Annotated in this window: 225 protein-coding genes and 8 pseudogenes (1 of these 233 cut by a window edge); 132 read left to right on the top strand and 101 right to left on the bottom strand. The window is 45.8% G+C overall.

The genetic code is table 11. The features are described 5' to 3' along the window. Positions 1 to 130, bottom strand: a 130-nt coding sequence (locus tag EDI28_RS15185) for a transposase (protein ID WP_164918572.1), incomplete at its 3' end; no start/stop codon positions are given. Positions 131 to 579: 449 nt separating this feature from the next. Continuing rightward, a pseudogene (locus tag EDI28_RS27885) lies at positions 580 to 681 on the bottom strand (methyl-accepting chemotaxis protein); the annotation flags it as partial. Positions 682 to 1,033: 352 nt separating this feature from the next. Here EDI28_RS27885 and EDI28_RS27890 point away from each other — a divergent pair. Both EDI28_RS27890 and EDI28_RS15195 read left to right on the top strand, forming a co-directional pair. Next, a pseudogene (locus tag EDI28_RS27890) lies at positions 1,034 to 1,300 on the top strand (PAS domain-containing protein); the annotation flags it as partial. Positions 1,301 to 1,558: 258 nt separating this feature from the next. Next, entirely contained in the window at positions 1,559 to 2,578 is a 1,020-nt protein-coding gene (locus EDI28_RS15195; protein ID WP_438942806.1) for a methyl-accepting chemotaxis protein, read from the top strand. A 332-nt stretch (positions 2,579 to 2,910) separates the two neighbouring features. Here the strand turns inward: EDI28_RS15195 and EDI28_RS15200 are convergent, their stop codons facing one another. The 9 genes from EDI28_RS15200 to EDI28_RS15240 form a co-directional block, all read right to left on the bottom strand. Next, on the bottom strand, positions 2,911 to 3,258 hold the full coding sequence (locus EDI28_RS15200) for a DUF6404 family protein (protein ID WP_128784749.1): 348 nt from the start codon (positions 3,256 to 3,258) through the stop codon (positions 2,911 to 2,913). Positions 3,259 to 3,447: 189 nt separating this feature from the next. Then, complete coding sequence (sctU, locus tag EDI28_RS15205; RefSeq protein ID WP_128784750.1) at positions 3,448 to 4,485, bottom strand: type III secretion system export apparatus subunit SctU; 1,038 nt, start codon at positions 4,483 to 4,485, stop codon at positions 3,448 to 3,450. Beyond that, on the bottom strand, positions 4,482 to 5,258 hold the full coding sequence (gene sctT / locus EDI28_RS15210; protein WP_128784751.1) for a type III secretion system export apparatus subunit SctT: 777 nt from the start codon (positions 5,256 to 5,258) through the stop codon (positions 4,482 to 4,484). Before sctT ends, sctU begins: the two co-directional genes overlap by 4 nt. Before the next feature lie 12 nt (positions 5,259 to 5,270). Then, on the bottom strand, positions 5,271 to 5,537 hold the full coding sequence (sctS, locus tag EDI28_RS15215; RefSeq protein WP_128784752.1) for a type III secretion system export apparatus subunit SctS: 267 nt from the start codon (positions 5,535 to 5,537) through the stop codon (positions 5,271 to 5,273). 24 nt (positions 5,538 to 5,561) lie between these two features. Then, positions 5,562 to 6,218 carry a type III secretion system export apparatus subunit SctR gene (gene sctR, locus EDI28_RS15220; RefSeq protein WP_128784753.1) on the bottom strand — a complete coding sequence of 219 codons (657 nt, stop codon included), beginning with the start codon at positions 6,216 to 6,218 and terminating at the stop codon, positions 5,562 to 5,564. Then, positions 6,202 to 7,335 (bottom strand): hypothetical protein, encoded by a 1,134-nt coding sequence (locus EDI28_RS15225; RefSeq protein WP_128784754.1) that lies wholly within the window; start codon positions 7,333 to 7,335, stop codon positions 6,202 to 6,204. The genes sctR and EDI28_RS15225 overlap by 17 nt, the downstream gene beginning before the upstream one ends. After that, entirely contained in the window at positions 7,332 to 7,754 is a 423-nt protein-coding gene (locus EDI28_RS15230; RefSeq protein ID WP_128784755.1) for a hypothetical protein, read from the bottom strand. Before EDI28_RS15230 ends, EDI28_RS15225 begins: the two co-directional genes overlap by 4 nt. Positions 7,755 to 7,899: 145 nt before the next feature. Beyond that, positions 7,900 to 8,370: a flagellar FliJ family protein gene (locus EDI28_RS15235; RefSeq protein ID WP_128784756.1), complete on the bottom strand. Its 471-nt coding sequence runs from the start codon at positions 8,368 to 8,370 to the stop codon at positions 7,900 to 7,902. Positions 8,371 to 8,372: 2 nt separating this feature from the next. Further along, entirely contained in the window at positions 8,373 to 9,671 is a 1,299-nt protein-coding gene (locus EDI28_RS15240) for a FliI/YscN family ATPase (RefSeq protein WP_233353423.1), read from the bottom strand. A 301-nt stretch (positions 9,672 to 9,972) separates the two neighbouring features. Between EDI28_RS15240 and EDI28_RS15245 the strand changes: the two genes are divergently transcribed. The 12 genes from EDI28_RS15245 to sctB all read left to right on the top strand — a co-directional run bounded on the left by EDI28_RS15245 (position 9,973) and on the right by sctB (position 18,871). Beyond that, positions 9,973 to 11,070 (top strand): TyeA family type III secretion system gatekeeper subunit, encoded by a 1,098-nt coding sequence (locus EDI28_RS15245; protein WP_128784757.1) that lies wholly within the window; start codon positions 9,973 to 9,975, stop codon positions 11,068 to 11,070. Continuing rightward, positions 11,060 to 11,482: a hypothetical protein gene (locus EDI28_RS15250; protein WP_128784758.1), complete on the top strand. Its 423-nt coding sequence runs from the start codon at positions 11,060 to 11,062 to the stop codon at positions 11,480 to 11,482. The genes EDI28_RS15245 and EDI28_RS15250 overlap by 11 nt, the downstream gene beginning before the upstream one ends. Positions 11,483 to 11,531: 49 nt before the next feature. Further along, positions 11,532 to 11,888 (top strand): hypothetical protein, encoded by a 357-nt coding sequence (locus EDI28_RS15255; RefSeq protein ID WP_128784759.1) that lies wholly within the window; start codon positions 11,532 to 11,534, stop codon positions 11,886 to 11,888. A gap of 15 nt (positions 11,889 to 11,903) precedes the next feature. Next, complete coding sequence (locus EDI28_RS15260; RefSeq protein ID WP_128784760.1) at positions 11,904 to 12,236, top strand: hypothetical protein; 333 nt, start codon at positions 11,904 to 11,906, stop codon at positions 12,234 to 12,236. Then, on the top strand, positions 12,233 to 14,314 hold the full coding sequence (sctV, locus tag EDI28_RS15265; protein ID WP_128784761.1) for a type III secretion system export apparatus subunit SctV: 2,082 nt from the start codon (positions 12,233 to 12,235) through the stop codon (positions 14,312 to 14,314). The genes EDI28_RS15260 and sctV overlap by 4 nt, the downstream gene beginning before the upstream one ends. Before the next feature lie 125 nt (positions 14,315 to 14,439). After that, the gene (locus tag EDI28_RS15270) at positions 14,440 to 14,766 is read left to right on the top strand and encodes a hypothetical protein (RefSeq protein WP_128784762.1); all 327 of its coding nucleotides are present in this window, start codon (positions 14,440 to 14,442) and stop codon (positions 14,764 to 14,766) included. Between the two features lie 28 nt (positions 14,767 to 14,794). Then, positions 14,795 to 15,796, top strand: coding sequence for a DUF1521 domain-containing protein (locus EDI28_RS15275; protein WP_128784763.1), 1,002 nt, complete (start codon positions 14,795 to 14,797; stop codon positions 15,794 to 15,796). A 9-nt stretch (positions 15,797 to 15,805) separates the two neighbouring features. Beyond that, positions 15,806 to 16,084: a hypothetical protein gene (locus tag EDI28_RS15280; RefSeq protein WP_128784764.1), complete on the top strand. Its 279-nt coding sequence runs from the start codon at positions 15,806 to 15,808 to the stop codon at positions 16,082 to 16,084. Positions 16,085 to 16,097: 13 nt separating this feature from the next. Continuing rightward, positions 16,098 to 16,598 carry an EscF/YscF/HrpA family type III secretion system needle major subunit gene (locus tag EDI28_RS15285; protein ID WP_128784765.1) on the top strand — a complete coding sequence of 167 codons (501 nt, stop codon included), beginning with the start codon at positions 16,098 to 16,100 and terminating at the stop codon, positions 16,596 to 16,598. A 15-nt stretch (positions 16,599 to 16,613) separates the two neighbouring features. After that, positions 16,614 to 17,126, top strand: a complete 513-nt coding sequence (locus tag EDI28_RS15290) for a SycD/LcrH family type III secretion system chaperone (protein ID WP_128784766.1) — start codon at positions 16,614 to 16,616, stop codon at positions 17,124 to 17,126. Then, a complete protein-coding gene (gene sctE, locus EDI28_RS15295) occupies positions 17,101 to 18,084 on the top strand; it encodes a type III secretion system translocon subunit SseC family protein (RefSeq protein WP_164918573.1) in 984 nt (327 codons plus the stop codon). Before EDI28_RS15290 ends, sctE begins: the two co-directional genes overlap by 26 nt. A gap of 10 nt (positions 18,085 to 18,094) precedes the next feature. Beyond that, the gene (gene sctB, locus EDI28_RS15300) at positions 18,095 to 18,871 is read left to right on the top strand and encodes a type III secretion system translocon subunit SctB (RefSeq protein WP_128784768.1); all 777 of its coding nucleotides are present in this window, start codon (positions 18,095 to 18,097) and stop codon (positions 18,869 to 18,871) included. A gap of 122 nt (positions 18,872 to 18,993) precedes the next feature. Here the strand turns inward: sctB and EDI28_RS15305 are convergent, their stop codons facing one another. Further along, entirely contained in the window at positions 18,994 to 19,407 is a 414-nt protein-coding gene (locus tag EDI28_RS15305) for a hypothetical protein (RefSeq protein ID WP_128784769.1), read from the bottom strand. A gap of 55 nt (positions 19,408 to 19,462) precedes the next feature. Then, complete coding sequence (locus EDI28_RS15310; RefSeq protein ID WP_128784770.1) at positions 19,463 to 20,278, bottom strand: winged helix-turn-helix domain-containing protein; 816 nt, start codon at positions 20,276 to 20,278, stop codon at positions 19,463 to 19,465. 1,120 nt (positions 20,279 to 21,398) lie between these two features. Here EDI28_RS15310 and gltS point away from each other — a divergent pair. Then, on the top strand, positions 21,399 to 22,628 hold the full coding sequence (gene gltS / locus EDI28_RS15315; protein WP_128784959.1) for a sodium/glutamate symporter: 1,230 nt from the start codon (positions 21,399 to 21,401) through the stop codon (positions 22,626 to 22,628). An 86-nt stretch (positions 22,629 to 22,714) separates the two neighbouring features. Beyond that, complete coding sequence (locus tag EDI28_RS15320; RefSeq protein ID WP_199287444.1) at positions 22,715 to 23,572, top strand: helix-turn-helix transcriptional regulator; 858 nt, start codon at positions 22,715 to 22,717, stop codon at positions 23,570 to 23,572. A 188-nt stretch (positions 23,573 to 23,760) separates the two neighbouring features. On the opposite strand, the gene EDI28_RS15325 is transcribed toward EDI28_RS15320, so the two are convergent. The 5 genes from EDI28_RS15325 to ptsP (EDI28_RS15345) form a co-directional block, all read right to left on the bottom strand. Further along, the gene (locus EDI28_RS15325) at positions 23,761 to 24,753 is read right to left on the bottom strand and encodes a KpsF/GutQ family sugar-phosphate isomerase (protein ID WP_128784771.1); all 993 of its coding nucleotides are present in this window, start codon (positions 24,751 to 24,753) and stop codon (positions 23,761 to 23,763) included. 120 nt (positions 24,754 to 24,873) lie between these two features. Further along, positions 24,874 to 25,170, bottom strand: coding sequence for a Dabb family protein (locus EDI28_RS15330; protein WP_128784772.1), 297 nt, complete (start codon positions 25,168 to 25,170; stop codon positions 24,874 to 24,876). Continuing rightward, a complete protein-coding gene (locus tag EDI28_RS15335; protein WP_128784773.1) occupies positions 25,167 to 25,652 on the bottom strand; it encodes a heme-degrading domain-containing protein in 486 nt (161 codons plus the stop codon). The genes EDI28_RS15330 and EDI28_RS15335 overlap by 4 nt, the downstream gene beginning before the upstream one ends. Positions 25,653 to 25,659: 7 nt before the next feature. Then, positions 25,660 to 26,757, bottom strand: coding sequence for a glycerol dehydrogenase (locus tag EDI28_RS15340; RefSeq protein WP_128784774.1), 1,098 nt, complete (start codon positions 26,755 to 26,757; stop codon positions 25,660 to 25,662). Positions 26,758 to 26,849: 92 nt separating this feature from the next. Continuing rightward, positions 26,850 to 29,354 carry a phosphoenolpyruvate--protein phosphotransferase gene (gene ptsP, locus EDI28_RS15345; RefSeq protein WP_128784775.1) on the bottom strand — a complete coding sequence of 835 codons (2,505 nt, stop codon included), beginning with the start codon at positions 29,352 to 29,354 and terminating at the stop codon, positions 26,850 to 26,852. A gap of 380 nt (positions 29,355 to 29,734) precedes the next feature. On the opposite strand from ptsP (EDI28_RS15345), the gene EDI28_RS15350 reads away from it, so the two are divergent. From EDI28_RS15350 to EDI28_RS15390, 9 genes are all read left to right on the top strand, one after another. Beyond that, entirely contained in the window at positions 29,735 to 30,802 is a 1,068-nt protein-coding gene (locus EDI28_RS15350) for a PTS fructose transporter subunit EIIC (protein ID WP_128784776.1), read from the top strand. 93 nt (positions 30,803 to 30,895) lie between these two features. Then, positions 30,896 to 31,213 (top strand): PTS fructose-like transporter subunit IIB, encoded by a 318-nt coding sequence (locus EDI28_RS15355; RefSeq protein WP_128784777.1) that lies wholly within the window; start codon positions 30,896 to 30,898, stop codon positions 31,211 to 31,213. A 119-nt stretch (positions 31,214 to 31,332) separates the two neighbouring features. Next, positions 31,333 to 33,642, top strand: coding sequence for a formate C-acetyltransferase (locus tag EDI28_RS15360; RefSeq protein ID WP_128784778.1), 2,310 nt, complete (start codon positions 31,333 to 31,335; stop codon positions 33,640 to 33,642). Next, positions 33,608 to 34,510 (top strand): [formate-C-acetyltransferase]-activating enzyme, encoded by a 903-nt coding sequence (locus EDI28_RS15365; RefSeq protein WP_128784779.1) that lies wholly within the window; start codon positions 33,608 to 33,610, stop codon positions 34,508 to 34,510. Before EDI28_RS15360 ends, EDI28_RS15365 begins: the two co-directional genes overlap by 35 nt. 5 nt (positions 34,511 to 34,515) lie before the next feature. Then, positions 34,516 to 35,376, top strand: coding sequence for an SDR family oxidoreductase (locus EDI28_RS15370; RefSeq protein ID WP_128784780.1), 861 nt, complete (start codon positions 34,516 to 34,518; stop codon positions 35,374 to 35,376). Positions 35,377 to 35,398: 22 nt separating this feature from the next. After that, positions 35,399 to 36,076 (top strand): fructose-6-phosphate aldolase, encoded by a 678-nt coding sequence (locus tag EDI28_RS15375; RefSeq protein WP_128784781.1) that lies wholly within the window; start codon positions 35,399 to 35,401, stop codon positions 36,074 to 36,076. A gap of 77 nt (positions 36,077 to 36,153) precedes the next feature. Continuing rightward, on the top strand, positions 36,154 to 36,501 hold the full coding sequence (locus EDI28_RS15380) for a PTS fructose transporter subunit IIB (RefSeq protein ID WP_128784782.1): 348 nt from the start codon (positions 36,154 to 36,156) through the stop codon (positions 36,499 to 36,501). Between the two features lie 113 nt (positions 36,502 to 36,614). Beyond that, positions 36,615 to 36,917 carry a PTS fructose transporter subunit IIB gene (locus tag EDI28_RS15385; protein WP_128784783.1) on the top strand — a complete coding sequence of 101 codons (303 nt, stop codon included), beginning with the start codon at positions 36,615 to 36,617 and terminating at the stop codon, positions 36,915 to 36,917. A 24-nt stretch (positions 36,918 to 36,941) separates the two neighbouring features. Next, a complete protein-coding gene (locus EDI28_RS15390) occupies positions 36,942 to 37,781 on the top strand; it encodes a PTS sugar transporter subunit IIA (RefSeq protein WP_128784784.1) in 840 nt (279 codons plus the stop codon). Here EDI28_RS15390 and EDI28_RS15395 read toward each other — a convergent pair. Continuing rightward, entirely contained in the window at positions 37,750 to 38,595 is an 846-nt protein-coding gene (locus tag EDI28_RS15395; protein WP_128784785.1) for a helix-turn-helix domain-containing protein, read from the bottom strand. The two genes, EDI28_RS15390 and EDI28_RS15395, sit on opposite strands and share 32 nt — an antisense overlap. Before the next feature lie 479 nt (positions 38,596 to 39,074). On the opposite strand from EDI28_RS15395, the gene EDI28_RS15400 reads away from it, so the two are divergent. Further along, positions 39,075 to 40,976, top strand: coding sequence for a PTS fructose transporter subunit IIABC (locus tag EDI28_RS15400; RefSeq protein ID WP_128784786.1), 1,902 nt, complete (start codon positions 39,075 to 39,077; stop codon positions 40,974 to 40,976). A 298-nt stretch (positions 40,977 to 41,274) separates the two neighbouring features. Further along, on the top strand, positions 41,275 to 42,474 hold the full coding sequence (gene manA, locus EDI28_RS15405) for a mannose-6-phosphate isomerase, class I (RefSeq protein WP_128784787.1): 1,200 nt from the start codon (positions 41,275 to 41,277) through the stop codon (positions 42,472 to 42,474). Positions 42,475 to 42,540: 66 nt separating this feature from the next. Here the strand turns inward: manA and amyS are convergent, their stop codons facing one another. Further along, positions 42,541 to 44,073: an alpha-amylase gene (gene amyS, locus EDI28_RS15410; protein WP_128784788.1), complete on the bottom strand. Its 1,533-nt coding sequence runs from the start codon at positions 44,071 to 44,073 to the stop codon at positions 42,541 to 42,543. Positions 44,074 to 44,975: 902 nt separating this feature from the next. Between amyS and EDI28_RS15415 the strand changes: the two genes are divergently transcribed. After that, positions 44,976 to 45,359, top strand: a complete 384-nt coding sequence (locus EDI28_RS15415; RefSeq protein ID WP_128784789.1) for a DUF2784 domain-containing protein — start codon at positions 44,976 to 44,978, stop codon at positions 45,357 to 45,359. Then, positions 45,356 to 46,111, top strand: a complete 756-nt coding sequence (locus EDI28_RS15420; RefSeq protein ID WP_128784790.1) for an alpha/beta hydrolase — start codon at positions 45,356 to 45,358, stop codon at positions 46,109 to 46,111. Before EDI28_RS15415 ends, EDI28_RS15420 begins: the two co-directional genes overlap by 4 nt. Here EDI28_RS15420 and EDI28_RS15425 read toward each other — a convergent pair. From EDI28_RS15425 to EDI28_RS15450, 6 genes are all read right to left on the bottom strand, one after another. Beyond that, positions 46,108 to 47,325, bottom strand: coding sequence for an iron-containing alcohol dehydrogenase (locus EDI28_RS15425; protein WP_128784791.1), 1,218 nt, complete (start codon positions 47,323 to 47,325; stop codon positions 46,108 to 46,110). The two genes, EDI28_RS15420 and EDI28_RS15425, sit on opposite strands and share 4 nt — an antisense overlap. Before the next feature lie 156 nt (positions 47,326 to 47,481). Beyond that, a complete protein-coding gene (ptsP, locus tag EDI28_RS15430) occupies positions 47,482 to 49,971 on the bottom strand; it encodes a phosphoenolpyruvate--protein phosphotransferase (RefSeq protein ID WP_128784792.1) in 2,490 nt (829 codons plus the stop codon). A 14-nt stretch (positions 49,972 to 49,985) separates the two neighbouring features. Next, a complete protein-coding gene (locus EDI28_RS15435; RefSeq protein WP_128784793.1) occupies positions 49,986 to 50,300 on the bottom strand; it encodes a PTS fructose transporter subunit IIB in 315 nt (104 codons plus the stop codon). Between the two features lie 210 nt (positions 50,301 to 50,510). Beyond that, positions 50,511 to 51,353, bottom strand: a complete 843-nt coding sequence (locus EDI28_RS15440) for a helix-turn-helix transcriptional regulator (protein WP_128784794.1) — start codon at positions 51,351 to 51,353, stop codon at positions 50,511 to 50,513. 116 nt (positions 51,354 to 51,469) lie between these two features. Next, positions 51,470 to 51,778: a PTS fructose-like transporter subunit IIB gene (locus tag EDI28_RS15445; RefSeq protein ID WP_128784795.1), complete on the bottom strand. Its 309-nt coding sequence runs from the start codon at positions 51,776 to 51,778 to the stop codon at positions 51,470 to 51,472. Positions 51,779 to 51,801: 23 nt separating this feature from the next. Next, positions 51,802 to 52,857 carry a PTS fructose transporter subunit EIIC gene (locus EDI28_RS15450; protein WP_128784796.1) on the bottom strand — a complete coding sequence of 352 codons (1,056 nt, stop codon included), beginning with the start codon at positions 52,855 to 52,857 and terminating at the stop codon, positions 51,802 to 51,804. Between the two features lie 470 nt (positions 52,858 to 53,327). Between EDI28_RS15450 and EDI28_RS15455 the strand changes: the two genes are divergently transcribed. The 3 genes from EDI28_RS15455 to cspE all read left to right on the top strand — a co-directional run bounded on the left by EDI28_RS15455 (position 53,328) and on the right by cspE (position 55,261). Further along, positions 53,328 to 53,876: a zf-TFIIB domain-containing protein gene (locus tag EDI28_RS15455; RefSeq protein WP_128784797.1), complete on the top strand. Its 549-nt coding sequence runs from the start codon at positions 53,328 to 53,330 to the stop codon at positions 53,874 to 53,876. A gap of 125 nt (positions 53,877 to 54,001) precedes the next feature. Then, complete coding sequence (locus tag EDI28_RS15460) at positions 54,002 to 54,667, top strand: SDR family NAD(P)-dependent oxidoreductase (RefSeq protein WP_128784798.1); 666 nt, start codon at positions 54,002 to 54,004, stop codon at positions 54,665 to 54,667. Between the two features lie 381 nt (positions 54,668 to 55,048). Next, complete coding sequence (gene cspE / locus EDI28_RS15465; RefSeq protein WP_128784799.1) at positions 55,049 to 55,261, top strand: transcription antiterminator/RNA stability regulator CspE; 213 nt, start codon at positions 55,049 to 55,051, stop codon at positions 55,259 to 55,261. A gap of 58 nt (positions 55,262 to 55,319) precedes the next feature. Here the strand turns inward: cspE and EDI28_RS15470 are convergent, their stop codons facing one another. Further along, positions 55,320 to 56,687, bottom strand: a complete 1,368-nt coding sequence (locus tag EDI28_RS15470) for an aminotransferase-like domain-containing protein (RefSeq protein WP_128784800.1) — start codon at positions 56,685 to 56,687, stop codon at positions 55,320 to 55,322. Between the two features lie 184 nt (positions 56,688 to 56,871). Between EDI28_RS15470 and EDI28_RS15475 the strand changes: the two genes are divergently transcribed. Then, the gene (locus tag EDI28_RS15475) at positions 56,872 to 57,480 is read left to right on the top strand and encodes a LysE family translocator (RefSeq protein WP_128784801.1); all 609 of its coding nucleotides are present in this window, start codon (positions 56,872 to 56,874) and stop codon (positions 57,478 to 57,480) included. Between the two features lie 170 nt (positions 57,481 to 57,650). Here the strand turns inward: EDI28_RS15475 and EDI28_RS15480 are convergent, their stop codons facing one another. After that, positions 57,651 to 58,586 (bottom strand): hypothetical protein, encoded by a 936-nt coding sequence (locus EDI28_RS15480; RefSeq protein ID WP_128784802.1) that lies wholly within the window; start codon positions 58,584 to 58,586, stop codon positions 57,651 to 57,653. Between the two features lie 54 nt (positions 58,587 to 58,640). Between EDI28_RS15480 and EDI28_RS15485 the strand changes: the two are divergent. The 8 genes and pseudogenes from EDI28_RS15485 to EDI28_RS15520 form a co-directional block, all read left to right on the top strand. Beyond that, a pseudogene (locus EDI28_RS15485) lies at positions 58,641 to 58,739 on the top strand (sugar dehydrogenase); the annotation flags it as partial. A 173-nt stretch (positions 58,740 to 58,912) separates the two neighbouring features. After that, positions 58,913 to 60,283 carry a TolC family protein gene (locus EDI28_RS15490; protein ID WP_128784803.1) on the top strand — a complete coding sequence of 457 codons (1,371 nt, stop codon included), beginning with the start codon at positions 58,913 to 58,915 and terminating at the stop codon, positions 60,281 to 60,283. A gap of 5 nt (positions 60,284 to 60,288) precedes the next feature. Beyond that, entirely contained in the window at positions 60,289 to 60,786 is a 498-nt protein-coding gene (locus tag EDI28_RS15495; protein WP_128784804.1) for an efflux RND transporter periplasmic adaptor subunit, read from the top strand. 15 nt (positions 60,787 to 60,801) lie between these two features. Continuing rightward, positions 60,802 to 61,443: pseudogene (locus EDI28_RS15500) on the top strand (efflux RND transporter periplasmic adaptor subunit); the annotation flags it as partial. Then, positions 61,433 to 64,582 (top strand): efflux RND transporter permease subunit, encoded by a 3,150-nt coding sequence (locus EDI28_RS15505; RefSeq protein ID WP_128784806.1) that lies wholly within the window; start codon positions 61,433 to 61,435, stop codon positions 64,580 to 64,582. The pseudogene EDI28_RS15500 and the gene EDI28_RS15505, both read left to right, overlap by 11 nt. A gap of 120 nt (positions 64,583 to 64,702) precedes the next feature. Beyond that, positions 64,703 to 65,134: an IS200/IS605 family transposase gene (gene tnpA, locus EDI28_RS15510; RefSeq protein ID WP_128784807.1), complete on the top strand. Its 432-nt coding sequence runs from the start codon at positions 64,703 to 64,705 to the stop codon at positions 65,132 to 65,134. Positions 65,135 to 65,220: 86 nt separating this feature from the next. Beyond that, positions 65,221 to 65,877 (top strand): response regulator transcription factor, encoded by a 657-nt coding sequence (locus tag EDI28_RS15515; RefSeq protein WP_128784808.1) that lies wholly within the window; start codon positions 65,221 to 65,223, stop codon positions 65,875 to 65,877. Continuing rightward, positions 65,874 to 67,163, top strand: coding sequence for a sensor histidine kinase (locus EDI28_RS15520; protein WP_128784809.1), 1,290 nt, complete (start codon positions 65,874 to 65,876; stop codon positions 67,161 to 67,163). The genes EDI28_RS15515 and EDI28_RS15520 overlap by 4 nt, the downstream gene beginning before the upstream one ends. 54 nt (positions 67,164 to 67,217) lie before the next feature. Here the strand turns inward: EDI28_RS15520 and EDI28_RS15525 are convergent, their stop codons facing one another. The 3 genes and pseudogenes from EDI28_RS15525 to EDI28_RS15535 all read right to left on the bottom strand — a co-directional run bounded on the left by EDI28_RS15525 (position 67,218) and on the right by EDI28_RS15535 (position 69,801). Then, positions 67,218 to 68,189, bottom strand: a complete 972-nt coding sequence (locus tag EDI28_RS15525; RefSeq protein WP_128784810.1) for a DUF2860 domain-containing protein — start codon at positions 68,187 to 68,189, stop codon at positions 67,218 to 67,220. A 122-nt stretch (positions 68,190 to 68,311) separates the two neighbouring features. Further along, a pseudogene (locus tag EDI28_RS15530) lies at positions 68,312 to 69,378 on the bottom strand (DNA alkylation repair protein). A 120-nt stretch (positions 69,379 to 69,498) separates the two neighbouring features. Then, positions 69,499 to 69,801: a DUF1330 domain-containing protein gene (locus EDI28_RS15535; RefSeq protein ID WP_128784811.1), complete on the bottom strand. Its 303-nt coding sequence runs from the start codon at positions 69,799 to 69,801 to the stop codon at positions 69,499 to 69,501. Between the two features lie 166 nt (positions 69,802 to 69,967). Here EDI28_RS15535 and EDI28_RS15540 point away from each other — a divergent pair, with 166 nt between their 5' ends. Further along, on the top strand, positions 69,968 to 70,588 hold the full coding sequence (locus EDI28_RS15540) for a LysE family translocator (protein ID WP_128784812.1): 621 nt from the start codon (positions 69,968 to 69,970) through the stop codon (positions 70,586 to 70,588). Between the two features lie 81 nt (positions 70,589 to 70,669). Here EDI28_RS15540 and EDI28_RS15545 read toward each other — a convergent pair whose 3' ends face one another. The 4 genes from EDI28_RS15545 to EDI28_RS15560 all read right to left on the bottom strand — a co-directional run bounded on the left by EDI28_RS15545 (position 70,670) and on the right by EDI28_RS15560 (position 75,596). Beyond that, positions 70,670 to 72,037, bottom strand: a complete 1,368-nt coding sequence (locus EDI28_RS15545; protein ID WP_128784813.1) for a hypothetical protein — start codon at positions 72,035 to 72,037, stop codon at positions 70,670 to 70,672. Positions 72,038 to 72,199: 162 nt separating this feature from the next. Further along, positions 72,200 to 72,763, bottom strand: a complete 564-nt coding sequence (locus tag EDI28_RS15550) for an ECF-type sigma factor (RefSeq protein WP_128784814.1) — start codon at positions 72,761 to 72,763, stop codon at positions 72,200 to 72,202. Positions 72,764 to 72,765: 2 nt separating this feature from the next. Next, complete coding sequence (locus EDI28_RS15555) at positions 72,766 to 74,232, bottom strand: chromosome partitioning protein ParA (RefSeq protein ID WP_233353396.1); 1,467 nt, start codon at positions 74,230 to 74,232, stop codon at positions 72,766 to 72,768. Then, the gene (locus EDI28_RS15560; RefSeq protein WP_128784815.1) at positions 74,229 to 75,596 is read right to left on the bottom strand and encodes a serine/threonine-protein kinase; all 1,368 of its coding nucleotides are present in this window, start codon (positions 75,594 to 75,596) and stop codon (positions 74,229 to 74,231) included. Before EDI28_RS15560 ends, EDI28_RS15555 begins: the two co-directional genes overlap by 4 nt. 550 nt (positions 75,597 to 76,146) lie before the next feature. On the opposite strand from EDI28_RS15560, the gene EDI28_RS15565 reads away from it, so the two are divergent. Next, the gene (locus EDI28_RS15565; RefSeq protein ID WP_128784816.1) at positions 76,147 to 77,076 is read left to right on the top strand and encodes a carbamate kinase; all 930 of its coding nucleotides are present in this window, start codon (positions 76,147 to 76,149) and stop codon (positions 77,074 to 77,076) included. 111 nt (positions 77,077 to 77,187) lie between these two features. On the opposite strand, the gene EDI28_RS15570 is transcribed toward EDI28_RS15565, so the two are convergent. Further along, positions 77,188 to 78,039, bottom strand: a complete 852-nt coding sequence (locus tag EDI28_RS15570; RefSeq protein ID WP_128784817.1) for a hypothetical protein — start codon at positions 78,037 to 78,039, stop codon at positions 77,188 to 77,190. Between the two features lie 205 nt (positions 78,040 to 78,244). Here EDI28_RS15570 and EDI28_RS15575 point away from each other — a divergent pair, with 205 nt between their 5' ends. From EDI28_RS15575 to EDI28_RS15590, 4 genes are all read left to right on the top strand, one after another. Beyond that, positions 78,245 to 79,090, top strand: a complete 846-nt coding sequence (locus EDI28_RS15575) for a formate/nitrite transporter family protein (protein WP_128784818.1) — start codon at positions 78,245 to 78,247, stop codon at positions 79,088 to 79,090. A 72-nt stretch (positions 79,091 to 79,162) separates the two neighbouring features. Continuing rightward, entirely contained in the window at positions 79,163 to 81,259 is a 2,097-nt protein-coding gene (gene fdhF, locus EDI28_RS15580) for a formate dehydrogenase subunit alpha (RefSeq protein WP_233353397.1), read from the top strand. A gap of 1 nt (position 81,260) precedes the next feature. Next, positions 81,261 to 82,328: a 4Fe-4S dicluster domain-containing protein gene (locus EDI28_RS15585; RefSeq protein ID WP_128784819.1), complete on the top strand. Its 1,068-nt coding sequence runs from the start codon at positions 81,261 to 81,263 to the stop codon at positions 82,326 to 82,328. Beyond that, entirely contained in the window at positions 82,321 to 83,157 is an 837-nt protein-coding gene (locus tag EDI28_RS15590) for an FAD/NAD(P)-binding protein (protein ID WP_128784820.1), read from the top strand. Before EDI28_RS15585 ends, EDI28_RS15590 begins: the two co-directional genes overlap by 8 nt. A 50-nt stretch (positions 83,158 to 83,207) precedes the next feature. On the opposite strand, the gene EDI28_RS15595 is transcribed toward EDI28_RS15590, so the two are convergent. The 3 genes from EDI28_RS15595 to EDI28_RS15605 form a co-directional block, all read right to left on the bottom strand. Next, entirely contained in the window at positions 83,208 to 85,739 is a 2,532-nt protein-coding gene (locus tag EDI28_RS15595; RefSeq protein ID WP_128784821.1) for an Ig-like domain-containing protein, read from the bottom strand. Between the two features lie 424 nt (positions 85,740 to 86,163). After that, a complete protein-coding gene (locus tag EDI28_RS15600) occupies positions 86,164 to 86,523 on the bottom strand; it encodes a hypothetical protein (RefSeq protein ID WP_128784822.1) in 360 nt (119 codons plus the stop codon). Between the two features lie 619 nt (positions 86,524 to 87,142). Beyond that, positions 87,143 to 88,072, bottom strand: coding sequence for a LysR family transcriptional regulator (locus tag EDI28_RS15605; RefSeq protein WP_128784823.1), 930 nt, complete (start codon positions 88,070 to 88,072; stop codon positions 87,143 to 87,145). Positions 88,073 to 88,157: 85 nt separating this feature from the next. Between EDI28_RS15605 and EDI28_RS15610 the strand changes: the two genes are divergently transcribed. After that, a complete protein-coding gene (locus EDI28_RS15610) occupies positions 88,158 to 88,526 on the top strand; it encodes a DoxX family protein (RefSeq protein WP_128784824.1) in 369 nt (122 codons plus the stop codon). 114 nt (positions 88,527 to 88,640) lie between these two features. Further along, positions 88,641 to 89,360: an SDR family NAD(P)-dependent oxidoreductase gene (locus EDI28_RS15615; protein WP_128784825.1), complete on the top strand. Its 720-nt coding sequence runs from the start codon at positions 88,641 to 88,643 to the stop codon at positions 89,358 to 89,360. A gap of 96 nt (positions 89,361 to 89,456) precedes the next feature. On the opposite strand, the gene trxC is transcribed toward EDI28_RS15615, so the two are convergent. The 7 genes from trxC to EDI28_RS15650 form a co-directional block, all read right to left on the bottom strand. Beyond that, a complete protein-coding gene (trxC, locus tag EDI28_RS15620; RefSeq protein ID WP_128784963.1) occupies positions 89,457 to 89,894 on the bottom strand; it encodes a thioredoxin TrxC in 438 nt (145 codons plus the stop codon). Between the two features lie 154 nt (positions 89,895 to 90,048). Then, complete coding sequence (locus tag EDI28_RS15625) at positions 90,049 to 90,246, bottom strand: hypothetical protein (protein ID WP_128784826.1); 198 nt, start codon at positions 90,244 to 90,246, stop codon at positions 90,049 to 90,051. Between the two features lie 378 nt (positions 90,247 to 90,624). Next, complete coding sequence (locus EDI28_RS15630; protein WP_233353398.1) at positions 90,625 to 91,650, bottom strand: hypothetical protein; 1,026 nt, start codon at positions 91,648 to 91,650, stop codon at positions 90,625 to 90,627. Positions 91,651 to 91,681: 31 nt separating this feature from the next. After that, a complete protein-coding gene (locus EDI28_RS15635; protein WP_128784827.1) occupies positions 91,682 to 92,944 on the bottom strand; it encodes a cytochrome-c peroxidase in 1,263 nt (420 codons plus the stop codon). Then, positions 92,928 to 93,341, bottom strand: a complete 414-nt coding sequence (locus EDI28_RS15640) for a FixH family protein (RefSeq protein WP_128784828.1) — start codon at positions 93,339 to 93,341, stop codon at positions 92,928 to 92,930. Before EDI28_RS15640 ends, EDI28_RS15635 begins: the two co-directional genes overlap by 17 nt. Positions 93,342 to 93,596: 255 nt before the next feature. Next, the gene (gene dhaM, locus EDI28_RS15645) at positions 93,597 to 94,325 is read right to left on the bottom strand and encodes a dihydroxyacetone kinase phosphoryl donor subunit DhaM (RefSeq protein ID WP_128784829.1); all 729 of its coding nucleotides are present in this window, start codon (positions 94,323 to 94,325) and stop codon (positions 93,597 to 93,599) included. Positions 94,326 to 94,557: 232 nt separating this feature from the next. Further along, positions 94,558 to 96,003, bottom strand: coding sequence for a catalase (locus tag EDI28_RS15650; protein WP_128784830.1), 1,446 nt, complete (start codon positions 96,001 to 96,003; stop codon positions 94,558 to 94,560). Positions 96,004 to 96,226: 223 nt separating this feature from the next. Between EDI28_RS15650 and EDI28_RS15655 the strand changes: the two genes are divergently transcribed. Then, positions 96,227 to 97,222 carry a SphA family protein gene (locus tag EDI28_RS15655; RefSeq protein WP_164918574.1) on the top strand — a complete coding sequence of 332 codons (996 nt, stop codon included), beginning with the start codon at positions 96,227 to 96,229 and terminating at the stop codon, positions 97,220 to 97,222. A gap of 88 nt (positions 97,223 to 97,310) precedes the next feature. On the opposite strand, the gene hypF is transcribed toward EDI28_RS15655, so the two are convergent. The 8 genes from hypF to EDI28_RS15695 form a co-directional block, all read right to left on the bottom strand. Continuing rightward, entirely contained in the window at positions 97,311 to 99,632 is a 2,322-nt protein-coding gene (hypF, locus tag EDI28_RS15660; RefSeq protein WP_233353399.1) for a carbamoyltransferase HypF, read from the bottom strand. A gap of 107 nt (positions 99,633 to 99,739) precedes the next feature. After that, the gene (locus EDI28_RS15665) at positions 99,740 to 100,411 is read right to left on the bottom strand and encodes a Crp/Fnr family transcriptional regulator (RefSeq protein ID WP_128784832.1); all 672 of its coding nucleotides are present in this window, start codon (positions 100,409 to 100,411) and stop codon (positions 99,740 to 99,742) included. 182 nt (positions 100,412 to 100,593) lie between these two features. Beyond that, positions 100,594 to 101,676 carry a hydrogenase large subunit gene (locus tag EDI28_RS15670; RefSeq protein WP_128784833.1) on the bottom strand — a complete coding sequence of 361 codons (1,083 nt, stop codon included), beginning with the start codon at positions 101,674 to 101,676 and terminating at the stop codon, positions 100,594 to 100,596. After that, complete coding sequence (locus EDI28_RS15675) at positions 101,676 to 102,203, bottom strand: NADH-quinone oxidoreductase subunit C (protein WP_128784834.1); 528 nt, start codon at positions 102,201 to 102,203, stop codon at positions 101,676 to 101,678. Before EDI28_RS15675 ends, EDI28_RS15670 begins: the two co-directional genes overlap by 1 nt. Further along, entirely contained in the window at positions 102,200 to 102,712 is a 513-nt protein-coding gene (locus EDI28_RS15680) for a 4Fe-4S dicluster domain-containing protein (protein WP_128784835.1), read from the bottom strand. Before EDI28_RS15680 ends, EDI28_RS15675 begins: the two co-directional genes overlap by 4 nt. Before the next feature lie 9 nt (positions 102,713 to 102,721). Next, entirely contained in the window at positions 102,722 to 103,150 is a 429-nt protein-coding gene (locus tag EDI28_RS15685) for an NADH-quinone oxidoreductase subunit B family protein (RefSeq protein WP_128784836.1), read from the bottom strand. A 12-nt stretch (positions 103,151 to 103,162) separates the two neighbouring features. Further along, complete coding sequence (locus EDI28_RS15690) at positions 103,163 to 104,140, bottom strand: respiratory chain complex I subunit 1 family protein (RefSeq protein WP_128784837.1); 978 nt, start codon at positions 104,138 to 104,140, stop codon at positions 103,163 to 103,165. Between the two features lie 2 nt (positions 104,141 to 104,142). Next, positions 104,143 to 107,928, bottom strand: a complete 3,786-nt coding sequence (locus EDI28_RS15695; RefSeq protein WP_128784838.1) for a proton-conducting transporter transmembrane domain-containing protein — start codon at positions 107,926 to 107,928, stop codon at positions 104,143 to 104,145. Positions 107,929 to 108,167: 239 nt separating this feature from the next. Here EDI28_RS15695 and EDI28_RS15700 point away from each other — a divergent pair, with 239 nt between their 5' ends. Next, positions 108,168 to 108,746 carry a HupE/UreJ family protein gene (locus EDI28_RS15700; RefSeq protein ID WP_128784839.1) on the top strand — a complete coding sequence of 193 codons (579 nt, stop codon included), beginning with the start codon at positions 108,168 to 108,170 and terminating at the stop codon, positions 108,744 to 108,746. A 171-nt stretch (positions 108,747 to 108,917) separates the two neighbouring features. Here EDI28_RS15700 and EDI28_RS15705 read toward each other — a convergent pair. Further along, positions 108,918 to 109,313: pseudogene (locus tag EDI28_RS15705) on the bottom strand (IS1 family transposase); the annotation flags it as partial. Between the two features lie 121 nt (positions 109,314 to 109,434). On the opposite strand from EDI28_RS15705, the gene EDI28_RS15710 reads away from it, so the two are divergent. The 10 genes from EDI28_RS15710 (at position 109,435) to hypE (ending at position 117,072) form a co-directional block, all read left to right on the top strand. Continuing rightward, on the top strand, positions 109,435 to 109,773 hold the full coding sequence (locus tag EDI28_RS15710; protein WP_128784840.1) for a hydrogenase maturation nickel metallochaperone HypA/HybF: 339 nt from the start codon (positions 109,435 to 109,437) through the stop codon (positions 109,771 to 109,773). Between the two features lie 28 nt (positions 109,774 to 109,801). Next, the gene (locus EDI28_RS15715) at positions 109,802 to 110,380 is read left to right on the top strand and encodes a 4Fe-4S dicluster domain-containing protein (protein ID WP_128784841.1); all 579 of its coding nucleotides are present in this window, start codon (positions 109,802 to 109,804) and stop codon (positions 110,378 to 110,380) included. Beyond that, positions 110,380 to 112,290, top strand: coding sequence for an anaerobic carbon-monoxide dehydrogenase catalytic subunit (cooS, locus tag EDI28_RS15720; RefSeq protein WP_128784842.1), 1,911 nt, complete (start codon positions 110,380 to 110,382; stop codon positions 112,288 to 112,290). Before EDI28_RS15715 ends, cooS begins: the two co-directional genes overlap by 1 nt. 57 nt (positions 112,291 to 112,347) lie before the next feature. After that, positions 112,348 to 113,127: an ATP-binding protein gene (locus EDI28_RS15725; RefSeq protein WP_128784843.1), complete on the top strand. Its 780-nt coding sequence runs from the start codon at positions 112,348 to 112,350 to the stop codon at positions 113,125 to 113,127. A gap of 34 nt (positions 113,128 to 113,161) precedes the next feature. After that, the gene (locus EDI28_RS15730) at positions 113,162 to 113,362 is read left to right on the top strand and encodes a CooT family nickel-binding protein (RefSeq protein WP_128784844.1); all 201 of its coding nucleotides are present in this window, start codon (positions 113,162 to 113,164) and stop codon (positions 113,360 to 113,362) included. A gap of 11 nt (positions 113,363 to 113,373) precedes the next feature. After that, a complete protein-coding gene (locus EDI28_RS15735; RefSeq protein ID WP_128784845.1) occupies positions 113,374 to 113,628 on the top strand; it encodes a hypothetical protein in 255 nt (84 codons plus the stop codon). Positions 113,629 to 113,682: 54 nt separating this feature from the next. After that, positions 113,683 to 114,453 (top strand): hydrogenase nickel incorporation protein HypB, encoded by a 771-nt coding sequence (gene hypB / locus EDI28_RS15740; protein WP_128784846.1) that lies wholly within the window; start codon positions 113,683 to 113,685, stop codon positions 114,451 to 114,453. Between the two features lie 236 nt (positions 114,454 to 114,689). Beyond that, positions 114,690 to 114,941, top strand: coding sequence for a HypC/HybG/HupF family hydrogenase formation chaperone (locus EDI28_RS15745; protein WP_128784847.1), 252 nt, complete (start codon positions 114,690 to 114,692; stop codon positions 114,939 to 114,941). Further along, complete coding sequence (gene hypD / locus EDI28_RS15750; RefSeq protein ID WP_128784848.1) at positions 114,935 to 116,050, top strand: hydrogenase formation protein HypD; 1,116 nt, start codon at positions 114,935 to 114,937, stop codon at positions 116,048 to 116,050. The genes EDI28_RS15745 and hypD overlap by 7 nt, the downstream gene beginning before the upstream one ends. Positions 116,051 to 116,052: 2 nt before the next feature. After that, positions 116,053 to 117,072, top strand: a complete 1,020-nt coding sequence (hypE, locus tag EDI28_RS15755; RefSeq protein WP_128784849.1) for a hydrogenase expression/formation protein HypE — start codon at positions 116,053 to 116,055, stop codon at positions 117,070 to 117,072. A 308-nt stretch (positions 117,073 to 117,380) separates the two neighbouring features. Here the strand turns inward: hypE and yidA are convergent, their stop codons facing one another. Further along, positions 117,381 to 118,193 (bottom strand): sugar-phosphatase, encoded by an 813-nt coding sequence (yidA, locus tag EDI28_RS15760; protein ID WP_128784850.1) that lies wholly within the window; start codon positions 118,191 to 118,193, stop codon positions 117,381 to 117,383. A 397-nt stretch (positions 118,194 to 118,590) separates the two neighbouring features. Between yidA and EDI28_RS15765 the strand changes: the two genes are divergently transcribed. After that, positions 118,591 to 119,346, top strand: coding sequence for a MipA/OmpV family protein (locus EDI28_RS15765; RefSeq protein WP_438942807.1), 756 nt, complete (start codon positions 118,591 to 118,593; stop codon positions 119,344 to 119,346). 62 nt (positions 119,347 to 119,408) lie between these two features. On the opposite strand, the gene EDI28_RS27365 is transcribed toward EDI28_RS15765, so the two are convergent. Continuing rightward, on the bottom strand, positions 119,409 to 119,711 hold the full coding sequence (locus tag EDI28_RS27365; RefSeq protein WP_233353400.1) for an EamA family transporter: 303 nt from the start codon (positions 119,709 to 119,711) through the stop codon (positions 119,409 to 119,411). A 150-nt stretch (positions 119,712 to 119,861) separates the two neighbouring features. After that, positions 119,862 to 120,143 (bottom strand): hypothetical protein, encoded by a 282-nt coding sequence (locus EDI28_RS27370; RefSeq protein ID WP_233353402.1) that lies wholly within the window; start codon positions 120,141 to 120,143, stop codon positions 119,862 to 119,864. 8 nt (positions 120,144 to 120,151) lie between these two features. On the opposite strand from EDI28_RS27370, the pseudogene EDI28_RS15775 reads away from it, so the two are divergent. Then, a pseudogene (locus EDI28_RS15775) lies at positions 120,152 to 120,463 on the top strand (Lrp/AsnC family transcriptional regulator); the annotation flags it as partial. Between the two features lie 363 nt (positions 120,464 to 120,826). Here the strand turns inward: EDI28_RS15775 and EDI28_RS15780 are convergent. Beyond that, entirely contained in the window at positions 120,827 to 121,978 is a 1,152-nt protein-coding gene (locus EDI28_RS15780; RefSeq protein WP_128784966.1) for an iron-containing alcohol dehydrogenase, read from the bottom strand. Between the two features lie 185 nt (positions 121,979 to 122,163). Between EDI28_RS15780 and EDI28_RS15785 the strand changes: the two genes are divergently transcribed. The 6 genes from EDI28_RS15785 to EDI28_RS15810 all read left to right on the top strand — a co-directional run bounded on the left by EDI28_RS15785 (position 122,164) and on the right by EDI28_RS15810 (position 126,807). Continuing rightward, positions 122,164 to 123,063 (top strand): AraC family transcriptional regulator, encoded by a 900-nt coding sequence (locus EDI28_RS15785; protein ID WP_128784852.1) that lies wholly within the window; start codon positions 122,164 to 122,166, stop codon positions 123,061 to 123,063. A 166-nt stretch (positions 123,064 to 123,229) separates the two neighbouring features. Next, positions 123,230 to 123,991 carry a ribonuclease H family protein gene (locus EDI28_RS15790; protein WP_128784853.1) on the top strand — a complete coding sequence of 254 codons (762 nt, stop codon included), beginning with the start codon at positions 123,230 to 123,232 and terminating at the stop codon, positions 123,989 to 123,991. Positions 123,992 to 124,092: 101 nt separating this feature from the next. Next, positions 124,093 to 124,647 carry a hypothetical protein gene (locus EDI28_RS15795; RefSeq protein ID WP_128784854.1) on the top strand — a complete coding sequence of 185 codons (555 nt, stop codon included), beginning with the start codon at positions 124,093 to 124,095 and terminating at the stop codon, positions 124,645 to 124,647. A 98-nt stretch (positions 124,648 to 124,745) separates the two neighbouring features. Next, the gene (locus EDI28_RS15800; RefSeq protein ID WP_164918575.1) at positions 124,746 to 125,009 is read left to right on the top strand and encodes a GNAT family N-acetyltransferase; all 264 of its coding nucleotides are present in this window, start codon (positions 124,746 to 124,748) and stop codon (positions 125,007 to 125,009) included. A 165-nt stretch (positions 125,010 to 125,174) separates the two neighbouring features. Beyond that, positions 125,175 to 126,431: a PGAP1-like alpha/beta domain-containing protein gene (locus tag EDI28_RS15805; RefSeq protein WP_128784855.1), complete on the top strand. Its 1,257-nt coding sequence runs from the start codon at positions 125,175 to 125,177 to the stop codon at positions 126,429 to 126,431. Positions 126,432 to 126,435: 4 nt separating this feature from the next. Beyond that, positions 126,436 to 126,807, top strand: a complete 372-nt coding sequence (locus EDI28_RS15810) for a hypothetical protein (RefSeq protein ID WP_128784856.1) — start codon at positions 126,436 to 126,438, stop codon at positions 126,805 to 126,807. 53 nt (positions 126,808 to 126,860) lie between these two features. Here EDI28_RS15810 and EDI28_RS15815 read toward each other — a convergent pair whose 3' ends face one another. Next, a complete protein-coding gene (locus EDI28_RS15815) occupies positions 126,861 to 128,567 on the bottom strand; it encodes a CHRD domain-containing protein (RefSeq protein ID WP_128784857.1) in 1,707 nt (568 codons plus the stop codon). A 1,062-nt stretch (positions 128,568 to 129,629) separates the two neighbouring features. Between EDI28_RS15815 and EDI28_RS15820 the strand changes: the two genes are divergently transcribed. The 9 genes from EDI28_RS15820 to EDI28_RS15860 all read left to right on the top strand — a co-directional run bounded on the left by EDI28_RS15820 (position 129,630) and on the right by EDI28_RS15860 (position 137,052). After that, positions 129,630 to 131,036 carry an AMP-binding protein gene (locus tag EDI28_RS15820; protein ID WP_128784858.1) on the top strand — a complete coding sequence of 469 codons (1,407 nt, stop codon included), beginning with the start codon at positions 129,630 to 129,632 and terminating at the stop codon, positions 131,034 to 131,036. An 18-nt stretch (positions 131,037 to 131,054) separates the two neighbouring features. Next, positions 131,055 to 131,426, top strand: a complete 372-nt coding sequence (locus EDI28_RS15825) for an ApeI family dehydratase (protein WP_128784859.1) — start codon at positions 131,055 to 131,057, stop codon at positions 131,424 to 131,426. Positions 131,427 to 131,457: 31 nt separating this feature from the next. After that, positions 131,458 to 131,892, top strand: coding sequence for an acyl-CoA thioesterase (locus EDI28_RS15830; protein ID WP_128784860.1), 435 nt, complete (start codon positions 131,458 to 131,460; stop codon positions 131,890 to 131,892). 40 nt (positions 131,893 to 131,932) lie between these two features. Further along, complete coding sequence (locus tag EDI28_RS15835; RefSeq protein WP_128784861.1) at positions 131,933 to 133,165, top strand: beta-ketoacyl-[acyl-carrier-protein] synthase family protein; 1,233 nt, start codon at positions 131,933 to 131,935, stop codon at positions 133,163 to 133,165. Next, positions 133,158 to 133,622 carry a hotdog family protein gene (locus EDI28_RS15840; RefSeq protein WP_128784862.1) on the top strand — a complete coding sequence of 155 codons (465 nt, stop codon included), beginning with the start codon at positions 133,158 to 133,160 and terminating at the stop codon, positions 133,620 to 133,622. The genes EDI28_RS15835 and EDI28_RS15840 overlap by 8 nt, the downstream gene beginning before the upstream one ends. After that, the gene (locus EDI28_RS15845) at positions 133,619 to 134,344 is read left to right on the top strand and encodes a 3-ketoacyl-ACP reductase FabG2 (RefSeq protein ID WP_128784863.1); all 726 of its coding nucleotides are present in this window, start codon (positions 133,619 to 133,621) and stop codon (positions 134,342 to 134,344) included. The genes EDI28_RS15840 and EDI28_RS15845 overlap by 4 nt, the downstream gene beginning before the upstream one ends. A 191-nt stretch (positions 134,345 to 134,535) precedes the next feature. Continuing rightward, positions 134,536 to 135,069 carry a molybdopterin adenylyltransferase gene (gene mog, locus EDI28_RS15850; protein ID WP_075765793.1) on the top strand — a complete coding sequence of 178 codons (534 nt, stop codon included), beginning with the start codon at positions 134,536 to 134,538 and terminating at the stop codon, positions 135,067 to 135,069. A gap of 90 nt (positions 135,070 to 135,159) precedes the next feature. Continuing rightward, positions 135,160 to 135,897, top strand: coding sequence for a beta cell expansion factor BefA (gene befA, locus EDI28_RS15855; RefSeq protein WP_199287451.1), 738 nt, complete (start codon positions 135,160 to 135,162; stop codon positions 135,895 to 135,897). A gap of 135 nt (positions 135,898 to 136,032) precedes the next feature. Further along, the gene (locus EDI28_RS15860) at positions 136,033 to 137,052 is read left to right on the top strand and encodes an adenosine deaminase (RefSeq protein WP_128784865.1); all 1,020 of its coding nucleotides are present in this window, start codon (positions 136,033 to 136,035) and stop codon (positions 137,050 to 137,052) included. 34 nt (positions 137,053 to 137,086) lie between these two features. On the opposite strand, the gene EDI28_RS15865 is transcribed toward EDI28_RS15860, so the two are convergent. Beyond that, the gene (locus tag EDI28_RS15865; RefSeq protein ID WP_128784866.1) at positions 137,087 to 137,656 is read right to left on the bottom strand and encodes a hypothetical protein; all 570 of its coding nucleotides are present in this window, start codon (positions 137,654 to 137,656) and stop codon (positions 137,087 to 137,089) included. 185 nt (positions 137,657 to 137,841) lie between these two features. Between EDI28_RS15865 and EDI28_RS15870 the strand changes: the two genes are divergently transcribed. Both EDI28_RS15870 and EDI28_RS15875 read left to right on the top strand, forming a co-directional pair. Then, entirely contained in the window at positions 137,842 to 138,324 is a 483-nt protein-coding gene (locus tag EDI28_RS15870; RefSeq protein ID WP_128784867.1) for a glutathione peroxidase, read from the top strand. Between the two features lie 45 nt (positions 138,325 to 138,369). Beyond that, complete coding sequence (locus tag EDI28_RS15875) at positions 138,370 to 138,954, top strand: EAL domain-containing protein (protein ID WP_128784868.1); 585 nt, start codon at positions 138,370 to 138,372, stop codon at positions 138,952 to 138,954. Between the two features lie 35 nt (positions 138,955 to 138,989). Here EDI28_RS15875 and EDI28_RS15880 read toward each other — a convergent pair whose 3' ends face one another. Next, positions 138,990 to 139,970 (bottom strand): CHAD domain-containing protein, encoded by a 981-nt coding sequence (locus EDI28_RS15880; protein ID WP_128784869.1) that lies wholly within the window; start codon positions 139,968 to 139,970, stop codon positions 138,990 to 138,992. 307 nt (positions 139,971 to 140,277) lie between these two features. On the opposite strand from EDI28_RS15880, the gene hppD reads away from it, so the two are divergent. Then, on the top strand, positions 140,278 to 141,354 hold the full coding sequence (gene hppD / locus EDI28_RS15885; protein ID WP_128784870.1) for a 4-hydroxyphenylpyruvate dioxygenase: 1,077 nt from the start codon (positions 140,278 to 140,280) through the stop codon (positions 141,352 to 141,354). A gap of 76 nt (positions 141,355 to 141,430) precedes the next feature. Here the strand turns inward: hppD and EDI28_RS15890 are convergent, their stop codons facing one another. Further along, complete coding sequence (locus EDI28_RS15890; protein WP_128784871.1) at positions 141,431 to 142,336, bottom strand: LysR family transcriptional regulator; 906 nt, start codon at positions 142,334 to 142,336, stop codon at positions 141,431 to 141,433. A gap of 103 nt (positions 142,337 to 142,439) precedes the next feature. Between EDI28_RS15890 and EDI28_RS15895 the strand changes: the two genes are divergently transcribed. Next, positions 142,440 to 142,748 (top strand): monooxygenase, encoded by a 309-nt coding sequence (locus tag EDI28_RS15895; RefSeq protein WP_128784872.1) that lies wholly within the window; start codon positions 142,440 to 142,442, stop codon positions 142,746 to 142,748. 17 nt (positions 142,749 to 142,765) lie between these two features. Beyond that, positions 142,766 to 143,146: a hypothetical protein gene (locus tag EDI28_RS15900; RefSeq protein WP_128784873.1), complete on the top strand. Its 381-nt coding sequence runs from the start codon at positions 142,766 to 142,768 to the stop codon at positions 143,144 to 143,146. 54 nt (positions 143,147 to 143,200) lie between these two features. On the opposite strand, the gene EDI28_RS15905 is transcribed toward EDI28_RS15900, so the two are convergent. Beyond that, complete coding sequence (locus EDI28_RS15905) at positions 143,201 to 144,247, bottom strand: Preprotein translocase subunit SecY (RefSeq protein WP_128784967.1); 1,047 nt, start codon at positions 144,245 to 144,247, stop codon at positions 143,201 to 143,203. 353 nt (positions 144,248 to 144,600) lie between these two features. On the opposite strand from EDI28_RS15905, the gene EDI28_RS15910 reads away from it, so the two are divergent. The 9 genes from EDI28_RS15910 (at position 144,601) to EDI28_RS15950 (ending at position 152,286) form a co-directional block, all read left to right on the top strand. Continuing rightward, positions 144,601 to 145,053, top strand: coding sequence for an acyl-CoA thioesterase (locus tag EDI28_RS15910; RefSeq protein WP_128784874.1), 453 nt, complete (start codon positions 144,601 to 144,603; stop codon positions 145,051 to 145,053). A 230-nt stretch (positions 145,054 to 145,283) separates the two neighbouring features. Beyond that, positions 145,284 to 145,937: a hypothetical protein gene (locus EDI28_RS15915; RefSeq protein ID WP_199287445.1), complete on the top strand. Its 654-nt coding sequence runs from the start codon at positions 145,284 to 145,286 to the stop codon at positions 145,935 to 145,937. A gap of 9 nt (positions 145,938 to 145,946) precedes the next feature. Further along, positions 145,947 to 146,645 carry an ABC transporter ATP-binding protein gene (locus EDI28_RS15920; protein WP_128784875.1) on the top strand — a complete coding sequence of 233 codons (699 nt, stop codon included), beginning with the start codon at positions 145,947 to 145,949 and terminating at the stop codon, positions 146,643 to 146,645. Then, positions 146,633 to 147,919 carry an ABC transporter permease gene (locus EDI28_RS15925; RefSeq protein ID WP_128784876.1) on the top strand — a complete coding sequence of 429 codons (1,287 nt, stop codon included), beginning with the start codon at positions 146,633 to 146,635 and terminating at the stop codon, positions 147,917 to 147,919. The genes EDI28_RS15920 and EDI28_RS15925 overlap by 13 nt, the downstream gene beginning before the upstream one ends. Before the next feature lie 7 nt (positions 147,920 to 147,926). Further along, positions 147,927 to 148,718 carry an outer membrane lipoprotein-sorting protein gene (locus tag EDI28_RS15930; RefSeq protein WP_128784969.1) on the top strand — a complete coding sequence of 264 codons (792 nt, stop codon included), beginning with the start codon at positions 147,927 to 147,929 and terminating at the stop codon, positions 148,716 to 148,718. Position 148,719: 1 nt separating this feature from the next. Continuing rightward, the gene (locus EDI28_RS15935; protein ID WP_233353404.1) at positions 148,720 to 150,030 is read left to right on the top strand and encodes a hypothetical protein; all 1,311 of its coding nucleotides are present in this window, start codon (positions 148,720 to 148,722) and stop codon (positions 150,028 to 150,030) included. Beyond that, the gene (locus EDI28_RS15940) at positions 150,030 to 151,100 is read left to right on the top strand and encodes a sensor histidine kinase (RefSeq protein WP_128784877.1); all 1,071 of its coding nucleotides are present in this window, start codon (positions 150,030 to 150,032) and stop codon (positions 151,098 to 151,100) included. Before EDI28_RS15935 ends, EDI28_RS15940 begins: the two co-directional genes overlap by 1 nt. Then, entirely contained in the window at positions 151,093 to 151,908 is an 816-nt protein-coding gene (locus EDI28_RS15945) for a LytR/AlgR family response regulator transcription factor (RefSeq protein WP_128784878.1), read from the top strand. Before EDI28_RS15940 ends, EDI28_RS15945 begins: the two co-directional genes overlap by 8 nt. A gap of 129 nt (positions 151,909 to 152,037) precedes the next feature. Then, complete coding sequence (locus tag EDI28_RS15950; RefSeq protein WP_128784879.1) at positions 152,038 to 152,286, top strand: hypothetical protein; 249 nt, start codon at positions 152,038 to 152,040, stop codon at positions 152,284 to 152,286. Positions 152,287 to 152,406: 120 nt separating this feature from the next. On the opposite strand, the gene EDI28_RS15955 is transcribed toward EDI28_RS15950, so the two are convergent. The 7 genes from EDI28_RS15955 to EDI28_RS15985 form a co-directional block, all read right to left on the bottom strand. Then, positions 152,407 to 153,750, bottom strand: coding sequence for a TldD/PmbA family protein (locus tag EDI28_RS15955; protein ID WP_128784880.1), 1,344 nt, complete (start codon positions 153,748 to 153,750; stop codon positions 152,407 to 152,409). Beyond that, the gene (locus EDI28_RS15960) at positions 153,750 to 155,135 is read right to left on the bottom strand and encodes a TldD/PmbA family protein (protein ID WP_128784881.1); all 1,386 of its coding nucleotides are present in this window, start codon (positions 155,133 to 155,135) and stop codon (positions 153,750 to 153,752) included. Before EDI28_RS15960 ends, EDI28_RS15955 begins: the two co-directional genes overlap by 1 nt. Positions 155,136 to 155,298: 163 nt before the next feature. Beyond that, complete coding sequence (locus EDI28_RS15965) at positions 155,299 to 156,282, bottom strand: CobW family GTP-binding protein (RefSeq protein ID WP_128784882.1); 984 nt, start codon at positions 156,280 to 156,282, stop codon at positions 155,299 to 155,301. 77 nt (positions 156,283 to 156,359) lie between these two features. Continuing rightward, a complete protein-coding gene (locus EDI28_RS15970; protein ID WP_199287446.1) occupies positions 156,360 to 158,417 on the bottom strand; it encodes an acetoacetate--CoA ligase in 2,058 nt (685 codons plus the stop codon). A 13-nt stretch (positions 158,418 to 158,430) separates the two neighbouring features. Then, positions 158,431 to 159,054 carry a maleylacetoacetate isomerase gene (gene maiA, locus EDI28_RS15975; protein WP_128784883.1) on the bottom strand — a complete coding sequence of 208 codons (624 nt, stop codon included), beginning with the start codon at positions 159,052 to 159,054 and terminating at the stop codon, positions 158,431 to 158,433. An 11-nt stretch (positions 159,055 to 159,065) separates the two neighbouring features. Next, the gene (locus EDI28_RS15980) at positions 159,066 to 160,088 is read right to left on the bottom strand and encodes a fumarylacetoacetate hydrolase family protein (RefSeq protein WP_128784884.1); all 1,023 of its coding nucleotides are present in this window, start codon (positions 160,086 to 160,088) and stop codon (positions 159,066 to 159,068) included. Between the two features lie 69 nt (positions 160,089 to 160,157). Continuing rightward, on the bottom strand, positions 160,158 to 161,288 hold the full coding sequence (locus EDI28_RS15985; RefSeq protein ID WP_128784885.1) for a homogentisate 1,2-dioxygenase: 1,131 nt from the start codon (positions 161,286 to 161,288) through the stop codon (positions 160,158 to 160,160). A 368-nt stretch (positions 161,289 to 161,656) separates the two neighbouring features. Here EDI28_RS15985 and phhA point away from each other — a divergent pair, with 368 nt between their 5' ends. From phhA to EDI28_RS16010, 5 genes are all read left to right on the top strand, one after another. After that, on the top strand, positions 161,657 to 162,469 hold the full coding sequence (gene phhA, locus EDI28_RS15990) for a phenylalanine 4-monooxygenase (RefSeq protein WP_128784886.1): 813 nt from the start codon (positions 161,657 to 161,659) through the stop codon (positions 162,467 to 162,469). Beyond that, the gene (locus EDI28_RS15995) at positions 162,462 to 162,812 is read left to right on the top strand and encodes a 4a-hydroxytetrahydrobiopterin dehydratase (RefSeq protein ID WP_128784887.1); all 351 of its coding nucleotides are present in this window, start codon (positions 162,462 to 162,464) and stop codon (positions 162,810 to 162,812) included. The genes phhA and EDI28_RS15995 overlap by 8 nt, the downstream gene beginning before the upstream one ends. 320 nt (positions 162,813 to 163,132) lie before the next feature. Then, positions 163,133 to 164,449: a paraquat-inducible protein A gene (locus EDI28_RS16000; RefSeq protein WP_128784888.1), complete on the top strand. Its 1,317-nt coding sequence runs from the start codon at positions 163,133 to 163,135 to the stop codon at positions 164,447 to 164,449. Between the two features lie 34 nt (positions 164,450 to 164,483). Beyond that, positions 164,484 to 166,130 (top strand): intermembrane transport protein PqiB, encoded by a 1,647-nt coding sequence (gene pqiB, locus EDI28_RS16005; protein WP_128784889.1) that lies wholly within the window; start codon positions 164,484 to 164,486, stop codon positions 166,128 to 166,130. Beyond that, positions 166,130 to 166,714 (top strand): PqiC family protein, encoded by a 585-nt coding sequence (locus EDI28_RS16010; RefSeq protein ID WP_128784890.1) that lies wholly within the window; start codon positions 166,130 to 166,132, stop codon positions 166,712 to 166,714. Before pqiB ends, EDI28_RS16010 begins: the two co-directional genes overlap by 1 nt. A gap of 100 nt (positions 166,715 to 166,814) precedes the next feature. Here the strand turns inward: EDI28_RS16010 and EDI28_RS16015 are convergent, their stop codons facing one another. After that, entirely contained in the window at positions 166,815 to 167,030 is a 216-nt protein-coding gene (locus EDI28_RS16015; protein ID WP_128784891.1) for an acetyltransferase, read from the bottom strand. 224 nt (positions 167,031 to 167,254) lie between these two features. On the opposite strand from EDI28_RS16015, the gene EDI28_RS16020 reads away from it, so the two are divergent. Continuing rightward, positions 167,255 to 168,160 carry an ROK family protein gene (locus EDI28_RS16020; protein ID WP_128784892.1) on the top strand — a complete coding sequence of 302 codons (906 nt, stop codon included), beginning with the start codon at positions 167,255 to 167,257 and terminating at the stop codon, positions 168,158 to 168,160. An 83-nt stretch (positions 168,161 to 168,243) separates the two neighbouring features. On the opposite strand, the gene EDI28_RS16025 is transcribed toward EDI28_RS16020, so the two are convergent. Continuing rightward, a complete protein-coding gene (locus EDI28_RS16025; protein ID WP_128784893.1) occupies positions 168,244 to 169,296 on the bottom strand; it encodes a porin in 1,053 nt (350 codons plus the stop codon). Positions 169,297 to 169,300: 4 nt separating this feature from the next. Next, complete coding sequence (locus EDI28_RS16030) at positions 169,301 to 169,780, bottom strand: hypothetical protein (protein WP_128784894.1); 480 nt, start codon at positions 169,778 to 169,780, stop codon at positions 169,301 to 169,303. A gap of 103 nt (positions 169,781 to 169,883) precedes the next feature. Here EDI28_RS16030 and EDI28_RS16035 point away from each other — a divergent pair, with 103 nt between their 5' ends. After that, a complete protein-coding gene (locus EDI28_RS16035) occupies positions 169,884 to 172,535 on the top strand; it encodes a hybrid sensor histidine kinase/response regulator (RefSeq protein ID WP_128784895.1) in 2,652 nt (883 codons plus the stop codon). A gap of 626 nt (positions 172,536 to 173,161) precedes the next feature. Here EDI28_RS16035 and EDI28_RS16045 read toward each other — a convergent pair. From EDI28_RS16045 to EDI28_RS16055, 3 genes are all read right to left on the bottom strand, one after another. Continuing rightward, on the bottom strand, positions 173,162 to 174,322 hold the full coding sequence (locus EDI28_RS16045; RefSeq protein ID WP_128784896.1) for an MFS transporter: 1,161 nt from the start codon (positions 174,320 to 174,322) through the stop codon (positions 173,162 to 173,164). A gap of 846 nt (positions 174,323 to 175,168) precedes the next feature. Continuing rightward, positions 175,169 to 176,131, bottom strand: a complete 963-nt coding sequence (ylqF, locus tag EDI28_RS16050) for a ribosome biogenesis GTPase YlqF (RefSeq protein ID WP_128784897.1) — start codon at positions 176,129 to 176,131, stop codon at positions 175,169 to 175,171. A gap of 277 nt (positions 176,132 to 176,408) precedes the next feature. After that, on the bottom strand, positions 176,409 to 177,308 hold the full coding sequence (locus EDI28_RS16055; protein WP_128784898.1) for a helix-turn-helix domain-containing protein: 900 nt from the start codon (positions 177,306 to 177,308) through the stop codon (positions 176,409 to 176,411). A gap of 195 nt (positions 177,309 to 177,503) precedes the next feature. On the opposite strand from EDI28_RS16055, the gene EDI28_RS16060 reads away from it, so the two are divergent. The 7 genes from EDI28_RS16060 (at position 177,504) to sufE (ending at position 184,724) form a co-directional block, all read left to right on the top strand. Further along, the gene (locus EDI28_RS16060) at positions 177,504 to 178,655 is read left to right on the top strand and encodes a Kelch repeat-containing protein (protein ID WP_128784899.1); all 1,152 of its coding nucleotides are present in this window, start codon (positions 177,504 to 177,506) and stop codon (positions 178,653 to 178,655) included. Between the two features lie 326 nt (positions 178,656 to 178,981). Next, positions 178,982 to 179,356, top strand: coding sequence for an iron-sulfur cluster assembly accessory protein (locus tag EDI28_RS16065; RefSeq protein ID WP_128784900.1), 375 nt, complete (start codon positions 178,982 to 178,984; stop codon positions 179,354 to 179,356). A gap of 11 nt (positions 179,357 to 179,367) precedes the next feature. After that, positions 179,368 to 180,843: a Fe-S cluster assembly protein SufB gene (gene sufB / locus EDI28_RS16070; protein ID WP_164918576.1), complete on the top strand. Its 1,476-nt coding sequence runs from the start codon at positions 179,368 to 179,370 to the stop codon at positions 180,841 to 180,843. Positions 180,844 to 180,855: 12 nt separating this feature from the next. Then, on the top strand, positions 180,856 to 181,602 hold the full coding sequence (gene sufC, locus EDI28_RS16075) for a Fe-S cluster assembly ATPase SufC (RefSeq protein ID WP_128784901.1): 747 nt from the start codon (positions 180,856 to 180,858) through the stop codon (positions 181,600 to 181,602). Next, positions 181,577 to 182,962 (top strand): SufD family Fe-S cluster assembly protein, encoded by a 1,386-nt coding sequence (locus EDI28_RS16080; protein ID WP_128784902.1) that lies wholly within the window; start codon positions 181,577 to 181,579, stop codon positions 182,960 to 182,962. Before sufC ends, EDI28_RS16080 begins: the two co-directional genes overlap by 26 nt. After that, entirely contained in the window at positions 182,959 to 184,254 is a 1,296-nt protein-coding gene (locus tag EDI28_RS16085) for an aminotransferase class V-fold PLP-dependent enzyme (protein ID WP_128784903.1), read from the top strand. Before EDI28_RS16080 ends, EDI28_RS16085 begins: the two co-directional genes overlap by 4 nt. 11 nt (positions 184,255 to 184,265) lie before the next feature. After that, the gene (sufE, locus tag EDI28_RS16090) at positions 184,266 to 184,724 is read left to right on the top strand and encodes a cysteine desulfuration protein SufE (RefSeq protein WP_199287447.1); all 459 of its coding nucleotides are present in this window, start codon (positions 184,266 to 184,268) and stop codon (positions 184,722 to 184,724) included. 127 nt (positions 184,725 to 184,851) lie between these two features. Here sufE and EDI28_RS16095 read toward each other — a convergent pair whose 3' ends face one another. Continuing rightward, positions 184,852 to 185,865, bottom strand: a complete 1,014-nt coding sequence (locus tag EDI28_RS16095) for a YdcF family protein (RefSeq protein ID WP_128784904.1) — start codon at positions 185,863 to 185,865, stop codon at positions 184,852 to 184,854. A gap of 178 nt (positions 185,866 to 186,043) precedes the next feature. On the opposite strand from EDI28_RS16095, the gene EDI28_RS16100 reads away from it, so the two are divergent. Beyond that, positions 186,044 to 186,439, top strand: coding sequence for a VOC family protein (locus tag EDI28_RS16100; RefSeq protein ID WP_128784905.1), 396 nt, complete (start codon positions 186,044 to 186,046; stop codon positions 186,437 to 186,439). Between the two features lie 65 nt (positions 186,440 to 186,504). Here the strand turns inward: EDI28_RS16100 and EDI28_RS16105 are convergent, their stop codons facing one another. Next, complete coding sequence (locus EDI28_RS16105; RefSeq protein WP_233353406.1) at positions 186,505 to 188,157, bottom strand: AMP-binding protein; 1,653 nt, start codon at positions 188,155 to 188,157, stop codon at positions 186,505 to 186,507. A 577-nt stretch (positions 188,158 to 188,734) separates the two neighbouring features. Between EDI28_RS16105 and EDI28_RS16110 the strand changes: the two genes are divergently transcribed. Together EDI28_RS16110 and EDI28_RS16115 are read left to right on the top strand one after the other, a co-directional pair. After that, the gene (locus EDI28_RS16110; RefSeq protein WP_128784907.1) at positions 188,735 to 189,196 is read left to right on the top strand and encodes a TetR family transcriptional regulator; all 462 of its coding nucleotides are present in this window, start codon (positions 188,735 to 188,737) and stop codon (positions 189,194 to 189,196) included. Between the two features lie 182 nt (positions 189,197 to 189,378). Next, the gene (locus EDI28_RS16115; protein WP_128784908.1) at positions 189,379 to 189,570 is read left to right on the top strand and encodes a YtxH domain-containing protein; all 192 of its coding nucleotides are present in this window, start codon (positions 189,379 to 189,381) and stop codon (positions 189,568 to 189,570) included. A 117-nt stretch (positions 189,571 to 189,687) separates the two neighbouring features. Here EDI28_RS16115 and sstT read toward each other — a convergent pair whose 3' ends face one another. From sstT to EDI28_RS16150, 7 genes are all read right to left on the bottom strand, one after another. Then, positions 189,688 to 190,929 (bottom strand): serine/threonine transporter SstT, encoded by a 1,242-nt coding sequence (sstT, locus tag EDI28_RS16120; RefSeq protein ID WP_128784909.1) that lies wholly within the window; start codon positions 190,927 to 190,929, stop codon positions 189,688 to 189,690. Positions 190,930 to 191,214: 285 nt separating this feature from the next. Continuing rightward, positions 191,215 to 192,936, bottom strand: a complete 1,722-nt coding sequence (locus EDI28_RS16125) for a BatD family protein (RefSeq protein WP_233353408.1) — start codon at positions 192,934 to 192,936, stop codon at positions 191,215 to 191,217. Further along, entirely contained in the window at positions 192,930 to 194,786 is a 1,857-nt protein-coding gene (locus EDI28_RS16130) for a vWA domain-containing protein (protein ID WP_128784910.1), read from the bottom strand. Before EDI28_RS16130 ends, EDI28_RS16125 begins: the two co-directional genes overlap by 7 nt. Next, positions 194,779 to 195,744 (bottom strand): vWA domain-containing protein, encoded by a 966-nt coding sequence (locus EDI28_RS16135; protein WP_128784975.1) that lies wholly within the window; start codon positions 195,742 to 195,744, stop codon positions 194,779 to 194,781. Before EDI28_RS16135 ends, EDI28_RS16130 begins: the two co-directional genes overlap by 8 nt. Beyond that, entirely contained in the window at positions 195,737 to 196,264 is a 528-nt protein-coding gene (locus EDI28_RS16140; protein ID WP_128784911.1) for a DUF4381 domain-containing protein, read from the bottom strand. The genes EDI28_RS16135 and EDI28_RS16140 overlap by 8 nt, the downstream gene beginning before the upstream one ends. Beyond that, a complete protein-coding gene (locus EDI28_RS16145; RefSeq protein ID WP_128784976.1) occupies positions 196,257 to 197,195 on the bottom strand; it encodes a DUF58 domain-containing protein in 939 nt (312 codons plus the stop codon). The genes EDI28_RS16140 and EDI28_RS16145 overlap by 8 nt, the downstream gene beginning before the upstream one ends. A gap of 23 nt (positions 197,196 to 197,218) precedes the next feature. Continuing rightward, positions 197,219 to 198,175 carry an AAA family ATPase gene (locus EDI28_RS16150; RefSeq protein WP_128784912.1) on the bottom strand — a complete coding sequence of 319 codons (957 nt, stop codon included), beginning with the start codon at positions 198,173 to 198,175 and terminating at the stop codon, positions 197,219 to 197,221. A 446-nt stretch (positions 198,176 to 198,621) separates the two neighbouring features. On the opposite strand from EDI28_RS16150, the gene urtA reads away from it, so the two are divergent. The 18 genes from urtA (at position 198,622) to EDI28_RS16240 (ending at position 216,294) form a co-directional block, all read left to right on the top strand. Further along, the gene (urtA, locus tag EDI28_RS16155) at positions 198,622 to 199,896 is read left to right on the top strand and encodes an urea ABC transporter substrate-binding protein (protein ID WP_233353427.1); all 1,275 of its coding nucleotides are present in this window, start codon (positions 198,622 to 198,624) and stop codon (positions 199,894 to 199,896) included. Positions 199,897 to 199,992: 96 nt separating this feature from the next. After that, entirely contained in the window at positions 199,993 to 201,684 is a 1,692-nt protein-coding gene (gene urtB, locus EDI28_RS16160; RefSeq protein ID WP_128784914.1) for an urea ABC transporter permease subunit UrtB, read from the top strand. Positions 201,685 to 201,687: 3 nt separating this feature from the next. Then, on the top strand, positions 201,688 to 202,797 hold the full coding sequence (urtC, locus tag EDI28_RS16165) for an urea ABC transporter permease subunit UrtC (RefSeq protein ID WP_128784915.1): 1,110 nt from the start codon (positions 201,688 to 201,690) through the stop codon (positions 202,795 to 202,797). Next, positions 202,794 to 203,714 carry an urea ABC transporter ATP-binding protein UrtD gene (gene urtD / locus EDI28_RS16170; RefSeq protein WP_128784916.1) on the top strand — a complete coding sequence of 307 codons (921 nt, stop codon included), beginning with the start codon at positions 202,794 to 202,796 and terminating at the stop codon, positions 203,712 to 203,714. The genes urtC and urtD overlap by 4 nt, the downstream gene beginning before the upstream one ends. After that, positions 203,714 to 204,409, top strand: coding sequence for an urea ABC transporter ATP-binding subunit UrtE (gene urtE / locus EDI28_RS16175; protein WP_128784977.1), 696 nt, complete (start codon positions 203,714 to 203,716; stop codon positions 204,407 to 204,409). The genes urtD and urtE overlap by 1 nt, the downstream gene beginning before the upstream one ends. After that, positions 204,406 to 205,356 carry an urease accessory protein UreD gene (locus tag EDI28_RS16180; RefSeq protein ID WP_128784917.1) on the top strand — a complete coding sequence of 317 codons (951 nt, stop codon included), beginning with the start codon at positions 204,406 to 204,408 and terminating at the stop codon, positions 205,354 to 205,356. The genes urtE and EDI28_RS16180 overlap by 4 nt, the downstream gene beginning before the upstream one ends. A gap of 67 nt (positions 205,357 to 205,423) precedes the next feature. Beyond that, positions 205,424 to 205,726, top strand: coding sequence for an urease subunit gamma (gene ureA, locus EDI28_RS16185; RefSeq protein ID WP_128784918.1), 303 nt, complete (start codon positions 205,424 to 205,426; stop codon positions 205,724 to 205,726). An 8-nt stretch (positions 205,727 to 205,734) separates the two neighbouring features. Then, a complete protein-coding gene (locus tag EDI28_RS16190) occupies positions 205,735 to 206,121 on the top strand; it encodes an urease subunit beta (RefSeq protein WP_128784919.1) in 387 nt (128 codons plus the stop codon). Then, the gene (gene ureC / locus EDI28_RS16195) at positions 206,122 to 207,825 is read left to right on the top strand and encodes an urease subunit alpha (RefSeq protein WP_128784920.1); all 1,704 of its coding nucleotides are present in this window, start codon (positions 206,122 to 206,124) and stop codon (positions 207,823 to 207,825) included. 9 nt (positions 207,826 to 207,834) lie between these two features. Beyond that, positions 207,835 to 208,347, top strand: a complete 513-nt coding sequence (gene ureE, locus EDI28_RS16200) for an urease accessory protein UreE (RefSeq protein ID WP_128784921.1) — start codon at positions 207,835 to 207,837, stop codon at positions 208,345 to 208,347. Positions 208,348 to 208,367: 20 nt separating this feature from the next. Beyond that, on the top strand, positions 208,368 to 208,976 hold the full coding sequence (locus tag EDI28_RS16205; RefSeq protein ID WP_128784922.1) for a HupE/UreJ family protein: 609 nt from the start codon (positions 208,368 to 208,370) through the stop codon (positions 208,974 to 208,976). 36 nt (positions 208,977 to 209,012) lie between these two features. Next, a complete protein-coding gene (locus EDI28_RS16210; protein WP_199287455.1) occupies positions 209,013 to 209,678 on the top strand; it encodes an urease accessory protein UreF in 666 nt (221 codons plus the stop codon). 11 nt (positions 209,679 to 209,689) lie between these two features. Further along, positions 209,690 to 210,307, top strand: coding sequence for an urease accessory protein UreG (gene ureG, locus EDI28_RS16215; protein WP_128784924.1), 618 nt, complete (start codon positions 209,690 to 209,692; stop codon positions 210,305 to 210,307). A 611-nt stretch (positions 210,308 to 210,918) separates the two neighbouring features. Further along, the gene (locus tag EDI28_RS16220) at positions 210,919 to 211,659 is read left to right on the top strand and encodes an SDR family oxidoreductase (protein ID WP_128784925.1); all 741 of its coding nucleotides are present in this window, start codon (positions 210,919 to 210,921) and stop codon (positions 211,657 to 211,659) included. A 36-nt stretch (positions 211,660 to 211,695) separates the two neighbouring features. Continuing rightward, complete coding sequence (locus EDI28_RS16225) at positions 211,696 to 212,904, top strand: acetyl-CoA C-acetyltransferase (RefSeq protein ID WP_128784926.1); 1,209 nt, start codon at positions 211,696 to 211,698, stop codon at positions 212,902 to 212,904. Between the two features lie 82 nt (positions 212,905 to 212,986). Beyond that, entirely contained in the window at positions 212,987 to 213,334 is a 348-nt protein-coding gene (locus EDI28_RS16230; protein WP_128784927.1) for a phasin family protein, read from the top strand. A gap of 67 nt (positions 213,335 to 213,401) precedes the next feature. Next, positions 213,402 to 215,222: a class I poly(R)-hydroxyalkanoic acid synthase gene (gene phaC, locus EDI28_RS16235; RefSeq protein ID WP_128784928.1), complete on the top strand. Its 1,821-nt coding sequence runs from the start codon at positions 213,402 to 213,404 to the stop codon at positions 215,220 to 215,222. A 193-nt stretch (positions 215,223 to 215,415) separates the two neighbouring features. Further along, positions 215,416 to 216,294: a DMT family transporter gene (locus EDI28_RS16240; protein WP_128784929.1), complete on the top strand. Its 879-nt coding sequence runs from the start codon at positions 215,416 to 215,418 to the stop codon at positions 216,292 to 216,294. A gap of 17 nt (positions 216,295 to 216,311) precedes the next feature. Here EDI28_RS16240 and EDI28_RS27605 read toward each other — a convergent pair whose 3' ends face one another. The 4 genes and pseudogenes from EDI28_RS27605 to EDI28_RS16255 form a co-directional block, all read right to left on the bottom strand. Continuing rightward, positions 216,312 to 216,800 (bottom strand): type II secretion system protein, encoded by a 489-nt coding sequence (locus EDI28_RS27605; RefSeq protein WP_428430928.1) that lies wholly within the window; start codon positions 216,798 to 216,800, stop codon positions 216,312 to 216,314. A 459-nt stretch (positions 216,801 to 217,259) separates the two neighbouring features. Next, positions 217,260 to 218,207 (bottom strand): trypsin-like peptidase domain-containing protein, encoded by a 948-nt coding sequence (locus EDI28_RS16250; RefSeq protein ID WP_128784931.1) that lies wholly within the window; start codon positions 218,205 to 218,207, stop codon positions 217,260 to 217,262. Between the two features lie 195 nt (positions 218,208 to 218,402). Then, positions 218,403 to 218,654 (bottom strand): annotated as a pseudogene (locus EDI28_RS27665) (hypothetical protein); the annotation flags it as partial. 58 nt (positions 218,655 to 218,712) lie between these two features. After that, positions 218,713 to 219,075 carry a DUF6232 family protein gene (locus EDI28_RS16255; RefSeq protein ID WP_128784932.1) on the bottom strand — a complete coding sequence of 121 codons (363 nt, stop codon included), beginning with the start codon at positions 219,073 to 219,075 and terminating at the stop codon, positions 218,713 to 218,715. A 259-nt stretch (positions 219,076 to 219,334) separates the two neighbouring features. Here EDI28_RS16255 and EDI28_RS16260 point away from each other — a divergent pair, with 259 nt between their 5' ends. From EDI28_RS16260 to EDI28_RS16275, 4 genes are all read left to right on the top strand, one after another. Beyond that, positions 219,335 to 220,000 carry a DUF2589 domain-containing protein gene (locus tag EDI28_RS16260; RefSeq protein WP_128784933.1) on the top strand — a complete coding sequence of 222 codons (666 nt, stop codon included), beginning with the start codon at positions 219,335 to 219,337 and terminating at the stop codon, positions 219,998 to 220,000. Positions 220,001 to 220,064: 64 nt separating this feature from the next. Further along, on the top strand, positions 220,065 to 220,748 hold the full coding sequence (locus tag EDI28_RS16265; RefSeq protein ID WP_199287448.1) for a DUF2589 domain-containing protein: 684 nt from the start codon (positions 220,065 to 220,067) through the stop codon (positions 220,746 to 220,748). Positions 220,749 to 220,832: 84 nt separating this feature from the next. Continuing rightward, positions 220,833 to 221,084 carry a hypothetical protein gene (locus tag EDI28_RS16270; RefSeq protein ID WP_128784934.1) on the top strand — a complete coding sequence of 84 codons (252 nt, stop codon included), beginning with the start codon at positions 220,833 to 220,835 and terminating at the stop codon, positions 221,082 to 221,084. A 12-nt stretch (positions 221,085 to 221,096) separates the two neighbouring features. Further along, positions 221,097 to 221,540, top strand: a complete 444-nt coding sequence (locus EDI28_RS16275; protein WP_128784935.1) for a DUF2589 domain-containing protein — start codon at positions 221,097 to 221,099, stop codon at positions 221,538 to 221,540. A gap of 42 nt (positions 221,541 to 221,582) precedes the next feature. Here EDI28_RS16275 and EDI28_RS16280 read toward each other — a convergent pair whose 3' ends face one another. From EDI28_RS16280 to EDI28_RS16295, 4 genes are all read right to left on the bottom strand, one after another. Next, a complete protein-coding gene (locus EDI28_RS16280; RefSeq protein ID WP_128784936.1) occupies positions 221,583 to 221,801 on the bottom strand; it encodes a DUF6500 family protein in 219 nt (72 codons plus the stop codon). Between the two features lie 175 nt (positions 221,802 to 221,976). Then, positions 221,977 to 222,408, bottom strand: a complete 432-nt coding sequence (locus tag EDI28_RS16285; RefSeq protein ID WP_128784937.1) for a hypothetical protein — start codon at positions 222,406 to 222,408, stop codon at positions 221,977 to 221,979. Positions 222,409 to 222,737: 329 nt separating this feature from the next. Continuing rightward, a complete protein-coding gene (locus EDI28_RS16290) occupies positions 222,738 to 223,265 on the bottom strand; it encodes a cytochrome b (protein WP_128784938.1) in 528 nt (175 codons plus the stop codon). Between the two features lie 34 nt (positions 223,266 to 223,299). After that, the gene (locus EDI28_RS16295; RefSeq protein ID WP_128784939.1) at positions 223,300 to 223,908 is read right to left on the bottom strand and encodes a short chain dehydrogenase; all 609 of its coding nucleotides are present in this window, start codon (positions 223,906 to 223,908) and stop codon (positions 223,300 to 223,302) included. Positions 223,909 to 224,011: 103 nt separating this feature from the next. On the opposite strand from EDI28_RS16295, the gene EDI28_RS16300 reads away from it, so the two are divergent. After that, positions 224,012 to 224,902 carry a LysR family transcriptional regulator gene (locus EDI28_RS16300; RefSeq protein WP_128784940.1) on the top strand — a complete coding sequence of 297 codons (891 nt, stop codon included), beginning with the start codon at positions 224,012 to 224,014 and terminating at the stop codon, positions 224,900 to 224,902. Between the two features lie 8 nt (positions 224,903 to 224,910). On the opposite strand, the gene EDI28_RS16305 is transcribed toward EDI28_RS16300, so the two are convergent. The 7 genes from EDI28_RS16305 to EDI28_RS16335 form a co-directional block, all read right to left on the bottom strand. Continuing rightward, a complete protein-coding gene (locus EDI28_RS16305) occupies positions 224,911 to 225,282 on the bottom strand; it encodes a hypothetical protein (protein ID WP_128784941.1) in 372 nt (123 codons plus the stop codon). A gap of 58 nt (positions 225,283 to 225,340) precedes the next feature. Then, entirely contained in the window at positions 225,341 to 225,904 is a 564-nt protein-coding gene (locus EDI28_RS16310) for a CDP-alcohol phosphatidyltransferase family protein (RefSeq protein WP_128784942.1), read from the bottom strand. A gap of 141 nt (positions 225,905 to 226,045) precedes the next feature. Then, positions 226,046 to 226,444 (bottom strand): hypothetical protein, encoded by a 399-nt coding sequence (locus EDI28_RS16315; protein WP_128784943.1) that lies wholly within the window; start codon positions 226,442 to 226,444, stop codon positions 226,046 to 226,048. 192 nt (positions 226,445 to 226,636) lie between these two features. Next, on the bottom strand, positions 226,637 to 228,238 hold the full coding sequence (locus EDI28_RS16320) for a BCCT family transporter (RefSeq protein WP_128784944.1): 1,602 nt from the start codon (positions 228,236 to 228,238) through the stop codon (positions 226,637 to 226,639). Positions 228,239 to 228,264: 26 nt separating this feature from the next. Then, entirely contained in the window at positions 228,265 to 229,380 is a 1,116-nt protein-coding gene (locus EDI28_RS16325; RefSeq protein ID WP_128784945.1) for a mandelate racemase/muconate lactonizing enzyme family protein, read from the bottom strand. Between the two features lie 14 nt (positions 229,381 to 229,394). Beyond that, complete coding sequence (locus EDI28_RS16330; RefSeq protein ID WP_128784946.1) at positions 229,395 to 230,570, bottom strand: UxaA family hydrolase; 1,176 nt, start codon at positions 230,568 to 230,570, stop codon at positions 229,395 to 229,397. Positions 230,571 to 230,573: 3 nt separating this feature from the next. Beyond that, positions 230,574 to 230,686, bottom strand: the 3' end of a protein-coding gene (locus EDI28_RS16335; RefSeq protein ID WP_128784947.1) for a UxaA family hydrolase. Its footprint extends 232 nt past the window's final position; 113 of the gene's 345 nt are visible here — the last part of the coding sequence; its start codon lies off the right edge, out of view — the gene reads right to left on this strand; the stop codon is at positions 230,574 to 230,576.

Here is a 230,686-nt window from a genome sequence, read left to right on the forward strand (position 1 = left end):
TTTCCATAGTTGATTTGCCAACATTCATGGCAGCAGCTGCCTCAGGAACCGAGTAATTTTGATCAAGGACAAGTTGAGCGGCTTCAAGCTTAAACTCAGGGCTATATGTTCTTCTGGTACGTTTGGTCATTGTGTCACCTGTTCAGTTCTGAGGTGATGATATCACCTCTAATCAGGTGGCCAAATTAACTATGCCACTTCAATTGCCCTATTAGTGATCTGCTCCAGCAATACTGGATACTCACCTAAGCAGATTTTACCATACTTTAGTTAATTCATGCTTTGCTAAATTAGCTACTTCACTAAAACACTTTTTTCCATCGACGTGATTAACGCTGGCTTGTTTGTGCATCCGTTATGCATATGGAATCCACGGATTTACAAACTGTAGTGCTTGGCTGAGATTTACTGTAGTTAGCTGTACTCGCTCATATTAAACCTGCTTTTTTAGGCTCTAAAGGAACGTACTTAATCAACCTTGAAGTAACTGACTTCTTCTTTGAGTTTAGTGGCTAGCTGGTTCAAAGAGTTGACCGCTTTCTCATTACTCTGCGGTTGCTTTGGTGGTTTGCTGTTTACCGTTTCCGATTGAACTTCGGCAATCATAGATTCAATTTGCGAGGTTGCTTCGTTTGTCCTCTGGGCCAGTTGGCGCACTTCATCGGCAACTACGGCAAAGCCTTCGATAAACTGACAGGGAGTGACTCGAATATTGTCAAAGAGCTGGACAAGCGGGCGGGTGATATACCTAACGGTCAAAACCTGAAGGAAACGCTGTTAGAGAAAGCCGGACAATGGAAGGCTGACGCCCAAATACAACGACTAGCTATCGATGCTGACTTCCTCTCAAAAGCGATAAAAGACGCCTTATCTAATTCGTATTAAGCATATTGGATCTATCAACTTAATGATTTTTATCAATATGTTGTCATCTTTGTCTGATATTGTACGTTTTGCCATGCAGATAATGGCTCTTAAACTCAGATAGCTAGACATTAATCATTACAAATAGATAAATAATAAAGAGGGGAATATGGCAGACGAAAGAGTAAGGTTTTCAGATCACGACAGCCTAATATCAACCACGACCCCTGACAGTCATATCACTTATTGTAATGAAGACTTTTGCCAAGTTGCAGGCTACAGAGAAGAAGAGCTACGAGGTGAGCCGCATAATGTCATTCGTCATGGTGACATGCCAAAGGCGGCCTTTGGTCAGCTATGGGAATATATCCAATCTGGTAAAAGCTGGATGGGGCTGGTAAAGAATAAGTGTAAAAATTCTGGCCATTATTGGGTGTCTGCTTTTGTGACACCTATCATGGATAAAGATGGAAAGGTTTTTGAATACCAGTCAGTCAGGACGCAACCAACAGATGAGCAGATCTCCCGCGCTTATTCACTTTATGCTCGACTGAGAAAAGGAGCGGTATCTGTAAGGCGTATAGAATGGATGAACCTATCCTTTGGACTAACGTTTGTACAGTTAGCCGCCCTCATTGCTTTCGCGCTAGGTGCATTTTCGGCATCAGTTATGTTGGGAGTAGTCATTCCATTGATGATTGCTCAGATCACGTGCTCGTCTTTACTCAAAAAACGAATAGCCTCTCTCAATAAAGTGGCCAAGAGCCACTACGACAACCCCTTAATGGAACAGCCCTATACCGGTCATTGTGATGATGTCTCACGTATAGAGCTGGCTATGGTGATGAAGCGTGCCGAGTTAAGGGCGGTTACTGCACGGGCAAATGAAACGTCAACCCATCTGCTCCAAGCCGCAAATGAAGAGGTCATCAATAGCCAGTCGATTGATAACGAGTTGGGCGAACAGGATGTGGCGACTGATGCAATGGCAGTATCAGCTGAAGAAATGCTTGCCTCTATCGATGAGGTTTCAAAACAAGCAAAGCAAAGCTCTGAGTTTGCTAATGATGCGCAGAGCAAAGCACAAGAAGGCACCCAAACAATAGATGAAGCGGTAGAAACTGTTCGTGTGTTGAGCCAGCATCTCGATAGCTCTAAAACAGCGCTTGAGCAACTGTACGCCGATGTGGATGGTATCGAGACAATTCTGGAAATGATTCAGGGAATTGCCGAGCAAACAAACCTATTGGCACTCAACGCCGCTATTGAAGCTGCGAGAGCTGGTGAACATGGCCGCGGCTTTGCTGTGGTGGCAGATGAAGTTCGAGCGTTATCAGGTAAAACGAGTGCTTCGGTTGATGATATCCGCTCAAAAATAGAGCTTCTTCAGGCTACGGTAAATAAGACAGGTCGCTTAATGGAGGATGGTATCAAGTCCTCTGAACAAAGCGTATCCAAATCACAAAAGAGCAAGGAATCATTCGAAGCGATCGTAAATGATTTAGTCTCTATTGGGGAACAAAGCGCCTACACTGCCCAGGCTATTACAGAACAGGTGCAGGTGACCCAAGGGATGAATGATCACGTTATTCGGATGAATGGCGCTATTCAATCAACCAAGGTGTTGTCATCATCCTCTGTTGAACGAACCAATGCTCTTGTAGTCAGTTTGGAGAGCCTACAACGTTTGGTGCGACAGTTTAGCGAGTCATAACAGCATATAAAGTTATGTATTTAAAAATAAACCTCCCAGCTAGGCACTCTTGGCTGGGAGGTTTGTTTTTATGCCAATTTTCTTCCGAAGCTCTCAATCTATTTTCAACGACTTGTTTCATTGTTTCCGTTATTGACGATGACTAACCACATTAACAGCTCAAATGCTTTACTGAACAGAACATGAAATCCAGCCGGCACGACAAAGAAGGTCAGAAAACATAAAACTTCACTTTGTTTTGATAGAGGCTCTGTGATTGGTGTTAGCACTTTGATGGAAAGAAAACCGGTAAGGCCAAATATGAAAACGTTTCGTAAAAAGGATCTGTACATTTAGATATTTTCCCATTTTGTTAACTTACATCGCTTAGATTTCCAGCTGTAATACAAAGCTGTTATCAACCCGTACAGCAGGCCTCCCACCAGAGCTGTAATAGCGGATTCCGTTATTGATTTTCCGCTTGCTTGCCAACCCAAAAAGTACATCAGTATCCCCCATACCGGGGTGAAAAATACAAATGAGGTGAGAAAATTTGATTGGAAGCTTCGATAGTAAGGAGGGGGAGATTTAACTCCTAGCTTTCTTAATAACCGGAACAACGGAGGATTAAAGTTTGATTTCCAGATGCCCGCTTGTTCCAATTCTTCATGTGCTGCTATCAGTTTACTGCGATAAGACATTGAACTACCTGATGTAAATTGAAATTGATAATGACTGGGTTGATACATGTGGCAAAACATATCTCATCTCATCCTCAACAGTTTATGAGCTTAGTCACAAGTTTTCTATGCGGCATATGCCTGTGTGGTGTATATGGTGGATTTAGTTACCTTTATTCAAGGCTCATGTTTAAAGTTCTGGCTCAAGATTTAAGCTTCAAGGCTTTTCATCCAGCGGATCACTTCAGCGACAGGTTCAAATAAGTGGGAGGGGATCGATTCGTAAAGCTCGGCCTCAGCATGAAGGGTGCGGGCGAGGGGAATGTTTTCCAATACAGGGATGCCTTGTTGTTCCGCCAGTTTTCTCAGCTTCTTTGCTTGAACGCCGCGGTACTTTAACGATACGGCTGGAATTTTGCAGTCTTCATCGTCATACCACAGGCCGACGACTAAGTGGGTCGGGTTGGCTACCACGACCGATGTTTTCTTTAATTGCTTGGGCATTGTATTGGCCTGTAGCTCGCGATGAAATTCTTTGCGTTTGCCTTTAATCTCCGGGTTTCCCTCGCTGTCTTTGTATTCCCGTTTAACCTCGTCCTTGCTCATTTTTAGTTCTTTCTCGTGGTTGTAGCGCTGGTAGAGCAGATCCAGCATAGCGATCAAAATTAATGGTGATATCACAAACAGGCACAGCAACAAAAATAGCTGCCCAGCAACAGGAAGCAGTGCCTGAATGGGATTGTAGGGCAGCAGCAAAATATCCCGGAGGTGAAAGCGCAGCACCAATGTTACCATTAGCCCGAGGATCAAGATTTTCAGCAGAGAGATGACAAATTCCACGACATTCTTGACCGAGAAAATCCGCTTTGCCCCAGATGCCGGATTGAGCTTGTTCAGGTCGATCTTCAGGGCTTCCGGCGCAAATAACGGGCCGAACTGGCCAATATTGGCAATGACCCCTACAACAGCAATTGCCATCAGAAAGGGAGCTAGTATTTCGAAGATCAAAGTAAAAGTTTGTTCAAGGGCAACCTCGGCGGCTTTGTTGAATGGCAGATTCAGTAGGCGGGTTGGCAGGGTAAACAAAGCCTCGAGCTTGCCCATGATCCTGCTATGGTCAATGAGCAGCCACATCATTGTTGCCAGCATTGTTGCCAGCGATGGAATTTCCTTGCTCTTGGCAACCTGTCCCTTTTTTCGGGCGTCGCGAACTTTTTTGGGAGTCGGCTTTTCTGTTTTTTCACTCATGGTAGCCAGGCCTCTAGTTGTTCGGTGAGCAGGAAGAAGTCGGCCAGTTCGAGTAGAAAGGCATCAAAAAATAGGCTGATGTATAGCAGCAGAACCAGCAGGGCAATTCCGCTTTTGATAGGCATTGCAAGAAAGAAGACATTCATTTGTGGTGTGAACCGGTTCATTAGCCCAAGGCCGAACTCACTCAGGAACATGGTAATGATTGCCGGTGCAGCCAATCGCCAGGTGATATTCATTAGCTCGGAAAAACACTCGAAAACCAGTGTTACAGAATTAAAAACCAGTTGCGGCGGGAAGTCGGTCATGGGCCACAGCAGAAAGGTTTTGTAAAAGGCGCTGAGCCACAACAAGACACTGCCAGAGATAAAAAACAAGCTGGTACCGGCATGATTGAAAAGGATCCCCAGCGGTGAGGTTTGGTCTCCTGAAAGCGGGTTAAGGGTGCTGGCCATCGAGGCGCCTCGTTGGTTATCGATGACGAAGCCTGCACTTTCAATGGCCCAGAAAGGTATTGCACTGATGAATCCGATAAAGAGGCCAATAACCGCTTCCTTGGCAATAAGTCCGATCAACATCGTGCCAGACTGAACTTCGCCGAGGTGGGGAATAACGCTGGGCAGCAGGGGCAGGGCCAGTGCTGCGGCAATACTGTTACGTATAACAGCCCCTCCGAGTAGTTGTTTGGCAAATCCGGGTATTAGGATCAGGGCAACAAAGAAACGAGGCAGACAGAGACTGAAAGCCAGGATCAGATCGGAGAGTCCATTCATAGCCGAATATCCCTAGAGCACATCGGGAAGGGAATCAAAGATATGGAGGCTGTATTGATAGAGCTGTCCGCCGAGCCAATGTGCCGTGAAGAACAGTACCATGATCACCGCGATCAACTTGATTACAAACGACAGGGTTTGCTCCTGTACCTGAGTCAGAGCCTGAAGGAGGGCGACTAAGGTGCCCACTAGAGCGGCTGCCACTATGGGAGGCAGCGATAGCAGCAATACCAGCTGAATAGCCTGCGCAGTCATTGCAATTAATTCAGCTTGTCCCATGTTTTTCTCCTCGTGTGATTAACATCAACTTAACTGGTAGCTCAGAACAATGCCGTGAGTCAGGCGGGGCCAGCCGTCGAGCAACACAAACAGCAGTAGCTTGAATGGCAGCGAGATGGTCATTGGGGAGACCATCATCATACCCATTGCCAATAGAATGTTTGAGACGATTAAATCAATGGCAATGAAAGGCAAATAAAGCAGAAATCCGGCCTTGAACGCGGCGGTTAGCTCGCCGACGGTATAGGCCGGGATCAGCACCAGAAAGTTTTGTTCGGTGATCACATCTTGTTGGTTGGCGGGCCACAGCTGCTTGGCGGTATCGGCAAAGAAACTGACTTCCGACGGGCTGACTTTATTGAGGAGAAACTGACGGTAGGGTTCGAGTACGGTTCCGATGGCACCTAAGGCCTGTTCGGTATTCTCCCAGTCGACAGTGAGATCCAAAGCTTCGTAATAACACTGGTAGCCGACCGGAGCCATGATGAAGATAGTCAGGATCAGGGCCAGACCGTGCAGGGCCATGTTAGGCGGGACCTGCTGAACCCCCAGTGCATTGCGGATCAACGAAAAGATGACCACCAGTTTGACAAAGGAGGTGGCCATCATGGCAATGAACGGAACCAGCCCTAGCATTGCCAGTCCGGCAATCAGGGTAAAGGGATCAGGTATATTGAGCATCTGTCGGTTCCTTGTTGTTCTGGACAGGGTCTTTTTGAATACAATTTGGAAATGCAGTTGGTGGATGCCATTGGATGAGTTGCAGGGCCAACTGATCGTCATACTCGACAATTTCGGCTTGTCCGCAGCATTGTTTATTCGCGCCTGAAATCAGATATAAATCCACGATGGCATTTGGGCACGAGTTATTGCCAGTGAGGGGAGATATTCCTCCAGTCTCTGACGTTAGGCACTCTGCTTGTTTAGCCGTTAACAACAGCGATGCTGATTCCATGAGTAGCCAGTAGCTATCTAGCTCAGGGGGGCTGGTCGCGAGATGAGAGAGATCGAGTACTTGTACGTTTGAGTTGCTGGGCAGTTCTGAAACTAAGTATGCCTTGCTGTAATCCGTATTCTTGCTCTTATTATTGCCATCGATGCAGATCAGAGGCTGCGGGTAGTAATAACGACCTTGGCGTAATATGGCACCGGCGTGCAGCTGTTCGCACTCATGACATGTTAGCGGTTGATATCCGGCCAGCAAGTTGGCCCGAACCGGAGGTTGAGGATGATTTACGATTGGGCGGGGCGGCCAGCTTGAGAACAGCGTCGATAACAGCGGGTTTGTATTTACCTCGTCAGGTAAAAAGAAAAACTGCGCGGTGCTTGCTTGGTTAGCTTGGTTATTAAGCGAAGTGTCCGTATTCTGCAGGGTTGCAGACAGGCAAAGAAGTGAATCTGTATCCGAATCAGTTTCAGTATGGTCTTCAAAAAGACCTGTTGTGTTGTCGCTTAGTGGCAGGCATGTTTCGACGATAACAGAGCTTGGATCAGTTTGGGCTGAGGTCGTGGCTGTGGCACTAAACCAGATCTCGCAGGCTTGCTGAACCAGTAACATCTGAAATGCTGTCGGCAAGGCTGTGAATACATCAGGAGTAACGGCTGGCTTGATAAAGCTGAGCAAAGCCTGTTGATCGCAATGAATTTCAAAGACTGCGTTATTGGCTGTACCGCTGACCAACCAGCATGGTGACCGTTGTGCTATCGAGAGCTGCAAATGCCACTGGGTGCCATCCGTTGTGATTTCGCTGTGATGTTTTTGGGCATATTGCCGGATCCACTGTTTGAGCCATTTCATACCGGTAACTCCTCAACAGAAGAACCTGACAACAACGATGATTCAAGTGCCGGTTGTTCTTGGTGTTCGGTTTGATATAGAGCTTGGTATTTGATACTGGTCTTGACATGTTGGAGGCCGGGTTTGCGATCCAGATAGCGTTTTTCTGCCCGCATCTTGTCGGTGAATGCCGGATCTGCACAGTAAATTGTAATATTGACGAGGCCTTGTTCTAGCGCTGACTTGACAGTGACCGGTGCCGAGCCAATCGATGTTGTCAGTATCAAATTATCCCGTTGGGCATTTAACCATAGGCGATCAGCCCATTGCCTGATCTGTTGAATTCCCTGATTTTCTCTTTCCGCTTGATTAGCGGTAATCGCTGGTTCTGCTTCACTCGTAGCGTTAACTACGGGTGTGATAGGTTGTGGCTTTGTCATAGCTTCCGATCCATTGAGCAGTTGGGAGAAGAGGCTGATATTGGCATGGTGATCTTCCGTTATCTCCGTCTTTCCATCGCCCTGGCTTTTATCTAACTGTTTTCTATCACACAGCTTTCCCGGTGGCCTGAAGGTTGTTTTCTGGCTAGAGGTCGAAGCCTGCCGAGCGTCGGCGAAAGGGGAGTTCGTCGAGGGCGTTGTCTTCCTGCTGGCGTTGTTGGGCAATATCGGCATTTTCATATAGCTGCTTGATCTCTTTTGATTTCTCTAGCTTAAATTGTGCTTGCTGGTAATCAGTCCGGCGCTGGTCTAATTGTGTTTGTAGTTGGGAAATCTGCTGATGTTGTTCACTTATCTGTTGTGTGACCGCATTAATATGCTGTTGCTCAATCGCTAACTGTTGTCGCCAGTTATCGAGGGCATGTTGCGACATCAAGGCCTGTTCGTTAAACGGGGCAATGGCCAACACCTGATAGCTTTGCTGTATTTGTTTTTTTTGCAGCTCAAGTGCTGAGAGCTTTGCCTGGGCATCCGCAAGTTGCGAGGTTGCTTGGCTAACCAGTAATTTTGCAGCTTGCTTCCGTCGGTCTTTGATATCTACAAGGGTTTGCCACATGGTTAGCGGCTCACGCTGAGCAGTTGTTGTAGGCTATCTGTGAATGGGCTGTGATCTTGGGTGGCTTGGCACAACAAGTCACGAATGGCCGGTTGTTTGCTTATCGCCATATCGGTAGCTGGATCGGTGCCGCGTTGATATTCCCCCAGTCGAATCAGTAGCTCGCTCTTCTCATAAGTCGCCATCCAGTTTCGAATCTTCTCGGTTGCCCGGCGGTGCTCAGGCGTGGTGATTTGGTTGATCACTCGGCTGGCACTTCGTAGTACATCGATTGCCGGATAATGGGCTGCTGCTGCGAGTTCGCGAGACAGGATAATATGCCCGTCGAGAATGGAACGAGTTTCATCGGCAACGGGTTCAGTCATGTCGTCACCTTCGACCAGCACCGTATAAAGTGCGCTGATTGAGCCTTGCTCTGTACTGCCGGGACGCTCCAGGAGCAGTGGTAATTGCTCAAAGACAGAAGGCGGAAAACCACGTCGTGTAGGGGGCTCGCCTGCCGCCAACCCCATTTCACGCATTGCTCGGGCAAATCGAGTGAGTGAATCCATCATCAACAGGACTTTTCGTCCTTGCTCGCGGTAGTGCTCGGCAATTGTTGTAGCAACGAGCGCAGCCCGCGCTCGTTCCATGGAGGGACGATCAGAGGTTGCGATCACCAATACCGCTTTTTTTCTTACCTCTTCGCTCATGTGTAACTCGACGAACTCTCGGACCTCACGGCCGCGTTCGCCAATCAGGGCCAGTACGATTATGTCGGCCTCGGTGTTGGCCAGAATCATCGATAGCAACGTACTTTTACCCCCACCGGCAGCGGCAAAAAGCCCCATTCGCTGCCCTTCGCCCATGGTGAGCATAGTATCAATAGCCCTGACACCTAATGCTAACGGTGCTTTGATAGGGGGTCTTGTCATGGGATTGGGAGCGGCATTAAAGACCGGACGCCACTGGCCGTTGGCATTCAGGTGTGACGGTGCATTATGAAGTGAACTGCCATCCATCGGCATGCCAAGTCCATTGAGCATTTTTCCCAATACGGCATCACTGACCCAAATTTCATGCTGGCGTTTTTCATTGATGACAAGAGTTTGATTCGATATTCCTCTTGATTCACCCAATGGCGTCAGCAGGGCATAGGGAGACTGGATCCCGACAACCTCGGCATACAAAACGGGTTGGTGCGGTGTCTCAAGCCGACACATATGACCGATAGCAGCACCGGGCAGCACTGAGCGGATAATATTACCGGTGACCCCTGTCACCTTACCTGCGCTTTGACATGAGTAGGGACGCGTAACAATTTGGCGAAGAGAGACGAGTTGTTCAGCAAGAGTCCTGGGGAGTTTGTCTGCATTTGGCAGAGCACTCGGTAACGCATTTGGTAATGAGTCTGTGGGGTTTTGGCGGTTTGGCAATCGGTGATCCCATCAACAAAACTTGGTTCTTGATCGCGATTGTGTCCTAGTTAAAGAGCAGAGTCTTAATAAAACTGTGAATCACATCTGAAGCGGAATAACAGTGATTTTTGAGGTTTTTTTTAGGCTTTTTATCTGCTGATCTCATACAACAGTGGGAAGTGTGTATAGCTAGCAAGAGGTTGGTGTGGCAGATATTTCAGGACACATGCCGGGTAATTTTTCCGCGACGGGTAGCGTACAGGCCGGGCAGCCGAGATCCGTGTCCGCTAGTCAGGCACCTGCAGGCAATACCGCGGTGTTGGCTAACACTAGCTTGGCAGACTCGGCTGAAGAGTTGAGTTTTGCTCTGGCGGAAAAACGTCCCAAGTCGATGGCGGAACGGAAGTCGGACAAAAGCGATCAGGCACGCTTGGCTTGGATACAGAAAATTCAGCAGTATCTTGAACAAGCCCCCGACTTGCAGAAACAACACAAGTTGGTGGATTTTGTTTCTGCCAATCTGGGCCGTTCGCAAACGACAGAATCTTTTATTCAAAGCCTTAAGTCATTCAGCCAAGATGAATCGCTACAGTATTTGGCCGGTCAGGTGCTGGTCGAGGCAAGTGATCCTCAGGATAAAGAGCATTATGAAAATGCCCTAAGTGCTTTCAAGGCCAGAAATGCCAAAACAATATTGGCTGGTCTGAATACGTCCCATGTTTTTTCTGATGCCCTACCGGTGAATCAGCTGTCATCAGCGAGACAATCGTATCGGGATCTTACTGATTATCAAAGTCACGGCAAGGTGTGGCGTCAGCTCATGGGCATGGTGAAGCAGTACGACACGTTTGACAATGCTGTTGATATTCAACAACGCGCCCTGTCGGCTGACTACCATGCGCTGGAACCCAGCCAGGAGCGAGGGGTGCTGGCAATGGTGATGAAGAATCTTAATCAACTCAAGCAGCTGAAAGGTATTTTTGAGCAGGTGAGTGATTTGGCTCGCCAGGTACAAAGCCAGTTTTTTTCCCCTATAGACGCCGAGTCGCTGATGGAGCAGGTGCTTTCTATTCCTGATAGCCAATTTGTGACAACGCGACAGATGGATCAGACGATGCAGCGCCTGAATGTAACCACTTTGCCTGCGCAGGTCGTGATGCAACAAGGTATCAAAACCCTTGCTGCTGATTTACCGGATGCTCTGTACCCTTCGCAAGAACAGCGGAGTAGGGTTATGGACAGTTTGCAGCAGTGCATTGATGAAACCATAGACAAAGAAGAGATGTGGTTGGATGGACAGTAACGCTCAGCTTGCAGTAAAGGAGTTTTTGGCAGTATTGGAAAATGTCATTCCAGATCACCAGTCTTCAATATTCGATCAGCCGTCTGGCGTTCTTAGTATCACACTCCCCGATACCTACTCGACTTGCTTTGTGGCGAATCACCACATTGAACTGCGTTGGGAGCAGTTTTGGTTGTCGTTGGTCGTTCCCGTTAGTGACAACGGGCTGACAAGAAAAGCGGCAGATTTATTGGCCTTGCTTTCAGTTTCACCATTACCTGCTCAGGTTGTGATGGATAGACAGGACCGACTTTGGCTGGTAAGCCAACTTCCCTTGGAAAGTTTGCGCACCAGCTCCCTTTGTCGGCATTTTCAGTGGCTGACAGAGAAGGCCGCTATTTTACAGAACAGGTCACACACGGCTCATGGTTAGTTTGCCTCTCCGATTCCGTTTTTTTCGCTCAGAAGCGCCTGGACAAGCCGTGCAAGGTGGATCTGGCGGACACGATCGAATAAAGCCGATACCTGTTCCCCGAACGCCGCCTGCAGAACATGGAGTAAGACGAGCTGAGTTGACATCGGGCAGAGCTGCCAGTGTAAACGCCAAAGCTCAAAACCAAGCCCTCTCTCCGTTGTCCAGTATCGCTTTGGGTCAATGGTATCGGGCAGAGCAAGACGCAACCCCAGCCATGATCAGTGCCCTGCATTGTCAGCAGCTCGGCCAGTATCTGATTGCACAGACCATGCCAGAGGCCAAGCCTGCGTTAGAGGTTGTTCAAGCATTATGGCTTGTGCAACGAGAAATCCACTTGATCAAATCAGGCTTGATGAGCCCTTAGCGAATGGGAGTTAACGTGGTAACAAGTCAAATGGACTCTGAGCAAGCGAGATCTGTTATGCAAACCCTGCTGGCAAATTTGCTCGAACAACAGCAGTGGGCTTTGGCGATGCCTGTAGCACATTGGTTAGCAGCCAATGGTGATGATTTGGCTTGTGCCTTGTGTCCGCAGCTCCATAACTATCTTGATGAGTATGAATTGTCGCTGGAGGCTTTGTCTGCTGTACCCATTGCCTTGCGGCGCCGCCTCGTGGTTCGCAGGGCTGAAGCTTCTGCGTTATATGCACTGGGGTATCACCAATTGGCCAGAGATGTATTGCTCAGTAGTGCCACTGAGGAGTTATTGTGAAAGCCCTGCTTAGCCGTCTCTCCGGACGAAATGATCTGTTATTGGCACTGTTGTTGATCGCAGTGGTCTTTATGATGATCCTGCCAATGCCAACCGAGCTGGTGGACATACTCATTGCTATCAACCTTGGGATTGCAGTGATCTTGATGATGATGGCGATCTACATTCATACTCCGTTGGAATTTACCGTCTTTCCCTCACTGCTATTGCTGACCACCTTGTTTCGCCTGTCGCTTTCAATTACGACGACACGTTTGATCCTATTACAGGCGGATGCCGGGCAGATTGTTTATACCTTTGGTAATTTTGTGGTTGGCGGCAACTTGGTTGTGGGGGCGGTGATCTTTTTAATCATCACGATTGTGCAGTTTCTGGTGATCACCAAAGGGGCGGAACGAGTCGCCGAGGTATCGGCGCGTTTTAGTCTGGATGCCATGCCGGGTAAACAGATGAGTATCGATGGTGATATGCGTGCAGGGGTCATCGATATGGAAGAGGCCCAGCTCCGGCGCAATCGAGTGGAGAAAGAATCGCAGCTATATGGTGCCATGGACGGTGCCATGAAATTTGTTAAAGGGGATGCGATCGCCGGCTTGATTATTATTGTGGTGAACTTGTTGGGCGGGATCACTATTGGTGTCGTACAGCGCGGTTTGCCTGCAGGTGAAGCCCTGTCCATCTATGCAATCTTGACTATTGGCGATGGGCTAATTTCACAGATACCGGCTCTGTTTATTGCGATTACCTCCGGCATGATTGTTACCCGGGTATCGGCGGAGGTATCGGCTGATCTGGGTAAAGACATTGGTAACCAGATCACCAATCAACCTAATGCCTTGATGATTGCCAGTGTCATACTGCTGTTGTTTGCGTTGGTGCCCGGTTTTCCGACAGTGACATTTCTGGTGTTGGCTGTCGGCTTGGGAGTGGCCTCGCAATGGCTAAAAAAACAAACAAAAAACACTCAAAAGGGCGCAAACAGCCGGTCGTCTTCAGCACCTGATTCACCAGATAATGAGAATGGCCAAGAAGGCTTCTCCCTGACCGTGCCACTTTCGCTATCTATCGTTGAACTTGCGAGCCACGGGTTTGAGGCTGACGCTTTGTCTGCCTCTTTAGCTGAGCTACGTCAAAATCTAACCCGGGAACTCGGCGTCCCTTATCCGACCATTCACTTGTATTGTCAGCCCGGCATTGCTGCTGATAATGCCCCTGGTGAAAGGGTGAGGCCAAAAGGCGAATTTCAACTGCAGGTACATGAGATCCCCGTTCTCTCTGGAGAATTATTGGGTGATGCGGTGTTGGTACATGCCGAAGAGCAGCAGTTGCAGATACTCGGCTTGAAGTATGAGCAGGCGCTGTTCAACCGTCGAAAGTTATTCTGGATAAAAGGCAAAACAGACCAAGAAGTAGCTGGTATGGGTTTGGTCAGTGTGTCTGTTTTTGATGCTGTGCTAGCCGATATTCACCAAATTCTGATCAAGCATGCGCAGGACTTTATTGGTGTGCAGGAAACGCGCCTGTTGCTTGAACACATGGAAGGTGAATTTGAGGAGTTGGTCCGAGAGGTACAACGACAGTTACCGATATTCAAGCTGACCGAGATCCTGCAGCGGCTGGTGTCAGAGCAAATTTCGATCCGTAACCTGCGGGCCATACTGGAAGCTGTGGTCGAATGGAGCCAAAAAGAAAAGTCGGTGATTCAGCTTACCGAGTACGTGCGTATTTCGCTTAAACGCTATATCAGCCATAAATACAGCAATGAACAAAATATGTTACCCGCCTTTATGCTGACCCCAGAAGCTGAGGAAACAATTCGTGCGGCGATCCGCCAAACATCAGCTGGGAGTTATCTTGCGATGGATCCTGCGCAGTCAGAAACTCTTACCAATAACCTCGTTACAATTGTTGGCGATCTGCAATCTCGTCCTCATATGCCTGTGATGATCACTGCGATGGATATTCGCCGCTATGTGAAAAAGCTGATTGAACCGAAGGCCTATGAGCTGCCTGTTCTGTCATTTCAGGAGCTAAGCGATAGTGTCAACGTACAGGCATTGAACCGAATAGGATTGTGAGCTGATTAATTCCTCAAATTTGCTTTTTTTCATGTTTTTCATTTCTCAAAGTTGCACTGTTCTCATGACTAAACACCTTTTGCTTAATTGATAAGCGAATTCAATCGATTCTAGGGAGGCCGAGAATGCCAATTGATGGGGCTAATTTTGAACCCGAACCGCTGGCTTCCACGTTAACCAGTAACGAAAACTTGCTTGCAGAGGCTGTCCAACAGCTGAAACAAGGAGAGCGGGTTATGGCGGGTTGTCCGGTGACGACTTCGCTTGCCACCCAACTAATAAATACTCACTCCGCGTCGAATGACTTGCAGCAGGCGACAGCACAGGTTGATGCGATGACTGGCACTGAACCTGTCGGTTCAATGCAGCCGACAGCTCTGCAAAAAACAGGTCAGCAAAAGCTAACTCAACAAAAGCCGGCTCGTCAACGCTGCGGGCGAGTGTTTATCTAATTTTTCCATCTATAAAAAGGAGCACGAAATGGCAACTGTAAATGCCCTTGCTGGGGCGCAGTCCGTCAGCATGTATGCGAATGATCAAAAACCGGAACTGAATGATTTGATGATGGCGGTGATGATTGACCGGACCAATATTTTGGACGGTCAAATCCGTGACGGGATCAGCAATATCAATGATCAGAACCAGAAAATGCGTGATCTACAGCTACATATGTCTGAAGCACGTCAGGCTCAACAAGGTACCAATATTGTTGAAAACCCGACATGGTCGGTCGACGATAAAACCATCAAGCTGGATAACGGCTATGAGATTTCCCTCAGCGGATCCAGCCAGGAATGGACGATAAAAGATTCTGCGGGTAACTCTACTCGGATATGGGGTGACCCGCATGTGGCTGAAAAAGATGGCGGTAACTGGGACTTTAAGGATGGTGTGACGTTTGCTCTGGGTGATGGCACCAAAATTACCGTTGGGACCACGGGTGACAATAACGGTATGACCTATTCGGATTCGCTGACAATCACCAAGGGCAACCAACATATCCAGGTGACAGGAATTGCGGATAATGCCCCCAAAATATCTGGCCCTAGTTTGGATGGACTGACTGTCGATAAAAATACCAATGACGGAACCGTCTTCTATGAGTCGGGTAACGCCAGTGACTGGAAGACCAAAGCCGGAACGGAAATTACGTCGGACCAAGCCATGGCCGGGCGCACTGTTACGAATGAGGACAATGCACTTGGGGCATCGCCAAAAATGAGTGAAGAAATGAAAAGCTTCCTTGAGGCGAACAACATTGAGATCCCGACCAATGAAGATGGTTACCTGAGCAAAGACGACTGGAAAAATGTCCTGAGTTCGATGCAGTCTTTCGGTGACAGCCTGACTTCTGTATCACAGCTGGATATGGCCAAGCTGCAATCCTCCATGAATAAGTATAACCAGTCCTACGACATGCTCTCTAACTTCACCAGCAAGTATGCCTCAAGCATTGATTCACTGGTTGGTAATCTTCGTTAAGGTCACAGCATGATGGAAGAAACACGTTCAATCGACGCTTTTCTCGCCGAACAAGATACCCAATTAGCCGAGATAGCAGATACCTTGCAACAACACCAGGCTCTGGTCGAACGGCACAAGCTGGATCGCCTGCAGGTCATTCTTGACGGGCAGTTGACGGCTAAGCAGAAAAAGCAGCGAGAGACAGAGCAACGTCAGTTCTTACAGCAGCTTGAAACGACAACGGTCATTTCGAGTTCTCAATCTAATAACCACCTACCGCGTCGTTTGCGTGGTATTTCAATCTAAAGAAGGAAACATTATGTCTGCGATTACACCTGCGTCGGGCGTTACCGGCAATACATTCAACCCGTCTGAAGCTTCATTGGATTCCTTGATGATGATGGTAATGATGGATCGCTCGAACCTGCTCGATGCACAGGTACGTGAAAAAATCGAGAATATTAACTCGAAAAACAAAGATCTCCAGGGTCTAAACGGCATCATGACCAAACTGCGTAACGATATGAGTAAGGTTGGCACCAAGGACGATGACACTGGGTCAATGAGCCCTGAGGTTGAGTCATATCTGGAAAATAACTTCGCCAAATTTGAAAAAAAGGATAGTTATACCCGTAAGGACATGGAGCTGCAGCTTTCGAATCTGAAAGATAAGGCCGAGAGTCTGACATCATCGTCTCAACTTGATATGGCTCAGCTGCAATCGACGATGGGCAAATACAACAATAGCTTCGAGATGCTATCAAACTTCGTGTCTAAGTATGGTTCTTCTATCGATTCTATTGTCGGTAACTTGCGTTAATTCGAGGTGAGTGTGATGACGACAGCAGCTGAAACAAATCAGGCTTTGTTAGGCGAGATCGAAAAGTACCTGAGTGGTGGCGGAACCTTCGGAGAGATATACGACTTGAGCTCTGAAACCATCGAAACCTTTTACCAGGTGGGCTATGGCTTGTATCAAGGAGGAAGCTATGCTGATGCTGAAAAAGTCTTTCGTTTCCTGTGTCTATTTGACCATTACGGATTGCGCCACTTTATAGCACTGGGGTCGTGTCTTCAGATGCAGAAAGAATACCAGTTGGCTATTGAATCTTACAGTTATGCCGGGTTGTTGGATGGTAAAGATCCAAGATCACCGTATCACGCTGCCGAATGCTATTTGGCTCTTGGACAGCGTGAGAAAGCAAGCAGTGGTTTCTATGCGGCTAGTCAGTTATCAGAAAAACACTCGAAATTTGATGAATTGTGTAATAAGGCTGCCACGATATATCAGCAGCTGAATGCATCACTTCAGGAGACAAAGAATGAATCCTATGAATCCGCTGAGTGACAAGTTTGCGGCTCCGGGTTTGCAAACCAATCAACAAGCATTGGTTGAAAACCTTAAGCAAGCGGTGACTCAAGCATCTGTACCCCAGGCCGTTGAGGTGAGTAGGGGGACGGACAAGGCGCAGGCACCATCTGCGACCCGGCCGCCCATACTTGATATGCCGCTCGCCGATCAGGAAGACGTCAGCCGTGCGCTGATGGAAGTGCAGATGAAACTGCAAGATCAACAACTCAAACTTAGTACCAACGACATCAAAGGTATGCAGGCCAAGAATAAGGCCATGCACGAGCAACGTATTGAAAAGCTTCAAGAGTCCATTGATAAAATGGCTGAAGCGAAGAAAGGCGGTCTTTTCGCCAAGATTTTCGGCTGGATTGCAACAATTGCAACAGTCATTGCTTCGGTTGCCCTGATAGCAACGGGAGTGGGTGCCCCTGCAGCAGCGATGATGCTGGCAGGCGCGGCACTGATGCTGACCCAGCAAATTTCCTCAGAGACAGGAAATTGGATGAACGATGCTGTGGCAGAGGTATTTCAGGCATTTGGTATGGATGAGAAGTCGGCACAAATTGCGGCCAATGTTGCGATTATGGTTGCAGGTATTGCCTTGAGTCTTGGTGCGGGGGCCACGACAGCGGCTGCTGCAGCCACAACGACTGCGATGAAAGTCGCCAAAATCGTTAGTCAGGGGGCCAAGATAGCTGCCGGGGTGTCGGCTATCGGACAAGGCACGGCACAGGCTGTTGCGACAGAAACAAAATACCAAGCCAACATGAGCAGTGCCGATGCCAAAGAGATCAGTGCTTTCCTCAAGCGTTTGCAGCTTATGATGCAAGAGGAGATGGACCGGGTGCAGGAACTCCTTCAGAAAATGCAAGATAACGTTTCTGACGTGATGTCTATTCTATCCAGTGGTCAGGATTCACGTTCACAGATGGCGCGTTATATTAACGCTTAAGGGGGAAAGAATGATAACACCAGTAAATACGCAGAGCCCAAGTCTCAATAAGCAAGATCTTATGCTTGACGAGACAGCCTCCTTAACTGGCAGTAACGCGGCTAAAAAGGCTAATACACCACCAGTCCTATTGCAGCATACGAGCGCAGCAGCGGCGAACCGCCCTGCAGGATTTCAGATGCTAGAGTCGCCACTACCGAGAACCGGTGCAGACTATTCAATGGCCTTCAAGGACATAAGCAAACTGGATCATGAAGATACGATGGTCCAAATTAGCGATATTTTGACTATGATGCATCAGCTTGCGACGACGCAGCGCCAACAAGCACGTGAAAGCAGGATGACTGAACGAGAGGCGGCAGTCGGTAGTATTTTGGGGCAGGCTGATAAAATGCGCGAACAGGCCGAGCTAGAACGTCTATCTGGCTGGATCTCAGCCGGTATTTCGATTGCTTCTGGTGCGATGCAGGTGAGCGGTGGCGTGAAGGCGCTGAAGATGAACATCTCTGATGCCAAGCTGCAGACTGTGAATAGCATTCAGCAGGCTAAAACCCAAATCCTGACCGGAGTCGGCCAGTTACTGACCACGCAGATTGACTATCATGCCAAGCAGAAGCAGGCTGACGGCAAGGTGCTGGAGGCCGATCAGAAGGTGCATGAGACGGCAATGGAAGATGAAGGCCAGCAAATGCAGTTTTATCTTGATGTGATTCGGGACGCCCGCCAAAAGCTGGAAGAAGTTATGCGAAGCCAACAGGAGTCGATGAAGAGTATTGTCAGAGCTTAAACCTGCTTAATCTTCAATGTCGTGCGGAATGGTAATTTGTGACGTTGTCACGCGGCCAAGACACCTCTAACGAGGTGTCTTGCTTTTTAGGCATGGTATTCGACTAATCGAGTTGTATTCACTTAATTGACCTGATACCGATTCAGTGCCATCAAATAGCCGTCACCTTGGTTGGTCGCAATCACAATGTAGTTTTCTGTTGACTCCACTACCTTCCACTTACTGTGGCCTGGAAGCTTCCTTGCTGCGCTGAGTAAATCATTGTACATGCGGATGTCGCTAGCAGAGACAATCAACCCTTTATTGTAGTTTTCATCGGTAATGCTCATCGAGTATTGGCCATTGTTGTCCTTATTGATGGTTCCCTTAGTATGTACTTCTACGACATTTTTGAGGCCTGACTCTGAGAATATAGTCGTAATATCGATATTTTGGTCTTCAATGAAAACTTCGATATTTCTCTTCCCGTGATACGAGCTACCTGTAGAATTTAAATGATAGGCGCCACTGTAGGCCATTGCTGGTTTCTTGTTCATAAAATCCCAACTACTGATACTAAACACAGCCATTGAGCTTGCAAGGAAAAAACTTTTAAGATACAAAACGACCGACCTCTTTAATTGTGAGTTCTTCTATTTCAGATGCGGATTCATTGTTCTCAAGAAGAATGACTCTATTATGTGGTGATTCATTCTTATCAATAATCACAATAGACAAGTAGTGTTTTTTCAGCATTAAATAAATTGACTTTGGTGTTTTTTCATTTGGTATTGATATAAGTGATTTATTAATTGAATCGGAAACAATGCTAGTGAACTCATCGTTATCTGAATAAACTTTTAATATGCTGTCCGAATATACCTGTTGTGGTGTTATAGATTTACTTGTTTTTATTTCATTTATATATGGTAAGTAAGGAGCATCTCCTAATAGGTAAAATGAAAGCATAAAAATCAGAGAACCAGAAAAATAAGGCCACTTTTTTTTCGCGATATGTAGTGGTTCAATATTTATCTGTGATGAGGATGTTTTTATAGGAGAAGCAATGGCTGCTATATTGTTATTTGTTTCTTCGCTATTTTCCTCTTTTGAGATGTTTTTGACTATTTCGCTCTCGAGTTTATATCCAACTTTGGCGATGGTTTTCAGCCACTTTTGTTCTTTGCCGTTATCACCAATTAAAGTACGTATGTTACTGATAGCTTGAGTGATAGAGCTGTCAGAGACTATCTTTCCTGGCCATGCCTTTTCGAGGATTGTCTCTTTAGAAACAACCATCCCAGCGTCAGAACAGAGAGCCAGTAAGACTAGAAAGTCATGGCTGCCGATACGTTTTTCTTCATTGGTCTCGAAATGGCGCAAAAGTGATGCATCTTTGATGAGAATCCAATCTTTTATTTTATACATTAAAGCTCTCACTTCTTGTTCAAGTCGCAACGTAAGAGTTACTTTTTGTTGCTTTATTAATCGTATGCCAACTGACTTGTTCGATAACAAGAGTGTCCAACATTAGCATTATTAAATTAGTTTGATTGCTCCTTGAATCATAATTGTTAATTTTATCATGTTTTTTTGATGTAAATAGGAGTAGAGTAAAGACTCTATCGCGCAGAGTGTCATTGTTATTTGAGGTTTTATTTCCGCAGACTTGACTCGGTTCAAATGTTTAAGTTTGAATTCGTGCTAACTATGATGCATATAAAATTGGTTCGGCCATGTTACTTTTTATAACAAAACGCTGTTTTGGGGATAGTTCTCTTGTGTTGGCAAGTACCAAAAATAGCGTTCTTAATTATATTGGATGAATATCAAATTTTCTTCAAAGAGAGAGCAGAATAGCACTATCGTTCTTTTCTGTAGATATTGAATGTATTTATAAAAAGTGAATTTATTAATTGTAATGAATAATATTATATTTAATTTGATGTCAACGTGATTTTTAAATTGATAATATTTTTAACTCTTCAGATAAAAATGTTATTTAATGGTGTTTATCAATGCATGCTCAACCTCAAATATATTGATGAAAAATGTGTTCTGCCTAGATGGTTTTTGTGATTTAAATCCGATTGAATATCCTGAGTTGATATTTCCATATATGCGTATTGTGAATGAATGTTGTGCGCCCTTAGAGGGGGAGAATTATAAAATCCCGTATGCGCGAGCGGAATATATTTTATACTCAGCTTGCACCGCTCTATGTTGCTTCATGACGGTGAACCAATCAGTGTGTATGTATTTTAACTTTTCGATATATTGGAACTATGGATGATTACATATCCCCCCACTCTCGGAATTAATTTGGTGTTTGAATTAATTATAACGTGCATATCACTTGAATGTTAATGTCTGAAAATTCATGCTAGTTCATCCTTGATTAAGCTCTCGTAGTTAATAATTGTTTACTGAATTTCTGTTTAATTGATTTTCATTGGCTAATGTTAGTGATGGAAATTGTAACCAAAGCAAAAAGCTACATGCTAACTGTTATCAACTAAGTGCGAATTAGGGTGGATGAGTAATGGAAATGGACTGGGTTAACGGGATCTTAAAACTAAGTTCTTTTTTTGCTGTGACGATAGGTATTCTTGTCCTTTTTGTCGGTCGTCGTCTTAACAAAATGTTTGCGCCATTGCGTGAATTTAGTATCCCTGAGCCTGTAACGGGCGGGATTCTCTTTTCAGTTTTGATCGCGACGGTTTATGTCGTTACTGATATTGAAATTGAGTTTGATCTGATGGCGAGGGATGTATTGTTGGTGTACTTTTTTACCACTATCGGTATCAATGCCAGCCTTAAGGATCTCCTTAAAGGAGGGATTCCCCTGGTGGTGCTTCTCGCAATCACAATTGGTTACATGCTCGTCCAGAATTTTACCGGGATCAGCGTTGCCGCTATGTTTGGCCTTGACTCTGCCGTTGGTATGCTGGGAGGCAGTGTGTCTTTAATTGGTGGTCACGGGACGGCGATAGCATGGGCTCCCCGTATTTCTGAAGGGTTCGGTATCAGCAATGCGATGGAGATTGGTATTGCCTGTGCGACATTTGGCCTGATACTGGCAAGTTTGATGGGGGGACCAATAGCAAAATTCCTGATCACTCGCTACGACCTCAAGCCCGATCATAAAGAGCAGCTGGATGTCGGTGTCGCTGATGAATCGCAAAATGGTAATGGGGCAATCTCCGGCTTCGACTTCTTGGATGCGATTTTTGCTATCCATATCTGCGCTATTTTAGGTTTTATTCTAAATGAAGTGATTGCAGAGTTAGGGCTGCAGTTGCCACTGTTTGTAACCTGTCTGTTTGCGGGGATTGTGATAACAAATCTAATTCCAGATGCCTACCCTCGGATTTCCGGTACCAAATGGCCGTCTCGCAAGCCTGCGATTGCATTAATTGCTGATGTATCGCTGGGGACTTTCTTAGCGATGTCGTTAATGAGTATGCAGTTGTGGACATTGGTGGATTTGGCAGGGCCTATATTTGCTATTCTCGGTGCTCAGTTTATTGTGGCGATTGTGGTTAATATCTTCATCGTATTCCCTGTTATGGGCAAAAGCTACGATGCAGCAGTCGTTTGTTCGGGGTTTGGCGGGATTTCGCTTGGCTCGACCCCAACCGCAATGGCCAATATGTCTGCGGTCTCTCAGCGCTATGGTAACTCGCATCAGGCGTTTATTATCGTACCGTTGGTGTGTGCCTTCTTTATCGATTTGGCCAATGCGCTGATAATTCCGTACTTCCTGGCTAACTTTTAACGGTGGGCTGTGATGTCAAACAGGGTCGAAGTGTAATAATTACTTATAATACTGTCATTTAATGGACTGACGTTGGCTCGGATCTTATGGATTACAGCTTATCAATAGAGATGGCTATCAGTGAGTTGGTGGGGCAGGCGTGCCCGTTTGATCAGGTGTTGTTTGGCGGTAATCAGCCAGTGCCGCCGGAGCTAGCCTATCAGGTCGACTTTCCGCGGATTGAGTTGGTACTGGAGGGACGTCTGCCGATGCAGATAGCTACCCAGGATGGCGTGTGTACCGATATTGAACTGATGCCGGGTAAAGTTTTGTATCTTCCTGACTTTTGCTGGAACAAACCGACTTTTACCGGGCCGGTGACAACGTTGAGCCTGCTATTCGGCCGTGAGAGTCTGGGGTTTAGCCTGTTACACTGGAATGGCGAGGCTTTTGAAGCGCCGCTTAAACGACATATACCTCGAAGGGGGCCACGCACAGGAACGTTTATCTTACGTGCACTGGAAGAGCTGTGCTGGCATCAGGAAGAACAACAAACCGCGCAGTTGTTAATCCATTCATTACTTAGCAATTCACAGGAACTCCTTACTCACCCGCCCGAGACGCCGTCAAAGGGGCATGCGATATTTGAGGCTATTCGGGACTATATTGACCATCACTATCAAGAATCGATCACCAGGGAATCTGTCGCCAAGGAGTTCTATATCTGCCCTAACTACCTGTCGCAGCTGTTCTACAGCAAGGGGGGAGTGAAGTTTCAGGATTACCTTATTAAGGCACGGCTGGAGAAGGCAAAGTACCTGTTGAAAAAATACGATATGAAGGTGAAAGAGGTCGCCCATAATTGTGGGTTTAAAGACAGTAACTACTTCTGTCGGGCATTTCGGAAAAATACCAACCGCTCACCATCCGAGTATCGTGTTCACTACCGCAGTAAGCTGTCATAGCTGTTGGTGGTAAATAGCCAAGGCAACTTGTTATGAACCGCTGAGCTTCTTCTATCTAACGTGAAACTCAGCGATATTATTAGCTTTCACAACCTTGCAGACTAGTCCACATCAAGTAGCCATTTTTGTGCCGGGGTCGGCTACCTGCATGATTGATAGTTCCGCCATGCCATCGTCTTATATGCTGGTTAATAAATACCAGCTTTATGCAGCTGAGTAAGGTTGACCACTCCTATAAAGTGTTGTTCGTCATCCAGTACCGGCAGCGCCGTGATACTGTTGTCTAGCATTATTGTAAGGGCTTGACTGCAGAGCTCACCTTGGCGGGATGCAATAAAGTTGCGGGTCATGGTTTCACCGACACTCTGGTTTAGGGCTGATTCTTTTTCCAGCGCACGTCGCAGATCACCATCGGTGAAGACGCCGACAACCTTCCCGTTCTCGACAACGGCGAGCAGTCCCAAGCCAGAAGCACATAGTAGCGAGATGGCTTCCACCAATGTGTTATGTGGCGAGCACTGCGGCGATGCCAGGGCTGTGTCTATCACATTATCGACTTTCAGCAGGAGCTTGGCGCCTAGGCTGCCTGCCGGATGAGATCGTGCAAAATCATGGTGGTCGAAGTTACGCATCCTCATGGCGGAAATCGCAAGCGCATCGCCCATCATCAATGTATTAACAGCGCTGGATGTTGGGGCTAGGCCGAGCGGGCAGGCTTCTTGGGTCGCACTGATATCCATGAAGAGATCACAGCTGCTGGCCAGAAATGATGATGAGTTGCCAGTCATCGCGATGGTTTTTAGTCCAAGCTCCTGTAGCCTCGGTAGCATAAATTTGAATTCGCTGGCTTCGCCGGAGTAGGAAATAAGGATGATGAGATCGCCCTTGGTTGCCATACCCAGATCGCCATGCAATGCCTCGGCCGGATGAACAAAGAAGGCGGGGGAGCCTGTCGAGGCCAGAGAGGCGGCAATTTTCTTTCCGATATGACCTGATTTGCCGATACCGGTGATGATAACTTTGCCCTGGCATTGCGCGATGAGTCTGCAGGCTTCGGCAAAGTCTTTCTTCAGGCGTTGTAACAGCTGTTGGGCTTCGTTGAGCTCGGTTTGAATTACGTCCCGACCAAACTCGATAATGGTGTCATCATGAATGTCGGCGATAATACGTGGATCTTGCATAGGGCTCCTTAAAGTAACGAGCCCTCGATGAAGAGGGCTTGGTCGTATAGTGGAAAGTGTCAGTCTCGGATGGCAAGTTTGAGAGCTTTAAATTTCATTGTGATAAACCTCAATTATTGGTCAGAGACTATAGTCGAAGACGATAAGATTTTTGATGATCGGACGAAAAATGACTTTTAGCGCATCATGTTTTGGATGAGGAAGGTAGGCCTGTCTGGCGGCCTCGTTTTTAAAGGTCATCAAGACGCAATGGGTGAAAGCCTGGTTTTTGCCTTCGGGACTGTCATTGACTCCCCATTCAACATGCGTAACGCCTTCAATCTGCCCGGGGATCTGTTCAAAAGCAAGCCTGACGGCATCTACCTGCTCGGGGCCGGTTTCGGGATTGAGTTCTATCAATAGAATATGGCGTATCATGCACGATTTTCCTCTGTTTCATGTGGATCGAGAAAGCGCTCCAGGACATTGACAATAAGTCGGTGATCTTCTTTTTGCGGCAACCCCGAGACGGAGATTGTTCCAATGACACCGGTATTGCGGATCGTCAGCGGAAAACTTCCGCCATAGGGCGCAAATTCTCGCGGATCAACCAGAGCGCTTTTCTCGATAGTACTTTCTTTCGCTTTGTAATAATTCCCCATATACCACGAACTGTGCTGATAGCGATGAACGACATTGCGTTTTCGACGTATCCACTCCAAGTTGTCAATGGTGGTATTGGCCATGGCATAGCTGAACAGGCACTGGTTGTTTATCGTAATATCAATAGCCACACTGGCGTGAAGTTGCTCGGCTGCTGCCTTAAGCGCGCAACCGAGATCCCAGGCGCGCTGGTGGTTGAAATAGGCAAACTGCAGTCGGCTCTCTTCTGCCAGCAGTTCGGTGAGTAGATCATTCATTCTGGAGTTAGCTCTTTTGCCGGCGTAGTCTGCCTTCCGCGTCAGCCGCTTTCAGCGCGGCAAATACCATTTCCTTGGTGACCGGCATTGACTCGTTATGAATAGTTTCTCCCTCGGCACAGCTGGCTTCGGCTACGGCCATGAGCCCCTCGTCGGTAACCTCTTTCAGGCCAATTTGCTCTAGAGTGACTGGCAGCCCGACAGCTTCGCAGAAGTTAAAGACTTCGTTGATTTTCGCTGCTGGCTTGTCGGTCAGGAACAGAGATGAAAGCACGCCGAAGGCAACTTTTTCACCATGCAGGTAAGCATGAGTAGGCTCGAGTATCGTCAGGCCGTTGTGGATCGCATGCGAGGCGGCAAGACCACCACTTTCGAAACCCAGCCCGCTGAGCAGGGTGTTGGCCTCGATAATATGCTCAAGGGCAGGAGTGACTACGCCGGCATCATTGGCGGATTTTGCCTTGGCACCATATTCCAGCAAGGTGGTGTAACAAAGGTGAGCCAGCGCATAGGCAGACATTGAACCAAGTCGACCTGACATGTTGGTTGCAAAGCTTTGCTTGCATGATTCGGCTTCGAACCAGGTTGCCAGGGCATCTCCCATTCCGGCAACCAGCAGGCGGGTCGGGGCGTTGGCAATGATTTGGCTATCGACCAATACCAGGTTGGGGTTGGTCGGCAATACCAGATAACGCTTGAATTCACCTGTCTGGGTATAAATTACAGACAGTGCACTACATGGAGCATCGCTGGCTGCAAGGGTTGGGGTTATGGCAACGGGCACCTCGGCCTCGTAGGCAGTGGCTTTTGCTGTATCCAGTGTCTTTCCGCCGCCGAGGCCGACAACAAACTGGCCGCCGAAGGCTTTCAGCTGCTCGACCAGTCTGGCGATTTCCTCGGTACAGCATTCGCCTTCAAAGCGAACGACATCGATCTCTACCCGGCTGCTGATATAGGGTTCGAACTCATGGCGAAGGTTGTCATAAACAAATGGATCACAGATGAGAAGGCCCTTGCTGCCAAAACGGGCAAGCTCTTCGCCAAGCAACTGACGAGAGTCTTTGCCCTGGACATATCGACCGGGAAAAATTGTGGTTGAAATCATGACAAAATCCTTATTAATGGTTAGTTGAAGTCATCGTAATATTCGGGTGAGGGGCCATGAGAAACCTCGTTGGCCTCCGAAGTAAGTACTATCTATTCGGCAATGGCACCTTGCAGTAGCTGTTCGATTTCCTCGGCGCTGGTCGCTTTCTGGAGGCTGTCTCTAAAATCGACATGCATTATCTTTCTCGCTAGCTTAGAAAAGATCTTCATGTGCTGATCACCGGCAGCATGCTTGTTGAGGGTCAGCATAATCACAAACTGTGCCTCGTCGTCACCCCAGAGGATCGGCTGGGCGAGTTTGGCGACACTGATGGTTGATTGCTCGATATGTTCCGACTTGGTATGTGGGATAGCAAAGCCGAATCCGAGTCCGGTTGAGAAGACATCTTCACGTGCCCATAGATCATCGGCAAGCTTGTCGGGATAGCGACAGCGTCCGGCTAGGTACAGGTTGTCAGACAGTGTCTTGATCACTTCTTCTTTGCTGCCAAGATCCGCATCAAGCACAATGCACTCGGTGGTGATGAGCGGTGCATCGCTCTGTGCCATTCTGAATTGTGCCAAAAGGTGCTCGACTTCCATCGCAGTTCGGCATGCCATGGCTTTGTTGAGCAGTTGGCGGCACTTGCGGCTGTCGAGCTTGGAGAGGCGCTCTTTGGTTGCAGGAATTGACGGTGCACTCATTGATATTTCGTCGAGACCAAGGCCAACCAGCAATGGCAGTACAGAACCCTTGGCCCCCAGCTCACCACACAATCCAATCCACTTGCCGTGGCGGTGCACTTCCCTTACGACATGATCTAAGGTGCGCAGGAAGGCGGGATTTAGGCTGTTGTAGGTTTTGGTCACCTTGGCGTTGTCGCGGTCAACGGCCATGAGGTACTGGGTTAGGTCATTCGAGCCAATTGAGAAGAAGTCGATTTCTTCGCTGCACTGGTCAATGATGAAGGCGACAGAAGGCACTTCCAGCATGATTCCGAGCGGGATCTTTTCGTCAAATGGGACTTTTTCCTTTCGCAGTTCCTGGCGAACTTCGGCCAGTACGTCTTTTACCCACAGAATTTCTTCAACAGAGGAAATCATCGGGATCATTATCTTCAGTGAACCGTGTGCCGATGCCCGCAGAATACCCCGTAACTGGGTTTTGAAGAGCTCGATATATTCCTCGTAGATCCGAATGGCGCGATAGCCAAGGAAAGGATTATTTTCTGCCGGGATATTTAGGTAGTCGACTGGCTTGTCGCCACCGATATCCATGGTCCGGATGATGATCGACTTATCACTGGCAGCCTCCAGGGCCTGACAGAAAATATTGTACAGTTCGTCTTCGTCCGGGGCAGTAGTACGGTCCATATAGAGCATTTCGGTCCGGAACAGGCCGATACTCTCAGCGCCGTTGTTAAAGGCCGGCTCTGCCTCGATGGCATGGGCAATGTTTGCAGCGACTTCCAGCTTGATTGTATCAGCGGTACAGCCCGGTAGGTTGCGGTATTTGGCATGGCGGGCCTCCAAAACATTGTTGACCCGCAGCTCTTCCTGGTAATAACGCTCCAGTTCAGGGGTAATCGCGGTGATCACCACACCTTGTTTGCAGTCGATGAGCACTTCTTGATTAACAAAAGGACTCAGAGCGCTTTCTTCAATACCAATCAGGGTTGGGATATTGAAAGAGCGAGCCAGAATTACAGTATGGGATGTACTGCCGCCGTGGGTTAATAGCAGACCTTTGAGCAGTGACTTGTCTAGCTCTAGAAATTGGCTTGGCGTGAGATCATCGGCAAGACAGATGCTTGGCTCTGTCAGGGCGTTGTCACAGCGGAACTGGTCCGTACCATAAATCATCTGGAGCAGTTGAAAGCAGATATCGCGAATATCCAGCTCGCGCTCACGCAGATAGGCGCTGGATGATTGTTGTAGCTGCTTACCGTAGTGTTTTGCTGTTGCGATAATGGCTTCAGCTGCGCAGCTTCCTTCGGATATTCCGCTCAGTAGTTTAGCGCTGAACTCCTCGTCGCGCAGGATGGAAAGGTGGGCATCAATTACTGCTACGGCAGTACTATTGTCAGCTTTTTGCTGAAGTACTAACGCATTGCGTAACTGTTCCAGTCCAGTACTCAAAGCGCTTTGTTCTTCGTCGAGCCCTTTTGAAGACGGCAGAGTGATAAAGTTATCGAAGTTGATGCCGCCAGCTTGGATCAGCTTGCCGCGTCCTTGTCCTGAGCTGACCGAGTGACCGCGTACAACCGCCGGGCTGAGGTTGCTGAGGTTGCGGGGAAGAGGGGCAAAATCCCCGGTTTCTTCTGTTGTTTCCAATGCTTCGTCGCAGTGGGGAAATTCGGTCTTGATGAAGTGGGTAATTTTCTCTATTGCCTGCATTTCATCCTCGCCAGAGATCGTGATAATGCATTCGTCACCTTGTAGGGTATCGGTGCCGATTAACGAGAGAACGCTTTTGGCATTGGCGATATTGCCTGTTCGGGTATTTTCCCATTTGATATCGGCAGCAAAAGTATTGCACAACTGCTCGACATGGCTGGCTGGGCGGGCATGAACACCGTTTGGCAGTTCACAGGTAAAAGTGAGTGTTTGTGTCATCGTCAGTACCTTTCATTGAGTTGTTGCTCATTCGAGGAACAACCCGTTTTTGATTTATGTAATGACAATATGCCGAGTTGCCAGTGTCGACTATGGGAAAATAATCACATCTACTGGATTATTGTAATATCCACTCGATTCTATGAACTTGAACAAGTCCTAATTTTTGAAGTGGAAATGCATAATTAAGAGTAAATTTTTTAATTTTCAATGCTTTGTTTTTATTTTTGGTTAAGTAAAGTGCTAACTGGGTGCGCTGGATCACAGCTTGGTTGCGATCTAACAATAATCCAGTTTAGTGCTTTTTTTTCTACTCCCAGCCCTCCTGACTCTGCTCCATAGTTAATAGCGAAATGAAAGCTCTCAACGGAGAAGAGGCAATGAAAGATTTAATAACAATATTAAAAAATACCCGGCAGCACTTAATGACAGGTGTTTCCCATATGATCCCGTTTGTTGTTGCTGGCGGTATTTTGTTGGCGGCATCGGTCATGATTTACGGTGAAGGTGCAGTACCTGAAGAAGGCACCTGGCTGCACGATTTGTTCTTTATTGGTGTCGCCGGTTTTCAGTTAATGGTGCCTATCCTTGCTGCCTACATCGGTTTCTCGATTGCCGACCGTTCGGCGCTGGCACCATCGGCCATCGCCGCGTTTATCGGGGCGAACATGTATAACACCGGCTTCTTCGGGGCCATTTTTGCCGGTTTGCTCGGCGGTATTGTCGTCTTTTACCTGAAGAAGATAAAGGTGCCTGCGTTTGCCCGTTCGGTGATGCCTATTTTCGTGATCCCTATTATCGGTACCTTCATTACAGCAGGGGCGATTGTATGGGGGATCGGTGAACCGATTGGTGCATTAACGGCTTCGTTGACCGATTTTCTAAAAGGGATGCAGGGTTCAAGCATTGTCGTACTTGCCACCATCATGGGGATGATGATTGCCTTCGATATGGGCGGTCCGGTAAACAAGGTTGCTTATGCATTCGTGATCCTTTGTGTCGGTGAAGGGCTGTATGACGTGGCCGGTATCAGTTCAGTTGCTGTTGCGGTTCCGTCTATCGGTATGGGTCTAGCAACGTTCATCGGCAAAAAACTGTATGACGCCAATGAACAAGAGGCGGGCCGTGCATCCATCTTAATGGGCACCATGGGGATCACCGAAGGTGCTATACCTTTTGCAGCCGCCGATCCACTCCGTGTTATTCCTTCCATCATGATTGGTACTGCTGCCGGTGCCGTGACAGCCGCGATTCTGGGTGTCAAAAGCTACGCAGCCTGGGGCGGTCTGATTGTACTGCCGGTTGTCGAGGGACGTTTTAGCTTCGTTATCGCACTTGCAGTGGGGTCAATTGTAACGGCATTGCTGGTCAATTTTCTTAAAGCACGCCGCTCTTCGAAAGTAGATGAGAAAGAAGACGATATCGACATTGATTTCGAAATTAACTAACTGATGAGCCAAGACAGTATTGGAATAGAAGTGATGCGCCTTGGATGAATAAACAATTGAATAAGTTTTTGTATTAAAGAATTGGTGAACAAAATGAAAAAGATTATTGCAGTAACCGCTTGTCCATCTGGTGTTGCTCATACCTATATGGCCGCTGAATCTATTTCCCAGTCGGCAAAAGGCAAAGGGTGGGAGTGCAAGGTTGAAACTCAGGGCTCTATCGGTATCGAAAACGAGCTAACGGCTGCTGATATTCAGGCTGCTGATCTGGTTATCTTGACCAAGGATATCGGTATTAAAAACGAAGACCGCTTTGAAGGCAAAACAGTGGTCCGAATTGGTGTTAGCGATGCAGTTAAACGAGCTGATGCGGTAATGGCGAAAGTCGAAGCGTTCTTTAATAAACAATAAGCGACCGCAAACTACCCACAAATGCATCAAAGCAGAGAAGAATGAATTAAGCAGGGAGGGTTTCCCTGCTTTTATTTCCTCCACGAGCAGTGGCTCAACCTGCAGGAGAGTTAACAACCATGACGACAGAACGTATTAACCGTCTGAAAAGCAATCTATTTGCCGCCCCACGCGAGATATCTCTGGAAAGGGCGTTGCTATACACTGAAAGTTATCAGCAGACAGAAGGCCAGCCCACGATTATTCGCCGTGCCAAGGCAACGGCCTATGTCATGGATAATGTTGAGATTGCCATTCGGGATGATGAACTGATTGCCGGTAACCGCACCGTCAAACCCCGTGCAGGTATCGTATCTCCTGAGATGGATCCGTACTGGATTGACAAAGAGCTCGATAGTTTTTATTCGCGGCCGCAGGATAAGTTTGTCATCTCTGAGCACGACAAGCAGATTTACCGTGAGACGTTGCTGCCGTACTGGTCGCAGCGTTCGATGAAGGATTTCATCAATAGCCAATTCCCGGATGAAATCAGGGAGGCAACCAGTCAGAAAGTCTTTTCGGTCAACCAGACTGACAAAGGTCAGGGGCATATCATTGTTGACTATGATCGTTTGCTGAAAAACGGCCTCGGCTCTCTGGCCGGTGAAATGACCTCTCTGGCAGAAAAGCATCCCGATAACCATTTCTATAAGGCCGTTCAGATACTGCTTGAGGCCAGCAGCCGGCATATTTGTCGTTATGAGCAACTGGCACTTGAAATGGCCGAGCGCTGTGCGCGCGAAGGCAAGTCTCAGCGCGCTGCCGAGCTGAACAAGATAGCCAGGATCTCGCATAAAATAGCCATAGTCCCACCGGATAATTTCTACGAAGCGTGCCAGCTGTTTTGGTACATGAACATTATTTTGCAGTATGAATCCAACGCTAGTTCGCTGTCGCTGGGTCGCTTCGACCAATATATGCTTCCGTATTACCACGCATCTCTGGAGGCAGGGGAAACACAGGCATCGTTGCAGGAATTGCTAGAGAGTCTGTGGGTTAAGACCAATGATATTGTGTTATTGCGATCGACCAACAGTGCCAAGTTTTTTGCCGGATTCCCGACTGGCTACACCGTTTTGTTGGGAGGGCTGAATGAAACAGGGCACAGCGCCGTCAATGAGTTGTCGACTCTGTGTCTTGACGCATACCAGAGCATTCAGTTGCCGCAACCGAACCTCGGGGTGCGGATCAATGAGCTGATTGACAGGAAGTTTCTGCAAAAAACGGCGGAGACTATCCGATTGGGTACCGGGATCCCGCAGATCTTCAATGATGAGGTGGTTGTTCCGGCTTTCCTTAATCGTGGCGTATCACTTGAAGATGCCCGGGATTACTCTGTTGTCGGATGTGTCGAGCTGTCGATACCGGGCAAGACATATGGTCTGCATGATATCGCCATGTTCAACTTGCTGAAAGTGATGGAGCTGGTTCTTAAGCGAAATCAGCATAACACTGATGTCTGCTATGACAGCCTGATTGCAGAGATCCGCGAAGATATTTGTCATTACGTCAAACTGATGGTCGACGGCTCGAATATCTGTGATATCGGCCATCGTGACTGGGCACCGGTCCCGCTTCTATCGTCGTTCATCAACGACTGTATCGATAATGGCAAAGATATTACCGAAGGCGGCAGTCGTTATAACTTCTCGGGCGTGCAGGGAATTGGTATTGCCAACCTGTCGGACTCGCTTCACGCATTGAACAAGTTCGTCTTCGAAGAACAACGTATGGGCTATGCGGATTTTATCGAGATGCTCAACAGTAACTTCGAGAATGAAGGAGGCAGTAAGGTACGCGCCCGTTTGATCAACCGCTACGAAAAGTATGGCAACGACATTGATGATGTTGACATGATCAGTGCCGATCTGTTGCGCTTTTTTTGTAAAGAGGTGGAACAATACGACAATCCGCGTGGCGGCAAGTTTACCCCGGGTTCATATACCGTGTCGGCTCATGTTCCATTAGGAGAGGTAGTAGGCGCGACGCCGGATGGACGTCTGGCCAAAGAGCAGCTGGCCGATGGTGGATTGTCACCGATGCTGGGGCAGGATCAGGTTGGCCCGACGGCAGTGCTGAAAACGGTTAGCAAGTTGGATAACTACTTACTTTCCAACGGTAGTTTGCTTAATGCCAAGTTTACACCGAGCACGCTTGAAGGCGAACAGGGGATCAGCAAGCTGTGTGATTTCTTGCATGCGTTTATGAAGCTGAAGCTGCAGCATATCCAGTTTAACGTGCTTAATGCCGAGACGCTCAAAAAAGCCCAGGAAAAGCCTGAAGACTTTGCCGGCTTGGTCGTGAGGGTCGCTGGCTACAGTGCTTTCTTTGTTGAGTTGTCCCGGGAAATACAGGATGACATTATCCGCCGTACTGCCCATGAATTGTAGTACGCAGGTTATTTTGCCTGATCAGGCCAGTGAGCGAACGGGTAGGGTGTTCAATATTCAACGCTATTCGCTCAATGATGGTTTGGGGATCCGGACGGTTGTGTTTTTCAAAGGGTGTCCGCTGACCTGTCCGTGGTGTGCCAACCCTGAATCACGTTCGCCGAAGCAACAAGTGATAAAGCGAGAGGCGAAATGCATTCAATGCGAAGAGTGCGTGCTTGATACGGGGGAGAGCATTGATGAATGCCCCAGCGGTGCGCTTGAGCAGGTCGGCAAAAATATGTCGTATGACGAAATCGTTGCCGAAATCGAGAAAGATAGTGTGTTCTACCGTACTTCGGGTGGTGGGGTGACGCTATCCGGTGGCGAAGTGATGGCCCAGGCCCCGTTTGCCATTGAACTGGCAAAGCGGCTTAAGGGGCTGAACTATCCGGTAGCGGTTGAAACAACCGGGCAGGGTAATGCCAGGCAGTTGCTGGCGCTCGGCAGGCTGTGTGATGAAGTGTTGTTTGACTTCAAGATCATGGATCCTGAGCGCGCGATGTCTGTAACCGGGATGGATCTGCCCGCGGTGCTTGAAAATTTCACATTGCTGGTTGAAGCCGGGATCTCGGTGATCCCTCGCCTTCCTCTGATCCCGGGGTATACCCTGGATCTGATCAATGTCGATAAAGTGCTGCGCTTTTTGCGGCCGTTTGATATCGAGGAGATCCATCTGCTGCCTTTTCATCAGTACGGGGCAAATAAATATACAAGTCTAAAAATGAATTACTTATTGAAAGATGTGCAGGTGCCGACATCGAGTGATATTGGTGCGATTCGCCGCCATGTTGAAGCCGCAGGTTATCGAGTCATTATTGGAGGATGAATCTAATGAAAAAGAAAGTTCTATTAACCGGGGCCAATGGCTTTTTTGGTACTCGTTTTATTAAGGCATACCAGCATCAGTTTGATATTTATGCCACGGATGTTGAGCAGCTCGACATTACGGATAAAGAGCAAGTTATGGCGACCTTTGCGGAAGTACAGCCGGATTACGTCATTCATGCCGCCGCAATTGCGGTAACGGACTTTTGTAACAAGCATCCGGATATCGCTCGCAAGGTTAACATTGACGGAGCTGTAAATGTTGCCGAGGCATGCCGCCAATACGGAAGCAAACTTGTTTTCATTAGTACCGAACAGGTCTTCAATGGCAATAAAGAGCCGGGTCCCTATAGCGAGACTGATATCCCGGTGCCGGATACTGTCTACGGACAAAACAAGCTGGAGGCTGAAGGCAAATTGAGGACGATACTGGACGAGCTTTGGATCATTCGATTTACCTGGTTGTTTGGCCTGCCGGAGCGCCAGACCTCGATTAATCCGAATGTGGTCTGGAATACGCTGCAGAACCTGGTTTCCGGAACGGCGCTGGTGGAGCGGACGAACGAGTTTCGCGGGTTAACTTATGTGCATGAGCTGATTGACCAATTCGACAGAATTTTCGATATCCCCTATGACACCTATCATGTAGGTGCCAAAAACGACCTGAGTCGATATGACATTACCCGCCATATTCTGGTTGAGCTGGGGCAGGAAGCGCGTATCGAGCAGTTACTTGAAGGAGTTGCGGCACCGGCAACGCGGGATGTTCGCCTTGATACCTCAAAGCTTGCCATGCAAGGGATCACCTTTACCGACAGCCCAGAAGCCATTAGTCACTGTCTGAGTGAGTTTGGATTTAAGATTTAATAGTAAGTAGTGGAGTTTACTGATGATTTATATGTTAGATACGGCCAATATCGAGGCTATCGCAAAGGCGGTTGATTTGTATCCCCTTGCCGGTGTGACGACCAACCCATCGATCGTTGCCAAGGAAAATAGACCACTGCGGGAGATACTGCTGGATATCCGCGAAGTGATTGGTAGTGAACGGATGCTACACGCCCAGGTCATGGGCAAGAACGCCGAAGTTATGCTGGAAGAAGCCAAGGCTTTACGTGAAATTGACCACGATATTATCGTCAAGGTACCGGTGACCCCGCAGGGATTGAAAGCGATGAAACTGATTGCCATCGAGGGGATTCGGATTACGGCAACGGCTATTTTGACACCTCAGCAGGCATTGATGGCGGCTGTAGCTGGTGCCGAGTTCCTAGCTCCTTATGTCAACCGCCTTGATAATATTTGTTCGAACGGTGCGCAGGTTGCCAGTGAAATGGTTCACCTGATCAATACGTATCAGCTTGATGCCAAAGTGCTGGCGGCATCATTTAAGAATGTTCAGCAAGTTCATGAGGTTGCTATGGCAGGAGCTCATTCGGTGACGATTGCACCTGATGTCTTTGACCAGCTGTTGGTGCATCCCTTGACCGATTCGGGCGTTGCTGGCTTTGTAAGTGATTGGGATGAGGTTTACGGTCATAATAAAACTGTATTGGATGTGATTTAATAGGCAGTTTGTATTATTAGGCTGCTAAACCAATAGGGTATAATGACGTCGTTATACCCTATTTAATAAGGATTGTTATGTCGAAGCTTAGCCTTGTTGCTGTTACAGCCTGCGTCAGTGGCGTCGCCCACACTTATATGGCAGCGGAACAACTGGAAAAGCTAGCACAAAAGCATGGTTTTCGAATCAAGATCGAGACCCAGGGGGCGTTAGGCATGGAAAATGTTCTGTCTGAGGAGGATATAGCATCGGCAGATCTGGCTATTATCATCTGTGACATCAGCATTGAAGGTATGGAGCGATTCAGCCGCTGTCGACAAGTGAAAATGAACATTCAGAAGGCGCTGCTTTCTCCTGACACTCTGATTGCAGCAATTGAGCGAGCCAGGGTGCTTCCGTTAGGTAGCGTGGTTGAACCGAAATAAAGGATTGATAACCTTTTTATATATAAACAAGACAAGTTTAACTCTCCGGATGTCTTGACTATCCGCACCGGATCGAGACAATCACCTAAACAATAGTTATTAATAGAGAATGTATGAGAATTGTTGCGGTTACTGCCTGTCCGACTGGAATTGCCCATACTTATATGGCGGCGGCAGAGCTAAAAAAAGCGGCGCAGCCGTTGGGAATTCAGATCATGGTTGAAACCCAAGGTGCGATGGGGATAGAAAACCAGCTAAGCTTTCAGGATATTGGCCGGGCGGATGTTGTATTGATTGCCTCGGATATTGAAATAGAGCACCGTGCTCGTTTTTCCGGTAGCAAGATCCACTGCGTCACCATTGAAGAAGTGCTGACCGATCCTGCTAGTGTTTTGCGCCGTTGCCAAGAGCTTTGATTCGAGGCTGATGATTCAAGAACTATGATCGAACGCCGTATTACCTTCATTATTGGTGATGAAGGTATTCCTTCCTGGAAACTCAATCAGCTGAAAATCCTGGCAGGGTATTTTCGTGCCGTAGTGGTGATGCAAAATGTCACTCGTTTGTGCCAGGCGAATGCCGAACAGCCGGTTCGTATCATGAGCCTAGGCTGTATGCCGGGTGATTTGTGTCAGTTGCTTATCGAAGGTTCCGATGCTGAGTTGGCCTGTATGGTGCTGACCGACTTTGTCGCTGAGCAATTCTTGTTGGTGAAAACTAGCGGCAAGAAAAAGAACCGTAATGCATGCAGTGTTGTACGTAGTGATAAGGCAAATAGCGCCTTTTATCTGCCTTTTGAAATGGTTATTTTAACTCAGGCTGTGTCAGCAGAGCAGATAAACCTAATTCAGGCAAGTGATGTAAAGGAAATGTTGTTGCCCCGACTATGTGAGATGCTCAATCCTGACAATCCAGCGCTGTTACTCGAAATGATGCAAGAGCGCGAGCAAATTTCGTCGACATGTATGGGAAATGAAATTGCGCTGCCTCATATTATGTCAGTAGAGATCAAGCAGCCTGCAATGGCAGTGATTCAGCTATCGCAACCGGTTGAGTGGGGATCAAATCGAGGTCCTGTGACTCGATTGATTGCGATGGTATTACCCGCGCCAGCCCGGCGGCCCCATATCGAAGCTTTTGCTCATTTTTCACAAGCACTGCTAGAGCCTGATTATTGCCGTTTACTGACAGAAAATACTGAGCCGGAAGCGATCAAAGCGGTAATTCTTCATACATTATCTCGTCCGTTTACAGTGAGCTGCGATACTCCGAAGGAGTAAGTCCTGTTTTGTTCTTGAATACCCGGAAAAAATAATTCACATCCTGAAAGCCACATCGGGTGGCTACCTCGTGCAATCGGAAGGTGTACTTTTTGAGCATGAACTTGGCACGCTCTATCCTGACCCAGGTGATGTAATCGGCTAACCGCATATGGCCCTGTTGGCGAAACAGGCGCGAGAGGTGATTGGGGCTGATATTGAAGCGCGTGGCAATACTATCTCGACTGATTGCCCGGTGAAAGTTTTCCTGGATGTAAATACAGATCCCCTGATAGAGATCTTCGCTGCGTTTTTTGGCAGAACTTGCAGGTACAGATAGCATGCTCTGGCAATAGCTCATCAGAGCCAGTAGCAGGTGTTCGTCCATCGGTTGCTGAAGCGGCTCTTTGGACAGAGCATTGAGTGCTGACAGTATATGGTCGATGGCGTGCCCTGTACGTGTCTGGATACTGTGTTTTTGTATATCGTGAAAATTAGTCTGATCTTTTGTTTTGCTGACGAGACTAAAGCCAAGTTGGCGACGGCCAAACAGCAGGCTTAGTACTGAACAATCTGTATCCCAGTTGGGTTTGTTCCAGCTGTTAGGCGGAATATATATTGCGTCTCCTGCCATGATTTTTACTTCGGTGATCCCAAGTTCCGGATCTTCGAGCTCGTTAATGTACTCTCCGCTGATCACCAGCTCCAGACGGGGAAAGTTAACCTGATAGCTAAACGGGGGCGGCGTTACCTGATCACCGGCGAACCAAATACGGTTGAAGTGCTCTCGCTCTGAAAGCAGGGTATCGATAAGATCATGGAAAACCTTGCCCATGGTGTTAACACCTCTTTTTATATCAGCCAAGTTATTTCGGCTTAGTTATTGACCTAGTTATTGGTTCAGTAAATAGCGCCATCATTATTCATTGCCCCGGGCCGAGTTACTACCGAGAAAGAAGATTTGAATATTATCCGTGAACTGGGTCACGAAAAATCGCCTATTCCCCTCGTGTGTTTAGTTACTCCTGTCTAGCATTTGAGTTTTTTTGATACGAGTAGATAGAGATTACCAATAACGAAAAACACATGAATTCTTAGTTTAAGGCTATGATTTATATTGATTAATGTGTTTTTGGCGTTATTTGCAAGCTATGGGTGGCTTGATGAGGCTTGGATCACAAAATGGTTTGTGTGTTACAAATATCCAGTAAATGCCTCTCTGGTACACTATAAGAGTGGGGCCGGATCGCTGAAAATATCCCCAACGGCAACACTAATGCTGAACTTAAAAGTATAAATACAGGGGGAACACTCATGATCACCAATTTGATTAATGAGCAGTTGATTTGCCTGAACCTTCAGGCGACAAGCAAAGAAGAGGTTTTTGTCGAAATGATCGACTTGCTGCACAGGCAAGGTCGAGTTCACGACAAAGCACAGTTTTTAGCTGACATCCATGCGCGTGAGGAACTGGGTAATACCGGTTTTGAAGAGGGTGTTGCACTGCCACATGCGAAAAGTGGTGCAGTTGTTGAACCCGCAGTGGCTATTGGTATAAGTCGCAGCGGTATTGAATACGGCGCTGATGACGGCCTGCCATCCAAACTTTTTTTCATGATTGCCTCACCTGACGGCGGCGCAAACCACCATATTGAAGTGTTGGCCGAGCTGTCATCCAAGCTGATTGAAGACGGCTTTATTGATGCCTTTATGTCGGCCAAGAGCGAGCAAGAGGCTCTCAGCCTGTTGTTGGAAAAAAACGAGTCGAATGAAGCAATGCCGGCGGCTGACAAAGGATTGCTGATTGGCGTTACTGGTTGTCCTGCGGGTGTTGCTCATACCTACCTTGCTGCCGAGGCGCTGGAAAAAGCGGCTGCCGAGCTTGGTTACGAAATGAAAGTAGAAACCAACGGTTCTATCGGGGTGAAGAACACCCCGACAGCCGAAGAAATCGAACGTGCAGAAGCCATTATTGTTAGTTGTGATAAACAAGTGGATATGACTCGATTCGCAGGTAAAAAATTGGTTAAAACGGGTGTGAAAGCACCGATCAAAGATGGCAAGGGGCTTATTAATCAAGCACTACAGGCTGCACCTTATCAAAGTTCAGGTGATGATGCCCCTGTGCAAACCGAGAGCAAAGTTTCTCAGGCACGATCGGATTTGTACCGTTACCTGATGAATGGCGTATCACATATGATCCCGTTCGTGGTAACCGGTGGTCTGTTAATTGCTTTGGCCTTGGCCTTGGGTGGTCAGCCGTCAGAGGCTGGAATGGCTATTCCTGAAGGTAGCATGTGGCAGAAAGTGCTCGATGTCGGTGTCGTTGCCTTTACTCTGATGATCCCGATCCTTGCAGGCTATATTGCCTACGCGATTGCTGATCGTCCTGCATTGGCTCCGGGTCTGATTGGTGGCTGGATCGCTAATAACGGCTCATTCTATGGCGCTGAGGCGGGTACCGGATTTATCGGTGCAATTGTTGCCGGTCTTTTAGTCGGCTACTTCGTTAAATGGTTGGTGAGCATTGACTATCACAAGTTTATCCAGCCTTTGGTGCCAATCATGATTGCACCGATTGCGGGTAGTTTGTTTATCTCCAGCCTGTTTATCTTTGTTATCGGCGCGCCAATTGCGAGCCTGATGGATGGCCTGAATGCAATGCTAACCAGCATGAGCACAGGTAACGTGGTTCTGCTGGGTATCGTACTGGGAGGTATGGCAGGCTTTGATATGGGCGGTCCATTTAACAAGGTTGCCTTCCTGTTCTCAGTCGGCATGATAGCCAGTGGGCAGACACAGTTTATGGGCGCTATGGCGTGTGCCATTCCGGTTGCACCATTAGGCATGGGCTTGGCAACTATTATTGGCCGCAAGCTTAATTTGTTTGAAGAGTCCGAACTTGAAGCGGGTAAAGCCGCAAGTGCAATGGGGCTGGTGGGTATCTCTGAAGGTGCGATTCCGTTCGCCGCACAAGATCCGATGTCAGTGATCCCTGCCAACGTACTTGGCTCGATGGTTGCTGCTGTGATGGCATTCTCCTTTGGTATTACCAACAGCGTGGCACACGGTGGTCCGGTGGTAGCGTTACTGGGTGCGATGAACAAACCACTAATGGCTATCGTATGTATGATTGCAGGTTCGGTGGTAACGGCACTGGTTGCTATTTCTCTGAAGAAAATGCGTCAGGCAAAAGCACAGGCTGCCTTAGCATAATCCCTGATAGAATAAGCAAACATAGAAACGTGTAATAGGGCATGCCAGCACCCTGAGTAGTTTGTACTTAACCCCCACGCTGGCATGCATGCTCCCTTCTTTCTTCTCATTAGAGAGTAAAGGAGGGGGCTTTTTCTTTAGCAATAGAGTTAACTATTTGACATACAAATGCCATTTCAAAATTGTCAGATTCTGCTAAAATTCTGCGTTGCTTTAGAGCATTGCAAGCTAGCTAACGATACTGATTCCATGAGTAATTTGTATTGATGAAATCAGTATTTAAACGAAAGGTAAAACAATGACCGTTTCCACTTCTCCTTGTTTCTTCCGCATGCATAATGTTATTCAAGATTATGCATGGGGCAGTACGACATCGATTGAATCTCTGTTTGGCATCGCCAACCCAGAAGGTAAACCACAGGCAGAAATCTGGATGGGTGTCCATCCTAACGGTTGTTCGAAGATTGATGTTGCCGGAAAGGCTACCCGCCTTGCAGAGTTCATCGATACAGATAAAGCAGCCATTATCGGCGCGGATACTGAACAGCAGTTTGGTGAGCTTCCTTACCTGTTTAAGGTATTGGCAGCTGACAAGGCATTATCGATTCAGGTGCATCCGAGCAAGTCACAGGCCGAAGTGGGTTTTGCCAAAGAGCAAGACGCAGGCATCCCTCATAGTGCCGGTCACCGTAACTACAAAGATCCTAACCACAAGCCAGAGCTTGTCTATGCACTAACCCCTTACCAGGCCATGAATGGTTTTCGCGAAATAGCCCAAATCGTGACCCTCTTCCGCTGTCTGGAAATTGCTGATTTGCAGGCATTAGTGGTTGCGCTTGAAGAAAATCAAAATGAAGGTGGTTTGCGTCAGTTTTTTGAAGCGATGCTCTCGCTCCGGGGAGAAACGAAAGAAACAGCCGTTAGCGGGTTATTGACTTATGCCGAGCAGCATAAAGACGATGCATTGTTTGCCTTGATTTTGGAGCTTGCCGAGCAGTACCCGGGTGATATCGGCCTGTTCTCGCCGCTGATGCTAAATGTGCTAATACTACAGCCGGGTGAGGCAATGTTCTTGGATGCCTGTACTCCGCATGCTTATATCAAGGGCACTGGCCTTGAGATAATGGCGAATTCTGACAATGTACTGCGCGCTGGGCTGACACCAAAACATATGGACATCAGCGAACTGGTAACAAGTACGCGTTTCGTTCCTATGCCAGCAGATACCTTGTTACTCGCACCGGAGCAATCGGAAGGCGGCTTGCATTACCCAATTCCGGTACCTGATTTTAAATTCAGTGTTTATCATAGCCAGCAGGAAATAGTCTTGACGATGTCCAGTGCTGAAATTTTGTTGGCGATTGATGAGCCAGTAACTGTTATTCACTCTAATGGTGAGACATTGACAATCGAGAAAGGGGAATCAATGTTTATTCCCAACTATGCCGGAAGCTATACAGCGACCTCAACGGGACGGTTTGCCCGAGCATATAATTGATCGGTAAGCATTATTCAAAGCCAGTCACATTGACTGGCTTTTTTATTACTTAATTTCAACCGCTTATTATTGGCTTATCCATACAGATACGGAACCGCCGTTGACCGGGAAATACGCCCAGCCATCGCTGTTGGTCCAGACACTTTCCGTTCTGTTGGATAGGTGATCTTTGAACTCGGTGCTCGGTTTACCAGCGTACATCCATTTGCCGCCACCTGTTGCATCCGTCATGATAACAGCCATCGATTTAGGATGTTCGGCATCACCTTCACGGGTCCAGCCGATGATGTTCGGATCGTCCATATAGCTGTTTTGTTTGCCATACGCATAATTTTTTCTGGCTGTGATGAGTTCCTTTAAGTGTCGTACCGGGACCATATTAATATCGTGTCCCTTATCGGTGTATTGTGCACCGTAGTAATCGGCATAGAATACATTCGGGTAGCCTTCCTCTCTTAGCAGGATGAAGGCGTAGGCCAATGGTTTGAACCACCAGTCAACCGTTGACTCAAGTGCTTGTAGGGGTTGGGTATCATGGTTTTCTACAATCGTGACAGCCTTGACTGGGTTGTCTTTCATCAGGGTGCCATCCATCAGACGTCTCATATCATAGTTACCACCGGCGCGTGATGCCTGATAAAAGTTCATGTGTAACGGTGCATCAAACAGCGATATCGTTCCCTGGGTCTTGGTGATGAAGTTGTGTAGATTGTTGACATCATAGTTCCAGTATTCACCTACGGTGAACAACTCTTTACCCGTTTTTCCTCTGAGATGTTGGATCCATTCCTGTAGATACTGATATTTAATATGCTTAACGGCATCTAGCCTAAAGCCGTCGACACCGGTTGTATTGAGGTACCATTCTCCCCAGTCTTTTAGTTCCTGCTTAACTTCTGGATGGTCCATGTCTAAATCGGCATACATCAGGTAGTCATAATTACCTTTTTCGGAGCTGACGTCCCAATCCCATGCCTTGCCGTCGCCCTTAAATTTGAAAATGGCTTTTTCTTTACCGGCATCATCCCAGTCAACGCCGTCAAAGTGATACCACGTCCAATGGAAGCTGGAGTATTTGTCGTTTCTTCCCGGGAAGGTAAAATCTACCCAGGCCTCGATCCATTTATCGCCTAACTCTCTGTTTCTGTCATTCCAGTCGACCTTGACGGTGTCGACCCAAACTTTTTTGTCAGCCCCGCCACGGTGATTAAATACAACATCACCATATATTTGGATATTGTTGTTGTGAGCTTCGTTAATTGCAGCAAGGTATTGTGCTTTGGTTCCGTACTTGGTTCGGACTGTTTTTTTCTGGTCAAACTCTCCAAGATCATACATATCGTAAACCCCATAGCCTACGTCGGCACTACCGCCTGCGCCCTTGTATGCCGGGGGAAGCCAAAGTGAGGTAACACCATTATCAGCGAGTGCGGGGGCATTGTTTTTGACCTCGTCCCACAAAGTACCGTCATTATTGTTGTACCAATGGAAGTACTGCATCATAGTTCCGTTTTGTGATGCATAGGTGTCATGAATATTAAGCGATAGCAGTAGAGTGATGGATAGGGTGAGGCCGTGTTTTAATTTAAAGCATGTCATGTTCTATACCTTCGTTTTTTATTATTAACGCGCTTTATAAATGATTGTTTTTTTCTTTTATATATAGCTATGGAAAATACATGACAAAGCAAACATTCTGCGAGGGAATTAAAGGCAAGTTTTTGATCTTAGTACAAATTACAAGTAAATGATGTAGGGCTACAGATTGTGATGCCGGTATAAAATGTAGTCGTTTTTCACCTACAGTGAGCAAGCAGGGATTTGACATCCTGGGATGTTCAAAAAATCAAACAAATAGATCTTGATCACACTTTCAAGCTCGTATATAGTGATTGTGTAATTTAATTACGGAATTGAGTTACATGCTTGGAGTGTCGAGTAAGACCCCTAGGCAGGATTAAATATATTTACAGATAGATCTTGGAGCTTAAAATGAAAAAATTACGTAACTTTATGTCGCTATTCTCAACTCAGCTTAACTACGATCGCAGCCAGTTTGTTGTTAGTGCTAACCGTACGTTACAGCAGTAGTTCCGCTGTAATAATTAATAGCAGTAGATTAATAGCACAAGCTTTATAGCACAAAATTTGTACATTTTTACCACTCTATCATCTCTGGCTGTTTCCAGATGATGGTAAGACGTTAAGTCAGTGAAAACTTGATTCAGTAGATGCCCAGTATTGAAGTAGGGTATTTATGATCAAGGTTTTCATCGGCTCGACGAAAAAACAGTTTTTCCTTCCCCTTTTTATTGATATGTCTCTTTATTCTTTCATCATTGCCTTTATCAGGTTTGAAAAATTATCCCCAACTTCTGTTGATAACGCCCGTGGAGCCATGTGTTTCGGGTCGGTATAACTTTCAAAACTTAACCTGTGTGTGAATAACAGCTATTCCTTTAATGGGCTATGTTTGACCAAAGGAAAGAGGTTAATTGCTTATGGTTTATCGGATACTGGCTGATCTAGTCGTTATATTTCATCTCATTTTTATTATCTTTGCTGTCCTCGGTGGCTTGCTGGTTCTATGGCGAGGTTTCTTGGTATTTATTCATGTGCCTTCCGCAATATGGGTTGCAGTGATCAGCTTCAAGGGATGGATCTGTCCGCTGACGCCATTGGAAAATCAATTGAGGCAAGCGGCGGGTGGCGAGGGTTATTCGGGGGGCTTTGTCGAATACTATCTCATCCCAGTTATCTACCCGATAGGGTTACGTATCGATGTTCAGGTTGTACTGGGTATTGTGGCGGTAGCGATCAATATTGGTATCTATATGCTCGTCTATTATTGGTATAGGATCCGGCGAGGCAGGTGGCGGGAATGAAAAGTATACTGATAACCGTCGTGGTGCTCTATGCACTTTTTTCTCTTACTTTTTGCTCCCTGCAACGAAAATTCTTGTACTTTCCCCAGTCTGCTAGTGACGTATACGGCGAGATGAATATCAGTTTTGTTGTTGATGACATGAGATTAAATGGCTGGATGCTAAATAAGGGGCAACCCAAAGCACTCATCTATTACGGCGGCAATGCCGAAAGTGTTGAAGCTAATATTCCTTTGTTCGAGGCTGTGCTCTCTCGATACACTGTTTATCTCATCCCTTATCGTGGCTATGGTAATAACGCAGGTACGCCTGCCGAGCAGGTTTTATATAGCGATGCAGTTCAAATCTATACGATGATAAAAGACCAGCATGATTCAGTATCGTTGATGGGAAGAAGCCTCGGCTCTGGTATCGCCACTTATGTAGCGGCTAACCGGCAAGTGGACAAGCTGATCTTGGTAACACCATTCGATAGCATAGAAAATGTGGCAAAGGATATTTACTGGATGTTTCCGGTCTCCTTGTTAATAAAAGACAAGTTCCGTTCATCAGAGCGGGTGAAAGATATCACGGCCCAAACCTATATATTTATTGCTGAAAAGGATCGTGTGATCCCGCGAGCTAGAACCGACCAGCTAATCGCTCAGTTTACCGATCAGCTGGTGGAGGTGATTGTTGTTACCGGTGCCGGTCACAATACGATATCTCAGTCTTCTGATTATGTATCAGGACTAAAACGAGCACTGGATTAGCTTTCCACACATTTCGGCGTGACAGGTTCCGGTGTAGCCTCTTTCTGAGTAGCAATAAGAAACTGTTCTAGCAATCTCTCGCACTGGCGCTGGCTCAAGTAACCAGGAACTGGGTAGGTACCATGAGCTTCAGCCAGGGCTCGTTTGGCAATCAATGGAATATCTTCAGCCTTTAATTCAGGGAAGCTGTCTGGCATGTTTAGCTTATTATTGAGGCTAACTACTTCATCGATAAATTCATTTCCGTTGCTGAGGCCGATAAGGGTGGCAAGCTCTTTCATGCGTTGCTTACAGTATGGATGCAAGAAACGCAGCACCTCAGGTAGTAGTATCGCGTTCGCTTGTCCGTGCGGTATATGGTACATCCCACCGAGTTGATGGGCGATCGCATGGACATAGCCAACGAATGCGCGGGTAAAAGCGCATCCGGCCTCATACGATGCCATGGCCATCTGTTCCCGAGCCTCAATGTCTTGACCGTTTTCATAGGCCTTTGGCAAGAAGGTGAAAATTTTCTCTATCGCCTGCTTGGCATAACTGTCGCTTAGCGGGGTATTGTATGTGCCGATAAATGCTTCGACGGCATGGGTAAGCGCATCCATGCCGGTGGCTGCAGTCATGCCTGGTGGCAGACCTGTCATTAAGTTGGGGTCGATGATGGCAAAATCAGGCAGTAGTACGGGATCTACGATTGCAAATTTTTGCCTTGCCGCCGGATCGGAAATAACGGCGGCAACCGTGGCTTCAGAGCCCGTACCTGCAGTAGTTGGGATAGCAAGAAATGGCGGCAATTTTTTTCTGATCTTCAGCTTACCGGCCATGGTTCGCACTGGTCGGTCTTTGACGACCTTTGCCCCGATAACCTTGGCGCAGTCGATCGGTGATCCTCCGCCAAGGGCGATAATTGAATCGCAGTTATATTGTTTATAAAAATCGGCACCGGTTGCGACAGTAGCAATCGTCGGATCGGGCATTACTTGATTAAAAATGGCGTAGTCTATTTCGTGCGCGTTGAGCGAATCACACAGGGAGGGAAGCATCGCTGCTGAACTGCTCCTGCCAGTCACAATCATGGCTTTCCTTGCCCCAACTAATGACATCAGTTCGCCTGCTCTAGATATGCTGTCTATCCCGGCTTCTACATGAGGGAAGGGGATGGTGACTAATTTATTGAGTTGTTTGTTGACGCCTACCACTGCTTTGTATAAAAACATATCAAAATCCTTTTAAGCATAGGTTTGAATTATAGGGATTAAGCATATGTATGTATTAGACTTGGTTCATATTTATAAGTATTAGCAATCAGTATTGTTGTAAAGCCGTCCCAACGAGGCAGCGGCTTTATAAACGCGTTATCTTGGATAAGGATGTTAGATTGCTAACTCACTCTCCAACATCGCAATGATTTCAGTGTCGTCTTTACTCGCCCTGAGCTGATCGCGGAAGCTTTGGTGGATCAGCTTTCGTGCAAGCGTTGAGAAGATACGCATATGTTGATCGGCGTGAGCCTTGTTCAAGGTCAGCATGATGATAAAGTCGACATCACCTGAGTCAGACTGCCAGTCAATCGGCTGGCTTAGATGGGCAATACTGATGCTGGAACAACGAATGTTCTCCGACTTGGTATGGGGAATGGCAAAGCCATGGCCAAGACCGGTAGAGAATACCTCCTCGCGAGCCCACACATCTTCCTCTAGTTCATAGGCATTATCGGTTCGACCGACCAAACCGAGGTTGCCTACCATAGCTTGAATGGCTTCCTCCTTATTGGCGAAATCGGCGGGCTTTATGATGCATTCAGTAGCCAGCAGGGGCTTGCTTTCCTGATTGGCCGCAGCGTTTTCGAGTAATGTCTGAACGTCGGCAATCGTTGGGCATTGGCAGGCTTGCTCAAACAGTGTTTTGCAATCTTCGCTGTTGAGTTTGCATAGTGTTGCTTTTGTCTCGGTAATTTTTGGTGCACTCATACTAATTTCGTCTAAACCTGCACCAATGAGCAGCGGCAGAACTTTGGCATCGGCACCGAGTTCACCGCATAGGCCGACCCATCGGCCATGCTGGTGGGCCGTTTGAACAACCTGACTTAGCATTCGTAGGAATGCCGGTGCGAGGCTGTTGTATAACTTGGCTACACTAGCATTGTCGCGATCTACTGCGAGCAGGTATTGGGTCATGTCGTTAGAACCGATACTGAAGAAATCAACCTCCTTGCAGAACTGATCGACGATAAAGGCCACGGACGGGATTTCAACCATGATCCCCAGCGGAACCTCGGCGCTAAATGCCAGACTTTCCTGAGCCAGCTGCTCTTTCACGATTTCGAGTTGTTGTTTCACCCAGCGGATCTCTTCAATACTCTGGATCATCGGGATCATAATCTTGGCATTGCCGTGCACAGCAGCCCGTAAAATTGCCCGCAGCTGAGTGTGGAACAGAGCGAGAAACTCGGGATAGATGCGTACCGCACGGTAGCCGAGGAAGGGGTTGTTTTCCTGTGGCAGGTTCAGATAATCAATCGGCTTGTCACCACCAATGTCTATGGTTCTGATGATCACCGGCTTATCGGCTGCTACTTCTAATGCTTCACGGTAATAGCCAAATTGTTCGTCTTCATCCGGTGCTTTGCTGCGCTCCATAAACAGCATCTCGGTACGAAACAAGCCGATACCTTCAGCCCCTTTTTCAAAAGCTGCTGGCGCCTCGAACGAGCAGGCAATATTAGCAGCAATTTCTATCATTTTGCCATCGGCTGTTCGCGCCGGTTGGCTGGCAAAAGTGTGCAGTTCATCGTTAAGTTGCTTGCTTAGAGTGATCGCGCGGTTGAAATACCGACAAACGCCTTCGTTGGGCTGGGTCGCGATAACACCAAGATTGCTATCAAGATAAATCAGGCTATTGATGGCACCGGTACATTGGTTGGCCTCGATACCTGATAATGCGGGGATATTGAACGAACGAGCAAGAATGACGGTGTGCGAGGTGCTACCGGCATGAGTTAAAACTAGGCCTTGGAGCAGATCTTTATCAAGGCCGAGAAATTGACTTGGCGTTAGATCGTTAGCAATGACGATACTTGGCTCGGCTAGGGTGAAGTCAGTATTAACATTCACACTTGGGTATGCTGCTGTGAGTAATTGAGTCGCTACATCACGAATATCCAATACACGCTCGCGCAGGTAGGCGCTTGTCGACTGGTTAAGCTGTTTTGTGATTTTTTCTACCACAGCCAAGATGGCGTTGGCGGTTGAATTGCCCGCTAAATTAGATTTGATACCATCGACAAAAGTGCGGTCGTTAATGATCGATAGATGCGCAGAGATAATCTCTTTTTCATGTCCGCTAGCACTATTCGCCTTTTGTTCTAGCGATGTGCGCACTTGGAAATGAGCTTGTTCAAAGCGGGTGACTTCATCATGCCGGATATCGGTGATAAAAGTGGTGAGGTCGATATCGCGATAGCCAACTAATAGGCCTTTGCCAATTCCTGGTGCTAGCCGTTTACCATGCAGTAGGGTTGGCCGATGACGAAGCAAAGACTGCGGTAAGGTGACAGATTCATCGTCAGCCAGAGTATCTAGGGCTTCGTCGCAACGGGGAAATTCATTATTGATGTAGTCGCTCAGTATCGTGATAGCCTGTTGGCTGTCTTCGCCGTCAAAAGATAGGATAAAGTCATCGTTCATTAAGGTATCAGTCCCGACAAGTGCCAGTACACTTTTGGCGTCTGCTGTGTTGCCGTTACGCAGGTTGGTCAGGTTGATCTGGCTCTGGAATTGGCCGCATACTTTTTCTAGGTGGCTGGCTGGGCGAGCATGGATACCGTTTGGAAGTACACAGCGGAATTGGATCTCGTTTTTCATGGTGACTGCCTTTTTTACTTACGCGCTAACAGCTGCTGACATTGGGATAAAATACGTTTAGGGTGCTGAATAGCATCCTGGACTGATACTTTGAGGCACTTTTGGTTGTCGAACCGTTGGCTGTGTTCGATATTGATATCGGCAGCCATTACCACCACATCGGCACGCTGGACATCTTGCTCGGTCAGACGGTTCTCGATGCCCATGGCACCTTGTGTTTCAACCTTGATGTTAATGCTCAGCCTCTTGGCCGTTTCGGTGAGTTTGTCTGCTGCCATATAGGTATGGGCAATTCCGGTTGGACAGGCGGTAATTGCGACGACTCTCATCGGTGTCTCCTTACATGCAGTATTTATTGTTGATAGTGCCAATATACGAAGTAGCCTTGCTATGCGGTAGAAGAGAAAACAACCCTTTACTAGACATTTGTAACCACGATGAATATGCGTGATGGTGATCACTCTTGAGTTTTTAAGTCATCGCGGCTTGGATCGGCTGGCGACATAGCACAAAACGCGCAATAAATAATGCAAAGAGTTCTAATAGCTCCGGTATTCCGTTGGTGTCTTGCCTGTTTTGCGCTTGAATACTCGACAAAAATAGTTGGCGTCATGGTAGCCACAGCGCTGTGCAACGTCTTCAAGCCTGAAGTTATAACGCTTGAGCATAAACTTAGCGCGTTCAAGCCTAACCCACGAGATGTAATCGGCAAAGCGCATGTGGCCTTCTTGGCGGAACAGGCGTGATAAGTGATTGGGAGAAATGCTAAACCGTTCTGCTACCGTATTACGGTTAATATTGCGATGGAAGTTCTCCTGCACGTAGATACAGATCCCTTTGAACAGGTCTTCGCTTCGCCTACTACTATCATTGGCGGGTTTTTCGATCATTTCTTTGCAATAGCTAAGCAGGGCTAGCAATAAGAATTTATCAACAGGCTGTTTTTGTTCTTCATGCGCCAAGGTGGTCAATGCAGACAGGATATGATCGATGGCGTATCCGGTGCGTTGCGGTACACTATATTTCACTACGTCGTAGAACCCTTCTTCGTTCTCATGTTTGCTGACCAGACTTAAGCCAAGCTGACTTTTACCAAACAATAAGCTAAGTACTGAACACTCATGACTCCAGCTGGGTTTGTTCCATGCATTGGCTGGAATGAATAAAGCGTCGCCGTTTTTTAGGAAAATATTGTCGAGTTTCTGTTGGTGGTTTTCGAGCTGGTTTTCATAGCGCCCGTTGAATACAAGTTCCAGACGGGGGAAGTTAACTTGGTAGCTAGCCTCTGGTGGCGGAGTTGTGTCACCAGCAAACCAAATCTGGCTAAAGGAGTCGCTGTCAGAGATAGCATTGTCGAGTAAGTCGGAGAAGATATTCTTCATTATCGTCTTTTTCTTTTATGAGGTCATTAGGACAGCATCTACATGTTAGTTCATGTTAATTGCGAAGCCGATAGTTCAGCCCCGCAATGTTCACAATAGCGATATTTTATTTAGACTTACGCAAGGTGCGCGGCTATTTTATCCATGATTTGAGGGGCTTTCTTAACGGCATCTGCCACGCCGACACGAACGATTTTCTTACCTTTAAAGCGCTCTTCGTTTTTGATCGCAATATCTTTTGTCAGAATAACGATGTCTGCGTTAGCGACTTCGCTTGCTGTAATTTCGTTTTCAATACCGATAGAGCCCTGAGTTTCAATTTTCACTTCCCAACCTTTGTGTTTTGCTGCGGTTTCCAGTGCTTCTGCTGCCATGTAGGTGTGTGCAACGCCTGATGGGCAAGATGTTACGCCGAGTACTTTCATGTGATGTCTCCCAACAAATTTAATTATTCAAAATCCAACTCAAGGCTGTCTTCTTCAGCATCTTGGTTCTTTTCTTCGCGTTCAGTAATGGGTTTTTTAAGTGCATTTACAATGAGGGCTGTGGTTACGGAGCCTGCAATTGTTGCTAATAGATAAAACAGGCGACCATCGACCACGGGTAGAACAATCAGGCCACCCCAAGGGGCATGGTTAAGAACACCCAGCATAAAGGCGGTAACGTTACCGACAATACCACCAAGTACAATAGCTGGAATGACACGTAGAGGATCGGCAGCTGCGAAAGGAATCGCCCCTTCTGTTATACCGATGCAGCCCATGATGCCTGCAGCCTTACCAGCTTCACGCTCTTCAGGTGTATAGCGTTTAGGTGAAAGTAGGGTTGCCAGGAACATGCCAAGAGGTGGTACGCAAATAGCGACACCGACACCACCCATCAGCCATGGCTGGGTACCAACCTGTGTTTGCGCAAAGAGTGTCGCGACTTTGTTGACTGGACCGCCCATATCGAAGGCTGTCATACCACCGAGAATGGCACCTAGGAAGGCTTTGGATGCGCCAGCCATACCTTGTAGCCAGAGGTTCAGGCTTTCCATCGCCATGGCGATAGGTGATCCAATGACCCAGATAACCAGGCCTGAAACAATAAAGGTACCGCCAATAGGGAGAATGAAATAAGTCGAGATCGCTTTTAGCTTGTTGGACAGCGGAATACGCTTCAGCTGTAGAACAACATAACCTGCAATAAAGCCGACAATGATGGCGCCAAGGAAACCGGCATTGACCTGGTTTGCCAGATAAGCACCAATCATACCCGGTGCCAGTGCTGGGCGATCTGCAATGGAGTAAGCAATATAGCCGCCTAGTACGGGTACAAAAAGAGTAAAGCCAGCGATGCCCATGTCCCAGATACCGGTTAGAAAGGCCCCTTCAGGTTGGGCCCCTTTACCGTTTAGCATGACAGATAAAGCAAGTAATACACCGCCGGCGACAATAAACGGCAACATATGACTGGTCCCCGTCAAGAGGTGTCGCTTTAACTCCAAGATTTTGGTTTTCATTAGAATTCTCCATTTCCATTTATGGTTTTTTTACTTGGTACGAGTACAAACACATTAGGTTGAGATAAGCATTGCGAGTGTTTGCTGTTTTGTTGGCAGTAATTATGTGGCCGAATTTTGTGGGAATATATTGGAGAAATAAGGCATTAGCTGGACATTTGTATCTACCAATAGCAGATGTGATGTATCTCTCATGCTGAGTTTGAGGGGGATCACAGTCTTTGAGATCTCGATATCAATGTAGGCATTTATTTGGCTTCAAAAACTCAGTAGGCAAGGAAATATCTAGTGATGAATTTTGAGGCTAGTAAAAAATGTTGTATTGAGAATGTAATGTTGAATGCAGTGCCGTTTCCACAACACGCTAATGAAAGCGTGATAAAGCGCGCTGAAATATTTGTCAATTTGCTATATAACAGTTTGAAAATATAATGTTTTTATTGTTTTCTTAGGTTAGGGTGTTACTAATAATGAAGTGTACAAGCTGCAAAGTCGGTGTTTTATCTCCAAGTTTTATTGATGATTTATTCCGTGCTCATACTTGCACGCATTGCGGTGGCAACTGGGTTTTAGTTGAAGACTATGTGTCATGGAAAGAAAGTAATCCTGAATTTCAATTCACTGACAATGTTTCTTGTGAAGCAGTTGATACGGAATCGGCATTGCTTTGCCCTCAGTCGGGAAAAATCATGCGCAAATTCCGTATTACATCGGAAAGTGCTCACCGCCTAGACTATAGTGCCAGCGTTGGCGGGGTATGGCTAGACAAGGGTGAATGGGATTTAATGAAGAAGAGCGGCTTAGCTGGCTCATTGAATGCCGTTCTTACTGCTCAATGGCAAAAAAATATTCGAATGAATACTGCCAAGGATAATTTTTCTGATATGTATACTGAAAAATTTGGTCAGGAATCTTATATAAAAGCCAAAGAAATCAGACAGTGGCTGAATGATCATCCGAACAGGGCTGATCTGAGAGCTTACATACTTGCGGATGACCCGTATTCAGCTGAGCGATGAATTGATTTATGTAGTTAGTTGTCAGTAATAATTTAATACTAACCGCATATGTCAGCTTCCGCGTTGTAGTACGCGATTTAGAATATGTATTATCATGGTTTGTCTCTTTTTATTTAAGGTATGACATGATTTTAATTACAGGTGCGAGTAGCGGTTTGGGAGCCGCATTAGCTGAGCTGTATAGCGCTGATGGAACCCCGCTGGTTTTAACTGGGCGTAGTGAGCAGCGTCTTTCCTCTATTGCCGGAAATCTGTCGGGGCAAGTACAGTTCAATCAAGCTGATCTTTGTGATTCCAATAAGGTAGCCGAGTTATTGGAATCGTTGGAGCAGGTGCCTGATACCGTAATCCACTGTGCTGGAAGTGGTTATTTTGGTCCAATTGAAGAGCAAGATCCCTCTGAAATTGATAAGCTGATTCAGAACAATGTAACGTCTACGATTCTCTTGCTTCGCGAGTTGGTTAAGCGTTATCGCAATCATAAAGTTAACGTGGTTGTGGTTATGTCGACGGCGGCACAGCTTGCCAAGGCGGGGGAGTCTACCTATTGCGCGGCGAAATGGGCTGTACGCGGGCTTGTCGAATCTGTCCGTCTTGAACTGAAGGGAAGCCCGATGAAACTTATTGCGGTTTACCCCGGCGGAATGGCGACGGATTTTTGGAAGACCAGTGGCAAAGACCTTGATACGTCGACATTTATGACGGCAGAAGAAACCGCCAGTATGCTAAAGCAAGCCCTGGTTGGTACAGAGTACGGCTTTGTTTCTGATATTACGATTAATCGAAACTAGCTAGCCTATATACACAGTATTGAACTAAAATAAAACTCATCGTTGTGATAATTAGAGTTGTTGTAACGTTTTTGTTTTAAGCTTTTTGCATTAACGTGTTGTTCTCAAAGCGTATTGTTGGTTTTGTGTCTTATTTCAATTGTAAATTATGGGAGTAAGATCAAAATAGCGCTGTACAAAAAGTGAACAGTTGGTATTATCTCGGCCAGTTCCAAAGAGAGTTATTGAATGCAACATCAAGTACAAGTTAAACCTTTAGATACTGATACGCTATCGTATAGTGCCTATGTGTTTCCTTATATTTTTCGTAACATTAGATAATTCAATAGATTAGCACATCGCTTTTTGCGATTTATTCATGAATTTTATAAGGGGCATCATATGTCTAATTCAACTACTGGCATCGTAAAATGGTTCAACGAAGAGAAAGGTTTTGGTTTCATCACGCAAGATAATGGTGGTGCCGATGTTTTTGTTCATTTCCGAGCAATCGCTTCAGAAGGTTTTAAAACGCTAGCTGAAGGCCAAAAAGTTTCTTTTGACGTTGAGCAAGGCCAAAAAGGCCCTCAAGCTGCAAACGTTGTAGCACTATAAGTCTGAAAGTAAAGACAATAAAAGGTCGCCATTGGCGGCCTTTTCTGTTTATTCCCGTTTATCCCTCAGCCCTCAAGTCAATTTCATTCCTGATAATTTCCAGTCCTGTTTTTAGCTGATTCCGGCTGGATGGCCCGGTAAGCGAAATTCGTATCGCAGCTGGAGGCGGATATCGACCAACCGCGAACATCTCGGCCTCACGAACGTGCACACCTTTATCTTGCAGCCGTTGGCTGAAATGGTAGCCGGTTAATGGTTCCGGCAGGGTAATCCAGCAATTGAAGCCAGGGACCACGTTATCATTTTGCTGGGGAAAGTACTGATTTAGTAACCGGTGTCGTGCACTAAGCTCGAAAGCGATTTCATTGTCGACGGCTTCCATTGCGCCGTTGGTTAGCCATCGGCATACCAAGTCAATCATCAACGGGCTGATATGCATGCAGCTTGCCCGCAAGGCTTTCTGCATCCCGCCTCTTAAAGAGAGTGGTACTATGAGGTATCCAACTCGTAGGCCGCCAGCAAAGTATTTGGAGAAGCTCCCGACATAGAGAGTGATATCAGGGGCAATAGCGACAAGCGGGGTCTTTCGATGACTTGGTGGACAATACAGCACATCGTCTTCGATTATCAGTACATGGTTGCGTCGACAAATTTCGATGATTTTTAAACGGCGACTGTCACTGATCTGAGTTCCTGTCGGATTTTGGATTGCTGGCGTCAGATATAACAATCGAGGCTTATGTCGCTTGCAATGAAGCTCTAAATCTTCAGGTATGATCCCCATTTCATCAAACTGCACTGGAACGAGCTTGCGCTCAGTTTGCTGACAGGTATAGATAAATTCCGCGTAACATAACCCTTCAACCAAGATAGTTTCCTTCGGCCGGGTTAAAGATTGAACAATAATAGACAAGCTGTGTTGACCACCATATGTCCAAATAAGACGGCGATTATCGATCTCGCAGTTTAAGCGCTGTGCAAGCCAGCTCTGTAAGGTTTGGTTGTGTCCTTGCAATCCTTCGGCACTGTAATAATCAAGAACGGCTTTTTGCGCTGTCGGTTCATGGGATAAGTCTTGCAGAATAGTTGAGAGATGTTGCTGCTGACTTAATAGCAGCGGTCGGCAAATAGCGAAATCTATCCCTTCTTTGGTGGTGATAGGATGGTAGAAAGTGTCTTGTTCAGCCTGCCGATCTTTGACATAGGTACCGCTGCCCACTTTAGGCTCAATCAATCCGCGACGCTCCAGTTCCTGGTAGGCCCGAGTTATCGTTCCCACGGTTACACCTAATCGATACGATAGAATACGCTGCGGAGGAAGCTTGGTGTTTGCCTCTATTTCGTTGCTTTCGATAGCCTCGGCGAAGGAATCAGCCAGTGCGATGAATTTGGGTCCGAGGCGGCCTGACAGATCGGGAATAAACATTGTCACCTCCACTTGGGGTACATTTAATTATTGATTACAGGATAGATAAGGGCTAATGAGAAAGGAATAAAAGAATTGTCATGGTGACGCATTAACAATACCCACTCGCCAGACTCTATCGTTATCCTGAACATATTCATACTTATGTAGATTGGTATAAGTCTTCAGCGTTAAGGAAAGAGAGATGGATACTGTATGGGAATTGTTGCCTGCTATGAGCTTATTTGCCTTTGTCACCGCAATGACACCGGGGCCGAATAATTTTCTTTTGGCCAGTTCAGGGGCGCAGTTTGGGATTCGCCAGTCGATAAAGCATCTTATCGGGATTCGGATGGGTATCGTTTTCTTGTTGTTATTGTGCGCAGGTGGTGTCGCGATTGCGTTAGAGCAACATCCTACAATGTATCGAGCATTACGCTATCTGGGATTGGGTTATATGCTGTGGTTGGTGGCTAAGCTGATAGTGCTTAATAGCATGGCTAATAATCAAGAGGGAGTGCGTCCTCTGTCTTTCCTGCAGGCAATGATATTTCAGCTTGGCAATATCAAAGCGTGGATGGCATGTTTGGCACTGGTAACAAGCTATAGTTTGCCTGGAAATTACTGGCTGTCCGTGTTTACTATTATCGTTGTCTTTACTGTTTTTGGTTTTTTTGCCAATAGCTGCTGGACTCTACTTGGACGGTGGATAAAGCACTACCTAAACACTCCTGAGAAGCAGCGTGCTTTCAACCTTGGCCTCGGTTTATTGACACTGGTTTCGCTGGTACCTGCATTTACTGCCGGCATATAGATTGATTAATGGTTATTTGAATTAGCGGAAGGTAATTGATCGTTGAGTGGTTGAAAGCAACGGCCCGAAGGGCGCTGTAACCTCTACCTCTCCGCGAAATTCAAAAAAGCCAGCAACTGCTGGTTTTTTTATATCTGTTACTAGTAGAAATAAAGTGCTTAAGATTGTTGTTAATTGAATAATTCAACATCATCAATTTTGTAACTAGTTAGATAACGATTACGAGTGTAGGTTCCATTTGAAAATTCATGCTTTATTTCCAAACCATGATCTACTGTCACCCAATATTTTTCAGTATAGTAAGCTTTGTACAATGGTTGAGAGTTATGGTATGTGGTTTTTTCAATTTCTTTCTTGAATTTACAGGTATTAAAGATTCCTTTGGATGTTTCAATAGGCTCGAAACCAACAAATGTCAAAGTTCCATTTATATCGTTAATTGGTTTATAACTTGGAAATGATTGCTCACTAGATTCCTTTTTAACATGAGAGTTAATGGTTATACTCTCACCGCTTACTAAATTATAAGATCTTTCTAATAGCTCTGGAGTGAAAATAATATCAAAGTAACTATCGTTAGCGGTATTATTATATTTATCACGGACTAAACTGATAGTCCCCGATTGTTGGTTTACTTCAACATGATTTTCAAAAATCAAAGTACCATCTTCGGCGGTGTTACGCTTGACTAGAATAGGTTTTCCTTTATAAAAACCGTCAGTTAAGCTATAGCTTCCACTTGATGTGTAACTGGTGTTAGTATCTTCAATATTGTTCTCGAACTCATGAACCGTATTAACAGTCCATAGGTTAGGGTTGAAGCATTTAAATGAACTTTCTTTTTTGTTAGTTTCCGTCTCCGCTATGTCTTTTCCACCCGCGGGTTCTGTTGATGACCCACCGACACAACCCAAAATTGTCAAACTAAAGATAACAACGGTTAATATTTTCCTGTTAAACATTTCATGACTCTCTATTGTTGGATTAAGGTTCTGAATGAAATTATAAATATAAAAAATCACATCACTAAATAGTTGTTCCTTTATTTGCGTGTTAACTTCCAATTTAAAATTATTGTTTTGTTTGTCATCAATATTTTTAATCATTGAAAGTGTGCGATTGTTAAGTGAGTTAATAAATATTGAATGTGTTTATTTTAGGTTGCCCAAACCATTGCTTTTTTACTTTCGGAGCAATCGCAGTGGGTGACTGGTGCTATCTGGGATGTTGATGGAGGCGTGATGGCGGGGAGGAACTAGTAAAACTCGAACCTCAGCCATGTGGTGTTACTGATATACAACAGGGAGGGTTAGCATTCTCCCTGTTGTTTTGCCTTGGTTACTGCTTCTGCTTGAGAATGTCAGCGAGTTATTCACCCATCATTTACCCCCAGCCCTTTATAAAACCCTTAACGTAATCTCCAGGGATCACAATGAAAGGGTCAACTCACAAAAAAACAGGCGTACTCCTGTCTCTGCTGGTGTTGCTGTCCGGCTGTAGTGCTATTAATTCTCATCAAGTATTTTCTGAACGAAAAAGTGAAGTACCAATTCCGACCTACTGGCAGTCAGCTGATACCTATGTAAACTCGGAATTCTCCAATCAATTACTGGCGTTAGTAGAGCAGGAGTCTGCCGCTCAACTTGTCGAGCAAACATTGGCTGCGAATTATGATTTGCGACGAACGGCTATCCGCCTCGAAGAGGCTAGGTTGCTTCAATATCAGGCGGGTATTAATGACCGTCCAACGGTGAATGCAAAGTTCGAAGGCCAGCGCTCAAAGCAGGGACAAATCACCTCGCAACAAACGCTCTCTCTGGATATGAGCTGGGAGCTTGATGTGTGGGGAAGGTTAGCGGACGCTAACAGCGCAGCCGTAGCTAATAAGCAAGCCAGCGAGCTTGATTACCAATCTGCGAGAAACTCACTGGCTGCAAGAGTCATCCAAGCTTGGCTCGATATTAGCTATCGTGCCAAGATCATTGAGGTTGAAAAGCAGTGGATTGCTAACTTGATCAGCACCGAGGAAATAATCAAAGAACAGGTTATTGACGGAACCAAAGAGCAGGCTGATCTTGATGCGGCCCGGGCAGCAACAGCAAAAGTCCGAGCCACGCTAGAGTCAAGGGTTCACAGTCAGAGCCGGGCATTGAGAAGTCTGAATGTATTGCGAGGTCAAACTGGCACCGACATAGATGGCGTTACGGCAGACTTGCCACAGATATCAGCTCCGCCAATACAACTTTCAGGAGACATGATTGGCTCACGTCCCGACTTGATCGCCGCCTATCAAAGAATTGTTGCGGCAGATAAGAATACGGCGGTGGCCTATAAAGAACTGTTACCGAAATTCATGCTGACAGCATCGATCAGCCGCTCCGGTACGAGTATGAATCAGTTACTGGAAAACTCATCGGTCTGGAACTTGGTTGGCGGGATCACCGCGCCGTTGTTCGACAGGGGAAGGCTGAAAAGTAATGCCGCGATTGCCGAGTTAAAAGCAGAAAGTAGTTACCTTGCCTACCAAAATAGTCTGCTTACTGCGATAACCGAAGTCGAAAATGCCATGGACAATGAAGCCTCTTTGCTCAGACAGCAAGAATATCTGCAGCAAGCGCTTGATTTCTCTCAATCGAGCATGCGCAACTACCAGGTTCGCTATCAGGACGGCGTCAGCGGGATCCTTTCTTTACTCGCAGCCAAGCAGGCTGCCTTTCAGGCACATATTCAATTGCTAGAAACAGAACAAGCACGGTTCTCCAACCGAATTACTTTGGGCCTTGCGGTGGGAATGGGGGTTTAATATAAATGAAAAAAACAAATCTAAACGTGGTACTCGTGAGTTTGCTTGCGGTTGTATCCATTCCACTAACAATGCTTTATACCGACTACGCGATTAGCAACCAGCCGGCGGTTGTGACGCTCAAGGAGCAGCTTCCGCTACCCAGAGTTACCGTTCAGCAAGTTAGTGCTGGTGATCATTCAGGATTGATAGAAGCTTTCGGTGAAGTGAAAGCCACGGAAAACCTGACCCTGCTAAGTCAGGCATCAGGTCAGGTGATATGGAAGTCCGAACAGTTTACGGTAGGCAATAAGGTTAAAAAAGGCGAACTGCTTCTTCGTATCGAAGATTCAAATTACCGGGTAGCGCTGGCAAATGCGAAGAAAGAGCTGGCTAATGCCAACCTCGCTTTGCTGCAGGAGCAAAGAAAGCATAAACGTGCCAAACAAGACTGGAAGCGCTCCGAAATAGGCGAAAAACCAAGCGATCTTGCTTTGAGGAAACCGCAGCTAGAAATTGCATAAACCCAATATAAAGCAGCCAAAGAGCAAGTTGCCTACGCACAGAACAACCTGTCCCATACCCAGATATATGCGCCGTTTGATGCTGTTATCACATCTCGAACAGCGACTCTCGGAACCTATTTGTCTCAAGGAAGTAGCGTAGCCAAGATGCAGTCAATCGACTCGGCAGAAATCAAGGTTGCCCTGTCTGAAAGAGAGTGGCAGCAATTGCCGGAGAGCTTGCATGGGGTGACTGTCACCGTTTGGTCGACTTACAACTCCCAGCAGCACTGGAATGGAAAGGTTGAAAGCCTTGCTCTGGTCGTGGACGAACACAACCGGACGCGCAACTTGACGATTAAGGTTGCCAGGCCACTTGAGCAAGAGGACTCTTTGTTGTTTGGTAGCTTTGTAAAGGTTCAACTGCAAGGCAAGGAACAACAAAACACGTTTAATATTCCTTCTTCATCGGTAACCGCTGATGGTTATATTTGGCTCGAGCAAGATCAAAAGCTGGTAAAGCACAAAGTTTCAACTTTGTTCAACAACGACAAGTATGTGGGTGTGGCACGGGAGAATTTGCCAGAACAGCTGAATTTGGTACGCAAGCCGCTTTCTAACTATGTCGAAGGTATGCAGGTTGCTGCCGTGATGATGGAGAGTTTGTATGCACGGTAATACATCACAGGGTGTTATTGCTTGGTTTGCCCGTAATTCCGTGGCCGCGAACCTGCTGATGATCCTTATTTTGGTAGCAGGGATTAGTTCTCTGCTCAATATTCGAATTGAGGGATTTCCGCAAATACCACCTAACAATGTCACCATCAAGGTCGATTATTCCAGTGGTTCTGCTAAGTCTGCCGAGGAAGGGATTGCCGTTAAAATTGAAGAGTCTCTTCAAGGCGTTGAAGGGATAAAAACAATACAAAGTACTTCAAATGGTGAAGGCGTCACTGTTACCGTCACCAAATCCAGTGGATACGATCTGGATATTCTCTACCGGGATATCAAGACCAAGGTTGACTCGATCAGTACATTACCTAAACGTGCAGAGCGGCCCGTCATCAGCAGGGAGATTGAGCTAGAAGGCGTGATGACGATTAACCTGTTTGGTGATGTAGCTGACAGGGTTTTGCAGGAATATGCTGAAGATTTAAGAGGGAAGCTGTTAAAGAATGCTGAAATACAACGGGTCGATTATATAGGGCGGAAATCGCCGGAGATCTCGATTGAAGTGGACGAGGCTCAACTTCAGGCTCTCGGCCTGTCAATGGAAGAAATTGCAAGCAAGGTGAATGCCGCTTCTGTGACAGATACCGGCGGAGAGTTATTGGGGCCGGATGGAAAGCTAACTATCAAGACGGATCAACAGAGATATGACGCAAAAGAGTTCTCTACTATTGCGATTAAACAGACCGTAGACGGGCAACGAATACGGCTGGCTGATATTGCCACTGTCAAAGATGATTTTGCCAATAAGAACAACCTGACCCGATATAACGGACAAAGCTCTGTTGGCCTTAAGGTCAAGATGTACGGCAAGTCCAACATTACGCGGGTTGCCGAAGCCGTAAAGCGCATTGTTGGCGCTTATCAAGAGACATTGCCTGCTGGTGTACGCGTTGAGCTGTGGAATGACAGAAGTAAGCCAATCAAGGATCGGCTGTCGCTGCTTCTTGATAATAGCGTTCAAGGCATCGCGATGGTCATTGCCTTACTGGCCCTGTTTCTGAATGTACGCGTTGCTTTTTGGGTCGGCGTTGGTCTCCCCGTTATTTTTGCCGGAGCGGTGACATTGATGGGAGACTCGCTGTTTGGTTTGACATTGAATGAGCTGACAACCTTCGGCTTTATCATTGCTTTGGGTATTGTCGTTGATGATGCCGTAGTCATAGGCGAGAGCATTTATGACGAACGGGAAAAATACGGAGCGACCCTGCAAGCGACTATCTCGGGAGCGAATAAGGTTGCTACTCCCACAACGTTTGGGGTGCTGACGACGATGGTGGCATTTCTTGCGATGACGTTAATTGAAGGTGATCTGGGTAAAATATTTGCTCAGTTCGCCTATGCGGCGGCATTTTGCCTGCTGTTTTCATTGATCGAATCAAAACTGATCCTGCCATCGCATCTGGCGCATTTAAAAATGTCGTCCGGTTCGGAAAATCATGGTTTTTTTTCGTTTTGGAATCGGTTGCAGAGCCGCGTCACTACCGGCCTGAAGCGTTTCACATACGATATGTACAAGCCCTTTCTCGGTGTTGTGCTTAGGTACCGATATGCCGCATTGGCAATATTTGTTTCGGTGCTTATTTTTGTGGTCGGCCTGCTATTTTCAGGGAATATTAAATCGGTCTTTTTTCCTGAAATTTCAGCTGATTTTGTTACCGTTGAGCTTGTGTTTGAAGATGATGCCGGTTACGGCTTGGTACAGCGGGAGGCGTTAACCATTGAAAAGCTTTCTGACGAACTGAATCAGCAGCTTGTCGATGAATTCGCGTTATCAAAGGCACCGATTCAACATTTATTGGTCGTTACGTCTGATAACGCTGTTACTATTACGGCTGGGCTGTCAGCTAATAACCAGAGACCTTTTACCGCCAGTGAGCTAGCCGAGCGATGGCAGTTTATGGTACCGCCGCTTGAAGGGGTTGCTCGAGTTAGCTTTCTCGCAGACATGATCACTGACAAAGCGATAAGCATCGAATTAAGAAGCAAAGACAATCAGACTATTGATAGCGCAGGCAAGGCGTTGATAAAAAAGCTTGAGTTATTTAATGGAGTCTCTGGAATAAAGAGTGGGCTAAAGGCGGCTCAGGTGCAGGTTGATTTAGCATTGAAGCCGGAAGGGATGGCTATGGGGCTGACAACTTCAGGGTTGCTTAAACAGGTTAGGCTGGCTTATCAGGGGTATGAAATCCAGCGTCTTCAAAAAGGCGAGAATGAAGTAAAAGTTAAGCTTCAATACCCAGTCAAGAAGCGTCAGAGCTTGGATGATCTTCAATACGCAAGAATTCGTCTCGCTAATGGCAAGGTGGTTCCGCTTAGCACGGTTGCTGACATATCAACCAAGTATGTGGCGACAAGCATAGAGCGCATCAATCAAAGTCGCGTCAATGTGATCACTGCAGATGTGAATAAAGCCCTGATCTCGCCATCAGAGATTATTAATAGCTTAGATGAGGGGCTGTTCAAACAGCTAAAGGCAAACCATCAGGATCTAGAGATAGTGATTTCCGGACAACAACAACAAGAAGCGGAAGTTACCCAATCGTTTAAAGGGGCGTTTATTGTTGCGGCGATAGTGATTTATGCGCTGTTGGCGATTCCGCTCAAATCCTACTTGCAGCCGTTTGTTATTATGTGTGCAATTCCATTTGGTATTGTTGGTGCCTTGTTGGGTCATTGGCTTCATGGCGTACCGATCAGCCTGCTTTCTCTGTTTGGCATACTGGCCTTGTCGGGGGTTGTGGTGAATGACAGCTTGCTACTTATTTCTCAATATAACCGAGAACGAACGATAGGGTTGTCAGTGACCGATGCGTTATTGGCATCGGGAGCCGGCAGAATGCGGGCAATATTACTGACTTCAACCACAACCTATGCCGGCCTGGCTCCTTTGTTGGCTGAAACGTCACCGCAGGCACAGTTTCTGATCCCGGCGGCAATATCGATGGGATATGGGATTCTGTTTGCCACCATCATTACATTAGTTTTGATCCCTGCTATTGTGATGCTGAGTGAAGACTTGGTCAGCCTGACAGGTAGCAAAAAGTCGAATGCAGAGACAAGAAATAGAGTGGATTTAGCGTTATGAAAGAGCAATTAATTAATCATGGGTAAATCCCCGGCTATGCCGGGGAGACTCGCATAGGTTTTACCTTTACCGCGGTAAAGGTACTTTCTGATCTCGACCAAGAGTAAGAAGGAATAACCTATGCGAGATTATAAAAGTTTGTCTCATACGCGATGGGATTGTAAATACCATATTGTATTTATTCCCAAGAAAAGACAGAAAGTGATATTTGGTGCGATTAGAAAGCACCTTGGTGATGTCTTTCATGAGTTAGCACGACGGCAAGGGATAGTTATCGAAGAGGGGCATTTGATGAAAGATCATGTACATATGTGCCTCAGTATCCCACCAAAGTTGGCAGTGTCACATGTGGTTGGCTACATGAAAGGAAAAAGTGCTATATCGATAGCCAGAAATTTTAAAGGGAAACAAAGAAATTTCACTGGTGAATCGTTTTGGGCGAGAGGCTATTTTGTCTCAACTATTGGTCTTGATGAGGAAATGGTACGAGCGTATATCCAAAATCAAGAAGAGCAGGATTGCCACCGTGATCAATTGAAGTTTGGGGTTTGATGCGCCTTGGGCGCTTACTTTAGCCCTTTGAGGGCGTCACTCAATAAGCCTCCGGCTTTGCCGGAGGTCATTTAACTGAAGTTCTATTGATAGAAGATGACAGGGATCTGGCTCTTTCTATCGCTGAGTATTTGCGTTACGAGGGAATCCGTTGTGATCATGCCTTTAATGGTCATACCGGGTTTAATCTGGCGGAGAAAAATAACTACGACGTCATTTTACTTGATCTCATGTTACCAAGAATCGATGGCGTAACGGTATGCCAAAGGCTGCGGACGAATGGTAATGACACGTCCATTTTGATGCTGACGGCCAAAGATACGCTCGATGATAAAGAGGTGGGCTTTGAGGCTGGAACCGATGATTACTTGGTAAAACCGTTCGCGATGAAAGAGCTTGCGATGAGAGTCAAAGCGCTGGCAAAAAGAAAAAGTGGCCAGGTGAAAAAGCTATGTGTCGGTGAGCTTGTTCTGGAGCTGCATACTCGAATGGTAAGGCGCGAGGGGAAAGAGATTAAGCTGACTCCAATCTGTTTGTTGCTGTTGGAAATGTTGATGAGAAAAAGCCCTGCAATAGTCAGTAAAAGAGAGCTCGAAGAAACGTTATGGTCGGAAGATGCACCAGACAGCGATAACTTAAAAGTGCAGATATACCAGTTGAGGCAGAAGATCGATAAGCCTTTTGCAACCAAGCTGATAGAAACTGTCTCTGGCCATGGGTTTAGAATAATAGGTACAAAATGACGCTGGCAAAAAAATTCTCTGTTAGTAATAATCTGACATCCTATTTTTTCGGTATCGCCTTAATCACGGTGATCGTATATACCGAGCTTTTAGTGCAGTATTTTGAAAATGGTATCGAGAGTTCAGCGGAGTTACGCTTATTGACTGAGACCCGCTCGTTTGCCAATGCCTATGAGCAAGATAAAACCGCCCCTCTTCCTTCATCTTATGTGATGACGTTTTATTTTGACGAACTGCCCAAGCTGGTTATGCAGCAATCAGACATACTGAAAGGTGTGGATCTAAACGTTGGTGATTTCTTATTTATTATGGGGGATGAGGTGGTTCCTAAGCTGCTAGAAGATGAGTTTGTTTTGGTGCTTCACCATGGCAAACTGCATGATGGCCGCTCTTTGTATGCTATTGCAAAATATGACTTTAACCTCTTGGCTGATCATGAAACTGAGCGGTGGGATGAGGACTTCCTTTTCATACTGTATATCGGCGTTGGGTATCTTGTGCTGATATTGATGGCACTTTGGTTTTATAGCTACCGGGTAGGGAAAAAGTCCGGTGCGCTTGTTGACTGGGCTGAACAGGTATCGACAGACAACCTGGGCTCAGAGCGACCTGATTTTCAATTTAATGAATACAATCGTGTTGCTACTTGCTTAGAACAATCTTTGAAGCGAAATGCTGCGCTGATGGAGCGAGAGAAAAAGTTCTTATCACATGCCAGCCATGAACTTAGAACACCTATTGCGATTATCCGGGCCAACATGGAAATTTTGGAGAGAATGGACATACCGGAGTTGGCGCTTAGCCCGCTTAGCCGAGTTGAGCGAGCCAATACCAATATGCAGTTAATAACGGAAACACTGCTGTGGTTAGGAAGGAAAAATGATATAGCGCCTGCAGAGTATCAGGTAAATATCACTTACTTACTCAAGCAGCTAATAGATGATCATACCTACCTTATTCAAGGAGAAAGTGTTGAGGTTATTCATGACTATGATGTTGCACCCGTTGAGGTTTTACCGGCAACACCGTTGATGATCATACTCAATAACTTGATTCGGAATGCCTTTCAGTACACACATAAAGGCTGGATCAGAGTGACTTATCAGTGCGGTAGAATAATTGTTGAGAATTATGATACGGACATAGTGAATGACCGAGAGGTCGTTAGTTTTGGCTTGGGCTTAGAGCTAACCCAAAAAGTGTGTAGCAGGCTTCATTGGGAATTAGACATAATTTACAGTGACGGCGGGGTAAAAGCGGCGCTGCAGTTGCCCGTGAGTGGATAAGTACTCGGTTCTGTTAGGTTGGGTTGGCCTGGGTATAAAGCCAACCCATTTAATTTAGAATTTATATGATAAGCCTACGCCTGTGAAGTAGTCGTTAGTATCATAAAAGTTGATGTTTGAAGCCGTGTTTGAATATCCCAGCAGAGCGTTGAAACCCCAGTTGTCCCACCCCATGAATTCGCTGTACTCATAGGAAAGATTAACTCCGTAACTGTTATTCTTTTGGGTGTTGTTGAATATCGGGTTCTTCGCGTCGTATTGGGTATTGGAGTAGTCACCATTAACCGAAAAAGCATGGTCGCCTATCATATGCATGTAAGTCAATGATATGCCGTATCGTTTAAAGGACATAGCTTTACCATCAGCAGAATGATCTTGGTAAGAAATAGAGGGTTCCAAAAATGATGTTGCGCTGATAGGAAAGCCCATAGAAATGCCCGCGTAATACCCGCTGGCATCACGATTGAGCAACTCTTGGTTACTTGTCAGTTGGCTTCCGGATTTTTCGTTATCAATATCTTGGTCGTAGAATGCGAAATCGCCTGATAGACCAGTATCTAGAATGTTTTCATACTGAATTCGATAAGTGTTACCTGAAATATCGGTCTTTTTTCTCGCGGTATTCGTGATATATGGGTCCTCCCAAACTTCACCATTGGCAATCGTGGGTAAGTAGGCAAATGACAGGACAGATTCATTACCAAACTCCATGGCATATCCTAGTTCTACGGCAAACACACCTTCGATAATATCTCCTCGTGCGGAACCGAAATACAACTGGTGGTTATTAGTATCCCCAAAGGTATAACGAAGCTGCCCTAGAGGAGCAAACATAGCCCCGGATTCTGATTCTCCCGCGCTATTCAGTTCTCCATTTTTGGTTTCTTTGTCCATATTGAAGTTGCTTTTTCCGCCGCTAAATCCAGCCAAAAGACTGACTTCACCGCCAAGCCCCGGTTCGCCCAGCTCGGCGAAAGCCGTACCACTTAACGCAATACCCAGTGGCAATAAATATAGGTGTTTCATATTGTTCCTCTTCCATACGTTTAAACACCTATACCTTCAACTAAAACGGGTAAATGAGAAGTGAATTTCGATTAATATTACAGTGTTTTTTTGTCACGTGAATAAGGCTGGCTTATATTTCATTAGCGCAGTTCAAATGCCAACTTCTGGCTTTCTCGGCCATTGATAATGATAGAAAGCTGGTGTTCACCGGGGTAGAACTTCCTGGTTGTTATCGGTTTGAAGCTTTGATTTCGCGTTCACTTATTTTGAAGACTTTGCGTGAAAGCTCACCGTTACTCTTTTTATAATAAAGCCCATATTCAAGCCTCAGCATTTTGGGAGCTGGGTTATTGTTCGTCACAGAAAAGGAGAATGCCAGCGCATCGCCGATGCCAACAGTCGGTGTTGTTATCTTGAAATCAGACAGTGCAATATTTTTACTGTCAAAACCAAACAGTGCGAGGGCTTCCGGTTTTCCCTGCTTCAACAGCGTTCTGCAGCCGTGCTTGATGAGTGCATCTGTTTCTTTACTTTTTCCTTGCCAGTTTTTCGCAAGCTCTATGACAAAATCAGGGTTGTCTTTAGAGATATCATTGAGATTGTTGGCAGCACTTCTCCGGACGATCTCACAGCTGTCACTTTTAAGGTTGTTCAAAATAGGCAAGATAGGCATTGGATCCTTTTTCAGGTTCGGCAATGCCATTGCCCATGGCAGTCTAGGTCTGGAGCCTTCACTGGCAAGTCGCCTGACCATGTTGTTGCTGTGGGTTGACCAGTTCAGCATCTGCGCGAGCATCTTATCCTCATACCTCAATATGAAAGCTCTGACAGCAAATTCGCAGCTGGTAAACTGGGTGATATATTCAAATGCCGGAATGGAATTTTCATAGTCATGAATTCCGTACATGGAGACGTACTCAGGGAAAAACATGTATTCAATGCTTTTTTCTTTAATTCCAGCAATACGCAAATTTGCTATCAGTTGTTTTATTGTTTCCGCGGCTTCGCCAAAATCATCTGACAGGAAGTGATGAAGAACTTTGGCTGTGTGAATCATTCTTTCTTTTAGCTCGTAGCCGGCAAATTCATTGTTGAAAATCAGGCTGTCAAACACCTCTTTGTTAAATGAAGGGATGGTAAGGGCCATGGTTTCAGAAAATGTCGCGTAAAAGGATTTTGAATAGATGTCTTTGAATAAATTGCTCATAACGTCCTGTTTGTAATGAAAACTAACTTTATCCCGGTATGGTACCAACGCTGACTGACTTAGAGTGCTGATTCAGAAGCCTGACTAATGCTAAGAGCTTACTTAGGCTAAGCCCTGAGCCTATTTTTCATAGCTTGATATGATTGTTGTACTTTTTACCGAGCTTTCAAAGTACCGCGCTTTGACGTTCAGGTATTCTGTATCTGAAAAGAAGGCTTCCATGTCCGTTTGATTGGGGAAGTTGATTGTAAAGACGCGGTTAATGTCGTTGTTCTCGACTTCAGATTGCAGGACTTCTGAAACCTTAAAGTCATAGCCGAAGCGACCGCCAAATTGTGACAGGATCGGTTTCATTGCTGTTCTGTATTCTTGATATCGGCGGTCATCAATAACGTTAAGGCCGACTAACACTTCATAAGACATAGTAGTTTCCCTAAAGAAAGTGAATCTTTTTTGAATGTTCATTCAAGATGCCTTTTCTTTCGTGATTATTCAAGTGATATTTAGATGGGGTAGCTGTCAATTATTTCTTTGGTATTTGTCTGATGAATGTGTAGACTGTTTTTTTCTCATTTTTGTACCGAGCCTCATGGATCCTTCTGTCTTATTAGTATTTATCCCCACTTTCTTTTTCGTATCAGCGACCCCGGGACTCTGTATGACCCTGGCGATGACATTGGGTATGACCATTGGTGTTCGTCGAAGCCTGTGGATGATGGTTGGCGAGCTTGCTGGTGTGGGGCTAGTTTCTCTGTCTGCTTTGGTGGGGGTCGCAACAGTGTTGCTGGCTCGGCCTAACCTTTTTCTGGCACTGAAATATCTGGGCGGCGCATACCTATTTTATCTGGGGATCCAGATGTGGCGCTCTCGAGGGAAAATGGCTATACCGTCCGATTTGGACACTCAGGTAAGCGTCAAGCCGCTTGCTCTGGCCACTCAGGGTTTCGTCACGGCCATTGCCAACCCGAAAGCCTGGGCATTCATGATCTCCCTGTTGCCTCCGTTTATTGATGCGAGTTTGCCGCTGCAACCGCAGGCTGCTGTGCTGATTAGTGTGATCCTGTGTTTTGAACTGATTTGTATGTTGCTATATGCCGCGGGAGGCCGGACTTTGCGGGGCCTGTTACAACAGCGTGGCAATGTTATGCTGATGAATCGGATCGCGGGAAGTATGATGGTAGGCGTCAGTGTCTGGCTGGTGATGGGGTAGGCATTTTTGCTAAGAAGCCCTTGCTGATACCTGATGGTGTCGGCAAGGGCTAATTATATTTTAACTTTTATTTATGCGATATTATTGTGCTAGAGAGTACCACTCATCGTAAAGGCTAACAGCCAAGTCTTTATTTTCGGTAAAGAAGTACGGGATGCTCTCATTATATGTACCTTCATAGAATACGGTGAAATCATCGTTGCCGAGTGTCGTTGGTTGGATCACCCAATCTTTACCTTCCATTACTTCAGTAATGATCATTTGGCCAGTATTCGAAATTGACCATTCTTGCTGCTTGGCTTTACCATCTTCGATGACATCAACGACATTCTTCGTTGGATCAAACTTCAGGGTAACAAATGTTGGTCTGGCTTTGCTGCCCGTTGAGTCATCCCAAAGGTGATAGAGTGTTTTACCCTTGAACATGGCTTCGGTAGCAGCTTGAGCGGTATAGCCGTTATCGATATTGGTCTCTGTGTAGAAAATCATGTCGTTATCAGCTGTGACTACCAAGGTGAAGGCATCACTCATATAGATAACCTCATCGAGCCCGTCGCTGCTTTTAAAGCCGTTACTGGTATAGGTGATTGGCCATTCTCCAATAACTTTGCCGCTGTCATCTAAGCCGTGAACTTCGGTGTCAGTAAACGTAGCGGTAATTAGTCCCTCTTTTTTAAAGTAGGCTTCGTTGGTGCTGATAGAGCTGAAGGTGTTACCAGTAAAGTGTTCTTTGACTGTTGGCGGCATTTCGGCTTTGTTTGCTGCGCCACTGTCGTCGAAGGTAATTAGAACATCATCCAGTTCATCACCGTTATTAACAGCAGTATCAACCACCGTAATGATTTCACTAGACTTCGTTAGTAGCTTACTAGAGTCGCCCTGAGACTCAGAAATGGTATTGCCTAGCTCTAAGGACAGAGAGCGGGCAACAGCATGGGCTTTTTTAGCTTCTTGCGCAACATCGGCGTTGGCTTTGCTCGCTACGTAGTCTCCGGCAATGACTGCTTCAGGTAAGTTCAGTTTTGCTGCAAGTTCTGGGAGAGACAGGTTTTCGATTGCCGCCAGTGTTGTGAATGGGGTGACAACATTTGAACCCGCTGCTGCTGTCATTTCGACAGTCTGGGTAAGGCGACCGCCCTTGTCGGTATCGTATGTCTTACCGGCGATGGCTCTTACAATCACAGGGAATTGGGTGTCTGCAGCGCTGATGGTGACTTCACCCTTGGCGTTGGTGAGTGAAGAAAGCTTTTCACCAGAGTCAGCAACACCATCTTTGTTGCGGTCGATGTATACTTCAGCGTCAACGAGGTAGCCGTCGATTGCTTTGATCACAGCCTGAGTGCTTTCGGTTGGGGCTGTATTACCGTTACCTGAATTACTGTCGCTGCCGCCGCCGCAACCAGTGAGAGCCAAAGCCACAGACGCTGCAAGTAAGCCAATTCTTTTCATTTTGTTATTCCCTTATGGATCCGCTTCGGGTAGCGGATAGATACTGGTGTATTGTTATGCGAAAAAAGTACAGCTGTTCCGAGCGGCTATCAAGGGACGGAAAAGAGGCAAAAAACCACAATTTTTTGCCAAAAAAATTTAAGAAAATTGTTGGTAGGGGCGTTAAATCATTTTAGCCTGCAGCCAGCAGCGAGAGAATTTGAGGTCTTTTTCAATCAAACTGCTGCTGCATTGGAGAAGTTCGCTGATTTCCTGGTTTCTCAATCCCAGTAAATACTTTAGCTTCAGTGCCTCCGACTGGCGAGGATAGTGCAGGCTGAAGTTATCCAGCATTTTGTTCATGCTTAGCATTTGTTCGAATCGATTATCGTCATCGTGCTGAACGGCGGTGACTTGCTGTCTTTTTTTTGCGCTGAGGCTACGGGCGTGATCGACGAGGATTTGTCTCATGACTTTAGTTGCCATCAGGTAAAACTGACGACGGTTCTCTATATGTGACATATCGGAACCTGCCAACTTGAGGTAAGCGTCGTGGATTAATGCAGTGGTATTGTTGATACAGTCACTGAGAACCTGATTGCTGTCACCGTACTTCTTGGCACTTCGTGCCCGTTCTTTTTGGGCAATGGATCGTAGTTGCAGGTAGGCAAACTGATACAGATCGGTTTCCGCTTGTTTATCGCCTGCATGCCATTGTTGAATTATGTCGGTGATATTATTGCTCATGGTTACGATTCCTGGCGTTGGTACTTTCTTAGCTCTGATATTTGATGGGTTTGCGCCTGCTGATTACCGTTCTCATCAGTAACAATGCTTTGTTGTAAGCGGTAGAGTACACCTTGACCCCAGTTTGTTCCGCTCGGTAAATACTCCCAGCTGGTGTAACGCGTATTTGATGCTTCGTCGTACCATTTGACAGGGGCATTGAGCTGGGCGAGGCTAGCCTGCGCGTTGTTAGGGCTTAGCCACCACATGTCTCCATGTTGTTTTGTCACATTATTCTTGTATGCGCTCTGATTTGTCGGGCACTCAGTGCTGTTGGTTTTAGCGGAGAGTACCTCGCCTGCTTTTATCCATAAGCACTGATTAGAAATATCGGTATTATTGGCATAAAGCGTTTCAAGCCAGATCCCGTCAAAATTGATATGTTGGTTACTATCATCATTAGAAGTGAACCAGATGTGTTCGGCACGGTTGGTGTGACGAACGGTCTCTTTTGGCCCCAGTCCTTGCGTTTTTTGCATTAACAGCTTGGTATGGGGATCATAGTTAATTGCGACGGTACGGTATTTCCAGTCGCCTTCATCATCGTAGTCATCCACCGAAAAGCCGTTGAGATCACTTCTTGTACAGCCATTGGCTGCGCAACCTATGAGCCCGTCCCATCCATCAAACACCGAGATAGGCTCGAACATCATTTCTTTGTAGCGACGGCTATAGTTGAGCTCGCAGCTTGGCACTGAGTTATCAGTACTGCCGAAATAATCCCCCACATCCGGGTATTCATAAATGCCTTTGCGGGTGATCATGTAAGTCATGCTACCGATAGGACCGAAATAGTTGGGAGAAGACTTTTTTGCAACGTCATAGAAGCAGAGTTTTCCCTGCCAATCGCGTCTTTTAATGATTATATTCTTATATTTTACGTTTAATGGGTGCAGGATTACTTCATTCGATGTGAAGTTTTTTTCGATATAAGATTGGCTTTCATCCAGATGCTGCGCGGCCTCTTTGACGGAAACCAGATCAAACCCAAGCACTTCTTGAGAGGTATCCAAAGCCAGTAAATTCACCTGTTTGAGTTTTTTCTGAAACTCAGGATCTGAGAGCGCTTTGCTGATCAGCAGAATTTCTTCGCGGTTTTCGGGCGTACTATCTAGAGATAGCAATAACCGCGTCATGTTTACGCTTCGACTTGGTGTTGTCGAGGCAAGTGTTGGTGTAATCACTTCTTGGCCTGAGAGCGTCGCGAGCGGGAAGGATGAATCGTCAGAGCCTAGAAAGAAAGTGATCACATCGCCCGTGTTGTATTGAAAGGCACCTTTATCAGTGAAGCCTTCCAGGCTGGAGCTGGTCTTATAGTAGAGCCCGGTTACCGGTGCGTCGATAAAATAGCCTGTCTGGATTTCAGAGCTTGCGAAAACGTTGCTGCAGGCGAGTGTTATACCTGCAACGATAAAAGTCCGTTCAATCACTGTGTAACCTTTTCTAAAGAATGTTGTTTGCAGTTGGGCTGACAATCTTGCTTGACCTGGCGTTTAGCGGGAACCGGGGTCATCATAGCCAGCAGCATTTTCTGTTTAATGTGTTGCGGTAAATCGGGGTTGGACAATATTCTTCGTCGAGTGAGCTCTAACATGGTTTGTACTGACATGAACTTGTTGACATCTCCTTTGCTATGAAACAGCAAGCTAGTGACTTCAAACATCATGTTTTCTGCGATTGTCTTTTCTTGTTCAAGCTGGTGGTTTTTCTGAACCAAAGCTACAGAAAACAGAACTGCGCTGAGAACGAGACTTGCACTGAGCGCGAGAGATACTGGACGTCGCTGTATCAGCTTTCTAGCAACATAGAATGGGAGGTGTGATTTCAGGCTAATTGGCCGCTTGGCTAGGATGTGCTCGATATCTGTCATGAACTCGATGACAGAGGCATAGCGTTTGTCGGGCTGATGCTGAGTTGCTTTGTGAATCACACAGTGTAAATCTGATTTCAAGAGAGAATGGGTATGCTGGTCTCCGATCATAAATAACAGCAGTTTGCCGAGAGAGAAGATATCGCTTTGGTTGGTTAGATAGGTACCGTTTTTCTGCTCCGGGCTGGCGAAGTATTTGCTGAATGCCAAGATAGCTGTCGTGTCTGACGGTGATAGCTGTTGCTTTTGGGTAATATTGAAATCGAGCACTTTGGGAGCAAAAGTATCATCAATTAGTACATTTTCCGGTTTGATATCAGCATGAAGGATCTGGTTTTGATGGGCATGTGAAATAGCCTGACAGATCTTGATGAACAGCTGTAATTTCTGACGCAATCTCAGAGATTTTGAGCCAATAACTTGGCGTAATGTCTGCCCCTCGACTTTCTCCATCACGATATAGACATAGCCCTGATGCTCTCCGCCATCGAACACTTTAGCTACATAAGGGTGATTTAATCGGGCGAGTAGCTGCGCTTCTTGAAACAGAAAGGCTTTGCCGAGAACTTGTGTTAGAGATGGCTGAATAAATTTGATTGCCAGATGTTGTTCAAAAGTGTCATCGCAGCGTTCAGCTGCATAGACGATGCCCATTCCACCGCGGCCAATTTCATCCTGGATTTTGTACTTATCAATAAGGAGCTGGGAAAAACAGACGTCGTCAGTTACAGCTTGCTGGGCATGATAGCCAAATAGCTCGGTTAGGTTCCCGTTGTCCATTGTATTCGCTGAGAGCAGAGGCTGAATTTTACGGTACAGATCAGGTTGTAGGCGTTTGAGCTCATCGATATAGCACTGCTGTTCTATCTCACTGAGATCCAGCAAATGATAGAAAATTTGAGTTGAACTGACGTTAGATTTCAAGATATTGATAGTTATATTTATTAATGATCATCTAGTTTATATAAAAATGCGATGGTATAAGCAACATTTATTTAGTTACTTCATGTGTTTACGCTTCGCCTTGGCTTCATTGGCAGAATCAGCATGATAAGTGATTAGTTTCATTTGTTGCGCTATTTAGCTTGAACTTATTGTGACCAAGTTAGCATTTCTGAATAAAAATAGTGAGTGGAGTATTTTTATTTGTTGAGAGAATATTCACTATTGACGAATCATTCGCTGAAAAATCATCATTCCGGGCAGGTTGCTGGATAGAGTACGGATAATTACTCGTATAATGAATAATTGCTTCGCGGAGTAACCATGCCTAGTGAAATAGTATTTTGATACTTATCACATTACCGATAAAAGATTTCACCTACTATAACGCCACTTTCATTAATTCTTCTTGAAAGATAATAATAGGCTAATAATAGGCCTTGATATCTTTGTTAAATATCATCTTGTTATAATAAAGATAATCATATAATTAAAACAATAACTCCAAATATAATATAGGAGATACGATCATATGCGTATAGTATTAGCATTAGGTGGAAACGCACTTCTCGCTAGAGGTCAGGCATTAACAGCTGAAAACCAACGTGAGAATATTAAAAATTCAGCAGCAAGTATTGCCGCTATTGCAAAAGAGCATGAAATTGTTGTTGTTCACGGCAATGGACCGCAAGTTGGTTTATTAATGGAACAAAATTCGGCTTATCAAGAATATTCTCCAGAGACCACACCTTATCCAATGGATGTATTAGGTTCGCAAACTTGCGGAATGGTGGGGTATATGCTGCAGCAGGAACTACGTAATACTGATCCGTCGCTTGATATCGCTACTTTAGTAACTCAGACAGAGGTGAGTAAAGAAGATCCTGCATTTGCTAATCCGACCAAATTTGTCGGGCCAGTGTATACAGCAGAACGAGCAAAGGAAATCATGGCCGATTCATCAATGGTCTTTAAAGCCGATGGTGAGTACTATCGCCGTGTAGTGCCGTCTCCGATGCCGAAAGACATTGTCGAGCTGAAGCAAATCGAGACCTTGCTTAATGCTGGTAATCTCGTTGTTGCCTGTGGTGGTGGTGGCGTGCCAGTTTGTTTTGATGATGACCAGAGTACTGGAGTTGAGTGTGTCATAGATAAAGATCTTACCGCAGAGCTTCTGGCTGAGAAAATTGATGCGGACTTATTTATTATTCTGACTGATGGTTCTATTTATCGAAACTATGGTAAAGAAGATCAAGCAGAGATGAAGAAGGCGACACCATCAGGTTTGGCTGAGTTTAATTTCCCTGCCGGTTCTATGGGACCAAAAATAGAAGCGGTATGTAAGTTCGTAGAAACAGGGCGTGGCAATTCAGCAATTGGTTCTCTCTTTGATTTAGAGAAAATTCTTATTAATGAAGCTGGTACCTTGGTAACGCAAGGCGAAGGTATAGTTTACTATTAATATACATCTGTATTAATTTATTTAATATTTGAATGACTATATATAGCCTCTGAAGTTTATTTGCTTTCGGAGGCTTTCTCTAAATAGCAGTATATTCAGCAATAGCCTATTCTAACCGCAAACAAACCATGAGTTTGCCGCAGCAGTAATATATGCCATCCTGTGCCAGTCTAGCTGTTCCAGAATTGGTGCGGTTCTGATATCTCCCCTTAATTTTGCCGTGGCGGCAACCTTTACTAAACCACTATCAACACTGTGCACTGTGCCTAGATAAGTATAACCGATAGCAGAATTTTCGGGACGGTTATAAAGACAGACGACAGATCCGATATTGGTATAGATATATTGACTCTCTTCGTTCCAAAGTTCAGTGGCGATGGGTTCTTTTTGAGGTTGAGGCAGTTGCCCTAGTTCCGATGGGGTAACTAGCTTTCGATATGGCGAATATGGCTGATAACCCAATATTTTTGCAGCTTCATACCATTCTTCCTGACTCGCTTCGGTATTCTCGATTACCTTCAAGGTGACAAACGGTCCATCGAGACACAGGTCGGCCCATAGTTCGGTACTGGATATTTTGGTATAGAAAATAGGCCTTTCATCGACAGTGTTGGGGTTATAAACGCACCAGGTACCGGTATCTTGGTGGATAAGCTGGCCGACATTAGCATCGCAGACCCGTTTAGCCAATTGGTGGAATTCCTGAATGTCATTGCTGGCACTTTGTGGGGTATCGGCACAATATCGATAAGTGAAGGAGAAAGCACTTTTAGGATAGAACAGGCCTTTGTCTACAACCGCCCCATTGTTGCGCGTTTTGTTGAGAGAGATAAAGCTTTGGGCCGAATCATGAAAACGATACTCGCTTGAACTAAAAAATGATTCTGAGGTTGAGCTGCAGCCAACAAGTACTAATGCTGTTATTAGGCTGAGAACGGAAGACTGGAATTGGCGGACATGCATATACAACGATACCTGTAACCACTGTGCCGAATACGTTTAAGTATATAGGGAGAAGCAAAATTAGGAGCGTTAATCCACTACGAGTGGCTCTCAGTTTTAAGTATCAAGACGATACGGATAACCACTAAACTGGGTAAGGCCACCTTGGATGGGTGGATGGAGTACTTCTGAATGAACGTGATTCTCTTGATGCTTAGGAGCCAACATGGGTGATATCTATGGTTTTGATGCTTTTTCCCCAAAGCAGATAGCTGAAAAAGTAGACAGTATAGGTGTCGTTAAAGCGCGTTTGCCACTGTTGTCGATGGTTATGCTGGGGATTCTCGCAGGTGCCTTTATAGGTCTTGGCGCACTGTATTTTGTTTTGGTTAAGTCCGATGCCAGCTTTAGTTTTGCAACAGGGCAGGTGCTGGGCGGATTGTCATTTTCATTGGGTCTGCTGTTAGTTGTTGTCGCGGGAGCAGAGTTGTTCACTGGTAACAATTTATTGGCGATGGCGTGGGCAGATAAAAAAATTACCACATCGGAGTTATTCAATAACTGGGTGGTTGTCTGCGGGGCGAATTTTATTGGTGCAACAGGCTTGGCTGTTCTCGTTTTCCTTTCTGGCCATACGGAACTAAATCAAGGGGCTATTGCCGAGCAGTATCTTAAGATAGCGGAAGCGAAATGCTCTTTACCGTTTTGGACTGCGTTTTTCCGCGGGGTATTGTGTAATGTGCTGGTTTGTATGGCGGTCTGGATGGCATTGGCCGGACGAAGTGTAATAGACAAAAGCGTCGCAATTATTTTTCCAATTTCAGCTTTTGTGGCTGCTGGTTTTGAGCACAGTATTGCGAATATGTATTTCATCCCTTTGGCAATGCTGATCAATGTATTTGGTGAAACAGGGGGAAGTACTGTGGCCGAGTCGGTTACCTTATTGGGCTTTATTGGAAATTTAATCCCAGTGATCTTGGGTAACCTTGTCGGGGGCAGTGTGTTGGTTGGCTTCGTTTATCATGTTATCTACCAGCGGGGCCAGACGCCGTCTAAGCCAGAAGATAAGTAACAAACTGTCAGTAAAGCTTCAGGTTGGTAAGAGGTTGCTATACTCAGACCATTACTGGATATGTGCTGTGTAATGATTATGACTTCCTCGATTGTAAAAACCATCTGTCCGTTTTGCGGAGTGGGCTGTGGTATATGCCTCAAAGTCGATGGACAGCAGAAACTGACTGGCGTTGAGCCTCAGGCCAGTCATCCTATTAGCCGCGGAAAACTGTGCGAAAAGGGCTGGAGTACGGCATATGCCGTTCATCCCGATAACCGGATCACTCAGCCATTAAAACGGATCACAAACAAATTCCAACCGATTAGCTGGGATGAAGCACTGTCTTTGATCTGTGATTCTCTAAAAGTCATTTTTGAAGAGGCTGGGCCTGAAGCTGTCGGGGTCATCTCCAGTGCCCGCGCAACCAATGAAGATAACTATGCGGCGCAAAAGTTTGCCCGTGCGGTGCTGAAAACCAACAATATCGATCACTGTGCTCGGATCTGTCATAGCCCGACAGTAGCCGGGTTGAAGCAGACTTTGGGCTCAGGAGCGATGACCAACAGCGCCAAAGATATTTACGACACTGATTTGATCGTGGTGATCGGTGCCGATCCGACAGAAAATCACAGTATCTTGGGCGGCCATATTGTTGATGCTCACCTTAAGGGAACTCCGTTAATTGTCATTGATCCGCGGGAAACGCGATTGGCGAAAATGGCGGATATGCATGTGCAGCTCAAGCCCGGTAGTAATATTGCTCTTATCAACGCCATGTTGCATACCATCATCGCGCAGCAATGGCACAATCAATCCTTTATTGAACAACGCTGCGAAGGATTTGAGGCTTTGGCTAGTAATGTTGAGAAGCTGACCCCGGAGTCTGTTGAGCCGATTACTGGAGTCAGTGCCGAGTTAGTCCGCAAGGTTGCCAAGGCATACAGCCAGACGAAAAGTGCGATGATCTTCTATGGTATGGGGATCACCCAGTTCGTCAGCGGAACCCAGAGTGTTATTGCTCTTGCAGATCTGGCATTGGTTTGCGGGCAGATTGGCCGTCCCGGGACAGGAATAAACCCGTTACGAGGTCAGAATAATGTGCAGGGGGCCTGTGATATGGGCTGTTTGCCAAATGTATATCCCGGTTATCAGGCTGCGGATGCGGCCGATGTTCAGCATAAATTCTCTCAGTGCTGGGGAGGGGAAGTTGCCGAGGGGCCGGGGTTAACGTCGTTGGGGATGACCAAGGCTACTCTGTCAGGTGATTTTCGTGGATTGATTTTATTTGGTGAAGATCCGGTGGTCACTGATCCGGATCAGAATCATGTTAAGGCGGCGCTTAAAGCGCTGGACTTGCTGGTCGTGGCTGAACTGACCATGACAGAAACCGCCAAACTGGCAGATATTGTGCTACCTGCCGCTTCTTTTGCTGAAAAAGACGGTACCTTTACGAATTGTGAGCGACGCGTTCAGCGGATATCACAAGTATTGGCTCCGCCCGGCATGGCAAAGGGAGATTGGCAGTGGCTTAGAGTCTTGGCTGAAAAGCTGGGAAGCCAGCAGTTAAGCTGGGAGACCAGTGAACAAGTATTTGATGAGATGGCGGCGTTGACGCCGTCTTATCAGGGAATGAGTTACGAAGGGCTGACACAACACCACGGGCTGCAATGGCCTTGTAACCGGGATGCGCCACAGGGCACGGAGGTTTTGCACCGTGATACCTTTCCAATTGGGAAGGCGAAACTAATGCCGGTTCATTTTACCGCCATTGATGAACCCGCCGATGAGCAGTTTCCATTATTGCTGACCACCAATCGCCTGCATTTTCATTATGGTTGCGGCTCCATGACCCGTAAGTCACCGCTGCTGGAAAGGGAAACGCCAGCAGGCGTATTGTTTATCAATCCTGTCGATGCGAAAGCCCTTCAGCTACAGCGATTTGCGCCAATAGGTGTTCGGTCTCGTCGTGGGTATCTGGAGACTCGAGCGATGATAACGGATGATGTTCCGCCGGGCTTGGTCAGTATGCCTTATCATTTCAAGGAGGCGCCCTCGAACCAGCTAACCAATACGGCGCAGGATCCTCTCACCAAAATGCCCGAGCTGAAAGCCTGTGCCGTGTCGGTATTTCCGCTACCACCTAATCAAGCGCCGAAAACTGCGCAACAACTGTGGGAGGAACAATAACATGCAGCAGTACTTGCTTGAGTCACTTTATGAGCTGCAATCACATTTGTCCCATTCACGCCTGTTCTATCAGGTGGTTGACAATGACGGTGATCCCCACTGGCAGCAGATTGAACTAGACGAAGTTGAGCAGGAAGGCTTTCAGCCATTAACCCACAAAATGCCACAGAGCTCCGCCAAGGGCTTCTTTTTTGCCGAGCAGGAACCGCTGTATGTTTTCGACGGCCAATTCTTTCGTGAAACACTACCCAAGCCCGATCCCTTTGTGCTTTTTGGTGTGCTGAGCTGTGACTTGATGGCTATTCACTATCAGGATATTTTTTTTGAACAAGATCCTTACTATCAGGCGCGTCGCCAGCAGGGATTGTTAGTGGGTATTGATTGTGTACAACCTTGCAAAGAAGGCTTCTGTTACTTGGTCAATGCCGGACCGGGTGTCCGGGATGAAACGGCTGATCTGATTTTGCATCCGCTCACAGATGGCCGCTGGTTGCTGGTGGCTATTACGGCATTGGGTAAAGAGTCAATTCATGGCTTAACGCTCACACCTGCCTCTGCGCACGAGATCAGTTTACGCTGGGATAATTTGAGCCATTGCGAGCAGCAGTTTGAGGATCATTCGTATATTAGTGAGGGGATCAATAAGCTCAATGCGGATCTCATACCGCCTTCCTTTTGGCAACAAGTCGGTGTCCAATGCCTAGGATGTTCCGGTTGTACGACACTGTGTCCGACGTGTTCTTGTTATGGTACTCACAGTCAGCCGATCGGGGCGTCAGAAAGTAAAGCTATTCAAAATAACAAAGCCGGTCAAGATAACCAAGCGAGCCAGCATGTGCGTTTTTGGGACTCATGCTTATATGAAGGGTTCCAGCGTGAAGCCAGTTTTCATAATCCGGCCGAACAGGCCGGTGAGCGGGTTAAGCGTTTCTGGTACCACAAGTTCAGTGACGATTTTCTTCCTGAATTTGGCCGATATGGCTGTGTGGGTTGTGGCCGTTGCGAACGAGCCTGCCCAGGCGTTATTGGTGTTCATTCGATTATGAGGAGGATCGTCGACGATGCATAACCTCACGCCTTCAGCTGTACAGCTCGTTGATTTTTATGACGATGGCGAGCACACGCGGCATTTTCATTTCCGGTTACTGGAAGAGCCTGAAATCACCACTCACGAACATCATGCCAAGTGGCGACACACCCAGACCGGGCAGTTTTTCATGCTCAGCGTCCCAACTTTTGGTGAAGCGCCTTTTAGCTTCACCGAAGTACCTGATGAAAATGGTTATTTTCGTGCTTTGATCCGCCGTATGGGAGCGGTGACATCTGAATTGTTTGAGTTAGAGGCGGGTCAGATATTGGGTGCTCGAGGCCCGTTTGGTGCTGGTTGGCCTATGGATGAGATTGCTAATAAGCGGATACTGGCCATCGGTGGCGGTTGTGGTCTGGCACCCTTGGTGAGTGTGGTTAATCAACTTATTGAACACCAAAACTATACTCAGTTATCGCTTATCTATGGTGCCCGTTCACGGCAAACGCAGATGTTAAATCCGGAGCGAGAACGCTGGCAACACATTATTCCGGTATACAACACCATTGAAGAGGGGGGAGTCAATGGCGGTGACAATGAATACATGGGAACGCCAAGTGATATTCTCCCAACGGTGTTGGACAGCTTCGGCGAGCTACCGGAGATTGTGCTGTTGGCTGGCCCCGAGGCGATGATGTACTCGCTGGCGGAGTATTTGGTTGCCTATGGTATTTCCGACCACACTATTTATTTGTCCATTGAACGGCGGATGCATTGCGCAGTAGGAACCTGTGGTCACTGCTATATGGAGAGCAAATACGCTTGTACAGACGGCCCGACATTTCGCTGGGATCAATTGCCGAAAAACTAAAAAAGGGCTACAAGCGTAGCCCTAAGTCGTTATTGTGTATCCGTCGTATTTTATTGTGCAGGCGTCGGTTCGACAGGCTGCTCAGGAGTAACGGGTTCTTCGGGTACTACAGGCTCTTCAGGAACAACAGGTTCTTCAGGTGTTACTGGCTCTTCAGGTTGCTCTACAACCTTAGGTTCGCGCATCTGAAGTTGCCAGTATTGTGTCTTAGTTGAATTACCTTCTTGGCTTATTACAATGGTATCACCAAGGTTGTACAGCTTGTTGGAGTTATCTGTATATGCTGGCAGCGCATACATATACTTATCGCTTGACCATTGGCCATGCTCATCACGTACGGCGGTACCTTTGTTAAAGATGGTAATCGACTCATTGGGTACATCAGCGTTGTTGACGGTGTATTGTGCGCCATCTTGTAAGCTAACAAGGCGAGCGTAATAGCCCTCTAGTGTCTTGCCACGTTGAGTTAGGCGTTTATGGCTTACTTGTTGTTCTATAATACCCTCAACCTCCACATCAATGATTTCAGCGACGTCATACACATAATCACCCGCTTTATTTGTAACGCCGGCAGCACTAAATGCGATGTGTCCATCTGGTTTACGGTAAGCGACGGCATAAACATCAGAGGTTCCTCGAACATAACCTTCTGAAAAAAGGTGTAACTTCGGCAGTTCGGCAATAGAATCCCACAGCCAATAACCGATGCCATCCCACTCGCCAACTTTCGCAACCATACAGCCTGCACCAGAGTTTTTTATGTCGTTTGCAATAGCAAAGCTCATGGTTTCGACACTACGACAGAAGTATTCGGCATCGCCAGGTATCACCAACTCTTGAGTGGTGATTTGTTGCGTTACCAAATCGAAGGTCCTTAACACTGGGCTGTCTTTGGTATCTAAAACGGCTATTTGACTCTTGTTCGACGGCGTTTGAATTCGTTCGCCAGGCATTGGGGCTTTTTCTTCCCATGTTCCCGTTTCGAAGTGGTAAATATGAGGTATTTCTCCTTTTGTGTAATGCTGGTTAGTAACAACAAAGTCCCCGTTTGGCGTGAAGGCAAAGCTATCCGCAGTCATATTAACAGTTGAATTCGGGTAATTTGCCAATGGTATTTCTGTCAGGCTGCCGTCACTCAACTTATAGCGGTAAGCGAGTTGGCTATCAGCGGCTGCTCTGTTTGTGCTGTCTATTAGCAGGAAAATATAGCCATAGTAATCGTGAATAATTCCATTTCTTATTAACTCATGCTGGCTATCATATTCATCCTTGGAAGCGGCTAGTACAAGAGCAGGGGTCGATTCGCCTTTTGATGTTACCTTGGTTAAATAGATACCATCTTGTTCAGCGCCTTCGACCTGCCAGAAACGATATAGCGTATTGCCGCTCTGTATCGCCTGAACAACCGTTACGGTTTGGCCTGCTGGTGGGTTTCCATCCAAGTAGTGCCATTGGTATACGTCAGCGTTGTCAAGTACGTTGACCTTTAAGTTAATCATTGTAGGGGAATCGTCAATATCTGTGATTGCACCTAACTCGGCAAAGATTTGCTGTAGTTCTACTGGTACATTTAGAATTTCTAATTTGTCTTTACCAGAACGTACAGCATGGATACGATCGCTGTCTTTGTCTATTTCTGCTATCTGAATACCAGACGGATCCCATCGATCCCCAAATCCATAAGATTCAAAATTCAAGCCATGCTCGGTAGCGGTAAATACATGCTCAACGCCATTTGAGCGGGTAAATGTAAACCCATATTCAAGAATGTCCCCTTCTGTAAGTGTCAGCACGCCATCAACAAAACTCGGTGTTGAACTAACTATTTTCGGATAAGTTACTGTTACGGTTTCTTCAAGTGTAAAACCTTGATAGGTCGCGGTAACCACTGACTGACCTTCCGCGATGCCGGTAGCCACCCCATTTTCATCGATAGTTAGGAACTCTGGGTTGCTGCTGGTCCAAATAACCTCGTCGGTAATGACACTGACGCTACCGTCATTAAACTCACCGTTGAGTGACAATTGTATGGTTTCTTCACGTGAAATAATGCCGTTAGGTAAGTTCAAACTTACGCTAATTATTTTCGCAATTACATCAAATTGTTGTTTTGCAGTGAGATCACCCAAAGTGGCAGTAACCGTTGCAGTACCTACACCTTTGCTGAGGAAGCGACCGTTGCCTAAGGATTCAATAGTTTCAGGGTTGCTTGACGTCCATTCGGCTTCATTGCTGAAGTCGACTAAATAATCATTTTGATGTACGCCTTGGGCAGTAACTTTCCATTCGTCATGTAGCAGTTGTTGACGATGAATAGAATCAAAGCGTAATGATGCCAGTACCGCCGCTTCAGAATCAAAAGTAACCTCATCGAAAGAGCCTTTATATTCAGCTTTAAGTGTTATAGTTCCTGCACTGTTAACTTGTAGCTGCCCACCATTAACTCTTGTCAGTGCTTTTTCAGGACTTATTGAATATGTTGCAAGGCCACTAACATCGGATGAAGTGTCGTCAGACCAAAATGCTTTAATTGATGGGCTGAGTAAATCGCCAACACTTACTTTCTGAGAGATTCCACTCATAGTGAGGCGCTTGACAAAAGCGGCATCAGGATCGAGAGGTCCTTCAGCTACAACGTAATTATGTTTTGTTTTCCACGCGTTAATGTCTTCAAAACGGTGTGATTCTTGCTCTACAAACCATGTGTCGGAAAATAAGGTATCCCATGCAAGCTTGTAAGGTTTAGTATTTGCTTTATACCAATCTTGCCATGTTGGATCACTAAGTACTGCTCGCAACCAAGCTGTACTGTTTTTAAAACCTGCTAATTTTGCAGAATGATCAATAACAGACTTTAAGCCAACACCATAACGAACAACCACCAGTTCTGTGAAATTGCTATCAAGTTGTTGATAAGAATTCTATTCAGCTGCTGTGACGAAATTATTTTTATCTTCGTCAGCAACGACGTATTCGACCGTTGAAAAGTTTGTAATCAGTGCTTGATTAGTTTTTTTTAAAAGCTTCCGCCAAACTCGTTCCGGAGAATTGATAAAGGATAATGTCACTGCGCTGAGCATGATATGTGATTGGCTGGGATTTGATTTTGTCAAACTCTGCAACAGAAATTGAAGCATTTACAGAGTACTTACCATTTACATCTGTTTTTCCTGATGCGAGAAGGTTGTGTCCGGCATATACAGAAACCGTGGTATCAGCCATTGGACCATCGTATACCGTTCCGCTAAACGTTATTGTATTTTGTGGTGCTTGTTTTCCGACTTCAGTTTTAGTTTCTGAATCAGAACCCCCACAAGCAGTCAACATCACAATGAGTGGGACACTCATCAAAATAGGCTTATGCATTCGTTATCCTTAATGATTTACACGCTATATTTTTTGAATGTTATTAACTTCAAAAAATACTACTTTCTTACACGGGTTTTTAGTTTTACTTTTAACTAAAAACAAAGTTAACTGTTGTTTTTTTATTAATATTGACCTCGTGGTCCATATCAAAATCAACAATGCGGCAGGAGGTTAAGTTTAGCGTGGAGATAATTCAAGCTCTTATTTTTTTGCGAATTTCAATGATCGCAACATCAATGGATGTAATGTGGTTATTGATGTTTTGATATTTAGTGTTAATTGTCAGTCAGTTTGGGTTTTACTTTAAACTCTTTAATATCAATTGCTTGTGTTCTTATCTGTATGTGTTTGATAATGATAAAATATAAGTGTCAAGGTGGTTTTTAAAACTGATGATTATATAATTCATTAATGGTTATGTCTTATTGAGATTTATTTATCGGTTTTTGGGATGATGTTTTTATTTTAAAGTATAGGAGTCTATACATGTTATTTATGGAAAATATAAATAACAATTGCGTTCTCAGTGAGAACTCAGTCTAAATTATTTTTATGCATTTATTGTACAAAATTCTCACCAGAAGTATTTAATGCTTTATGGTTGCAATTAAAATGTTTATATATTGTTATCTGTATGTTGGGTGTTTTTAAAAAGATTATCTACTTTATCTCGAACCCACTTATGTAATTGATCATTATGATGCCTTTCATGCCAAACACTTTTTATTGTTAAAGAGGGTAAAGGAAAAGGGCATTTTTTCATTTTGAGCCCGAAGCATCGCTGCCCTTGCTTGGCGATTGATTCAGGTAGAATCGCTATCAACCTAGAGTGCGGCAGTAATGTGAGTTGTAGATTAAGGCTTTCTACATAGAGGCCTATCTGGCGGGGGGGGAGCCCTTCTTTTTCACCATATAAGGTAACGGGATCGTCTTTGTCATCGATCAGGCTGGATTTGATATGCGGATAGCTAAAAAGGGCGTCGCTGCTCCAATTTTCGAGAATAGGGTGTTGGTTATCAACTAGGCTGACGAGTTCTTCATTTATGAGGCGTTTCTGTATAAATCGTGGGTTGGCCTTTATACCAGAACCAATGATCATATCTAACTCGCCATTGTCTAACTTTGAGTAACTGTTGCTGTCCAGCATTTTCAAGTCAAAAACAATGTGCGGGGCTTCGGTATTAATAGCCTCGATGGCTCTGGATAAATAGCTTGCAACGAGAAAGTCATGAGTGTGAATTCTGAAACGGCGTTGAGTTGTAGAAAGATCCAAAGACTTAGGCGTAAACAAAGTCTCTATTTCATCAAGTATGAAACGAAGTTTGTCTGACTGGTCGAGCGCATAATTGGTAGGTTCAAGCCCCTTGGCGTTGCGAATAAAAAGTGGATCGTCAAAAGCAGCCCTTAGCCGGGTAAGGGTATGACTCATGGCTGATTGGCTGACATTCATTTTTGCTGCTGCCCGCCCTACGTGCCGTTCATCTAACAAGGCGCGCAGTGACTTCAGTAAGTTGAGGTCAATTTTAGAAATATTATTATCATTCATAATGGTTATCGATAGTAATCACTACCATTTATAATGTTCGGATCTTAAGCTCTTTTCAACCCCCCGATTAAAAACGAAGAGCACGATGAATACCTTTCTTACAGTAGTAATTGCATTGCTTTCGGCATTTTTCTTATTTGCTAGCTCAATCAAGTTATTTGGTTGGCAGAAAATGATATTCGATAAGCAGCTAGTGTTTTTTCACTCTTACGGATTGAATCGCCAGGTCATGGTGGTTGTCGGGCTCGCTGAGCTATTTGGTGGCCTTGCTATTTGGTTTCAAAGTAGCCTTTTCGGCACACTTGGAGCTCTGGCTTTGCTGGGAACCTCTCTGGGGGCCATCATCTGCCATCTTCGGTTTGATACCTGGAAGGATGGTATTCCTGCGATGATCACATTGTCTCTCTCAAGCATGATTGTATATTTTTCTCTGCAGGGAGCGTCGTGGTTGTAAATCTGTTTTTGCTTTTAATGCAAAACATCATTGCGTGTAGGCGCATTGTTAGCCAGCCTCATTATTAATAGTATCAATGGTGACAGCGTAAGAGCTTCATATATAGGAATAATAATGACGACCAATGTAATAAGAACAGCAACAGTTGCAGCGTGTTTTTCAGTTACTGCTCAGGAGATAATTCGACAGCTAGTTGAATCAGGTACTCAGGTTGTTGGCTATGGCCGCAAGGGAGATGAGCAGCGCGCAATAGAACTAGAGAGCCAATATGATGGAAAATTAACGGTTTTACTAGGTGACTTAGCTGCAGAAGAAGACAGCCAACAACTTGTGGCTCAAGCTTTGGATATTTTGGGTGGAGCAATAGATGTTCACTACCACTGTTCTGGGGTCTATTCTTGGAACCGTTGGGAGGACGTTCCGGCAGTTGAAGTTGAACGTTTGTTCAATGCTAACTTTACAACGGCGTGGACACTTGGGCGTGAAATATTTGCGGCAATGAAGCCAAGAGGAAAAGGTGCGATCATGTTTGTATCAGCTCGAGATACAATCCGTAATGTACCGTGTGGCTTCGGGCCATACATGGCTTCTAAGCTTGCTCTTAACGGGCTGGTAGAAAGCCTTGCAGCTGAAGGCGTTCAGCATGGAATTAAGGTTAATGCGGTGTTGCCGACGATTATGGATACTGATGTCAATCGTCAAGCGATGCCTGATATTGATCACACCAGCTGGATTGATCCTGCTCAGTTAGCGGAGATCATGATTGATTTGACTCAGCCTTCAAAGACGAACCTATCGGGAGCACTGATACCCGTACAGGGGAAAATGCTGTAAACACCTAAAGGTGTCCTAAGTACAAAACCAATGTATTGACAGTAGATGGATACTTGCTGTGTAGTATCCACCTATTCAAAATGCGAACGAAGGGTATTAAGCAGAGGTCAATGCTTGGTTCAGCCACTGGTTAAACTGGCCCTTTGGAAGCGCACCATTGATGCTGTCGACAACTTGGCCGTTTTTGAACACCATAACAGTTGGAATAGAACGAATACGATACTGAGCGGCGAGTGCCTGCTGGGCTTCGGTATCAATTTTTACGAAGCGGATATCACCCTCTCTTTCTGCGGCAACATCTTCGAAAATTGGCGCGAAGCCAACACAGGGGTTACACCAGGGAGCCCAGAAATCAACAACAACGGCCTTGTCGCCTTGGATCAGCGACAGAAAGTTATCTGTTGTGCCTTCAACGGGCTTTCCGTCCAATAGTTTGTCTTTGCACGCGCCACAAGAGGCGATGTCATTAACTCGTTCGGTTGGGATACGGTTAAGTGCCTTGCAGTGCGGGCAACGGGTAGTCATAGTGGTCATCATTGCGTTCCATTGAAAGTCTTTGGCAATAATGTAACGACTACCCCTAGAATAGAAAAGCCGGAATAATAGATTGATGCGATAGATTGTTTCTATCAAGCTACAGCACCAGCTATCGTTGTACCTTAACTGACCTCTTTAAAGTGCTTACGTGTTAGTGAATTAACCCCAACTCCTTTGCTTCGGCGATGGTAAGGCCACTGTCGCGAATGTCGCGAAGCATCTCAATACGGCGTCTTGCCTCTGCTTTTTGGCGTTTGCACTGTGCTATGTTTGAAGCGGTTTCATCTTTGTAATCCCACTTCGAAGCAACATCTGCAATCTCTGTGTGGTCGATAGAGTTGATAGACACAATTACCTCCTAAAGAAACCCTGCGTCAAATTCAACTTATCTTTACCAAATGAATTCGGAAGAGTTAAGACGATAAAATCCACTTTGTGACACATCGCATAATAGTGCAAATTGTATGAAAACATGCTTTGAATCAGCCGCGTTTGGGAGTACCTTTGACTGTTCCAGCTCAGAAGAAATGACGGTGGCAGATCAAAGTTTTTGCTTACACGTGTTTCGTTTTATTCATCTCTTTTTTGTGCCATTTTTGCCTCATTTCTCTTTGTTGTATTAAAGAGATAAAAACTATATATATTAAACATTTATCAGTTTTTTCGTTCGTTTTTGGAAAGAGTCATTTTTTTGTGGCTCCTCGTTGCATATCTGAAATGTCTTTCCTTAATATTCATTGTGCTTATGGCTGTCCCCCTTCGCAGTTACAGAGCTTCCCCCCTCCAAAAACAAGATGAAGAGTATTGTGAAAATCGGCATATGTCCGACAAGCTCCTCCAAACCAGAAAGCAAAAAAGTTGTCGTGAATATAGCCAGCAATAGTGCGTAAATAATTCGGTTGGCAAGATTGGCAATCAGAAGTAGCCCGATAATCGTTTCACTGATCCCGACAAACAATACGAAATGAAGGTTGCTGATCTGGGGCAGGTTCAGTAGCGGGAAGAAATTGTAGTAGTCGTTCTGGTCGATGAATGCCAAAGCCATACCAGGAAGCATGAGCTTGTTGTGAATCCCCAGCTCCAATAGCTGAAGCCCAAGGCCTATCCGAATCAGATGAACGGCGATTCTGCGCCATTGGTCTTTATTCTTCCCCCATGATTTACAGAGGCTATAGTCATTTCGGTTAAGGCTGGGGCCAATAAAGATCAGCGAGAGGCCGACAAACAAGAACTCGAACACATAATCCAGCGCGATAAAAAAAGGGAAAAAAAGTAGTAGTGCTATGGAGGTGAGTACAATCGCAACGCCCGTGAAGCTAACCGAGATAGCCATAATCACAATAGCTGTTGCTTGGATGATGACGCCATACAAAGCAAACTGAGGTGAAAGGTAGAGGTTTGGAGCAAGGAATTCACCCTGCAATAAATTGACCGCGAGATAGCAATTAAGAATTAGTACCAGGAAGTACCATAACCAGGGATGGGGCGTTACGACAGGGTGGGTTAAACCGACCTTCAATGGGTGGGGGAGAATTGGAACACGGGTGAATAGAGCGGCAAGTGCAAAAAGACTGAGTGTGGTGAGTGTAATGCCCAGAGCAATGGTATCGAAGGGAAGGCTGACGTCCGGGTTTGTGCCGTCGGCGATAAACCACCTTACGTGGGCATAACTAGGTTGGCTAAAACAAAGGAGAGCCAAGCAGGCCGTGACCTGTGGGCATGCTTTAACCAGTCCTAATTTCATGTTTATCATTTTATGTATCCTCCCAAAGGATAACGTTGGATTATTTTGTTGGTTCATTGCTGACATCTGAAGTTAGCGTCAAGAGAAATGCTTCGAGTTGGTTGAGTTGGTAGGGCAATAATTTCAATGGTGTTAAGTCTGAATGTGCCCCGAAAGGTGCTGCGGCACGGTTGTAGTAGTGGAGAACGTCTTTAATAGTGCTAAATTGTCCTGCATGCATATAAGGGGCTGTCGCTGAAATATTTCTCAAACTAGGTACTTTTGTTGCTCCTATGAGTTCTGCAGTGGCTCTCTTGCTATAGATCAACTCTCTACATTGCGCTGAATGGCTATCGCTATACCGGCCAAGGCAATTGAAGGGATCGGCCAAAGCGACCTCAATGCCTTGCCAGCGCCCTAGTTGTGCATTAGGGAGTGGTGTCGGGACTGTTGTCGCGTGAAAGTCTCCATTAGAGAGTAATGGTCCGTTATGGCAACGGAGACATTGTCCTTGCTCGCTGATGAAAATTCTTAGTCCTGCAATTTCGTTCGCGTTTAGAAGGGGAACTTGAATATTCGCAGACTTTTTTGTTGAGGCACTGAGTTGATCGATATAGCGATCAAACCGGGTATCCTGGGGCCACAAGGTTGCCTGATAAGCGGCAAGAGATTTTCCTATATTCGCGAAAACACGGTTAATAGCGTTTTGTGTGTACGTATCTAGCTGTTGCCATTGCTCTTGTTCAGCAAGGTGTTGACTGTTCGGAGATGCTTGTTCAGGCAGTAATGTATTGACTAGCTGCGTGGGGATGAGACCAAATGTATCTTGGTAAAGAAGCGGATACTGCTTGATAATGTGCTGAGCATATTGAGTACGTGTGCCACCGTGTTCAATATGATTTTCGAGAGGTTTTAAGGCTTGGGCCCATAGGCTATCAGCACTACCATCAAGCATGAACCAATTGAAACTGGCGACACCGAGTAATGATGGAACCTGCTTGCTTATAGATATGTCGCTGTTATGCGTTAAGGTAAAATAGTGCTCTGGCTGGTGGCAGCTAGCGCAAGCAATTTGCTTCGATCGGCTTAATTGAGTATCAATAAAGAGCTGTTGACCAAGCATAGCGGCCTGTGCGTTGTGGAAGTATTTGTTCGAGGGGTCACTTACCTCCCATTTACTTGGAAGCCGTAAACTACGGAGAATTGCTAATTCTTCCTGAGTCCAGTTCATTTCTGTAGACACTGGTTTATTTATTGTTAGGAAGAAAAACAATATTGCCGTAGTAGATATTATGGCTAATGATATTTTAGTTTGAGTTGACATGATCTATATCAATTTTTATTATTTGATGAAATTGATCGCTTTCATTAATACCTGTGAGTTCTATTTGCCATTTCCCATACATATTAAATTTGACACCATCAATGATGTATTTTCCTGGTTCTGTTTCTTCTGTTAATCGAGGCTGTGTTGGTAAGCCATGCTTGTGAGCCGGCATACCTCCGTCGACTGAAAATTGTAAGCCTTGGACTGGTTGTCCTGACGGATCATTAATCGCAATAATCCAAGATTGTATTTGATTCAATCGGATAGGAGGGTCGGTAGGTGATGTGCTGATATTATACTGAGACGTTTGTACGGTAACAGGCAGTAAAGTGCCAGCTAACAAAGGATTATTTACTAACAATAGTAAAGTTATTACTACATATTTAATTAACACAGTGACCTAGCTCTTAGATTGGTGATGTTTAGATTTTGAGTATTGTTTTTAAAATATTCCTTATCAAGCTCAGCATTAAGAAAACCATGATAAATATGTGGTAAAGGAGTTGGAAGTTAATGTCTGATTATATAAATTAATACGATTATCATTTTAAATTAGGTATTCACTATGTTTCTTTGTGCTTACTTATATAACTGTGATCGATGACTGTGACGGTTGATCGGGTAGGGTAGTTTGGGGATACCTAAGTACTTAGATAAGGTTGCTTTTGAAAGTGTTCTTTAAGGTTTCAATGACTTTTTCTGCATCCTCGCCAAGAACCGAGAAGACTAGCGTATCGTTGTGTTGGATGTTTAGCGACATTAGTTTGTTGATACTTTTGGCATCGACGGACTTGCCTGCTTTTGCGAGCCATATCTGAGCGTTGAAAGAACGAAGTGTGGCGGCAAGTACGGCGGCAGGACGAACATGGAGCCCGTGGGGTTGATCTGCCGTACATGAAAAGATGTGTAGTTCTTGATGGTTGGTATTTGTTGCTGTCGTTTCGCGTTGTGGTTCTTCCTGTCGTAGTGGCTGACCAAGCGCTTGGCTTTTGGCGGATAGGGCGTTCATGGCCTCGGTGGCGACTGCATCCAGTGACAAGCCTGATGCTGCCGAGGCACTGGCAACAATACAACCTTCGACAAGCGGCGCAGCACAGATTTTAATTGTTTGGCCTTGTATGGGATCCATGAGATCAAGTGCCGTTTCCGCGCTAAGGATTGCGCTGCCCAGATCCACCATGACTAGTACGCCGTCGTCTGAATACACTTCCTCTATAGCATTCATTACGGCAATAGCATCGGTTCCTATAGGGTTTACAGGATCATCAATACCTGCGGCAATGGCTATGTTGACTTTGCCTTGGGTTACCTGTGAAGCAAGATCTAACAGCCCTTGTGCAAGCTTCAGGCTATGGGAAACAATGACAATACTGACCATGGTTTAAAAGTTACCAGCCTCTGCATAGGGTGCTATCAATGCGTTTGATAAAGTAGCTGATCATTGTCTTCATTGCGGGCTTCCTATCAGAGTATCTGTCTGTTTATGTTAGTAGACAGCGGTTAGATTTGTTCGAATATCATGATGAATAGAGGCTCCATTGAGGAGCCTCTATTAGATGTTATAACTGAGAATATTTGGTTGAGCGTTAGTGCTGCTTTCTAGGTTGGAGCTAGTCGATTTTAATACTGAGGCCTTTTGCTAGGGCAATGCCTAACGCTTTGTCTGCTTTCAAAAAGTGTTCCACTTGCTGTTTTTTGATTTGCTTATTATCTACCTCGCTCATTGACGCAACGATGTTGCCAATAAGCCGTTGTTGTTGAGCGGGATCCATCAAGCGGAATAGGTTGCCCGGCTGGCTGTAGTAATCATCATCATAGTCTCTGAAATTGAAGTGCAGGGCTTCTCGCTCCAGTCTCAATGCCGGTTCTGCATCGTGACTCGGGACATAGCTATTGTGATGATTTGGGGCATAGTTCAGATTTTCACCACCATTGTCGTCGGTGCGCATACTCCCGTCACGGTGGGTAGTATTGACCGAAGGTTTGGGTTTATTTACCGGCAACTGGCCATGGTTTACCCCGAGGCGGTAGCGCTGGGTGTCACCATAGGAAAATAGGCGGCCTTGCAGCATACGATCTGACGAGTAACCAATGCCCGGCACGATATTGGCAGGGGTAAAGGCAGCTTGCTCTACCTCGGCAAAGTAGTTCTCGGGGTTACGGTTGAGTTCCAGTGTGCCCACATCGATTAACGGGAAGTCGCCATGGGGCCAGACTTTGGTGAGATCGAATGGGTGTATGGTGTACTCGCTGGCTTGCTTTTCGGTCATGACCTGGACTTTGACATCCCAGCGAGGAAATTGTCCGTCCTCGATACTCATAAACAGATCGGCCTGAGAAGACTCCCGGCTTTTGCCCACTACGCTGGCCGCTTCTTCATCGGTATAGTAGCGATGGCCCTGTTGCGTCTTGAAGTGGAACTTAACGTAACAACGCTCATTGCTTTTACTGATGAAACTGAAGGTGTGGCTACCGTAGCCATTGATATGACGATAATCAGTAGGAATGCCTCGGTCGCTGAATAGGATCATGATTTGGTGGAGCGACTCGGGATGGCGAGACCAAAAATCCCAGGCGGCAGTTGCACTCCGAAGGTTCGTTTTTGGATCACGTTTTTGAGTATGGATAAAGTCAGGAAACTTCAGCGGATCACGAATGAAGAAAACCGGCGTGTTGTTACCGACGAGATCCCAGTTACCGTCATCGGTATAGAACTTGAGGGCGAAACCACGCACATCTCGTTCTGCATCAGCCGCACCTTTCTCTCCGGCTACTGTCGAGAATCGCAATAAGACATCGGTTTGTTTGCCGATGTCAGAAAAAATATCGGCTTTGGTGTATTGGGTTATGTCATGGGTCACCGTGAACGTACCGAATGCCGCAGAGCCTTTGGCGTGTACGACTCGCTCTGGGATACGCTCCCGGTCAAAATGAGCTAGCTTTTCTATAAGCCAGGTATCTTGCAGCAAAATTGGGCCTCTGGCGCCTGCTGTTAGGCTGTTATCGTTATCTATAACAGGAGAACCATTTGCTTGAGTTAATGTTTTCTTTGTCATGGGACAGCTCCTTTTGGGGTCTAAGATAAGGTTAAGCCTGTCCCATTAATTGGTAAAATCAGTAGTTTCTATCTTATCAATAAGCAAAACCACTCAATAGCAAGATAACTGAAACACAAAAGGTTTCCTCTCATTCTCAGTGATGGTTCTCATCAGTAATATTATCGGTGTTTTTTTTATCGTGACTGTAGCCTTCAGGTTTCTGTTGTCTAAGCTTTTTTGTATGTATCCTCAAACAACTCTTAGGGCAGTGTTCCTTTTTCGATGGACGTTATTGGTATTCGTTTTCTGGCTAGTCAGTATGCAGGAGGCGACTCATGCTGAAGAGGCCGGGAGCGGGCACTATGCCCCAGGCTTTCTGGCATCGGCAGTTGATATGACTCCGATAAATGAGGCCTTTGTAGTTCGTGTGAAAACTCTTAACTATGAAGGCTCTTTGGGAAATACAAAGCTGCCAATAGCAGGCCTTGTCGTGACAGAGGCTGATATTGAAACGAGCGAGGTTGCGTTGGAGTTGGTTTGGAACCCAAAAGGCGAGTTCATTGATGGTTGGTCGTACAGTATGGGAGCAACATTTCCTTATGTTTCAATGAAAGTTTCTGCCGAAATTGTTGATGAGTTGGACAATATAGCTTCTGTTTCTCGAAGGGTCACATCAGAGGAAAGTGGTTTTGGTGATCTCATTTTTCAGCCACTGATGTTGTCTCACACTATTGAGCGATATTGGTGGGGAGATTACCGTTTAGCGATTTATGCCCCTACGGGGGAATATGAGATAGGGCGTCTGGCTAATACAGGCAAAAACTACTGGACCCTTAGCCCCACATTGGCATTGATTCATATCGAGCCGGCAATTGGACGAGAATTTTCCGTATTTGGTGGCATTGATTTCAATAGCAACAACAGTGATATCGATTATCAGACAGGTATACAAGCTCATGTTGAGTCGACGTTTGTCCAGAACCTGATCTTATTTGGAGGGTTTACAGGCATCGGAGCCAGCGGCTACTGGTATCGACAGCTTACTGGCGACAGTGGTCGGGGAGCCGTGTTGGGCAAGTTGAAAAGTGAGGCCTTTGGAATAGGTCCTGTTCTAAGCTATCGAACGCAATGGAACAATGCAGAGATATTTTGTGAGCTTAAATGGCTTCATGATATAGAGGCAAGTCAACGCTATGAGGGTGATACCATTTCATTAAAAGTAAGTGCTGAGTATTAGGTTGCAGGCAGATTCTTCTAAGTAAAAAGCAATGGCACTGCTGCCTGCAATCTTCCTTTTTGTTATTTTAATCTATGCCCTCGTTTTTTTATTGATTAATGGCATGCCAAACTTGTCCTAATGATATTCCACCATCATTAATCGGTACCAAGCCTGGCCATAGTATTTGATGCCCTGCAGTTTTTAGCTTTGACAGACAAACTTCATGGAAGTATCGATTTTGGAAAACGCCACCACACAAGATAACAGGGAGTGATCTGTGTTCATTCGCAACTAGGCAGACACTGTCTGCGAGTGCATCCATAAATGCTGCAGATATTTGACCAGTACGTTCTGGGGTCAATGGCTGATCGACTATGGCTGCAACAATATCGTACATAAAGTGAGCAGTGTGCCATTGATTATTATGCTTGGTTAATGTGAATTTTATCGCTTGCTTGTTGGTGTTGTTTGCTGCCGCTTCAAGCAGCATTCCTGCTTGCCCCTCAAACTGATTTTTTTCGATTAGTCCTAAGGCACATGCCACAGCATCAAATAGGCGTCCAGCGGAGCTGGTACTGATACAGTTACGGTCGCTTTCCCAGATCTTATGTAGGTCACCGATAGCCTGTGGAGAATACTGCTTGATTACTGGAAGATTTAGTTTGCGAATTTCATCGAGAGAGTAGCGCTGAAATAATAGTGCAAGCAGTACGCGGCGTGGATCTTTTATAGCTTCTTTACCACCGATAAGTTTAAAGGGTTGTAATTGGCATAGCGTGCTAAATCCCTTTGTATCTGCAACCATGGCCTCGCTCCCCCAAAGATTACCGTCATCCCCAAGTCCAGTTCCATCGAAGCTAAAACCCACCGCAGGATTGGTGTATTGATTGGCGGCCATCACGCTGAGTACATGGGCATAGTGGTGTTGTACCGCGAGAAGTTGACATGTATTTGTTGATTGATTTTTCGCCCATCGAGTTGACGTATAATCGGGGTGCTTGTCATGAATTAGTACACTCGGTTTTAGTTGATAAAGACGTTTAAAGGTCTCAAGTGTAGTCTCGAAATAATCTTCGGTTTCGATGCTAGAAAGATCGCCAATATGTGGGCTAATAAACACGTTATGGTCGAATCCAAACGCGATGGTATTTTTCTGTTGTGCTCCAACAGCGATGGTGGTGCTAATTTGTTTTTCCTTCATCGCTAGGCTGAGTGGTGCATAGCCTCTTGCTAGACGCATGACTTGGATTTCATTACCGATGACCTGTACAACGCTGTCATCACAAGCATTTAAGATTTCTCTGTCATGATCTAAAATAGCGTCGACTACCTTACCTAGTTTCTTTTGGATCTTGCGACTGTCAGTAATAATTGGTTCACCGCTAAGGTTTGCGCTGGTGGCGACAATAGGCCTATTTAACTCTTTTAACAGAAGCTGATGTAGCGGAGTGTAGGGGAGGAAAAGTCCTAATTTATCGATGTCTGGTGCGACGTTTTCACTAATCAGTAAGGGGGATGTGGGGTGTTTTTTCATCAAAGTGATGGGGCGTGCTTGTGAGCTAAGTAGTTCCCATTCTTTATCGTTTCCTAATACTAGTTGTTTTGCTATATCGAGGTTAGCAACCATGACGGCGAACGGCTTAGCAGGCCTGTGTTTACGCTCTCTTAGGGCGGCGACAGCACTACTGTTGGTGGCGTCACAGACAAGATGAAACCCGCCTAATCCCTTTATAGCAAGCACCTGCCCGAGTTTCAGTCGAAGTATGCACTCATCCAAAGCACTTTGTTTTTTAGCTATAAACCGCCCTTGGTTGGTGGTTAGTGTTAGGCTAGGTCCGCACTTGGGGCAGCTTACTGGTTGAGCATGATACCGTCGATTTAATGGGTTTTGATATGACTCCGCACACTGTTCACACATGAGAAACTTAGCCATGGATGTGTTTTCTCTGTCGTAGGGCAGGGCTTGGATCAAGGTATATCTAGGGCCGCAATTGGTGCAATTAGTAAAAGGGTATTGGTAGTGACGGTTGGCGGGATCCATGATTTCCTGGTTGCATTCTTCGCAGCTACTTTTATCTGTTGAAACTGCCACCACCGCCTGATTTCGTTGTTGACTCTGTATGATTCTAAATGTGAGTTCCTCGGAAATTATAGGAATTACAAGCACTTCAAATTTATCGATTCTTGCCAGTGGTGGTGGCATTTCTTTTAAACGGTTTATAAAAAAATGAATTTGACGTTTGTCACCTTGCAACTCAATTGTTACTCCCTGACTATCATTTAACACTGTACCGGCAAGATGAAATTTGAGTGCGTAACGATAGACGAGAGGTCTAAATCCTACACCTTGAACTATACCGTTAATACAAACTCTAACTCGTTGTTGTTCAATCGGATTCATCATATTCATCATATTCATCATATTCATCACGATGCTTTGCGGGTCAGATAGACTCTCAGTGTTGACGGTACAACGAGTAGGAGCCAGCTAAAGGTGATCAGTTGTTGGAATGAAATAAGGTTTATAACAAGCAGTTAGTTGTCTTTGATTTCCAATAAGGATTTCAAATCGGCTAACCGGCTTATAACGAAGGTATTCCTTCCTTCTCTTATTAAATATCCGTTGCGAATCAGGTTGTTAAATAATGAAGACGCTGTTTGACGGGTGGTTCCAATCATTAAAGCAATGTCTTCCATGCTTAAATCACAGTCAAACTTTAATCCTTCTGGGCACATTTTTCCTGTTTCCTGCCCCCAGGAAAGAATGAATCCAATTAATCGGTGTTTTGCATCATGGAATATCAAGCCATCGATGATATCAAAGGTACTGCCTAGTACATCGCCTAGAATTCTTGTCATGATCATACTAAATTCAGGGTATTCGTTGATCTTAGTACGAAACTCTTTAGCGCTAACTAACATTAGAGCTGATTCTTTTGACGCTTCTACAAATGCCCTTGTATGCGTGCTAAAGATGTCACCAGGTTCAAGGTAACATAGGGTAAATTCACGTCCTTCATAAGATAAATAGACTCGTGTACGTCCAGACACCACGATGAATACATCATTATTGTCTGAGCCAGGTACACTGATTAGTTGGCCTTTAGCAAATTGTTTACACCGAAACTCATCCAGAAAACCCTCGTATTTAGGATCTTTTAACAGTTCCATCATGTTCAGTTGAGATATTCTCATTTTTGACTGCATAATAACGTCTTCTCACAAAGCGTAATCGGTTGTGTTGTTGTGAAGTGTTGATCACCTTGAACACTTACCGCTTACTAAAGTCTATCATCAGTGCAGCAGAGCGATGTTGTACGGGCGTTGCTCTGCTGTGTGGACTATTTAATTATTTTTATATTCATTTAAGTGGCTTGGTATGCCAGTGGCTAGCGTTCAGTACAAGATATACAAGGGTCGATACTATTTACGATCAACGGAACATCTGAAATCTTACCACCTTGCATCATTATATGAAGCGCATCCCAGTTAGGGTAGCTCGGGACTCGCCATTTCAAACGTTCAGGCTTATCACTTCCATCAGTTTTTAGGTAGTATAATAATTCCCCTCTTGGAGCTTCTGTTTTTGCAATAGCTTGACCCGCAGGGATGATGGGCAAACTTGTCATGCAAACTTGCCCTTCCGGCAATGCGTGAAGACATTGTTCTATCAAAGATAGCGCAACCAGCACTTCATCTAACCGTACCATAGCCCGAGACCACACATCACCACCTTGCCGGCTTTGGATTTCAAAATCTAGTTTGTCATATACGGCATAAGGCGCGTCTTTTCTTACATCGTTGACAATGCCAGAGGCTCTGGCCACTGGCCCGACCAAGCCGAAGTCTAAGGCCGACGTTTTGGAGATAACTCCGACCCCCTTTGTTCTCATACCAATGAATTTATCCGTATTGTAGATGGACTTAATTTCTTCAATCGGTGTCTTTATTCGCGCAATCTGAGCCAGTAAATACTTAACTTTGGCTGCATCTAAGTTATATTTCACTCCTCCGATACAGTTTGCCCCCAAATCCATTCTGTTGCCGTAAACGGTCTCTTTCACATCTTGTATGATCTCACGTGTTTCAAGTACGTGCATAAACAGAGAGTCGAAACCTATGATATGAGCCATTATCCCGACGTTAAACAGGTTCGATGCAACCCGTTTGACCTCATCGGCAATAACCCTCAGGTATTGCCCGCGTTCTGGGACTTTAATACCTGCAATCTCTTCAAGCGCCATGCAATACGTGGTTGGATGGCTGTTAGAGCAAAGTGAGCATAACCTTTCCGTTAACGTAATATTCTGGAAGAAATTGCGTTTCATCGCTAAATATTCTAAGCCACGATGAACGTGTCCTGCTGTAATTTCTAGACCTGTGATGGTTTCTCCTTCAACCTCAACCTTGAAATACATGGGCTCTTCTAATGCAACATGCAGCGGACCGACTGGCACTTTAAAACTGGTCATTAATCTTCTCCTCGATTGCGCATAATGTTTTCCCACAATGTTTTGGTACTGGCGGCATTCACCATCGCAGAATATGGGATATAACGTTGTAACACGGCTGAATCGATAGATTCATCGATGAATAACCGCCGAGGATTAGGATGCCCAACGACTTTGATGTCGTATAGCTCCATGAATTCTCTTTCATTCCAATCGGCATTACGAAATATAGGTGTCAACGACATGATTTTATTATCATCACCGATTAACTGCACCGTTGCGGTAAGGGTTGCACCATAAATGTCGAAGTGGTACGCAATTTCATGATTCACTGAGGGCTGCGGGCTCTTTAATTGATAAGCCGTGATAGTACTTAGTCGTCCCCCAAGTTTTTTTACCGTGCTGGCTGTCGCCTGGATGTCACATGCATCCTCTAACTTGCACCATATACTATGAACACCTTGATCATTGACGTGAACATCCAACGAATATATTCCCTGCAAGCTACAAGCGAGCATTTCTTTTAATAGATTAACTTTGTCGATCATAGAGATGTTCCTTTTGATAGCAATTTCGCAGAGTGTTTTCGACGGCAATCTGGACATATCTTTCCAAGTTTTTCGATTATTTTGTTTGTACCTTGATATGCGACTGCTGTAATTTTTGGGCCGCTTGGGATCATTTTTTTGCTACAGTATTCACAAGAAACTAATGCGACAATTCCTTGTTCTATCATCTTATATTTGTCTTCTTGCTTGTGTGCCAAGTGCCAATCTTCGGTAAGAGTAATGGCTTTGGGCATGCAGTAATGTTCACAGAGTCCGCAAAAAGTGCAGCTGTTATGCCACACTGTAAATTTCATACCTTTTTCGCTGTCTTCACATCGAATTGCTCCGCCGGCACAAACGTGTTCACACATGCGGCAGCCTGTACAAGCCGTTTCATCGAAATGGATTCTTGCCCTCAGGCCTTCAGGGGTGAAGGTTTCACCGAAGGGAAAGGGGTCTGTCGATGGTCCCTGAATCAAATTATTCAGTAATACTTTTATCATCTTCATATCACTCTCCTACAGGCGTTCTTTCCAAATCTCAATTGCCATTGCAATGCCTTCAATAATGGCTTGAGGACGTGGCGGACAACCTGGAATATTGACATCAACATTGATGTATTTATCGATTGGACCTTCGATGGCGTAGCTGTCCCTGAATACCCCGCCAGAGATCGGGCAAATTCCCACTGCAACAGTTACTTTTGGAGCCGGGATCTCTTTGTAGACCTGCAATACTTTTTCTTTTACCCGTGCGGTCAATGGCCCCGTGATCAAGACGATATCGGCATGTTTAGGCGTACCACAATATTGGCATCCAAGACGTTCAACGTCATAGCGTGGGATCAGCGCAGTTGTGGCCAGTTCCACATCACAGCCATTGCAAGAACCGGCATTGATTCGATACAGCCATGGAGACTGCTTGGATACATTTGTTATAAAACTCATTAGCAATCCCTCTTAGCCTTGTAAAACAATGAGCAATAGTCCAACTACGCCAAGTAGTTCGGGCCATTTGAAGTAAAATAGAAATGCTTGGTCTATCCGCATCCGCCCAACGGAAGCGCGTAACAAGGATTTGGTCAGTAAGAAGAAAAGTGAGCATTTGAATACAAAAATTACTGCAGCCCACATTCCTGTATTTGTTCCGGGACAAAAGAGTGCGATGCCCAGAGCCAGTACAACGATAGTTTTCATGGTTGACATGATTTTAAATAATGCCAGTGCTGGCCCTGAGTATTCGCACAAAGGTCCTTCCAGCACTTCTGATTCGGCTTCCGGTATATCAAAAGGAGGGATCCCCAAGTTTGCTGGAATGAAGCTTAGATATGCCAGTACTGCTGGCCACATCCAAGGGTCGAAGAGGAATGATCCATTCAGTTGTTGGTACTGCACGATATCCATCAAAGAAAAGGTGATGAATTGCCCCTGGGATAAGCCGGTTTTAATTGCCACACTCACTATGACCAACAATAAGGGGCCTTCGTAAGCCAGCATAATAGACATCTCCCGAGAGAAACCTATCGCACCAAATGTTGAGCCCGAAGCTGAGCCAGCCAGCATTAGGACAATTGCAGGTATAGCTAATAAATAGAGCAATACCAGCAAATCACCAAATTGGGCGCTGGGTTCGTACACTCCTGGTATGGGTACGAGCCCTATGGCAAGGAACATACTGCATGCTCCAAGCAATGGCAGGGCTAGAAATAGTTTTCGTGGCGCACCAATAGGAACCATCGATTGTTTCTGCATTAATTTAATAATATCGAAGAAAGGCTGTAGCAGTGGCGGACCAATTCTACGCTGTAATCTAGCAACCAAGATCCTGTCAACTCCCTTAAGCAGTAAGCCAAAGATCAAGGCGCCAAAGGTTGCAGGAAGTAATATTAGTGGGGCTAATATTGCCTTCAGTTCTAGCGTATTCATCATTTCAAACATAGCTATTTCCTACGGCCGTTTTTATCAAGCAGTAAAGTGCGAATTAATTTTTCAGGGGCTTCATATAAACTTGAAGCATTCACATGGCTCTCAGCTGGCGTTATATCCGTTACCCCGCAGCCGTGGATATGAATATCAACATGTTGCTGATTGCTCTTGCGGTAAAAAAGCCAGCCCAGCGCACTGAATAAAAGCAGTATCAGGGTCAATGACAGCGGATGCCACGAACCAGTACTTGGTAAGGCACCAAACCAAGTGACAGACAGGTTTCCTAACTCCATCGCCGACATGATCTCACTGATTGGTACAAGTAATAGTCCGGGGAAAACCCCGACAGCCAAGCTCATACCGGCCAGAATAAACATGGGTAGTAACATGCTTAGCGGCGCTTCTTTAACCGTTTTGCATGCCTCTGATGGCTGCCCCATGAAGGCGACATGGGCAAATTTAAGCACAGCGGCCAAAGTAAACAGACTAGACATCAGCGCGCTTAAGCCCAGCAGATAGTGACCAGATTGAAAAGTCGCTTGATAGATAAGCCATTTAGATGCAAATCCATTAAGTGGTGGAAGACCAGATAATGACAACCCTGCAAACAGGAATAGGCCAAATGTGTATGGCATCTTACGCCCCAGACCACCGAGCTTATTTAAGCTCTCAACATGGACTTGGGCCAAGATACAACCCGCAGCGAGAAAGAGAATATTTTTCAGCATCATGTGATTAACAAAATGCATAAGACCCCCAGCAACTCCAAGCGGTGAAGTCAGTGCTATGCCAAGTAAAACATACCCCAATTGACTCACTGTGCTATAAATCAGTAGGCGCTTAATGCCCGTTTGGATCATCGCCATCGCACCCGCATATAAGAGGGTGACAGCGGCAATGACAGCAACGGCATACATTAAGCCTGAAAGCTCATCACTGGTTCCCAATTTTCCAAAAACAGTCATCCCACCTAGCACGGCAAATATCTTGAGTACGCCATAGGGACCACTTTTAAGTAGAACTGCAGAAATATAGCCACTAACAGGGGTCGGAGCCGTTGGTGGATGCATCTGGAAATCGATTCGAAATGGAAGCTGTGCGGCTTTCATGATCAAGCCTGCAATGATTAAAATGAGTGCTGTGGCTAACCATGGCAGAGGCATAGTCAGTGCGGCTTGGCTGATTTGGTCAAAATCGAATGAGCCCGTTTTCGCGGTCAACATTACGATTCCGAGAAACATGCAACTGGCCCCGATGAAGTTAAAGATGAAGTATTTAAACCCTTCAGCCAGTGAGTCCTGGGTTTCTTCATGAATAATGACAAAATATAGTGTCCAACTACTCATGATTTCCCAGAAAGCAAAGAAATTGAACATATCTTTGCTTGCCGTAACCCCTAGCAAACCACCAATCATGAAGACAAAGAAAAAGAAGAATCGGTTTTGCGCATGGCCATGCTTCATATAGCCGATAGAGTACAGTAGATTTAGTACGCCAACTGCCGCAACAAGAATGGCAAACCAGAATGACAGCAGATCATAGCGATTCGCTTCAAACAAAACGGCCGATAAAGCTATTGCCATCACTATGACTGAAGTAATACCGGCTCTAGTAGGGCATCGCTTACCCACAAAGTATACCAATACGGCACCACTACAGGCGACAAATGCACTGATCGACCAGTCCAGAGTTAAGTTGGGAATAGCGATAATCGCTAGTTCGCCTCGACTCGCGATAAGGTCAGCAACTGGGCGCGAAAGTGATAGGCTCAGCTCAGGCACTAATCCACCTAGCAACACGAGAAATGCTAACACGGCCAAAGGCAGGCGCATTGACCAAGGTGCTTCTGATATTTCAGCGCCCTGGTATTGCTCAAAAAATAGAACCCGAATGATTCGAATGTAATATATAGCGCCAATAACACTGCCTAGTAATATCAATATAGGCAACAGCAATTTGCCCGCTTCTACAGCGGCGTATACCATGAGAAATTTACTAAAAAAGCCACTGAAAGGGGGTAATCCCATGATCGCCAGAATACCGATAGCAAAACAGCCACAAGTAAATGGCATCTTGCGGCCAACACCTTTAAGATCTTCTAAGCGCTTACTTCTCATGCGGAAAATAACGGCACCTGCGGCGAGAAATAGCAAGCTTTTGAAAACAGCATGGTTCATGACATGCATCATGGCACCCGCGGTACTGAGGTAACTGCCAATACCTAATACAGCAACGATTTCACCAACTTGAGCTAAGGTGGAAAATGCCAGTAAGCGTTTTAGGTTGGACTCTCTTAGTGCTTTGACTTCGCCATATATGAAGGTTAATCCACCGAGAACGCTCAAAGTAAAACCGGCTAATGAGAAGTCCCCAACCTTGCCATAGCTCATTAGTGTGCCCGTACCGAAGATGACGAACAGCACCTTGGTCAAACCATAGATCCCTGCTTTAGTCAAAATCGCCGACATAGGTGCCGAAATTGACGATGGCGCCACGGGGTGGGCGTCAGGTAGCCAACTGTGAAGTGGAAATAAACCAGCCTTTACCCCTAGGCCGATAATAAATGCAGCTAACGCAGTTAACGCAATGGGTTCCGAAAGCTGGTTAACTCCAGCCGCAATCACTGTCATATCGAAGCTGCCGATATTCTCATGCAATAGCAAAATACCAAAATGCATGATGTAGGCGCCTGATACACACATTAAGAAATACTTCTTACCAGCCTTTAATGCGTCAGTTGTTTGTTCATGTATAACGAGGAAGTACGAACTCCAGGTCATCAACTCCCAAAATAGATAAAAATTGCCAAAATCGGATGCCGTGCTAACGCCAAGCAAAGAGCCCGTCATTAAGAAAAGAAAGAAGTAGTAACGGTTTGTATGTGTGTTACCTTTCATATAACACACGGAATAGATAATAACCAATAAGGATATGAGTGCAAAAATAAGGGTAAATAAATATGAAAGGCTGTCTAGGTCATTTATATTCCACGCAAGGCCAAAGGTAATGGTTGCTACAATCACTGCTAACAAATCTCGGGATTTGGGAGAAAAGTAGCCGATCAGACATAAAACAAAAGCACTTAGGTAAGGGACGAGAACTATCGGTGCCCAAGGTGTTTCAAATTCTGGTAACGTTACTATGGAAGATTGTGTTGCAAAAGACTGGGCAATATGAACAAACGGCTCTGGCTCTATACTAAGAAGTATGGTTAGCAATGTGAGAAAAAGTATGAGAAATGTGGTTGGTGACCAGCTGAAAGAACCAACATTGGTTTTTAAGTTGTTATTGCAGTTAGTTGACTTTTCGAGACAAACTCGCTGAATCACATGTAAGTAATAAACCGCGGCAATGATGCTGGCCAGTGTACAAACTAGTGCCAGTAACCATTGCTCTTGTTCAACGGCACCATAAATAATAAGAAACTTACTGAATGACCCTTTAAATGGGGATAGTCCCATTACAGAGAACAATCCAAAACCAAATATCGTTGCGATAAATGGCATTCTTTGGCCACTTCCCGACAGTTTATTCAGGCTTGATGAACCTGCATTCTTAATCAGAACATAAGCGGAAATAAAGACCAATAGCCGCATTACTGATTGAAGTCCGATATGTAAAAAGGCTCCAGTTTCAGCGGCAAAGCTTCCAAGTCCGATACCAAGTCCGATATAGCCTATTTCAGCTATGGTTGAGAACAAGAGTACTCTTTTGAGATTATTGACATTACGCAATGCCAATATTTCACCTATGAGTAGAAGTCCTGCCCCTCCCCAAGCCAGAATGGAATTTTCAAGCATATTATTCCTCTTTCATATGTCTTTGAGAGTCAATATAACAATGTGTATTTAATCTAATTTAAATTGGAAGTGGGGACTGTCGGCTTGCTGACAGTAAGTTGTAATTAAATAGGGTAGATTCGGACTAATGAGTCAATCCTTGCTCATGTCTATTTGTTAGTAGTTGGAGAATCTAATATATGGAATTGGTTAAGTATTGCTGTTTCTATTTTACCCGTATTTATGAATGAGTATTTAAGATGAAAAAAACACATTTAGGCTGTATTTCAGCAGCGTTATTGATCGCGTCGCCATTGGCATCGGCACACGTTGGTGTTCATGGTTTGCATAATTCATTTATGGAAGGTTTTGTTCACCCTTTCTTTGGCCTTGATCACTTAGTGATGTTACTGGCTATGGGTTTTGTTGCTCGCCAAGCAAACAGTGTGAAAAAAGGATTTATGTTGTTGGCGTCCGTACTTAGTTTTATGTTCGCGGGTGTGCTGTTAGGTGAGTTAAGAGGTGCTATCACTGGGATGGAAACCTTGATTCTAGGCTCGTTGTTTGTGGTTGCAGCCACCATGTGGAAAATGCGTAATAAAGAAACTAACGTCGCAAACACCGTTCTACTTAGCCTTTCTGTAACCTTGGTATTGTTCCATGGTTGGGCGCACGGTGTTGAACTTGGCGGTGCGGTACTAATGGAGTTTGCGCCGGGTATGCTATTAGCATCGAGCATCATTGTTTCTTTGGGTTACCAACTTGCGCGCTTTATTCCAACTCGCTTTATGGCACCGGTGGTTGCTGCAAGCGGCGCGTGTATTGCTTTGCTTGGCTAAAGCCAGTTCAAGCAAAAGATCAATCAGAATATACACCAAGATATAAACATAAGCCCTCGATATTTGAGGGTTTTTATATATTTATTAGACGCTATCCACTTTTTTCGATTCGGTGTAGGCGTGAGCGACACAGCGCTATAATGATGCCAAAGGTGATCCCTTGGGTGATCTGGTAAACTTCGATAGAAGACGTTGTAACGTTATTAAATGCATCTGTATCTTTTTTCCCAAAAGCATGGGCAATGATACGTTTATATATAGGCTCCCAAGCATACCAAAGCCAGCGCTAGTTTTTCTTATTGCTAACAAACGACCATTGTTCGTCAACTTCACATATCAATTCAATATTAGCGATATCAAAAGGTATTGTGATTACCTGCCTTGGCGAGTGTTTTTTTAAGTACGCAAAACCGTGTTGTAAGCGACTTTCAAGACTCGTCCCGTGTCTCTTACGCCAGAGCTATTCATTGCCATTTCAACAATTTTATCTTTAACACCTGGCTTACTTGCTTCGTAAGTATAATTGAGCTGAAAAGTACGTTTACAATCGAGGCACCGAAAACGTTGTGTTCTTATTAAATCTGACCTAGTTGATGTTTGAGTGTCAGCTAGCCGACAGACACCCCGTATCGAGTAGTATTAAATATAAAATCAGAATTTAAACTTATCAACTTTATTTGGACTTGATATGCATGAAGCTTCAATTACCGATGGGTTAGTCAAAATCTTGCTATCAGAAGCAAATCGACATGAGGTTTGTGCAGTAAAAAAAGTAACGATTAAAGTTGGAAAGCTCCAAGCGGTAGAACCACAAGCTCTACGGTTTTGTTTTGAAATGTTTGTAGAAAATACAATTGCGGAAGGCGCTGAACTGGTAATAGATCATCTGGCTGCAGTTGCTCGTTGTAAGTCATGCTTACATGAGTTTGAGGTTTTTAATTTCCAGTTCAAATGTACATGTTGTGCCTGTAAAGATCTTGAGTTGTTACAGGGAGAAGAGCTGTTTATCGATAGCTTTGAAGTATGAAGTTATAAAAACTAATAAGGCCGGTGTTATGAAAGAACTGGAGAACAATATTATCTATGCGGACGCACAGAAATGCTTGGGCTGTCATAGCTGTGAGCTTGCCTGTGCCGTCGCTCATGGTGGGAAAGGCGGCATAATAGATTCTGTTATTAATAAACTACCTCTGTTTTCACGAACAAAAGTTGTTGTTTCGGACGGAGTAATGATGCCGATGCAATGCCGGCAATGTGAGGATGCGCCGTGTGCAAAGGTTTGCCCTACAGGAGCCTGCCGTCAAGAAAATGATCAAGTTCAGATCGTTGAAGAGAATTGTGTGGGTTGTAAATTGTGCGTCATGGTGTGCCCGTTTGGTGTGATCACCGTTAAACGAGATGCATTTAAAGATGATGGGTGCTCTACAAATCAAGGAGTAGCGTTGAAATGCGATCTTTGTACTACTTGGCGCATGGAAAGTGGCAAACAAGAACCAGCATGTGTTGAAGCTTGTCCTACAAAAGCAATAAAACTAATCAACCTGCACGAATATCGAATGGCGCTGGTTCAAGCAAGAGCTAAAGAACTAGCTCAGTCACAGAAACATCTGAATTTGACATTGAGGAAACTGTAATGAGCCTGAGAATAAAAACAAGCGATCCAGCGGTTAAAGCTTTGTGTAAGGTTGCTGATAGAGAGGATATAGCAACGGTTTTTGATCGGTACCAAATGCAACTTCCGCAGTGTGGTTTTGGGTCCTTAGGTCTTTGCTGCCGAATTTGTTACAAAGGCCCTTGTCGAGTCGACCCCTTTGGTGAGGGACCACAGTTAGGGATTTGCGGGGCAGATAGACATACCATTGTTGCTCGTAATGTAACCAGGATGATGGCAGCTGGCGCAGCGGCTCACTCAGAGCATGGGCGTCATATTGCCTTGGCTATGCAGAAAGTTGGTAAGGGGCTACTACCGGCTTATCGGATACGTGATGAGGATAAACTCTATCGTATTGCAGAGTTGCTCGATATCGATACGTTGGGTAAAGAAATGCTTGAAGTTGCCCATGATGTGGCAACAAAAACACTTGAAGACTTTCAGAACCAGGATCACCACAAAGGTTGTCATTGGATAAGCGCGACACTGCCGGATAAGCGGGTGGATCTCCTTAGTCGCCTAGGAGCGTTACCCCACAATATCGATGCCACGGTGTCACAGATCATGGCCAGAACACACATTGGTTGTGATGCTGAACCAAAAAATGTGTTCCTTGGTGGTATTCGCGGAGCATTAGCTGACTTTAATGGTATGTCATTGGCGACGGAACTGTCTGACGTTATGTTCGGGACCCCGAGCCCGGTTGTCACTGAAGCTAATATCGGCGTGATAGATAAAGATGCTGTCAATATAGCTGTCAATGGCCACAATCCGTTGCTTAGTGAAGTCATTTGTGACATTGCAAGGGATATGAATGATATTGCCAAAGGAGCCGGTGCCGAAAAGGGAATCAATATTGTCGGTATTTGCTGTACCGGTAATGAGGTTATGATGCGCCACGGTGTCCCTTTGGCAACTAATTATCTGTCACAGGAAATGGCAATCCTGACCGGAGCATTAGATGCCATGGTGGTCGATGTGCAGTGCATAATGCCATCTTTGCCGCAGATTGGTAATTGCTTTCATACAGAAGTCATTACGACGATGGATGAAAATAAAATGCAGGGTGCGCGTCATATTAGTTTCCACGAGGAAAATGCGGTGGAAACGGCGAGAGAGGTGATTCAGTGTGCAATCAATGCTTATACTCGCCGAGATCCGAATAAGGTTAATATTCCCAATATCAAACAGACAGCGGTGGTGGGCTTCAGTAGTGAAGCTATCATTACTGCTCTATCTAAGCTCGATGCCGTCGACCCGCTTAAGCCTCTGGTTGATAATATAGTGAATGGTAATATCCAGGGTGTTGCCTTATTTGCTGGCTGTAATAGCACGCAGACGGTGCAGGATGAAAGTTACCAGATTATTGCTAGGACATTGGCAGCAAATAATGTGTTGCTGCTAGCTACGGGCTGTGGAGCTGGGGCGTTTGCCAAGCATGGTCTGATGAACCAGCAGGCAACGGAGCAGTACGCGGGTGACTCTCTCAAGGCGGTTCTAACACAGATCGGTGAGGCTGCTGGTCTCAATGGCCCTTTACCGCTGGTATTGCATATGGGTTCCTGTGTTGATAACAGTCGTGCTGTTACTCTGGCCACGGCGCTGGCCAACAGGCTTGGCGTTGATTTATGTGACTTACCTGTAGTGGCCTCTGCCCCTGAAGCTATGTCGGAAAAGGCCATTGCTATTGCCTCATGGGGGGTAGCGATCGGTTTGCCAACGCACTTAGGTACAATACCGCAGGTTACCGGTTCTGATGTGGTCACTGAATTAATGCAGGAAGGTGCTAAAGACTTATTTGGTGGTTACTTTCTTGTTGAAACCGATCCTAAAATTGCGGGCAATAAACTCGTGGAAGTGATTAAAGGTAAGCGACAAGGGTTGGGTATCTAAACAAATGACAAATGGGTGACAAAGTTTGTCACCCGTAACCCAACTGACGAGGTGACTATGAAAATAGCAATTACGGGTAAAGGTGGAGTAGGCAAAACGACCATCGCTGGATTACTAGCCAGAACCTTTGCTGCTGATGGAAGCCGGGTATTGGCGATAGACGCTGATCCCGATGCTAATCTTGCTTCAGCTGTTGGTATTTCTGAAAAAGAGCGCAGTAATTTGCAACCATTTTCCAGAATGAAAAACTTAGCGAAAGAACGTACCGGAGCGGATCAAAATAACGTTGGACTGTTTGTACTCAATCCTAAAGTTGATGATTTACCTGATAGTCACTGCATTGAACATGCTGGTGTACGGTTGCTCTTGATGGGCACTGTCGAGCATGGTGGCTCTGGGTGTGTTTGCCCTGAACATACACTGTTGCGAAGTTTAATGAAGCACCTTTTGCTGGATCGTGATGATGTTGTGATCATGGATATGGAGGCTGGTATCGAACACCTTGGACGTTCAACTGCAGAGGCGGTAGATGTACTAGTCGTGGTAGTTGAACCGGGTCAACGTAGTTTGCAGACATCAACACAGATAGAAACGCTTGCAGGCGAAATTGGCATAAAGAAAATTGTTTATGTTGCCAGTAAAGTAGTAAGTAATGATGATCTTATATTTTTGAAAAATGCATTGAAAGGTAAACACTTCCTAGGCTCTCTCTCTAGCAGTGAATCAATTAGAAATGCAGATAAATGTGGTTTATGTGCATTTGATATAGGTGGATGCTTTATTTCAGAGATTCAGGATATTAAAACTTCGCTTATTAAACTTTATAATGGTCAATAAATTCATTAATCCAGTGTAAGGTCGGAGATTATATATGTGTAATGTTAAAGTAACGCTTGTATCTAATGGCACCAAAGAAATTATTGAAAATGTCACCCAAATTGATTTCGATTTAATGGAAATCGTTGTGACTACATTTTTTGAGCCCGCACGAGTCTTACATGGTTTTAAACCGGTAGTGGTTGACTTTTTAGAGGGGACTGTTGTTCTTGAGGAGCAGCTTATAGAAGAGTAATAGGAGTGGTTATGAAACAAAGAGAAATCAAGCAAGGTGAGAATAAGGACGACTTACTACTAATGGTTAAACGGCTTAGTCTTTGGTTATCCTATTGGGGTAGTAATAATGATGAGCATATTGTCCAAATGGAAGCCTGGAAAGAAATGCTTATTGAGCAAGAATTAGTAGAGCTTTCGGCTTCTATTGAACAGATGATTTTTCATATGAAGAGTACGAAGCTTCATTTATTACTGGCAGAAGAGAATTTAAATAATAGTGTTTGATTTCCATTACTAATAACTTAATTAAAACACCTCTAATATATGGCAGGTTAATTTATGTGTAACACATGTAGCTGTAATATTACTGACGGTAATAGACATTTAATACAAGAAGGAGGGAAACACTCTCGAACTGAAAGTGGACAAAAGTCATTCACAGTAATAAAAAATCTTTTGCACGAGAATAATAACCAAGCTGAGCATAACCGAGCCTTTTTTAATCGCCACAAGATATTGGTGATCAATCTGATGTCATCCCCGGGAAGCGGAAAGACTCGCTTGTTGGAATCAAGTATTAGTGCGCTGAAATCTCGAGGTATTGGTGTAGCAGTGATTGAGGGTGATCTTGAAACAGAAAATGATGCAGATAGGATCAGAAAACACAATGTTCCAGTCATTCAAGTCACTACAGGAATGGCATGTCACTTAGATGCTCATATGATTACGAATGCGCAAAAGCAACTTGAGTTAGAGAATGTCGCTATTTTGTTTATTGAAAATGTTGGCAATTTAGTCTGTCCTGCCAGTTTCGATCTTGGCCAACATCTAGATGTAGTTCTGCTATCGGTAACGGAAGGTGATGATAAACCATCGAAATATCCAGTCATGTTTAGAACGGCTGATAATGTTCTGCTAACAAAAACAGATCTTATATCTTTTTTTGATGATTTTTCATCAGTTAGGGCGAGGAAAGCGATTACTGATCTCTCCAAGAAAACGCATATAATAGAGCTGTCTGCAAAAAGTGGTCATGGTATGTCGACTTGGCTAGATTGGTTAGAAAGGTCATTGATAGAGTTCCGTTCAAATAATGCTATTCCATTGTGAAAAATAACTAGAACGATTTTTTATTAATCATTTAGTATTGGGTGACAGTATGTTCAGCATTTAATTAGATAGCTCTAGAAGAAAAACTGTTTATATTTTTGTCTATATAATGTTGATTTTCATGAAATCAAATCAATTCAAAGCGATTACTAATTACTGAAACTGGTAATAAACTATAAATGCGAACTCCTGTTTTTTCGAGTTAACTGTCCGCTCATACCGGAGAAACTAACATAATGTGCTTATCTATTCCTTCACAAGTTGTCGAAGTGGATGAAGAGTCCCATAGTGTCACTGTCGATACAATGGGAGTGAAACGTGAAGTCAGTACCCATTTAATGACAGAGTCATTGAGTATTGATGATTATGTGCTGATCCATATCGGTTTTGTAATGGAGAAAATTAATAAGAGTGACGCCGAACTGAGTCTGGCACAGTATCAAGAGCTGGTTGTAAAGTTGAACATTGAGGAATCGCAGCCATGCTGAATTTAAATCAGTTATATCAAGGGTTTCGTGACCCAGAAACCATAAAAACCTTGGCGCATAAGATTCGAAAAGAGGCCCTGAATGTTAAGGATAATATCAATATTATGGAAGTATGTGGTGGGCACACTCATACCATAATGAAGTACGGGCTGAATCAATTATTACCTGAGCATATTGATTTCATTCATGGTCCGGGCTGTCCTGTTTGCATTATGCCCAAGGAGCGTATAGATCATGCTGCTGCACTGGCTAGTTTACCAGGTGTTATTCTTGTGACTCTTGGTGATATGATCCGAATCCCAGGTTCTGAAGGAAGTTTGGCAGAGTTTCGCTCCCGAGGCTGCGATATTCGTCCTATCTATGATCCACTTGATACTCTGAGGATAGCCAAAGAGAACTCAGATAAAACGGTGATCTTTTTTGCCATAGGGTTTGAAACTTCAACGCCGATGACTGCGGTACTAATTGAACTGGCTGAAATTCAGCGAATTGATAACCTTCTGTTTCATATTAATCATGTGTTGGTACCTCCTGCCATCGATGCTGTAATGGCTGACTCTAACGTTAGAGTAAATGCCTTTATTGGTCCGGCGCATGTGAGCGTGATCAGTGGGGCTAAGGTGTATCGTTCTGCAGTTGAAAATTATGCCATACCTGTGGTGGTTTCGGGTTTCGAGCCTGTCGATGTTATGGAGTCTATTTTACGTATCACTCAGCAGATGGCATCAAGAGTTGCCAAGCTTGATATTCAGTACAGTCGCTCTGTCACTGAGCACGGTAATCTTATGGCTCAGGCCAAGATAGATAAATACTTCAAGGTACGCCCTTCGTTTCGCTGGCGTGGTTTAGGTCCAATTCCAGACTCAGCATTAATGTTAAAGGAAGTCTATCGTCATAGGGATGCCGAATATAAATATGCCGATAGATTACCGGTTAGAGAGATTGACGACCATAAAGCATGCCAATGTGGTGATATTTTACGAGGCTTATCAAAACCTAAGCACTGCAAGGTTTTTGGTCGAGGGTGCACTCCACAAACACCATTGGGTAGTTGCATGGTTAGTTCTGAAGGTGCCTGCAATGCGTATTATCGCTACAATGGAGTCTAAGTATGTCAAATATCAATAAAAAGCCTGAAGTGATTCAGCTTAGTCACGGTGGTGGCGGTCAGGAAACGAACACGCTGATAAAATCGCTATTTTTTAGCGCATTTGATAACCCTATTTTAAATAATGATGAAGATGCAGCCCGACTACAGTTAAGCGGTGATACTGCCTTTACTACAGATTCCTTTACGGTGTCGCCATTATTTTTTGCTGGAGGTGATATAGGCAAACTAGCCATAGCAGGTACAGTAAATGATTTAGCGGTCATGGGTGCCAAGCCTGAGTATCTTAGCTGTAGTTTTATTATCGAAGAAGGCTTTGAGCTGGGCAAGCTTAAGAAAATTGTTCGTAGTATGGCTAATGAAATGGACAAGAGTGGCGCTAAAATTGTTTGTGGTGACACTAAGGTAGTACCAAAGGGATGTGCTGACGGGTTATTAATTAATACTTCAGGTATAGGGCATATTCAGGTTGACGGGGTCTCGGTTAATAACCTTAAGTTAGGTGATGTGATAATTGTTTCCCGAGATATAGGTCGGCATGGTGCTGCTATACTCATGGCCCGTGAAGGCTTAACGCTAGAAACAACGCTCATTAGTGACTGTGCGACGTTATGGCCAGCTATTAAATGTCTCATTGAGGCAGGCCTTGAACTTCATGCCATGCGAGATGCTACTCGTGGCGGTTTGTCGGCTGTGTTAAATGAGTGGGCGATAGCCTCTAATGTAGGTATAACTGTTGAAGAGTGCGCTATTCCTGTCTGCGATGAAGTCAAGGGGTTATGTGAGCTGTATGGTTTTGAACCTTTCGATTTAGCCAATGAAGGCACGTTTCTCATAGCGATGCCAGAAGCCGAGGCAATTAAGGCACTTAGGATCATGCATACATTTGATAGTGAGGCCCCGGCAGCTATCATCGGTAGGGTATCGGAAGAACGCACGGGGAAGGTGGTTCTGAAAACCCCTTGGGGTAGCAGTCGTTATTTAGACTTGCCGCAAGGTGAACTACTGCCAAGAATATGCTGACGAAGGCACACTTTTTTTACTAAAAGACCACTGAGATACACATACTGCAGATAGTCAGATATTTGAAGTTTAAGGGGATAAATGATAGTGAACCGCGGTTAATCAGTGCTTGGTTAAAACTCTGATAATTGTTTGTACGGTATGAATTTTTCCCATTGAAGCGACCCGTAAGAGATGACTATTCGATCAGATCATCAATAATGGAAAAGCTCATACCGATTTGGTTAACAAAGCCACAAATAAGCTATTTCAAGCTACGGTTGTTTTTTGCAATGTATGTGTATTTTACACGGCTACTATCTTCAAAGTTACGATCTCATTAAGATAAACTCTTCAATGACCTTGGCAACACCATCGTTGTCGTTGGTATCGGTAATATGGTTAGCCAGTGCTTTGGTATCCTCGGTGGCGTTGCCCATTGCAACACCAAGGCCGGCATATTCGATCATATGGTGATCATTACCGGCATCACCCATACAAATTACTTCACTCGGATTGATATTAAGGTGTTCAGCCAGCATCGCGACACCAGCACCCTTGTTGCTTTTCGGGTTAAGTAGTTCGAGGAAGAAAGGTGCACTTTGAACAATGGTGTACTGTTCATATAGTGATTCGGGTAACTGGGCAATAGCCGCAGATAAGATCTCAGAATCGGCCACCATCATAACTTTGATGATTTCTTCATCGTTGTCGAGTTCGGAAAAATCAATCTCAGTCACTTCTACGCCATTGATAGTGGACTCATGCTGGGTGAAGGTATTGTTTTGAGGTGTGATCAGGCCGCGAGTCGGTGAGAAAGCATGGACGAACACACCAAGATCGTGGCTAAGGCTGGCAATGTTCTTGGCATCGCTACCTTTCATGATTTGCTTTCTGATAACTTCTTTGTTTCCAACTCGCTGTACCAGCGAAGCGTTGTAGCTAAGAACATAGTCATCGTTACTGGTCATGCCTAGCTGAGCGAGGTAATCAGCCATACCTTCCAAAGGTCGGCCCGAAGCCAATACCACATGGGCGCCTTGTTCTCTAGCGTCATTGATTGCCTGCTTGGTACGCACAGAAATCTCTTTCTGGGAGTTAAGCAGGGTGCCATCCATATCGAGTGCAACCAGTTTGTACATGTTGTGTATCCACATTCAAAATTTTTAGAACGAGTATGATAATCAATTTTTGTGATCAACTCGACATAAAAGGATGACAGAGAGAACATCACTATTTTTGAGTGCCCGGATACGCTGTTGGTTCGATTGTTAAAATCATGAGTGAAAACGGTAGAAGGTTTCTATAGATTTACAGTCATGCGAGCGGTATAGTGCGTGACGTTATTATTAAGAGGCGATCAACTCGCCTTTTATTTTGGGTTCATACCGTACGATGTTCTTTTTTGTGCGGTGTTTATATTAATACCAAGAAACAAAGAAGGTCATGAGAGTAGCAATGAACGTTTATGAAGTAGCTTCAATAGTAAGGAATAGAATAGCTAGCGGCGTGAGAACTAGTGGTATGAGAAATAATAGTTTGGTGAACCACAGCAATGCGCTACGTATAGTGCTCGGTACTATGTTGGCCGTTTTGGGGAATTCAGCTGTTGCTGGGCAGGTCTCACTAGGTGCAATGACTTCGTATTCTCCTGAAGTTTATAGAGATACAGACGCTAACGTCGTAGCAATTCCTGTTATTGGTTATGAAAGCGAGCATGTGTTTCTTCGCGGTTTTTCTGCAGGTGTTAGGTTGTTTCCAATCGGTACACCGACAAACGTGATCTTTAGGTTGGCCTATGATCCTAGAACGCTGAAACCTTCAGATTCCGAAGATGTACAAATTCAGCAACTGGATGAGCGAGAAGCGTCGGTTCTTGGTGGTGTCAGCTATCAGATGTTATCACAAGTAGGGGTGTTTGAAGTTGGTGCAGGGACAGATCTCGGAAACAAGCATAACGGCTTATATGCGGAAGCTTCGTGGAGATTACCCATTAGAATGAATCGCTTCGGTATTACACCACAAATTGGTTATTCGTATAATAGTGATAAGATTAACAATCACTTATATGGTGTTTCAAAAGCAGAATCTCTTCGCTCTGGCCTTGACGAATTCGAAGCTGGTTGGGATGGGCAATATTTTGTGGGTTTAAGTGGCTATGTCTTTCTCACTGAGAGTTTGCGGTTAAATGCGAGTGTTCGATACACTAACTTGCAAGGTGATATTGAGAACAGTCCAATTATTGCAGCATCTGTTTCAAGCATGGGAGCGCTTGGCATCTCGTATGTATTCTAACTTGTGTTAGTGAATTGGGTTAGGTCAGTAAATCAAAATGATTGACTGACCATGACCTTATGCTAGTTTCTAAGCTTGGCTAGAGGGTGAAGAACCATTGGTTTAAGCTTTATTAGCTCACAGGCAGAAAGGGCACCCAATACTATCAACCCCATTGCCAATGAAGTAATAAGTGTTAGTGATTCGTCAAAAACAACAACGGCAATTAAGGCTGCGATAACAGGAGTGAAAGATCCTAAAGCAGCACTCACCTCAGCCCCAAGTCTCGAAATCGCATACCCATAACTGAAGTTGGCAACGATCCCCGCAGCGATGCCCTGAATCAGAAAATGAAAGATGACATTACTGGCAGGGACTGCTGTCAAATTGAACTCAACCCGCTTACTCGCATTCCTATGGTATACCAAGCCCAACAGAAACTTGCTGTTAACAACAGATCATGTCCCTGTGCGATATGCTGCTGGCCGCTAAACAGAGAATGGGTTACAAACAGGCCAATACCGACAAGAATAAAACTAATATCTACCTTCCGGGCATTGGATATTTTTTCGCAATAGCAAAAAGCGGCAATGGATGACACGAAAAGGGGGGAGGACCCCAGGGATCAACGAGGCACCATCGGCAACAGGTGCCAAACGTAACCCGTTGGCGGCCAGTAGGAAGAAAGGCAGTCCGGCACCGAAGGCAATGGCAAAGAGGTAACGCTTAGGTGTTGCTGTGATCTGTTGTTTCTTCGGTAAGCGCAACTGAGTGGTGACTGACCCGATGCCCTTAACGAGATAAAGAAGCTGGCCCATATCAGCAAGGGTGCCAGGTTAAGTTAAATCGCCAAAAAATGGGCCTGATGATGACGTTCTTTGTCAATGTAAGTCTAAGTAATCACCGTGATCAGGCTATCAGTGAATTTGAGAATGCTGTTGATTGCATGACCGAGGTGATCAGCTGCCACGTGATCTCTGGATCTTATGATTACTTGTTAGAGGTTGTCAGTAAAGATCTACAACACTACGAGGCTTTTATGCGCAAACTGCAAACTCTGAGTATGGTTAAAGATATCAACACTAATCTTGCGATCCGTTCTGTAAAGCAAGGAACACCGTTACCTGTTGTCGAGTAGAAAGTGTCACTTCGGTCTCAATTGTTTCAGCTTTATCTTCTCCGTTTTGTTTTTTTCAGGCTTTATATTCTTACAAATCAACCTAGTAAAACTAATCATTTTTTGAGGATAAACATTCGTTATGTGTGAGAAGTGTAATGCCGTAATGACTCGTGTTCGCCGTAATTGGTGGCAGAAGTTTTTTTACGTATCAGTTTGGAAATGTACAAAGTGTGAGCACACGATAAAGTTATGAGTGATAAGAAGAAAATACGTAGGCTTATTAGCTAGAAATAGCCCACCAAGAAAACGTGATGGGCTTTTCGTTTGTCATTAGGGTATTAGCCTTGGATCTATAGGCTTAGTGCTCTATTGACCGTTCTTTCATAAAGCGGTTTCCAGGATTGCACGGCTGTCAGCAATAGCAATATTTCCATGCTCACCCAATGCTTTCATACCATGTTTTTCTAGGCCTGCGATTAGAGTATCAATTGCAGTTGCATCTAGTTCAACATCAGACAGACGGGTCGGAACTTGCATTTGTTTGAAAAAGGCGATTGTATGGGCAATAGCCGCATCGATACGCTCATCAACAGAACCTTCTGTAATACCAAAAATACGCTCGCCGTACTGAAGCAGTTTGGCTTCTTTGTCGGCACGACGCTCTTGCATGACAGCGGGTAGAACGATACTCAATGTGCGGGCATGGTCGATACCATAATTGCCGGTCAGTTCATGGCCAATCATGTGGGTTGTCCAGTCTTGCGGAACACCAACACCGATCAATCCGTTTAGGGCCTGAGTTGCCGACCACATGATGTTGGAACGTACATCCATGTCATCTGGTGTTGCTAGTGCTTTTGGGCCTTCTTCTATCAGAGTCAGTAATAGCCCTTCAGCGAAGCGATCTTGCACTTTGGCATTAGCCGGGAAGGTTAGATATTGCTCCATTACATGAACGAAGGCATCAACGACACCGTTAACAACCTGACGAGGGGACAAGCTTAGGGTTGTTTGTGGATCCAGTACTGCAAAGATTGGCTGAACCAATGGAGACATGAATGCCAACTTGTCTTTACCGCGAGAAACGACCGCCCCCATGTTATTTTCTGAGCCGGTTGCCGGTAACGTTAGTACACATGCCAGTGGTACGGCCGCTTTTACGCCTTCATTGGCAGCCAGAATGTTCCAAGGGTCTTCGCCTTCATAACTCGCAGCAGCAGCTATGAATTTCGTACCGTCAATAACAGAACCGCCACCAACAGCCAGTAGGTAGTCAAACCCTTCGCTCTTGATCATATCGACCGCTTTCATCAGGGTATCGTACTGTGGGTTGGGTTCGATACCTGCAAATTCTCCCCATTGATGGTCTGCCAGTGCAGCTTCTACCTGTGTGTAAACGCCATTGCTTTTGATTGAGCCACCACCATAGGTAACCAGAACTTTCTTATCTTTCGGAATATCATTGGTGATGGCGGCAATCTGGCCTTCACCAAAATGAATACGGGTAGGGTTTTGATAAGTAAACTTGTTCATCATTGTTCTCCGGTGAGGTCTTTATCAGCCAGTAGCAGGCTAAGAAACGATACGGAATAGTCTAGGGGAGTTTTGGTTAGTGTTTAATACACGATCCTGTTTAAAACTTGCCTAATTCTACTTAATTAACGTAAGGGCTTGCATTCATGATCTGAACAGCGATGATGAGAATAACGGAGGAAGGCATGAAAAATACAGTCAGCTTAGCGACATCCTTATGTGAACAATACGGCTTGGATAAGCAGATAGGGCGGGTAGATACCTGTTTGCCGGGAGTTCGGCTGTTTAGAATTAATAGATATCATAAAGTTACACCGCAGATGTATCAGCAAGGAGTGGTTGTTATCTTCCAGGGGAATAAAATTGGCCACTTGAACGACTATCGTTTCGAGTATGATACGGAACATTGTCTTATCGTTGCAACGCCTTACCCTATTGCCTGTGAGACTTTTGCCTCAGAAGATTCGCCGCTGATAGGCATTGATATTGAATTTGACCTTACTGTTATCCAACAGCTTGTTGATCTCTTAGAGCAGTATGGTGGTGCCAGTATATTGAAAGCTGAGCCGAATGGCCGTGGTGTTGCAGCCTCACTTATAACACCTGACATAACAAGCTGTATGTACCGCCTGCTACAAGCGCTACATAATCCACTTGATGCGATGGTGTTGGGGCCACAGATATTGCGTGAGTTCTTTTATCTGCTTTTGCAGGGTGAGCAAGGCTATTTACTTGCCCAATACTGTAAGCAAGATAGTGCCTTGTCACGAGTGTCAAAAGTTATTAATCATGTGCAAGCCCACTATCAGCAAAAGCTGGCTATCGAGGAGCTTGCCGATATGGCTGGGATGAGCGTGTCTGCATTTCATCGTGCTTTTAAGCAGGTTGTCACCGATCCTCCGCTGCAGTACGTAAAGAAAATCCGTCTGAATAAAGCAAGAACGATGATGGTACAAGACGGAACGCCTGCAAATGTGGCAGCAATTAACGTGGGATATGAAAGTGCAACCCAGTTTAGCCGCGAGTTTAAGCGATACTTTGGCCTACCACCAAGTAAGGCAGCCGATATTGGTCTTGTGCAATAAGCATTCATAATAACAAGCAAATGTCTGAGACTTTTTATTCTGGTTTATGTAGTGCGTCGGAATGCCCTTTGCCGTAAAGACTTGGCCTTGTTCGAGTACTCTAGTATTCTACTGCGCCGCAATCGCGGCCGAAGCGCTTCATGCTCATCAGATAAAGGAAAAGGTAATGGCACAGAAATTTTATGTTGTATGGGTAGGCCGCGAAACGGGCGTATTTACTAGCTGGGATCACACCAAAAAGCTCGTCGATAAATATCCGAAGGCAAGATATAAGTCATTTAAAACGCGAGAAGAAGCTGAAAGTGCATACAGCTCTGGCGTTAAGTCTGCGAAATCACGTAATTCTGGCAAAGCGGTATTTGCGAAGAAATCGGAGACCTCTGCAGTTATAAAACCGGAATTGTCAGATTTTGATGTGAATATTTATTGCGATGGAGCCTGTGATCCTAACCCCGGCAGAGCGGGATCTGGCGTTGCAGTCTACAGTGGTAATTACCTTACCGAGCTTTGGTACGGTCTATATAACCCCCAAGGGACAAACAATAGCGCGGAGTTAAATGCCCTTTATCAGGCATTGCTTATAGCCAAGGAGAATGTAGGCAAAGGCAAAACGGTTCAGGTACTGAGCGATTCGAAATACTCCATTAACTGCATTTCTGTGTGGGCATTTAATTGGAAGAAGAAAGGGTGGATGCGTAAAGAAAAGGGAGATATTAAGAACCTGGAAGTTATCCAGGCATCGCATGAGTTATATCTTTCCATCAAAGACACAATGACCCTGTCTCATGTTAAGGGCCATGCCGGTATCGAAGGAAATGAGCTTGCCGATAGGATGTCTGTATTGGCTGTCGATCGGGAAGATACGGATTTTTGTCGTTATAGTGAGGCCTTAGATATAGGTGCGATACTTGCTTTAAGGGCGGGTTAACGAACCATCTTCGTACGAAAAGAAAGATAGTGCACAATAAAATTGAACGCTGTTTTATTGTGGTGTACTATTTGAGCACTGTTTTTTATTAGAGACTAAATGTGAAACGTTACCTGTTATTGATTATCTCGCTGCTTACCATGCTGGCTGGTTGTGTCGCCTATCCGGTAACGAGAACTTACTATGAGCCGAACCCAAATGATGGTGATCCAGCAGCAATAAGTGGTTGCGGTTATCATACAACGAAGAATGATTCGTTGGAGCGCGTTATTGACGGTGCAACCATTCATGTTATGCCTGAGTATGTCGACGGTGAGGATCTGAAGGTAACAATCTCAATAAAAAATGAATTTGAATATGTCGATGTTTATCCCGGAAAGATCTTTGTTAAAGATGTCGCCAGTGGAAACAAACTGTATCCGAGCGATACCTCTGTGACGATGCAGATGCCAAGTAAGCACATGCCTTTTTATCGTCAGTGGGTTACTTTTAGCTTCCCTGTTTCAGTGAATGAACTTGACGAGCTATATATAACGATTCCTACTGGTAGTCTTGTTATTCCTAATTTATCGACGAAAAATGAGGCTAGTGCAGTCCATTTTCGATTTAATAAAACGAAGAAAGCTGATTTTTATTATAATTCGATAAATTGCTAATCATGATTGCTCACTTGGCTATCCATGGAGGAAGCTATGTCAGATAAAAACTATCGCATACAGGTGATGATGCCAAAGCAGCTTGAGCTTTCAATTAAGTGGGCCGTTCAGGCTATAAGGTTGGGCCACTGTTTGCTGATAGTGCTGAATTGGCAGAATTGCTATTTCGAGCCCTTAAAGCAGAGATAAAGCCGACTGATCTTATTTACCTCAATGTACCTGAAGTCAACGGTTGTGCTGTTGCTCTTGCAGAAAAATACAATATGAATACAGTGTTTAAAACCGCACGTATGTATACGGGACAGTTTCCTGATCTTCCCTTGGATCGTACTTTTGGTGCTACCACGTTTGAACTTGGCTGATGGTATCAGCAGAATAGTGGTTAACTGGGTATCGTTACATATCATTTCAAATAAGCAATTCACAACAGATTCGTCATCATCCATTATGAGCTTAGTGGCTTATGTGCTGTTTCAGTAAAAAAACAGTTCACTTTCTCAATAGAAAACCGCGACGGAGCTCATATCATGGTAATACAGGCAATCAAGAAACAGTTACAACACCTGCATGCTTCAGATATTAAAGGTGTTGGTCAATTAGTAACTCAAGCTACGATGAATGTGACCCGTATTGCCGAAGGCGTGCACCAGTCGGTGTGGAGCTCATTGGGTATGCCTGGCGGTAATGAGCCAGGTCGAACAAGAGGCCTTACCGGACTGGTTTACAGGAGTATCTATACTGTTACGCAGGTGGTGGGTAACGGCATTGATCTCGTACTGGAAAAACAGCAGCCTTTGCTGGAGTCTTTAGATAAAGGTAAACCTGAAACACCCGAGCGTGTTGCTGTGCTGTCGGCCCTGAATGGTGTGATGGGCGATCGTCTAGTGGCGAACAATAACCAATTTGCGATTCCGATGACATTTTATTATCAGCGGAAAGCATTGGACTGGGAGGCTTTGCCTTCTATGCCTGAAGCAACGAACAAAGTGCTGTTGATGATCCACGGCTTGTGCATGAATGATATTCAATGGTGCACCGAACATGATGATGGTGAGGTTGATCATGGTCGGTTACTGTCTTCTGCTCTTGGTTATACGCCCGTCTATTTGCGGTATAACTCCGGATTGCATATATCGGATAATGGACGGCAGTTAGCAGATCAATTAGAGCGGTTAGTCGAAAGTTGGCCGATACCGATTGAAGAAATGACAATTGTTGCCCATAGCATGGGAGGTTTACTAACACGTAGTGCAGCGTACTATGGCAAGCAACAGGCTTTGCGATGGCCGGCATTAATGAAAAGTATTGTTTTTCTGGGTACACCGCATCATGGGGCTCCATTGGAGCGCGCTGGTAATAAACTCGATGTTGTATTGGGTTGTACCCCGTACACATCTCCTTTCTCGAGACTCAGCAAGCTTCGAAGTTCAGGAATCACGGATTTGCGCTATGGTCATATAGTTGATGAAGACTGGCAAGGTGCTGACCGTTTTGAGGATAAAGCTGATGGGCGGCAAGTGGTTCCTTTGCCAGAAGGCATTGCCTGTTATACCGTGGCGGCGACGACAGCCACTAAACGCAGCCTTTTAGCCGAACGTCTAATCGGTGATGGTCTGGTTCCTTTACGTAGTGCTCTTGGGTTACATGACTGGGATGAACGAAATTTAGCATTTTCAGATACATCGCAGCAGATTTTCTATCAAATGAATCATATGGAGCTGCTTAGTCGTCCAGAGGTTACACACCAGATGATGGAGTGGCTGGCAATCAGGTGTAGGAGGTAATGATATGAATACGAGTTGTTGGCCGGATTGGAAGGTTTGCCTGAAATTTCTGATAGCTGTCACGTTGCTATGGGGAAGTATACCGCAGGCTTTCGCCGACACAACTGACGCGCGTTGTGATATTTACCTGCCAGGTTCAGATAAACCTTTGGCACAGTATCTTTGTGTCTTTTCTCAGCGTCAGGGATATATCACTATCGAACGTGATGATGGCGTCTATTATGATTTTACGCCTGTTGGGGAGAGTCCCGGTAATTATAAAGACAGTCGGGGATATCCGGTATACAGGCAGTCAGGGTTAGGCAAAAAAGGACTTATTTTTAAGCTACAGGAAGAGTCTGTGCATGTTTATTGGGACACCTCGGAGCTAGAATAAAGCCGTCGCTCGATACAGCCAGCGACGGCTTTTTTCTATACAGGTTTATTGGTCTATTCTATTTGCCCTCGTATTTCGCCTGGGGGATTGGCGGGGGTATGAACGTTAATATAGTGTCCGCCGTTAAGCAGTTTCTCAGCAGTCTCGTCATCAAGTTCAGTGTCCTCTGGTGTTGACCAAACGGTGACATCGTCACCATCTTGCTCTAGGCCAACGACCACATCACCGTTTTCGCCTGTTGCCCCTTCGTGAACATGGGCAGCTACGGCATCATCGATCCCGGAAGTGATGATGTTAACTTGAAGAATGTTGGTCTCGGCATTGAAGGTTGCATAACCGTTTCCGAAAGCTTCTGTCTCTACCGGCGGTACTTCTTGTGAACCGTCCAAGGGGAATATGAACAAGGTAAAGTCTGACGTCAGAATTTGACCGCGAATTTCGCCCGGAGGGTTGGTTGGGGTGTGCACATTGACATAGTGCCCGCCACTAAGGAGCAATTCTATGATGTCGCCGCCCAACGTTGTTCCATCAGGACTTGTCCATTTGGCCGGGTCTTCAGGGTCTTGCTCAAGAGCAACCACGACGTCGCCGTTTTGTCCGGCGAAACCTTCGTGGAGGTGGGCAGCAACGGCGTCATCGGCCCCAGTAGTAATAACCCTAAGATCGACTTCTTCGCTTGAGCTGTTATAGGTCAAATAACCCGTACCGCTAGCTTGGCTATCGACTGGTGGAACCTCTTGCTCGCCATCTAACGAGAAGGTTATTAATGTAAAGTCACTACTCAGGATCTGGCCGCGAATTTCACCTGATGGGTTTGCGGGAGTATGGACGTTAACGTAATGTCCGCCGCTAATTAGCTGTAGGACAATTGTTTCATCAAGAACCGTTTCGTCAGGCGTTGTCCATACAGAAGGCGAGTCTCCTTGAACCAGAGCAACAACCACATCACCATTTTCACCAACAAACCCTTCATGGATATGTGCAGCTGTAGCATCATCGGCATTTTCTGTAACGACAGTCAGTTCAACGGCGTTGGTTTCAGTGTTGACAGCCGCATAGCCAGTGCCCGATGCATCGGAATCAACAGGAGGAACTTCTTGTGAGCCGTCGAGGCTGAAGGTGACAATAACCACGGTATTGTTATCGACTATCTGGCCCCTGACTTCACCTGAAGGGTTATCAAGAGTATGAACATTGATATACCATTGGCCAGCTAATAGCTCGTCAGATTGCTCTTGTGTGATTTCAGTCGCTTCGACTGACATCGTACCATCACCATTATCGACAAACTCAAAAGCAACAGGGCCGTTTTCGCCAATACCACCTTGGTGAATATGTGCTGCCTGCACATCCTCGACCATGCTGATATCTAATTCTGCACTGAGTGTAAATGTCTGTTCGGGATCGGGTTCAGGTGGGTTACCTTCATCCTTATCTTTATCACTGTATTCGTTATTATCACCGTATTGTTCATCGTTCGTATCATCTTCTTTATTTTTGTCGCCATCTAGGTCGAAATCTAAATCCAGATCTAAATCCAGGTCGAGATCCAAATCCAAGTCGAGGCCATCGTCTTTATCACCATTACCATTACCGCTGCTTATCAATAGTGTCACCGTCGCCGTCGCCTGGGATTCAGTTATAACGGGTGGGACTTCCTGATTACCAGAAAGGCTTACATCGAAAGTAAGCTCTTCTTCTTGGCAACCAAGTAGAGAGAACAAAGCCAACATGCCAACAAGGCTGAGTCTTTTACGCATGGGTTACTCCTCAAGGGTATTAATACCAAGAGGAGTGTAGCCAGAGAGAGGATTCTCAGTATTGATTCTTAGTCTTAGTGGTGAGGCGATTATCTTGGTTGCGAGGTATTTTCTAAAAGTTGAGTGAAAAGACAGTCGGTTACTACGTAGGCAGCAGGTTATATTTTTTCGTATAGCTGCTGTCGTAGAGTAGTCAGTAACGCTGCCGTTTGTGATGTTTCTAGGTGTGTTAGGGTTTATTTGTGGTGATTTCTAGGTTTAAGTAACAAGAAGCTATAAAAGTCCCATCATTAGTTGTTCGGTTGATTTTGAACAACCACCTCATAACAGAGTTGGATAAGCAGCAGTTGAAACAGCAATGCTATTAACAGGATTTTGACTAAGGCTCTGCTGTGATATGAGCTTATTTGAAATAGGTTTGTGTAATAAAAGCCTCCGGTTGGAGGCTCTTCAATAGTTACTTTTTAGATTTTGCATTGTCCAAAATTTCTTTGATACGTTTGTTCGATACACGCTTAGCCATAAATAAACTCCTTTTCAAAGATTACAAACCTTGTAACTAAGAACCTTAGATTGGGATTGCTTGTGACAATGTCACGTCCTGAATCCAGCATGGGGCGATGTGCTCCCTAGATCCGAATGATCCCAAAGGCTTAGTTCCAATATACCGAACTAACTGAGTATAGGAATCTTTCGCAAGAGATTTTCGTTTATATGAAGTTTGTCAAGCCGGTTATAAAGTATGCACTTATATGCATCTAAGGGTTATAAGTCGTGTTCTCTGTCGCATTGTTATTCATATGAGACTTAAGATCTTGAGCAATGGTTTTTTTGTGGCATTTTGTCTTAATTCGTAAAGTGTGATCTCACCTGCAATTTTAGTACTTGCACTCAAGCTGACACTTATATTTGGTGAGAGGGTGAGATCCATCGCATGGCAAGAAAAAAAGAGCAATAATAATTAGGCATGATATATGAGTTGCATTGCATAATTTTAGTTGTGGCTATATCTTGAACTCACTTTATAAATCAGTGGTATAGCTAGGTGGTAAGACAGTGGATATGGATATCCAACATGTGAAAGCGACATGTCAAAAGGAGGTTGTTTTTTGTCCATTGTCAGAATTGATGTGCTCTTCCAGAAAGGACAAACTTAAGGTTGCCTATCAAACTCGTTCTTTGGTTTTCTGGGCTCAGTTTAAAGCTGACGTTGAGGCATTGGTTCAAATGTTACAGGCAAGCTCATATGTGAAGTGGGCACTTTGCTTTGATGATAGTTACCATTTTGCCGTTGCTTTTATGGCTGCTGCACATGCAGGTAAGCACATTATTTTACCGGGAAATCACCAGGCCGATGCGTTGGGCGATCTAGCCTCTCACTTTGATGTCTTGCTTCATGACCGATATGAACTTCGTGAGTTTAGTCACCATCAACAAATGATGCCCTTGGTACTTGAAACTGACTTCGAACCAAAAGCTACTTCTGCTCTTACTGAATTACAGCTAGAGGCGGTGACGATCACTCTGTTTACATCCGGTTCGAGTGGGCAGCCGAAAGCGGTAGTTAAAACCCTCGGTTGCATCAATGCCGAGATCGCTGAACTGGAGAAAGTATGGGGTGAACAACTTCGTAATGCGAATGTGGTCAGCACCGTTTCTCACCAGCATATTTATGGGCTGCTTTTCCGCGTACTTTGGCCTCTTTGTGCCGGGCGCATGTTTGGGCGGGAGGATCTTAGCTATCCCGAACAGGTTATGGCACAGGCTAATCCAGATACGGTGTTGGTAACTAGCCCGGCTCTGCTTAAGCGTCTTAATGGTGAATCGGTCACCCAGCCTTATCGCGCCGTATTTTCCTCTGGTGGCCCATTGAGTGAAGCCGCTGCTCTACAAAGTAATACATTATTTGGCCACTTACCGTTTGAAGTATTTGGCAGTACGGAAACGGGTGGTATCGGTTTTCGTCAACAGCATCAGGCTAATACCCCTTGGCAATTATTTGATGTCATTGATATGGCGCTCAATGCAGAAGGGTGTCTTCGTATTTGTTCACCCTTTATTGCCCTCGACAGTTGGTACCAGACAAGTGATCAATGCCAGATCATGGGTGAACGCCATTTTTCGCTTCAGGGAAGGACTGATCGGGTGGTGAAAGTGGAAGAAAAACGAATTTCACTGACTGAGGTTGAACGTCGGCTGTGTCAGTTGTGCTGGATCGACGAAGCCGCTGTTTTGACCTTGGATGAGCCCAACCGATTGGTTATAGCCGCCGTGATCACTCTGACGGATGAAGGGCGGCGGAATATGCAAACCCTAGGTAAGGGGAGGTTCTGGCTGGACTTACGCCAGCAGTTGCGACGTTGGTTGGAACCTGTTGGCATTCCCCGCCGTTTTCGAGATGTTGGTGAAATTCCCCTGAATAGCCAAGGCAAGCGTCTGGTCAGGGATCTGGAACAGTTTTTTAAATAGCGCGAGAGCATAGCCATAGTGAATAAACGCAAGCCGACAGTTATCGAAACCCAACTTACGGGCAACAGCGCCGTACTGACGCTGAAAGTGGATGGTAATATTGTTGATTTTCAAGGGCATTTCTCATCCTACCCGTTATTGCCCGGGGTGACTCAGATTGATTGGGCTGTTTACTACGGAAGAACCCTGTTCGACATCCCTTCTGAATTTGGCGGTATGGACGTTATTAAATTTCAGGAACCTATTCAGCCAGACAGTATTGTCGAACTGGCCCTGAACTGGATTGCCGAAAAAGAGAAGCTGCAGTTTAGCTTTTATTCTGTAGCTGAGGGCACCTCAAAGCGTGTTACTCACTCTTCGGGGCGAATAAAGTTAGATGCGGCAAAATAGTCGCATCCTGATGTATTTGGATGAAAGAGAAATGATGAATACCACAGCGGCGCTGAGTGCAGAGGCAACCCTGACGACGTCTTTTCAAGATGCCGATCCCATGGGGATTGTATATCACGGTAACTATTTTCGTTACTTTGAAGAAGCCCGTCGGGTGCTGATGGGCAAGCTGAATTATAGCTACCGTGAAATGCAGGACTCGGGCTATCAATGGCCAGTGATTGATGCGCAGGTGAAGTATGTTAAAGCGATTCCTTTCAATCATGAAATACGTGTGATAGCGACACTGGTTGAGTGGGAAAACCGCCTGCGGGTCAACTATGTGATCGTCGATGCTGCAAGTGGTGAGCAGATGACCAAGGCACATACCGTGCAAGTGGCTGTCGGTATTGATGATGAAATGCGTCTGGCTTCGCCCCGAGTGTTTACCGAAAAAGTTGAGGCTTTGATCGCCCACGCCCAATGATTATACAACTGCCGTCAAAATAACAATGCGAAGGATAGCGATGACTATTAAAATATCGAAATATACATCTACACCGGTTTATATTCACGGCTGTGGTTTTAATTCAGCGTTAGGCTCTAGCCGAGAAGAGATTCATCAACGGCTACGAGATGGAAGTTTTCCTCAAGTGCAGCCAGTATCTGGCTGGTTAAATAATGGTACCGATACAGTCGTTGGCAAAGTGGCCGGTGAACTTCCCGCTATTCCAGAAAGCCTCAAACCTTATAATACCTATAATAACCGTCTGGCACTTTCGGCCTTGGCTCAAGTAGCCGAACCGATCCGACAGGCTATCGCCAAATATGGTCGGGACCGCGTGGCCGTTATCGTCGGAACCAGCACTTCGGGAACTTCCGACACCGAAGCTGCGTTGCTGGAGAAGGCAGAATCTGGCGAGTTACCAGGGCATTATCATTACAGCGTGCATGAAGCGAACGATCTCGGGGAGTTTGTTGCTGCGTATTTTGAGCTACAAGGGCCGGTATATACCATTTCGACGGCATGTTCATCGAGTGGCCGGGTATTCATGTCAGCCAGGAGATTGCTCAAGGCCGGAATAGTTGATGCCGTTGTTGTTGGCGGTTGCGATTCATTTTGTCAGCTTACGCTTAATGGCTTCAGTGGTTTGGAGGCAATGTCCGATACATTCTGTAATCCATTCAGCGAGAACCGCAAGGGGATAAATCTTGGTGAAGCAGCGGCGTTTATGCTGTTGTCATTGACTGTTGAAGATTCGGCGTGGACCGGAGATGTTCCGGCTGTTGCTTTGCTTGGTGTCGGTGATAGCTCCGATGCCCACCATATTTCCGCACCTCACCCAGAAGGAAAAGGCGCAGAGGAGGCGATGCGCAGAGCGCTTGATGATGCTGGCCTGAAGCCAGAGAGCATTGGTTATATCAATGCCCACGGTACATCAACTCCGCTGAATGATGCCATGGAATCCAAGGCGATCAACCGCGTTTTTGGTGAGCACACGCCAGTCAGTTCGACAAAGCCACTCACCGGACATACGTTAGGTGCGGCAAGTGCGGTAGAAGCCGCAATTTGCTGGCATGTGCTGCGTTATCAGCTTGCATTGCCTGCACAGGTGAACGACGGCCAGATAGATCAATCCTTGGCTCCGGTGGCGCTGGTTCAACCGGGAACCCAACTTGTCGAGACGGCGATTTTAAGTAATTCGTTTGCCTTTGGTGGAAACAACATTAGTTTGATCTTTGGATATGCGCATGGCTAATCTGCCACATTTGCATCAGTTATTGCCGCATGAACAGCCGATGGCGTTGGTTGACGAACTGGTTGATGTTGGTGATAAGCATATTCATTGCCGAGTGATCCCAGACGAGCGGAATCTGTTTTTCGATACCGAAAGCAGGACGATCCCCGGCTATGTTGGCGTAGAGCTGATGGCGCAATCTGTCGCTGGCTGGTCGGGTTACCATGCCTGGGTGCGGGGTAAATCCTCCCCCGTTGGTTTCTTGTTGGGCTGCCGTTGTTACAAGACAGAGTGCAGCGCATTTAAAGAACATCAAGTGCTTGATATTTATGCCGAACAAGTTTTGGAAAATAACGGCATGGCAGTTTTCTCATGTCGTATTGAACATCAGGGTACAGTGCTTGCCAACAGTCAGCTTAATCTGTTCATACCGTCACAGGAAAAATTGGAACAAACGCTTAAAAAGGACTTTTTATGATTCGTCAGGTGCTCGTTACAGGGGCAAGTAAAGGTATTGGGCGTGCTATTGCCATCCAGCTTGCAAAAGATGCTTTTACCATTGTTGTTCATTATATGGGTGATCATGCCGGTGCCGAACTAACGCTGGCAGAGATAAAGCACCTTGGTGGAGAAGGACGGCTTATCCAGTTTGATATTCGTGACCGTCAGCAATGCCGTGAAGTGCTCGAAGCCGATATAGCCCAGCATGGCGCTTACTATGGTGTGGTGAGTAATGCCGGCATCTCTCGCGATACGGCGTTTCCGGCGATGAGCGAAGAGGAGTGGGATGGTGTTGTCCATACCAACTTGGATGGTTTTTACAATGTACTTCACCCGTGCGTGATGCCTATGGTGAGGCTTCGCAAAGGCGGACGAATTGTGACCTTGGCATCGGTATCCGGCATCATGGGTACGCGTGGCCAGACGAATTACAGTGCGGCTAAAGCCGGAGTGATCGGGGCAACTAAATCACTGGCTTTAGAGCTGGCGAAGAGAAAGATCACAGCAAACTGCGTAGCGCCGGGGCTGATAGACACTGGCATGGTTGACGAGCATGTCAAAGAGCAGTCATTACCCATTATTCCGCTGCGCCGTATGGGTGAGCCACAGGAGGTGGCAGGGCTGGTAAGTTATTTGATGTCAGATATTGCTGCTTACGTGACCCGCCAGGTGATCTCGGTAAACGGCGGGTTGATATAGTAGCGAGCCAGTATTTGTGAAGAACAAGCTGTTAACCACTTTTATTAGCATGATTTTTTCGATCTAAAGGTTTATCCCGCCTGCCATATTCCTTAAACTTGTATTTAATCTGATTGAATTGCTGGTCGGCGTATTTTGTCGGCCTGAACTGATCAACATGACAAGCAAGGCCTTGGCCTGAGGGATAACAAATGACAAAAGCTAGAATTGGTATTGTAACGGTTAGCGACCGTGCGAGTGCAGGTGTATACGACGATATTTCAGGCAAAGCAATCATCGAGACATTGAATGACTATCTTGTTTCTGAGTGGGAGCCTGTTTACGAAGTGATCCCTGACGAACAAGACGTTATCGAAGCGACGCTGATTAAAATGGCCGATGAACTAGATTGTAGCCTTATCGTGACGACGGGCGGTACAGGTCCGGCAAAGCGTGATGTAACCCCTGAGGCAACAGAAGCTGTTTGTGACCGAATGATGCCCGGTTTTGGTGAGCTGATGCGTGCAGAGTCGTTGAAGTTTGTCCCTACGGCAATTTTGTCGCGTCAGACTGCGGGGCTACGTGCCGATAGCCTTATTGTGAATCTACCAGGTAAGCCAAAGTCGATTCGAGAATGTCTGGATGCTGTTTTCCCTGCTATACCTTATTGTATTGATTTGATGGAAGGCCCTTATCTTGAGTGTAATGAAGAGGTGATGAAGCCCTTCCGTCCTAAAAAGAAGTAACAGTGAGAAAAATGCTGGTAACCAGCAAGGTTGCCAGCGTTTAATAGGAGAGCTGTTGTGAAGGTAAAAGCACTTGTTGTCTTATTGAGTATGCTGGCTATGCCTGTTCATGCTAGTTGGGAAGAGCTAAAAGAGACGGCATCAGATATTGGTAGTAAAGTTAGCGAAAGTTCAAAAAAGGCTTGGGATAGTGTTTCAGAATTTTCGAAAGAGACATGGGATTCTGTGTCGGACTGGGGAGAAGAGGCATTCAATACTGCTGGTGAATGGACTGATTCCTCTATAGAAAAAGGGAAAGAGTGGCTGGATGCTGGCGAGGCCAAGCTTGATGAAATGCTGGAACCCGAAACCCCAGAACAGGCCCGTTTGGCATTAAATACTATGTCTGATACAGCGCTGGTACGTTTGTTCAATGAGCAACCTTCAGCCAAGCTGTTATTTGATGATGCGTATGGTTATGCAGTATTTGACTCGCGTAAATTTTCCCTGATGCTTCACACAAGCCAAGGGGCAGGTGTTGCAGTAAATCGCAACACAGACAAGCGTACCTACATGAAAATGTTTGGAGCAGGATTAGCAGCTGGTCTTGGTGGTAAGTTCTATCAGCAAGTCATTATGTTCGAGAACCAGCAAAGCTTTGATAGCTTTGTCGATGATGGCTGGGAGGCGACATCAGAAATGGGTGCAGTTGCCGGCACCGAAAGTGCAGAACTGACAGCTAAGTATAATGGTGGGATGGCGATATATCAGATTGATGAGAAAGGTTTGTTGCTTGATGCCAATATCTCAGGATCTAAATATTGGATCGATACCGATTTAACCCAATAGAATGGTTAATCCCTTTCGGTTTTTGTTCTTAATTATTACTAATAATTGCTATGGCTTGTAGGTTGGGAAGTTGCAGAACAGGCCATTGTTGAGCCAAGAATAAAAATGTAGTTATTATCTCTACCGGGGGCATGTATGGAAGGGTTTATTCGAGCGCTGCCAAAAGTTGAGTTGCACCTCCATATTGAAGGCACGTTAGCGCCTGAAATGATGTATGAAATGGCGAAGCGCAACCAGGTGACGTTACCTTACCAGACTGTTGCAGATGTTCGTGCTGCTTATGAATTTAGCGATCTACCGTCTTTCTTCTCTCTTTATAATTTGGGTATATCGGTACTGAGAACCGAGCAAGATTTTTATGATCTAACGTGGGCTTACCTTGAATGCTGCAAAAACGATCATGTACTGCATACCGAGATTTCTTTTGATCCCCAGCTTCACACTCGCAGAGGTGTAGCGTTTGCAACCGTTGTTAACGGGATCCTCCGGGCTCTGCAGGCCGGGTACTCAACTTTGGGGATCAGTAACCGTTTGATCATGTGTTTTCAGCGGGATTTATCGGAACAAGACGCGTTGGAAACATTGCAGCAAGCGATGCCATATAAAGATAAGATCATTGCTGTTGGGTTGGATTCATCTGAGCAGGAAAACCCACTCGAGAAATTTACCCAGGTTTTCGAGATGGCCAGGCAAGCTGGTTTTCTCACTGTCGCACATGCGGGTGAATACGGGCCTGTTGCCAATATCTGGAGTGCTATTGAGCAATTGCAAGTATCTAGAGTTGACCATGGTATACGTTGTACCGATGACGATGAACTTGTAGAGCACCTAGTTAGTTCTCGTACCCCTTTGACTGTCTGTCCGTTGTCGAATGTTAAGCTTGGCGTATTTTCAAAGATGTCCGAGCATAATATAGCAGCGCTGCTTGAAAGGGGCGTGTGTGTGACCATCAATTCGGACGACCCGGCCTATTGCGGTGGCTACATGACTGATAACTTTATGGCAGTGGCTAACGCATTCAAGCTATCAAAACCTGAGATGGCCAAATTTAGCTGGAACGCTATTGAAGCGAGTTTTTTGATCCCAGATGAAAAAACGGCATTACAAGCACGGTTACAACATTATTTGGATTTGAATTTTAGGCCGATTATTTAAAAAGCCTATCAAGTGTAGATAGGCTATTACTTGGCTATTTGTTGCCAAATAGTCGTTTAAGATGTTTTTTGAGTGTTACGTAGAAAGGGCTTGAATCAGCTTGTTGGCGAGCCTGTTTCTTCGCAACTTCTATCCCGGTGTAATAGGCTTGCATGAAGCGCGTCCGGTAGCGTTCAGCTTCTTCCGTTTGCTGCTCATCATCAAGTAGCCCTGCAGTTTCCAGCGCATGATCGTTGGCATAGCTGTAATCGATACCAGTAAATCCTTGGGTCAAAAACCACAGCATCGATATTACGATTAATTCGTCGTGACTTAGCTCAGTGAACTTTTCGGCATGTTCGGCACCGACTTGGTCACTGAACATAGCCTTTAGTTCTGCAGCTTTGGGTTCAGTGATTTGATAGTTATCGAGTGCTTCGTGATGTGATTTGGTCAATAGTCCGAGTATTAAATCTTGGCTGAGTTTGTCAGGACGGTGCTGGCTGATCTTGTCAAAGAAAGGTGCACTGACTGTGATGAACTGGTCAAGAAATGTTTGTTCGTGTTCACTGAAGTCCAGTGTGGAAAGCCCCATATGCTGGAGTTCTTTAAGTAGGTGAGTCATGATTCCCAAGAAAAATGATAAATCTTGTCTGTATTATACATTTGATATAAAGGAAGGTGAGAGAATTTAATATGCAATCCTGCTCATTTTCAAAACTAGAATAATAATTCTAATCTGATCTGATAAGTTACTACGTATAAGTGCTAGCATCAAAACGATGGGCAAAGCAGTCAATGGAGATAGAAATGACAACATTTTACGACCTTTCTGCAAATACGATCCGTGGTGAGCAGATTTCGATGAATGACTATGCGGGGAAAGTGGTGCTAGTCGTTAATACTGCCAGTAAGTGTGGTTTCACTCCTCAATATCAGGGCCTGCAAGATTTATATGCAAAATATAAAGATCAGGGGCTGGTTATTTTGGGGTTTCCGTGTAACCAGTTCGGAGGCCAAGAGCCTGGCGCAAATGAAGAAATAGTAGAAGCATGCCAGATCAACTACGGGGTTGACTTCCAGATGTTCGAAAAGGTGGATGTGAACGGCTCCGATGCACATGAAGTGTTTCAATATCTAAAAAAAGCATTACCAGGCCTCGTAGGACAAAAAATAAAGTGGAATTTCACAAAATTCTTGATTGGAAAAAGTGGCAGGCCAATCAAGCGTTATGCGCCGACAAAGCGCCCAGAGTCCATGGAGGATGATATCTTGAAGGCGTTAAACGCGTAATCGTAGCTAAAGCGGGGATAGAGAGGCCTGATACTGTCAGGCTTCATGACTTTTCTATTTACAATAAATTTATTGATGAAAAAGCACCGGTTGCAACTTGATGATTTAGATCACCTGGCGATTAATTTGTCAGGGGCATCTTTAGGTGACAATGACTTGCTACATCATATAATGCATCAGATTGAAAATAATCGCCTGCCCCCTAACAAAATTAAATTTGAAATAACGGAAACTGCTGCCATCAGCAATCTGCATGATGCAAGTCTATTTATAAATACATTGCGAGAGTTTGGCTGTCAGTTTGCGTTGGATGATTTTGGCAGTGGTTTGTCATCGTTTGCATATCTCAAAAATTTAGCTGTTAGTACACTTAAAATAGATGGTCTTTTTGTTAAAGATATTTTGAATAACCGGATTGATGGTGCAATGGTTAAATCAATCAATGAAATTGGCCATGTTATGGGGATGAAAACTATCGCAGAGTTTGTTGAGAGTGATGCGATAAAAGAGCGCTTAACAAATATTGGGGTTGATTATGCTCAGGGATACGGCATTGGTAAGCCGGAGCCTATCGACAGTATTCTTGTTGAACTATCAATGCTTCAAGCCGAAGCGTGTGATGAAAATTAGTTTGATTATTGATATTGCAATGATAAGCATCTTGTTTAGCCTTGCGTAAGTTTATCTATCTTATAAACTGATTGAAATGTAATAACTTTTTCTTGTGTGGAAAATAATTCGACCTGCTTTATTACCTGAAGTTTGGACTCGCCATGCCGTTGTTGAGTAATACTTTTGAGTTGTGATGCCGCTTTATAGCGGCGGGTAGTTGTCTTTTTATCTTTTAGGTAATAGCTTAAAAATTGAAGCTGGATTGATAAGTCGTTAAAGTCACCAAGTTCATCTTGCAGTTGCTTCATACATTTAATTTGTTCTTTACTGCTTTGTGGCGGCAAGATTGGAGAAAAGTACTCCAATAGATATCGAAGCTTTTTGCAGCGGATCCGTAGCCGGTGAATGACATTGTCTGTACTTTGATTATCGAGTCGGTGGCAAAGCGTTAGTGTGCCTTGGAAATGTTGCTGGATAATCTCATAGCCAAATACCTTGCTGGCACTATGTCCTTCTTCAGTTTGGTTGGCTTCCATTTCTGCCAGCAATCCTTGAACTAACAGGCACTGTTGTTCATAGTTGTCTGTTTTCAGCCACTTCTTTGTGTCTTTATAGGCTTTTCTTCGTGCATCCTGCAATTCATCAATGAAGCAGGTAAGTCCCTGATGATGGGAATGTTCTAAACAAGAGAAGTAATCATCCATTTTATAGAGAAAAACATCGAGATCCCTGAGTCGATTGGTTTTTTGCATCATGGTTTTGAACTCATTGTTGAGCATTGCTTTTTGCTGGGGGAAAAACAGACTTTTGAGAAGGCTAATCAGTGCCCGGCATCGACGTAGCGCTACTCTATACTGGTGAAGAAACTCGCTATTATCATCGCGGATAATGCCTCTTTCATGCCGCTTTGCATGTTGAAACTCAGCATTGAGAGTGTGGAAAGTTGGTAGAAAAATCTCAGCCGAGGCAGATAATACTATTTCAGGCTTTTTTCTCTTGGGTAGCTTTAGTTGGTCGCGCTTGTTTACATTCATCCCTTCACCTCTTTAAACAAGCTTAGTTGTTGCAAGAAAGGAATGGCGTAAAGCTTTTGAAATTGCTAGTCATGTTGCAAAGATAATAATCATGTAGTCAATGTGGTGAGTGATCTGCGTTAATAAAGTTACCTTCACATTCTTACTCATTTTTGTTGTCAATCTGAGTTTACGCCTGGTGTTTACATGTTCGTAACATAACTTTATTTGGAAATGTCTCATCATTTGGTAGAAATGCTAATCCTATTAGTAAGCGCCGGATCGTCTGGAACACGGTTGCTGCTGACAGAAAGTGAGGATTATACGGATGGGCAAGAGTATTGATAATCCAATGGGTACGGACGGCTTTGAGTTTGTGGAATATACCGCGCCAACTCCTGAGGGTATCGAAAATTTGAAGAGACTGTTTCACCTGATGGGATTTGCAGAAGTCGCGAGACATAAGCATAAGTCGGTGTGGCTATACCGGCAGGGCGGTATTAACTTTATCGTCAATGGGGAGTCTCACTCTCAGGCCGCAGGATTTGCTGGCGAACATGGTGCCAGTGTAAATGCGATGGCATTTCGGGTTGCCGATTCCAGCCAGGCACTTGCTTATGCGGTTGAGAAAGGGGCAACGGCATGTGCGCCTCAGGCCGGTCCAATGGAGCTGAATATCCCTGCTCTTTACGGTATTGGTGAGTCTTTGATTTATCTGGTTGACCGTTATGGTGAGCACGATATTTATGAAATAGATTTCGATTATTATCCTGATTACAAAGAGCGGATGGTGGCGCTGGATGCCGGGCTGGAAGTTATCGATCACCTAACCCATAACGTTAAGCGCGGTAATATGGATTTATGGGCAAATTTTTACAAGAAAATTGCCAATTTCCGAGAAATACGCCATTTCGATATCAAAGGTAAAGTGACCGGCCTACTTTCGCGGGCAATGACTGCCCCGTGTGGGAAAATTCGTATACCAATCAATGAGTCCAGAGATGACAAGTCCCAGATTGCAGAATATCTGGATCAGTACAACGGAGAAGGCATCCAGCATATTGCCCTGAGTACAGAAAATATCTTGGCGACAGTACAAAAGCTAAAAGATGGCGGGCTGGGGTTCATGGACACGCCAGATACCTATTATGAAGGTATTAATAAGCGGGTACCGGGACATCATGAAGATATTGGTAAATTGAATGAATTGAAGATTCTGATCGACGGTGACGAGAGCGGTATCTTACTGCAAATCTTTACCGATACCGTTATTGGGCCGGTCTTTTTTGAAATAATTCAACGTAAAGGGAATCAAGGCTTTGGTGAAGGTAATTTCCAGGCATTATTTGAGTCTATAGAGCTAGATCAAATCCGCCGTGGGGTATTGGATATCGAAGATAAGTGATAGCGAAGCCATAATTGGTTAATGGGCATGAATTGGACAGGTGAGTATTTTCTGACTTGCCCAGTTCATTATCACCTTATTGGCAGTAGCCAAGCCGTGTGTTTGCTTTGGCAAGCAGTAGCTCATACAGATCATGTGCAGCAGGCCCTGTTTTAGCCCCCTTAGGTAAGGCTATATGCAGAGGTACGTGATAACGTTGCGCTCCTTCTACCGATAGCTGAACGATATCGTCGCAATTCATTTCATCCACCATATGTTCCGGTAGACGGCAAAAACCTAAGCCGTTAGCAACTGCGCGCCAAGCGTGGTCAAAGTTATCGACAGTGATGCGTTGTTGCGATTTTAGCCATCCCACATTTTGTTTATTTTGTGTCTGATGTGCACCAAGATCTCGAATAACAATTTGTGTCTCGGTTGTCATATCGCCTAGGCACAGATTGGACTTGAGGGCCAACGGATGGCTCTTGGCAACTACAGGCACCATAGTTACGACGCCAAAGGCGTCTGCTGGATGGTTAGTAACAGGCAGAGTAACGATTGCAACATCGGACTGTTCAGACAAGACAGCATCTGTTGTACTCGAGAGTGATGTTTCAACGACTTGTACCGAGGTGTTTTTATTCTCCGCCAAGAATGCAGCTAATGGTTCATATAGCCACTCGCGGCAGCATAAATGATCGATGGAGACGGTGATCTCAGACTCTATCCCCATTGATAACTGGGTACTGATAAGTTCAAGTTCACGAGCTTGTTCTAGCATTGAAGTAGCCCTGCGGAGCAAAGACTGACCATCGTCAGTAAGTACCGCTCTGCGGCCTTTAACATGTACTAATGATATTCCCAGTTGTTCTTCTAGTTTTTTTATTGCGTAGATCAACGTGGTATGGCTCTTGTTTAGCTGTGTTGCCGCGGCTTGAATACTCCCCGCGCGGTTGATTTCATGCAAGGTGAGCCATTGATCGAGCGTGGTTTTTAGTCTCATTGGTCGATTTTTTCCACATTAACTACAGGTATTTTGAACTTTAGTGTTCATTTTTTATTGAATATGATTATTGCACATACCGACGAGACTGGAGTAAATAATCATGAATAAGTTGCTACAAGTAGACTTTGATTTCCAAGGGCCCTTTGGCGAAGAAATGTCCGCGTTATTAAAAGAGTTGGCCGAGTCCATCAATCAAGAGCCGGGGATGATCTGGAAAATTTGGACTGAGAACGCACAGACTCAACAAGGTGGGGGGATCTATTTGTTCGAAGACGAGCAAACAGCCTTGGCGTATCTAGATATGCATACTGCTCGCTTGCAGAAAATGGGCATTACTGATGTTAGAGGCATCGTCTTTGATATTAATGAGTCTTTGTCTGTCATTAACAAAGGGCCAATAGGCAAATAACGTACTAGGTAATAAATATGAACAATAAAGCTTTTCTGTCGATGCATGCCGCAATCTATGGTGTTTTTGCACTAGCCCTATTTTTTGCACCTGCATTAATGTGGCCGATGTATGGTGTAGAAGTGAACGATCAATACGCTTACTTTTTGTCACAACACAACAGTATTTTCCTGGGTGGGATAGCGGCAATCAGTTTTCTGTTTCGTGAAATTGAAGCAAGTGAGCTATCGCAAAAGCTATTTCTAGGGCTTATGGTGACCAATCTGCTTGGTTTGCTCATTACTTTGTATGCTTGTTTTACTGGTGTATTTGTTGGCTTTGGCTGGAGCGATCCTGCATTTTTTGCACTACTTTCAATCCTTAGTTTTGTTCAGTACAAGAAACAGGTGCTTAAGTAGCAATTAAAAGCCCGCAGCATTAATGCTGTGGGCTTTTTGACTATAGGGAGGGGATTAGCTTTGTGCTACACCATGCCACTGATAATGGTTATTGGGTTTTTTACTGACAATCCCTTCTTCGAGCAGTTGTTTGAAGATGTCATCAACTTCTTCGCTACTGATCTTGAGAAAGCGAGTGACAGCGCGCTTGGTGCAGTTGACCTGGTTACTGCTTAAGGCCTCAATCGCTTTTTCATAAGGATTTTTAGGCTCTTCGGGTTCAGTTTCCAGTATCTCTCTTTGCTCGACTTCACTACTTGTATCTAGTGTCTTGGTAAGTAGTTCGGGCTCTTTAGGCTCGGCGGTGTTAAACGCATCGATAGTGATCGGGTTGACTCTGCGGAACTGGTTTCTAAATCGGAGCTCTTCACCGATTAATCCGACAAAGAAAGCCGCGAAAAAATCCAATAATACGGAGAGGAAAACGACCAACCCCAACTGTGCGGTTTGTGTTTGCACATTGAGTGACTTAGCTAAGCTGTCGATTAGACCAAGCACTGAGCCTTGGTTAACCACCGGGAGGCTATCTCGCTCTGCGGCTAGCGTCTGCTGTTGCTGGCGAAGTTGGTTATTGGCTTTCTGGATCCTCGCAACCCCCGTGGCAATACGTTCCATCTGAATATATTTTTCAGCAGCAATATTATTGAGCTCGATTTGTTTCTCGATAGCATTAATTTGCATGTTGTAGGTGTTGATTTTGCTCTGCTGCACATTAACGTGGCTCTGTGCTTGGTTGGTTGCGCTGTTGATCCCGCCCACCGAGCCGCCAATAGATATAGCAGCAAGTACGGCATAGAAGGCAAAAGCCGAGAACGCGCCTGTGTAATTGCGACGGGCACGTCGTTCGCCGAATTCATACCAGGCAAAGAACTTCCCCAGTTCAAAAATAACCGCCAAGCCACCAAACAACAACTGCATCATTGGATCTTCGTCGATGGAGAGGAAGAGCAGTAGTGAGAAGATAATAGAAGCAAGAATGGATGCGCCGGTGAAACTGTATACCGTCCACATTGCGAAAGTCCCTTTAGGGAATCGTACCGGTAGATTGTCGTTATAAAGCATAAAAAACAGAGTCTGCATCTATGAGCGCAATTGCTCATATTTCGCCTGTCGATATAAAACCGTCAGGCAATAAAAAAAGGTGGGTAAGGATACATCAAAATAGCTCATGAGCCCTTATAAAATAAGGCTTCTGGCACTTTTGCGACGGAATTTTACACGGTGCTTTCATAACTGAAGAAAAGATCGCCAACAGTCGGGTGTGGTAAAGGAGTGGCGCATCAATTTTGTGCTACTAAGGTGGTTTGTACTGTTTCTTCTCTTGTTCGTTTTTCTGTTGCTATATTGTTAACTCAGGGTTAGATTAAAAGCTCTATGACCGGATCGGCAACAATCCTATATAGCAAGGAGCATGTATGAAAGATCTACTGAAAGGATACCCTGTTATCACTGAAATTCCGGTGGCATGGGGAGAGATGGACGCGCTTAATCATGTGAATAATGTTGTTTACTTCCGCTATTTAGAAACAGCTCGAATTGAATACTTTCGAGAGATCGCTTTGATGGATGAGATACAAAATACAGGTATTGGTCCGGTTCTGGGTGAAACAAGTTGTCGCTATAAACTACCTGTGACTTACCCGGATACTCTTTACGTAGGTAGCCGAGTGTCTGAGCTCAAGGACGATCGTTTTACCATGGAGTATGAGATTGTCAGTAAAAAGCTCGGTGCTGTAACAAGCTCAGGAACAGCGAAGGTGGTGATGTTCAACTTTAAAACCAACAAAAAAGCCAATTTGTTGCCATCGCTTGTCGACGCAATTAAAGCGATTGAATCAGGCGTGTCTGCCGAGCAGGAAACGGTATAGTCATTTCCAGATATTAGCGGCAGCCAAACTGCCGCTTGGTGTTGTTTTGTTGCTAGAAAGTCCTTTCAATAAGCTACTTTCCCTTCTTTTTTTCCCTAACAGTTAGCGTGGCAGTTCAGTCGCGTTTTGCTTCGGTTCGCTCTCAGATTCTGCAATTTGTCGCATCGATAAACGCAGTTCATTCCTCGCGCTTACTATTGAGGCAAATATCAAGTCAATTGGAGAGGAATATGATTCAGATGATAGTGCGTGGTCTACGAGTGGTGCTGGTTAGTACCTTGCTATTGGTACCGGCTTTTGCACAGGCCAATGCGATCGAGGATATCATTGGCCTATACAACCAGGCAGCGGCAGGGGACGAGGCAAAAGTTGAAACGGTTTACCAGCAACTGGAGAACCTGATAGAGCTAGAAGGCCAAAAGCCGCTGACAATGGTTTACTTAGGCGGTACCGAAACGCTAAAAGGCCGCGATGCCTGGATGCCGTGGAATAAAATGAAATATGTAGAGCAAGGGCTTGCCAAAATTGATAAAGGCCTCGATCTGCTTAATGCCAATCCAGTCCCGTTCGAAGAGCAGCCGATTGTTTCGGGCATTCATGAATCTTACCTAACGCAGGCTATCTCTGCGTCAACATTTACCCTGCTACCTGACATGTTTAACTATTTTGAACGTGGCTACGATATCTACCTTTCATTGCTGGCGCAGCCGGAATTTACCAAGGAGCCTTTTGCTGCAACGGCTTGGGTGTATGCGCTTGCCATTCAGGCGGCTATTCGTGCGGAAGATTTATCACAGGCAAAAAGTTGGCTTGCGGTGATGGAGCGGCATGATGCCAATCACCCGCAAACGTTAAAAGCGATTGCATTGTTCAATAAAGGTTGAGGGGGAGACATGATTCAGTTTGCAGGGGTTCAGAAACGGTATGTGTTAGGTAATCAAGACGTTCGAGCTCTCAATGGCGTATCGGGTTCTATTGATACTGGTGAAATGGTGGCGCTATGCGGGCCGTCGGGTTCGGGGAAAAGTACTTTGCTTAATATTTTTGGCCTGCTGGACATGGACTACCAGGGCGAAGTGCTATTCGGTTCCAGTTCGTCAACATTGCAATCTGCACCCCAGGCACCGATGGAAGCGGCAAAGTTTCGTCGCAGTCAGCTGGGGTTTATTTTTCAACGGTTCAATCTTGTGCCTGTGATGACGGCATTAGAAAACGTGGCTTATCCATTGCACCTCAATGGTTTTTCCAAGCAAGAGCAGCAGCGAATGGCGCAGCAAATGCTGGAAAATGTCGGCCTCGGAGCTTGGCTTCATCATCGACCGGATCATTTATCAGGAGGCCAGCAGCAGCGTGTGGCCATTGCTCGTGCGCTGGTGCACCAGCCAAGTTTGGTTATTGCTGATGAGCCTACAGCGAGCCTGGATAGTCAGGCCGCGAATGCGGTGATTGAGATCATGAAAAAACTTGGTCATGAGATAGGAACAACGTTTATTGTCGCGACCCATGATCCCCGTACGGCTGAACGTTGTGACCGAAGAATAGAACTATTGGACGGACACATCCAGCAGGAGGAAATGCGATGGGTGAGTTAAATATCGACAAGGTTGCTGAAAAAGTGATGCCTTACTATTTCAGGCTGGCGTGGCTGAATCTGAGACGAAACGGTCGGCGCAGTATGTTGTCGGTAATGATCATTGCGATTGCAGTCTTTGCCCTGACCTCAGCGGGTGGTTTTGGCTTGTATACCTATCAATCGCTTCAAGAGTCTACCGCGCGTGATATTGGGCATATCACCTTAAGTGTGCCGGGCTATTTTGAGAAAGACGAGGAGATGCCGCTGAGCAATGGGCTGAACAATACTCAAACCATGATAAGCGAAATCATGAATAACGAAGCAGTACGCGCCGTTCAGTCCCGGGTATATTTTACGGGTTTAGTGTCCAACGGCAATAAGTCCGCCATTTTTACGGGAACAGGTGTCAACGATCGCGAGTTTAGCCTCAAAGGCCCGTTCCTGGATATGCGTGAAGGGAAAACGCTCTCGGATATTACGTCAAGCCGCTATAACCCGATAGAGCCGGAAGTGATGTTGGGTGTCGATTTGGCAAAGAATATGAATGTCGGGGTGGGGGACTGGATAACACTGTTGTCTACAACCAGTGAAGGCGCGTTAAATGCCTTTGACTTCAAGGTTCACGGGTTGTATTCGACAGGTGTGCCTGAATTGGATAAACGCCAGTTATATATCCATATCCAGTCAGCGCAAGAGCTGCTGCTATCAGACAAAGTCAGTACCTTGTCAGTCTTCCTCAATGACACGGCCCGGACCGAAGCGATGATGGACGTGGTTGACAATCAGATCAACGCGATGGCATTGGAGCAAGCTATCGAGCTGACGTCATGGCAAGACCGTGCGTTTTTCTACAACAATGTCAAGAGCTTGTATAACCTCATCTTTGGCATGATGGGGCTGGTGATGGGGCTGGTTGTGTTCGTTTCCCTGTTTAATACCATGACTATGTCGGTGACTGAGCGTACCCGTGAGATAGGCACCCTGTCAGCGCTTGGGAGTTACCGGAAAGAGATTGTCGGCGGCTTTTTACGCGAAGCTGGGTTGCTGGCAGTAATTGGTTCCATGACCGGTGCCCTGTTGAGTGCAGCATTGAGTCTTTTTTTGATGCTGGTCGAGGTCAATATGCCGCCACCTCCCGGTTATAGCGAAGGCTATCCGCTTCATATTTATTTTTCACCTGAACTGGTGCTATCTGCCACAGGCTGTGTACTTGCTATTTGCCTGTTTGCCGCTTACTTCTCAGCCCGAAAAGGGGTCAACAAGCCTATTACGGAGGCCTTGTCTTATGTTTAGTCGCCTTATGTCTAACCGCCTTATATTCAAAAGAAAGCGGATTCAACAGCTCGTGTTTGGCATTTTGGCTAGTATCTTGGCCTGTAATGTTAACGCTCAGCCTGAAAAGACGGTAGAGGAAATCTTGCAGCGTGCTGATCAGTATCGGCTTGATAGCGATGCGGCCAAAGTAGTGTCTCAGGTGTTGCTGTATGAAAATGGTGAGCTGGAAAAAACTCGTCAATATACCGTTTATACCCGTCCTGAGCGTGAATCGCTGGTGGTCTCCAAGTCAAAAGTAGAAGCCGGACAGAAAATGTTGATGCTGGGTGATAACTACTGGCTATTGATGCCGAAAAGTCGTCGACCGATCCGGATCACACCAATGCAGAAATTGCTGGGTGAGGCATCGGTGGGCGATATTTCGACCTTGACCTGGAGTGAAGACTATCAGGGGCAATGGGTTCAGGCGGTAGAATTGAACTTGCCGGAGACCGAGAATGTACTGGTCAATCAGCTGGAGCTGACAGCCAAAACATCGGGTGCCAGTTATCAGCGTATTGAACTGTGGCTAGAAAAGGACAGTGACTTTCCTATCAAGGCACGTATGTACCTCCGTTCGGGTAAATTGGCAAAAGAAGCCTGGTTTACCAAAGGAGTGCGAGATGCCCGAACCAGTGTTATTGAAATGACATTACTTGACCGCATTCAGCCGAGTAAAAAAACGGTTATCAAGTATCAGGAGGTCTTACCAATAGAGCTGGATGCGAAGTACTATAACCCTGCCTATTTGTCTCGAAATAATGTGTCGGGGCTTTAGCATGCATCGAGCTATTTTTTCGTTGCCAGCTTCGTCGTTACTTCTGTTGCGTAGTTTGTTGTTAGTTAGCCTGTTAGTACCGAGGCTAGTACTTGCCAGCATACTGGAAACCAGTTGGGACTGGATGGTGAGTTTCGAACATCATGAATCAAGAAACAGCTTATATCTTCCCGAGGATCAGGATGAACAATGGCAATCGGTGAATGCATTGCTGGATGTCGAGCTACGCTACGGCCAGTGGCTCGGTGTTTTAGCACTCAAAGGCAACGATCTCTATTCTTCACAATCCGGTGTTGAGAGTGATAGCGAGGGGATCGTCAGGGAACTCTTTTGGCAGGGAACGACATCGTTGTCGGGGGCTGATTTCGATCTTACTCTTGGCAAGGCACGCGTTGACTGGGGCGTTGGGTATGGCTATCGACCGCTGGATATTATAAAACCGTATCGAAGAAATCCGGTAGGGATCCAGGTCGAGGAAGGTGCGGGGGTGGCTGCCGTTTCATATTTTGACGGTAATGGAGAGTGGACGTTAATTTATGCTGACTCTTCTTGGGCTTCACAATTAGGAAACGATCTGGATCAACAGAATGAACAGCAGGGAATAGGTATCAGGCGTTATGGGCTTGTGGGTAACAGTGAGTGGCAGGGGGTTGCTTACTATGATGATGTGAGACGCGGCTTGCTTGGCGGTAGTTGGGTCAGCGTACTTGATGACGCCTGGGAACTACATGCCTCGGCTGTGTATCAAAGCGAGTATTATAGCTATTCATTGCCTGAATCTTTGTTCGAGTCTGTTCGCTCTGAAAAAAAGAATCATGGGTTACAAACCTTGCTAGGCCTGACATGGACGAATGAAATTGGGCAGAGTGTGATACTGGAGTATTGGTATGACAGCCGCAGTTGGAACAACGGACAGTGGAAGCAAGCCTATCAGCAGGCAGAACAGATCAATGGCAATGGGATGCCTGTAGGGTTGAGGTATGCTTACGCTCAGCCTCTTCAGCATGTCAATCTGGTTAGCCATAACGTGATGCTTCACTGGACGCAGGATCCGATAGCGTGGCAGTACTGGAACTGGTCACAAAATGTATCTTGGTTGCAAGATTTTACACCAACGTTTGATGTGTTGTTTTCTCCAGAAGACAATGGCGTAATTGCTACCCAGTGGCTAAGGTATGCGGCAGTTGATACAGGGAGTATGCAATTTGATATCGAAATTGCGGCCCGGATCTTGACCGGAGACAAGCAATCTGTCTATCGAAATTTATCTGATAAGCGTATGATTTTACTAAATCTTAAAGGACGATTTTGATGAGTCACATTGAGTATAAAGGTAATGCTTTTCCTTGGATGAAATCGGTGGGTATCACCAGTGCGTTTTGTTTGGCTATTGCCGTTGTCACTTATATTGTGTGGCCGGATAATTTTTATGAAGACCTCGCAATCAGCTTTGGTTACGGAGCGAGTGCGATCGTTTCGGCTCGCTTAACTAGCTATTTTTTGCCCAACCTGAGTTTTCGGCAGGTGAACATCTTAACCGTATCATCTGCCATGGTGTTCGGAACGGCTAATGCTTTCTACTGGTTAAGAGGTCCTGATACGTTTCAGTCTTTTTCTGAAATGAAACCGGTAATTATGCTAGCGCTGGTCTTTACTCTTATCTGCTTTTATTACTTTTATTCGTATGAGCAAAGGCTAATTGCTCAGCAGGAGATGGAACAGGTACGAAGACAACAGTCTGAGCAGGAAAAAGCATTGGCATTAAGCCAGTTGCGACAACTGCAGAGTCAGATTGAGCCGCATTTCTTATTTAATACACTGGCCAACGCAATAGCCTTAATTGATCAAGATACAGCGAAAGCCAAACTAATGCTCGTGCGTTTGACCGACTTGCTTCATACCAATCTCCATAAGAACCGCGGGAGTGTCACCACGTTGGAAGAAGAGGTCAAATTAATTTCGGCTTACCTGGATATACAGCAGATTCGGTTGGGAGACCGGTTAAGTTATCAAGTCATCAGTAATGATGTGAGTATGTCGCTTCATATCCCCCCGTTTCTGCTTCAGCCATTGGTTGAGAATGCGGTCTATTACGGAATAGAGCCCAAAGGTGAGGGAGGGCACATCGAGCTGTGTATCGAAGAGAATGAATGTGATCTTTTGCTGCAGGTAAAAGACAATGGAAATGGCATACAGGCTGCAATGCTTTCGGGGGGGAACGGTTTAGGCCTGGAGAATATCCGTGCTCGGTTGGCTTCACTGTTTGACAACAAGGCCAGCCTGACGATAAAAGAGCCTGTGGAGGGCGGCGTGACAGCAACTATCCAATTACCGAAAGCACAGCTTAATACATTGTTAGTACAAGGAGAAAAGCATGGGTGAGTTCGCCAAGGCTGTGATTGCTGATGATGAGCCGATCCTGCGTCGTCATTTAAGCCGTGCATTGGCGGAAGTGTGGCCAGAGCTTGAAATAGCGGCCGCAGCTGGCAATGGAATTGAAGCACTCGAGGCCATTAACACCCACCAGCCAGATGTTGTTTTCCTTGATATCAGAATGCCTGAGTTAGATGGGATGGGGGTTGCGAAGGCGCTATCAAAGCTGGAAAAGACGCCGCACATAGTGTTTACCACAGCCTACCGTGAGTATGCTATCAATGCCTTCGAGCAGAATGCACTCGACTACCTGTTAAAGCCGCTTTCCGAGCAACGGTTGGAACAAGCATGCGACAAGGTAAAGTCCCGTCTGGCTGAAATATCAAACAGGAATGCGGTGCAGGGCCAGTATGATCCTGAACATCTTGGCAGTTTGATAGAGCAAATCAACCTGTTGTCACAGCCAAAACCTGTCGAGTACCTGAATTGGGTAAAGGCCAGCAAGGGAGATGATATCTATATTATTTCGGTAGCCGATATTTTGTACTTCAAAGCCGAAGACAAATATATCTCGGTATTCAAGAAAAGTGATGATGCGCCAAGTGGCACCGACGAATATATTATTCGAAGTGCGTTAAAAGGATTGATTCACCAACTTAACCCTGAACAGTTTTGGCAAATCCATCGCTCTACTATTGTGAATGTATCTACGATTGATAAAGTGCATAAAGACTTTACTGGCAGGCTATCAGTATTGATTGGAAAACATAAGCTGCCTGTCAGCCGCAGCGCGCAGGCCCTATTCAAGGGCGTATAAAGAAAACCTACCTTTGGGCGAAGAAGGATCTTGCCATAGCGAATTAAGTAAAATCAGATGATTAACCTGATGAAGACAACGGTTCTTCCGTTTCTCGCTATACTTTGCATAGAACTAAGGGAGCGGGATATGTTTATAGCGATTCAACATGAAATCACTGATCCTGAGTTATTCTGGCAAAAAGCCAGCGGTGCATTAACCCACCCGCCTACGGGTATGCGGCTTCATTCGACGATGGTCAGCGAGCAGCTACACGTGTGTCAATGTATGTGGGAGGCTGAGTCGATTGATAGTGTTAGGGATTTTCTGGAGCCAGAATTGGCAAGCTCAAGTGTGAACACTTACTATCAGATCGACCCTGATAAAGCGATAGGGTAGTTTTCTGGAAGTGAGAGGCTTGATTGAATGTTATACCGTTTCAATTGGAACAATGGCGAGCATGAGCTCGCCATTTTTACTCTCGCATCTACTAGTTTCTCGTTTCCGAGTTCCTAGAATTTACTTCCCCGCGATACTCAGCTTATTGAAGCGGATCTGAGGAGCAAAGAAATCGCGCTCGTAGTCGTGGTTCAGGGTGTTGCCGACCGCATCGATTTCTTTCAGAAGCTGATAGAAGTTTCCGGCTACGGTGATACCACGGACAGGCTGAATACGCTTGCCATCACGGCAGAGGAAGCCGCTGGCACCAAACGAGAAGTCACCGCTGACTGCATCGGCACCTGAATGGACACCCTGTAAATTAACAAGCTCCAGATATTCACCTGCGGTGATTTCGGCATCAGAACTGGTGCCGGTCGCAATCACCGTATGGCGGGATGAAACACCTAGCCCACCTTTTGCTGAGCGTGAGGCGTTGGCTGTATTGTCGATACCGAAGAAGCTTGCCGTATGACTGTTGTGCAGCAGGCTCTGCAATTGCCCCTCACCGATCAAGATGGTATCTCGGGTTGCATAGCCTTCGCTGTCGAATGCTTTAATGGCCGAACCACCTTCTATGAACGCTACGTCAGATACGGTCAGTAGTGGACTGGCAACCTGATCGTGCAGCGCGTCACGCCATGGATTGATTCCTTTCATTGCCGATTGACCAGACAGGCACATACCGAATGCACCAAACAGGCTGCTCAGGCAGCTTAGATCAAAGATAACCGAGTAGCTACCGGTGGTAATCGGAGAGCCGTCCAGAAGCGCTTTGGCAATATCGTAACCGTGGTTGATACAGTAGTTAGGATCGAGCTCATCGAAACGTCGACCGGATGACATTCCGCCGTGCATCGATTGCTTGTCGTCTTGCTCGTAAAGGGTATAGGCATAGCAATAAGTCGACCGCTCCTGATGCTGGCACAGCGTCCCTTGGGTATTGGCAAGAATGACTTGGCTGTCGGATTCACCAAAACCATTGTAAGGCGCGGCCTTGGCATGAGGCTTGGCAACAACGCCGCTTTCCAGCGCCAGCGCCAGCTCAATTTTGTCATCGACGGTTGCATTATCCTGCTGGTAGATTTCTGCCACATCGGTTTTCAGCTGGCTGTTCATGCAGCTGATCGTTTGATGTTCGTCCTGTTTGGTGTACAGGGCGTTTTGCAGTGCCTGCTCAACCATAGTGTCAAGATTGGCTGGTTCTAGGGATTCCGAATAACAGGTTGCGATGTGCTGATCTTTAATGACACGAACGCCGATAACCTGTCCGGAGGTTACCTTGTACTCGTCAAGCTCTCCGGCATTGGCTTTCAATGAAAAGTTATTGCTGCAGTTGGCAATAATATCGGCATCGGCACCGGCAGCGTGAGCACGCTCCAGCACCTGATCAATTGCTTGTTGAAGTTTGTTTTGATCGGCCATTAGTTACCACCTCCCACGAGAATATTGTCGACTTTCAGTGCTGGTTGTCCAACCGTTGTCGGAACCGAACCGCTGACAGAACCGCACATACCGGCAGCCAATTCAAAGTCCTTGCCAACCATGCTGATTTCTTTCAGAACCTTTGGTCCGGTGCTGATCAGAGTGGCTGATTTTAGCGGCTTGGTGATTTGGCCATTTTCGATCAGGTAGGCTTCCTGCACGGCAAAGTTGAATTCACCCGTCCCCGGCTGTACGGAGCCGCCGCCCATTTTCTTGGCGAAGATACCGTGCTCGACACTGCCGATCATCTCATCCAGAGAGCTGTCACCGGGCTCGATAAAGGTATTGCGCATCCGTGATGTTGGTGCGTACTTGTAGGACTCTCGACGGCCGGAGCCAGTCGGTGCAAAGCCTGTTTTGAGCGAGCCCATATGATCAACCATAAAGCTTGTTAGCTTGCCGTCTTTGATAAGCTGAGTGCGCTGGGTTTCCATGCCCTCGTCATCAATATTGATAGAGCCCCATTCGTTGGTCATGGTGCCGTCATCAACGGCATTGACGACAGGATTGGCGATCATCTCGCCCATCTTGTCATGGAAGACCGAGGCTTTTTTGGCAACAGAAGTAGTTTCTAACAGGTGGCCACAGGCTTCGTGGAAAATCACGCCGCCAAAGCCATTGCCGATAATGACAGGCATTTCTCCTGATGGGCAGTTCTCTGCAAACAGCTTCACCATTGCCTGTTTGGCAACATGCTGTCCTAGCTCGCGGGCATCAAGACGTATATTGAATTCCCAGCCAGTCAGTGCTCCTGGTGCTTCAAAACCGGTAGACTGTTCGCTGCCGTTTTGGGCAATCGCTGTTGCCGCAACACGAGTATAGTGGCGGGTATCGCCGATATGCAGGCCGGTGGAGTTGAAAATTTCTATTTGCTGTTCACGTTGCAGAATACGACCGATGAACTGAGATATTTTCTCGTCTTCGCTGCGGGCCGCCTTATCGGTTTCTCGTAGAAATGCGATCTTGGCTTCAAGGTTGGCGCCTTGAGCCAGTGGTTGTTTGCATAGGTGCTTGCTGCTGTAGCGACTGAAGTTCAGGGCTGCCGCATTGGCAATCTGATCACGCTTGTCCTTGGCTGCCAGCAGGCCTGTGACACGCTTGAGTTCTTCTTCATCGGTACTGTTGGTATAGCCGTACAGTACTTTATGGCCGAAGAACAAACGAATACCGATCCCGAAGTCGATACCTGAGTTTACTTTGTCAATGTCGCCGGAGGTAAGTTCAACAGAGCTGGACTGGTGATGCTCAACAAAGAGTTCAGCAAAATCAGCACCGAGGAATAGCGCATGATCAATGACTGCTTTTGCAGTAGCAGGGTTTAGCATAGTTGCTCCTTGCTTGTGATTAAGTCCATAGCCAAATAGGGACTCTCATACCAACCTATTGTTCAGATTGGTAGTAATGGACAAATTAGAACTGTTCGACTGTCTCTTCAACTGCCTTCAATACTCATTATTAGCATGAAATTCAGAAGATTGAGTCGTTAAATTATGATTGAACTGAGGTTAACGAGCACAAAATCTGCTCTAGCTCATCCCAAGGCAGCGGCTCTTTATCGATAAACTCAATCCGCGATTCGAAGCCTTCCAGTGACAGCTCGTTGACAGAAACGACCTGGTTGACCACGTTGAAGGCATAGCAGCCACGCTCTGTATTCACAACGGCCTTGACGCGTTGGGCATTCACATTGGAAAGCAGGGTAAATAGTTTTGAAAAGTTGAAGATCTGATCTGCGGCAAAGAACCAGCCGCAACTTCGGTAACCCTGTCCGCTGTTTTCTCGGCGAGCAAAGATTTCTCCCGGTGCCAATTCAAATTCCTCGAGCGGAGCTGTTGCATCGTGACCGTGGTGGTGGTGACTATGTTCCGCTTGACGCTCAGTACGTTCGATAGCTAGCCAATCGAGATTAAGCTGTCCTTGCTCGACTTTGCCAATGGCCGCTTTTGCCGGCTCGAATTTGGCGGCAAATACATCAAAGGCGTCAAGGTCTTCGGCGGTACATTGGTCAATCTTATTGGCGACAACCACATCGGCCAGTGCCAGTTGATCCTGGAAATTTTGGTTATCGGTATATTGGGTATCGGAAAAATGACGAGGGTCGGCTACTGTGATAGTTGCCTTCAGGTCGATATAGTTACGATAGCTGTCTGATGTCAGCTTGGCTATGACCTCTTTCGGGTGACCAAGGCCGGTAGGTTCAAGCAGCAACCGGTCAGGTTTTTGTGCAAGCAATGCATTGATGCCAACGGACATCGGTAGGCCCGCTACACAGCACATGCAGCCCCCAGGGACTTCCTTCACGATAGCACCCTGCTGATCCAAAATTGCACCATCAACGCCGACATTGCCGAATTCGTTGATCAGAATCGCCCATTTTTCATTTTCCGGCTTGCGTGCCAGCAGGGAAAGAATGGAGGTCGTTTTTCCGGCCCCTAAAAAGCCGGTGATGATGTTGGTCGGAATGCGCTTCATGTGGGTAACAGTTCTCCTTGTAGCCTGATGAAGCCATCATATCATTCAATAAACCTGTCCGAGCCCGAACAGCCAACTTATTTTGTTACATCTTGTAGTTCCGGATGATTTTTATACTGTTCAAGTGCTTGCGGGTTTGCCAGAGCGCCGACATTCTTGACTGGCTGGTGATGGATGATGTTCCGGACGGCCAATTCAACCAATTTTCCCGACTTGGTACGGGGAATATCGGTAACTTCCAATATGACTGCTGGTACATGGCGAGGTGAGCAATGGTGCTTGATACGCTGGCAAATGGTGACCTTCAGCTCATCATCCAGTTCATATCCCTCGGTGAGCTGGACAAAGAGCACCACCCGGACATCATTATGCCAGTGTTGACCGATGACGACCGAGTCGACAATTTCGCTGAGCGGATTCACCTGGTGATAGATTTCGGCTGTGCCTATTCGGATGCCGCCCGGGTTGAGTACGGCATCGGAGCGGCCGTAAAATGTTATCCCACCAGTTTCGCTGAGCTCGACAAGGTCGCCATGGTGCCAGATATTGGGAAAGGTACTCCAATATGCATGGTGATAGCGGTTGCCGTCAGGGTCGTTCCAAAAGCCAACCGGCTGATTGGGGAAGCTATTGCAGCAAACCAGCTCGCCCTGCTGCTGCTGAAACAGTGATCGGCCGTTATCATCGAACACCTGCACATCCATACCGAGTGCTCTTCCTTGGCATTCTCCCCGATAGACTGGGTTGAGAGGATTGCCGATGGCAAAACAACCGCAAATGTCTGTCCCGCCGGATATAGAAGCAAGCTGTAAATCGGGTTTTATTGCGCGATAGACATAGTCAAACTGTTCGGGAGCCAGCACCGAACCTGTAGAGCACAAGGTCTTGAGCGCCGATAAGTTATGGTGAGATGCCGGTTGATAACCTTGCTTTTCCAGTGCCTCCAAGTATTTCGCCGAAGTACCAAACAGGTTGATTGATTCCAGCTCGGCCATATCCCAGAGTACATTGCCATCGGGAAAGAAGGGCGAGCCATCATAAATCACCAGACTGGCCCCCGAGGCCAGGCCGCTGATCATCCAGTTCCACATCATCCAGCCACAGGTAGTGAAATAAAACAAACGGTCTCCCGGTTTGATATTGCTGTGCAATTGATGCTCTTTCAGGTGGTTGAGCAAGGTTCCGCCAGTACTGTGGACGATGCATTTGGGTTGCCCCGTAGTGCCTGATGAATAGAGAATATAGAGCGGATGATTAAACGGAACCTGGGTGAAAGAAAGAGGGCGGACAGGGTATCGCTCAAGAATATCAGGCCAATATGATGTCGTTAACTGCTGCTGGCTGAGCTGCTGGACAAAGTGATCATCTACGTTGCTTTCTGTATAGGGGATGATCAGTAACTGTTCAATACTGGGAAGGTGGGTCAGAATTTCATTGACTTTCCCGAGGCTGTGATGGGTTTTCCCATTGTAAAAGTAGCCGTCGGCGCAGATCAAAATCTTGGGTGCTGTTTGGCCAAATCGCTCGACGACACTATCAACGCCAAAATCTGGCGAGGTAGAGGTCCATATTGCACCCAGCGAAGTAGTAGCAAGCATCGCAACTATTGCCTGTGGGATATTGGGGATATAGGCGGCAACGACATCGCCTTGTTCTATCCCTTTATCAGCCAGAAAGGCGGCCATTTGAGAGGTTTGGCGGTATAGCTGTTGCCAGCTAAGGTGCTGGCGTCGCTCGAGATCCCCTTCGCAGTGGAAGATAATGGCATCGGCAGCCGCGTGGCGATCCCAGTTTTTAAGCAGGTTTTCGGCAAAGTTGAGCGTGGCGTGAGGAAACCATTGGGTTTCTTTGGCTGGATATTTGCTGTGGGGAGGACAAAAGGATACAGGTTTGCGTTTGTCTCCCTGAACATCGCAGAAATCCCATACCAGCTCCCAGAATTCTTCGCTGTGTTCGATGGTCCAGTGATGGAGCTGATTGTAATCATGAAACAGGGTGTTCTTCTTCTCACTGAGCTCGACCATGAATTGATACAGCTGGCTGTTATGAATACGCTCTTTTTCTGGCATCCACATCATTTGTGACTGAGGAACAGCACTTGCCTGAAAAGCCGGATCGTCACTGTTATCTGTCATCATCTCTTCCTTGTTAAGTCTGGGCGTCCGGGTGGGCACGAACAAAAGCCTCGAGGTGCAGGCAGTGCTGTTCTATGCGGAGCAGGGTTGGGTACGGACCGACATCGAAACCAAAACGGCGGGCGTTATAGATTTGCGGTAACAGGCAAATATCGGCCATTGTTGGTGTATCACCACAGCAAAAATGATGGGTATCGGAGCTCAATAGTGCTTCAAGCGTCTGAAATCCACGGCTTAGCCAATGGTGATACCAAATCATTTTTTCATTTTGGTTTACACCGAACTCACTGTGGAGGTAGTTCAGTACCCGTAGGTTGTTCAATGGGTGAATATCGCAGGCGATAGAAAGTGAGATCTCCCTGCACTTGGCTTTTTCCCAACGTGAACTTGGAAAAATAGAAGGTTCAGGATAACAATCTTCCAGATATTCCATGATGGCAATTGACTGTCCTAGCATGCCCCTGTCCGTATCCAAACCTGGAACCAGCGCACTGGGATTCAGCGTGGTGTAACTGGCACTGCATTGCTCATTATCCAGCAGTGAAACGGGGCATTGCTCGTAGTTTAGCCCTTTAAGGTTTAACGCAATGCGTACCCGGTATGAGGCGGAGGAGCGGTAATAGTCGTAGAGCTTCATGATTTCCCCACTCAGGTTGGTTTGTGGTGGTTTAGGTCTTCATCATGGTAGCGATGTTCATAACGTGCCACTTTTTGCTCTATTGCGCCGAATATGGATTGGCCGTTGTCGTCGAACATTTCAATTCTGACTGTGTCACCAAAGCGCATGAACGGAGTCTGGGCGACACCATTGTCAATGATTTCCAGCATCCGACGCTCAGCAAGGCAACATGAACCACTGGATTTGTCCTTGTTCGAGACTGTCCCTGAGCCAATAATTGCCCCGGCACTCAGTGGACGGCTTTTGGCAGCATGCTGCACCAGTTCGGCAAAGTTGAATGTCATGTCGGTGCCGGCATGAGGCTGACCAAACAAGGTGTTATTGTGATGAACTGTCAGGCGGTGGTGCACTTTGTAGTCATGCCAGCTTTTGCCTAGTTCATCGGGTGTTACTGCCACCGGAGAAAAAGCCGAAGTCGGCTTAGACTGGAAGAAACCAAAGCCCTTGGCCAGTTCCGCCGGGATCAGGTTGCGCAGCGAGATATCATTAACCAGCATCAGCAGCTTGATGTGACCATGTACCTCCTCGGTGCGGATACCCATATCGACGTCATTGGTGATAATGGCGATCTCGGCTTCGAAATCGATGCCCCAGTTCTCATCAGCCATTTCGATATCCTGGGTCGGGGCGAGAAAAGCATCGGACATCCCCTGGTAGATCAGCGGGTCGGTCCAGAAGCTCTCCGGCATGTCGGCACCGCGGGCTTTGCGCACTAGCTCGACATGATTGACATAGGCACTACCGTCGGCCCATTGGTACGCCCGGGGTAGGGGAGAAGAGCAGAGAGCTGGATTGAACGGGAAGACATCACGGGCAACACCGTCATTGAGGTTACGGTATAGGTGCTGTAGATCTCCTTCAACCTGATCCCAGTTGTCGAGAGCAAATTGTAGGGTAGGAGCAATGTCGTGTGCATGCACGGCTTGGGCTAAATTGCGAGAGACAACCACCAGTTGTCCGTCACGACCATGATTTAAAGAAGCTAGTTTCACTCTCGACTCCTTATTTACAATGTAAATTTTTTCATCGAATTAATCGTAGCCATCATTACAGTGAACGGCCTACTTTCTACTTAACCATGAATAAACATAGTCTTTATTTTCAACACCTTCAGGTAAATCCGCCATTTCCAGCGGCCAGCGGGTATCGATCATTACCGCGACTTCATCTGTTTCCTTCTTTGGGTTTTCCATACTGCTGGCCAGTGCCTTGGGGTGCGGGCCATGCGAAAATCCGCATGGATGATGGGTGATCATGCCGGCTTCAATATTATCCCGACTGAAGAAGTTACCTCTGTGGTAGAACAGCACTTCGTCATAGTCATCGTTGTTGTGATAAAACGGCACTTTCAGGGCGTTGGGATCGCTTTCAATTGGCCGAGGCACGAACGTGCAGATCACGAAACCATTTGCCACAAAGGTGGAATGTGCCGAAGGGGGGAGGTGGTAACGATGGCTCATTAATGGCCGGATATCACGCCAGTTAAGTTTGAAAACAGTCAGGTTACCCTTCCAGCCCTGTGCATCCAGCGGATTGAATGGATAGGTAATGGTATTGAGCTGATTGCGGGCTTTGAGCCGTACCTGCCATTGTTGATCTGCATTTTGCTGGGCTAAAAAAGCCTTATCAATTCGGGCATACTCCAATATGGCGGGATCATATATCGCATGCTGGCCAACCAAGCCGCGTTCTGCCATCTGGTAACCGTTGTTCGTTGCCTCTATTAGCAGCATGGAAACCGGCTCTTCAATGTCGATTCGCCAGTTTGTTGCACGAGGGATTACAATATAGTCACCGTCACGAAACGAGAGGTGGCCATAGTCACAGAATAGCTGACCACAGCCTTGATGAATGAACAGTACTTCATCACCGTCACCGTTGCGGACCAGATGATCCATACTCTGCTGGCTGTTCCACACTCGTATCTTCAGGTTGCTGTTGTGTAGCAGTAACGACGCATCCCAGGGAGTAACACCTTGCTGTTCTAGCTTAGTGGTATCTATAGCGCGGGGGCGAAGCGGGCCTTCCCATTGTGTCCATCCCGTTGGCGGGTTGGCATGATACATGTGGCTGGCCGGGCCAAAGAAACCTTCCTTGCCACATTCACGTTCAAATGTCCCTTCAGGTAAATCACAGTGAGCTTGACGGGAGGCCTTTCCTTCAATGATAGGAAACTGAAACCAGTGCCGCATTGCATTATCCTTAGGTTAATATTTGGTTAACTCAATATAATAACTCTGGCTGAGCTCGAACAAACAAGCAACTCTGTTTGGATTATTTTATTCGCTTCAGTGTGCGGATTGTTTTACATAACTATCTATTTAATAACGCTATATTTCTTATGTATAAGAACGCTTCCAAGGACGGGGGCTGGACCGTGGCTTAAATCCAGATGTAAAATATTTGTTACGCCGTTGCGTTTTTGTGTTTCCCCCGAGGTGGTTTCATAGTGGCCAGTTAAACACCTAACCTTAATGAAGATAGAGGGATTTCAGAATTGGATATGGGAGTAATTGAAGATTGCCAGGGTGAGGCGAACAGACAATAAGTGGGTTATTTTATGGGTGTTGCGAATAAATATGTATCAAAGAAGCCAGATAAAAACGGCTTTATTGACTGGAGTAAAGAAGAAGACCAAATTTGGCATGACTTGGTGATACGACAGCTCAATAGTATTGATGGTCGGGCCTGCGATGAATATATCGAAGGGTTGGATTTACTTAATTTGCCCCTGGATCGCGTGCCGCAGATCGAAGAAATTAATAGGGTACTGCGGGAAACAACGGGTTGGGAGTGTGTCGAAGTACCTGCATTGATCAACTTCGATCGCTTCTTTAGCCTGCTTTCCAACAAGCAGTTTCCTGTTGCTACCTTTTTACGATGCCGCGAAGAATTTGATTACTTGCAGGAACCAGACTTTTTCCATGAGATTTTTGGTCATTGCGCGATGCTAACCAATCCGGCTTTTGCAGAGTTCACCCATACTTACGGACGACTGGGGTATGAAGCCAGCAATGAAGATCGCGTGTATCTGGCCCGCTTGTATTGGTTTACGGTTGAGTTTGGCCTTTTACGGCGGGATAACCATTTGAGAATTTATGGGGGGGGTATTCTGTCATCGCCTGGTGAAACAGAGTATGCAGTCAGCGGCGATAAACCCATTTATCGTCCGTTTGAACCGGTAGATATAATGCGCACGCCTTACCGCATCGATATTATGCAGCCAATATATTTTGTGCTAGATAATATTGACCAGCTTTACGAACTGGCTCAGAAAGACATCATGAGTATGGTGCTAGAGGCCAAATCATTGGGCTTGCATGAGCCTATGTTTTCACCAAAGAATAAGGAGATTGTGGGAGACTATGTCTGAATTATATCAATTGAAGTGTGAAGCTTGCCAGCCCGGGGCGCCGATGGTTACGGAACGTGAAATGATTGAGCTGTCCCAGAATATCCCTGGATGGGATGTATTTGACAGGGAGGGAATAAAGCAGCTTGAACGGGCCTATAGTTTTAAGAACTTTAAGCATGCATGGGCATTTGCTGACAAAGTGGCAGAGCTTGCCGAAGAAGAATTCCACCATCCGGCAATTACCTTGGAGTGGGGGAAAGTGACTGTTTGCTGGTGGAGTCACTCAGTAAAAGGTTTACATAAAAATGATTTCATCTGTGCAGCCAAAACTGATTTTATCTTTCAATCGCTGGGTATGTAGGTGTAAGACGGCATTTACCAAGGATAGCTCCATATAACCATATATTTTATATGGTCATAAAATGTTTAACTATACTAAGGGATAGTAGTGTTATTGCTTTATCGAATGACTTGATCCATCCATAAGTAGACTTGCTCATATGAGCATCTTAGTAACTAGACGTTCACTTTATCTTGCTTTACTTAACCTCCTTCCGGGAGGTTTTTTATTTTCCGCGGTCAAGATAGCTATATATCAAGGCTTTATCTCAATTTTGTACGAGCTTTTTTCTGAGGCTTTCTATACTTAAACCAAACTGAGTTCCGAGATAAAGGCAGACAATGAGTGAGCAACTGATACCAAAAGTGCTGGTAGGTTGTGAAGAATGCGGCTTGGTGACGGAGCTGCCTGTGCTAACTGGCGGGCAGAAAGCATCTTGTCCCCGGTGCGGGCATACATTGGCAAAGCATATTAGCCAGCCTCTCCAGCGGCCGCTGTCTTATGGTGCCGCCTGTTTAATCATGCTAGTGCTCAGTATTAGTTTTCCGTTTATGTCCTTCAGTGTGCAGGGGATAAGTCAGGAAATAACGCTGCTTCATGCTGCCGAAATGCTCAGTAGCTTTAAAAATAGCTTGTTAGCGGCACTGCTATTGTTGACCGTCGTGATTTTGCCAGCAATTTATATATCAATCGTACTGTATCTCTATTGGACGGCGAGGCAACTGTCTTTATCAGGGCAACAAGCAGTCAGCCAGTTTAAGAAGCGTCTTTGTCGCGGAATGTTTGCGATTGAACCTTGGTTGATGGTGGATGTGTTTCTGATTGGGGTATTAGTAAGCCTTATAAAGATTGCATCTCTGGCTGATGTCGGGCTGGGAATGTCATTTTGGGCGTTCTGTCTGTACACCATGCTGGTTGTTAAATGTGTTTCTATGGTGGATAGAACATGGTTATGGTTACAATTTGTACCTATGCTTTCTTTGCCGGGAATTAAACCGGGCGATAATCATCATTCAGCCAATCATGTGAGTTGCCATACCTGCGCGCAGCTCAACCCAATACCGACAGATTCTCGTACTCGTTGTCTTCGTTGTCATGGCACTTTGCATCCCTACCATCCGCAGCAGAGCCTGCAGCGATCTTGGGCGTTATTAATTGCGGCATTGGTCTTTTTTGTTCCGGCCAACCTGTACCCGATGATGTTTACCGTAAGTCTGGGTAATTCAGAAGGTTCTACGATTCTGGAAGGGGTCGTTTTACTGTGGCAGTTGGGGTCTTATCCTATTGCTGCCGTTATTTTTCTGGCCAGTATTGTGATCCCGTTAGCCAAGATTTTTGCACTGTTTTGGTTGTATATAAACGCACAGCGTGTCGGGGCGATGGATGAACGCCAGGCTATTCAGCGATTGCGGTTATATAGAATGACAGAACTGATTGGCCGCTGGTCAATGATCGATATTTTTGTTGTGGCAATATTGGTGGCATTGGTACAGCTACAAAATTTAATGGCAATTTTTCCGGGACCTGCAGCGCTGTCGTTTGCCTGCGTTGTTATTTTGACCATGTTGTCGGCGATGATGTTTGATCCAAGAATTTTTTGGACAGAGTCAGAGCCGAGTGACTCTTCGATGATAGAGAGCATACAACATGAGAAATAGTGAGTGGTAATTAATAACAAAGAGAAGCCAAATTATGGGTGATAGCAAGCAGGAAAAAGCAGAAGTGCAAGATCTCAAACAGATCTCATCTATCTGGCTTGTTCCGGTAATAGCTTTGGCAATAGGGATCTGGATGCTGGTTCAGTACATTGGAAGTAAGGGGCCAGAAGTGACTTTAATGTTGAGTACCGCGGAGGGGATCGAAGTGGGAAAAACAGAAATTAAAGCGCTTAATGTGAGAGTGGGAGTTATCACGGATGTTCACTTAAATGATGATTACAGCGCAATCATCGCAACAGCGCAGATAGAGAAAGATGCCGCTAGAATGCTGAAAGAGGATACCTTGTTTTGGGTGGTTAAGCCGAGGATTGGCAAAGAAGGGGTCTCTGGCCTCGAGACGTTACTTTCTGGCGCGTATGTTCAGCTTCAGCCGGGAGTTAAAGACGAGGAAAAACTAGAGTTTACCGTCCTGGAAGTACCACCGGTCGCGCCTCCTGATGCGAAAGGGATCCGATTGGTTTTATATCATAATGAGGCAGGAAAATTGGGTGTAGGTGATCCGGTGCTGTATGAAGGCTTTACGGTTGGACGGGTAGAGAAAATGACCTTTGATCCCGAAGCTAAGAAAGCCAATTATCAGCTGTTCATTTTTGAGCCCTACGACAGCCTTATCCGAAAACGTACTCGGTTCTGGCTAACATCCGGTGTCGATTTGCAGATGTCTGCAGAAGGCTTCAACCTGAAGATTGGTTCGATTGAGTCTCTGATCACCGGAGGGGTCAGTTTCAGGGTGCCAAAAGGTAATGAGCCTGGCGAGCTGATAACTAAAGATATGAGTCGGTTCAGGTTGTATAACAATCTCAAGCGGGTCAAAGAGCGTTTCTTTGACGAGTATCTGGAATACGTGATGTTGTTTGACGAGTCGGTTCGAGGGTTAAATACCGGAGCCCCGGTGGAATACCGTGGCATACGAATTGGTACGGTGAGAAAAGTACCGCTGGAGCTTCCAAGGGCCGCAAGTGGCTTCTCGAGTAAGCAGATCCCTGTGCTGGTGCGTATTGAGCTGGGGAGAATTTATGATCATGTTGATTTTGATACCTTGCCACAGCTCAAGACAAATCTGGAACAGGAGTTTAAAGCTGGGCTTCGGGCTTCACTAAAGACAGGTAGCCTGCTAACGGGAGCACTGTTGGTCGATACCGAAGTTTATCCAGAGGAAGAACCTCCGGTGCAATCGCGTTATAGTGGCTATGATGTTTTCCCTACCAAAGCGGGTGGTTTTGCTGAAATTCAGAAACAAATCAGTGCCATATTAAGTAAAATAAATAACCTGCCGGTTGAAGATACGTTGGTGAGCTTAAATAAAAGCCTCAATGCGTCGCAAAAAACCTTACTGGCTACCGAGAAAATGGCTAATGAATTGGCCGTGATTCTGGCGAAGAAAGACACCCAGGCAATACCTGGAGAGGTTCGTGACAGCTTGCAGCAGATCCAAAATACGCTAAATGGCTTTGGGCCGGATGCTGAGCCGTACCGGAACTTGGAACAGGCTTTATCACGCTTTGAGCGAGTGATGACAGAACTTCAGCCGGTACTCCGTCAGATGAATGACAAGCCTAATTCGCTGATATTTTCGGGAGAGAAGGCAAAAGATCCAATTCCTGTCGGGGGGATTAAATAATGAAAAAATGGCGAATTGTATTGGGTGGTATCGTCGGAATTCTTGCAGGATGTAGTAGCCAGCCAGAGCAGGTCAGCAATATTTACCTGTTACCTTCTGGCGGACAGATGACAGTACCGGCGATATCAACGAACCAGCCCTTGCTGGTGGTTCGCCCGGTCGAGATGGCCAATCATTTATCAGGCAATGGGTTGGTTTACCAGCTGAGTGAAACGGAAGTGGTGCAGGCCCAGCAAAACTTGTGGGCCGAAAGTATCAGTGAGCAGCTTACACGCCGGATTAACCATGATCTTCGCCAGAAACAAACCAAGTATTGGCCGACTGAATTGACGCCTGCGTTGGCAACGTCGGGAGTGCCTCGCCTGCAAGTTAAAGTGAGCCAGTTTAATGGGCACTATTCTGGGGTCGCCAAAGTGAGCGGTGAGTGGTTGTTGTTAGACGGTAACGGAGCACTTCAAGGCGTCTATCCTTTCTCCTATCAGGTACCGTTGGAACAAGATGGCTATGATGCTCAGGTCAAGGCACTGTCGGAAGCGATTAACCGGTTAACGTCTCAGATGGCTCAGCGTTTGTCGGTGGGGTAGCTAGCGTTAAATCGCTTTCAGTGCATTTACGCAGGACGTATAGAGCAAGTTATCTCGCCATCGTGCCAAACTAAGCTTGACCTGATGGCGAGTTAGGCCGTTATTTATGCTGGAAGCGGTAGTAACCATTTATCCAGCATTCAGGAAGCTCCTCCCCTGAGGGGAAAGCGAGTGCTTGCTTATCGATTGCAACAGGATCGGCAAGATCTTCCCCTGATTGGAACTGAACTGTGACATTCTGAGAGAAAGGATTGATCAGTGATGACATATCAACCACATCGACCAAATCTCCAGTCCGCGCCTCTTTCAAAAACATACCGAGAGCCTCCGCCGTTACGTAATGATTTATCGCTTAACGGTTTAAGTATGGTCGATTTTGCCGTAATTGGAGGTCGAAGGCCAATACATCAACAGATACGCTTCACTTGCCATTGATCACATATTTTGTAGTAAGGCTAACACAATGATTTTTAATCAGGGTTTACTATGACACTTATGATAACTAAATTTAATCGCTTGATATAAGTCAGTGGAGTTGAAATGGACCGTTTTTATTGGGGCGTCGATTTGGGCGGAACAAAGATTGAATGTGCAGTGATGTCTTATCTGGATGATCAGTGTGTTTTGCGTAAACGAATTGCAACAGAGGGCAACAAAGGCTATGAGCATGTTCTTCATCGGATTAGACTGCTGATTGAGCAGTGTGCCGAGGAAGTCGGTGTTTATCCGGACTGCGTTGGATTCGGAACTCCGGGCACGCTAGATCCACAAACAGGCTTGATGAAAAACTGCAATTCAACGTCATTGAACGGTAAGCCACTTGATAAAGATCTTGAGAGTATATTGCAAACCAAAGTTAAGCTCGCGAACGATGCGAACTGCTTCGCATTGGCAGAAGCTCGTTTGGGTATTGTGCCGCAGGTGAAGCCGGATGCGGAAGTTGTGTTTGGAATTATCATGGGAACCGGGGTCGGCTCAGGGCTTGTAGTAAATGGTCAGTTGATCAATGGCCGTCATGGTATCGCCGGTGAATGGGGGCACAATGTACTCGAAATCAATGGTGCTCCGTGTTATTGCGGAAAATCGGGCTGCTTGGAAACGGTTATTTCGGGAAAAGGTTTAGAAGCCTATTACCAAAGTCTTGCCAATCATGCTGCAACATTGCCTGAAATTGTAGAGCTGGCAGAATCGGGAGAGAGCTACGCCCAACATACTTTAACTCGACTCATTGAGAAATTTGGCCTTGCTGTCGCACAGATAATCAATGTCATTGACCCTGACGTAATTGTCGTGGGTGGTGGAGTTGGCAATATTGATGCGCTCTATGAATACGGACCGAAGGCGATTCAGCGTCATTTGTTTAATCCGGTTCTTGATACTCAGATCGTAAAACCCGCATTGGGTGATAGTGCAGGCGTTTTTGGTGCAGCGATGCTGGTTAAGTAAAAGAGGAGGCGATATGCCTCTTCTTTTCACTTTGTTGAATTATGTTGGTAACTAGGTGATCTCTACATTAACAAGCGAAGAAGCTAGAATACAAAATTAAGCATCAGCGTGTAGAGCTGGGCGTCTTTGTCTTCCCCGGTAAGTTTAGGTGGTGTAATGAATGCACCTGTCGAGAATTTATCGTAGCTACTGCTATCCATATAGATACCCTGCCATTCGGCATTGAGTGAGATGGAGTAGGTGATGTCGTAGCGCAGGCCAGCGGTCAGACTGTTAGTTTGTCTTCGGTGATGGCTTTCACCATATACAAGGTAAGGTGTAAACATTTCATAGTTGTAGGCACCACTGACATACCAATTCGACTGTATTTTATCAGTTTGAATTTCAGCCATAAATTGCCATTTATCGAAAGAGTATTCACCTCCTAGGGTGTATACATTCAATATTTCCGCTGCAGGTGTTGCGGCAGGCAGTTGAGTGAATTTTACATGCGCATACCCAAGGTGAACTCGGTAGTTGAAGCCGCTTAGATCAGCCGAGATTCCCGCGATCCTATCGGTATCAAAAGTTAGTTCATCTTTGCCTAGCTCCGTTTTGTATTCGTGATCAAATGCGTAGTAAAGTGACGCTGTCACTGCGGCTTCATCAGATATGTCTTTCTGCCAAGCGACTGAAAGGCCATCATAAAAGGTGAAACCCATCAGGCTGTCATAAACTTCTTGAGGTGGACGGGCCCAAGTATATGCCTGGCCAACGTAGTAATATTCCGAAACGAGAAACAGCGGAATTCGCAGTCGCCCTCCTTTGAATGAAAAATCATCATACTGATAGGCAAGATATGCCCACTCTATTTCGGGATCTGACCATTCATCCTGAGGCCGTTTAACAACCTGCAAGGAAGCCTTGAGCTCATCGGTAATATTCAAATCAGCTTGAAGACCAACAATGGTATCGCAGTCATAGCAGGTGCTATCGTTGATTTCTCGGTGAACAAATAGAGGTGTACTGTTATCAGACTTGGCGATTGATGTTGACCCGAAACCACTAATTGAAAAGTTATCAGATACTTTAATTGCGGCATTCAAGGAAAATGAAATGCTTATGACCGGTAAAAAAATGAAAGTTGAAATCTTCATAATCTTACTCTCCTTGTAAGATCGTGATAAGAATATTGGCATTTTCTGGGACGGCACTGACTGGTGCGTAAGCAATCCCGTTGGGGTTTTGGTTCAGCCATTCTAGAATATCTTTGATATCATCACTGTCGAGTTCCTCTGGAGGTATTCCTTTGCCAGAAAAAGACAGGCTTGCCCAGTAACCATTCATCTGAGAAATAGATTTCCCGAGTAACATATTATAAAAGTCTTCCCGGTGAATTGAGGTTTCAGGCAAATCAACCAAGACAATTTTAATACTGCCATTTAATTTTTTGGTTCTGCCCTTGTAAAGCATTCTTGTTTTACTTTTACTAAGTGACGGGATCTCATTATTAAGAGAAAAAACAGCAAATTCGACATCTTTTTCATTGCTATTGCTAGCAAGTGTAGAAAAAGACAGCATCAACAGTACTGTTCCAGCAGCAAGAGAAATAAAACTTTTAATGTTCAGTCCTTTGCGCATCGAATAATTCCATTTATCCTAAAATAATTCTAGTATAAAGAATAGTATACATTGATGTGACTACAAATGGACAGAAGCAAAGGTTCACGTTCAAGGAGATGGTATGGGCCTGTTAAATAGAATATCGATAAAAACAAGGCTACTTTTTCTAGTGGTATTGCCGTTAACTTTTTCCTCTATTTTCACAGGGATAGAGCTAAGTGAGCTTTACAGTAAAGTTCACTCTTTGAATAGTTTGAGTGCAAGAGTTCAGTTGCTGGAGAAAACATCGACTTTTGGGATGTTGGTTCATAAGCTAAGAACAAGCAGGTTGCAACAGAAAGAAATCAACCAGGAAAAAGAACAAGCATTTGAATCTGTGTCACAATATTTAAGTTTGCTTTCCGTTGCTTTCAATCCTGCGGAACAGGCTGAAATATCAATTGTTGGCTCGGATATGGTTGAGGTTCTCAATGACTTTGAGGGTGTGGCCAAAGAAGATGTTAGTGATTGGTCTGACTGGGCAACTGATTTGGTTGAGCAATCTCTGGAATTGCTGGAGAAAAGTGTTCTTACAGTTGATAACGCAGAGATAGAGCAAAATCTCTCTATTCTTTATCAGCTTCAGTGGTTGCAATATTGGGCACAGCAAGAAAATTGGTATGTACATTTACTGAATGACCAAGCAACAAGAGATGAATATTATCAGAGTTTATTGGTTACACTTATAGAAAGGCAGCAGCTTTTCATCGAACGTTATTTATCTATTAATGCGACGCCAGGGCAAATTGAGCTATTAAGCAAAACATTTACCAACTCAGCATTTGCCGATAGTTATCAATTACGAAGCACTATTATGACAGGTGTTCAATCTGGTCAGGATATCTCCTATGGGCTGAAGGCCTTCGATGAACGGTTTCGTTTGATTCAGTATGTGGTTAATGAGGTAAGCCAACAGTTAGTGATTGAAGTCAATCACTCGATCGCTCAAGCCAAACAATTGATGACTGTCTATTTAGTCGCTATTGTGCTTTCTTTGCTTGTTATTTGTTATTTAGGTTCAAATTTGACAAGGAGGGTTATTTCGTATCTTGGCCACATACTTAGAACCATGGCTAGAATTGAAGAACAAAGTAATAGCGACTTGCGGATCAAGGAAGATGGCAATGACGAGTTTACCGTTTTTACTCGGCAGCTTAACGTGTTGATTGAAGAACGTAGCCAAAACCAAGCTAATTTGCTTAAAGCAAAGGAAGCGGCAGAAAAAGCCAATATGGCGAAAAGCACATTTCTAGCCAACATGTCCCATGAAATTCGCACGCCTCTTAATGGCATTGTTGGAATGTCCGGAATCCTTGGTGATACTGAGCTTACCCCTTCCCAAGCTGAGTATCTTCAAACGATTGAAACCTCATCCCAGACTTTGTTGCTGCTCATCAACGATATTTTAGATTTGTCAAAAATAGAGTCCGGAAATTTAGTACTAGCCCCCAATGAGTGCGATATCAGTGAAGTAGCCTATGACACGATGAGTATTGTTTTAGCTCGAGGGATGAAATCAAAGTTAGACCTACAGGTTAAGATTGATCCTACTATCCCTCGTTCAGTGATTGTTGATGAGCACCGACTTCGTCAGGTACTTCTGAATTTGATGTCCAATGCCGTCAAGTTTACCACAAGCGGAAGCGTTACTTTGGCGATAGATTGTCAGTTAAAGTCATCTAATAAAGCTGATTTGCTTTTTTCTGTTATCGATACGGGAATTGGGATCGCAAAGGACAAGCAATCTCAGGTCTTTGCACCTTTTGTTCAGGAAGATGGCTCTATTACACGCGAGTTTGGTGGAACCGGACTCGGCCTTGCTATTTGTCGGCAGCTCGTTGAGTTGATGGGAGGAGATATTCAACTGAAGTCAGAGAAGAGAGCCGGTAGTAGCTTTTACTTTAGCTTAGAGGTTGATATTGATACGGCTGTTCCTACATCTTTACAAGAGTTCAGTGATTTACGCTGCCTATTGGTAGGTGATGATCAGGATGCTGTTGCTCTTATCCAGGCTGAATGTGAAAAGTGGGGGATCAACGCAGAGATTGGCACGGATCTGTTGGAGATGAGTTTGGCCTCTGATGGTTATAGCCTCGTTTTATATTGTCAGCAGTCACTTGATTTAACCTTAAGGAATATTCCGATGATAAGGCAGTATTTTCCGGCTGCCGGGCTGGTAATCTGCTGTCGTTATGATGATGCACTCCATGATTTTGGCTCTGATATAGATGGTGTTGTTACTTTACCTATTCTTGGTCAACGATTTACTAAAACGATACATGCAGCAATGAATTCAGTGAACCAGCATCGTGTAGCCAAGAGTGATGCCGTAACGGGAGCTCCGGATAATAAAAGTGTAGTGTTGATTGTAGAAGATAATCTGGTTAACCAGAAAGTAGCCTCATTGTTTTTGGAGAAAGCGGGATACCAGTATGAATTGGCGAACAATGGTCAAGAGGCTGTTGAAGCGATTAAACAAGGAAAGCGTTATACCGCCGTTTTGATGGACTGCATGATGCCCGTAATGGATGGGTTTACGGCAACGGAAGAAATTAGGCGTTGGGAAAGTGACAGTAAGATTGTTAGTCGCTTACCTATTATCGCTTTAACTGCAAGTGTATTGGATGAGGATATCAGCAAGTGCTATGAGGCAGGCATGGATGATTATGTCGCCAAGCCGTTTAAGAAAGAGATTCTGCTAGAGAAATTGGAGTATCAGACTCAATACGCATAAATTGGTTTCCTATTAGCAGGGGAATTATCGCATTGCCTTGTAAGAGATCTCTTACAAAGACGTGGGAAATATGAATAACTTTTGTTGAGAAGTATTCCGTTAGTCATTAAAAATACCATATTTTCAATTGCTTAGCCTTTTGCTTCTTGGTTTTCTAGAAATAGAAATGAAAAATGTGACCTTTGTATGTTGCTTAGATTTTAAATTAACGTAATCTTTACCTCGTCGGAAGGAACTGACGGAACGGAACAGGAAAGCTGCCAGGGACATTGGCAACCTCAGGATGAGGACGGTAGATCAGGAAGATTTATCGAACATGGACTGTGAAGGGACAATCGGATGGAGCCGATATAGCAAATAGGATATTTGCTAGTCAGGACGACAAAATGGACCGCTTCAGGATGAAGTCAGGGACACCTCCAGGAAGGAGATGAGAGTCGAAACAGGAAGTATCGACGGGTCAGGGTTTGACCGAAAGGACATCTCTAGGAAAGAGACTAAAGGACTAAGCTGAAGGAATCAGCTAAATCATGGAATGATGCAGGGAGCACCATAGTAGCCGGATTGCTGCAAGTAAGACCTAAGGGCGCGACGAATGTCGCGCCCGCTCTTTTTTATAGTCCTATCTAATTTGCCAATACCGTTGTTCTCCTATGCATACTTGCGATCAACATATAGAGACTTGTTGCTAGCATTACGAGAAAGATGAAATGCATCACCCCGTGTTGTTTTGCCATAAACGAACTTGCTCCAATCGGGCCAAGCGCAGAACCCAAACTGTAGCTAAATAGCATCACTTGCGTTGCAGAGACGATAAACATCGCATCTATCTCTTCGCAGGCAAGAGTGATAGCGATGGGGTAGAGAGCAAAGGCTGACATCCCCAGCAGTGTCAGTGCGCATACCAAGAGCTGATAGCTACTCGAAAGATAAGTCAAACCAACCCCAAACACCCCCAGTAGTGACATGAGTGCCAGCAGGAGTGTTTTATTCACTCTGACTGAGAGTTTGCTGATAATCGGCTGGATGATCATTCCTCCCATAACTATTGCTGCCATAAGCACACTAATCTGGCTGCTATTGAGCTCACTGTTTTTCAGAGAAAGTGGCATCAACCCATATATTGTGCCCATCACAACGCCTGAAATAATGCAGCCGATGATTGCTGGCTTTTTCAGACGAGTGATATCTCTCGTTGACATCATCAGGTGTTCTTGTTTGCTTGGTTGTCCCTGACGTAGTAATACGGCAGGCAAGGTTGCGGCCAGCAGTAAGCCAAGGATCACAATGAACGGACTAAAGCCTTGGATTCCAATAACGCCAACACCAAGTTGACCGACAGTTGTCCCACCGTAAAGGGATGTCATGTAGATACCAAGACGTTTTGCGCGTTGCTTGGGACAATCACTGATCAGAAGCCAAGATTCAACCACAACAAAGATCCCAGCTACGGCCATTCCGGCAATTAGCCGTGCTAGGAGCCAGGCATCTCTATGAGCAAATATTGGTAGAGCAATAACTGTTGAAGCAAGCAAAACGAGAAAGCCAATAAAGGCAATCCGATGACCGATTTTGTTGATAATTGGTTCTATCATCATAGAGCCAATTAATAAGCCGAGGTAATACGAACTTGCCATCCAGCTTGCGTAATCGGAACTGATCTTAAAGCCAGCAAGAGTTAGAGGGATCAAGCTCATCAAATAACCAGAAGCGACGGCAAACAAAGTAAGCCCAGCAACAGGTACAAAAATACCTTCGCTCCCGCGACAATTAGAGGTCTGTGACACGACCGTTGTCTCCACATCATCAAAGTGAATAAATCTATCTTCTAGTAATTGGCAGACTGGAACTCGTGCCACTCCCAAAGGCGATTGCCTTTGAATACAGGGTGAGAAGATAGTGTACTTGTTGGTTTTCGACCGAAAACAAGTGGAATATGAATATAAACATTGCGTACGTAAAGTGAGAAAAACTAATGCGATATAACGGTTTGGTTTAGATTGAGGTGCAGACAGGAAAAATGGTTTGAGCTGTATTTATCCGAAATTCAGCCACATAAACAAAGTTGATTTAATTGCCTTTAATTACGGCTGTTTAACTTAGTAATGACGGAATAATTAGTGTTTGGTGGGAAATAATCGTTAGAGCTATAACTGAACAATTCAGCCAATATATAATTAAGATTCTGATAACTTTTTATCGCTAATTCTAAATTCTGCTCTTTGAAGTAACTCGATGGATGTTACCAAGGTGAAGTTATTAGGGGGGTATAGCTGACTCCGCTGCATCTCGACAGTGCGTGACTTCCTCTTTAAGGTGCATGATGAGTAATGTACAAACGTAACGTATTGATTTTCAGCTACGAAAAGTTGGCGCTAGTTTTGCTGGATTAAAGTTGTGGTATTACAGAATTTAGGGTAGTTGATCGGTTGGCATTATCTAAATCTGAAAGCCGCAGATATGGTACATAATCTTTTGTCGTTAGACATATTGGTGCTGTTTTCAGTAGCGGGGAAGCAGTACCATTTTTTCTTTGAATGCGGTGTAAACTGGATAACGTTATTTAACTTATTTGAGATATAAAAAATGCTGCCAACTGGCAGCATTTTGGGTATTCAAGAGGTGCATCTAGATTAACGCTTATTGCGCAGGTAACGCTTGCGGCGCTCTTCTTTCTTCTTAATCTGCTGTTCTTTCTTAATTTCAGCTTCAATCGCTACATTGACCAGCTCTTCGGTGATCATCTCAGGGCGTTCCATAGTGATCTGGCCCAGAGTGCCGTTACGTAGCTCGTTGATCAGGATTTCAGATGCCTTATGCAGATCGACTCGACCACCGCCTCTTAGGCATCCTCGTTTGCGGCCGATCTCTTCCATCAACTCGATTTCTGTTTCTGGTAGCTCATCATCAAGGTTGTAGCGTGCTTTGATCAGCTCCGGATAAGCCTCTTTAAGGTATTCGACTGTAAAGAAAGCCACATCAATATAGTCCATTGCTGTGTCTTTGACTGCGCCTGTTGCAGCTAGGCGGAAACCACTGTGCGGGTTTTCAACCTTCGGCCACAAAATTCCCGGCGTGTCAGAAAGTACGATACCGTTCTGCAGGTTGATACGCTGCTGTTGGCGTGTAACCGCAGGCTGGTTGCCCGTTACTGCCACGGAGCGACCTGCAAGGGTATTGATGATAGTTGATTTACCGACATTCGGGATCCCCATGATCATGGTGCGAATGTTCTTGCCCATTTCTTCACGGTGGGGGGCAAGCTTGCGGCAAAGCTCGGTGATCTTGTTTACTTCGTTGATATTTTCCGTCGTGATTGCAATTGCTTTAACACCTTGTTCTTTCTCAAGGTGCTCAATCCACATCTGGGTCATTTCAGGATCGGCCAAGTCACGTTTGTTAAGAACTTTAACGACAGGCTTATCATTATCACCATGTTGACCACGGAAAGATTTGATCAGCGGGTTTTCGCTACTGAAAGGGATGCGAGCATCAAGTACTTCAATAATGACATCGACTTTTGGAATGGCTTCTTCAATTTCTTTGCGAGCCTTGTGCATGTGGCCCGGGAACCATTGGATAGTCTGACTACTCATTTGAAAAATAACCTTTTAATAATTCTGATTGTCGCGTTGGGGGACATGATGGGGTACAAAAAACAAATATGAAAACGCTGGGGTACATATCCCTTAGTTTTAGCTTATTGATTTGGTTGTCCACGGCGTTCATGACATAGGCCCGCAAAGCGTAACGATTTTTGTGATCTTAACACTTAATTGGCAGTAACGGAAAAGTATGAAGTCTTGATAGCAAGGTGTGATGAAAAACCCGGCAAGATGCCGCGGGCTCCATGTTTCAAGTTAAGTTTTGTTTTTAGCGATTTAGAGTAATTTTTCCAATCGCATAAGGTCCTTGCGCATCGGGGTCTTGCTCATTGTGTAGGTTCAGCCAGTATCCCTTAGCCGGGCCAGAGCGAGGCATATGAAGTACTGCCGTTCCTATCCACATTTCTGAACGTGCGTCATCGGTTATTTCATAAACGATGGCCACCGTATCACCAACGTGTTTTCCTGATGCCACAAATAGTGCTTGTTGATGCTTTTCACCCTCATCTTTGATGTGAGACCAGAATATATCTCCAGTCATTGTAATATCTTCGCCGATAGTTTGAGTTTTAAGGTTTTCAAGCTCATAGATATAGAGTTTGGAATGCAGGTTTAATGCCTGTCCTATCTCATTGGCGTTTAGGTCAATCGCCTTACCTTGATATAGCGCAGAAAAGGAGGGAGATGAATTGACACTTGATGGCGCATAGTTTGATGAGTACAGCCCGAAACTAATAACCATAGCTAATAGCATTAGAAGCATTGCTATAATTCTACTGCGTTTGTTATATGTTGATGATGCTGTTTCCTTTGTTACTTCAGTCGACTTTTCTTCCGATAAAGCTCTATCTTCTCTCGTAGAGGAGTATTCAACGTCGGTGAGGGTGGGGACTTGGTCAGGTTCGAATTCTTGTGCCAGTTGCTCAGCCTTGTTGATATCGAGTTGTAGTAAGTTGGCAATTTTAGCTATTTCATCTGATTGAAAAGTCTCTGGTTTTTTCCACCTAAGATAGAGCGTAGACTCACCGATACCTACCATTCCGGCTAATTCCTTGATGGATATTTTACGGTTTTTGCCGTTTATGTCCCCATCATGACGAAATTGATTTATTTCGAGTTCAAGCTTCGACCTAAGCCTGCCCATATTAGTCATACCCTTATAATTCATGCATTTAGAGCCTCTAAGAGCTACATCTTATGCCTTAGTCGGGGCAAATTGCAAATCATAATTGGCTCACTAAGATAACTCCATATTATCAATTGGTTGTCGGTGCCGGATTGGGCTTATGCATCGATATGGGTCGCTTGGACCAGGTTATTACAAATTTTGTTCAGATTAATTTTCAGACAGGAATCAGTAGCAATGGCTTGTTATAAAACTTCTCTCTCTTTATTGGCTGCAATGTGTGTGCTGACGGCATGTGGAGGCGGTGGTGATTCAGCCCCGAAACAAACTGCGGAGACTATTACTTCACCTTCACCTTCATCATATCAATTAGAGAAAACTTACCAACTGCCGTATAAATATCAAATGGGTAACAGTGTGTTTGTTGATGGAAATAAGCTGTTATTCGCGGGAGGTGAATCCGGGGAGCCAAATGGAACTCGGCATGACGGCCACCCTGCATATGCAACCAGCGCTTATATTCTTGACCTGGATACCAATACACTCAGTGAGTACCAGACTAAAGGATATTCAGGGCATGCTATGAGTAGTGGCACGCCTGCCAGCGGTATTGATCAGCCGAAAGTGATACAGCTGGCACCCAATAAATATGCTATTACTGGTGGTTTTCAGTACACCACAACTGCCTTTGTGCTTGACCATAATATTAAGTCGATTCAAAGCTACGATACCGATATTCAGGTGACAGACAATAGTGGTTTAAATACCACCTCATTCTTTGCCGATTCGGCAGGTGCTGCTGCATTGGATAATGGTGATTTTGCTCTGTTCGGGTTTAACAATGGCCTTTATGGTATGGATACTATCGCTCGCTTTGATGCTAATAACTCGCTTAGTTTTAGTCAGGCCAATGCAGTGCTAACCAAAGCGCGTGCAAAAGTAGATGCATACACGTTGGTAGACGGTCGTATATTACTGGTTGGCGGTTGGGATGGCTCGGCTGATCTCAGTGAAGGCAGTGCGACTCGTCGAGCTGAAATCTATGATCCGGCCGCAGATACTATCCAAAGGGTTGCTGATTATCCTGTTCCTAAATATCAAGGCCAGCACTCCGGTTCCACTCTTACCAGTGATGGGAAGGTGTGTGTCGGTGAATACACCTTCCGGATCGGTGAGAATCGCTGGGAAGAAGGATGTGAAGCTGCCAGAATACTTCAAACGGATTTTCATCCTGATGGATATAAGGCCATGTTGATAGCCGAAACAACAGATGGGCGACTGGTTTATCAGGAGATCAGTTCAGAAACAGAATCATATGATGACGCATGCAAATGCAAACCGTATAAGACGGGTACGAAAGTGTATGTATTCGCCAAGAATGAGAGTTGATTAACAGACTTGAGGGTGTATACCTGTTGTAGGTCCGAATTAAATAAAGTGTCATTATCGTTGTAATCTGGGATCCCCGAGTAAATGTAATTTTCTCGGGTTTCTCTTGTAAGTCATTATCTTGTATATATTAAATCACCCACCATTTTTCCCTACCGACACCTTTTTTTAATTATCACTAAGTACTTGATTAAATTTAATATCCTTACCTTTTGTATGACTACTGGCTTAAATACGGTCTCTTCGAAATATTGCTTGAACAACCGGTGATAATAGTTATCATTACCGTTAATTTTGTCCTACAAAAAGGTGTTGTGAGGCAGGTTATGGAACAAGAAAATAGATCTGTACAGGCATTTGATATCGACAGTGAACCTTGGCAAGGGGTGCAATTGACCTCGGCTGCGGCAAAGCAAATCGTAACTTTAATGCGTGCTAATCATGCTCTCGGACTACGTTTGTCGATTCGGCCGTCGGGGTGTGTGGGCTTTTCGTATCAGCTCGATTTAGTAGTGTCGGTGGTTGACTCTGATCTGCAGTATCGTCATGGCGACAGCTGTCTGTTTGTCGATAAAGAAGCGATGCCCTTCGTTGATGGCACAGAAGTCGATTATGTGCGTGAAGGTATCAATCACACATTTAAATACAATAATCCCAGAGTCAAAATGGCCTGTGGTTGTGGCGAAAGCTTTTCTGTCTAAAGGCCGGGATCATGAGTGTAGATATACAAGCCGACGTTAAAGAGTGGGTGGAAAAGGCCAGTTACAAGGAAGGTTTTTATACCCAGCTCAATGTCGACAAGATTGCCAAAGGGCTCAATGAGCAAGTCGTTCGGCTTATCTCTGCCAAGCGTAACGAACCGGAGTGGATGCTGGCGTTTCGATTGAAGGCGTTCGAGATCTGGCAGCAGATGCCAGAGCCTCATTGGTTGAAGGCTGATTATACCCCGCTCGACTATCAGCAATATAGTTATTACTCGGCTCCTCAGTGCGGTTCATGTAATACAAACGATGAAGAGGATTCTGCGGCTGGCAAAGATGCCTCGTTTCTTACTGATGATGTGGAAGCGGCGTTTGATTTGCTGGGCGTCCCGACGCGAGAAAATAAAAACGGAATTGCAGTCGATGCCATTTTCGATTCGGTCTCCGTTGCCACCACTTACCGGGACGAGCTGCAAGATCTCGGTATTATCTTTTGTTCTTTCAGCGAGGCCATCCACCAATTCCCTGAGCTTGTTCAGCAGTATCTGGGCTCCGTCGTACCGCCGGAAGATAACTTCTTTGCTGCGTTAAATGCAGCCGTCGCCTCTGATGGCACCTTTGTTTATATTCCGCCCGGTGTGCATTGTCCGCGTGAGCTATCGACCTATTTTCGTATAAACGAAGCCAAAACGGGTCAATTTGAACGGACGATATTAATTGCGGATAAAGGTGCCTACGTTAGCTATATCGAAGGGTGCTCTGCGCCGGTGCGAGATAGTTACCAGCTTCATGCCGCCGTGGTGGAGGTGATTGTACTCGATGATGCCGAGGTGAAATATTCCACGTTGCAAAATTGGTTCTCTGGTGAAGAAGATAGCGAAGGAGGCATCCTTAATTTCGTCACTAAGCGCGCAGTGTGCGAGGGACGCAATGCCAAGATGTCATGGACCCAGTCTGAAACCGGTTCTGCGATTACCTGGAAATACCCCAGTGTGATCCTCAAGGGGGATAACTCGATTGGGGAATTTTTCTCGGTGGCATTAACTAACGGCATTCAGCAGGCGGATACCGGCACCAAGATGATCCACATTGGCAACAATACCCGATCGACCATTATCTCCAAGGGAATTTCGGCAGGGCGAAGCCAGAATACCTACCGAGGGCTGGTGCATGCTACGCCGGAAGCCAAGAATGCCCGTAATTTCACCCAGTGTGACTCCATGCTGATTGGCGATCTCTGTGGGGCGCATACTTTTCCCTATGTCGAAGCTAGGAATAATAGTGCGCATATAGAGCATGAGGCGACAACCTCCAAGATTGGTGATGACCAGCTATTTTACTGCTTGCAACGTGGGATCAGTGAAGACGATGCGATCTCAATGATTGTGAATGGCTTTTGTAAGAATGTTTTTGTTGAGCTGCCGTTGGAGTTTGCGGTTGAAGCTCAAAAATTGTTATCGATCAGCCTCGAACACAGTGTCGGCTGACGGAGAAATACTATGTTAAAGATTAATAATCTCCATGTGTCGGTTGAAGGCACAGACATTCTCAAAGGGATAAACCTAACGGTTAATTCCGGCGAGGTGCATGCCATTATGGGCCCTAACGGATCCGGTAAAAGTACGTTATCCAGTACACTGGCTGGCCGTGAAGAATACGAAGTGACGGCTGGTAATATCCTGTTCAAGAATAAAGATATTAACGACTTTGAGTCGCATGAACGTGCGGGGGAGGGCATTTTTCTAGCCTTCCAGTATCCGGTTGAAATTCCTGGGGTGAGTAATAAGTTTTTTTTGCAAACGGCGCTTAATGCTGTGCGTAAATATTGCGAACTTCCTGCATTAGATCAGTTTGATTTTAATCATTATGTAAAGGGTAAGATTGCGTTGCTACAGATGCCGCAAGATTTGCTCAACCGCTCAGTAAATGTTGGTTTCTCCGGTGGTGAAAAAAAACGTAATGATATTTTGCAGATGGCAGTACTAGAGCCGGATCTCTGTATTTTGGATGAGACTGATTCTGGTCTGGATGTCGACGCACTTAAGACGGTGACGAATGGCGTAAATAGCTTAAGAGATGGTAAGCGTGCATTTATTATTGTTACCCATTACCAGCGTATTTTAGATTATATCGAGCCCGATTATGTTCACGTGTTATATCAGGGCAAGATCATTAAGTCAGGTGACCACTCATTAGCTTGTGAGATTGAGGAAAAAGGTTATGGATGGCTCATTGATGCAGAATAAACAAATGTATAAGGGAAAGCTGCCCAAATATAATCACATCGATGACTCTGGTCTTAAATCTCTTTATTTGGCGTTAGGGGAAAGGTCGCAATTTCAGCAATCACAATGGAAGCAGTTGGCAGAGAAAGGCATTCCGACAAATAAGCATGAAGATTGGAAATATACGCCTTTAAACTTAATGATTCAGCCATCAAGGTGCTGGGCTAATCGAGTAATGGGCATTGATGATTACTTGGATGCCAAGATCTTGCAGTTATCTATTCCGCTTAATGCCAACCTCTTGGTGTTTGTCGATGGTGCCTATCGTACTGAACACTCTAAGATCGTGAGTTCGGAATCATTATCTGTGATGCCAATGGATAGTTGGAACACCGATCAGAGAAGAGATATAGACCAGGGAATTGCAACAGATTTTGTTAGCCAAATGAGTGAGGCGCTAGCACAGGATGGTGTATACATTCGGGTTCGTAAAGGCGCACAGCTAGTGCAGCCAATCTATTTGCTGCATTTACATACCTGCAAGCCCCATGCAGCCGCTCATTACCGTCATCACTTTCATCTTGCTATGCATGCACAGGCCGAATTGATTGAGCATTATGTTTCCCTTTCTGATACTGAGGTTTTTTCGAATTCCTCGGACGTTTCTGAATCCGCAAAAATAAGTGCATCGACAGGATCCCGCCTAACGGTGAATGTTGCGTCCAATGCCAAGCTTCAGCACATTAAAATAGTTGAAGAGAATAGCCACCATGTTCACTTTGCCCATAACGATATACATATGGGACATGATGCAAGTGCGGTGAGCCATGTGTATTTCCTTCAGGGGCAGTGTTGCCGTCACCAAACGAGCGCGCGCTTTAAAGGTGACAATGCGTATTTGGCGATGAACAGTTTGGTGTTGCCCAAACAGCAGGATGTGTTTGATTCGCGTACATATACCGAGCATTGCCTCCCATACTGTCGAAGTGAGCAACTGCATAAAGTGATTGCTAGCGATCAAGGTAAAGGGATTTTTGACGGCATGATTTTAGTGTCCAAGGGAGCAATAAAAACAGATGGTCAAATGGACAACCGTAATTTATTGCTTGGCGAACAGTCGCAAGTATTCAGCAAACCCAAGCTTGAGATATACGCCGACGATGTGAAATGTAGCCATGGTGCAACGACGGGGTCTATTGACCCAGAGCAATTGGGCTATATGCAGGCGAGGGGAATGAGTAAGGCAGCGGCCAAGCATGTGCTAACCCAAGCTTTTGCTTTTGACGTCGTCGATCAGCACAAGGTGCTTACCCATAGTGATGATCATGACACCCTGGCCGTCTGGCTTAAAGATCGTATAGCAGAGAGGTTGGCGCTATGAGTCGTCACGGTATTTCTATTGCTCAGGTTAAGAGTGATTTTCCTTTATTAAAGCAGCATGTGAACGAGAAACCATTGGTGTATCTCGACAGTGCAGCCAGTGCTCAGAAACCGTTGGAGGTGATTGAGCGGATCAATGATTTCTATCAAAACGAGTATGCGTCGGTTCATCGTGGGGTTCATCACTTAAGCGCTGAAGCTACCTCAAACATGGAGACCGTTCGCCAGCAGGTATGCCAATTTATAGGCGCAAGTCAGCGAGAAGAGATTGTCTTTACCTCGGGGACGACCGAGGCCATTAATTTGGTCGCCAATAGCTATGGCCGTATCAATTTTAAATCCGGTGATGAAATTATTGTCAGCGAGATGGATCATCACGCCAATATCGTGCCGTGGCAAATGTTGGCGGAAGCGATGCAACTGAACATCAAAGTTTGGCCAGTCAGTGATAACGGTGAACTCAGTCTTGATAGCTTGGTTTGCTTGTTATCGGAACGAACAGTGTTGGTAGCCGTGTGTCATGTGTCGAACGTACTGGGTACCGTTAATCCGATCCGGGCTATTGCCGATATTATTGATCGTCATAATACCGCTTTAGAGCGGGGGGCAAGCTCTGGCGATAGTGGTGTTTCAAACCGGGCGAGAGTGCGCTTTCTGGTTGATGGTGCCCAAGCCGTGATGCATCAAAAAGTCGATGTGAAACAACTCGGATGTGACTTTTATGCATTCTCGGGCCATAAGGTTTATGGCCCGACAGGCACAGGGGTGTTGTATGCTAAGCATGATTTATTGCAGAACATGCAACCTTGGCAAGGTGGTGGCTCAATGATCCAGTCTGTCGACTTGTATAAAGGGACTGAATTCAATGCCGCGCCGTGGCTGTTCGAAGCGGGAACACCAAATATTACCGGCATTATGGGATTAGGTGCGGCCTTACGTTATCTCAAGCGGGTAGGTTTTGAACAGATCTCAGTACATGAGAATAAGCTAACTCAGATGGTGCTGGAAGCATTACGCAATATTCCTGAGGTGTGCATTTATGGTCATGCTGAAAGCCGGGTAGGGGTGATTGCTTTTAATTTAGGGAAGCATCATGCATTTGATGTGGGTGCTTTTCTTGATCGTTATGGAATCGCGATTCGAACGGGTCATCATTGCGCAATGCCATTGATGCAACGTTATGGGGTTAAAGCGATGTGTCGGGTATCCCTTGCTATGTACAACACGTCAGATGATATAGCGAAGCTGGTACATGCCCTACGTCATATTCAGAAGTTATTGCAAAATGCATAGGAATAAAAGAAATGCCGAGTAATTTAGCTCGTATTAATTTGATTGCGGTCGATATGAACAGTGAAAAGATCAAGCGTAACCTATTAAGCTGCGATGACTGGGAAGAACGTTATCTCTATATTATCCATTTGGGCAATCAACAACCCACTATGATTGACGAAGATAAAACTTCTGATACCGTGATCCATGGCTGCCAGAGTCAAGTGTGGGTTAAAATTACTATTAACTCTCGTGGTGAGTTCGGCTTCACGGGTGACAGTGATGCCAGCTTGGTGAAAGGGTTAATGGCAATGGTGTTTATGGTTTACGAAGGTAAAACAGCGGAGGCCATTTTAGAATTTGATATCCATGGTTTCTTTGATGATATGCAGTTACACCATTATTTGACTCCGACCCGGAGTCAGGGATTGGTGGCAATGGTTGAAGCAGTAAGAGCCAAAGCACTAAATACCCTTGTTGTGGAATATTAATCCACAGTACATCCTTATTTTTTAAAAAGCCCCGGCCAGTTTATCTATGCCGGGGGGTTATCGTTAAAAGTTGTTAGCGTTGGGCCGACCGTCGATGGCGAATTGCGGGTAGCTTTTTGCCTCAAAGCTATATCTGAACCAGTGGCTCACAGTTAAATGCCGGTAACCCGAATCCCCTCAGCGCATCGATATAGCAATTTCGCCTGATTTGGCCTGTCGGAACACTGCAGTTCGATAATCCATCTTTTACGGCAAGATGATTGAATTTGATAGGGTGAAAATCGATATCTCTTTGTAGGGTTTCAAACAAAATATGTGAGCGGTGGACATGGATCGAGGCACTGATGAGTGTTGCAGATTGAATTTTATGCTGTTTGAGTAGCGCCAGACTTAGTTTGGCGTTGTCGATGGTATTGGTTGCCTGATCTTCTTCAATAATCCTTTCCGGCTTAACACCACGCTCTATTAGCCAGCCCTTCATTTGCTGTGACTCTGTTTTTCCCTGCTTGGCGAGCCCTCCTGTGACAATAATTAGGCTATCGGTATGACGGTAAGCAAGCTGAAGTGTTAGTTCAAGTCGCTGGATAAGGAGAGGAGCCATCGAGCCGTCGTCATTGAGCATATAGCCGAGAGCAATGATAGCGTGGCGTGCTGAAGGTTCTAGGTATGGTACAACGCTATTTGGTGGCAATACGGCAGCTTTCTCTTCAGGCAATTTAGGTGCTGACAATATTGTAACGATAATTTTTAGCAGTGCTCTAACATTGGTCTCGTCTTTATAACTGATATGTCGGAGCTCCTTGAGGTAGTGCTCGACTCGCAGGTGCTTACCCTCATAGTGATACCAAACCGTCAAATAGGTAAGAGCCTTGCTTCGTTCAGTATCAGAACGGGCGGTAGCTAGGCAGTCATGGTAACTATGCAGTGCTTTGGTGATCTCGCCTCGGAAACTCTGCATGTTGGCAATGGTCAGAGCTAAGCCCAAATGGTTCGGAAGGTAGGGTATCGCTTTGGAGAGGTAATACTCAACGGCTTCAAGGTTAGATACGTGATGGCCCTTAAGCGGATAGTGCATTCGATTCGTGCTGTTATAGGCATTTAATGCCTGTCGTAAGCTTGCTTCCACCATCGATTTTCTCATTATAGCGCTTTATTTGTTTATAAATCAGAATGCTACAGCTTAATTATGAATTCAAGTGAGAGTGAAGATAAAGAAAAAACGACTGAAGAGTATGCTTGATAAGACAGAGGCGTTGATGTTTTCGACTATTGTTATACCAATCTACGTAAGTAGTTGTAGCAAGAAGAAGGAGCAGAGAATGAGTAATCTATTTAAACAGCACGGAGCATTTAGCTGGTCAGAGCTAGTGACGGATGATCCCGAGAAAGCCATTGCTTTTTACACCGATGTTATTGGGTGGGAAGTGGAAGCGATGCAGATGCAAGAAGGGGTCTATTATGTTTTGAAAACGGGGGGAGAACCTGTTGGTGGGATTATGGCAAAGCCGCAAGAGTTCAGTAAAATGCCAAATTATTGGGGAACGTATATTACTGTTGATGATGTTGATGCAATATTAGCGCAGGCTGAGCTGTCTGGTGGGAAAGCGGTATACCCACCAATGGATGTTCCCGGTGTTGGCCGAATGTGTGCCATTTCAGATCCTGGCGGAGCGATTGTTTCGGTTATTACTTATGAAGAAAACGACTGTGAATAAAATAACCGCCTGTTAATTCAGGCGGTTATGGTGTGTCTTAATGGTTTCAGGTTGATTAGGAGAACTTACTCTTCCCACTGAACCAGTTTGTCTTTCGGCCAATGAGCACCTACATCATGGTATTTTTTCTCAAGCAGGTGACGTTTGATTTTTAATGTTGGTGTCAGAATACCGTTTTCAATGCTCCACGGTTCTTTCACCATAAGCACACCCTTAATTTTGGCATGAGACTCCAACTCTTTGTTGATTGTCTCAATAACCTGATGGGCTTTACGCTCATAGCGTGCATGGTCAAAATTAGGAAACTCATGTGGAATCGCTAATAAAATTGGCCCTGGCATCCCCGAGCCGACGACGCACATCATCTCGATATTACTCAGTTCAAACAGGCGTTTTTCAATTGGTACCGGTGCAACAAACTTACCTTTGGCTGTTTTGAAAGTATCGTTTTTACGCCCCTGAATCGACAGATAGCCTTCGTCATCGATAAAGCCGATATCACCGGTATGAAGCCAGCCATCTTTGTCAAAGGATGCTTTGCTGGCCTTTTCATTTTTGTAGTAACCGGAGAACATGCCGTCACCGCGAACTAAGATCTCTTCGTCAGCTGCGATCTTTATTTCGATGCCGGGGCCGGCATTGCCGACAGTACCGATTTTGTCGCTACGGAATGGGTGGTTGATTGTGCTGTAGGCGAAAGACTCTGTCATACCCCACGCCTCAGTGATATTGAGGCCGATGTTTTCATACCAGCGTAATAATCCGGCTGAAACCGGTGCAGAGCCACAACCGAGAACCCGTGCTTTGTCCAAGCCGAGACCATCGGCCAGCTTGCGCTTGATAACCCCAGAGATAAATGGGATTTTGAGTAATATGTTTAGCTTGGTTTGCGGCAGCTTTTCAAGAATGCGCTGCTGGAACAGTGTCCATAGGCGAGGGACTGAAATGAACAGCGTCGGGCGGTGCATTTTCATATCCTCGACAAAGGTGTCAAGAGATTCTGGGAAAGCAACTGGCATTCCGGCCATGACGGAAGAACCGAAGATATACACGCGCTCAGTGATGTGAGCTAGCGGTAAGTAAGAAAATAGCCTCTCGTCATCTTGCATACCGATATGGTCAATGATCCTCTGGGAAGACCAGGCAAAAGCGCCATAGGTTAGCATGGCACCTTTAGGCAATCCTGAAGTACCTGATGTGTAAACAATTGACATCAGATCGTCGGGCTTGTGCTCCGGACGCTCTTCGGAAGGCTTACTGTCAGCAACTAAAGTGTCAAACTCGAACTTGCATGGGGGAGCGCTTGGGTATGAGAAAGAAATCGTAGGTAAATCCGGATGATCTTTCAGCACGGCGTTAATCGCTTTGCTGTCATCTAGCTTGCCGATGAGAAGCGCTTTGGATTCGCTATGAGAGATACAGTGGTCGACAGTTTCCGGTCCTGCTGTCGGGAAAATAGGAACACTGATATAGCTCCCCAGCATTAATGCCAAGTCGGTAATAAACCATTCAGCACAGTTTTTAGACATTAACGCAACGCGATCTCCCGGCTGAATCCCCATGCTTCGCAGCGCAGTAACCAGACTTAGCGCCTTGTCTGCAACTTGAGCATAGGTATAGTCGACAAACTGACGGTCGATAATTTGGCGAAGGTAAACCTCGTCCGGGCGCTCTTCTGCCCACTTCAAAATCATTTCATTAGGTAGAGGCTGCTTCATGAGAGTTTCCCTTAAGCGATCCTTGGGCAGAGGTAAAGTCATAGTCTCGTCCTTGTTGATGTTATCGTCTTGTTAAACTAAATGTTTTCCTACTGGTCCGTCAAGTGTCTATTATCCATTAAACTCCTGTAATTAAGTATGAAAATAGACGGGAACTTGTCAAATAAAACATCTATCCAGAAAAAATTTAAGCACAAAATTTAAACATGTGTATGATTTTTTTCCGTCAGAAAAGCAAATTACGAATGAGTTGTGGCGTAACTTATTGTTTTTTAATATTATTGGCAGCCATCGTGATATTTTGAATATAGAGTACAATTAGTTATTACTTATGCACTTTGATGAGTGTGGGGGTGGTGGCTTATGCGAAATTAATCTGATGCGTGACTTGGTTGGATTTTTGAGTCTGAGCTTTATATTAAGGCTTGAAATATAAAAAAAACCAGTAAGAATACTAGTTAACAGGATAGCATTTTGTAATACTGCTAGCATATTAACAATCAGAACTGTTACAACATGCCATCGGCGTAATCCGATGGAATTTTTGTTGATGTAATAAATATAGAGTCAACTCATTATGCCAAAGCGTAGTAAAGAAGATACAGAGATTACCATCCAGACGATTATGGATGCTGTGGTTGATCAAATTTTGACCTTGGGATATGACAAAATGTCATATACCACCCTGAGCAAGCAGACTGGTATTTCCCGTACGGGTATTAGTCATCACTTTCCAAAGAAGCAGGATTTCGCCAAAGCTCTTGATGGCCGTATTTTTCGCCTTTTTGTAGAGAAGCTTGATTTGGATAATGGCCTGGATGGCTTCGTAACTAGCTGGTTAGCTGCGCTTGATGATGAAAAGTTCCGAGCGACACTGCGTTTGCTTTTCCATCATATTGCTTCTTCGGAATTGACTAATGAGTTTGCCAAACATGGTATAGAACGATTATACGGGCTATGTCAGGAGCGCTTTGGCGGCGAAAGTGGCAAAGAACTTGAGTGGTTGCTTGGAAAATCATTGATCAGCCTTGCAAAATAGTCACTGAATTTTTGGAAAAGCGGCCTCGTTAGAGGCTGTTTTTTTTATGTGTCGTATTAATGTGTCTAAGTCATAAATATATGAATTATCATCACTCCACTTAAGATTTATGATAGCGAACGAGCTAACTCGTAACGTATAATTGTGTGACTTGGTATATATCAAATAAATGAGAAAAATAGATGTTGAAATATATTATGGTAGCGTTGATTGGTATCGGTATTTATATTGGTGTGAGCTACAAAGATCAAATTGAAGATGCCGTTAATTCGCGTCCGATGGAAGAAGTTCAGGACATGCTTGAAACAGCAACCGATCAGGTTTCTGAAAAGGCCAGTGAATTAACTGAGCAGTTTGAAGATTTGAGTAAGTAAGTGTGGAAAGGCTGGTAACTGTTATTACCAGCACTTTTGGGCTTTCAATATCGAATCGAAATTCAAAAAAGAGGCAGCCAGATGGCTGCCTCTTTTTGTTGTGCTGTTAATGATAGCTTAAGACTGCGCTGTCTCAGTCGAAGCCATCTTTGCTTCTTCAGCCTTACATGCTGCAGCAGTAAAGAGAACGTCAGTCGAGCTGTTCAGTGCTGTTTCTGCTGAATCCTGGATAACACCGATGATGAAGCCAACAGCAACAACCTGCATTGCTACATCATTTGGAATACCAAACAGGCTACAAGCCAGCGGGATCAATAGTAGGGAACCACCAGCAACGCCTGATGCACCACATGCAGATACCGCTGCAACCACACTTAGCAGTACCGCTGTTGCCACATCAACCTGAACACCCATAGTGTGCACGGCTGCAAGCGTTAGAACGGTGATAGTGATTGCTGCACCGGCCATGTTGATTGTTGCACCCAGAGGAATTGATACTGAGTAAGTATCTTCATGCAGATCCAGGTTCTTACATAGTTGCATGTTCACAGGAATGTTAGCTGCTGAGCTGCGCGTGAAGAATGCAGTAATGCCACTTTCGCGAATACAACGAAATACGAGTGGATATGGATTCTCTTTAGTCTTGTAGAAGACGATAAGCGGGTTAACTACCAATGCAATGATTAGCATAGAACCTAGCAGCACACCCAGCAGGTGGCCGTAGCTTGCAAGTGCTGCGAAGCCTGTTTCTGCAAACGTATTAGCAACCAGACCAAAGATGCCGATTGGTGCCAGACGGATCACAAAGCGAACAATGAGCGTGATGCCGTTAGAAACATCATGGAAAACTTGCTTGGTCGCATCACTTGCCTGGTGCAGAGCAAAACCTAGAGCGATAGCCCACGCAAGAATACCGATGAAGTTACCTGTCATCAGTGCATTTACTGGGTTATCGACAACCTTAAACAGCAGCGTGTTCAATACTTCAGTAATGCCTTCAGGTGGAGTTGCGCCTGTTGCACTTGCTACCAGAGTTAAAGTGGTCGGGAAAAGAAAACTCATAGTAACAGCAGTAAGTGCAGCCATTAGTGTACCGAAAAGGTACAGAATAATGATTGGTCTCATGTTGGTGTGGGCGCCTTTCTTCTGGTTGGCAATAGAAGATGCGACCAGAATGAAGACAAGGATCGGTGCGACTGCTTTCAGGGCACTGACGAACAGTCCTCCAAGGAAGCCAACTTTAACAGCAGACTCAGGAGAAACGGATGCGATAAGGATACCGGCGACGATACCGATGAGGATCTGGATCACCAGGCTCCCACTCGCGACTCGGGCTAAAAAGGGTTGTGTCTGATTCATATTACGTCCTGCATAATTTTATTATATGTGTGGAAGGATTATATAATGCTCTCGAAACATTTTTTAACAGGAAATACGATATTTTTCCACCTTTCTTTCGATAAACTTTCGGTTAACTCACCATTAACATTCTTTTAGCCTGGTACGGTATGTTACTTTGGGGGCAGGATTTGGCAGAATAGAAACGTTAACAAATGGCAGGGGCGACATTCGAAAATGTTAAAAAAGAAGCTCACGTTACGGGTGAGCTTCTTTTGTTGTATCGGTTATGTAAAGATAACTCGATTATTTACTAGGTACTAAGGGGGTTAGAGCGGAGACTTTCGCACTAGCTTTTCCCGTTATCTTTCCCGCTTGGCCTGTACCCTGAACCAGGCTCATTAGCGCGGTGCTATCCCATTTTTCAGGCTGTTTGCTGAAATACGCCGTCATCATTACATGCACTGCCTGGCGTAGCTGTTCCTGTTGAGGGTGATCCGGATTCTTCTGTGACCATTGCTGATAGTAGGCCTGTACTTTGATTGGATGATTATCTTTGATAGCTTGTTTCATCCCCTCAAGCGGTGCAATGTCTGTGGTTGATTGACTGCTACTGCTTACCAGAGGCGCTTTCTGTGATGCTCGGGCTTTTAACCATAATGCGGTTGTTATTATCCACAGTCCAGCAAAGAAGGCGGTTAGCCAAGGCCAGTAGCCTGAGTCAGTGACAACTTGCACCTCTGTTGTGCCAGTCATTTCGCTATTGTTTGTTGCAGGGGTCGGTTCGGAGAGCAACGGTAGATTTATATTGTTATTGATGCTGTCGCCAGGCAGTACAGTTACCTTCAGTCCATCGATATGACTTGTCTCCTGTTTACTGGTTTCTGTGTTCCACCAGTTGATTGACAGCGCCGGTAGGCTAAGCTCGCCTTGTTCACGTGGCAGGATCACCTGTTTGAGTGTCATCACGGTATAGCCGTTGACAGTGCTGTACACCGGCTTTTCATCATAGACCTTTACTTTGTCAGGGTATTGCAATGTCAGATTTGGCAGGCTGCTTTGCTCGGCATTTTTTATTTGCAAAGTAATGGTTCTGGTTAGAGGATCCCCGACTCGGATTTCTTTGCTATCTGGCTGCCACTGTTGTTCCAGCTGCAAGTCCTGGGTCGGAAGCCACAGGCCTTGATAGCTTGCAGGTTTATCTCTGACACTAAGTTTAAGGTCTCCAGTTTGTTTTTCGACTGGGATCCGTAGGGTCGATCCAAAGCCTCGACCGCTTTTGACAACGTTGCCCCTGAACTCGGCACCACGCAATAGGATTGATCCAGCTTTGCCGGCTGTGATTTGATAGTCACGGGTAATAACTAGATAGCGACGTCCATTTAAAACGGGTTCGGTTTGACGATCATCGCCAACCTGCTTTACTTCCAGGCCATCACCTGATGGTGCGATCAATGTTGCTTGGCTCATTTGCTCGCCAATTCGGATCCGGACTGTATAGCGGATACTTTCACCCACATATAGCTGGTCTTTGTCGATGTCGAAATCGACTCTGATATCTGGTTGGCTAGTGTTTTGGCTTTTGGTTGCGTTGCTGTTTTTTAGTGAGGAGATCTCGATTGGTTCGGTTGTTGTCGCGCCGATACGAAAGCTAGGAATCGTAAATTCCCCGATCTCTTTTGTCGCCAGGGCGACTTTCCATTCGGTACTGCGAGTGATGGCACCATTGATCATCGTCGTGCCGCTGCTGACGTTTGGTCGACCTAAGCTGAAATTTTCTTCAAGCGGTGATAAATCCAACGCATTGGTACTAACGTTGTCATCAATCGAAATGGTTAGCTGGAAGACTTCATTTACTGCAACAATGTTTTTGGAGACTGTTGCAACGGCCTGTGCAGCATAGACAAATGACGATTGCATGAGTGCCAGCAGGGCAATCAGGCTCCAGATATACCGCTTTAAACGGCGATGCAAGCCTGTACGGGCTGTGAGGTTATTCTTCATCATATCCATCTTAAGTCTTACCATGAATTCTCAGTTACCTGAGGAGCTTGTTTCTGACGTGCCTGCAGCATCAACTGGGCACGGATCAATGCACTGGTATCATCAGGTACCTGCTCCAGTTTTTTTAGTACCGGATCACTGGCTGAGAGGGCGTCATGAGGTTGTTGACGGCTCACTGACTGCTTGGCCTGCTGTTTTTTCTCGTTGTCCTGAACATCTTCCTGCGCTTGGCCTGCTTTTATTTGCTGGGCTTCATCCTGCTGCTTGTCATCTTTCTGGTCATCTTTCTGGCTCTTGCTTTGTGGTTGAGAGGCGGGCTGCTGCTCTGACTGTTTTTGGGCGTTTTGATCCGTTTGTGATTGTTGCTCGTTAGCCTGCTCACTTTCGTCAGCCTCTTGCGACTCCTGAGCTTCATTGTCATCCTCGTTTTGCTCGTTTTGCTCGTTTTGCTCGTTTTGCTCGTTTTGCTCGTTTTGTGGTTGTTGGCTCTTTTGTTGATCGTCTGAGGAGGGATCCTGGCTGTCGCTTTTGTTTTCTTCAGACTGCTGTTGCTCTAGAGCCAGTTTCACTAACTCGATATTTTTCTTGGCGTCTGCATGTTGGCTGTCTTCATCGAGAACAGATTGATAGCTATCGATCGCTTTTTCGAACTCACCGGATCTGGCGTAGGCATTGCCAAGGTTATATCGGGACGTGAGATCGCCAAGGGGCTTAAGTGTTTCAATCGCTTGCTGGTAGTTTCCTGCCTTATACTGTGCAACGCCTTTCCACTGGGGGGAGGAAAACTGCTCGGCAGCCGATTCGTAATTCTCCTGGTGGAAAGCATCGTAGCCCAGCTGATCTTGATTTTTCCATGGCGAGGCGAATGCATGATCGACAGGCATAAACACCAGCATTGCCGCGATAACTATGCCACGGCGAAAGCCAAACAAGGATAAGACGATCAAAGGAATGAGCAGCCAGAAACCGTTGTTCACTCGTTCTACCAGCTCCTTTTCCTTCTCTTTGTTAGCATTTTCTTTTGGTTTGGCCGTTGCTGCTACTAGGCTATCAACATCGCGGTTGGTTACTTGAGAGAGTTGCAGCTGACCGCCAGTTTGCTTAACCAAAGGCAGCAGAGTATCAAGTTCAACTTTGGCGACAACGGTCTCTCCCTGACTGTTGGTCAGCAACCTGCCATCGGGCATTCTAACTGGCGCACCCTGACGGGTACCGACTGCCAGAATAGAGAGTCGGTAACGGGTATCAGCCAATAAGGCGCTGGTGCTTGATGACTCTTTGTCACTTAAGCCGTCGGTGACCAGAATAATGTCTCCCTGTCGGTGGCCGGCTTGTTTGAGCAAGTTGATGGCTTCTTCAATACCGGCTGCGGCATTACTGCCTTGGAGCGGCATTATTTCCGGTGATAGGTGTGGGATCAGGCTCGATAGCGTATTGCTGTCTTGTGTAAGCGGGCTGACAACATAGCCGTCAGCGGCATAGGTAACCAGACCAGTACTGCCTTCCTTCCAGCCGGGTAATATATCCAGAGCCTTGTATCGGGCTTGGGTCAGGCGGTTTGGTGTTATGTCTGTCGCATACATAGAGCGGGACATATCCATTACCAGAACACGGGCCCCCGAGATACTGTAGGCTGGCAAGCTGGTTTTTTCCCAGCTGGGACCGGCCAGGGCAATAACGGTGAGCAGCCAGCAGAAGCCTAGCATAGGGACAAAGCCTGTTGAGGCTTGTTGTTGGCCAAGACCCAGCTTTTCGGCAAGGTGAGGGGCTATCAGGCCGTGATTGTGTTGTTTACCCTTTAACCAGGGTAGTAACAAGCTTAGTGGGAGTATGGCGATCAACCACAGCGGATGAAGAAAGGTAAAATCAGCCATGATGTCTCCTCAATAATGCAATGACAAGAGAGAGAAGCAGGGCGATTGCCAATGGATAGCGGAATAGTTCCTGTCGCGGACGCCAGGTTTGCTGCGCAGTGTTGATAGGTTCCATTTGATCAATTAACTGATAGATATTTTCAAGCTCTTGTGGATTTCGGGCCCGAAAGTACTGGCCACCGGTCATATTGGCTATGTCAGCCAGCATTTTTTCGTCCAAATCCTGAGAGGGGTTAACGGTACGGGTCGAGAAGAAAGAGCGTTGCTGCATCTCTTCGGCCCCGACACCGACGGTATAGATGGTGACGTTACTCCGGGAGGCCAGCTCTGCCGCCTCTGCCGGATCGATTACGCCGGCCGTATTGGCCCCGTCACTGAGCAAAATGATCACCCGCTGAGGAGCTTCGCTGTTAATAAAGGTTTTGGTAGCAATGCCGAGTCCTTCACCAATAGCCGTGCTTTGGCCAATCAGACCCAGTACGGTGCGGCCGAGCTGCTCCTGTACGGTGTTGCGGTCGAATGTCAGTGGTGTTTGCAGGTAGGCATGGTTGGCAAACAAAACCAGACCGAGGCGGTCGCCTTTGCGCTTGTCGATAAAGTCATTCAGTACTTGCTTGACCGCAGTCAGGCGATCAATGTTATTGCCTCCTGATGTCACCATGTCTTCGATTGACATCGATCCAGATAGATCGACGGCTAATAGCATATCCCGGTGTTCCGGGTTGATTTCGATAGGATCGCCATACCAAACAGGACGCGCAAGGGCGCCTAGCAGGCAGCACCATGCCAGCGCCATAGTTACTTTTCGCCATCGAGTATCAGGTTGCTGCTGCCCAATCCCTTCGGGAAGTTTGGGCAGGCGGATTGCTACCGGTTGCACGGCAGGTTTGGAAAAGCGATAGACAAAGAACGGAAGAGGCAGTAGCAACCATGCCCAAAGCCAGGAAAACTCAAACATCATCGGCCTCCGTAACCACAGGCAGGTGCTGACCATTGGCAGGCAACCTAGCTTTTGCTAACCATAGTTTTGCTTGCTGGTAGCATGTGTTAAATGCATGTTGCTCTACTACACGCGAAGAGAACAGTCCTTGCTGCCAATCACCCGAGAGGGCAACAAAGCCGCGATGCTTTTCTGCCAGTTGATGGTCAAGAAACGACAGCCACTGCTCACCGGTCAGGCTTGCAACATGTTGGCGGGAGAAATAGGTCATTGCCGTTTGGCGCAGCAGCAGGTTTATTTCGTTAAGCTGTTCTGGCTTATTAAGGCTCTTTAGTCGCCGTAAGGCTTCCTTGCGTGCCTTTTGCTGTATCAGGTGCTGCCTGGTTTTGACAATGAGAACGAGCAGGGTCATAACAGTGGCTGCAATACAAAGCCACCATCCCCAGGATAACGGCCAGAAACCGGGCACGGTTGATAGGTGGACATCTGCCAGAGGCAGTGATGCCGCGATATTATTAGGCGTCATTTGATCAGCCATGGTATTTCTCTATACCTCCGAGTTGCTGCATCAGGGGCAGCGCTGCCGATACTTGATGAAGTGGAATGGCTAGGCTCAAGGCCATGTCGTGAATGAACTGTTGGTGCCCTAGGTATTGTTCGCTCAGTTTTTCGCGGGTTTTCTTGGCTGAAAAATCTAGCCAGACCGATTGTTTGCTGTCTGCAACATGTTCGGTGCCTTTGAAGGCGGTCTGTCCTTGTTCAAGCGGATCGTGGATCTGGACAAACTGAATGCGATTATGCTGTCGAAGTTGACTTAAACGACGTTTGTCTGTTTCAGCTAGCTGATAGAAATCACTGAGTACAACAATCTCGCTGCCTTTGGGGCATAAGTGGTGAAGGTGCTTCAGGGCGGCAGAAAAAGACAGCGGCTCTTGCTCATCTTCGGTGCTTTGGTGGGCATCAATCAATGCATTAATAATTCGCAGCGGCCCTTGTTGACGGGCTGTCGGTTTGCATTCGATCAATTTGGTGCCGGTATAGATAATGGCACCAATCCGGTCTTGCTCGCTGACAGCCAGCCAGCTGAGCAGGCTGGCAAAATGCGCCGCCTGAACTGATTTCAGTAACAGCTGAGAGCCAAACTTCATGCTGGTGCCAAGATCAACCAGCAACATCACTGGCTGTTCGCGCTCTTCGGTAAACAGTTTGGTATGGGTTTTTCCTGTTCTGGCCGTCACACGCCAGTCGATGGCCCGAATATCGTCGCCGGCTTGGTAGGGGCGAACTTCCGAAAAGTTCATTCCCCGGCCTTTCTTACGGCTCATATGCTGGCCATTTAGCTGCGACCACACGCTTTGTGCCGGCGGTAACCAGCGTACAGACTGGTTTTTGTAATGCAGCAGTTCAGCCAGGTACAGGTCAACCCCATCACTGTGTGGCGGCAGAGACGGTGTCATCGGTGGTGTCATAGATGATGTTACGGGTGTTTCGGTCATGCGCAGGCTACCTGTGCGATAAGCTGGCTGATGATGGTATCGGCAGCAATGCCCTCGGCCTGTGCTTCATAGCTTAGCAACAGGCGATGGCGCAATACTGGATAGGCCATTTGCTGGACATCCTCGGGGGTGACAAAGTCACGGCCGCACAGCCAGGCATGGGCGCGGGCACAGCGGTCCAGGGCCAGTGTTGCACGAGGGCTTACCCCGAGCTGTAACCAGCTGGCGAGTTGGTCGCTGTAGCGTTCTGGTTGGCGGGTCGCCATCGTCAGGCGGATGATATAGTGTTCGACTTCCTCGGCCATGTGGATCTTCAGCACCTCTTGGCGTGCCGAGAAAATCTCGCGCTGGCTGACTTGTACTGACTCTGGCTTGTCGATGCCCATTGCTTCCCCGCGATTTAGGCGCAGGATTGCCAGCTCACTGTCTGCATCTGGATAGTCAACGTTAAGCTGCAGCAGAAAACGGTCTAACTGGGCTTCGGGAAGTGGGTAGGTTCCTTCCTGCTCGATCGGGTTTTGCGTCGCCATCACCAGAAATAGTTCGGGAAGGGCGTAGGTTTCTCTGCCCGCCGTAATTTGTTTTTCTGCCATTGCTTCGAGCATGGCGGCCTGAACTTTGGCCGGAGCTCGGTTGATTTCGTCTGCCAGTACCAAGGCGTTAAAGATAGGCCCCGGCTGGAAGGTAAACTCGCCGGTTTCTGGACGGAAGACATCGGTACCAGTCAGATCGGATGGCAGCAAATCGGGTGTGAACTGAATACGGTGAAAACTACCTTCGATACAGTCAGACAACACCTTTACTGCACGGGTTTTGGCAAGCCCCGGCGGTCCTTCGACTAATATATGACCATCGGCAAGCAGGGCGATTAATAGCTGTTTAACGAGATCGGGCTGACCAATAACCTGGCTGTCCAGGAAAGTATTAAGGCGTTGGAAAGTCGACGTTAGCATAGATTGGCAATGTCCTTGTAAAACAAACAGTCAAACAATAAATAATGCATTGTCTGACTTAAGAAAAGTGTTTTAGTTCATATTGCGAATTTGTTCGCTCATTCATTGTACAGCCAGCAGTGTCTGGAGTCTTCCTAGTGTACTGATGTGAATTATAGCGTATTCAGAGAGTTACAATTAAGCCTCTAATATAGAGCGGGCAAACAATGCACGATAGTGTCTTACCATGTGTGCGAAAGTTCCAGCATGGTGCATGGAGAAGAATCGTTGCACCATATTAACCTATTTTTACTGCACCAAATTGTAACTGTAATAGTTGCAGTTCAATATAATTCATTGATTTGCCAGTATTATCTTCTCTAATTCGAAATGATTGTTATTTTGGCCTGATGTTTGCTCCTGTTGGAATGGTTATTCACAAGGAGCTATTTAATATGTCATCCAAGATGTTTAAGAGTACATTTGCCGGCGTAGCTGTATCACTGGCCTTGTCATTCAATGCCATGGCGGCGCAAGACACGATTAAGGTTGGGGTACTGCATTCCCTTTCGGGCACCATGGCAATCAGTGAAACCACCTTGAAAGATACCATTTTGATGCTGGTTGAGGAGCAGAACAAAAAAGGTGGTGTTCTGGGCAAAAAGCTGGAAGCTGTTGTGGTCGATCCGGCATCAAATTGGCCATTATTTGCTGAAAAGGCCCGGGAACTGATTGAAAAGGAAAAAGTAGATGTAGTCTTCGGCGGTTGGACATCGGTGTCGCGCAAGTCGATGTTGCCGGTATTTGAGGAACTCAACAGCCTGCTATTTTACCCGGTGCAATACGAAGGGGAAGAGTCTTCCAAGAATGTCTTCTATACCGGTGCTGCACCCAACCAGCAGGCGATCCCGGCTGTTGACTACCTGATGAACGAGCTGGAAGTCGAGCGCTGGGTATTGGCCGGTACTGACTATGTTTATCCCCGAACCACCAATAAAATCCTTGAGGCCTACCTGGAATCTAAAGGTGTAGCCAAGAGCGATATCATGATCAATTACACCCCTTTTGGCCACTCTGACTGGCAGTCTATTGTCTCTGATATCAAGAAATTCGGTGCGAAAGGTAAGAAAACTGCGGTGGTTTCAACCATTAATGGTGATGCCAATGTACCATTTTATAAAGAACTAGGGGCACAGGGGGTATCTGCCGAAGATATTCCTGTGGTGGCGTTTTCTGTCGGTGAGGAAGAACTGTCAGGGATGGATACCTCTCCTTTGGTTGGACATCTGGCTGCATGGAATTATTTCATGAGTGTCGATACCGACGAAAATGCAGAGTTTGTCGAAAAGTGGCAGAAATTCATCAAAGATGAAGATCGAGTGTCGAACGATCCGATGGAAGCAAGTTATATCGGTTTCAATATGTGGGTAGAAGCGGCTAAAAAAGCCGGTACGACCGACTCCGAGGCTATTCAGCAAGCCATTATTGGTGTGACTGTCCCCAACCTGTCTGGCGGCTACGCAACCATGATGCCAAACCACCATATTACCAAACCAGTACTGCTGGGGGAGATCCAGAACGATGGCCAGTTTGAAGTGGTATGGGAAACCACCGGCGTTGTCGCAGGAGATGCCTGGTCAAATTTCCTTCCTGGCTCAAAAGATCTTTTTGCAAGTTGGCTCAAACCGCTTGAGTGCGGCAGCTTCAATGTCGCCACAGGTAAGTGTGCTGGCGCTAAGTAATAAACCAGTTTGATGCAGTAGAACTGTACGGACTCTGCATTTGAGGTTAGGCAGGTGCGGAGACGTATTCAACTGGTTTTCTGGATGAGTACCGATATGACAAAAAACACATGGTGTTTACCGACGATGGTAGCGCACTTATATAAACTCGTACCAGCGACTTTGCTGGGTTTGGTTTTATTTATTTTTTCCTCCGCTTCGATAGCAGCAGACAGCAACGGTGTTTCGTCTTTTTCTGATGTCGAGACACGGTTGTCACAACGTAACTTCACTAAAAAACAGCAAGCTGTTGAATGGTTGGTTAAATCTCATCATCCTGCGGTGAAGTTGATTTTGGCGGGCTTGCTTGATGGCCAAATTTATTATCAACGCAAGAGCAAGCAGCTGTTTTTGATCACTGAACTGGCCATAAATAAGTCAGCGTACGCCATAACTGGCAGTATTGCCCGGGATCAATCTGTTGAACATGTGATTAGTAACAAGCGCGACTATAAGAAAGTAGCCTTGAATAATCGGCTGCGCACTGCGATCCGTCTTGGCATTGCCCAGTTAGATTTGAACGCTGAGAGTGAGACTTTAAGGTTACAGGCTGCCAAGAGCTTGCTGGGCAATACAAGTGAGACCGTCCAATCCCTTGTTTTGAGTACTTATCAGGACGAATCGTCAGAGGCGGTGAAAGAGGTGCTGGCGCTGGGACTGGCGATTGCCAATATCAAGTCTGATGCTGCCGAGGAACGTCAGGCCGCGCTAAATGTTCTGAGTAACTCATTAGAACTAGTTGCCTTTCGTTCCCTGAGTCAAGCGCTTGATTTGGAACTGGCTAAAAGCAATGGCGATGCCCTATTTATTGCCAATATTGAACGTGCGATTGCTGCGTACCAGCAAAGTCAGCGGATCTATAACACGGCAGAGACGCTCTATTTTGGTTTGAGTCTGGGCTCTGTGCTGGCACTGGCCGGAATAGGTCTGGCGATCACCTTTGGCGTAATGGGAGTGATCAACATGGCCCACGGCGAGCTGATCATGCTAGGGGCCTACACGACCTATGTGATGCAGCAACTGATGCCGAATCATATCGGATTGTCTCTGATTCTCTCGATCCCTGCAGCATTTGTTGTCGCCGGATTGGTCGGTGTCGCCATTGAACGTGGCGTGATCCGGTTTTTGTATGGCAGACCGCTGGAAACTCTGCTGGCAACATTTGGTATCAGCCTGATTTTGCAGCAGGCGGTACGAAGCATCTTCTCCCCGCTAAATCGTTCAGTAGTAACACCAGATTGGATGAGCGGGATGCTGGAAATTAACCCAATGCTCTCTCTCACCTATAACCGCCTTTATATCATCATCTTTTGCTTGCTGGTGTTTGCAGCCTTGGTATTTGTTCTCAAGAAAACCTCGCTCGGACTTCAGGTTCGTGCTGTTTCCCAAAATCGCGCGATGGCGCGGGCAATGGGGGTGCGTTCTGAATGGGTTGATGCGATGACGTTCGGTTTGGGCTCGGGGGTTGCCGGTGTAGCTGGTGTAGCGCTGTCCCAGTTGACCAATGTCGGGCCGAATATGGGGCAAAGCTACATCATCGACTCGTTCATGGTCGTGGTGTTTGGTGGCGTTGGTAATTTATGGGGCACCTTGGTTGCTGGATTGAGTCTCGGTATTTTCAACAAGGTACTGGAGCCTTGGGCGGGGGCGGTACTGGCAAAAATACTGGTATTGGTCTTCATCATTTTGTTTATCCAGAAACGACCACGGGGCTTGTTTCCTCAGCGTGGACGAGCAGTGGAGGGATAATACATGCTTAAAACAATCTTAAAGGACGACCATGGCGGCCAGCTATTATTGAGCTTGCTGCTGGTGGTTGGGTTCACCATTCCGGCTCTTAATCTACTTGTGCCGCAGGGACACTTTCTTCATGTCGAGACATACACCATTACGCTGCTCGGCAAATATCTGACCTATGCCTTGCTGGCATTGGCTGTGGATCTGGTTTGGGGATATCTCGGTATCTTGAGCCTTGGGCATGGTGCTTTCTTTGCATTGGGTGGTTATGCCATGGGGATGTATCTCATGCGTCAGATTGGCGACCGCGGCGTGTATGGCGATCCGGTGTTGCCTGACTTCATGGTGTTTCTGAACTGGAAGGAGCTGCCTTGGTTCTGGCATGGCTTCGATATGTTCTGGTTTGCTTGCCTGATGGTGGTACTGGTACCGGGTGTTCTGGCATGGGGCTTTGGTTCTCTGGCTTTTCGCTCCCGGGTGTCAGGGGTGTATCTGTCTATTATGACTCAGGCAATGACGTTCGCGTTGATGTTGGCATTTTTTCGTAATGAAATGGGATTTGGCGGTAACAACGGCCTGACAGATTTTAAAGATCTTCTCGGTTTTAGCTTACAGTCGGACAGTACCCGGATTGCTTTGTTTGTTGCCTCGGTCGTGGCGCTTATTGCGGGTTACCTGATCTGCCGTGCGGTTATTTCCAGCCGTTTGGGCAAGATAGCCGTCGCGACTCGGGATGCTGAGTCTCGGGTACGTTTTATCGGCTACAACGTAGACCAATTCAAACTGTGGATTTTTGTGTTGTCTGCAGTGTTGGCAGGCATTGCCGGTGCTTTGTATGTCCCGCAAGTCGGCATCATTAACCCTGGGGAATTCGCGCCGCTCAATTCGATCGAAATTGTCGTATGGGTGGCTCTGGGCGGCCGGGCAACCTTATTTGGGGCTATTGTCGGTGCCTTGCTCATTAACTATGCCAAGAGCTGGTTCACCATCGAGTTTCCGGAAGTCTGGTTATTCGCATTGGGTAGCCTGTTTGTACTGGCAACCCTATTTCTGCCTAAAGGGATAACCGGCTTGTTTTCTGATTCACTCTTTGTCAAGTCTTCTCGTAAGGAGGCAGCATTATGACGACTATTCCTCAGCAGTTATCACCCGAGAAACTGGATCAAAGCCAACTAGCTCCTGAAGCCAAGCTAACCCAGTGGCTACCTGCGCAGTTTCGTAAGTCGGTAGGACACTTTGTTCGCCGGGATCAGGTGTTTGACTTCCTAAAGCCACAGCACCATCCCTTGCTCGATACGCGTCACAACATCTTGCTGTATCTCGAAGGCGTAACAAAGTCATTTGATGGGTTTAAGGCGATCGACGATTTGAACTTGTATATCAAGGAAGGCGAGCTGCGTTGCATTATCGGCCCTAACGGGGCTGGAAAGACAACCATGATGGATATCATTACCGGCAAAACTCGTCCCGATGAAGGCCAGGTCTGGCTTGGTTCCAATATCAATTTGCAAAAAATGGACGAAGCCGAGATAGCCAATGCGGGTGTTGGCCGGAAATTCCAGAAGCCAACGGTTTTTGAGTGCTTGTCGGTGTGGCACAACTTGGAACTGGCAATGGCTGGTGAGCGTAGTGTATGGCGCGTGTTTCGGGCCAGCCTTAATGGGGAGCAACGCGATGAGCTCGACAGGGTGCTCAGCTTGATTGGCCTTCAGAACCACGCTGCTTTATTGGCAGGCAACTTGTCTCATGGTCAAAAGCAATGGTTGGAAATTGGCATGCTGCTGATGCAAAAAACAAAGTTGTTGCTGGTGGACGAACCGGTAGCCGGCATGACCCATCAGGAAATGGACCGAACGGCTGATCTGCTTACATCGTTGGCCGGTGATCATTCGGTGGTCGTAGTTGAGCATGATATGGATTTCGTGCGCTCGATTGCCAGCACTGTGTCCGTGTTGCATCAGGGCCATATGCTGGCAGAAGGCTCGATGAGCGAGATTCAATCTGATCCTCGGGTCAAAGACGTCTATCTGGGAGAATCATGATGTTAGAAATAAAAGGACTGAATCAGTTTTATGGCGAAAGCCATACCCTGTGGGACTTGGATATCAGCATTCCCGAAGGAAAGTGCACGGTGTTGATGGGGCGTAACGGAGTGGGTAAAACAACTTTGTTGCAATGTGTCATGGGGTTATTACCGGTCAAAAGCGGTGAGATTGTGCTGCAAGGTAAAGAGATTAGAGGGCTCTCGACTGAAAGTCGTCCCCGACACGGCGTCGGGTATGTGCCGCAGGGGCGACAGATCTTTCCGTTGTTGAGTGTCGAGGAAAATCTTCAGGTTGGATTGCCCATTCGAGCTAAGGGCGATCGAAAGATCCCCGAATTTATCTACGAGCTTTTTCCTGTATTGAAGGAGATGTTGCATCGCCGCGGAGGAGATTTGAGTGGAGGCCAGCAGCAACAACTGGCGATAGCTCGGGCACTGGTTGTTAACCCTAGCCTGCTTATATTGGATGAGCCGACAGAGGGGATCCAGCCCAATATTGTTCAGGAAATAGGTGACATTATTCGTAAGCTGAATCACGAGCTGGGGCTCACGGTGTTGCTGGTTGAGCAGAAGTTACCTTTTGCCCGAAAAGTTGGTGATAGCTTCTGTCTGCTTGATCGGGGGCGAGCTGTGGCGAAGGGGGAAATGGCAAATCTCAATGAGAAACTAATTAAGGAGTACCTGACAGTATGACGGCGATCCATAAGAACACCTTGGCAAATACCTGCAAAACCAAGACGATAAATATTGCGGCAATCATACCCAAACCACTGCCGTCTGAGCTGGAATTGCAACAGGGATGGCGGGCGCAGCTGGAACTTGGCTTTTCATTTAATACTACCAGAACGGTACTTAAGCATCGTAAGCAACTTGGCCCGCTTGCAGTCCAGCGTCCGCTCTACCCAGAGGGTGACATTTGTCATACGTACCTCCTTCACCCTCCCGGGGGGGTTGTTGGTGGCGACAAGCTTTCAATCGCAGTGTGTTCTGAAAATCGAGCCAAGGCACTGGTCACAACACCTGGAGCAACCAAGTTCTATCGCTCTGCGGAGAAGTACGCCTATCAACGTCAGCACTTTACGGTAAAAACAGGAGCAATGCTTGAGTGGTTACCGCAGGAAAATATTTATTTTCCCGAAGCGAGAGTCAGGTTGGATACCGAAATCGATGTTGAACCCGGTGGTCGTTTTATTGGTTGGGAAATGCACTGTTTTGGTCGGCCTGCACTAAAAGAGGGCTTCACTGGCGGGAGCGTGGTCGGTTGCACCCAGCTTCGGATTGGAAATGAGCTCGTTATTGCTGAACAACTCAATGTACATGGAGGTGATCAGCACCAGCAGAGTGCGGGCCTGCGGGGGAATCAGATGCTGGGCACCATGATAGTGACTGAGTCTGACGAGCCATTGCTCAATATGGTACAGACCTTGCTAAATGACTATCAGGAATATTTATTGGAAAACAAGGTCGTAGCCGGTGTCACTGAAGTAACAGATAGTAGTGATGCTCACAGGATCATGGTGGTAAGGGTGATGGGGAACGGTACGGAGCCAATGATGGCGCTGTTTACCCAAGTCTGGCTGTCGGTCAGACAATCCTGGTCGGGTAGGACACCAAATACCCCGAGAATTTGGGCGACCTGAACCTGAGCGATACGGATGATTACCTGAATGATTGTCGTGATGACAACATGGCTTGCTGGAGGAACAGATGGAGTTAACACCCAGAGAAAAGGACAAATTGCTGATTTTTACTGCTGCATTGTTGGCCGAACGACGTCGCGATAAAGGGCTAAAGCTGAATTATCCGGAGTCGGTAGCATTGATCAGTGCAGCGATCATGGAAGGGGCTAGAGAAGGGCGAACCGTAGCCGAATTAATGGACTTTGGCCGGACGATTTTGTCAGCAGAGGAGGTTATGGAAGGCGTCGCAACGATGATCCATGACGTTCAGGTTGAAGCAACATTTCCTGATGGTACCAAGCTGGTGACTGTCCACGATCCGATTGTATGAGGTGCGTGATGTCAGATAATCAACAAGTAGTGCCCAACGCTTTTATTCCCGGAGAACTTCAATGTGCCGAAGGGGAGATTGAACTTAATGTTGGCAAACCGATCCTCTCGGTTTCTGTCGCCAACCTCGGAGACAGGCCAATACAAATAGGCTCTCACTACCATTTTTTTGAAGCCAACGACGCATTGGAATTTGAACGTGAAGCGACGCTGGGTTACCGGCTCAATATTGCGGCAGGCACAGCAACCCGGTTTGAACCCGGGCAAGCTCGTACGGTGGAGTTAGTGAGTTTCGGCGGTACCCAGACTATCTATGGGTTTCAGGGCAAGGTCATGGGATCCGTCGGGCAGGCCATTCTTGTAACCGAAACCGACAGCAGGGAGGCTGGGAAATAAATGGCGACGATATCAAGGCAAGCCTATGGCGAAATGTTTGGCCCGACGGTCGGTGACCGGCTGCGTCTGGCTGATACAGAACTGTGGCTGGAAGTTGAGAAAGATTATACCCGCTACGGTGATGAGGTGAAGTTTGGTGGCGGTAAGGTGATCAGGGATGGAATGGGGCAAAGCCAGTTGCCGTCGGCATTTACACCGGATCTGGTGATCACCAATGCTGTTATTCTTGATTACTGGGGAATCGTCAAGGCCGATGTGGCCGTTAAAAATGGTCGTATCAGTGCCATTGGCAAGGCGGGTAATCCGGACGTGCAATCTGGCGTGGATATCGTTATTGGGCCGGGGACGGAGATTTTGGCCGGTGAGGGATCCATTTTGACCGCTGGGGGCATTGATTCCCATATTCATTTCATTTGTCCGCAGCAAATCGAAGAAGCCCTGTGCTCTGGGATCACCACCATGCTTGGGGGAGGGACCGGTCCGGCGACAGGTACCAACGCGACAACCTGTACACCGGGACCGTGGAACATCCACCGGATGCTCGAAGCGCTGGATACCTTTCCGATGAACTTCGGCTTGCTCGGAAAAGGGAATGCCAGCCTGCCGGAAGCACTGCACGAGCAGGTCGAAGCTGGGGCAGTTGGCCTGAAGCTACATGAGGACTGGGGAACCACACCGGCATCGATTGATAACTGCATGACAGTGGCCGATGATACCGATGTTCAGGTTGCCATTCATACCGATACGCTTAACGAGTCAGGTTTTGTCGAGTCAACACTGGCAGCGATCGGTGAGCGGGTGATTCATACCTACCATACCGAAGGTGCGGGCGGAGGCCATGCGCCGGATATCATTCGGGCCTGCGGTGAATCGAATGTACTGCCTTCATCCACCAACCCGACACGGCCATATACGGTTAATACTGTTGATGAGCATCTGGATATGCTGATGGTTTGCCATCATCTTTCTCCCTCAATTGCCGAGGATGTTGCCTTTGCCGAGTCGCGGATCCGCCGGGAAACTATTGCTGCCGAAGATATTCTTCATGATCTGGGGGCATTCTCAATGATTGCATCCGATTCACAGGCCATGGGACGAGTAGGAGAGGTGATCACTCGAACCTGGCAGACTGCGCATAAGATGAAAGTGCAGCGTGGCAGCCTGTCGCAGGATTCGAATGACAGCGATAACTATCGCCTAAAACGGTATATCGCCAAATACACAATTAATCCGGCGATTACCCATGGGATCAGCCATGAGGTGGGCTCCATCGAGGTCGGTAAACTCGCTGATCTGGTGCTTTGGAAGCCGGCTTTCTTTGGGGTCAAGCCAAGTACAATCATTAAAGGGGGCATGATTGCCGCAGCTCCGATGGGAGATCCTAATGCGTCAATTCCAACACCACAGCCTGTTCATTATCGGTCGATGTTCGGCAGTTATGGCAAAGCCAGCCAGAATACCTCGATGCTGTTTGTCTCGGGATTGGCGAAGTCGGCGGGCATTAGTGAACAATTGGGATTGCAAAGCCTGATTGGGGTTGCCAAAGACTGCCGTAGTATCAGCAAGGCCGATATGGTGCTGAATGACTGGCAACCCAATATTGAAGTTGATTCACAGACCTACCAGGTACGTGCCGATGGTGAACTGCTTGTTTGCGAACCCGCAGACGTATTGCCGATGGCGCAGCGTTATTTCTTATTTTGAGGATCATTGATGATTGTACTTACTCAGATTTTAACTGCACAGGAATCAGCATCATTGACCAGTGGTGCAACACTTAGCTTGCCGATTGATTCACGAATAAAAAGCCGCCTGAAAGTCAACTTGGATGATGGGCGGGAGGCTGGGTTGTTCTTGCCGCGAGGCAAGATCCTGCGTAATGGCGACATACTGCGAAGCGAGCAGGGAATATTGGTCAGGATTTTGGCTGCAGATGAAGCGGTATCGACTGTCTACAGTTCGGATCCGCATCTTATGGCACGGGTGTGCTACCACCTCGGTAACCGTCATGTCCCGTTGCAGATTGAATCCAACTGGGTGCGCTATCAGCACGATCATGTGCTTGATGAAATGGTCGCAGGGCTTGGGACTGTGGTGACGCCGGAAACAGCTTCCTTTGAACCTGAAGCGGGTGCATATGGAGGAAGCAATAGTGGACACTTACATACTGACAGGCATGCGCATGACCAGCAGCATTCAGATGAGCAAGAGCATGAAGCTCGATAACAATCATTCAAGGAAACGATATGGCTAACTTAAACATTACCCGCTCTACATTTATTATTTGCTCTACATTGGCCACATTGCTGGCCTCCGGCACGACGATGGCACACAGTGGTCATGACCTTATTGATAGTGGATTGTTCTCATCTTTTATGTCTGGTGTCACCCACCCGCTGACTGGATTGGATCACTTGGTCATGCTGATCGGCGTTGGATTGATTGCCTCGCAATATAAACAACGATATCAGCAATTGCGGGTCGTGCTGGCCGCTATGCTCAGTATGGTGTTTGGACTGGGCTTCGGTGCGCTGTCTGGGTTTGCTGCAGGCATTGAAGCCATGATTGTGACATCGTTGTATGTTGCGGCCTTAGCTGTTTACTGTCGACATCGATCTGGTGGCAGCAAATGGTCTGTGGCGCTGTCTGCTCTCGCTGTCATTACGGTAATGTTCCATGGTTGGGTACACGGCTTGGAGGCTTCCGCATCCAACTTAATGGCTTTCGCCCCGGGTATGTTGGTGAGTGCCGGATTGCTCGCAATGACTGGTTATCAGTTGGGTCAGTACATTACCCCCAAATGGCAAAGTGTACTGTTGGTGACGAGCAGTACTTTGCTTGCGTTTACAAGTTAATCAGCGCGGCAGGTGATTATGTCCAATACCAGCAATATATTATCGGATTTTCGCCTCTATCAGCTAATGAGTCCCTCCTTGCCTATTGGTGCTTTTACTTATTCACAAGGGCTTGAATGGGCGATTGAGAAAGGGTGGGTTACCGACCAGGAAAGCCTGCAAAGCTGGTTAACTGATGTGCTCCATCATAGTCTGGTGACGCTCGAATTACCGATATTGTCCCGTTTGTATCATGCATTTGAACGGCAAGATATACCAGTGGTAACTCACTGGAATCAGCGGCTATATGCCAACCGAGAAACCAAAGAACTACGGTTGGAAGAGCAGCAACGGGGAAAGGCAACCACAAGATTGCTCAGGCAGTTGAATGAGCAATTCACGCTTTCAGATCTAACCAATGCAGAAGCTAACCAGCTTGCTGGGTTTGCATTGGCAGCCAATCATTGGGGGATTGACTCACAAGCACTGAGCGCCGGTTATCTTTGGAGCTGGCTTGAAAACGCAACAATGGCAGGGGTGAAGCTGATCCCGTTGGGACAGACTGCCGGGCAGCAAATATTACTTTCGCTGTCGCAGCAGTTGCCTGCGGCCCTGAGTGCCTCGAGAGTGGTTCAAGACCATGAAATTGGCAGTTTTACACCGGCACAGGCCATTGCCAGCAGTCGGCATGAAACCCAATACACCAGACTTTACCGATCTTAAGGAATATAACCATGACAGAATATAAATCACCGTTGCGAATTGGTGTCGGCGGTCCAGTCGGCTCGGGGAAGACGGCGTTGTTGGAAGTACTGTGTAAAACAATTCGAGATCGGTACAACATTGCTGTTGTTACCAACGATATTTACACCCAGGAAGATGCCAAGATCCTGACTCGTGCCGAAGCGCTGGAAGCAGACCGAATTATCGGCGTCGAGACAGGAGGGTGTCCACATACCGCGATTCGTGAAGATGCCTCCATGAATTTGGCGGCAGTCGAAGAGCTTGCGGTACGGCATAAAAATCTCGATGTAGTATTTATCGAAAGCGGTGGTGATAATCTGAGCGCTACGTTCAGTCCTGAGCTGGCTGATTTGACGATTTATGTCATCGATGTTGCCGAGGGCGAAAAGATCCCGAGAAAAGGAGGGCCAGGGATCACTCGGTCAGACTTGCTTGTGATAAATAAAATAGACTTGGCGCCTTATGTCGGAGCGTCGCTGAAAGTGATGGAGCAAGACACTAAACGAATGCGCTCTAGTAAGCCTTATGTGTTTACTAATTTAAAAGAAGGAAAAGGGTTACCAGAAATTATCGATTTTGTAGTGACTCTGGGAATGCTTGATAATTAGTCTGAATAATTAACAAATACAGAATAAAAAGCTGGGGAATTCTCCCTAGGCTTTTTCTGTCATAGACCTAAAAAATAAATAATGAATTTGAAATAGCCTTTCCAAATGTAATCAACAATAAGATTGGTTATTAATATTATTTAATTGCTCATCAATATTACTCGGTTCTTTGACTCTATTCTTGTGGAATTCTGAATGTTAATAGTGAAACAAATGCATAAATTACATTTTCTTTGATACATATTCCCATTATTTAAATTGTTTAAACTGAAATTGCAGTGGATGGCATTGTTAATGCATCGCATGTGTAACATGTCAGTAGCATTTATCGTTGAAATGGTTACACCAAGTAAGTGTGATTCTATGCAGGAATATTGGTATGACCATTGATGCAGTGTGTTGATATTGCTATGCGTGTGTGTTCTTATAATATTCACGCAACATAAAGGCCACGGAAATGTCTTTTTCGACAGCTACGATGCAATAAAAGAATTGGGAATAAAACTGAGAATCAGTTTTGATTTGTTAGTGCCTGTGTATTTGTAAGGCATTTAAACGCTTTTGTTTCAATGTAATGTAACATCATCAATGATGGAATGGAGTCTTCTGTAATGAGTAAAATAGCATTAATAACTGGTGCAAATGGTGGTATTGGTTCTTCAATTACAAACGCTTTGGTTGAAGCCGGTTATCGAGTAATTGCAACATACTATCCGAATGGAGAAGCCGAAGCTAAAGAATGGCTGGAAGGGCATGACTATTCAGAAGAGCAAGTTAGGTTGTACCCTTTAGATGTTACGGATACGGCACACTGCGAAGAATCCCTGGCAACATTGTTGCAAGAAGAGGGTAACATTGATGTGTTGGTTAATAATGCTGGAATCACTCGTGATACTACATTCAAACGAATGACTGCAGAACAATGGAATGATGTAATTACTACAAACTTAAATAGCTTGTTTAATGTGACACATCCTTTATTTGCTTCAATGTGTGATCACGGTAATTCTCGAATTATTAATATTTCATCGGTGAATGGTTTAAAAGGCCAGTTCGGCCAGACAAATTATTCTGCAGCAAAAGCCGGAATGCTTGGCTTTACTAAGGCGCTTGCGGCTGAAGGTGCTCGTTCAGGTGTTACGGTTAATGCTATTGCCCCAGGTTATACAGGGACGCCGATGGTTGAAGCCATTAAGCCGGAAGTACTGGACTCTATTAAAGCTGAAATTCCTATGAGGCGTCTTGCTGCACCTAGCGAAATAGCTGCCGCGGTAATTTTTCTTGCTAGTGATGCTGCCGCATATATTACAGGCGAAACGTTGTCTGTAAATGGCGGTTTGTATATGCATTAAGGAAGAGTTTATATTTTAGCGAAAGGACGCAATTTAATGACTAAAGTATTTGTTGTTGCAGCAAAACGTACTCCTCTTGGTAGCTTTAACGGCTCACTTAAATCTGTTCCGGCAGCTCAGTTGGCAGCGGTTGCAATCAAGGCTGCTATCAAGGAAGCAAAGATTGATCCGGTAAACCTTGATGAAGTTATTCTCGGTAATGTTGTTGGAGCGGGCCAGGGAATGGGCCCCGGTCGTCAAGCTGCAATTTATGCCGATATTCCTCAGGAAGTGCCAGCCTATAGCCTAAACATGGTGTGTGGTAGTGGTATGAAAGCAGTGATGGATGCTGCATCTCATATCAAAGCAGGCGATGCTGAATTAGTAGTGGCAGCTGGTGCCGAAAATATGTCGCAAATCCCATTTTGTGTGTCATCGAAAGTACGTGATGGCCAGAAAATGGGCAACCTTGAAATGACCGACTTGCTGATTACTGATGGTTTGACCGATGTCTTTAACAACTACCACATGGGCGTGACTGCTGAAAATGTGGTGGCGAAGGTCGGCCTTAATCGCGAACAACAGGATAACTTTGCTCTAGCAAGCCAACAGAAAGCTGTTGCTGCTATTGAGCAGGGCAAATTTGTCGATGAAATTGTGCCTGTGGAAGTGACGGTGCGTCGCAAGACAAATGTCGTTGATACAGATGAATACCCTAAAGCCGATGCAACAATTGAAGGGTTAGCCAAACTTCGTGCGGCTTTCAAGAAAGAGGGCGGTTCTGTTACGGCTGGTAATGCATCCGGTATTAACGATGGTGCTAGCGCAATCATTGTTGCTTCTGAAGCCGCGGTTGAAAAATACGGTCTGACGCCTCTGGCGGAAATAGAAAGCTATGCTCAGGTGGGTGTTGCGCCGGAAATTATGGGACTTGGTCCTGTTACTGCGGTTGTAAAAGCGCTGGACAAAGCAGATCTAAAAATCAGCGATATCGGTCTATTTGAATTCAATGAAGCGTTTGCAGGCCAGGCTCTGGGTGTGCTGCATGAGCTTGCAGACGAACTGGATACTCAGGTTGAGGATTTAGCTGAGCGTTCAAACGTAAATGGTGGTGCGATTGCACTGGGTCACCCTCTGGGTGCATCGGGTAACCGTATTATCGTAAGCCTTCTTCATGAAATGCGCCGTCGTGGTACAGAGCTTGGCCTTGCCACGCTGTGTGTCGGTGGCGGTATGGGTACGGCAATCGTACTGAAGAGCGTTTAACTGTAAGTGTTTCGGATTGTACCCGGATAACGTCATGGCCCGGGTACATCACTCGTTAGTTTTTTAATCGAAGGAAATAGCTATGTATACGGAAATGTTTAAATCTTTCTCTGAGCAGACTGAAAAATCACTCGCACCATACGTAAAGTTCAATAAATTGTTCAGCAAGAACGTTGAAGAGCTAACTGAGCTTCAGTTGGCAGCGGTTCGTGCTTATAGTGACCTAGGCCTTACTCAGTTGAAAGCGGTTAGTGAAGTTAAAGACGTACAGTCTTTCGCAGCATTCAATAGCCAGCAACTTGAAACGCTAACAAAGCTTTCTCAACAGCTAATCGACGACAGCAACAAGTTCAATGCTGTTGCTCAGTCATTCAAGACTGAAGTTGAAGAGCTTGTTGCAGAAAATGTTAAGCAAGTTACGCCAGTATAAGAGAAATGACCACTCAGCCGCCTCCTTATGTGGGCGGCTTTTTAGTCTAAATACTGAGGTCATTGCAATGAACTATAACTTCTTTACGGACTACTTTGCCAAGCTCCAGGATATGAACCAGGAGTGGTGGAAAGAGATAGATTCCGGTAAGGCAGCCATAAATAGTCCCCTTAATAAAGCGCTTAATGAAATAAACTTGGAAGATACTGCCCAGTTAATCGAAAAAGCATCAGCGCAGCCAGCCGTGTTAGCGAAAGTACAGCTAGACTGGTGGGAAAATCAACTGAAGATCTGGCAAAACGTCGCCATGAAATCTGGTGATGAATCCGATCTTGTTAAGCCCGAAAAAGACGACAAACGCTTCAGTGATCCAGCTTGGGACAATGAAGCCTTTTACAATTATATCAAGCAGTCCTATTTGCTCTTTAGCAACACAATGAAAGAAAGCATCGACTCGATAGAGGGGCTGGATGAAAAAGCCAAAGAACGCCTGAGCTTTTTTTCTCGTCAGGCCATTAATGCTATGTCACCTACAAACTTCATTACCACCAACCCGGAACTTGCCAAGCTAACGGTTGAAACTAACGGGGAAAACCTCGTTAAAGGTATGGAGCTGCTTCAGGAAGACATGCAGGCCAGTGCTGACGTGCTGAAAATCCGAATGACAAACGACAATGCTTTCCAGTTGGGTGAAAATGTAGCCAACACTGCGGGTGATGTGGTTTTCAAGAACGATTTGTTTGAACTGATTCAGTACAAGCCATTGACTGAAAAGGTGAGTGCCACACCGCTATTGGTCGTTCCGCCGTTTATCAACAAGTACTATATATTGGATCTTCGCGAGAAGAACTCGATGGTACGATGGCTGGTCGAGCAGGGACATACCGTGTTCATGATGTCTTGGCGTAACCCAGATGCCAGCATGGTCGATGTCGATTTTGAAAACTATGTGCTGGACGGTGTGGTGAAGGCGGTTGAAGCTGTCGAAGATATCACCGGCGAGAAGCAAATTAACGCAGCAGGATACTGTATTGGTGGTACCTTGTTAGCCGTTGCTTTGGCCTATTATTCAGCCAAGCGGATGCGAAATCGGATTAAGTCAGCCTCTTTCTTTACGACCTTGCTAGACTTCTCTCAGCCGGGTGAAATAGGAGCGTATGTCAACGATCCTATTATCTCTGCAATTGAAGCGCAGAATGAAGCAAATGGTTATATGGATGGGCGATCGTTGAGCGTAACTTTCAGCCTACTGCGTGAAAACAGCCTGTACTGGAACTATTACATCAATAATTACCTCAAAGGTAATAGCCCAATAGACTTTGATTTACTCTACTGGAATGGGGACAGTACTAATGTATCTGTGGCTTGCCACAGTACTTTGCTGCGCCAGTTCTATCTTGAGAATAAGCTAAAGGATCCAAAGGGATATAAAGTCGGTGGCGTGTACATTGATCTGGCGAAGATCAAGGTGCCGACCTACTTTATCTCGACGCAGGAAGATCATATCGCGCTTTGGCAGGGTACCTTCCGTGGATCGCAGCTACTGAGCGGTCAATCGACGTTTGTTCTTGGTGAGTCCGGTCATATTGCCGGAATCGTTAACCATCCGACCAAGAATAAATACGGTTTCTGGACCAACAACAAGAAGACTGCAGACGCAGAGGTATGGCTTGAGTCTGCCAAGCGTCAGGATGGCTCTTGGTGGGGGCACTGGAATGCATGGTTGGCTGACTTTGAGTCTGCTGAGCCTGTCGGTGCCCGTCAGGCGGGTAATACTAATTATCCTGCTCTTGCTCCTGCGCCAGGTAGTTACGTATTGCAGACGTTACCGATTGAGGTATCGAATGTTGTCGAACAACCCCAACAGGAAAATAGTCAAGAAGCTTAGTGTTAAGCAAGGCTAAAATACCGAAAAGCCAGTGGACTATCTGCTGGCTTTTTGCTTTCTGTTTATGCTCTTTTATCCCCAACTCCCCCTTTTTTATGTGGCGGCTCAATATTCAGTTTGGTATTAATCACTTTGACGATAGAATACCCAGTCTTTGCATTTTTGCCTTTATTTGATACATGTCAGGAATATTATGACCTTGGATCGTCGTGCAGATCTTATACTTGTCGCTACCACTATGCTTGCGGCAGCCGGATGGATTTTTTCAAAAGAGGCTATTCAAGGTCTGCCGCCGTTTGGCTTTATCGGTACGCGCTTTGTGTTGGCGTCGATATTTCTGCTGCCTTTTTGCCATTCAGCATTAAGAAAGGTTAGTCGAGGTGATCTGATACGAGCACTGGGCGTTGGCTGTCTGCTCGGTAGTGCGTTGCTGCTGTGGATCTATGCGATATCAGTTAGTGACACTCTAGCGGAAGGGGCCTTTATCATGAGTCTTTCCATGTTATTCGTACCGCTGGTGGCATGGCCGCTGTTCCGGCAGCGACCGCCGCGTATGTTCTGGTTTTCCCTGCCGCTGGCATTCGGTGGCCTGATGATGCTATCGCTCGGTGGTGGCTGGCAACAGTCTGCTAGTCAGGTTTGGTTTGGATTGGCTGCTTTAATGCTTGCCTTGCATTTCAATTTCAATAGCCGCTGTGCTCAGCGTATTCCCGCTTTGCTGCTGACCTGTATTCAGTTGTTTGTTACCGGTTCGATGGGGTTAGTGGCATCGCTGAGCTTTGAAACCTGGCCGCAGGAAATAGGCATTAATATCTGGGGCTGGTTTGCCATGAGCGTGGTAATAGCAACAAGCCTGCGTTATGTGATGCAAACAACCGGGCAGAAACACAGTACAGCCGCTAATGCCGCCATTATCATGGTACTGGAGCCGGTATGGACGGTGGTACTGAGTATTCTGTGGTATGGCGAGCAGATGCCGATGAATAAGGTTTTGGGCTGTACGCTGATTTTGATGGCGCTACTGTTTTATCGTGGTGGTGCAACAATCATGGCAAAGTTGAAGGCGGCCTAGGTCTATTTCTTTTAATATTAAGTGCGCTTAGATAACGTAACGTCCCCATTTGTTTCTGAATAAGTTAAGTTATAAGGAGCAGAAATAAACTTAAACGTACACATATTACCATTCAAACCATCACCTGTTGGGACAGGTTTTTCGTAGTCATCTCGAGTCAAGCTAGAACCCGGTAACAAATTCTCAAGAATATCTTCGCAGCTTTGCACTGTATTGATTATGCGCGGGTAACCACTTTCATTAAAATGAAGGTCATAAATCGTATAGCCCCAATCACCTTCTCGGCCTTCAGAAATATTGGGATCGGGTTCACCATCAACGAGCCATTTACTGTGAAAAAGCTCAACAGCTGAATGAAATGATCCTTTTAGGCTTAGGTACGTTGAATCCTTAGCATCATCCTGTACATTTAGAAACCTTGGAGCCGCTGTAACTGCAAGAATTCCTAAAAGAACAATAACAACAACTAACTCAATTAAAGTAAAACCACGTTGAAATCTCACCAACAAGCCCTCCTCGCTCTAATGCTGGGAATTATGCAACAAGTAGTTACATGATGTCCACTTTCATAACAGATCAACAATGTTCTTCTGGAGCTTAACGCCATCAAGAACTCCAAAGAATGGATTAGTTGTTCTTAATTTATAAATATCATCAATTAAGTCATAACATTTATATTTTCGATTAAGGGGACGGCAATGCTGTTGTTATCGAAGAGCATTAGTTCTATTGCTGTAGTCGCGATACCAAAGAAGGTTCTTCCCCTTGTGTGATGAAGTTTTTGGAACGATGAAATTAATAGAAGGGGAAGTTAGATGGGGTTGGTTATACTGTTGTGAGTTATAATGACCTGTTTTGATTTCGAGCCTGTAACCCCCTCCAGCTCCCCCTTTGGTTGACAGTTGTTGCCAATTTAGTTTTCCTTTCAGGGGGAGGGCTGTTCATTGCATACTGCTAAACTAATATTATGCTTCGTTTAAACATACTAATGGTACGGTAAAAGTTTGACTCTGTTCGGCGATTGATGATGGAGATATGTTATTTTGAGATTTCGTCACATGATGCGGTATGTTTTGTTCATTCAAAAAAATGCTTAGTATAGATGCTTTGAGCGTTTTTTTTCTATTATTCGTGACAATTCCAATAACATCCCCATTTTCTGCGAAAACTGGACCACCGACATTACCATTAATAACATCATTCGTGATTGTCATGAAACGAATATCATTGTAACTTCCAGATGCAAGGCTAATAATTCCATCGGTTATGATTCCTTGAAAAGACGGTATCTTTGAGTTATTTGTATTCGATGAGTGATAGCCATAGGAGTAGGTTCTTTCTCCTTGATAAGTCTTCTTCTTCGAACTTATTGTTGCATAGGTTTCGTTTGGGGTGGCAGACTTTAATAGTGAAATGTTATTCATTTTGTCTGTTCGTATAACGGTTAAATCGATTAATTTCCCGTTCCGTTCATAACTTAGCTTTGAACATTTTCCAACAATGTTTTCTACGGATAATAGGTATTGATTGTTAACAAAGAATGCTGTCGCTTTTTCTTCTGGATCTGGCTTGTAATTTACGCCATTAGAAACAATATTGTAATTATTAACTGTTCTGTAATTCTTTACTTGCAGGTCACTGCTAGTTAGCGGACGTCCATTAACTTCAGTTATGTTACAGTTAACTCCTCCTGAGTCGTTGCAAGTCTGTTGGGCGAGATCCATTGCTTCTTCTTTTGTGCTTGCTCCCCATGCAGCTCCGGCGGAACCATTTGTACCGATAGAAAAAGCTTTATTATTAGGCTTATCTTGATACTGTCTGTATAAGTCATCAGTAGATACATTTGCTGCATGGCTAGTTGAAGAAAAACAAACTGCAGCTAAAAGACCAACATTGAAAAAATTTATTTTCATTTAAAATTCGACCATTCATGAAAAAATTTCTACAAGTTCAGCTTTACCTCACTAGTTTAACCTCTGCTATGTTGTGAGCAGTAGGTGGTAGGCAAACTATAACTTATCGTTATGTAAATAATGCCTAATATTCTACACTCTGAACTATATAAAACTAGGCAAAACGCTCTAGGAGTATGGTTTAGATCACACTGCTTAAGTAGAGGTAATCAGTGTGATCGAGTATTGGAACACTCTAAAAATGGAAGGACAGGTTTGCCAACTCCCATCAGCCCTTGAACTCATCCGAGTTCGAAAGGGCATACTTTTTTTGCACCATTCGGCATGGAACGCGATGTACAGGCAGTAAGTGGTTGTCATAACAAGCCAAGATACGGCTATATTCGTAAAGAATGAGTTGTACTGAAAAGGTCGGATGTAGAAACCTAGGCGGCGAATACCTCGGAGAAGTGGTAGGTTGCGTCAAATTGTATATTGCCGAGTTAAGTTTCCATTTTTAGCCATATTATTTTCCAACACCTTCTACAATCGCTTTGAACAGAGTGAACTCTTCGGTTTTTCTTCCTCGGGCAATTGGAACCCAATGATCGCCGCTTTCATCTGTTCCTCTGAACTCAGCGCGAAGTTCGTATTTTTTGGCCGTTAATATTGCGAACAGTGCACCAACTAACATGAGTACAGGCGCTACAATTGGAAGAAAAGCCCATCCCACTACAGATGCTGCGGCTGAAATGCATAGTATCCGGAGTAATTGATCTTTTAGGCGCAGTTCTTTGGCCTCAATAGTGAGTATTTTTGAAAGAGGGTATACGTCCTTTTTAACAGTCAGCGTATTGTCTCTTAAATAAATATCTTTTGCGTTATACATCGATCTTCCTTAGTGGGGTTGTGAAAGAAGTTAGTTTAGGTGTGTACAACCCCTTCAATATCAATTTGTTCGTGAGTCATATTTACATGATAAATACATTGCATCAAGTTGAGTATATGTAACTTTTTGTGACTAAAGCGTATAACCCATCAACACCATCCAATACAGCGACTTTCCCATGGATTAGACCAATAATTATCAGCGTTGCCTGAATTAAACTGAACGAAAATAAACCAGCGGCGGGTTAGGAGTCAGTCACGTGATCAATTTAGAAGAGTTTGTTCAGTCCATTCATATTGCTACTGCGGCAGCAGGTGAAGCATTAATCCAGAAGAACTTAGATTTAATTGATCGCTTTTTCGATGAAGTTGACGAAGAAGAAGCGGGTCACGCGATTGCCCATATGGCATCAGCAGGGCGTTCTGATGCGCAGGTCGAAAGTGATGCTTATTCGCCGCGCAGCCGAAAGCGGTCTTCATCACAGTCAAAAAAATCGCCCCAGAGGCGCAGGTCTGATGATAACTCTGGAGATTATGATGACCATGATGGCAATGATATTTACGACGATATTAAGTTGCTGAAGCCGAAGATGGTTGCGATGCAATATCCGATAGTGACCAAGGATGGTCCGGGGATACAAACAGTCAATGTACCATTGATTTCACTGGTTCCGTTGTCGCAGGTACAGCTCAAAGAAATGAATTTTTCGACCGAGTTGGAGCTTAGTGTCAACGGCGATGCCCTGCAAGTTTCCTTCCCTAAGCGCACCCTCAAATCGCAGGAGATGGCAGAAGAAGGGGCCAACATGGGCAATGGCGGTAAGGCCAAATTGGAAGTGAAAATATGTGCCACGGAAACACCTGATGGCCTCAAATATATTGTCGACGGCTATGAGCGGGCGTTACGGGCACAAGTGCCGGGTTAATACTTTTCGGTATGACCCGCTAATTATTCAACACACAAACACCCTTATGTAAAAGGAGAAATATATGGCTGTGAGTTCGGGCCCTGCTCTAGTTTCAATGGCGCAGCAGTTCAGTGGATTACCGATGGGAGATTTGATTGGTGGTCCATTAATGGCGGCTGCAAAGGCAAATAACCAGATGGCGATCACCCAGGTCAAGTTTATGCTGGACTCCTGTTTTTCCAAGACAACGACAGGAGAGGGAGACAAAGTAACAGATAGTTATCAGCCAATCATGATAGATATGAAAATGACGCGGCCGATAATTAAAGAAACAAATGCGGAAGGCAAAGAGGATATTAAAATAGAAGTCGCAGAGTCGACGATTACTCTGCCGCTGTTGACCATTCTGCCGTTGAATGCGTTGGCCGTAGATGACGTAAATATTAATTTTAATATGGAAGTGAAATCCAGCTTTGCCAATGAGCAATCTCAGGAGCAGAAGGAATCCTTTGAAGCGGGGGGATCATTTTCGGCAAAGGCGGGATACGGTCCATTTTCAGTCGAGGTGTCGGGGAATGTCTCGTCGTCTTCTGAAAGTTCAAGCAGCAATAAGGAAACGTACGAAAAAAGTAATAAAGCCACTTATGACGTTAAGGTACATGCCGGTCAACTACCGTTACCGGAAGGTGTTGGGGTTATTATCAAGGCCTATACCAACAATATTGCCCCTATCGAACTTAAAGCGGGTAGTGGTGATAAATCGTAATACTTCTCTTACTAATACAGCCTCTGTATGAGGCTTTTTTATCTCTACTTTTATCCTACCATTCACTATAAATGGGAAATACTTATGTCAATTGCTATTCCGTGTCCGAACTGCCAGCAGATGGGAAATTCAGCAGCAACTATTATTATCGAGCCCGTATTGTTACTGCAGGGAGGCAAGTTTTGTTGTTCAATTTGCCAGGCCAGTATCGAGTTGGCTGAGAGTAGTATTCCTACGGTATCTAAAGGTCTTAAGGCTTATGGTGGTTATCAGCAAGATACTCACTCACTTAAGCATCAGGGGAACGCGCCGGTTCATACAACGCCACCGGTGTAACAAGGGGGAAGCATGATGAAACCTAACAATTCGCTTGAAAGCGTAGTCGGAGGGATCGCCAAGGCGATGAATGGTGCTACCGAAGGAGTGGAAAAGAAAAATCGGCAAATGCTTCGAGATTACTTCTATGCAGACGAACAGGGTAATCTGAGTGCCAAAACTGTTACTGTGATGATCCCGTCCGCCAAGGATGGAAATACAATGCATGCTGTTGAGATGCCGATTTTTGGCTTAGTTCCGATCACGCCCCTTAGTGTCGGGCAGGTTGAGTTCGAAGTTGATGCTCACGCTTCGCAGCCAAAATTGGATAATGTGAATGATACCCAGCTGAGATTAGATATAGGCAAGAAGGCACTATTGTGGAACCCCAAGAATAATTGTACGGTGAAAATAACCCTAGCGAATGACGAACCATTAACGGGTGATGTATATATTTATGACATCACAAACAGGTAGGGTGGGCGGTCCATAACCTATTATTATTCCCAAATACCAAAACTACTTTTCTGCTTCGACCATGCTGATTATTTTCTTGGCTTTTTCAAAGTGGTCCAGTTCGTGAGTTTTAATCCACCAAGTGGCCGCTTCCATCAATAGTTCAGGGGCATCATTTTTGTTGGCGAAAAAAGCATAAAATGAAACACCGACACCTTCGCCTTTTTGATTGATTTTCTTGTTGCAAACATCGATTACTTTCTTTCTTAATGACTCACGCATAGGCTTTAAACATCTCTTGGGTGTAATAATTGAGAGAATAGACACTACTCGATATTTAGTGTGAGCTCAATAGTGTACTGTCTTTATATACAGTTGCGTGTGAGTGAGAAGATGAGTGTTAACTTCCTTCTATTCAAATTTAGTGAAAGCCAATTCAGAGTTTAGGCATATGAGGCTAGATGCCTGTGAAAAAACCGATTGAATACAACCAATGGAGAGGCGCTGCGACCACAACATAAGATACCCAGAAACATGGAATGGTGATGAAAAAAACGCGAAAGCTAGAATGAGAAGAATATTCCTCTGAGTTTGTAATCTCTGATTTATTTAGGTGGAATTTTCGAGAGAGAATGTATGCTGTTATCACATACATGGCCGAAAATGCCAGTGCTGGAACCTCTTTGGGTACATAAGGCGCTGCAAAAATGAGAGTGATGATAAATACAGCCCCAAGAATTAATGTTGCCTTTGTTAGGCTTTCTTTTTTTAGTATGGAAAAATTAGCCCAGAGAAAATAAATTAATCCAACAGGTCCGCCAAGCGCCCCGAATGCAACTTGATTCGGTGAGTAAATTTTAGTCGTAACAGTATCTTGAGTATTGCTCATATCAGAATAAAACCTTTATATACGTAATTTAGGCATCAGTTAAAGGTTAGCTTCAACTGATGACTCTAATATCAGCACGTGAACAACAAGAGTAAAGAAAGGTATTGTAAGCTTTCGGGTCAAATCCCAATATTTTTACCTATCCACTATCGTTTTATCTCGATTTTCACCAAAAAATATATCTCGGTGGTTAAACGCCACTAAGTTTAGCTCGTCAAAGGTTTTGAGGTGCGTGGCAGTTTGTGTCCGTTCAGCTTTGTAGGCATCAACTTGTGCTTGATGAATGTGTTCATGGTGTTCTCCATCTGCGGTTATAACTAAGCTCTTGTTTATAGAATTCGGTTGAGTACGTCATTTTCCTTGTCAAATAACCTGTGCTTGATAGCACCAGCTATATGGGCAGCAAGTACTGCAATAAAGGCATAGGATGCCCACTTATGGAGGGTGTTAGTGATCTCAAATACACTTTGGTTGTCTGGAATAAGCTCCGGAAGATCGATACCGAAGAAATGCACGCCACTGCTGAACTCATAGGCACTGGACTGCAAGTAGCCCAGAATCGGAACAAGTACCATCAACACGTACAGGGCCGTGTGGGCAAATTTTGCGGCTAGCTTTTCATGTTGTGGCATGCCTTTAGGTAAACCAGGTAGTGTATGGCGGCGTCTGTTTATGATTCGAATGGTCACAAAAAGGAATGCCAGAATTCCGAATGACTTATGCCAAAAATACAATGACTCGGAATGTTCGATGTTGTCCATATCAAAGGGTGTCATGTAAATTCCCAATGTTAGGAGGCCGATTATCAATACGGCACTTAGCCAATGAATGGATCGGATTGAAATTGAATACTTCATTTGCAAATCCTGTTGATGGTGAAAGAAGTGAGAGCTATTGACCGGATACTGGTAGTCCCCCCCAGACACGAAAGACTTTTCCTGTTGAGTTACCTTCTATTGCCTCAACATAGTCATTGGCAACCTGCTCGGCACTGACCAAACCTCTGCCGACACGTTCTGGCTCAACAACTGGGGCTGGGCTGACCACGTTTAAACGTAGGCCGCGCTTGAGCAAGGGGGCTGTGTGCTGGACAAAAGCATCAATTGCGGCATTGAATGGGCCTGTGGCAATACTGTAGCCATTGGGATAATGGCTAAGGAAACCACTTGTCAGGGTGATGGAGCCGTTTGGCTTAAGATACTTTCCGGCAATACGGGTGATTCGGAACTGGGCAACTAGTTTGCGTTCTGCCCCATAGCGGAAATCCTCGTCTGATAGCTCGTGGTATGGCTTGAACATGCTATCACCGCCAACCACAACGACGACGGCATCGAGTTCGCCAAGTTGTTCAAATACAGCATGGACGGCTTGGGCATCGGTATAGTCAGTGACAAAGTCACCGGATCTAGAGCCAATTTTTATAATTTCATGGTTTAGCGTTAGCTGTTCAATGACTTTGCTACCAATTTTTCCGGATGCTCCGAATACTGCAATTTTCATGATCTTTCCCTTGTCGCTGTTTTCGATATGAGGAGTGTAGGTGGTTTACTTGTTTTCCAGAATGCGATTAAATGCGAAATAATTTTTTCTAAAATGCAAAATTATGGATAAGCTCAAAGCAATGGCGATCTTTGTCGAGATAGCCGAGCAGGGATCAATGTCAGCGGCAGCACGAAAGCTAGGTGTCGTGAATTCGGTAGTCAGCAAGAACCTGACTGAGTTGGAAGCTTGGCTGGGTCGTAAGCTGGTGTATCGGTCAACACGGAATATGCGTTTAACGCAAGATGGCCATAAGCAGCTTGAACAATTTCGAGAGATATTGGATCGTGTAGATGAACTAGAAGTTTACACGGATGAACAAGTGATCCAGGGGATCGTTAAAATAACGGCTCCTATTTATCTCGGCCAGCAGTTGCTGGTGCCCCATATCCCCGAGTTCCATCGCCAGTTCCCCTTGGTTAAATTGCACCTGGTGCTTAGCGATGATTTTGAGAATATGATCGATGAAGGGTTTGATGTTGCGCTCAGGGCCTCGCAAATGCTTGATTCCAATTTTATTTCTCGACGATTATCTGATGCGTCACTGGCTGTTGTTGCAAGCCCTGATTATGTGTCGCAATACGGAGCACCGTCTTCTCCTAAGGCGTTGACTAAATATCATTGTTTAGTTGAGGGGGCATTGGATAGCCCAAGGCGTTGGCGATTTAAAAATCCTCAGAACGAACAAGTATCGGTAGCAGTCGATGGTTCTATTTTTACCAATTCGGGTACGAGTATTAAGCAGTTATGTGAAGCCGGACTTGGGTTGGCACAGCTACCTAGCTTTCTTGTTGAGGAGAGCATTTCAAGCGGAAAGCTGATTGAGTTGTTAGCTGAGTATGCACTAAGTAATTTCTATCTGCATTTACTCTACCACCAAAAGGGGACCAGCAATTTGGCCATTAAAGCTGTTGTTGAATATTTTGTTTCTCAGCTTTCAGGTAAGAAATATTAATTGATTGGCTATATAAAAGCGTATATAAGAAAAGCGCCAAATGCACCAGCGAGAATGCCGCCAATACGACCGTAATGTTTGGCCATTGATACAGCCCATGTCATTAACCGATGGAAACTTTGCCGCCCTATAGCGGCTAGGGTGAAAGCGGCGATGAGAGACAGCCAGCCAATAACCTCAATGATAAACGGAAATCTTGATACATCGGATTGAGTTATCAGCAAAAAACCAATAACAATCCTGATTACAACTGCAAAGATGTGAAGTTGCAGGTTACCGAGGCGCTTTCTTACAAAGCCGACTATCACTTTTGGTTGAATAGTAATAATGATCCCGATGAAAAGAATCAGAGTCCCGAACAGTATAATTAATATGGTCATGATAAATTACCTATATTAATACAATGCAGCAGGCATAGGCTCGTGGCATGTATTCCCTTTAGTTAATTGTCAGGTTGATTCTGGCTTTTCTTCCCCAAGTGTAGATATAGTGACCGCCACTGATTACCACTAATGAGAGTAGTAACCACAGACCGATATGGAAACTGAGTGAAGGAAATATTGGGTATACCTGATGAGTTAACAGCATCAGGGCATAGGTGATTTGTATGAAGGTATTGGCCTTGCCCCAAAAACTCGGTGCTATTTCATAGCGGCCGAACCACCAGTGGTAGGCTGTGGCTCCGATGATGATAATCACATCTCTTACGATAATGATTGCGGCGACCCAGACTGGAACTAATCCTACGATGGCAAAAGCAACATAAGCACTTATAAGTAGTGCTTTGTCCGAAAGAGGATCGGCAATTGCCCCGAAACGAGTCAAGGCATTCAGCTTGCGGGCAAGCCATCCATCGGCGGCATCACTGAGCCCTGCAATGAAGGCTATCCAAAGAACGGTGGGGTAGTTTCTATCAAGGATCAGCAGGCAAATAGGCACCGCCAAAAGAAGGCGTAATGTCGTCAAGATATTAGGAATTTGCTTGATCACACTATAGGCCATGATCGGTACTACTCCCTGCTGATGTCTCTAACACCAGTGTATACCATTCTTTGTGTTATTTTCCTTGAACTGAGCTCGTCGGTCTCGATTAGAAAGCTGTACTTTGAGGTAGATCCGGCACCTATTTGGTTTTTTATTTTTCTATAGTTCGCATCGAATCTCAGATATTGGTACTTGTTGTTTGCCAAAGCAGACAAATCCTTCATGCTTGTAGCGCTTCCCAAAAGAGATTCTGTCACTTTGATTCTCTTTCATTTTGAGGCTTTGTGCAGTAATTTCTTCGCCGTCGAATAATACGGCTGTGAATGATTCACGGATGGTGGATATAAGACGGCTTCCACTCCCTGATATTGTGAATTGTACACTGGCACAGCGTTGGGGAGGACTTTCTATAAAACTTTGTACTTCGTTCTCTTTATTGCGGATAACTGAATGTTTTTCGGCTTTGATATCAATAGTATTGATACTGTTCAAATTACATTGTGCTGAAAAAGCACTGCTTGAAATAAAGAGTAGAAGATAGAGTGTTCGGTATAACATGTAAAACCCATAATCCATGAATGGCCAGCAATTCTAATACACATGCAAGCAAATTTGCGTGCTTATTTGTACGTGTTTGTCTGGTGTGAATATATGGGTAAATACTGTGAATGGATAGTATGGCTTTGTACAAAAAGTCCTCTACCAGTGGCAGAGGACTTTTGATAGTAGCAATAGTGTTACGTTTGCTTTCTAACTTTCGTTAGTTGATGGCGACAGATAATCAGGAGTTTCGATATCATCGCTACTTTCAGCTTTGGTTACAGCTTGATTAGTCACGACTTCCGCTTCACCACCAAAATCTTCTTTGAGCCACTTGTTGAACCCGTAGAGCATGATGAAAATGACGACCATCAAGGGTAGTGAGGTCACAATTGCCAATGTTTGTACGGTATTTAGCGGTGCATCGATGAACATCATCGTCAGTGGCACCGCTGCTAAGATCAAACACCAGAACAAGCGAAGTGCTGTCGGCGGGTTGGCGTTTTCATCAAGCTGGTTGGCAGCTGTTGCAGCCAGGGTGAAGGACGCCGAATCAAGCGTGGTTGCCAGGAATAACGTAGACATCACCGCGAAGATAATAATAAACAACGCGCTTCCCGGTAGCGTATTTAGCACTGCTATGACAGTGGCTGAGCCGCCGTTCTCGGTGATAGAGCGGGTAACATCAATGATTTCAGTCAGGTGTACGTTCATGCTGAAACTGCCAAGTACACCGAAGAAGATGAAGCAACCCGCACTGCCGCCAACCACCATGCTGCCGATAACTTCTTTGAGTTTGCGGCCTTTTGATACTTTGGTAACAAACAGTGCCATGAACGGTACATAGGTCATCCAGTATGCCCAGTAGAATACTGTCCATGATGTAGGGAACGAGCCGCCTTCAACCGGATCCGTCCATAGGCTCATGCGGATGAAGTTTTGGAGCATCAGGCCGTAACCATTGGTCATCTGATTGATGATGAAAGAGGTTGGACCCACAAAGAGAATAAGCAGAACGAAAATCACAGCGAGCTTGGTGTTCATATCGCTGAGTTTTGCCATCCCTTTTTCAATGCCGACATAAGAACTGACAGAGAAGAGCGCCGTGATGAATAGCATCAGGCCGACGTTCATGGCAAAGCTGTTTTCAACACCGAGCAGGTAGGCAATACCTTCTGTAACCATCGGCACACTCAGACCCAGTGTGATCCCCATGGCACCAACACAGCTGAAGATGAAAATCGTATCGATGATTTTGCCGATTACCGGATTGTAGAAGCGCCCCATGATGCTTTCGCAAACCGCACTGAGTTTAAGCTGCGGGTTTTTCTTTACGTGGAAAGAGTAGGCGACTGGTAGAGAGGCAATACAGTATAGTGACCAGGCCGAGATCCCCCAGTGGAACATGTTGTAGCTAGTTGCCCATTCTGCGGCCATTGGTGAATAAGGTTCTATGTCAAATGGTGGTGTCATGTAGTAATACCCCCACTCGACAAATGCCCAATATACGGTTGCCGAGCCCAAACCGGCACAGACCATCATCGCCAGATAGGTAAACTGGGAGTATTCCGGCTTGTCGCTGCCGAGCTTGATCTCTCCGTATTTTCCGAAAGCAATTTTGGCGAGGAAAATGACACTAAAAAAGCCAAAGAAAAGGAAAATCTCACCAAACTGGTTTGTCAGGGTACTGAATAACTGGCTGGCTATCGCGTTTCCCTGCTCAGGAAAAAGCGTCAGGCCAACAACAACAAAGAGGATAACCGACAGGCTTATTGCCATTAATGGTTTGTCTATTTTACGTTCACTGTTCATAACTAAAAATCCTTCTACACGATTTCTTATATTCGATATTTATTGATCACGTCGTTACTGAGCTCGATACCGAGCCCTGGTGTATCTGGTACAGGCACATAGCCTTGCGAAAAGGGCAGTCTGTTGCTGACAAGATCAGTAAATAAAGGACTGCAGCTTTGGGAGTACTCCATAAGCGTGCCGTGCTCGCAGGCAGCTAAAAAGTGGACTGATGCCGCGAGCAAGATGCCGGTACTGAAGCCATGGGGGATGAGCTGGGTACCGTGTAACTGGGCAAGATCGTAAATCTTCTTCATTTCAGTGATACCACCGCAGCGGGTGATATCAGGCTGGACGATGTCGACTTCGGACTGTTCTAGGAAGGACTTAAATTCATAGCGGGTCGTGAGTGATTCACCGCCTGCTAGGTTGGGTTGGATCTGGCGTGACAGCTTGGAGTAGCCGATCATGTCATCTGCCAGTACGGGCTCTTCGACCCAGTTCAGGTTAAATGGCTCCAGGCGCTTGCACATTTGGGCGGCGTGGCCGGTGGTACGCCACTTGGAGGCCAGATCGATCTGAACTTCTATTTCGTCGCCAACGGCCTCGCGCACGTGGCGGACAATTTGGTAGTCAGTATCAGGATCATCGCCGAATACGCCGCCACCGAACTTGATACTGGTGAAACCCTGCCGAACAAGATTCTTGGCAATATCGCGGTTCTTCTCCGGCTGACTGTCAGGAATAAAGGTGCCGTAGGCGCGGATTTGATCGCGGTATTTCCCGCCCAGCAGCGTATGAACCGGCACGCCATAAAACTGGCCTGCAATGTCCCATAGGGCAATATCGATAGCACTGATGGCATGGATCCCAGCACCGCGGCGTCCCATATAGTTGGACGCCCAGTACATCTTGTTCCACAGCCGCTCGATCTCTAACGGGTTCTCGCCAATGAGTAGCTCACGTAACCCGTAGCAATATAGGTTGGAGTGTGGTGTCTCGATGCAGGCCTTGACCACGGCAGGAGAGCTGTCTGCTTCTCCAATCCCGATAACACCTGCATCGGTATGGACTTTGACTATTACTGCATCTTCGCCCCATTCGCAGGGCTGATCAGGCTCAGGTACTCTTAAGCAAATAACTTCTATATCTGTAATACGCACTGCCCAGTCCTTAATTATTGTGGTTCGATACAAATGAGTTTTTCTAAACGCTGATCTTTTTGGTACAGCGTGCAATAGGCAAAACCGATATCTTCGATGGCGGTTGCTTCACCCTGAACGACTTTTTCCAGTGTGCAGAGGATCCGATCGGCGCTGGAATGGATGCTGTCGGTACCGTTCATGATCCCGCTGACATCAACATCAATGTCTTCGGTAATTTGGGCCGCGTTACCGCTGACTCTGATCACCGGCACGATAGGGTTGTTGAACCCGGCACCGCCAGTGGTCCATAGGATCACCTGAGCACCCAGCGAGGCGAAGTGCATACCTGAGCCGCCGCAAAGATGCGTCGTTTCGGACAGGTACATGCCCGGCTCTTTTGGGCGTTCGGTCATTTTTGCGTTGATCCTGAGTACATCCTGGATCGGACGGGTACCGGTTTTATGCAGCGCCCCAAGTGCTTTCTCTTCCAGCGTGGTAAGGCCGCCGACACTGTTGCCGATACTCATGGTCTCGACATTGGTGCCTTCGATGTGCCAGCGTTTTTCCTCTTCGTTGATGAGGCGATCAATCTTGTCTGCAATTTTTGGGGTGACAGCGCGTTTGCGCAGGATATCTTCGCAGCCCACAAGCTCGATAAGTTCACCGGCAATACAGGTGGCACCGGTATCTACCAGCAAATCAGCAACACGTCCTACCGAAGGGTTTGAGGCGATACCGGAGCTGGTATCGGATCCGCCACATTTTATGCCCACTACCAGTTCGTTAAGCGGGATTGGCTCTGGCTGAATTTGGTTTGCATATGTCGTTAGTTCTTTTGCCAGCTCAGTGCCCATTTTGATGGTGCTGCGCGTTCCGCGTGACTTGATAATCGACAGTGTCTGTACCGGTTTACCCGCGCTGCGGATAGGCTCGGCCAAAATAGCCGGATCGATACTTCCGCATCCCATGTTCAACAGCAAAGCGCCGGCAACATTGGGATTCAGAGCTGCGCCTACCATAGTGCCAACAAGTTCTTCATTTCCGCCGTACATGCAGGTGTTGTAATTGGTAACAACGACAGTACCGGGTACTTTTTGGCTAATGGCTCGGGCTATGCCCTCCGCACACTCATCAATCGCCAGGATGAGAACATGATTTCGGATCCCCGCGCGGCCGTCGGGACGACGAAAGCCTGAGAAAAACTGCATTCGCTACTCCTCGATCTGCATTTGTTCAATGATTTGCTTGATGATGGGTTCAGGGATATCAACCCGGGTACTGCGTACGTTTTGTACGTGTACCAGCTCACCGACTGGAATTGCTT

The sequence above is a fragment of the Photobacterium chitinilyticum genome (genome assembly GCF_004104355.1).
Classification (GTDB): domain Bacteria; phylum Pseudomonadota; class Gammaproteobacteria; order Enterobacterales; family Vibrionaceae; genus Photobacterium; species Photobacterium chitinilyticum.

Excerpts from the sequence above, each read along its gene's own strand:
- EDI28_RS15195 (WP_438942806.1), top strand. The coding sequence starts at position 1,559 with ATGATTGCTCAGATCACGTGCTCGTCTTTACTCAAAAAACGAATAGCC.
- EDI28_RS15200 (WP_128784749.1), bottom strand. The coding sequence starts at position 3,258 with ATGTCTTATCGCAGTAAACTGATAGCAGCACATGAAGAATTGGAACAA.
- sctU (WP_128784750.1), bottom strand. The coding sequence starts at position 4,485 with ATGAGTGAAAAAACAGAAAAGCCGACTCCCAAAAAAGTTCGCGACGCC.
- sctT (WP_128784751.1), bottom strand. The coding sequence starts at position 5,258 with ATGAATGGACTCTCCGATCTGATCCTGGCTTTCAGTCTCTGTCTGCCT.
- sctS (WP_128784752.1), bottom strand. The coding sequence starts at position 5,537 with ATGGGACAAGCTGAATTAATTGCAATGACTGCGCAGGCTATTCAGCTG.
- sctR (WP_128784753.1), bottom strand. The coding sequence starts at position 6,218 with ATGCTCAATATACCTGATCCCTTTACCCTGATTGCCGGACTGGCAATG.
- EDI28_RS15225 (WP_128784754.1), bottom strand. The coding sequence starts at position 7,335 with ATGAAATGGCTCAAACAGTGGATCCGGCAATATGCCCAAAAACATCAC.
- EDI28_RS15230 (WP_128784755.1), bottom strand. The coding sequence starts at position 7,754 with ATGACAAAGCCACAACCTATCACACCCGTAGTTAACGCTACGAGTGAA.
- EDI28_RS15235 (WP_128784756.1), bottom strand. The coding sequence starts at position 8,370 with ATGTGGCAAACCCTTGTAGATATCAAAGACCGACGGAAGCAAGCTGCA.
- EDI28_RS15250 (WP_128784758.1), top strand. The coding sequence starts at position 11,060 with ATGGACAGTAACGCTCAGCTTGCAGTAAAGGAGTTTTTGGCAGTATTG.
- EDI28_RS15270 (WP_128784762.1), top strand. The coding sequence starts at position 14,440 with ATGCCAATTGATGGGGCTAATTTTGAACCCGAACCGCTGGCTTCCACG.
- EDI28_RS15275 (WP_128784763.1), top strand. The coding sequence starts at position 14,795 with ATGGCAACTGTAAATGCCCTTGCTGGGGCGCAGTCCGTCAGCATGTAT.
- EDI28_RS15280 (WP_128784764.1), top strand. The coding sequence starts at position 15,806 with ATGATGGAAGAAACACGTTCAATCGACGCTTTTCTCGCCGAACAAGAT.
- EDI28_RS15285 (WP_128784765.1), top strand. The coding sequence starts at position 16,098 with ATGTCTGCGATTACACCTGCGTCGGGCGTTACCGGCAATACATTCAAC.
- EDI28_RS15290 (WP_128784766.1), top strand. The coding sequence starts at position 16,614 with ATGACGACAGCAGCTGAAACAAATCAGGCTTTGTTAGGCGAGATCGAA.
- sctE (WP_164918573.1), top strand. The coding sequence starts at position 17,101 with ATGAATCCTATGAATCCGCTGAGTGACAAGTTTGCGGCTCCGGGTTTG.
- sctB (WP_128784768.1), top strand. The coding sequence starts at position 18,095 with ATGATAACACCAGTAAATACGCAGAGCCCAAGTCTCAATAAGCAAGAT.
- EDI28_RS15305 (WP_128784769.1), bottom strand. The coding sequence starts at position 19,407 with ATGAACAAGAAACCAGCAATGGCCTACAGTGGCGCCTATCATTTAAAT.
- EDI28_RS15310 (WP_128784770.1), bottom strand. The coding sequence starts at position 20,278 with ATGTATAAAATAAAAGATTGGATTCTCATCAAAGATGCATCACTTTTG.
- gltS (WP_128784959.1), top strand. The coding sequence starts at position 21,399 with ATGGACTGGGTTAACGGGATCTTAAAACTAAGTTCTTTTTTTGCTGTG.
- EDI28_RS15320 (WP_199287444.1), top strand. The coding sequence starts at position 22,715 with ATGGATTACAGCTTATCAATAGAGATGGCTATCAGTGAGTTGGTGGGG.
- EDI28_RS15325 (WP_128784771.1), bottom strand. The coding sequence starts at position 24,753 with ATGCAAGATCCACGTATTATCGCCGACATTCATGATGACACCATTATC.
- EDI28_RS15330 (WP_128784772.1), bottom strand. The coding sequence starts at position 25,170 with ATGATACGCCATATTCTATTGATAGAACTCAATCCCGAAACCGGCCCC.
- EDI28_RS15335 (WP_128784773.1), bottom strand. The coding sequence starts at position 25,652 with ATGAATGATCTACTCACCGAACTGCTGGCAGAAGAGAGCCGACTGCAG.
- EDI28_RS15340 (WP_128784774.1), bottom strand. The coding sequence starts at position 26,757 with ATGATTTCAACCACAATTTTTCCCGGTCGATATGTCCAGGGCAAAGAC.
- ptsP (WP_128784775.1), bottom strand. The coding sequence starts at position 29,354 with ATGACACAAACACTCACTTTTACCTGTGAACTGCCAAACGGTGTTCAT.
- EDI28_RS15350 (WP_128784776.1), top strand. The coding sequence starts at position 29,735 with ATGAAAGATTTAATAACAATATTAAAAAATACCCGGCAGCACTTAATG.
- EDI28_RS15355 (WP_128784777.1), top strand. The coding sequence starts at position 30,896 with ATGAAAAAGATTATTGCAGTAACCGCTTGTCCATCTGGTGTTGCTCAT.
- EDI28_RS15360 (WP_128784778.1), top strand. The coding sequence starts at position 31,333 with ATGACGACAGAACGTATTAACCGTCTGAAAAGCAATCTATTTGCCGCC.
- EDI28_RS15365 (WP_128784779.1), top strand. The coding sequence starts at position 33,608 with ATGACATTATCCGCCGTACTGCCCATGAATTGTAGTACGCAGGTTATT.
- EDI28_RS15370 (WP_128784780.1), top strand. The coding sequence starts at position 34,516 with ATGAAAAAGAAAGTTCTATTAACCGGGGCCAATGGCTTTTTTGGTACT.
- EDI28_RS15375 (WP_128784781.1), top strand. The coding sequence starts at position 35,399 with ATGATTTATATGTTAGATACGGCCAATATCGAGGCTATCGCAAAGGCG.
- EDI28_RS15380 (WP_128784782.1), top strand. The coding sequence starts at position 36,154 with ATGTCGAAGCTTAGCCTTGTTGCTGTTACAGCCTGCGTCAGTGGCGTC.
- EDI28_RS15385 (WP_128784783.1), top strand. The coding sequence starts at position 36,615 with ATGAGAATTGTTGCGGTTACTGCCTGTCCGACTGGAATTGCCCATACT.
- EDI28_RS15390 (WP_128784784.1), top strand. The coding sequence starts at position 36,942 with ATGATCGAACGCCGTATTACCTTCATTATTGGTGATGAAGGTATTCCT.
- EDI28_RS15395 (WP_128784785.1), bottom strand. The coding sequence starts at position 38,595 with ATGGGCAAGGTTTTCCATGATCTTATCGATACCCTGCTTTCAGAGCGA.
- EDI28_RS15400 (WP_128784786.1), top strand. The coding sequence starts at position 39,075 with ATGATCACCAATTTGATTAATGAGCAGTTGATTTGCCTGAACCTTCAG.
- manA (WP_128784787.1), top strand. The coding sequence starts at position 41,275 with ATGACCGTTTCCACTTCTCCTTGTTTCTTCCGCATGCATAATGTTATT.
- amyS (WP_128784788.1), bottom strand. The coding sequence starts at position 44,073 with ATGACATGCTTTAAATTAAAACACGGCCTCACCCTATCCATCACTCTA.
- EDI28_RS15415 (WP_128784789.1), top strand. The coding sequence starts at position 44,976 with ATGGTTTATCGGATACTGGCTGATCTAGTCGTTATATTTCATCTCATT.
- EDI28_RS15420 (WP_128784790.1), top strand. The coding sequence starts at position 45,356 with ATGAAAAGTATACTGATAACCGTCGTGGTGCTCTATGCACTTTTTTCT.
- EDI28_RS15425 (WP_128784791.1), bottom strand. The coding sequence starts at position 47,325 with ATGTTTTTATACAAAGCAGTGGTAGGCGTCAACAAACAACTCAATAAA.
- ptsP (WP_128784792.1), bottom strand. The coding sequence starts at position 49,971 with ATGAAAAACGAGATCCAATTCCGCTGTGTACTTCCAAACGGTATCCAT.
- EDI28_RS15435 (WP_128784793.1), bottom strand. The coding sequence starts at position 50,300 with ATGAGAGTCGTCGCAATTACCGCCTGTCCAACCGGAATTGCCCATACC.
- EDI28_RS15440 (WP_128784794.1), bottom strand. The coding sequence starts at position 51,353 with ATGAAGAATATCTTCTCCGACTTACTCGACAATGCTATCTCTGACAGC.
- EDI28_RS15445 (WP_128784795.1), bottom strand. The coding sequence starts at position 51,778 with ATGAAAGTACTCGGCGTAACATCTTGCCCATCAGGCGTTGCACACACC.
- EDI28_RS15450 (WP_128784796.1), bottom strand. The coding sequence starts at position 52,857 with ATGAAAACCAAAATCTTGGAGTTAAAGCGACACCTCTTGACGGGGACC.
- EDI28_RS15455 (WP_128784797.1), top strand. The coding sequence starts at position 53,328 with ATGAAGTGTACAAGCTGCAAAGTCGGTGTTTTATCTCCAAGTTTTATT.
- EDI28_RS15460 (WP_128784798.1), top strand. The coding sequence starts at position 54,002 with ATGATTTTAATTACAGGTGCGAGTAGCGGTTTGGGAGCCGCATTAGCT.
- cspE (WP_128784799.1), top strand. The coding sequence starts at position 55,049 with ATGTCTAATTCAACTACTGGCATCGTAAAATGGTTCAACGAAGAGAAA.
- EDI28_RS15470 (WP_128784800.1), bottom strand. The coding sequence starts at position 56,687 with ATGTTTATTCCCGATCTGTCAGGCCGCCTCGGACCCAAATTCATCGCA.
- EDI28_RS15475 (WP_128784801.1), top strand. The coding sequence starts at position 56,872 with ATGGATACTGTATGGGAATTGTTGCCTGCTATGAGCTTATTTGCCTTT.
- EDI28_RS15480 (WP_128784802.1), bottom strand. The coding sequence starts at position 58,586 with ATGATTAAAAATATTGATGACAAACAAAACAATAATTTTAAATTGGAA.
- EDI28_RS15490 (WP_128784803.1), top strand. The coding sequence starts at position 58,913 with ATGAAAGGGTCAACTCACAAAAAAACAGGCGTACTCCTGTCTCTGCTG.
- EDI28_RS15495 (WP_128784804.1), top strand. The coding sequence starts at position 60,289 with ATGAAAAAAACAAATCTAAACGTGGTACTCGTGAGTTTGCTTGCGGTT.
- EDI28_RS15505 (WP_128784806.1), top strand. The coding sequence starts at position 61,433 with ATGCACGGTAATACATCACAGGGTGTTATTGCTTGGTTTGCCCGTAAT.
- tnpA (WP_128784807.1), top strand. The coding sequence starts at position 64,703 with ATGCGAGATTATAAAAGTTTGTCTCATACGCGATGGGATTGTAAATAC.
- EDI28_RS15520 (WP_128784809.1), top strand. The coding sequence starts at position 65,874 with ATGACGCTGGCAAAAAAATTCTCTGTTAGTAATAATCTGACATCCTAT.
- EDI28_RS15525 (WP_128784810.1), bottom strand. The coding sequence starts at position 68,189 with ATGAAACACCTATATTTATTGCCACTGGGTATTGCGTTAAGTGGTACG.
- EDI28_RS15535 (WP_128784811.1), bottom strand. The coding sequence starts at position 69,801 with ATGTCTTATGAAGTGTTAGTCGGCCTTAACGTTATTGATGACCGCCGA.
- EDI28_RS15540 (WP_128784812.1), top strand. The coding sequence starts at position 69,968 with ATGGATCCTTCTGTCTTATTAGTATTTATCCCCACTTTCTTTTTCGTA.
- EDI28_RS15545 (WP_128784813.1), bottom strand. The coding sequence starts at position 72,037 with ATGAAAAGAATTGGCTTACTTGCAGCGTCTGTGGCTTTGGCTCTCACT.
- EDI28_RS15550 (WP_128784814.1), bottom strand. The coding sequence starts at position 72,763 with ATGAGCAATAATATCACCGACATAATTCAACAATGGCATGCAGGCGAT.
- EDI28_RS15565 (WP_128784816.1), top strand. The coding sequence starts at position 76,147 with ATGCGTATAGTATTAGCATTAGGTGGAAACGCACTTCTCGCTAGAGGT.
- EDI28_RS15570 (WP_128784817.1), bottom strand. The coding sequence starts at position 78,039 with ATGCATGTCCGCCAATTCCAGTCTTCCGTTCTCAGCCTAATAACAGCA.
- EDI28_RS15575 (WP_128784818.1), top strand. The coding sequence starts at position 78,245 with ATGGGTGATATCTATGGTTTTGATGCTTTTTCCCCAAAGCAGATAGCT.
- fdhF (WP_233353397.1), top strand. The coding sequence starts at position 79,163 with ATGATTATGACTTCCTCGATTGTAAAAACCATCTGTCCGTTTTGCGGA.
- EDI28_RS15585 (WP_128784819.1), top strand. The coding sequence starts at position 81,261 with ATGCAGCAGTACTTGCTTGAGTCACTTTATGAGCTGCAATCACATTTG.
- EDI28_RS15590 (WP_128784820.1), top strand. The coding sequence starts at position 82,321 with ATGCATAACCTCACGCCTTCAGCTGTACAGCTCGTTGATTTTTATGAC.
- EDI28_RS15595 (WP_128784821.1), bottom strand. The coding sequence starts at position 85,739 with ATGAGTGGAATCTCTCAGAAAGTAAGTGTTGGCGATTTACTCAGCCCA.
- EDI28_RS15600 (WP_128784822.1), bottom strand. The coding sequence starts at position 86,523 with ATGCATAAGCCTATTTTGATGAGTGTCCCACTCATTGTGATGTTGACT.
- EDI28_RS15605 (WP_128784823.1), bottom strand. The coding sequence starts at position 88,072 with ATGAATGATAATAATATTTCTAAAATTGACCTCAACTTACTGAAGTCA.
- EDI28_RS15610 (WP_128784824.1), top strand. The coding sequence starts at position 88,158 with ATGAATACCTTTCTTACAGTAGTAATTGCATTGCTTTCGGCATTTTTC.
- EDI28_RS15615 (WP_128784825.1), top strand. The coding sequence starts at position 88,641 with ATGACGACCAATGTAATAAGAACAGCAACAGTTGCAGCGTGTTTTTCA.
- trxC (WP_128784963.1), bottom strand. The coding sequence starts at position 89,894 with ATGACCACTATGACTACCCGTTGCCCGCACTGCAAGGCACTTAACCGT.
- EDI28_RS15630 (WP_233353398.1), bottom strand. The coding sequence starts at position 91,650 with ATGATAAACATGAAATTAGGACTGGTTAAAGCATGCCCACAGGTCACG.
- EDI28_RS15635 (WP_128784827.1), bottom strand. The coding sequence starts at position 92,944 with ATGTCAACTCAAACTAAAATATCATTAGCCATAATATCTACTACGGCA.
- dhaM (WP_128784829.1), bottom strand. The coding sequence starts at position 94,325 with ATGGTCAGTATTGTCATTGTTTCCCATAGCCTGAAGCTTGCACAAGGG.
- EDI28_RS15650 (WP_128784830.1), bottom strand. The coding sequence starts at position 96,003 with ATGACAAAGAAAACATTAACTCAAGCAAATGGTTCTCCTGTTATAGAT.
- EDI28_RS15655 (WP_164918574.1), top strand. The coding sequence starts at position 96,227 with ATGTATCCTCAAACAACTCTTAGGGCAGTGTTCCTTTTTCGATGGACG.
- hypF (WP_233353399.1), bottom strand. The coding sequence starts at position 99,632 with ATGAATATGATGAATATGATGAATATGATGAATCCGATTGAACAACAA.
- EDI28_RS15665 (WP_128784832.1), bottom strand. The coding sequence starts at position 100,411 with ATGCAGTCAAAAATGAGAATATCTCAACTGAACATGATGGAACTGTTA.
- EDI28_RS15670 (WP_128784833.1), bottom strand. The coding sequence starts at position 101,676 with ATGACCAGTTTTAAAGTGCCAGTCGGTCCGCTGCATGTTGCATTAGAA.
- EDI28_RS15675 (WP_128784834.1), bottom strand. The coding sequence starts at position 102,203 with ATGATCGACAAAGTTAATCTATTAAAAGAAATGCTCGCTTGTAGCTTG.
- EDI28_RS15680 (WP_128784835.1), bottom strand. The coding sequence starts at position 102,712 with ATGAAGATGATAAAAGTATTACTGAATAATTTGATTCAGGGACCATCG.
- EDI28_RS15685 (WP_128784836.1), bottom strand. The coding sequence starts at position 103,150 with ATGAGTTTTATAACAAATGTATCCAAGCAGTCTCCATGGCTGTATCGA.
- EDI28_RS15690 (WP_128784837.1), bottom strand. The coding sequence starts at position 104,140 with ATGTTTGAAATGATGAATACGCTAGAACTGAAGGCAATATTAGCCCCA.
- EDI28_RS15695 (WP_128784838.1), bottom strand. The coding sequence starts at position 107,928 with ATGCTTGAAAATTCCATTCTGGCTTGGGGAGGGGCAGGACTTCTACTC.
- EDI28_RS15700 (WP_128784839.1), top strand. The coding sequence starts at position 108,168 with ATGAAAAAAACACATTTAGGCTGTATTTCAGCAGCGTTATTGATCGCG.
- EDI28_RS15710 (WP_128784840.1), top strand. The coding sequence starts at position 109,435 with ATGCATGAAGCTTCAATTACCGATGGGTTAGTCAAAATCTTGCTATCA.
- EDI28_RS15715 (WP_128784841.1), top strand. The coding sequence starts at position 109,802 with ATGAAAGAACTGGAGAACAATATTATCTATGCGGACGCACAGAAATGC.
- cooS (WP_128784842.1), top strand. The coding sequence starts at position 110,380 with ATGAGCCTGAGAATAAAAACAAGCGATCCAGCGGTTAAAGCTTTGTGT.
- EDI28_RS15725 (WP_128784843.1), top strand. The coding sequence starts at position 112,348 with ATGAAAATAGCAATTACGGGTAAAGGTGGAGTAGGCAAAACGACCATC.
- EDI28_RS15730 (WP_128784844.1), top strand. The coding sequence starts at position 113,162 with ATGTGTAATGTTAAAGTAACGCTTGTATCTAATGGCACCAAAGAAATT.
- EDI28_RS15735 (WP_128784845.1), top strand. The coding sequence starts at position 113,374 with ATGAAACAAAGAGAAATCAAGCAAGGTGAGAATAAGGACGACTTACTA.
- hypB (WP_128784846.1), top strand. The coding sequence starts at position 113,683 with ATGTGTAACACATGTAGCTGTAATATTACTGACGGTAATAGACATTTA.
- EDI28_RS15745 (WP_128784847.1), top strand. The coding sequence starts at position 114,690 with ATGTGCTTATCTATTCCTTCACAAGTTGTCGAAGTGGATGAAGAGTCC.
- hypD (WP_128784848.1), top strand. The coding sequence starts at position 114,935 with ATGCTGAATTTAAATCAGTTATATCAAGGGTTTCGTGACCCAGAAACC.
- hypE (WP_128784849.1), top strand. The coding sequence starts at position 116,053 with ATGTCAAATATCAATAAAAAGCCTGAAGTGATTCAGCTTAGTCACGGT.
- yidA (WP_128784850.1), bottom strand. The coding sequence starts at position 118,193 with ATGTACAAACTGGTTGCACTCGATATGGATGGCACCCTGCTTAACTCC.
- EDI28_RS27370 (WP_233353402.1), bottom strand. The coding sequence starts at position 120,143 with ATGGGCCAGCTTCTTTATCTCGTTAAGGGCATCGGGTCAGTCACCACT.
- EDI28_RS15780 (WP_128784966.1), bottom strand. The coding sequence starts at position 121,978 with ATGAACAAGTTTACTTATCAAAACCCTACCCGTATTCATTTTGGTGAA.
- EDI28_RS15785 (WP_128784852.1), top strand. The coding sequence starts at position 122,164 with ATGAAAAATACAGTCAGCTTAGCGACATCCTTATGTGAACAATACGGC.
- EDI28_RS15790 (WP_128784853.1), top strand. The coding sequence starts at position 123,230 with ATGGCACAGAAATTTTATGTTGTATGGGTAGGCCGCGAAACGGGCGTA.
- EDI28_RS15805 (WP_128784855.1), top strand. The coding sequence starts at position 125,175 with ATGGTAATACAGGCAATCAAGAAACAGTTACAACACCTGCATGCTTCA.
- EDI28_RS15810 (WP_128784856.1), top strand. The coding sequence starts at position 126,436 with ATGAATACGAGTTGTTGGCCGGATTGGAAGGTTTGCCTGAAATTTCTG.
- EDI28_RS15815 (WP_128784857.1), bottom strand. The coding sequence starts at position 128,567 with ATGCGTAAAAGACTCAGCCTTGTTGGCATGTTGGCTTTGTTCTCTCTA.
- EDI28_RS15820 (WP_128784858.1), top strand. The coding sequence starts at position 129,630 with ATGGATATCCAACATGTGAAAGCGACATGTCAAAAGGAGGTTGTTTTT.
- EDI28_RS15830 (WP_128784860.1), top strand. The coding sequence starts at position 131,458 with ATGATGAATACCACAGCGGCGCTGAGTGCAGAGGCAACCCTGACGACG.
- EDI28_RS15835 (WP_128784861.1), top strand. The coding sequence starts at position 131,933 with ATGACTATTAAAATATCGAAATATACATCTACACCGGTTTATATTCAC.
- EDI28_RS15840 (WP_128784862.1), top strand. The coding sequence starts at position 133,158 with ATGGCTAATCTGCCACATTTGCATCAGTTATTGCCGCATGAACAGCCG.
- EDI28_RS15845 (WP_128784863.1), top strand. The coding sequence starts at position 133,619 with ATGATTCGTCAGGTGCTCGTTACAGGGGCAAGTAAAGGTATTGGGCGT.
- mog (WP_075765793.1), top strand. The coding sequence starts at position 134,536 with ATGACAAAAGCTAGAATTGGTATTGTAACGGTTAGCGACCGTGCGAGT.
- befA (WP_199287451.1), top strand. The coding sequence starts at position 135,160 with ATGCTGGCTATGCCTGTTCATGCTAGTTGGGAAGAGCTAAAAGAGACG.
- EDI28_RS15860 (WP_128784865.1), top strand. The coding sequence starts at position 136,033 with ATGGAAGGGTTTATTCGAGCGCTGCCAAAAGTTGAGTTGCACCTCCAT.
- EDI28_RS15865 (WP_128784866.1), bottom strand. The coding sequence starts at position 137,656 with ATGACTCACCTACTTAAAGAACTCCAGCATATGGGGCTTTCCACACTG.
- EDI28_RS15870 (WP_128784867.1), top strand. The coding sequence starts at position 137,842 with ATGACAACATTTTACGACCTTTCTGCAAATACGATCCGTGGTGAGCAG.
- EDI28_RS15875 (WP_128784868.1), top strand. The coding sequence starts at position 138,370 with ATGACTTTTCTATTTACAATAAATTTATTGATGAAAAAGCACCGGTTG.
- EDI28_RS15880 (WP_128784869.1), bottom strand. The coding sequence starts at position 139,970 with ATGAATGTAAACAAGCGCGACCAACTAAAGCTACCCAAGAGAAAAAAG.
- hppD (WP_128784870.1), top strand. The coding sequence starts at position 140,278 with ATGGGCAAGAGTATTGATAATCCAATGGGTACGGACGGCTTTGAGTTT.
- EDI28_RS15890 (WP_128784871.1), bottom strand. The coding sequence starts at position 142,336 with ATGAGACTAAAAACCACGCTCGATCAATGGCTCACCTTGCATGAAATC.
- EDI28_RS15895 (WP_128784872.1), top strand. The coding sequence starts at position 142,440 with ATGAATAAGTTGCTACAAGTAGACTTTGATTTCCAAGGGCCCTTTGGC.
- EDI28_RS15900 (WP_128784873.1), top strand. The coding sequence starts at position 142,766 with ATGAACAATAAAGCTTTTCTGTCGATGCATGCCGCAATCTATGGTGTT.
- EDI28_RS15905 (WP_128784967.1), bottom strand. The coding sequence starts at position 144,247 with ATGCTTTATAACGACAATCTACCGGTACGATTCCCTAAAGGGACTTTC.
- EDI28_RS15910 (WP_128784874.1), top strand. The coding sequence starts at position 144,601 with ATGAAAGATCTACTGAAAGGATACCCTGTTATCACTGAAATTCCGGTG.
- EDI28_RS15915 (WP_199287445.1), top strand. The coding sequence starts at position 145,284 with ATGATTCAGATGATAGTGCGTGGTCTACGAGTGGTGCTGGTTAGTACC.
- EDI28_RS15920 (WP_128784875.1), top strand. The coding sequence starts at position 145,947 with ATGATTCAGTTTGCAGGGGTTCAGAAACGGTATGTGTTAGGTAATCAA.
- EDI28_RS15925 (WP_128784876.1), top strand. The coding sequence starts at position 146,633 with ATGGGTGAGTTAAATATCGACAAGGTTGCTGAAAAAGTGATGCCTTAC.
- EDI28_RS15930 (WP_128784969.1), top strand. The coding sequence starts at position 147,927 with ATGTCTAACCGCCTTATATTCAAAAGAAAGCGGATTCAACAGCTCGTG.
- EDI28_RS15935 (WP_233353404.1), top strand. The coding sequence starts at position 148,720 with ATGCATCGAGCTATTTTTTCGTTGCCAGCTTCGTCGTTACTTCTGTTG.
- EDI28_RS15940 (WP_128784877.1), top strand. The coding sequence starts at position 150,030 with ATGAGTCACATTGAGTATAAAGGTAATGCTTTTCCTTGGATGAAATCG.
- EDI28_RS15945 (WP_128784878.1), top strand. The coding sequence starts at position 151,093 with ATGGGTGAGTTCGCCAAGGCTGTGATTGCTGATGATGAGCCGATCCTG.
- EDI28_RS15950 (WP_128784879.1), top strand. The coding sequence starts at position 152,038 with ATGTTTATAGCGATTCAACATGAAATCACTGATCCTGAGTTATTCTGG.
- EDI28_RS15955 (WP_128784880.1), bottom strand. The coding sequence starts at position 153,750 with ATGGCCGATCAAAACAAACTTCAACAAGCAATTGATCAGGTGCTGGAG.
- EDI28_RS15960 (WP_128784881.1), bottom strand. The coding sequence starts at position 155,135 with ATGCTAAACCCTGCTACTGCAAAAGCAGTCATTGATCATGCGCTATTC.
- EDI28_RS15965 (WP_128784882.1), bottom strand. The coding sequence starts at position 156,282 with ATGAAGCGCATTCCGACCAACATCATCACCGGCTTTTTAGGGGCCGGA.
- EDI28_RS15970 (WP_199287446.1), bottom strand. The coding sequence starts at position 158,417 with ATGACAGATAACAGTGACGATCCGGCTTTTCAGGCAAGTGCTGTTCCT.
- maiA (WP_128784883.1), bottom strand. The coding sequence starts at position 159,054 with ATGAAGCTCTACGACTATTACCGCTCCTCCGCCTCATACCGGGTACGC.
- EDI28_RS15985 (WP_128784885.1), bottom strand. The coding sequence starts at position 161,288 with ATGCGGCACTGGTTTCAGTTTCCTATCATTGAAGGAAAGGCCTCCCGT.
- phhA (WP_128784886.1), top strand. The coding sequence starts at position 161,657 with ATGGGTGTTGCGAATAAATATGTATCAAAGAAGCCAGATAAAAACGGC.
- EDI28_RS15995 (WP_128784887.1), top strand. The coding sequence starts at position 162,462 with ATGTCTGAATTATATCAATTGAAGTGTGAAGCTTGCCAGCCCGGGGCG.
- EDI28_RS16000 (WP_128784888.1), top strand. The coding sequence starts at position 163,133 with ATGAGTGAGCAACTGATACCAAAAGTGCTGGTAGGTTGTGAAGAATGC.
- pqiB (WP_128784889.1), top strand. The coding sequence starts at position 164,484 with ATGGGTGATAGCAAGCAGGAAAAAGCAGAAGTGCAAGATCTCAAACAG.
- EDI28_RS16010 (WP_128784890.1), top strand. The coding sequence starts at position 166,130 with ATGAAAAAATGGCGAATTGTATTGGGTGGTATCGTCGGAATTCTTGCA.
- EDI28_RS16015 (WP_128784891.1), bottom strand. The coding sequence starts at position 167,030 with ATGTTTTTGAAAGAGGCGCGGACTGGAGATTTGGTCGATGTGGTTGAT.
- EDI28_RS16020 (WP_128784892.1), top strand. The coding sequence starts at position 167,255 with ATGGACCGTTTTTATTGGGGCGTCGATTTGGGCGGAACAAAGATTGAA.
- EDI28_RS16025 (WP_128784893.1), bottom strand. The coding sequence starts at position 169,296 with ATGAAGATTTCAACTTTCATTTTTTTACCGGTCATAAGCATTTCATTT.
- EDI28_RS16030 (WP_128784894.1), bottom strand. The coding sequence starts at position 169,780 with ATGCGCAAAGGACTGAACATTAAAAGTTTTATTTCTCTTGCTGCTGGA.
- EDI28_RS16035 (WP_128784895.1), top strand. The coding sequence starts at position 169,884 with ATGGGCCTGTTAAATAGAATATCGATAAAAACAAGGCTACTTTTTCTA.
- ylqF (WP_128784897.1), bottom strand. The coding sequence starts at position 176,131 with ATGAGTAGTCAGACTATCCAATGGTTCCCGGGCCACATGCACAAGGCT.
- EDI28_RS16055 (WP_128784898.1), bottom strand. The coding sequence starts at position 177,308 with ATGAATTATAAGGGTATGACTAATATGGGCAGGCTTAGGTCGAAGCTT.
- EDI28_RS16060 (WP_128784899.1), top strand. The coding sequence starts at position 177,504 with ATGGCTTGTTATAAAACTTCTCTCTCTTTATTGGCTGCAATGTGTGTG.
- EDI28_RS16065 (WP_128784900.1), top strand. The coding sequence starts at position 178,982 with ATGGAACAAGAAAATAGATCTGTACAGGCATTTGATATCGACAGTGAA.
- sufB (WP_164918576.1), top strand. The coding sequence starts at position 179,368 with ATGAGTGTAGATATACAAGCCGACGTTAAAGAGTGGGTGGAAAAGGCC.
- sufC (WP_128784901.1), top strand. The coding sequence starts at position 180,856 with ATGTTAAAGATTAATAATCTCCATGTGTCGGTTGAAGGCACAGACATT.
- EDI28_RS16080 (WP_128784902.1), top strand. The coding sequence starts at position 181,577 with ATGGATGGCTCATTGATGCAGAATAAACAAATGTATAAGGGAAAGCTG.
- EDI28_RS16085 (WP_128784903.1), top strand. The coding sequence starts at position 182,959 with ATGAGTCGTCACGGTATTTCTATTGCTCAGGTTAAGAGTGATTTTCCT.
- sufE (WP_199287447.1), top strand. The coding sequence starts at position 184,266 with ATGCCGAGTAATTTAGCTCGTATTAATTTGATTGCGGTCGATATGAAC.
- EDI28_RS16095 (WP_128784904.1), bottom strand. The coding sequence starts at position 185,865 with ATGAGAAAATCGATGGTGGAAGCAAGCTTACGACAGGCATTAAATGCC.
- EDI28_RS16100 (WP_128784905.1), top strand. The coding sequence starts at position 186,044 with ATGAGTAATCTATTTAAACAGCACGGAGCATTTAGCTGGTCAGAGCTA.
- EDI28_RS16105 (WP_233353406.1), bottom strand. The coding sequence starts at position 188,157 with ATGAAGCAGCCTCTACCTAATGAAATGATTTTGAAGTGGGCAGAAGAG.
- EDI28_RS16110 (WP_128784907.1), top strand. The coding sequence starts at position 188,735 with ATGCCAAAGCGTAGTAAAGAAGATACAGAGATTACCATCCAGACGATT.
- EDI28_RS16115 (WP_128784908.1), top strand. The coding sequence starts at position 189,379 with ATGTTGAAATATATTATGGTAGCGTTGATTGGTATCGGTATTTATATT.
- sstT (WP_128784909.1), bottom strand. The coding sequence starts at position 190,929 with ATGAATCAGACACAACCCTTTTTAGCCCGAGTCGCGAGTGGGAGCCTG.
- EDI28_RS16125 (WP_233353408.1), bottom strand. The coding sequence starts at position 192,936 with ATGGTAAGACTTAAGATGGATATGATGAAGAATAACCTCACAGCCCGT.
- EDI28_RS16130 (WP_128784910.1), bottom strand. The coding sequence starts at position 194,786 with ATGGCTGATTTTACCTTTCTTCATCCGCTGTGGTTGATCGCCATACTC.
- EDI28_RS16135 (WP_128784975.1), bottom strand. The coding sequence starts at position 195,744 with ATGTTTGAGTTTTCCTGGCTTTGGGCATGGTTGCTACTGCCTCTTCCG.
- EDI28_RS16140 (WP_128784911.1), bottom strand. The coding sequence starts at position 196,264 with ATGGCTGATCAAATGACGCCTAATAATATCGCGGCATCACTGCCTCTG.
- EDI28_RS16145 (WP_128784976.1), bottom strand. The coding sequence starts at position 197,195 with ATGACACCACCGATGACACCGTCTCTGCCGCCACACAGTGATGGGGTT.
- EDI28_RS16150 (WP_128784912.1), bottom strand. The coding sequence starts at position 198,175 with ATGCTAACGTCGACTTTCCAACGCCTTAATACTTTCCTGGACAGCCAG.
- urtA (WP_233353427.1), top strand. The coding sequence starts at position 198,622 with ATGTTTAAGAGTACATTTGCCGGCGTAGCTGTATCACTGGCCTTGTCA.
- urtB (WP_128784914.1), top strand. The coding sequence starts at position 199,993 with ATGACAAAAAACACATGGTGTTTACCGACGATGGTAGCGCACTTATAT.
- urtC (WP_128784915.1), top strand. The coding sequence starts at position 201,688 with ATGCTTAAAACAATCTTAAAGGACGACCATGGCGGCCAGCTATTATTG.
- urtD (WP_128784916.1), top strand. The coding sequence starts at position 202,794 with ATGACGACTATTCCTCAGCAGTTATCACCCGAGAAACTGGATCAAAGC.
- urtE (WP_128784977.1), top strand. The coding sequence starts at position 203,714 with ATGTTAGAAATAAAAGGACTGAATCAGTTTTATGGCGAAAGCCATACC.
- EDI28_RS16180 (WP_128784917.1), top strand. The coding sequence starts at position 204,406 with ATGACGGCGATCCATAAGAACACCTTGGCAAATACCTGCAAAACCAAG.
- ureA (WP_128784918.1), top strand. The coding sequence starts at position 205,424 with ATGGAGTTAACACCCAGAGAAAAGGACAAATTGCTGATTTTTACTGCT.
- EDI28_RS16190 (WP_128784919.1), top strand. The coding sequence starts at position 205,735 with ATGTCAGATAATCAACAAGTAGTGCCCAACGCTTTTATTCCCGGAGAA.
- ureC (WP_128784920.1), top strand. The coding sequence starts at position 206,122 with ATGGCGACGATATCAAGGCAAGCCTATGGCGAAATGTTTGGCCCGACG.
- ureE (WP_128784921.1), top strand. The coding sequence starts at position 207,835 with ATGATTGTACTTACTCAGATTTTAACTGCACAGGAATCAGCATCATTG.
- EDI28_RS16205 (WP_128784922.1), top strand. The coding sequence starts at position 208,368 with ATGGCTAACTTAAACATTACCCGCTCTACATTTATTATTTGCTCTACA.
- ureG (WP_128784924.1), top strand. The coding sequence starts at position 209,690 with ATGACAGAATATAAATCACCGTTGCGAATTGGTGTCGGCGGTCCAGTC.
- EDI28_RS16220 (WP_128784925.1), top strand. The coding sequence starts at position 210,919 with ATGAGTAAAATAGCATTAATAACTGGTGCAAATGGTGGTATTGGTTCT.
- EDI28_RS16225 (WP_128784926.1), top strand. The coding sequence starts at position 211,696 with ATGACTAAAGTATTTGTTGTTGCAGCAAAACGTACTCCTCTTGGTAGC.
- EDI28_RS16230 (WP_128784927.1), top strand. The coding sequence starts at position 212,987 with ATGTATACGGAAATGTTTAAATCTTTCTCTGAGCAGACTGAAAAATCA.
- phaC (WP_128784928.1), top strand. The coding sequence starts at position 213,402 with ATGAACTATAACTTCTTTACGGACTACTTTGCCAAGCTCCAGGATATG.
- EDI28_RS16240 (WP_128784929.1), top strand. The coding sequence starts at position 215,416 with ATGACCTTGGATCGTCGTGCAGATCTTATACTTGTCGCTACCACTATG.
- EDI28_RS16250 (WP_128784931.1), bottom strand. The coding sequence starts at position 218,207 with ATGAAAATAAATTTTTTCAATGTTGGTCTTTTAGCTGCAGTTTGTTTT.
- EDI28_RS16255 (WP_128784932.1), bottom strand. The coding sequence starts at position 219,075 with ATGTATAACGCAAAAGATATTTATTTAAGAGACAATACGCTGACTGTT.
- EDI28_RS16265 (WP_199287448.1), top strand. The coding sequence starts at position 220,065 with ATGGCTGTGAGTTCGGGCCCTGCTCTAGTTTCAATGGCGCAGCAGTTC.
- EDI28_RS16270 (WP_128784934.1), top strand. The coding sequence starts at position 220,833 with ATGTCAATTGCTATTCCGTGTCCGAACTGCCAGCAGATGGGAAATTCA.
- EDI28_RS16275 (WP_128784935.1), top strand. The coding sequence starts at position 221,097 with ATGATGAAACCTAACAATTCGCTTGAAAGCGTAGTCGGAGGGATCGCC.
- EDI28_RS16280 (WP_128784936.1), bottom strand. The coding sequence starts at position 221,801 with ATGCGTGAGTCATTAAGAAAGAAAGTAATCGATGTTTGCAACAAGAAA.
- EDI28_RS16285 (WP_128784937.1), bottom strand. The coding sequence starts at position 222,408 with ATGAGCAATACTCAAGATACTGTTACGACTAAAATTTACTCACCGAAT.
- EDI28_RS16290 (WP_128784938.1), bottom strand. The coding sequence starts at position 223,265 with ATGAAGTATTCAATTTCAATCCGATCCATTCATTGGCTAAGTGCCGTA.
- EDI28_RS16295 (WP_128784939.1), bottom strand. The coding sequence starts at position 223,908 with ATGAAAATTGCAGTATTCGGAGCATCCGGAAAAATTGGTAGCAAAGTC.
- EDI28_RS16300 (WP_128784940.1), top strand. The coding sequence starts at position 224,012 with ATGGATAAGCTCAAAGCAATGGCGATCTTTGTCGAGATAGCCGAGCAG.
- EDI28_RS16305 (WP_128784941.1), bottom strand. The coding sequence starts at position 225,282 with ATGACCATATTAATTATACTGTTCGGGACTCTGATTCTTTTCATCGGG.
- EDI28_RS16310 (WP_128784942.1), bottom strand. The coding sequence starts at position 225,904 with ATGGCCTATAGTGTGATCAAGCAAATTCCTAATATCTTGACGACATTA.
- EDI28_RS16315 (WP_128784943.1), bottom strand. The coding sequence starts at position 226,444 with ATGTTATACCGAACACTCTATCTTCTACTCTTTATTTCAAGCAGTGCT.
- EDI28_RS16320 (WP_128784944.1), bottom strand. The coding sequence starts at position 228,238 with ATGAACAGTGAACGTAAAATAGACAAACCATTAATGGCAATAAGCCTG.
- EDI28_RS16330 (WP_128784946.1), bottom strand. The coding sequence starts at position 230,570 with ATGCAGTTTTTCTCAGGCTTTCGTCGTCCCGACGGCCGCGCGGGGATC.